Below are 230,686 nucleotides of genomic sequence, written 5' to 3'. Positions count from 1 at the left end.
CGACGAAGATACCGCCATCGAGGCGGCGATGACCCACCGCGGCGTCGTTCTTCGCCACGTCCCGCGCGGCGTCTCATGGACGATGACCGCCGCGACTGGCGACGTATCGACGCCCCGACGGCGCACCTCCCTGCACGAGGCAGAGCCCGACCTGGTCGCGGAGGCGCTGGTGCGCGACGAACTGCGGCTCGTCGCAGAGATCGTGCTGACGCCCGAGCCGAGGAGCGAGGTCCGCCGCAGCGGGCCGGCCGAGGCGGAGGCGCTGAGCTTCGACGTCCCCTTACGCGACGACGAGGGTGCTGTCGCGCTGATCGAGCGCGATGGCGCCTATCACTGGCTGATCGCCGCCGAAGATCCACGTCACGGGCTGCAGCGCTTCCATTTGCCACCCGCCGATCTGCCGACGGCGGGCGGCGTCCGTCGCGGACTCAGCGGGTGGTGGGGGCGGGTCAAGCTCCGCGTGTTCCGCTTCGTCGCCGCGCGCGCCGCCCGGCTGGCGATCGGCGTGTTCGAGGGCCGACGACGCGAGGGATTCGTCGAATTGCAAGGACCCCATCTCAACGACTGGGTCCCGGTCGAACGCCCGTCTCCGGCGAAGCGGCTGCTGCTCCTTCTCCACGGCACGTTCAGCTCGACGGTCGGCTGCTTCGGCGCGCTGTCGCTGGCGCACGGTCATGAGCTGGTGACCCGGGCCCGTGAGCGGTCGTACTGCGTCGTCGGCTTCGATCATCACACCCTCGGCAAGACGCCGGCAGAGAACGCCAGGCAGATCGCCGACGCATTGACGGCCGCCGGCCCCGACGACGCGACGATCGAGATCGTGTGTCACAGCCGCGGCGGACTGGTCGCTCGCAGCCTCGCGCACGAGCTCGCGCGCCGCGGCCGACGACCGATCCGCAGCGTCGTGTGCGTCGCCACCACCGAGGACGGGACGAAGATGGCCGACCCGACCCGCTGGCACGAGCTCGCCGACGTGATGACCAACCTCGCCGCGGCCAGCGGGCTCGCCTGGACCGCGCTCGGCGGCGCCGCCCTGGCCACGGTCGCGGTGCAGGCGATCGTCGGCGGCGTGGCGTCCCTTATCAAGTGGCTGGCGCAAGGCGCCCTCGACGGCGAGACCGTGCCCGGCCTGGCGGCCATGACCCCCGGCGACGAACTGCGGCGGGATTATCCGCCGTGGGACGCCGCGCTGTGCCCCCGTCGTCTCGCGGTGTTCTCCAACTTCTCCGCGGGCTCGGGGCTGGGCGAGGCCCTACGCGCGCCGCTGCTGTGGGCGGTCGATCGCGTCGTCGATCGCCTGTTCGGCCAGGCCGGCAACGACCTCGTGGTCGACAACGACTCGACTCGCTTCGGCGCGGGCGACGGCGTCGAGCTGCACGAGATCGCGGGCGGAGCGATTCACCACATCGGCTTCTTCGCCGCGCCCGAGGTCGCGAGCAAGCTGGTCACCTGGCTCGGCCTCGACGCTGCGCCGACGGACGTCGCCGAGCTCGTCGAGCCGCTCGCTCAGGAGTTCGCGCTCCTGCACGGGTTGAAGGCGCTGGATGGCTCGCAGAAGTCGAAGCTGTCGGCGCTCGCGCTGCAGATCGGGCTCTCGCAGAAGTCGATGGCGCCGGCGCTCATGCGAGGGATCGATCTGCCGGAGGCGCTGAAAGCGTCGGCGCCATCGCTCGCGGGCGAGCTCGCGACGCCGACGGTCGCCGCCGCGGAGCCGCGGACCCCGGCGCTCTCGGAGCTGTGGATGCACTCGCACGCGGCCGCCGCCGTGCGACCAGGCGAGCTGTTCTGGGTGTTCGTCGATCTCGCGCCCGAGCTCGCCACCCTGGGCGTCGCTCCCGGCGCGAAGGGCCGCATCGAGCACGACGAGCTCGTGGAGGTCGAGCTCGTCGCGCGCCGGAACGCCGAGGTCGGTGCCGCCGCGCGGGTGACGGTGCGAGCGCCGGACCCGGGCGTCTCCGTGCGCCTCGGTCTCAGCGCTCGCGCGCTCGCTCTCGGCGTGGTCCAGCTGCGCGTCGTCGTGCGGCAGCGCGACGTCGTCGTCATGCACACCGAGGTCGAGCTCGAGGCGCAGGCCGACGCCATCGACGCGCCCCTGCTCACGACCGAGGCGAGCAACCGCGCCCTGGTGGGCCAGGGCGGCAGGCTGCCGGATCATCAGCTCGAGATCATCACCCTGTACGAGCCGGGGGGCGCGATCCGTCTGCGCTACAACCTGATCTCGCCCGCGAACGACCTGCGCGTCCCGTTCGAGACCGGGCGGATCGCCACGGACCTGGCCCGCTTCGTCGACAACCTGTTCGCCCGCATCGAACGGGAGTGGGACAAGGCCGAGCGCAACCCCGCGAAGTTCGAGCGGATCTTGCCGACGATCGGGTCGATGCTGTTCACCCAGCTGATGCCGCCGCCGCTGCGCGAGCTGCTGTGGAAGCACCGCGACGGACTTGCGGGCCTGCAGATCGTCTCCGACGAGCAGTTCATCCCGTGGGAGCTGGTGTATCTGACCCAGGCCGACGGACAGATCGTCGACGGTTCGCGCTTCCTCGCCGAGCTCGGCCTCGTCCGCTCGCTGTGGGACGCGACGCTGGCCGCCAAGATCCGCGTGCGCAACGCCTACGTGGTCGCCCCGGACTACCCGCCGCCGAGCGCGCTGCGGGCTTCGCCCGCCGAACAGGCGACGCTGCAGGCCCTGTTCGCGGCTCGTCTGCTCGAGCCCGGCGCGCAGGATGTCCTCGACCTCGTGCAGCGCGGCGGCAGCTTCGACCTGCTGCACTTCATCTGCCACGGCGAGCTGACCGACGGCGACGCCGAATTGCTGCTCGGCGCGGTCCGTGACGGCTTGTGGGCCGAGGATAACCTCGCGTCCGGCGAGGTCGCGGCTTACGGCTCGATGCGCGGCCCCGACGGCGAGCGGCCGCTGGTGTTCATCAACGCCTGTACCGTCGGGCGCGGCCAGCAGCTGCTCACTTCGATGGGCGGTTGGGCCTCCGCCTTCCTGTCGCGAGGTGCAGGCGCCGTAGTCGCGCCGCTGTGGGCCGTCGGCGACGACGCGGCGCGGCACTTCGCCCGGGCGTTCTACGAGACGCTGCACCGCGGAGGTGACTTCGCCGAGGCCGTGGCGCAGGCGAGGGCCGCGGCGCGGCGACGCAATGACCCGACCTGGCTGGCCTACGCCGTCTACGCCGACCCTCACGGCCGCTTGCATCTTCAACCCTCGCAATCGTGAGCGGTCGTCAGCGACGCCACCGCTTGATGGTGGGCCTGCACGAGGCGGTGGAAGCGAGTTTCCGACGCCTGGCAAGCAGGTCCAGCCCCGCGCCCGCGAGAGCTCGCGGATGACCGCAGTGGCGTGACGGCAATCATTGCCACGCCGTGGTCGAACATCCGACCACGGCGTGGAGCGGAAGCGATCACGCGTGTGGGCGACTTTGCTCGACATCTCCCTTAGCGATTTACATCTGCAGCGCCACAAGGAGCAGGACGATCATGACAACGAAACTTTCCCCACCACCCTCCACGCAGCCATCGCGGCGCCGGGCGCTGACCGGGCTCGCGCTGGTCCTGGCCGCGCTCGTCGGCTGCAAGCCGCCGGTGAACAGCGTGGCCCCGAAGCCGACCCTGTATACGCTCGGCGACAACGGCCACGTCGTCACCTACGACGCGCGCCAACGCGGCGCTTATATCGTGCAGCCCGGTGAGGGCGCCAAGGCGCTGAAGATCTGCGCCGAGCCGCCGCCCGACGTCGCCGCGAACGAGAGCGCCGAATCCAGCATCAAGGCGAACCTCGAGCTCATGGTCCAATATTCGGCGCTGCAGGTCGGCGGCAAGGGCGGCGGGGAATCGCTCACCAAAGGTACGAGCGAGATCGCCGACGCCGCGACCCGGACGGAGCTCGTCCTCGGGATGCGGGACATGCTTTATCGAGTCTGTGAGATGAACGCCAACCAGGTGCTCACCAACGAGCAGGCGGCAAAGATCTTCGCGGACGCGATGCGCACGACGCGGATGCTCGGCCAGCGGGACAACGTCGGCAAGCTGGTCGAGGTGCTACGCGTCATGCTCGAGAGCGCCGACAAGGAAGGCGTCAAGGACATCAGCCAGCAGCTCATCACGGATGCCTTCAAAACCATCCAGCTCCTCGCCGCTGTCGACTTCGTCAACAGATCCGAGGCCGAGATCGATCGCATGGTCCTTCAGTCATTCATCTTGAGTAATACCGTCAGCGCCGAGGAAGTGACGCGTGCCAGGGCGGCATTCGAGGCCCTGCGGAAAGACAAGGTGGACGAGATCAAGCGCCTCGAGGCACCGGCGGGTCCGAAAGAGGACAAGTCCACCAAGGAAAAACGCGAGGGCAAGATCAAGTCTCTCCAGTCAGACATCGAGGGCCTCGACAAGGCCCTCGAGACGCTGCGCTGAGCTCAGCTCGGTCCACCCTACGGGCCCAAAGGCGCAATCTCGGGCGCGAAGTGGGCGCGAGCGTCTTCGATGGCCTGTGCGGCCTGATCGGCGAGCGCCGGGAAGCGCTCGCGGTAGGCGGCGAGCGCCGCGGTCAGCTGGCCGCGGCGGATCAGCGCCAGCAGGTCGTCCGGCAGGCGCGGACGCTTGCGATCGCGGCCGTAGAGCGCGTCGTACTCGGCCGTGCGCGCGGTGATGTCCCGGGTCCGCGCGCGGCGATTCTCTTGCGTGTGACGCTGCCGCGGCGGCGTCCCCGGCGGCGACTCGCCGCTCGAGCGACGGAATCGCTGCCTCGCCGATGCAGTGCAGCTGCGACCCCGCGGAGTTTACCGCCCGGTTCTGCGCCGCCACCAGCTCGCGGATCCACGCGGCGAGCCCGGCGAAGTCGCCGGCGTCGAGCAGCTCGCGCGTGCCCGCGGCCGTCGTCCAGCTGTCGAAGGGCCGTTGGCGCGGATCACCGCTCCGACCCGCTCCGCCCACTCGGGTTCGGGCAGCGGATCGGTATCCTCCAGCTCGGTCCACGACAGGGACATGCCGCCGAAGCTGCCCGACCGGCGGCGGGCGTTCCACTTGAGCCACTCGCTTCGCTTGCGCAGGAAACGCTCGGGGGACTGCGTGCAGAGGATCGAGCGTGCGCCGACCGACGAGCGTGGCCAGCAGCGCCACGCTGGACGCGTCCGGGTCGCCGTCCTGGGCGCAGTCCGCGGCCCGCAGGTGTCCGCGCTCGGCGAACACCTCTTGTCGAATAAAGAATCCTGTCTTTTAAAACAGCCGACTTAACACAGACTTAACAAGAAAACGGGGTTCCCCGGGGCAATCCGGGTCAAGGGGAGGCAAGACCCCACCCTCCGCAGAACCCCGTGGAGAGCACAGCAGCGGCCTTTTGACGGTTTGCCGGGTTTTTGCGGGAGGTGGCCGGCGGGTCAGAACTTGTTCCACAAGTACTGATTCGTCACTTCATGATGGAACTGCACTTCGGCGGTCTTGATGAGGGACCCGAGAGCGCGGGGGCAGCGTTCGGCGGAGGCCTGTTTGACCTCGGCGAAGCGGGTTTGGACCTGTTCGCCGAGGAGGTCGGCGACGAACTTGGACGACTTGAACAGGCGGATCGCGTCGTTGATGTTGTCGGGGAGGAAGCGGGTGCGGGCGCGCTTGTTGGCGATCTCGGCCGGGTCGGGCTGCGGGCCTTCGAGGCCGGTGCGGAGCAGGGTGTAGACAGTCATGTAGGGGTTCGCGTCGGGGGCGACCGAGCGGACCTCGATGCGGGCCGAGCGTTCGTTGCCGAGAGGGATCCGGACCATGCTGCCGCGGTCGGTCGCGGACGCCTTGATCTGGTTGGGTGCCTCGAAGTGCGGGTCGAGGCGGCGGTAGGCGTTGACGCTGCCGTTGAGGATCAGGCAGATGTCGGAGGCGCTGTTGAGGATCCGCTCGGTGAAGCTCCAGCCGGAGGCGGACAGGCCGCTGTCGCCGTTCTTGTCGTGGAACAGGTTGGTGCCCTTGCGCGCCAGCGAGATGTTGGTGTGCATGCCGTTGCCGTTGATGCCGGTGACCGGCTTGGGCAAAAAGCACGCGGTCATGTCGTAGTTCTGCGCGACCTGGCGGCACAGCAGCTTGTACAGCTGGACCTGGTCGGCGGCGATCAGGGCCTCGGCGTGGGTGAAGTTCATCTCGAACTGCGACGGCGCGACCTCGGGGTGGTCCTTCTCGTTGCCGAAGCCCATGGCCCGCTGCACCTCGGCCGCCGAATCGATGAATCGCCGCAGGGCGTCGCCGGGCAACGAATGATAGTAGCCGCCGGTCGAGATGAACTCGAACGCGCCGCGCTCGGGGTAATTGCGCTCGGCGTCGCGGCCGCGGAAAAGGAAGCCCTCGATCTCGTGGGCGAACTGGGCGACCAGGCCCTCCTTCTCGTACATCGCCGCGGTGTAGTCCTTGAGCCGCGCGCGCATGTCCGCCAGGTACGGCAGGCCGTCCTGCCCGCGGACCTCGGCGAATACGAGCACCTTGCCCGGCCCGAACACGTCGGACGGCAGCCAGTAGAAGGCCGACCAATCGATGCTGAGGCGCAGGTCCGACTCGTGCTGCTGCGAGAAGCCACGCACCGAGCTGCCGTCGAAGGTCAGGTTGTCGGCCGAGCGCAGCAAAAACTTCTTGTCGTAGTCGAGCATGTGCAGCCGACCCTCGAGGTCGGTGAAGCACACGGTCACGGCCTTGATCCGCTTCTCGTCCGTCAGATACTTCACCCGCTGCTCACGCACCTGGTCCTGCGGCACGCGAGCCATGCGCGCGTTCTTGACCTCGAGGTTCAGCTCCTCGAGGCGGTCATAGGGGATCTCCAGGAAGTCACGGAGGGCAGTGGGCGCTTCAGGGCGGGACATGAAGGCTAAATAGACCCGGAGATAATCTAATTTCAAGAACCGTTAGCCTAATTTGATCGCAAGATGTGTGCGCCAAGTCGCAGTTTCGCGCGTCTGACGCACCGACAGGGCCGGGCGCTCGATGCGCAAGGTCCACCCGCCGGGTCGCGCGCGGCGCGAAGGCCCCTCGCCGGCGAGGTGCTCGCGCTGGGGTGGATCGATAGCGAAGAAGCCGCGCAGATCTTCGGCTCGAGACAGATCGAGCTGCGCGACGAACGAGGGCACCAAGGCGCACGAGATCGCCGGGCCTCGAGCGAGAGCGCCGCGGCTGTGCCACGACTCGGAGCCTCCGAACTGCTGCCTCGAACAAGGCCGTACTTCGATTCGAGCTCCGGCGGTCCGACCCGCAGATTTCGTGGATCGCCCGGATAGGCCGTCGTAAGATGCTCGGCGTGGCCGTCGAGCACCGCCAGGTCCTCGCGCAGGAGGTCGAGGCCGGCGACGTTCTGCACCGAATTGCGGTACGCCTGCTGATGGCGCGGTGCTCGAGATCCGAGGAATCAGAGCATCGAGACGAGCCGCGACGAGGGCGGTGGGCCGGAACTGGCCGCGCGGTCGAGTCTTCGGCGCGCTTCGCCGCTGGTGAGGGGCGAAAAGGCTCGTGACAAGGGCGGCTCGGAGGAGGAGAAGGGGAATTTGGGGGTGAAGTTTTGCCGGTCTCGTTGCTTTGGCAGGGCTGCGGCGGTACCGTCGCCGAATGAAGCCTTGCACTCGCTGTGAGCGCCACGTTCGTGTCTCCGAGGCCGTGTGTCCGTTCTGCGGGGCGGCGCAGCACGAGGTGAGCGCGGGGACTGCGTGGGGCTGGGCGGTCGGGCTGGCGATGCTGGGAGCGGCGTGCGGGCCCGGCAAGGAAGATTCGGCGTCAGGCAGCACGAGCGAGGCGACGAGCACGAGCACGAGCACGAGCACGAGCACGACCGGGACGGTGACGGGTACGCCGACGACCTCCGACGGGAGCGACAGCGAGTCGGGCACGAGCACGGGCGGGACGTCGAGCAGCAGCACCACCGAATGCGTGAGCTGCAGCGATTCGAGCGAGGGCGGAGGGTTCATCTACGCGGCGCCCGACATGGGCGGCTCGGGGATCAAGGAGTGCGACCCGTGGGTGCAGGACTGCCCGATCGGTCAGAAATGCATGCCGTTCGCGCAATCCGGCATCGGCGCTCCGGACTCGCTGCATTGCGCGCCGGTGGCAGAGTCGCCGGAGCAGGCCGGCGATCCGTGCGTGTTGCAGGGGAACGGGCCCGAGCAGACGGACAACTGCGACGTCGGGCTGTTCTGCTGGGAGGGCTCCTGCGTGGCGCAATGCACGGGCAGCCCGGACGCGCCGATGTGCGACGATCCGGCCACCGGCTGCCTCATCGCCAACGACGAAGTGTTGACCCTCTGCCTGCCGGCGTGCGACCCGCTCGCGCAAAACTGCGAGGCCGACCAGGTGTGCTTGAGCGTGGGCAATGACCTGGCGTTCGTTTGTGTGCAGGACGCCAGCGGCGACGGCGGGCAGGAGTTCGACGTGTGCGCGCTCCAGAACAGCTGCGATCCGGGGCTGGCCTGCCTCGACTCCGGATGGGCGACCGAGTGCGGCGGCAGGGGGTTCGAGTGCTGCCTGAAGTTCTGCGACGTGACGATGCCGACCTGCACGGGCGCGGGTGCCGAGTGCGTGCCGTGGTTCGAGGCCGGGATGGCGCCGGCAGGGCTCGAGGACGTCGGGTTGTGCAGGCTGCCGGAGTGAGATGTCCTTCGGGACATGTGGATGGCAGGACCGGCGACGAGGGGCGAGCGAGAGTCGTCACTCCGCCGCGCGGAGCCGATCCGCACCTCTTTGCCGGCAAAGGCCCGAGCGGCGCGCGCACGGCCAGGGCCGGGTGAGCCGATCGACTGCAGCCCGCGCGCTACGGTTCTCGCGTAGACTCGGCAGGTGGCCGCTCGTCCAAGCCCTTCGCTCGCGCTCGTGCCTCTCCTCGCGTCGCTCGCCTGCCAGGATCCCGCACCGGCCTGGCTGCCCTTCGAGTCGCGCACTGCCGGCATCGCCGTCGAGCTCCCCGGCACGCCCACGGTCACCGTCGAGCAGCAGCTGACCCTGCCGACGATGACCGAGGTCGAGCGGGTGAACCTCGATCGCAAGTCGCGCGGGCAGCTGCAAGTATCGTCGTACGTGCTGCTCCCGGCGCCCGGCGTCCCGGTCGAGTCGCTGCTGCGCATCGACTGCCTCGCGCCGTTTCAGAACTCGAAGTTCGTCGCCGAGGATCCTCGCAAGCTCGTGCTCGCTGGTCAGGAAGCCATCGCGGTCACGGGGATCGCCCCGCCGTCGGCGTCGCTGCCGAACGGCGGGTGGGAGGAAGATCGCTGTGTGATCCTCGGCGGGCGCATGATTCACCTCGTGGCCATCGGCCCGAACGACGCGGAGACTCGCGGCGACGGGGCACGCTTCCTCGACTCGCTTCGCCCGCACCCGGCGGCGGCCCCTTGAGCAGCGCGGTCCGGTAGGCCCACGCTCGTGCCGATCGATGAACGGAGCGATCGTCTCTCGCATCGATCAGCGGCGATCGAGGCGCTCGGTTTACGCCGACTGGCCGTCGTCGTCGAGCGCCCGCGGTGACTTCACTTCCCGGTGTCCGTCGTCGGGCTCGCGGCGCTCAGCGGAGTGGAGCTCCGCGCCCAGTCGAAGCGCCCGGCGGGCGCGCTCCAGGCGATGAAGCGGGCGACGCCGGCGATCCGCCCCACGGCGACGGGACCGAACGTGCGGCTGTCCTTCGAGACAGGTCGGTTGTCGCCCAGCACGAAGACGTGGCCGTCGGGGACGCGGGCGGTCACGGCGCCCGCGCGGGGGTCGGCGATGAATTCGAAGCGGGAGGCGTCCAGGTCCTGCGCCAGCAATCGCACTCCGCACGACGACGCCGCGTCGGTGTCTCCTGCCGCGGACGAAGGCAGCGCGCGGCCGTCGATGCGGAGCCCGTCCGGGGACAGCTCGAGCGCCTCGCCGGGCAGCGCGATCACCCGCTTGATCAACTTCTCCCCGCCATCGCCCTCGAACAGCACGATGGCGCCCCGCGCAGGCACCTTGCCCCGCTCGAGCTTGTCCACGAACACGACGTCGCCGTCGCGCAGGGTCGGGATCATGCTGTCCCCGTGGACCTCGAAGTTCTCGAAGAATTCGTCGCGCAACGTGGCAGTCAAGGCGGCGATGTCCGCGGCTTCCTGCGGGTGCGGCGAGATCTCGAGCGCCGCGGGGGAGGGCTCGCGGCAATCCCGGATGTAGCGGAAGCCGAGCGCATCCTGGCGCCGGAGCGCGCTCTCACACCAGGAGCCGGCCCCGTCGACCACGTCCGCGGGTCCTTCGATGCGGAGCAGCATGCCGCGCTCGTCGCTGTCCTCCAGCGTCACGGTCACCCGGCGGTCCTGCGGCCCCGCCATTGCTCGCACGTGCAACCATCGCCCGGCCGGATGATCGAAGTCGAATGCTTCGTCGGCCAGCGGCGCCGCGTGGGTGTGTCGGACCCGCAACGCACCCTGCGGCTCGTCTGCGACGAGCCAGCCTTTGGCGGCGGCGACGGCGAGCAGGTCGGGGACGACGGGGCACTCGCGCAGGTTTTCCAGCGACGGCAGGCCGAGGACGCGTGCTTCCACCACGGAAGCGGGCGTGACGACGAGGCGGAGCGAGCGCAGGTCCGCGGGGCGGAGGCCGCAGCCCGCCAGGTCGGGAAGGACCTCGTCGACGAGCGTCTGGAGGTCCTGGCGAAAGCCGGGCCCGAGGCCGCGGTCGAAATCCACGACGGCGGCGATCGGCGGCGAGCCGGCGAGCGCCTCCGCGGGCGCTGGCTCGCTGACTGCGCCCTTGGTCCAGCGGGCACACTGGGAGCGATCCGGCAGCTTCTTTGCGGGAGCGGGCAACTGTGGGGTGACTCGCGGCACGGGCTCGGTCCGGGGTGAATGCTCACCCCCGCACTGCAGCGCGAGGAGCGAGCCGAGCCCGGCGATCACGGGGAGGACGCGCCTGAACATGCGCGCGTTTTAGGCCCCGGGGCCGGCGGCTGTCAATCGTCACCACCGGGCCGGCCGACAGGAGGACGAACTGCGGCTGCCCCTGCAGCGGAGGAGTCCGGAGGGGCACCGCACTCACCGGGGACGTCGTCCCGCGCGCGCCGAAGCGCCGACAGGCGACCGCGTCGGCGTCCGAATCATGCGAGAGCCAAGCGATGCGAAATCTCTGATTCCTCGAAGCGTCGCTCCGGAGCCGGCGCTGGAGGCCTGCGCTCGCCCCACGGTTCTCCGGGCCGTCGAGGTCATCATCAATCGCGCCACGTCGGACCGTGGCTGCGTCATGAACAACTTTCACCCTATCATCATAGTCAGGGTGCCTTTGCATCCGAGCGCTTGAGGGAATGGGCATGTCCGTCCATCCCACGACAGGCCTACCGCCGCGCGCACCGCGGCGGTGCGCGGCGATGCACCACGGGTGGTGCGGGTCGGGCGCGATTGAAACGCGTTTCTCCGGCGTGTGCAGGCCACGCGCCGGGCGCGTATGTGGCGGACGAGAGGCGCTTCGGCCGCGTCATGGCGGGGCCGCGAGGCAGTGCGCATCAGCCTCGACGCCCGCACGTGGTCGAGCCGCGCGCGATTGCTTCGGGGGCGCGCCGCTCGCCCACTGCGACTGTCCCTCATGGCTCTCGCTGCGACACGCAGCGCAAGCCGCTGCGGCTGCTCGGCGAGCGCAGCGCGCTGGAGACCACATTTCCGGGCAGGCTACATTCCCCCACAGAGCCGAGCTTTACTGCCCGCGACTCCTTCGTGGACGCCGATCGTCGCGAGATTGCATCCGAACCGGAACGTCGGTACGTTTCGCCGGCATGTCGCCTCAAGAGGGTCCCACCGCCGGCGTCGACGAGTCCTCCAGTGACGCGTTGCGACAGCGCATTGCGGAGCTGGAGCGACAGGTGGGCGAACAACAGCGCACGATCGACGGTCTGCGCGAGGCGAACGCGTGGAGCCTCGTCAGCCAGGACGTGCAACAATCGCTGCTCCGTCTCATCGATTGCAGCACCGACTTCATCGGCTTCGCCGACATGGAGGGTCACGCCCTCTACGTCAATGCGGCCGGGCGGGAGATGGTCGGCCTCTCGAGCATGGAAGAAACCAGGCGCACGCTGGTCCAGAGCTACTTCGATCCCGTGGACCTCGCCTACGTGGAGAGCACGATCTTGCCCGAGGTGATGCGCACCGGCCAGTGGACGGGGGAGTTCCGCTTCCGCCACATGGTGACGGGGACGATCGTCCCGGTGCACTACAGCCTCTTCCTCGCCAGGAACGCGAAGAACGAGCCGATCGGGCTCGCCACGATCACGCGCGACCTGCGGTCGATGAAGCGCGTGGAGGAGGAGCGGCAGCGGCTGCAGGACGAGGTCATCCGGATCCAGGCAGTCACGCTGGCCGAGCTGTCGACGCCGCTCATCCCGATCAGCGAGCGCGTGGTGGTGATGCCGCTCATCGGCCAGGTCGACGAGACGCGGGCGAAGCAGGTGCTGGAGACCCTGCTGGACGGCATCAGCAAGCGGAGGGCCGCGATCGCCATCCTCGACGTGACCGGCGTGTCGATGGTCGACTCGGCGGTGGCGAACGGGCTCGTGCAGGCCGCGCGGGCGGTCCGCCTGCTGGGCGCGCAGGTGGTGCTCACCGGCATCCGGCCCGAGGTCGCCGGGACGCTGGTGGGACTCGGTCTGGAGCTCGACGGGCTCGTGGTGCGCGGCACGCTGCAGAGCGGCATCGCCTACGCCATGGGCAGCAGCTGAAGCGGTAGAGGGCGGGGCTCGATGACGGCCGCGCTCGTTTGAATGGAAATCGTGAGGGGCGGCGAGCGAGGGTGATGCCTGCATCGGCCCCGACGCTCGGGTCCGCGAGAGTGCCGGCCGATTCGTTCGCGTCTGCATGCAATTGCGGAGAATGATCGGACCAGCGTCGCCCTCGGGCCAATCGTTTCACAAGTCCCGAGGGACAGGTAACGCGCGGTCGCGGCCCGCGCATTGGCGCTCACGGTGAACCAGGGCTGCGTGCGGTGATTTGCCTCCGGTATCCCCTCATTGTTGGGGTCTGCAAGCCTCATTGTGGCGCGATCTAAGTCAGTTGACTTTTAAGGCGCATGACTTAGTCTCTCCGCGGGCCGGGACAGGCCCCCAAACGGTCACCATGCGCGTCGACGACAGCAGGCAGGTCCTGGAGTGAAGGCGGCCAGATCCGACCGGGGCAGCCAGACGCGCGAGCTGCTCCTCCTCACCGCCGAGCGGCTGTTCGCCGAGTACGGGGTGGAGGGCGTCTCGAATCGCCAGGTGAGCGAGGCCGCGGGTCAATCGAACAACTTCGCCGTCGGCTACCACGTCGGTTCCAAGGAGGACCTCGTGGTGGCCATCGTGCGCCGGCACGCCGAATCGATCGAGCGCCGGTGCGCCGAAATGGTGGCAGCCTTGCCCGCTGCGCCTGCGCTGCGCGATTGGGTGTCGTGCCTGGTGCGGCCGGCGGTCGAGCACCTCGCGTCGCTGGGGGTCCCTTCCTGGTACGCGCGATTCATCGCCCAGGCGATGACCCATCCGACGTATCGCAAGCTCGTCTTCGACGAGGCGTTCGCCTCGCGGTCGTTTCGGCATTGCCATGAGGGCATGTTCCGGCTGGTCCCGCAGCTCCCTGAAGAGGTCCGGCGGGAGCGCGACGACATGGGCCGGTTGATGCTCGTGCACATGTGCGCCGAGCGGGAGCGGGCGCTGCAGGAGGGCACGGCCTCGCCACGTTCGACGTGGGAGTCCACCGCCACCGGACTCGTCGACGCCCTCGTCGGATTGTGGCTGGCCCCCGTCACCGGACCGCGATGAATTTAAAAATGGGCGGAGGCGCAAAGGGGCGTCCGCCCGGATTCGAACCAAACAACGAAGAAATCACGCAGGCGCCCGTGTTCCGCGACGGTGGGGCGGGCGCCGATCGAAGCAAGAAGGAGCGCGAAAGATGGATGCGACGAAGAAGGGTGAAGCCTCGTTCTCTCCCGAGGCCCTGAGGGACAAGTATCGGCTCGAGCGCGAGAAGCGGCTGCGCCCTGACGGCGGCGCGCAGTACGTCGACTTCAGCGGGGTGTACGCGGACTTCGACAGGGACCCGCACGTCGAGCCTGGGTTCACGCGTGCGGCGGTGAACGAGGCGACCGACGTGCTGATCGTCGGCGGCGGCTTCGGCGGCATGCTGGCCGCGACGCGGCTGCGCCAGGCGGGGGTCGATGCGATCCGCATCGTCGAGAAGGGCGGCGACTTCGGCGGCACCTGGTACTGGAACCGCTACCCCGGCGCCGCCTGCGACGTCGAGTCCTACATCTACATGCCGCTGCTCGAGGAGACCGGCTACATCCCGACGGAGAAGTACGCCAAGGCCACCGAGATCTTCGCCCATTGCCAGCGGATCGCCCGGCAGTTCGATCTGTACCGGGCCGCGCTGTTCCAGACCGTCGTCGCCGGCATGGACTGGGACGACGACGCCCGCCGCTGGATCGTCACCACCGACCGCGGCGACCGCCTCGCGGCGCGCTTCGTGATCATCGCCGGCGGCGTGCTGCACAAGGCCAAGCTGCCGGGCATCCCCGGGATCGAGACCTTCCAGGGCCACAGCTTCCACACCAGCCGCTGGGACTATGACTATACCGGCGGCGGACCCGCGGGCGGTATGGACCGGCTCGCCGACAAGCGCGTGGGCATCATCGGTACCGGCGCGACCGCGGTCCAGGCGATCCCGCACCTCGGCGCCGCGGCCAAGCAGCTGTACGTCTTCCAGCGCACGCCCTCGAGCATCGGCGTGCGCGCCAATCAGCCGACCGACGAGGCGTGGGCGAAGTCGCTGCAGCCGGGCTGGCAGCGCGACCGCATCACCAACTTCTCGGCGATCGTGTCCGGCCGGCCGCAGGAGGTCGACCTCGTGCGCGACGGCTGGACCTACATCTTCGAGGACAACGGCAGCGCGCGCGCCACCAGCCCCGAGGAGGCGATGCAGCTGCGCGCGATGGCCGACTTCCGCAAGATGGAGGAGATCCGCGCGCGGGTGGACACTCTGGTCAAAGATCCGGCGACGGCCGAAGCGCTCAAGCCCTACTACTATCAGCTGTGCAAGCGGCCCTGCTTCCACGACGAATACCTGGACACGTTCAACCGCCCGAACGTCCAGCTCGTCGACACCGAGGGCAAGGGCGTCGAGCGCATCACGCCGACCGGCGTGGTCGTCAACGGCAAGGAGTACCCCGTCGACTGCCTGATCTACGCCTCGGGCTTCGAGGTCTCGAGCGAGTACACCCGCCGGCTCGGCTTCGACATCCGCGGGCGCGGCGGCAAGTCGCTGCGCGACAGCTGGGCCGAGGGCGCCGAGACCTTCCACGGCATGCACAGCCGCGGGTACCCGAACCTGCTGATCTTCAGCACCACGCAGAGCGGCTGGGCGATCAACTTCGTCCACATCCTCGACGAGCAGGCCAAGCACGCCGCCTACATCATCGAGCAGTGCCGGGCGCGCGGCGTCGAGACGATCGAGGCGACGGAGCAGGCGCAGCAGCAGTGGTGGGAGACGATCCTCGGCACCCTCGCCCAGGGCGTCGCTTTCGGCGGCCCCGAGTGCACGCCCGGCTACTACAACAACGAAGGCGCCAGCTTCGGGCCTCGCGAGATCCGCATGGCCGGCTACGCGGGCGGCACCCTCGAGTTCCTGCAGCTCCTGCACGCCTGGCGCGAGCGCGGCGACCTCGCTGGCCTGGAGCTCACGCGCGGAGCGACCGCTCCCGACCGATGAATCACTCGCGCCCCACCCCGGAGGACCTCATGCGTCGATGGCTCTACTCATCCCTGATCGCCAGCGTCTTGCTGGGCAGCAGCCAGGCCGTGGCTGCGCCGCCACCCGCGTACCGCCAGGAGGTGGTGGTGGCGGGTTCACCCTTCCAGGGCGTCCACGGGCTGGTCGTCGACGGCAAGGGTCAATTGCTGGCCAGCAACCTGCTCGGCCAGACGGTCCATTCCGTCGACTTGAGCACCGGCGCGGTGTCGACATTGGTGGGGCCGCCGAAGGGCGGCGCGGACGATGTGACTCTCGGGCCCGACGGATCGATCTACTGGACCGGCTATTTCTCCGGCGAGCTGATGCGGCGCACGCCGAAGGGCAAGACGCGCGTCATCGCCAGGGACCTGCCGGGCCTCAACTCGCTGGCGTTCCGCGGCGACGGCAGGCTCTACGTCACGCAGATCGGCCGGGCCGACGCGCTGTGGGAGGTCGACCCGGACGGCAAGAAGAAGCCGCGGCAGGTCCTGGCCGCGCCCGGCTTCCTCAACGGGTTCGAATTCGGGCCCGACGACCGCCTGTACGGCCCGCTGCTGCTCAAGGGGCAGATCGTGCGGGTGGACGTCGACACGGGGAAGATCGAGGTGGTGGCGGGGGGCTTCATGATGCCGACCGCGGTCAACTTCGACGCGAGCCGCCAGCACCTGTTCGTGGTCGACGCGGTGCGCGGCGAGCTGGTGCGCGTCCGCGTCGCCACCGGCGAGAAGAAGGTCGTCGCGCAGCTGCCCACCGGGCTCGACAACCTGGCGGTCGGTCCCGACGATCGGGTCTACGTGTCGAACATGGTCGACAATGACATTCGCGTGGTGAACCCGGCCGACGGCTCCGTCAAGTCGGTGGTCACGGCGCGCCTGACCGTGCCGGCCGGCCTCGCGGTCGCGCCGGACGACGCCGACGAGCAATTGTACGTGGCGGACGTGTACGCGCTGCGGCGCGTGGGCGGGCGCGACGGCAAGATCCACCAGACGACCCGGGTGCTGTCCACGCCGATGGTCTTCCCGATGCACGTCAGCCTGGGCGCGAAGCACGTGGTGCTCAGCAGCGCCTACCTCGGCAGCTTGCAGGTGCTCGATCGGGCCACCGGCGCGGTCCTGCGGACGATCCCGAACATCAACGGGGTGCAGGGCGCGATCGAGCTGAACGACGGCACGCTGCTGGTCGCCGAGGCCACGACGGGCCGGCTCGTGCGGATCGACAAGGCCGAGCCCGCGGGCGTCACTGTGATCACCGAGGGCCTGAAGGGGCCGGTGGGGCTGGTGGCGGACCTGGAGGGGCCGGAGCCGGGGGTGTACGTCACCGAGGTGCGTTCGGGGCGAGTGACGCGGGTGCGCCTGGCCGACGGCGAGCAGCGCACCGTGGCGAAGGGCCTGCGCGCGCCCGAGGGCATCGCGCGCCACCCCGACGGCGGTCTCGTCGTCGCGGAGGTGGGGCGCAAGCGGCTGGTTCGCATCGATCCGGCCACGGGGCGCTCCACGGTGCTGGCGACCGGCTTGCGCATCGGCCTGCCGGAGAGCGAGGGCCTGCCGCCGGGCTATGTGCCCACGGGGGTCGCGGTGGGCCGCTCGGGGACCATCTACGTCTCGTCCGACGTCGAGAGCGCCCTCTATCGATTCGTCCCGGTGCCCTGAGCTCAGGCCGTCGACTCGAGCGCCGGCAGCACGCGCGCGAGCCCGGCGGCCTCGAGCGCGCGGCGGCGGCCGAGCACGTAGAGGTATTCGCGGATCGCCCAGGTGGTCCGCAGCGGCAACATCCAGAAGAAGTTGGCGGAGATCGAGGGCGTGAGCGACTCCACGTGATGCCACCACCGCGGCGGCGTGAACAGCACGTCGCCGCGCTCGACGATGGTCTCGATCACGGGCACGCCGCGGAACCGCGGGAAGCGCTCGTAGTCGGGCTGCGCCGGGTTGACGGGGCTCCAGTGCAGGAGGCCCGTCTGCAAGCGAGCGTGCGGGTAGTAGAGGCGCTCGCTGTATTGGGGGTCGATGTGGAGGAAGCGCTTGGTGCCGTGGAGCTGGACGAAGAAGTTGTGGAGGCGGTCGAAGTGCAGCATCGAGAGGGTGCCCGCGGGCCCCATCCACAGGTAAGGCTCGACGCGCAGGCGCTCGCGCAGGGCCGGCGGGGTGAGGGGCGACCAGCCCATGAAGGGGTCGAGGGAGCCGAAGGCCTGGCGAGATTGCGGCAAGGCCCGACACAGCTCGAACGCGGTCAAATACACCCTGCGCGAGGCCGGCGAAGCCGCGCCTCGCATCAGGCCGACGAACTCGCGCAGCGTCGTCGAGGTGTGCTTCTGCGTGGCCTGAAACTCGAACAGGTCGTCGGCGGCGTCGGTCCAGGTCTCGTACTTCACGTCGAGGCCGCCGAACCGATCTGCGAGGTATTCCGGCGTCCACGCGGCGGCCGGCCAGGTATCGGCGACGCCGCGCAGGAGCGCGGGCCGGCCCTTGCGCAGATACTCGCGCACGAAGAACGACGGCGACGGTTTTAGAAGGACATCCAATTTCTCGGAATGCATGGGTGGCCTCGGAGGAAATGTCGCGGCCGATATGGCGCGACCGCGGAGCCGATCTTAGACGATGTCGAAGGCGACAGGGCGGGCGGGCGCGCGCGGGGCCCGTGCAGCAGGGCGGCCGCCGCGAACGATGATCTTCTCACTTCCCGTCCGTCACGGTCTGCAGGGCGGCGGTGAAGTTGCCGAGCAACTCCTGATCGGAATTGCGCTTGAAGGTCAACGGATCTGGCACGATCTCGGTCATGAAGAAGGCCATGGCCTCGTCGACGAAGCCGGTGGGGAGCTGGGCCAGGGCGCGGCCCTCGAACAGGAGCTCGCGGTCGTCCTGTTTGTGCCGTGGTACCGATCGTCGTCTGACGATCGGGGCGGCGAATCAGCGCGCGCGGCTTTGGTAGCAATCGCGGCAACACGAGGAGCAGTCGCGCGCGGTGCGGTGCGAGTCCGATCGGCGGTCGTCGCATTCACGCGCATTCGGGGTCGCATACCCCCGCGCAGGCCAACGCCGTCGCAGCGCTCCGCGGGCGGGCGAGCTGGGGGAGAGTCGCTCGCATGACGACAGGGACGATGGGACGCGCGGGGTGCCTGGTCTTGGGCCTGGTGGCTGCGTGCAATGGGGGTGGTGGTGGAACCGGTACGACGAGCGACGGCGCCACGTCGACATCGAGCGCGTCGACAAGCGTCGGCAGCGAGACGTCGGGCGACGTCACGAGCAGCAGCAGCGGCAGCGAGTCGGCGGGGACCGTCACGACCGGTGTCCCGACCACCAGCACCACCGACGGCGGTGAGACGCCCACGAGCAGCACCGGCATGCCCGGCCTCGACTGCGACGACGGGCTCGACAGCGGGTGGGGCGCGGGCGACGACGTGGGCATGCTCGACGGGGACGCGTGGACGCCCGGGCGCGACGGCGACGGTCGGGTCAATTGCGTATCGTGGCAGACAGTGCCGCTCGGTCGCTGGGTGCGCGTCGTGGGCACCCGGCTCGACGCGCTCGACGCCGAGGTCAAGGCGGCGGTCCCGGGCTGGAGCGACCGCGGCAACGAGGACTGGCACGGGGTGCTCGCGGACTGGGTCGGCATGGCCTGGGACACGCGCAAGGGCACCGAGCGCGGCTGGGTCACCGTCGGCGGCGGCCACGACGGCTCGTCGAACGACGGCGTGTACCGGCTCGACCTGCGCGCCATGAAGTGGAACATCGAGCGCATGCCGAGCGACAGCTCGAAGTGGCCGGCCTCGTACAGCGCGAACTTCACCAACTTCAACCCCGCCGTCGAATACTACGAGAACAACCCCAGCAACCCCGAGGGCGTGTACAGCGACGAATTCTTCGACCCCGACGACCCGGAGATTTCGTCGCGCACGCCGACCTCGCGCCACACCTACGGCTCGACCGTGTTCGTGCCCGAGCTCGGCAACGCGGGCAAGATCCTCATGGGCTGCCGCCGCTACTGGGAGTACGACGTCGAGACTGCGACGTGGGCCCTGCCGAAGTTCCCCTTCGACGCCGCGGCCAACTACTCCGGCGAGACCGGCTACACCGGCGAGAACATGAACGGCTGGTGGAACGCCGCCGAGGGTCGCTATTACGTGTCGGCCACGCAGAACTACAATCAGTCGCAGACCTGGTCGGTGCTGGCCGGCGGCACCGACTTCCGCTGGGAGGGCGGCTACCCGACCGGCGGGTGGACTGCTCTCAGCATCGCCCAGGATCAACGCGGGCAGACGCTGCATTCGCTCGTGTACGAGGGCGGGCGCCCGCACCAGCTCCTGGTCACCGACATCGACACTCGCGAGATCGTCAGCCACGAGCTGGCCTACGGCCCGTCCACCGACGGGCTGATGTTCGATCCGCAGGGCGGGTCCGACGGCGGCACCTTGGCCCACGTGGCCGAGACCGGTCAGTACCTCACCAACTTCTACCCCCTCGGCGAGGGCATGTTGTGGGCGTGGATCGACGAGGCCACCTGGACGCTCGAGCGCGCCCAGCTCGAGGGTGACTACCCCGAAGAGGTCAACTTCAACACCGAGACCAAGCTCGAGTACTTCCCCGAGATGCACGCGATCGTGTGGGTGAACGTCGGCGGGGAGGACATTCGCCTGATCCGCCTGCAGTGATGCGGCGGTGCGCCCCTGCGGACCGCGATTGATAGGAGCGGCCGACGCGCGGAGGGCGTCCTCCTGGCGCGCGATCGGCCGCGCCCGTCCGCATTTGTCGCCGTGGCCGAGGTCGAGCGAGATGCGATAGCCTGGGCCGGGAGCTCGCGCGGGCGGGCACCATTGCACCGAGGGGGAATGATGACAGGCATGATGGGTTGGAATCGGGGCATCGCTCCGTGGGCGCTGGGATTGTGGGTCGTCGCGGGCTGCGGCGACGATGTCGGAACCACGGATGCGACGGGTAACGTCTCGACATCGGGCGGCGAGACCACCTCGACGACGACCTCCGGTGAGCCGACCACCGGCGTCCCGACGACCACGACGGACACGACGACGACGAGCACGTCGGAGACGACGACCTCGACCACGACGGACACGACGACGACGAGCACGTCGGAGGCGACGACCACGACCGGTACCACCGAGCCTGACACCACCGCGACTTCGACGCCCGATACGTGCGGCAACGGGTTGGTCGACGAGGGCGAGGTCTGCGACGACGGCGTCAACGACGGCGCTTACGGCGGCTGTGAGCCCGGTTGCTTCGAGCTCGGCCCGTTCTGCGGCGACGGCGAGCAGAACGGCCCCGAGGGCTGCGACGACGGCAACGAGGTCGACGACGACGCGTGCAACAACGACTGCGCGCCTGTGACCTGCGGCGACGGCGAGCTGCAGCAGGGCGAGGAGTGCGACGACGGCAACATGGACGAGACCGACGACTGCCTCGCCACCTGCAAGAGCGCCAGCTGCGGCGACGGCTCGGTGCAGGCGGGCGTGGAGGCGTGCGACGACGGCAACGACCTCGACTCCGACGCCTGCCTCAACGCCTGCAAGCAGGCCGTGTGCGGCGACTCGATCGTGCAGGAGGGCGTGGAGGAGTGCGACGACGGCGACGATGACGACACCGACGCCTGCGTCGCCGGCTGCAAGGACGCCGCGTGCGGCGACGGCCACGTGCAAGCCGGCGTGGAGGTCTGCGACGACGGCAACGACGTCGACGACGACGGCTGCAGCAACGCCTGCGTGCCGCCGCCGGTCGACGTGCTCTTCACCCATTGCGGCCAGACGTTCGAGAACGGGCCCAGCCAGGCGCAGTGCGACGCCACCTACGGCGACGGCAACCAGCTGCAGGGCAAGGTCACGGTGACTGCCGGCATCCAGAGCTGGACCGTGCCGGTCACCGGCACCTATCGCATCGAGGCCTGGGGCGCCGAGGGCGGCACTCAGTCGCAATACGGACCCGGGGGCAAGGGCGCGCACGTGCGCGGCGACGTCGCGCTCACGCAAGGCGAGGTGCTGCGGATCCTCGTCGGCCAGATGGGCAAGACCGGCATGTACTACGACGTCGGCGGCGGCGGCGGGACCTTCGTCGTCAAGACCATGGGCAACGTGCCGCTGATCGTGGCCGGCGGCGGCGGGGCCCCGGGCAACTGCGGCGTCGCCGATATGACGGCGCAGAACGGCAAGGGCGCCGACGGGGCCAACGGCAATGGTGGTACGAGCGGCAACGACGGCGGCTGGTGCGGCTGCGGCGGCGACGGCAGCGCGGGCGGCGGCTTCAACACCGACGGCGGCGGCAACGGCGGCAAGTCGTTCCTCAACGGCGGCAAGGGGGCCGACACGGAGCGCCCGGGGCAGTGCGTCGATTCAGGTCTCGGCGGCTTCGGCGGCGGCGGCAACGGCGGCAACGGCGGTCCGGGCGGCGGCGGCTACCAGGGCGGCGACGCCGGCGGTTCAGGAACGGGCGTCTCCTACGGCACTGGCGGCAAGTCGCTCACGACCGGGACCAACAAGCTGCAGGAGGACGGCGTGCGGGCCGGCCACGGCCAGGTGAAGATCACGCTGCTCTGAGCAGGTGTGGTGATTCGTGCCGCCGGTCGCTCGCGGCCGGCGGCAATCGTGGCAGTGCGTGCGCGGCGGCTCAGCGCTTGGCCTTGTTGCGGGTCTGGTCGATGCAGTAGACCAGGCCGTCGCGCAGGCTGGCGAGGGTGGTGAGGCGGGTCAGGTCGATGCCGATCGAGACCATGGTCTGGGCGATCGAGGGGCGGATGCCGGTGATGACGCAGCGCGCGCCCAGCAGCTCGGCCGCGAGCACGAGGCGCAGCAGGTGCTCGGCGGTGGCGGTGTCGATGAGCTCGACGCCCGTCAGGTCGATGATGGTGTAGCTGGCCTTTTTCTGGATGATCGTGTCCAGCAGGCGGCCCATCGTGTCGGCGGCGCGCTGGCTGTCGACGGTGCCGATCAGCGGCAGGGTGAGCACGCCGTCCCAGACCTCGATGATCGGAGCGGCCAGGGCGCGGATGGCGTCCTCCTGCTTGGCGATCAGGCTGAGCTTCTCGAGCAGGCGCTGCTCGGTCTCGACGCGCTCCTCGACCTCCTTGCGCACGCGCTCGAGCGCGACGGCGAGGTCGGCCTTGGTGGCGTCGTCGGTGGCGAGCATGTGCTCGAGCCGGTCCTCGAGGCTGGCGTCCGAGGGGGTGATCACGAATTCGTCGTACTTGTCGCCGCTGGTGACGAACGCGACCTGCTCGGCCCAGCACTGCGGGACGCCGAAGTGGCGCTGGAAGATGCCGGCGAACTTGCCGCCGAGGTAGCTCGCGCCCCAATTCACGCCCAGCACCTTCTGGATGTTCGTCTCCCAGTGGTTGTGGACGCGCAGGACGGCTCGCTTGGCCGCGCGGTCGAGCGAGACGAGCTCCCAGCGGCCCCAGCCGAAGGTCGCGGCGACGTGGACGAGCGCGGCGAAGCCCTCCTCGAAGGTCGGATACTGGGAGATAAAGGCCCAGTCGTCGTGGACGCCGTCGCGGCCGCCGCCGTGAAGGGCGAGCCGGAAACGATCGGTGCCGACCATACGCTGCAGGCCGGAGATCAGGCCGGCCAGGGTGCTCTCGGTCCAGATAAAGATCGCCGGGTTGCCCGCCATGCGGATATTCCCGCGGTCGGCGTCGTACTCGAACTCCAGTCCCCCCAGGGTCGCGCGCTCAATCATGTGGTGACCCCGACTGAAACACGTTCTTGGCGCGGAGACCATGGAGAACTTCGTCCGACGGCCGTTTCCGACGGCGCGGCCGCCTCCTCGGGGTCGGCGTCATGAGATTGCCTGCGATCGATGACGCGCCCGGCCCGGCTTCTGGATCGCGGACGGGTCGCGAACGCTCGGCCGATTCATGGCCACAGACACGAGACGTCGCGTGCGACGATGTACGAGCAACATCGACGGCGCCCCACTGAACGCGGAGCGAGGCCGCGCGCATGAAGGTCGGGGGCGAGCGGACGGCCGACGGAGAGACCCTCGGGTGGATCTCCGACGGCTGACGGCGCCGATCCATCGCGCTCGACGTCCTGCTCGCGCGAGCCGTGGCGCAGGATCTTCGCCGGCCGTCGCCATCGTTCGGGCGCTCGGCGTTTGTCGGTGACGTCGTCCTCGCCCTGGCGGGAATATTCGGCGGTCGCGGCGATTGTTCCGTGACACGGCGTGCTCGCCGATTCGGAGGTTGATGATGAGAATCGACATGCGCTCGTGCATGACGCTGGCGCTCGGCTTCGCCGCCGGGCTCGCGTTCGTCTCCGGCTGTCCGCTGGACAGCGGCCCCTTGGTCGCGTGGGCCGAAGAGGGGGACTGTGGCCAATGGGAGGTCTCGGCCTGGCGGCACGACGGGAACTCGTATGATACGCTGCCGGGTGGCTTTCACCCGTTCGCCGCCGTGGGCGACGGTGACTGGTACAGAGTGTTCGGGCGCCGCTGCGTCTCGCAGTGAGGAGGCGATCGGGACGCCGAATGATCATTCGCTGAAGGTTCTGCGCAGGGCGTTCTGGATGGCCTGTGCCAGCTCGACGGAGGCTCAGCCTTGCGGGAAGCCGGTGTTGCACTCGGTCAGCGGGCCGGCGAAGCCGGTGTCGCCGGGCGGATTGCCGCTGGTGAGGGTCGGGCCGGTGGCCAGGACGGGCGAGAGCGCGAGGGTCACGGGGTCGGCGGCGAACACCTCGGCGTCGACGCTGAGCACGTACAGGCGCGAGACGCCGTCGTCGAACAGGGGACCGCCGAGCGAGTGAATGCCGTAGGTGCCGCCCATGCCGAGCATGGTGCCGGTGCCGGTGGTGTAATCGAGGTTGTAGATCGCGCCGGAGTCGATGCCGAAGCCGGGGTTGTCGATGACTGCGCCCTGGGCGTCGATGCCGGGGCCCATGTCGTCGATGTCGGCCGAGACTGCGACCATGAGGTCGGTGATCACTTCATAGGAGAGGTCGCCGGCGAGGTAGTCGCCGGTGAACCGCAGCAGTCGATTGCCGATGTTGCTGACGCTGTCGAGGCCGGTGTCCATGAGGTAGACGCGGCCGTCGCAGTCGGTGTAGAGCGCCTCGACGTAGATGCCGTCCGGCATGTCGCCGAGGATGACGACCTCGACGTCGCTGCCGTCGGTCGGCGGCGCGGGGACATGGAACAGGCGGGTCTGACCGTCGACGCCGCGCCCGCCGAGCAGGGAGCCGTCCTCGAGCATGGTGAGGCTGCACGAATTGACGACGCCGGGGATGGTCGGGTCGTTGACGATGGTGTTGGTGACGAGCTGGGCGACGCTGCCGTCGGCCTGGTTCAGCTCGATGTAAATCAGCAGGTCTTCGACGGAGTACCACAGCTGCGGGAGCGGGAGCGGGGGCGGCGGCGGCATGTCGGGCAGGCCGCCGAGGTCGAAGATCGGGCCGCCGCCGGTGGTGGTGCTGCTGGTGGTGATGTCGGGGCCGGTGGTGTCGGTCGTGGCCTGCTGCGTCGTGCTGCTCGCGGGCTCGGTGGTCGTCGGCGTGAGGCCGCCGGTGGTGGTGGTTCCGGTGGTGGGATCGCTGGTGACGACTGCGGTCGCGCTGACGTCTCGACCCCCAGAAGAACCACACGCCAGCGTCAGCACCGTCCCGAACATCGCCACGCTTCGTCGCATCGCCGCCCTCATTGCGAGGATGGTATCCGCGCTGCTGCGCCTCCTGCACGGCAAATCCTCCGGCGGCGCGCTCGCGGTCGGTGCGCATGCGCGGCATCGGCCGCGGGGCGATCGGGGCAGCTCGGGCGGGGCCGGAGCGCGACGAATCGTGCGGCTTCGACGACGCGTGAATCGCTGCGCTCGGTGGCTGTTCGCGAGGTCGCGGAGGTGGTCAAGCGCCGCTGGCGATGGCGTGGACGGCCGCGAGCGCGGCGTCGACGTCGGCGTGCGAGTTCATGACGCCGGCGGCGAGGCGCACGAAGGAGACTGCGTAGGGGCTGCTGGTGGCGTGGATCTTCCGCGCGTGCAGGCGGGCGACGACGTCGTCGGGCTCGATGCCCTCGACCTCGAAGGCGACGAGGCCGGCGGCGAGCGAGGGGTCCTGCGGGGTCTGGACGACGACGCCGGGGATCGTCGCCAGCTCGGTGCGGAAGATCTGGTTGAGCTCGGCGATCCGCGCGGCGATCTGCGGGCGGCCGAGCTGATGATGAAAGGCGATCGCGTCGGGCACCGAGAACAGGTGCTCGAAGGCGATGAAGCCGCCGGGCGAGACGTGCGAGGCCCGGGTCGTGGGGGTGCCGGTGCGACGGATCCACGCGTCCCAGATCGATCTGTCGGAGAGGTCGAAGCTGGGGACGGTGGGGCGCAGCTCGGGCCACGCTTCGGGCCGACCGAGGATGAAGCCGGTGCCGCGCGGGGCGAGCAGCCACTTGTGCGCGCCGGCGACGAAGAAGTCGGCGCCCAGGTCGGCGACGTCGATGTCCTCGACGCCGACGCCGTGGACGCCGTCGACGATCAGGAGGCAGCGATCGCCGGCGGCGCGGCCGGCGTTGGCGCGGGCGACGACTCGCGCCATCTCGGCGATCGGGAGCTTGAGGCCGGTCGAGGAGTGGACCCACGTGAGGCCGACTGCGCGCGTCTCGGGGCGGATCGCCCGCTCGAGCCGCTCGACCAGCTCGGCGGTGGAGGTGGTGGCAGCGCCGCGCGGCATGTCGTGCAAGGCGACGAATCGCAGGCCGGCGCCGGTCTTGTCGACCGCGCGGCGGATCGATTCGTGGTGTGAATAATGGTCGTGCTCGGTGGTGAGGACCTCCTGTCCGGGCCGCAGGGACAGGCCGTTGTAGACGAGGGCGAGGCCGGTGGTGGTATTCGGGACGAGGGCGATGTTCTCGGCGCGACCGCCGAGGTAGCCGGCCAGGGCGGCTTTGATCCGCTCGAGCGGGTGAGACGCTGCCGAGGGGTCGAGCAAGGCGGACTCGAGCAACAGAGGATTGGCGTCGAGCCGCCGCCGCCAGGTCTCGATCGCCTCACGCACGGGACGCGGGTGCGAGACGAGGAAGAAGCTGCTGAGGTGAATCCACGCCGGGTCGAGCGCGAACTCGCCGCGCACCGCCGACCAGTCGAGGACGCCGCTGCCGTCGCGCAGCCGCGGGCGCGGCGGGGCGGCGGTGCTGTCCGTCGCGGCTGCCCCGGCGGCCACTCCGCCGGCGACGAGGCCGAGGAACGAACGACGATGCAGATGCATGATGAACCTCCGCGCGGCGAGATATGCCGCCCGGATCGACTGTACGGCGGGACCGGCCCGGGGGCGACGGGAGGCCGCGCGCGCGAGGGCCCGGCGGGCGAGCGAGGCGGCTGCGATCGGTGACGGAGGCGAAGGGGCGCCCCGCGCGGTCGCGGCGGGGCGACCGCTCGGAGGCTGCGACTGGGCGAGACGCGCGAGGATGCTGCGACAGTCGCGGCATTGCGCGAGCGTGGGAGAATGCTGCGACCGTCGCGGTCTTGTTCGGACATGGGGGAGCGAGCGCGGGGAATGCTTTGACCGTCGCGGCCTCGCCCGGACGCGGCGAGGGAGCCGCAGGGGATGCTGCGTTTGTCGCGGCGTTGCTGTGACGGCGGGGAGCGAGGCCCGCGAAGGAAATGCTGAGGCCGTGGCGGCGTTGCCGGAATACGGTGACTGCTGCGGCCTTGTTCGGTCGGCGGAGAGCCACGAGGGAATGCCGCGACCGTCGCCGCTCACTTCGGGCGCACGCCCTCGGGCCATTGGGTGCGGGCGTCGTGCTTCACGTCGGTCAGCGACTTCGGCAGCCTGGCGCGGCGCAGGTCGGCGCCGGAGAAGTCGACGTATTGCAGGTCGGCGTCGCGCAGGTCGGCGTCGGTCAGCTCGGCGCCGTCGAAGCGGGCGCCGGCGAGCATGGCGCCGAGGCGGGCGCCGGTCAGCTTGGCGCCGGAGAAGATCGTCCGATAGCACTTTCCGCCGGTGAAGTCGGCGCCGCTCAGGTCGGCGTTGCGGAACACGACGTCGAACACGTCGACGCCGCGCAGGTCGGCGCCAGCGAGGTTGGCCGCGGTGAGGTCGACGACCTTGAGGGCGTAGGCGCGCAGGTCGGCGCCCGCGAGGTCGATGCCCTGCAGGGCGACGGGAAAGCGCTCGCCGCCGAGCTCGCTGTAGCGGCGGCGCCAGGTGTTCCAGCGCTCGGCGGCCTGCTTCACCTCGCCGCGCAGCAGCGCCCGCGCCTCTTCGGCGGTGGGCAGCAGCAGCAGGGCGAGCGCGGCCTCGGAGAGCGTCTCGAAGGTGGCGCCCTTGCTGCCGAGAGTCTTGAGCACCGCCGCCGAGGGCCGGTCGCCGAGCGCGAGGTGAGTGACGCGCGCGTCGGGCTTGCTCGCGATCTCGCCGCCGAGCTCGGGGACCGTGGCTTCGCGGAATTCGGTGCCGAGGTTCTTGAAGCGGCCGGCGAACAGGAAGCGGGCGCCGGCCAGGCGCTTTTCGAACAATGCGGGCGGGCGGGCCGGGGCGCTCGTTTGGGACGGATCGGGGGCGAGCAGGATAGGCTCGCCGAGCTCGGGCTGGACGGACTCCAGGGTCTGCACGACGACGTCGCCGCCGGGGCCGACGTGAGCCACGTCGTCGCCCAGGGCCGCGATCGGCAGCTCCTCGCGATCGTTCGGCGGGAAGACGTCGACCTCGTCCGTCTCGAGCCAGCGGGGGTGCGCGGGTTCGGAGAGGTCGAGCTGCAACAGGCGCCCGGCGGAGTCGGCGACCGCGAGGCGGCTGCCGACGAAGGCGACCTGGCCCAGGCGCACGCCGGGGCGGGCGAGGCGGGCGAGGGTCCGGCCGTCGCGCGGATCGATGACGAGGATCGAGCTCCGGGCGTCGACGTGATTGACGCTGGCGTCGACGCTGACGGCGATGAGGCCGCGGGCGGACACTGCGAGGCCGCGCACGATCTTGTCGGAGCCGCCGCTGTCGAGCTCGATGTCGCGGATCGCGGTCGGCGAGGCGCCGAGCCGCCACAGGTGCAGGACGTCGTCGGCGGTGGCGAGCCAGGCGTCGCGCGGGCCGAAGGCGCAGGCGCGGGCTCGTTCGGCGTGGGGCAGGCTGGCGAGCTTGATGCTGCGCTGCAGGTCCCACAGCTCGACGGCGTACTGGGCCGGGGCGGCGAGGCGCGTCTCGTCGCGCGAGATTGCGATCGGGCCGGAGGCGTAGGTGGCGAGCTCGAAGTTCGGCGACTCGGCGTCGCCCGGCGCGTCGCCGACGAAGATCTTGTCGTAGTCGAGGCGCACGAACTGGCCCGAGGACAGGCCGTGGATGTCGGTCGGCGGGAAGGTGGTGGCGAGGGCGCTCGATTCGCCGGTGGCGCGATCCCAAAAGACGCAGACCCTGGAGGACCCGGCCGCGACGGTGCGAGCGGTGAGCGCGAGCCCCTCGATCGGCGCGGGGGCAGCGTACTCGACCCGCGGCTCGCCGGTCGCGGCCGACCACACGCTCAGGGCGCCGGTGGTCGAGCCGCTGGCGATCCAGCGACCATCGGGCGACAGGGCGGTGAGGGGGCCCTGGGCGTGGCGCCGCGGGACGTCGAGATGGAACACCTGGTTGCCGCCGGGGACGCTCCAGGCGCGCAGGCAGTGCTCGTTGCCGAGAGAGAAGGCGTGCGCGCCGTCGGCCGAGAAGGCGACCCAGCGACAGCCGGCGTCGCCGCCGACGTCGAATTGGTGGCGCCCGACGAAGCCCCGCACCGGCTTCAGGCCCGGCAGCTGCCACAGCTCGACCTTGCCGTTGCCGTGGCCGACGAGCAGGTGGTCGCCCGCGGGCGAGAAGGCGAGGGCGAGGACCTGGGTGCTCTTGCGCTTGCCCAGCTCGGCCCAGGTGCGGGCGTCGTACAGGCGGACGACGCCCTTGGACGAGCCGGTGGCGAGCCAGCGGCCGTCGCGGCTGAAGGCGAAGGCGTAGAGGTCGCCCTCGGCCTCGTGCAGGGTGTGGACGACGCGGCCGCGCTCGCAGTCCCGCACCTCGGCGGTCGCGCCGATGAAGGTGATGCACGCGGCGCCGTCGGGGCTGACTGCGGCGAGGCGCAGCCGCTGCTCGCCGGTCACGCTCCAGACGGTCGCGGCGGCGGGAGACAGGCGACGAGTGATTCCCCAGGTCGAGACGAGGAGCCCGCCGTCAGGCAGGACGCGGAGGTCTCGCCATTCGCCGTCGAGGTCGCGGCGGGCCGTGATTGCGCCGGTGTCGACGGCGAAGGTCAGCCAGCGCGAGGCGCCCTGGCCGATGACGAGCGCCTCGAGGCCGCGCGAGTCGGGGGAGAAGCCGACCGCGGTGAACGTGCCGGGGGCGTTGAAGCGCGAGGCGCCATAGTCACGACGGGGGGGCATGCGAGTCGCGATGTATCGCAATCGCGCTGCGGACGCCAGGGCATGCGAAGCGGGGCGATCGAGGGGCGAAGGAGTGCGAGTCCGGCTGTCCCGAGAGACATGGCGGGCAGCGTGACGGCGCCGGCCTGAGCGAGGGCCCGAGGGACCTGCCAGACCGGCGGGCTGTGACGATCGAGGCGGTGAGCGACAGCGATTCGCGGAGCCGAAGCACTGGTCGAGCTCCGCGTCAGTGCGCGTAGCAAGCGACCGCCCGCTCGATGCCGCCGAGGTGCGGTCGTCCGCGCCACGAGGCGGTGAGCGGCCGCGATTCGCAGGCCGGGGCGCGGGACGAGCTCCGCGTCAGCGCGCGTACCAGGCGACGATCTTCGGGTGCTGGGCGACTGCCCGCTCGATGCCGCTGAGCCGCGGGAACTCGGCGAACACGTCGCTCGGCACGTGGTCGACGTTGCCGGACGAGAACCACCGCGCGACCATGTAGAGCTTGAGGTCGGCGACGTGGAGGGTCTCGCCGGAGATGAAGGGCCCGGGGCCGAGCTCGCCGAGGCGGCGCTCGACCGCACCAGCCCAGCGCTTGAGGAAGCCGCTGGCCAGCTCCGCGCGCGCCTTGACGCGCTCTTCGGGGTCCTGGACCCGCAGCACCGGCATGACGGCGGCGCGCAGGTCCTCGGCCGCGTGCATGAGCTCCTCGTGCCGCGCTGCGAGCCAGTTGTCGCGCGGGTGCAGGCCGTGCTCGCGGCCGATGTAGACGAGGATCGCGTTGCTCTGGGCGAGGACGCCGCGGCCCTCGACCTCGAAGGTCGGCAGCGACCCGTAGGGGGTCTGCTCCTTGCGCGCGGGCCAGTCGGGGCCCTTGATCCGGTCGTCCTCGAAGGCGACGCCGGCGAGGTGCAGCGCGAGGCGACACTCCTCGCCGCGGCTGCCGGGGAAATCGAAGTAGCTCAGCTTGGGCATGGCGGGAACTTATCCCCGAAACTTGCCGGTCTGACAGGACGTGGGCGCGAGTCGTGCGGGCGACCGGCGGGCCGATTCGCTCGCGCGGCGGCGGGCGGGTGAATTTTAATTTACTAAAATGAATGAGGCGACGAGAGGCGGGCGAGCGCGCGGCTGCCTTCGCTGTGAAGCAGACGTCGCGGTCGGTTCGACGCGCCGATCACCTTCGTGCGGCGATCGGCGTGGTCCTCACATACGTTTCTTGTGCGCGCGACGAAGTCGTGGTCGCTCCCGCCGTATGCCTCGCGGGTGCACTTCATGGTGCTGCGCGAAACGCCCGGTCACCCGAGCGGGCTGCACGTGACCACGTACGGCCCGCTTTCACGGGATCGGGAAGTCGTCGTCAGAAACAATCGGGAGCGCCCGCGCAAAACACAATGTGTTCGTCCGCATAGTCCGCGAAATTCTCGGTGCAGAACTCGTCTGCGAGGCAGAAATCGAGCAGCGGCGCCGACTCGCACTGGACCGGGAAATCGGCGCAGAACGGCGGCGGATAGACGAACTCCGGCGGGTCCTGCCCGTAGTCGCACCACGAGCTCGGCGACACGCAGATCTGATCCGCACCGCAGCCGAGGTCGGCGCACAGGTCGGGAGGCCAGCCGCCGCTTCCCTCGCTCTCGTGCTCCTCGCCGCCGGTGAAGGAGGTGACGGTCTGCGGCGGGGGATCCTCGGGGTCGAAGGTGGTGTCGGTCGCGGCCCCTTCCGTCTCGAGGCCGGCGGTCTCGACCGCGGTCGAGGAGTCCGCGGTGCTGACGCCTTCCCCGGTGCTCACGCCGTTGCTGGTGCTCGACGCGCCGCCGGTCGAGGTGTCAGGGAAGTCGCCCGTGGTCGAGGGGTCGAAGCCGGTCAGCAAGCCCTCCTTGCCGGGGCAGGCGGGGAGCAGCAGCAGGCAAGGCACGAGGGCGAGGGGACGAAGTCGGATTAGTTCAAGCATGATGCGCTGGTTTCCCTCGCCCCCCTCAATCCGTCACGACATTCGGCGACTCCGGGCAGATCGTCTGGACTCGCGCAGTATGGGTCGACCCGGGGTACGTGCGCAGGAACACCGCCGCCTCGGCCCGCGCCTGGCGGCCCTTGCCGAGCGCGCACAGGGCCTCCATGCGCAGCAGCAGGCGGTCCTGCAGCATCTGCCCGGCCGCGAAGGCGCGCTCGTGGGCGGCCAGGTCCTGCAGGGCCGCGCCCGCGTCGCCGCCGTCGAGGGTCGCCCGCGCGCGGCGCAGCAGCTCCATCTCGGCCGCGAGACCCGTCTGGCTCGAAGGACCTGTCTCTTTCGACATGTCCTTGTCGACCTGTGATTCGATCGCGCCGCCGCGGCCGCGCGGGCCGACGCGTGTCCCGCGGGAGCGAGCCGGGGTCTCGTTCGCCTCGGGGGCGACCGGTGCAGCGGTGACGGCCTCGAGCTCCGGCGCCGGCGGGGTCGTCTCGGCCTCTTCCGCCTTCGGTCGGTCAGGCCGCCCGAGCTCGCGTGTCTCGCCCGCGCCCGACGCCGCGTAGGCGGCCGCCTCGGCGTCGTCCCCTCGCCCGGACGCGAGCAACCCCCGCCTGTCGCACACCAGCAGCAAGATCGCCGCGGCCAGCGAGGCGATGACGACCGCGGCCGCCAGCTGCCGGCGCGGGCGGCGTGTCGGCGCGACCTGCTCGATCGGACAGGCCTCGATCGAGCCCTCGAGGCGTCGCCACACCCGCGCCCGCCCCGGGGCGTCGAGGCCGGCCTCGACCCGGTACTCGCGCAGCAGCTCGTGAGCGCTCCGGTCAAGCTCCTCCATGGGGTCCTCCTCGCCCGCGTTGCAGGCGGTCGACGGTCGCCTTGAACTGTTGGCGGGCCAGACGCAGCCGCGAATAAACGGTGTTGAGCTTGACGCCGAGCGCCTCGGCGACCTCCGGCGCGCTCATGCCTTCGATCTCGATCAGCGCGAAGACCATACGCCGGTCCTCGTCGAGCTCGTCGAGGAAGCGCTGCACCAGCGAGGCGGCGTGGCTGCGGGCCAGTCGCTCGTCGGGCTCGGGCCGCGGCTCCGGCTCCGGCAGCAGGCGGAGCCGCTGCTCGGCGCGGGCCTGGCCGCGGAGGCGGTGCAGCACGACGTTGCGGGTGATCCCGTACAGCCACGCGCGCAGCGAGCCGCGGTCGGGGTCGTACTCGTCGATGCGCCGATGCACCACGAGGAACACGTCGTGGACGACGTCCTCGAGCTGCGCCGCCGGGGCCCTCAGCTGGCGGCCGATCCGGACCACGAAGTCGGCGTGCGCCTGGTACAGCGCACCGAGCCGAGCCCGCGCGTCCTCGCGCGCCCCTTCAGGGCCGGCGGCGGACTCGCGAGGCGGCGGCATGCTCGGGTTTCCCACCGAGGTCCCGATCCGTCACGGCCCGCGTCGTCGCGCGGGAGCGCCCGCGAGGCGGAACTCGACCCCGAGGAGGCCGCGGACATCGACGGGGCCGAGGCGGTGGAGCGGCGGGAGGCCGCGGATCACGAACTCGTGGCGGAGCAGCGGCACCGCCAGCTCGACCTGCAACCCCACGGCGAGCCACGGGCGGGGCACCCACAGCACGCCCGGCGCGGCCGTGATCGCCACCCACACCAGGGCCGCCCGCCCGGGCGCCTGCAGGCCGACGCTCCGGCCGAGGACCTGCCCGACCTCGGCTCCGGCGCACAGCGGGAACTCGACGTTCCGCAGCGACGGCGCCGGGCGAGAGACGCGCGGGACCGCGCAGCCGCGGACACCCACGGCCCACAGCGAGAGGTCGGCGCCGATCGACGGCTGTTCCAGGGAGCGCACCCGCGCGGGCAGGCGGCCGTGGCCCACGACCTCGGCGCGCCAGCGCGCGCCGAGCAGGGCGACGGTCAGGCCGAGCTCGCTGCTCACGGCCGGGAGGGCGGCCCCGCTGATGCCCGCAGTCAGGCGGATGGCCGCGCGCAGCGGTGCGGGCCGGCGCGCGACCCGGACGATGCCGCCGGCCGGAGCCGGCGCGGGGCGGTCGTCCCCGGGCGGCGACGTGTCGGCGGTCTCGGGCGAGCCGGACGGCGCGGGGGCGCCCGCGAGCGGCCCGGGCGGCGCGGGGACCTCGTCGCTGGTCGGCGAGGGCAGGGGCGATTCCGCGCCGCCCGGGTCGGGCACGAGCGCGGATTCGCGCTCGGCGACGGCTGAGGGCGGCGGGTCGCCGGCCCCGGACTCGGGCGGGTCGCCGCTGGCGGCCCCGATCGCCTGGGCGGCGACGAAGGCGGCCGCGTCGAGCACTGTCTCGCAGCTCTCGCCCTCGAGGTGGCGGGTGCCGGTCGTCGCCGAGGTGGCTGCGTCCAGGTCGAGCGACCAGCGTCCGGGCGCGCGCTCGCGGACCCGCACCCTCACGGACAGCGGCGGTCCGTCTCCGACGCGCGGGCCGAGGTAGCGCTCGACCATCGCGCTGAAGCCGTCGGCGGGACAGCTCTCGGGCCCGTCCCAGCGCAGCACGAGGCGCTCGCCCGCGGCCCGCGCGGTCGCAGCGGACCCGGCGAGCACCAGAACCGCGAACGCGCGCGACAGGGGGCGTGACACCGGCGGAGGATGGCGCAGCGCTTTCGCGGCCGCAACGCCCCGCGGAGGTGCAGCGACGAGCGCTCTTCGCTCGGCGAATGGTCGGGCGCGTACGCCCCGGCGATGCATGGCGTCTTGAAGATCCGAGCTGTCCTGGGCGAGACGGATCGGGTCCGGGGAACGATCCGTCCAAGGGACTCGCGGTGGCCCCGAGTTGTGCGGATTGCGCCCTCGCTGCGGCCACGCGAAGTGGCAGGCCGCGGCCGAGGCGGGCCGACCGCCGGGTGCGAGAGGCGGGCGGGCGGGACCGGCCTCTGCGGCGGCTTGCAGCGCCGGGGCCGTTCGTGCGGTTGCTTGTGCGGGCGGGTCGATCATAGCGGCAGGGCGGCGAGCAGCCGGTCGTGCTGCACGCGCCCCGAGGAGCGCCCGGCTGCCCGGTCACGCATGGGGTGCGCACGAGCTGCCTGGACCTTCGCATGCACGCCACTCCTCACTCCGCACGCCGCAGGCTCTGGCTCGCCGGCGCCCTCGCGGCCTCCCAGGTCGCCTGTGCCCACGGGGCCCGAGAGATCGCGCGCGGGGGGGTCGAGGGCGGGCTCGAGGGGACACTCGAGGCGCTCGAGGACGAGGACAACCGCGCGCGGCTGCGGCGGCTGCTGCGGGACCCGGAGATCCAGGCGGCCGTCCACGATCTCACGCAGTCGATCACGGGCGGGGCGCTGGACGGCCTCACCGACGAGGAGCGGATCCAGCGGGTCGGCGAGGCCAGCGATCGCTACATCCGTACGCTCAGCGGGGCGCTGGCGCGGGCGGTCGGCGAGGACGTGTCGCCCGCGGTCACCAAGAGCGTGAAGGACCTGGTGGGGGCGGTGATGGCGGGGGCGATCGGCCCGGAGAATCGCCGCCTCACCCGCGAGTTCGTCGACGGGGTCACCCGCACTGCGCTGTCGGCGTTCATGCAATCGACGGCGCAGGGGCTGCGCGAGGAGCTGGGGCCGGCGCTCGGCGATGTCGTCGCCCAGGATCTCGGGCCGGCGGTGCAGCGCGTGGTCGAGGACAACCTCGGGCCGGCGCTGCGCATGGTGCTCGAGCGCGACCTGGGGCCGACGATGCTGGCAGTGGCGGGCGGCGAGGACGGCGGGGCCGTGGGGGCTTTCGGTCGCGCGCTGTCGAAGCAATTGGTGCTCGGCGTCAATGACGGCATGAGCGAGCTGGGCATCTCGATCAGCCCCAACAAGAAGGCGTCGATGGGGATGTTCGGCTGGCTGGCGATCGGGCTCGGGGTCGTGCTGCTGCTGGTGACGGTCCTGCTGGTGCGCGAGCTGTTCGGCCGCCGAGCCCAGGTCCGCGAGCGAGCGCGCAGCGAGGAGCTGCTGCTCAGCATCCTGGCGGCGGTGCAAAACCCCGATCCCGCGAACCCGTCCGGGCGCCCGGACTTCGACACGGTGGTGGCGCGGGCGCGGCAACACATGGCCGAACGCGACAACGCGGCCTCGTACCTGGCGGCGATGGTGGAGCGCTCGCAGCGGCTGCCGCACGCGGCGAAGAAATCGTCAGAGTCGAAGTTGCGCGGGGGGTGACGCGCGGAGCCGCCGAGCACGCTCGATCGCCACCGGCCGATTGCCTTGCCAGGCGGCGACACAAAGGACGACGCAGTTCGGCTTTCACCTCGCTGCGAACGCGTCTGCGGCGTTGTCGCGGCGACGTCCGAAAATGGCGAGACGACCGCGCGACGGTGAGCTAGATCGGTCGCGTGCAGCTCGACCCCGACGCCTGTTACGACGCGCTCTGCGCCCGCGACCGCCGCTTCGACGGCGTGTTCTTCGTCGGCGTCACCACCACCGGCATCTACTGCCGACCCGTCTGTCCCGCGCGCACGCCGGGGCGCGGCCGCTGCGAGTTCTTCCGCCGCGCCGCCGAGGCCGAGCGCGTCGGCTTCCGCGCCTGCCTGCGCTGCCGGCCGGAGCTTGCGCCCGGGCGGGCCGCGATCGACTCGCTGTCGCGGCTCGCCGCCGCCGCGCTCGCGCGCATCGACGCCGGCGACCTCAACGACGGCTCGGTCGACGCGCTCGCCAGGCGGCTCGGCGTCAGCGGGCGGCACCTGCGGCGGGCGCTCGAGGCCGAGCTCGGCGCCACCCCGGTCGAGCTCGCGCAGACGCGGCGGCTCGCGCTCGCCAAGCAGCTGCTGCAGGACACCGCGCTGCCGCTCGCGGAGGTCGCGTACGCGGCCGGGTTCGCCAGCGTGCGCCGCTTCAACGCGCTGGTGCAGCAGCGCTTCGGCCGGCCGCCGTCGGCGCTGCGGCGCGAGGGCGACGAGGTCGCCACCGGCGACGCGATCGAGCTGCGCCTCGACTATCGGCCGCCGTTCGACTGGCTCGCGCTGCTCGGGTTCTTGCGCGGGCGCGAGGTCGCCGGCGTCGAGCGCGTCGACGATCACAGCTACGCCCGCGTCGTCGCGCTCGGCGACTGCGTCGGCTGGCTGTGCGTCCAGGCCGACCCCGCCCGCCCGGCGCTGCGCGTGAGCCTCGCGCCCGAGCTCGCCCCGCAGCTGATGCCGATCGTCGCCCGTCTGCGCGGACTCTTCGATCTCGACGCCCACCCCGACGCGATCGCCGACCATCTCCGCAGCGATCCTGTCCTTCGGGACAGCGTCATCGCGCGCCCCGGGCTGCGGGTGCCGGGCGCCTTCGACGGCTTCGAGCTGGCCGTGCGCGCCGTCCTCGGCCAGCAGGTCTCCGTCCGGGCCGCGACCACCCTGTGCGCGCGGCTCGTCGCCCGCTTCGGCCGACCTGTCCCGAAGACCCTGCCGGGCTTGAGCGCCGTGTTCCCGCCGCCCGACGTGCTCGCCAGCGCCGCGCTCGCCGACGTGCGGGCGATCGGCCTGCCCGAGCAACGCGCCCGCACCGTCGTCGCGCTCGCGGCCGCCGTCGCGGACGGCCGTGTCGACCTGTCCATCGGGGCAGATCCGGAGCGGACCGTCGCCGCGCTCGAGGCGCTGCCGGGGATCGGCCCGTGGACCGCGCAGTACATCGCCATGCGGTCGCTCCGCTGGCCTGACGGCTTCCCCGGCGGCGACCTCGTGGTCCGCCGCGCGCTCGAAGTCACGACCACCCGCGCCGCTGAAGCTCGCGCGGCCGCCTGGCGGCCCTGGCGGGCCTACGGCGTGATGCACCTGTGGAGCTCCGCCGCGTCTTCCGGAGGATGACAACATGACCCGCCTCGTCCAGCGCTCGTTGCCCTCGCCGCTCGGCCCGCTGCGCCTCGTCGCCAGCGATCTCGCCCTCGTCGGCGTCTACTTCCCCGATCACCGCCCCGCGCCCGCGCACGCCGGCGAAGAGGCGGCGCGCCACCCCGTACTCGACGTCGCCGCGCGCGAGTTCGACGAGTACTTCGCCGGCCGTCGCCGCGGATTCACCGTGGCCCTCGAGCCGCGCGGCACCGCCTTCCAGCGCGCCGTGTGGCGCGCGCTCGCCGACATCGGCTTCGGCGAGCAGCGCACCTACGCCGAGCTCGCCCGCGCGATCGGCAGCCCCCGGGCGGTGCGCGCCGTCGGGGCCGCGAACGGCCGCAATCCGCTGTCGATCGTGCTGCCGTGTCACCGCGTCATCGGCTCCGGCGGGGCGCTGACAGGCTACGCCGGCGGCCTCGCGGCCAAGCAGTGGCTGCTCGCGCACGAGGCGAGGCTCGACGTGACCCGCAGCGACGGCGACGCGCCGTACTGCGACCCGCTCCGCCAGGCCTCGACCTGAGCGCAGCCGCGACCCGTCGCCGACGTGCCCCGCTCGCGCCGGGCGCTGCTCGAGCGTGGCGGCAAACCGGGCGCGGGCGCGTCATGAGCTCTGAGCGCGCGGACCGGGCGCGTGTATCATGCGCCTCGCCGCCGGAGCCATCGAGATGACAAAGCCGGATTCGCGTCGCCACCCACCTCGCTCCCTCCCTGACCGGATGCGCGCCGGACCGGTGGTGCTCTACCTCCGCGGCCCGTCGCTCGCTCGAGAGGCGGAAGCTCGCGCCTTCGTGACGGCGCTCGGTGGTGATGGCGAAGGGGCGGCGCGCTTCGTCGACGATGGCGAAAACGACAACACCGGGCGGGACGCGATCGTGACAAGCATTCGGTCGGGCGCGGTGGGTGTGATCGTGTCGCCGAGCTACCAGGATCTCGTGTACGGGTTCTACGTCGACGAGCCGATCCGCCAGCTGCTCAAGGAACACGACGTGACCAGCGCGGATCTCTTCGACCCGGAGCTGCTGAACCCGGACTTCGATCGGGTGCACGATCTGTGGGACGGTGAGGCGGCCGCCTGGGAGCCGCTCCTCGAGGGGCTCGCCAAGAGCGTCCTCGGCGATGCGGCGCCCGCGTCGTTCTGCGAGGAGCTCGTGGCGGTGAGCGACGACCTGGCGGCCTGGTCGCAGCGAGCCGGCGATGTCGCCGGCAGGATGCGCTCCGAGTACGTCTACTCGAGCCTGCGCTCCGCGGAGCACCTCACGACCTGGGTTCGGAACGGCCTCTTCATCTCGTTGCACCCCGACGATCCGGCGCTCCTCTCGGCCCGCCTCGACGCGCTCGAGCGATGGCCGGTCCGGGAGGTCGTCGAGCACGGGCGAGCCTTGCTGAAGGACCTGCGGGCGCACGGCGATCCGGAGCTGCTGCACCGCGCCCTCCTCGTGCATGCGGCGCGCTGCCTCGAGGAGGGCCTGTGGGCCGAGGCGGAAGCCACGGCCGAGGAGGCGCGACCGTTCGAGCGCAACCCCGACTTCCCTCGTCGCGCCGAGCGCCTGAGCCTCGCGGCGCGCCTTGGCCGTGGTGAGGTGACGTCGGCGCTGGCCGGTCTCGACGCCTTGTTCCTCGCGGAGCGCTCGACGCAGAGCACTGCGGGCCCCGTGCTCCACTCGAAGCGCTCCTTCGTGCAGCTCGACGAGCGCGAGGCGGTGCTGCGGGACCTCGCGCTCTCGATTCAGGCCGCCCGCGATCCAAGCAAGCTCGTCGAGCCACTCACCCGGCTCTGCGAGCTCTCGCGCGGCGCCGAGGCCGATCAGCTCCGCAAATGGCTGGCCGCTCAGAAGCCGGCCGCAGTGAAGCCTCCCCTCGACCTCTGGGCGGAGTACGGCCGCCTCACGCGCGAGAGGGACGCGGCGCAGGCCCCCGCAGCGAAGAAGGCCGCGCCGAAGAAGGCCGCGTCGAAGAAGGCCGCGCCGAAGAAAGCGGCGTCGAAGAAGGCGGCGCCGAAGAAGGCGGCGTCGAAGAAGGCCGCGCCGAAGAAGGCCGCGTCGAAGAAGGCGGCGTCGAAGAAGGCCGCGCCGAAGAAGGCCGCGCCGAAGAAGGCCGCGCCGAAGAAGGGGCCCGGGATGAGGTAGGCCGGGAGCGAATGCGGCCGACACGACGGCAGCTCGCTCCGGCGTCTACTTCCGTTGCCTGCCAATCGTGATTCGAGGGGCTCGCCAGCGAGCGAGGCAGCGCGGGCGGGTCAGCTGACTCGCTGAGCCTGTGACGGTTTCTCGGGCTCGGCCTCGATGCCGCCTTGTCGGCGCGGGCGAGTCTTGAGCGGGCCGGTGGTCCGAACCTACTCAAGGAGCGGCGACGGCTGCATGCAGGTCGCCAGAGCCTTTATTATGTCCATCAGGACATTCCCATCAGGACATTTCCATCAGGACATGTCCACAGGGGCATATCTTATTAAAAATCTCGCAGCAGCGCCAAGCCCTGGAAGTACAGCGGCACCGGGTCGGTCGGGTTGGGGCAATCGCCGGCCATCTGGTGGAGGTCGTGGTGGCGCCGGGCGTAGTTCACGATCACCCGGTAGTCACCGACATCGGCGCGGGTCCGGTCGGGCACCAGGACGACGTCACCGGCTTCGACGAACTCGAGCAGGAGGCGCTCGTACGAGTCGTTGTCGTGGCAGTCGACCGGCACGCCGCAGCTGTCCCCGTCGAAGCTGATCGAGATCGGCGCCAGGAATTCAGGCAGCCCGGCGGGCAGCGCGGTGTCGGCCTCGTGGGCGGCGAGCAGCAACGGCGGGTCGAGGGTCTCGTCGCGCAGCGCCAGCCATTGATTGGTCCAGAAGATCCCGCCCCGGGCCAGCCAATCGAGCTGCAGCACCTGCCCCGGCTGCAGCGACAGCGTGAACTCGACCGGTGCGACCGCGACCTCGACGATCGCCGTGCGGTCGCCGCAGTCGAGCGAGATCTCGAAGAGGTCGGGCTGCGTGACCTCGACGACCGTACACACGCCGGTGAACTTCTGCTCGTTGCCGACGATCTCCGGCCACACGTCGAACAGCACCCGCGCGTAGTCGTCGGGCCCTGGTTCGCCGTCGGCACACACCGGATCCTGCCCGCCCGTGCTCGCGGTCTCGCCGGTCTCGCCGGTCTCCACGGCGGTCGTTTCGCCCTGGGTGGTGGTTGTGTCCGCCGACGTCGTGGTCGTCGCGGTGGTCGCGGTGGTCTCGGTGGTTTCGCTGTCGGCGGTCGATCCCTCGCTGGTACCGGTCGGCCCGTTCGCGGTGGTCGTCAGCGGTTGCTCGTCGCCGGTGAGGCTCGCGCTCATGGTCGCGGTGACCGGGGTCGTGTCCGTCCCCGAGCCCGACTCCGAGCCTGGGTTCGAATCCGTGTAAGACCCTAGATCACCCTGTACTGGACAGCCCGAGGCTCCCACGAGCGAGGTGATGAGGACGATACGGGTCTGGAGCTCCGAAGCGCGCGTCGACGACATGTGGCGGGTAATTTCCCGGCCGCCGCGATTTCCGTGACGGATCTCGCGAACGCCCGAAATTTCTGGGCGCACCTCGAAGGTCAGCTTGAACGACGCGCCCTGGCGCGCGCCAGCGACCGAGGACCGCTTTGTTCGCGCCTGCTTTCGCAGCCAGGCGTCGGACGGCCTCCTCGGGCAGAAAGAGCGCGTGACCGGGGTTCGGGTAGGTCACCAGCCCGAGGGACCTGAGCACCGAGCTTGCGGAAGACCAGGTGCCAGGCCAGGGCCCAGGACGTCCTCGACCGGTGCTCCGACAGCGCGGCCGCTCGCAGCAGGCGCGGGTTCAGAGCGGGACGCTGGGGATTTCGACGCGCCCGTCAGCCGTTTCGAACGGGATCGCGTCGCGCATCCACAGCGAGAAGCCGGTGAGGACGTCGGCGGGCTCGTAGAACCGGAATGGTCCGTCGAGGAGCACGGGATTACACATTCCCGGCGAGACGTCGCCAGCGAGGTACTGCTCGCGCAGCGACCGCAGCTTGGACGTGGTGTCCCCGTCGGCGATCGCAACGCTGCCGGGTGGGTCGTCGTTGCCGCGCGAGATCGACTTCGGATCGAGAGCGAACGTCCACGCCAACGCGCATTCGTCCTCGTCGAGCGGCTGGGAACTCGGCAGGCGCAGGACGTCGACGCGGAGCGGCGCGCCGGGCTCCATCGATTCGCCCTCCTTCCACAGGCGGGGGATCCACTCGCGGGCCGGCTTGGTCATGTCCTTGAGCACGTCGGGCGCGTCGGCGGCCGGGGGACACATCTCTGCGCAGCGGATCGTCGAGACGCCGTCCGAGTACTGGATCTCGTAGCCGGGGGAGTTCTCGCTCTCCGGGACGAAGTAATGCCCGGCCAATTCGGCCCAGCGATCGTAGTTCACGGCGCGTGAGAGCTCCTCCTCCTGCTCGGCAGACAGCGTGCCGGTGTGGGTGACCCGCCAATATTGCAAGTTGCTCTGGTCGTCGCCCATGACCCAGTAGCGACAATCACCGCGCACGTAGAGGTAGCTCCAGCCGAGCTCGCGCAGGAGCTCGGTGTGGACCAGTTCGCCGCCCACGGTGCGCAGGGTCAGCCTCAAAGCGTCCGACCCGTCGCAGATCCGTCGCCACGTGCCTTCGGTGTCGGTGGATTCGCTGGTGGTGTCGGTCGGGCCGGTCGGGACGGAGGGCTCGGTGCTGGTGCCCGTATCGGTGGTCGTATTCATCGCCCCGCCGGAGTCGGTGCCTGCGGTCGGTTCGCGGCAGGCAAAGGCGAGGAGGGACAGCGCCACGAAAGAGCGCGCGGGGAGTTTTTCCATGTAGTTGGTGCGGAGGAGCTTACACCGGGGAGCAGAGCGTGTCAGCGACTCGCAAGAATGCGATCGCCGACTGGATCTTTAAAAGAACATGTCACTGGCGGACCAGCGCGAAGGTGACGGAGACGTTGGCCTGCACGCGGATCCGCCCGGTCGCCACGGTGTCGCTGATCTGCGGGGTCGAGTCGTTCGTCAAAGCGAAGTTGTTCATGGCGGGCGGGCGCCAGGTGTCGACTGCGACCTCGTCGACGCGCAGCGGCTCGCCCAGCGCCTGGCCGAGCGCCTCGGCCATCGCCGTGGCCTTGTCGCGCGCGGCCTGGACGGCGAGGACGCGCGCCTCGGCCCGCTTGTCGCGCACGACGCTGCTGTGGAACTGCACGCGGTCGACCCGGTTGGCGCCGGCCGCGAGCATGTCGTAAAGGACAGGTTCGACGTCGTCGAGGTCGTGCAGCGTGACGACCAGGTTGCGCGTGGCCTGGTAGCCGACGATCTTGCGGTGCTCGTAGTTGTCGTAGCGCGGCTGCAGGGCGAGATCTTGCGTCTGCACGTCGCTGTCGGGGATCGATCTCTGGGAGACGACGTCGAGCAGGGCGGCGGCCCGCCGGCGGCTGTCGTCGCGGGCCTGCTCGAGGCTGGTCGCCTGGAGGTCGAAGCCGATCGTCAACTCGAAGGTGTCGGGGGCGGTGAGGATCTCGGCGGCGCCCGAGACTGTGATCGTGCGCCCGGGCACCGGCGTGGCGGCGTGTTCTGTGGGCGACCAGGCGATCACTGTCGGAGTCTCGCGGAGGCAGGGCGGGGGCTGACAACCGGCGAGCGCGAGGAGGACGAGCGTCAAGCGATGCATGCTCCCAGCGTAGGCTCGGCCCCGCGGGGTGATTGTAAGAGCTCGGTCAATTCACGGGCGCGCCGACCGGAGGACCTCGGTGGCGCCGCGGACGAGCAGCTCGTCGAGCAGCGCGAACAGGGCCGTGTTGCCGAGCACGGAGGTGTGGCTGCCGGCCAGCCGCGGGACCGCGCGCAGCAGCTCGGCGCGGAACGCCGACGCGGCGAGGGGCCCGCTCGCGCGCAGGCCGGCCGCGAGGGCGGGGAAGCTGCGCTCGCCGGTGAGCGCCGCGAACAGGTTGCGATCGCGTGGATCGCTGCCGAGGGCGCGACGATCGCCGAGGATCGCTCGCTGAAAGCGGAGGAGGTCGGCGTCGGCGAGGTCGCCGAGGGTGCGGATCTTGTCGTCGGCGAGGCCGGCGGCGCGCGGGTCGGCCTCGAGGTGATGCACGCGGAAGTGGGCCGGCAAGGCGACCGAGTGCAGGCGCGTCAGCACGGCGCTGTTGGAGACCATGTCGACCCAGGCCCGCTCGCGTCGCCACAGGTTGCGCAGATCGACGCGCGGGGCGGCGAAGCCGGACCACGGGGTGTCGATCGCCAGCAGATCGACGGCGGCGAAGTCGGCGGCGCAGGCGGCTTCGAGGCGCACGCCGGCGTGCACCGCCTCCGCGCTGCCGCGCACGCGGACCTTGCCGCGCCGCAGCCGGCGATGGGTGAACAGAGGGAACCACCGCGGCTCGGTGAGCGAGTTGAGGGCGCAGCGCGCGACGATGCCGCCCATCGAGTGGGCGACGATCACGACGTCCGGTCGCGGCGCGTGACAGGCGAGCTGCGCGAGGGCGCGAGCGAGATCGTCGCCGCTGCGGTCGAGGTAGCGCCCGAGGTCGTCGTACAGGAACAGGTACGGCTGGATTTCGCCGAGCGCCACCGCCCGCTCCGCCAGCGCCCGCAGCTCGCCGGGGTGGCCGTGGATCCCGTGGACCAACACCAGCGGCCGCAAGCTCGCGCGGGCAGGGCCATACGGCGCGAGTACGCCGCCCCCGCCGTGCGCGGCGAGCCGCGCCCGTTCGCGCGATTCGCCGAGATCGTCCGGGCGCAGTGGATCGAGCGACAGCACGCTTCTTTCAATAAAGAAGCGTGCGGGCAAATCGGCGGGGCGCCGCGGCTGCGCGGGCGCGAGGCGATCGCCGTCACGCGCCCGCTTGCGGCGCGTCGCGCGGCCGTCTCGGCAATTGAAGCGGTCGCCCGCGGCGAGGTGACGACGTCGAGCGGCGGGGCCTTTCATCTTCCATCAGCGCCCGGCCCCGCTCATGTCTCAATGAACATGTCGAATGGGACCGGCGCAGAGGGACATGTCCTTGGCGACATGTCCTCGCGGGCCAAAGAATTTATTGCTTCAGCGCGAGCGTGACCGAGTCGGCGCCGACGCAGGTCGGCTCGCAGTCGGGGCCGTTGGGCTGCGACTCGGAGTACGTCGGCGAGTACTGGCCCTCGCCGAGCAGCGCGCCGTCCTGGTGGACCTGCACCGCGACGGACTTGGGGGCGTGGCCTTGCTGGAACTCGACGTTGCCGAGCTTGTGTTGCGACGGGTCGAGCGCGCAGCCCTCGAGGCCCAGGATGAACGGCGAATCTTGCGGGCAGGCGGGGGGCGCCTCGCACTGCAGCGGCAGCGTCGCGGTGCACTCGATCGTCTTGTCGTCGGCGACCACCGTGATCGTGTACTCGCCGGCGGTCCAGGCGTCGCGCTGCAGCGCGATCTGGAACGTGCTGCCGCAACCGATGAGCGTACACGCCTGCGAGTCGCAGCCGGTCGAGGGCAGGCACGCGAGCGAGATGGCGAGGAGGATCTTCCGGTGCATGACGGCGCGATCGTAGCACTTGCGCCGCGGCTCGCTCGGGGGCGCGCGAGGGCATGCGGACAGTCGTTCGACCCCGGCGCGGCGAAGCACGATACGGGCCGCGGGCGTCGGTCACCTGACCATGGCGAGCCGCGGCGCGAGGCTGCGACGCGCGAAGCGACGCGCACAGCGTGGCCTGCGCGTCGCGGTATCGCGCGCCGTGCTCGCAGAACGCTGTAGGCGGACGCGGAGCCGTTCGCTATGGTCGAGCCCCGTCGCTCGGTCACGGTGCCCATGCTCAAGATCCGTCGTCCGCAGATCGAGGCCCTGACGAACCTGTCGCGCCGACGCTTGGTCGCGGGGGGGGTCGTCCACCTCCGCGACGCGCACCCCGAGCGGTGGGCCGAGGCGACGGACGAGGTTGCTGGCGCGTGGGTCGAGCGGCGGCTGGCTCGCGGGCTGCAACTCGGGCTCGTCGAGGAGGTGTCGCTGCTGCGCCACCTCGAGGTCGCGTCGCTGTTCGACGAGCGGTTCGCCGACTCCGACGACGCGATCGGGGTGCTGCACAACCTCGAAGAGCTGCAATCGTGGCCCGAGCCGATGGAGCTGCTCGCCAGCCTGTACGGGAGCCCGGCAGAGACATGACCCAAAGACCAGCCCCGAGACCCGCGCCGCGCAAGACGCCGCCGCCCGCCCTGAAGAGCAAGGCCGGTCAGCCGGCCAACAAGCCGTGCGCGACCTGCCAGAAGCAGCAGCCGCGCAAGGTCCCGCCGTGCGACTTCGACAAGCTCGAGTTCAGCTGCAAGCACTGCGGCGTGGCCGACAAGCGGGAGATCAAGAGCGTCGCGTTCTGGCTCGACCAGGGGCGCGGCAAGATCATGACCAACCAGGTCCACTCGCCGAACAAGCGCAACCCGCGGGTGACGGACAGGTTCGAGGTCATCGACGCCGACACGATCACGGTCAAGGCCTCCGGCGGCCCCGGCTACTCGCCCGGGCACCCGGCGTTGACGGTCCAGCCGCCGGCCAACCTCGGCCCGGCGAAGGTGCTGCGCGGGCCGGTCCACGAGGTCGCGGTCAGCTACGAGCCCAACTGGTTCAGGAACCGCCTCGCCAACATCACGCGCATCGGCTTCTTCGCGGGCCTGCGCCAGTTCTTCTTCCCGCCGCCGGCGGTGTGGGTGGTGACGATGGCGGCCTGCGGGGCCCGCCCGGCGCCGCAGCCCAAGGCGTTCTACAGCTGGAAGCACAAGATCGCGGTCTACCCGCCCGACATCTTCAAGATCGGCCTCAGCTTGCCCTCGGTGCGCAAGCGCGAGAAGGCCAGCTCGTGGGGTAAAGAGGGCAAGGTCAGCTACGACAACAACTCGAGCTCCGAGACGCGCGGCATGGCCCGCACGTCGCAGTCGACCAAGGAGGAGATGCGCACGAGCGGCAACACCGAGCTGTATCGCCGCACGGAGTCGTCCGGCAACCGCCACGACACGATCACCCAGACCCAGCAGCTCGGCACGATCCGCGGCCGCGACTACTCGTCCGACAAGTACGAGACCGGCGGCGCGGTCGACAGCCGCACGCTGGCGACTGCCAAGAGCTTCACGTTCACCCGCAACGGCAAGGACTGGACGCAGTCGTTCAAGGCCGCCGAGTTCATCGAGTTCGTGCTGAACCTGCGCAAGCAGATCCTCGGGCTCATCGAGTTCTTCAAGGCGCTCGGCAACAAGATGCCGAAGATCGGCTGGACCTTCTCGGTCGAGGTCGAGGTGTTCGCCGGCAGCCTCGAGTACGAGTGGGGCTACAAGGAGTGGCCGAAGAACCACACCGTCTATAAATACTACAAGGTCGAGGTGGCGCTGACGCTGGTGTCGGCGAAGGCCGAGATCGCGTTCGGCCTCGAGCTGCTGAGCGCGAAGGCCCAGGTGTACGGCGCGGTGACGGGCGAGCTCAAGCTGACGTTCTCGCGCGAGGCCAACCCCGACCGCACAGGGCCGGCCGGGACGGTGTCGGTGCCGCCGTCGGTCGGCGGCGAGATCGGGGTCCGCGGCGCGCTCGGCGACTGGGTCGAGGTGGTCGGCAAGATCAACGCCGGCTTCGAGGGCGCGGCGACGATGGAGCTGGGCCCGTTCTCCCTCAAGGCCAACTTCGACCTGTCCCCCGGCAAGGGCACCTTCACCGCCAAGAGCAAGCTCTTCTTCAGCGTGACCAAATCGGCCACGCTGTGGGAGAAGCGGCCGATCTGGTCCCGCACGATCCTGTGACGATTCCCGTGTCCACCGTCGATTATCTCAACGTCTCGATCCACGGCTACGCCTGCGAGGTGTTCGTCAACCGCGCGCCGATCCTGCGCACCCCGGTCGACGTGCCGTACACCGCGATCCCCTCGGTCAGCGAGTGGCTCGTCAGCGGCGACAACGAGATCGCCGTCCGCATCGACGCGATCGCGCCGCCGGCGGCGACCGCCGACCCGCTGTCGCCGCGCCGGCTGATCGTGCAGCGCTGCGTCGGCCCGCTCGGCGAGATCGTGCCCGCCGGCGAAGATCAACCGATCGACGGCCTCACCTACGCGCCGGCGCCCGACGACCCCGGGCCGACGCTGCCGCTGCGGATCGCCTACGAGTTCCGCCTGCCGCCGGGGCCGACGTGGGCGTGGCAGACCGCGGCGAGGCTGTCGCTCGACGCGGCGACCACCGCCGAGTTGTTGATGTTCCTCGACGCGCTGCACGCCGATCTGGTGCTGGGCGACATCCCCGGGCTGCTGTCGCGTCAGCGCATCAAGTTCGCCGAGCTGGCGCCGCTCTACGGCATGACGCCCGAGTCGGCGCGCGCGGGGCTCTTGCAGCAATTCACGGAGCTGTCGAAGGACGGGGCGTGGACGGTCGAGCCGCTGCGCCCGGACGACGTGGTGCTGCACCTGTGCTGCGACGGCCGCGTGGTCGAGCCGCGCACCCGCGACGACCAACCAGTGCTGCGCGGGCAAGCGGCCGACGGCAACGCGTGGTCGCTGCCGGTGTTCATCAGCCGCATCGACGGGATGTTCGAGGTGGTGCGGTAGGCTCGGTGTCCGTGCCGACGACCGTCGTCGCTGGCGGTCGACCGCTCGGCGGCAGCGGCGCCGCGGACGCCTGATCGTCGCTGTCCCCGCAGGTCTGCGGAGGAACAGTCGCCGAACTGTCTCGGAATGACTGCTGTGCCTCGCGATTGTCTGCGCACCGCGCGGCCGATTGCCGAGACACAGAGGGGGCATGGACCCCGCGATCGTCGCCCTTCCGCCTTCCCTCTTTTTTACCGCGGCTCCTGCGGTCGAGACGAGCGCCGCGTCGGACGAATCGCATGTCTCCAAAGCATGAGGCAGGAATCGACTGCTCCAAAGAGTGCAAGCCCGACTGCCCCATTGCATAGGCGAGCCATGCCTGCGCTCGTACCAATCCCTGCCGACCATCGGCTCGCTCGGCTCGCTCGGCCGCAGCGGCTCGGATTCTTGCCCACGCTGGCTTTTTGGAGGCGACGCGAGGTCTGGAAGATCGCCGGGCCCTGGACGGCCGCTTTCGTCTGTTCGTGGACCGTGCTCCTCGAGCTATTCGTCCGGGGACTCGTGCCCGCGTGGACGAGAGCCGTGATCGCTGGCGCTGGCCCGGTGTTGTTCGTCGGGTTCCTCGAGCGCTACTTGCGGGCTCGTCTCGAGCATCGACGGGTTCTCGCGCAGGCTGGTACGCCTCGGGTCTGAGCATTCCTGCATTTGGCGACTGATCGGGCTCCGCATGGGCTGCATCAGCGGACGTCCGAGGCGCGAGGCTGTGTTGGTTAGCATCCGCGGCGATGCATCCACGCAGCCTCGCGGCGCTCGTCCCTGTCGTCACTGTCTTCGCTTGCGGCGACCCGGATGCCTCGTCCGGGGCGACGACCGATGCGGCGACCACGACGGGCGCTTCCACGACGGACGCCTCCACCACCGCGGAGACCGGGACCACGGCGCCCACCAGCAGCGGAAGCCCGACCGAGGCCAGCACCAGCGAAGCGAGCGACGGCTCGACCGGCAGCGTCCCGCCGCCGCCCCCGCTGCCTGGCTTGCGGGCCGAGTATTTCGCCACTTACATCGACCCGGTCCTGTCGCGCGTCGACCCCGGGCTCGACTTCGTCTGGGGTCTCGACCCCCCTGATGCCTCGCTGCCGGCAGATCGCTACTCGATCCGCTGGACCGGCTCCCTGCTCGCGCCCGCGACCGGGACCTACAAGATCATCACCGAGACCGATGACGGCGTGCGCGTGTGGGTCGACGACGTGGTGATCATCGACGATTGGACCCCGCATTACGTCACGCGCAACGAGGCCACGGTCGAGCTCGTGGCCGGGGTGCCGACGCCGATCCGCGTCGACTATTTTGAAATCGACATCGAGGCGTCGGCCAGGCTGCTGTGGTCGAGCGATACGATCCCCGAGCAGGTCATCCCGGTCGACAACCTTCTCGCGGCCGATCCGCCGGCCGAGCTGGGTCCGCCCAAGCCGCCTTACGGCAATCCGGTGATCCCGTTCGATTGCCCCGACCCCGGGGTCATCGGCGTCGAGCAGCCGGACGGCCCGCACTTCTACATGGTCTGCACCGGCGGCTCGTTCCCGATCCGTCACTCGCGCGACCTCGTGCTGTGGAGCGACACCGGCGCCGCGGTGCTGCCCAACGGCAAGCCCGCGTGGGCCGCCAACGGCAATCGGAACTGGGCGCCCGAGCTGCACCGCGTGGCCGGCAAGTACGTGGCGTACTTCACCACGGTCAACGGCGCCAACGTGCTCAGCATCGGTGCGGCGTACGCCGACGAGCCGCTCGGGCCCTACGTCGAGACCGGCGGTCCGCTCGTCGAACATCCGCTCGGGGTCATCGACGCCAGCTACTACGAGGATTCCGGGACGCCGTATCTCACCTACAAGATCGACGGCAATTCGCAGGGCCAGCCGACGCCGATCTTCATCCGCCAGCTCACCCCGGACGGCCTGGAGTTCGCCGGCGCCGAGGTCCAGATCTTGACGAACGACCCCAACTCCTGGGAGGGCGGGGTCGTCGAGGCGCAGTGGCTCGTCCGGCGCGACGACTTCTATTATTTGTTGTACAGCGGCAACGTCTACGATCACCGCTACCGCACCGGCGTCGCGCGCTCGGCGTCGCTGTTCGGGCCGTACGAGAAGCTGGGCCCGCCGATCCTCACCAACAACGAGCGCTGGGTCGGCCCCGGCCACGGCACCTTGCTGCCGGTCGGCGGGCTCGATTTCTTCATCTATCATGCGTGGACGAACGCCGGGAACGGCACGCACGACGGCGGCGCGGGCCGGAACGTGCTCGTCGACCGCGTCGTGTGGGAGAACGGCTGGCCGCGGATCCACGACGGCTCGCCGAGCCGCTCGCTGCAGACCTGGCCCGGCGAGCCGTGAGCCGCGAGCGCCGTCCCACTCCGCTAGACTTCCCGCCGTGGCAGACCCAGTCGACGACCCTGCTGCGGAGGACAGCGAGCGCCGCCCCGGCGAAGCCTGGCTCGCGCACCAGGAGCGCCTCGCGCACCTCGCATCCGCGGCCGAGGGCCTCGGGCCCGAGCGCGGGGCCGAGCTGCTGCGGCGCGTGTGGGCGGCCGCGGAGTATCGCGATGTCTTGTGGCGGATCGCCAAGCTCGTGGTGACGTGGGGCGCGGACAGCGTCGCGTTCCTGCGCGCGAGGCTCGCGGAAGACCCCTCGCGCACGATCGGCGTGGTGGTGCAGGCGAAGTCTTACGGCGCGGAGGGGCTCGACGCGCTGCTGCCCGACCTTCGCGCGCTCGCTTCGGACCCCGACCCCGAGCTGGCGGATGCTGCGGCCGACGCCTGCGAATGGCTCGATGGCAGCCGCGACGGCGGCTGAGGAGCCTCGTATCGGCCCGAGCCTCGTTCGCGTGGGGGGTTCCGGCAGGGAATCAGACGGCGGCCTTGTTGCGCTCGAGCAGGCGCTCCAGGCCGTCGAGCAGCAGGTCGAGGGCGAACGTGAAGTCTTGCAGGCCGTCGTGTTTGCCGTCGATGACGAGGCGCGACAGCGCGTGCATGTGCGGGTACTGCTCGGGCGGGATGAGGTGCAGGAACTGCTGCGCGGCCGCAGCGTACTCGCCGGGCGCCAGCGGGAAGTTCAGCGCCTGCAGGGTGAAGCCGTAGATGTGGCTGTCGATCGCGTTCCAGGCGCGGTCGGCCAGCGCGTAGGAGAAGCCGGCGGCGTGCAGGCAGCCGATCGTGGCGTCGACGTAGCGGCGCATCGCCGGGCCGATGTTGAGGCACGAGACGACGAGCTGCGGGGCCCAGCGGTGGCGCAGCAGCACCGCGTGGGCCGAGACCGCGCGCCTGCGGATGGCGGCCTTCCAGTCGCCGCCGACCTCCGGCGCCTCGATCTCGCCGACCACGAGATCGACCATGCCGTCGAGGACGTCGTCCTTGCTGGTGACGTGGTTGTAGAGCGACATCGCCTCGACCCCGAGCGCCTGCGCGAGCCTGCGCATCGACAGTGCCGCCAGGCCCTCCTCGTCGGCCAGCTCCACCGCCGCCCGCAGGACCCGCTCGCGGCTCAGCGGCGCGCGCCGGGCCGGCTTGCCGCGGCGAACGGCGCGCGCCGGCGACTTCTTGCTTGACATACTTACGCTGTAAGCCACAATGCCCGAGCGGTCAACTTACAACGTAAGTACCGGCGGAGACGACATGACCACGACCCGCAGCGCGAGCGCTCCCATCCCCTCCCAGACGGCCGTCCAGGCCCTCCCTGCGACCATGCGCGCGGTCGTCCAGCCGGCCTACGGCGGGCCGGAGGTGCTGCGCATCGAGGCGGTCGCGGTGCCGGTCCCGGGCCCCGGCGAGGTGCTGGTGCGGGTGCACGCGGCGGCGGTGTGCAAGGGCGACGTGCACCTGCTGACGGGCAAGCCGTACCTGCTGCGCCTGATGTTCGGGCTGCGGCGGCCGTCGCATGGCGTGGCCGGGCAGGAGGTGGCGGGCGTGGTCGAGGCGACGGGTGCGGGCGTCACCGCGTTCGCGCCGGGTCACGCGGTGTTCGGCCAGGTGAAGCAGGGCTTCGCCGAGTACGTGTGCGTGCCGGCGACGCAGCTGGCGGCGATGCCGACGAACGCGAGCTTCGCCGAGGCGGCCGCGCTGCCCGTCTCGGGCATGACTGCCCTGCAGGGCCTGCGCGACACGGGCAAGCTGCAGGCCGGCCAGCGCGCGCTGATCGTCGGCGCCTCGGGCGGGGTCGGCACGATGGCGGTGCAGATCGCCCGGGCGCACGGCGCCGAGGTGACCGCGGTGTGCAGCACTCGACATGGCGAAAAGGTCAGGTCGCTCGGCGCCGAGCGGGTGATCGACTACACCCGCGAGGACTGGTCCGCTCGCCCCGAGCAGTACGACGTCGTGCTCGACCTGGTCGGCGACCGCTCGCTCGCAGCCTGCCGCTCGCGGCTCACGCCCACGGGCGTGTACGTGGCCTCGGCGGGCGAGGGCGGCGAGTGGTTCGGGCCGATGTTCCGCCTGGTGGCGATGTCGCTGCGGAACGCGCTCCCGGGGCCGCGGATGACCTCGCTGATGGCCGCGCCGCGGCAGGCCGACCTGCAGTTCCTGGCGTCGCTGGTCGAGGCGGGGAAGTTGCGCCCGGTGATCGAGCGGCAGTTCGCGCTCGCCGAGGCTGCGGCGGCGCTGGGGCACGTGGCCGCGGGGCACACCCAGGGCAAGGTCGTGATCGCGGTGTGACGGCGCGGTGGTCGAGGCCGCGGCGCGCGATCGCGGGCCTCGACCGGCTGGGTGACATCGACGAAGCTGTGCGAAATGGATTCCGACCTGGAGGCTCGGCGCGCCCGCGCGAGCCGCTGCACGCAGATCGCGGCGGGCCTGGCCGGGGCGCACCTGCTGCTGTGGCTGTTGCTGGCGCCGGTGCTGCGCGAGCCCGGCGTGACGCTGATGCTCGCGCCGGCGGTCGCCCAGGCGGCGGGGGGCGTGGTCGCAGCGATCGCCGGCGTGCGGCTGTGGCGGGCCGATCGCGCGGCGCTGGTGCGGGGCCCGGCGCTCGCGGCGGTGCTCGTCGGGCTGGTGGTGACGATCGCGGCGCCGCTGATCTGGATCGGCGGCGGCGTCAGGGCCTCGCTGCACGGCCTCGACAAGATCGACATCCCGTCGTTCAACTCGCCGTGAACTGCCGGGTGTCGATCTCGTCGGATTGAGATGATCTATCGGACATGTCTTGAGGGACATGACCGAAGAGATCTGCGAGATCTCGGGGTCCTCAGCGGGCGTCGATGCGCCACCAGCCGGTCGGGCTGTCGAGGTCCTCGCCGAGGTGGCTGCGGACGACGCCTCCGAACCACTGGGTCAGCTCGGCCGGCGTGCAGCTCTCGAGGTACACGCGCAGCACGTCGGGGTCGTAGAAGCGGAAGTAAGTCGCCTCCGGGGTGCCCTCGCGCTGGACCAGCAGGAACTTGCGCAGGTGCTGGCGGATCTCGAACAGCGAGCGGTCGCTGACCAGCAGCATGCCCCAGCGGTAGCCCCAGCCCTCGCGGATCAGATCGGCGCACAGGCGCGGGTCGGCCGACAGCGAGACCACGTGCGGCGCGGCGTCGGCGAGGCGGGCGCCCTCGACGCCGTCGAACAGCGAGCGCCACGGCGCCACCGACTCGCGCACGAGCTCGGCGATGCGCGGCTCGGCCGCCGTGTCAAGGACGGCGAACAGCGGCCCGGAGACGCGCTGCAGGGCCGTCAGCGCCGCCTCGGCTGCCGCCTCGTCGGCGGGCTCGCGCGACCACGGGGCCGGCGTGAGCGCCTCGACGTGGAAGATCAGGTCGACGCCGCCGACGCGGATCCACTCGCCGTGGCCGAGCGGCGCCGAGGTCGTCACCGCCTGTCCCGAGAGCAAGGTCAGCGCCGGGCCGCCGAGGTGGCGCAGGCGGGCCTCGGCGCCGTCCCACTCGACCGCGGCGTGCGCAGGGGCGACTGCAGGATCGTCGAGAAAGAGTCCGGCCTGCGGGTCGCGCCCGATCGTCAGGCTCTGGCCGGGCGAGACGATCGCCTTCGCGCCCTGCTGCGGGCCCCAACACAGCTCGAGGATGCCGCGCCGGGCCGCGTTCATGCTGTCCCTTCGGGCAGGTTCCACAGGACGATCTGGGCCGTGCCGCGCTCGAACGCGAGGAAGCGCTGCGGGCCCGACCACACCGCGCCCTGCAGGCCGCGCGAGGGTCCGAGGTCGAGCAGCAGGCGCGGGCCCGTGGCCAGCAGCATCCAGGTGACGCCGCCGGTGGCGACCCTGACGTCGAGCGCGTCGCCGGCGGGGGCGAAGGCGCCGAAGCCGACGTCGCCGACGGCGTGGAGCTTGGCGAAGCGGCGCACCTCCGGCGCCCCGGCCCGGCCCCACGTGACGCGGTGGAGCGTGAAGTCGCGGACGCCCATCATATCGGCGGTGCAGGCGGCCAGCACCGCGAGCGGCTGCGACGGGTGGATCCGCAGCGCGTGCACCTCGGAGGCGCCGGCCTCGGCGAGCGCCTCGCGGGCGGCGCGGGCCAGCGGGTGATCGGCGAGCGGCTGCATCGCGGCGTCGAACACCGCGAGGCCGCCGTCCTGGGCGATCGCCACCACGTCGGCGCCGGCCGCCCAGCCCTGGCCGGCGTCGCGGGCTTTCGGCAGCGGTGCGGCGCCGAGGCGGCGCCCCGCGGCGAGGTCGAACACGTCGATGCGACCGAGCACCAGGCCGCCGTCGTCGTAGCGGCTGGTGTCCTCGACCTGCACCGCCAGGCGGGTCTCCTGTCCCGAGAGCCACATGCCAGCCAGCAGCGCGTCGTCGTCGCGGCCCATGCGGAGCTGGCGGGTGACCTTGTGGTCGAGGTCGTAGCGGACCATGCGCCGGCTCTGCAGGTAGGTGCAGACGCGGCTGAGCGTCGCCGGGTGGACCCCCGTGAGCTCGCCGCTGGCGATCGCCGGGACCACGTCGAGGTGGTGCTCGCGGATCGCCGCGCCGTGCTCGTCGACCTGCAGCGAGCACAGGGCGTTCTCGTAGGAGATCACCGCGGCCGCGGCGGGCGAGCCGACCGGCACCACGCAGGCGACCAGGGCGTCGTCGAGCGGATAATCGTGGAAGGCGACCGCGAGCAGCTCGCGGCGCTCGACGTCGGGGCCGGGCTGGACGATCAAAGCCAGCCCTCCGGGCCGGTGAAGCGCAGCGGGCCCTGCTTGACCGCGTTCTGCATGCGCGACATCCGGGCCTTGTCGCACGCGGCCGCGAGCACCTGGTGGCGGCGCTCGAGGTCGGACAGCATCTTGGCCTTGTCACCGCCGTCGAGCTTGCCGATCGCGGCGGTGAGGTTGTCCTTGAGCTTGTCGACGATCTTGTCGAGCCGGTAGAACTTGATGGGGTTGATCAGCGCGAACTGGTGGAACAGGAAGTGCGCCGACCACTGGCCCTCGAGCGCGGTCGAGACCTCCTCGAGCGCCTTGATGGTCTCCTCGTACCACTTGCGGTAGCCGTGCTTGTCCATCAGGATCATGTACCAGTCGGTGCCGAACATCAGCTTGTCGACCATGTACGGGTAATCGCGCAGGACATCGACCAACTGCTGCCAGTAGGGCACCTCGTCGCCGGCCCACGCCTTGTACTTGTTGAAGATCGGCAGGTAGGACAGGTCGGTGTAGAAGTTGGGGTATTCCCCGCACAGCTCGACGATGCTGCGGATCCAGCTCTTGGCGTAGATGGTGTCCTTGGCGTCGACCGAGGGCATGGCCTTGCTGGCGAACGGCGACTCGGGCCACAGCTCGTGGATGTTCTTGTAATAACGCGAGCCGTTGCGGCCGATCGCCCACTTCGTGAACTCGCGCAGCTCGGCGCGCGTCAGCGTCGGCTTCTTGAAGTCGGCGACCGAGTCGCGCCACAGCTTGTCGTCGGAGGCCCAGTGGGCCAGGCACAGCCGCATCGACGGGTTGTCCTGCATCACCAGGCGCCACGCCTCCGGATGCACGAAGTGGTCCTGGAAGTACTGCATGCGCTCGCGGTCGTCGAGCGAGCCGTCGATCGGGTGCTTGTACTGCTCGCGCACCTCCTCGCTGGCGAGGTCGATGTAGAGCTTGCGGTGGTGGGTGTACCAGCCCTCCGGGGTGCAGTGGGTCTGGAGCGGCAGGTCCTCGCTCGCCAGCCGGCTGAAGAAGGCGCGGGTGACCTCGCCGGTCTGCTTGCCGCGCTCGGTCGACTCCTTGGGCATGTAGCCCTGCGAGGTGTACATCTTGAGGCCGACGTAGAGGCCGCCGCTCTCGACCAGGTTCTTGAACGGGGCGTCGGCCTTCTCCAGCTTGATGTAGCGGCGCGGCTCGTAGTGGTAGAGCGGGAGCAGGCGCAGGGGGTTCTGCGCGGCCACCATCTCGGTGCGGCGCCGCTGCTGGCGCCACGTCTCGAAGCAGTTGGAGCGCTGGTCCTTGAGGTAGCGGTCGAACTGGCGCGAGCTGTCGATCGGGCCCTCCTGCGCCTGCAGCTCGGTCTCCTCGTGGTCCATCGGCAGGTCCTCGTTGCTGTCGAGGTAGACCCGCCGGCAATCCTCGTAGCGCTGGGTGCCGTCCTTGCGGTTGGCGTACCAGCGCCGGCCCTCCTCGTCCTCCTGATAGATGTGGAGGCCCTCGTAGGCGTCGAGGTGGCAGAAGTCCATGTCCATCGTCAGGACGATCGAGACGCCGACGAAGTAGCCGCCGGCGCCGCCGGCGAGGAAGTCGATGCCGTTGTTCTCGCTGATGAGGCGCTCGCCGACCACGTGGGTCGGCTCGGGCGCGACCTCCCCCATGTCGCCGACCATCAGCGAGCTGAGGAGCGGGACGCCGGCCATGAAGTTGACGGTGCCGCGATCGATGCGCAGGCCCATGGCCTTGTCGCGCAGCGGCGGCAGCGGGGCACAGTTGCCGCTCTGGATGTGCATGTGCGCGTCGATGATGACCGGCGGGAAGCCCTCGAGCTCCGGCGGCCGCTGCTCGTACGGGCACTTCTCGCAGAACGGCTTGTCGGTCTTGAGCGCCTCGGTCTGCGCGGTCGAGCCGATGAGCACCGTCGGGCAACCCTGGGCGACCGCGCCGCCGTGGGCGGTGCTGTCGCCGATGCGCGCGGCCGGCATGTTGCCGAAGATGACCGTGTTCTCGCCCTGGGCGATGAGGTCGGGGCCGCACGGGCAGATGAGGCCGTCGCCCAGGCGGGCCGCGGGGACGTTGCCGACGATGATCGTCGCGTCGCCGACGCAGATCGGCCCGCCGCCGTGCACGGGGCAGGTGTGACCGTCCGTGATGCGTGCGCTGGGAGGCATGGCTCAGGTCTCCGCTCCGCGGTCGGCCGGGCGCGGCGACACGGGCTCGGCCGGCTTGGCGTCCTCGGGGGCGATCGGGGCGCAGCCGCTGCCCGCCAGCGCCGCGCCGCCGCTGTTGACCTTGACCAGGCGACCCTGGATCACCACGCCCGAAGCGTCGATGGTGATGAAGCCGCCGGGGCCCTTGACGGTGATGCCGGTGCCGGCCTCGATGACGATCGTCGGCGCCTTGACGTGGACCTCGGCGCCCGACTCGAGCGCGGTCTTGCTGCCGACCTTGACGTGCGCCTCGTCGCCGACGGTCAGCGAGGTGGTCTTGTCGACCTTGGCCATCGCCGAGCCCTCGACGTGGTCGTGGCGGTCGACGCGGACCAGAGTGTACTGGTGCTTGTCGACGATGACGTGCTGGTTGCCGTCGCCGTCGATGCCGCCGATGTGCATGTAGGCGTCGCCGCCGACGTGCTCGTGGCGGTGGCGGTCGACGCGGACGTGGCGGTCGCGCATCACCAGCTCGTTGAAGTCGCCGACCTTCTCGCCGTTGACGGCGTCGCCGACCCGCAGGTGACGGTCGTGCAGGACGTTCTCCATCCGGTCGTGCTTGACGTGGATGTCGAGGTCGCGCTCGGCGTGCATGAAGATCTGCTCCGAGCCCTTGCGGTCCTCGTAGCGGAACTCGTTGTAGCCGCCGCCGCCGAGCGAGCTCTCCGACTTGATCGTGCTCTTGGTCTTCTCGGCCGGCAGCGGGTAAGGGACGGGGTTGTTGCCGTGGTAGACGCGGCCGGTGATGATCGGCTTGTCGGGGTCACCCTCGAGGAAGTCGACCAACACCTCGTGGCCGATCCGCGGGATGAACATGGCGCCCCAGCCGGCGCCGGCCCACAGCTGGCTGACGCGGATCCAGCAGCTGCTGTGATCGTCGAAGCGACCCTGGCGGTCCCAGTGGAACTGGACCATGACGCGGCCCTGGTCGTCGACGTGCACTTCCTCGCCGGGCGGGCCGACGACCACTGCCGACTGCAGGCCGCGCACGAACGGCCGCGGGGTGCTCCGCGGCGGGCGGTAGATCGTGGCCTTCTCGATGCAGGTGAACCGCGCCTCGTAGACGAAGGCGTTGCCGCTGTTGGCGTCCTGGTCGAGGACCTGCGGCTGCTCGCCGCGGTGGCTGACCGTCAGCAGGGTGTAGTCGCCATTGAGCTCGCTGCGCCGGTGGTTCGTCAGGGTGAAGGTGAAGCCGGGCACGAGGCGCATGCAGTCGCCCTTGCCGGCACCGCTGCGGCGGGTGGCCTGCAGCATCTCGAGCCGGTTCTTGGCGATGCCCGGCCCCTTGTCGGGGTCGTTGCCGGTCGGGAAGCGGTACTCGCCGGGGTAGTCGTAGACCTCGAGGTCGGTGTCCTGCTTGGCCTCGGCGCGCACCTCCATACCCTGCTCGGGGGTCGGGAAGTAGAAGTCGCGCAGGCTGGCCTTGCCGGAGCGGATGGCCTGGCCGAAGCGGAACTCGTGGATGTGCTCGCGGTCCTCGACGTGCCCGTCGGCGCTGTTCCACCACACCTGCGGGTCGCCGGCGATCGGCCGGTGCGTGCCCTTGTGGTCGGACATCACGAGCACGTGCTTGTCCTCGTCGTGCTCGAAGTAATAGAAGAGGCCGTCCTCCTCGAGCAGCCGGCTGATGAAGTCCCAGTCGCTCTCGCGGTACTGCACGCAGTAGTTCCGCGGGGCGTACGAGCCGACGACGTCGAAGCGGTAGGCGTTCGGCTTGAAGCCGGCCACCTCGAGCACCGCGCGGATGATGTCGGGCGTGCGCTGCTCCTGGAAGATCCGGCAGTCCTGACGCAGCGTCAGCCGCCACACCCGCGGCACCACGGTGACGGCGAACAGCGCGAACTCGCGGCTCTCGCCGACGTACTCCGCGTGGGCGACGATGCCGTGGACGAACCGCGGCTCGTCGACGCCGGCGATCTCCAGCACGCCGGTCTTGCCGACCAGCTGGTCGACCTCGAGCATGTGCGGGCACGCGAGCTCGAGCCGGAACTCGTACAGCGTACTGACGCCTTCCTGGCCGGTGAACCGCAGCACGCGGGTCTCGGCGTCGGCGCCGTCGATGGTGAAGGTGTAGACCGGACGATTGCCGATCAACGCGAGAATAGTTGCGAGCGCTGCCATCCGACCCTCCCGACCACCGCGGACTTTTTTTCGCCGAACGCGGCCGCGACGGTAGCCGAGGTCCGCCCGCGGGAGCAAGGCGAGAGATGTCGTAGAACGCCGTTTTTGCGCGCGAGAATGGCCCTCGGCGCGATCTCGGCGCCGGGGTCCGCCTGGCCTTGCGCGGCGGCGGCGGTTGTGAGCGGCGCGGTCACCTGTCGCGCACGACATGACCCTCAGGTCATTCGTCCGGCGGACCTCGGACGTCAGCGGTAATGACCGCGGCGGCCCTCGACGTGCTTGCCGACCACGGTGAGCGCGGTGATCCGGTCGAGCTGCTCGAGCGGATCGGCGAGCGGACCGTCGACCGCGACGCGGATCGAGCCGGCGTCGACCACGAGCTCGCTGGCGCCCGGCCACAGCGGGGCCAGGGGCAGCTCGGTGTCCGGCGGGGCGTCGGTCTCGGCCCGCCACACGAGGTGGTGCCGGTGATCGATCGGGACGCCGGGGCGGGCCTCGAACAGGGTCCGCCGCGGGCGGCCGCGGGCGTCCCAATCGGTGCGCACGGCGATCGCCACGCCGTCGAGGGCGCCGGTCAACGCCATGCCGGCGCGCTGCAGGCGGCCGCCGAGCTGGCCGGCCGCGCGCTCCCACGCCGGCACGGACGCGGCCATCGCCGCCGGGGCGGGCATCGCCTCGCGCGCGACCGCCAGGGCCGCCGCGATCGCCTTGACGTCCTCGATGAACCGGCGCAGCGCCGCGGCGTCGCGCCCCGGCTCGTCGACCTCGAACACCAGGCCGCGATCGTCGGCGGTCCGCGGCGGGCAGCGGTCGAGATACTTAGAGACATGTTGATTAAGACATGTCGTTTGCGACATGTCTCTTCCGACCAATCGTGGAGGGGCGCCGGCGAGGCCGAGGCCGAGGCCGAGGTCGGGGGTGGCGAGGCGGGCGACGGCCACCGCGCCGCGGCCGTCGACGTGCTCACGGGAGATCCGCAGGGTCGCGCCGGCGACGGCCCCGTGCATCGCTCCCGGCTCGAAGGCGAGGCCGCAGCGGGCGGCGACGTCGCGCCACAGCGCCTCGACGCGGCGGGTGCCGACGGCCGGCGGGGCGCGCTCGCCTTGCAGCGCCGGCTCGCGGCGGCCGACCATGGTCAGCGGGATCCACACCTCCGGGTCGCGCGACCACGGGACGTCGACCTTCGCGTGGAGGTACCAGGCCAGCGCGACGCCGCCGTGGTCGAAGCCGGCGACCACGCCCTCGGGCATTTGCAAGGTGAAGCCGAGCGGCTCGGTCTCGCGCAGGCGCTCGGCCGGCAGGGTCCAGCGGCAGACCTCGCGGCGGTGGCTGGTGCGGCCGAGGAAGCCGTCGGCGCTCTCGAGCGCGACGAGGGCCAGAGTGGCCTCGCGGTAGGCGTGGCGCTGCGGGTCGGCGAGGGCGATCGCGCCGCGCAGCGGCTCGCCGGGGCCGACGACCGTGGTGCCGAGCGAGAGTTCGAAGTCGGGCGACTCGCCCTGGGTCGGGCCCGAGGCGAACACGCTGGTGGCCGGCGGGCTCGCGGTCTCGGCCGGCGCGCTCTCGACGTGGGCGACGAAGGCGGCGCGCGCGTCGGGCCACCACGGCACGCTGGCGTGGACGTGATAGGTGTACGAGATCCGGTACGAGCCGCCGCTGTAGCTGACCGGCGCGCCGGCGGGCAGGCGGAAGGTGACGCTCCACGAGTGCTCGCCGACGGCGAGCGGCCCGGCCTCGCGCACGCGGGCGCGCTGGCGCAGGAACTCGACCACGCGCTCCTCGGTGCCGCCCTCGCCCTCGCGGAAGCGGTCGAGCGCGCCGCGCAGCTCGACGTCGACGAACTCGAGCGGCACCTCCTCGCGGCAGAGCAGCACCACCCGGGCGACGAACGGCTGGCCCGCCACCACCACGCGCGGGGTGTACAGCTGGATCCGCGGCCGGCGGCGGAGGAGGGGCACGCGCTCAGGATAGCGGGCCGCGGTCAGCCCGGGAACAGCGCTTCGAACGCGTCCCACGTGGCGATGTCGGTCGCGCGGACGATGGTCTCGGCGACCTCGCCGCCCGGGCCGGCGATCTGCCACACCACCGCGACTGTGTCGCTGGTGTCGCTGCCGGCGACCAGGAGGCGATCGCCGACCCACGAGCGGGCCAGCGACTGCTCGACGGCCCGAGTGTTCTCGTCGCCGGTCTCGCGGGTGCGGTGGATCTGCAGCATCACCGGGCCGAGGCTGTCCTGCGACAGGTAGCGGAAGCCCTCGGGCGGCGCCGGCAGGGCGAGGTCGATCGCCGAGAAGGCGGCGTCGATGCTGTTGCCGCTGGCCAGCGCGTACGCGGTCGACGTCGGGAAATCCTCGTAGAGGGCGTCGACGGCCCCCATGCCGCCGCGCTGGAACGCGCTGAGGACGTAGTGGGCGCCGTAGATGTACTGGAACAGCGACATCGCCTCCCCCCACGTCGCCGACCGATCGGCGAACTTCTCCCGCACCCCGTCCATCGCCTCGAGGTAGGAGAAGCGCTCCGCCAGCTCGCCGTAGTCGAGCTCGCGGGCCCCCGCCATGCCGGCGAAGAGGGTCGCCTCGCCGGCGAACAGGGCCGACAGGCCGCTCTTGCTGTCGAAGGTGCCCCCCTCCGTCAGGAGCAACCCGCTCAGGTCGGACTCGCGGTCGCGGTCGGCGAGCGCCAGCGCGTAGAGCAGGCCGTACAGCTCCGTGTCCCGCCGGGTGCGGTCGGCGACGACGATGATCGTGTCGCTCGTCGCATCGTAGGCGATGTGGGGCGCGACGACCGGGGTCGGCGCGGGCTCCTTCCACTTCGAGGGCCATAGATTCAGCAGCGCGTAGGCGCGCACGTGCTGGTCCCACAGGCGCTGCTCCGCGGGCGTGCGCGGCGGGGCCGGCGGGTTGGCGTCGGCGTATTCGTCGGCGGTCATGACCTCGATCTGCGGCAGCGGATGATCGGTGCCGCGAATACAGGCGATCACCGCGTGGGCGTGCTCCTGGCAATCGACCTCGCGGACGTCGCAGCTGCTGGCGGAGCGCAGGAGGCAGGATTCGGGCTCTTCGGTGCCGCAGGCGGCCGCGGCGAGCAGCGAGATCGCAAGGGGGGACGCGCGCATCGCCGTGGATGCTATCACGGCCGCGCTCGCGGCCGCGGACCCGAATCGGACAGCGAGCTCGTTGCGAGCGGTGCGCAGCGTGGACGTCGTCGTAGCGACCGCCGTGGCGAAAATCACCCGTGACGCGGTGATCCGCGGCGGCCTCGCGCGATCGGCCGGCGCACCCTGCTGCGCTCGTGGTTTCACGCGCCGGCGAATGTTCGGCGGAGCCATGCTCACGGGCTGCTCGCGGCCGATGCGGGCATGCTGTCAGCCCTGCTTCGCGCCGGTATTCCCGGCGCGCGAGGAACTATCATGCCCACTGACTCCAATTCGAGCGCGCCCAATTTTGCCCACACGTTCAATCCCTTCGACGGCGAGCAGCACCGCGATCCGTTCGCGCTGTTCGAGCAGATGCGCCGCGAGCAGCCGGTGTTCTGGAGCCCGGCGCTCGGGATGTGGGTGGTCAGCCGTCACGCCGAGATCTGCAGCGTCCTCCGCGATCCGGAGCGCTTCACCTCGCTCGACGCCTACGCCATCGGGGCGGAGTTCACCCCGGAGGCCGGGGCGCTGCTGGCCACGGGGCACCCGCTGACGCGCACGCTGCTCGACAACGACGGGCTCGAGCACGCGCGCCTGCGGCGGATCGTCGGCAGCGCGCTGAACGGCAAGAAGGTCGAGCAGTGGCGCCCGCGGATCCGCGCGCTCGCGAGCGAGCTCCTCGACGGCTTCGTCAGCGCCGGTCGGGTCGACATCGCCGCAGCCTTCGCCGAGCCGTTCCCGCTGCGGGTGATCCTCGACATGCTCGGGGTGCCGCTGGCCGACCTGCCGCAGATCAAGCGGTGGAGCGACGACTGGTTCGAGCTGCTGTTCGCCCGCGTGCCGCCCGAGCAGCAGGTCGCGCGCGTCGAGAGTTACCTCGAGTTCCAGCGCTACTGCGATCGCATGATCGACGCGCGCACGGCGAACCCGGGCCAGGACGCGCTGAGCGAGATGCTGCAGGCCGGGCGCGCGGAGCAGGTGCCGCCTTCGCGGGCCGAGCTGATCTCGCTGATCAGCGGGGCCTTCATCGCCGCCGGCCACGAGACGACCAGCCGCATGCTCTGCAACACCCTGCGCGTGCTGCTGACCACGCCCGGCGCGTGGGCGGCGATCGTCGCCGACCCGGGCCGGATCGCCCGCGACCTCGAGGAGGCGCTGCGCGTCGAGGGCACCGCGCTCGGCATGCTCCGCGTCACGACCGCGGAGGTCGTGCTCGGCGGTCAGACCATCCCCGCCGGCGCCCGCGTGTACGTGCTGTACGCGTCCGGCAGCCGCGACGAGGACCAGTTCCGCTGCCCGGCGCAGTTCGACCCGGCGCGGGCCAACGTCATGGACCACCTCGGCTTCGGCCGCGGCGCGCACTACTGCGTCGGCGCCCTGCTGGCGCGCGCGCAGGCCCGGATCGCGCTCGAGCTGTTCGCCGAGCGCCTGCCCGGGCTGCGCCTCGCGGCCGAGCCGGCGCCGATCTACCGCTCGCACGTGACGATCCGCGGTCCGGTGTCGATGTGGCTCGAGTGGGACGTCGCGTGATTCGTCGACCCCATTGATTCTCAGCGGACCGCGGGGTGGCCGGGTCGTGGTCTTTTCGATATCCTGCGGGCCATGCTGCCCCGGTCCCGCACTCATCTTATTCTTGTCGCGCTCCTGCTGCTCCCGCTCGCATGCACGGAGCGCCCGAAGGGCGATTCTGCCACCGAGCCCGCGACCGCCGGCACCACGGACACGGCGCCGACAAGCACGATGGGGGCGTCGACCACCGGGCAGATGCCGCAGCCCACGTCCACGGACGCGACCACAACCACGACCACGAGCGGCCCCGACGCCACCACGGGCCCGGCCACGGGACCGGTCACGGACGCGGCCACGGACCCGACCACCGGCGATCCGACCACGGTCGACCCGGTGACCTCGACCACGAGCACCGACGCGACGACGGACGCGCCTGGCACGACGGACGCGCCCCCGGATGAGAAGTGCGACATCTGGACGCAAGACTGCCCCGAAGGGCAGAAGTGCATGCCGGTCTCGCTCGACGGCGTGCGAGGCAACGAGGCCGCGCGGTGCCGTCCGGTCGTCGACGACCCGGATGCGCTCGGCGAGCGATGCACCGTGCTCGGCACCAGCGGCGAGGGCCTCGATACCTGCCCCGAGGGCCAGTTCTGCTGGCGAAACAATATCGGGAAAGCATTCGGCACGTGCCTGGCCCTGTGCACGGGCTCGCCGGAGGACCCGACGTGCGCGGAGCCCGGGCTCGTGTGCGAGCATTTTCATGCCATCACGAACCTCTGCGTCCGTCATTGCGACCCGCTCGCGCAGGACTGCCCCGGCGACGACCTGTGCGTGCCGGACGACGTCGGCGATGACCAGGCCTTCATGTGCCTCGACGACGCCAGCGGCGCCAAGGGCCAGACCTTCGACTCCTGCACGGAGAGCAACACCTGCGACGCGGGCCTGAAGTGCGGCTCGCCGTTCATGATCCCCGAGTGCAAGGGCGATCCCGAAGGGGGTTGCTGCCTGCCCTACTGCGATCTCACGGCCGATCCCGACGTGTGCCTCGACATCGGCCTGCAGTGCCTCCAGGAGCTCCAGGGAGACGTGCCGCCCGGACTCGAGGATGTCGGTGTCTGCGGTAGGCCGCCGTGGTGACCCGCAGCGATGATGATGGCCGAGCCGCGGCGAACTCGAGCCGTCGCCGGCCAAGATCTCGGCGGCGAACCGCTCACTCGCACGTCCGGTGCGACTCCGGGTGCGTGCGATACGGCTGCGAGTCCACGGCGGGGCAGGCCGCGCGGATCTGGTCCTTGAGGTCCCAGATCTCCGCGTGCGTCAGCGCCATCGCCGGGAACACCAGCGGCACCGGGCCGCCGTCCTCGATGTCGTCGTGCAGCGCGGCCAGGCGCCCCTCGGTGCGGCCAGTGTCCCAGATCTCGGAAAAATTGTCGGCGAAGCGGGCGACGAGCTCGGCGTAGGCGGGCCCGCGGAACACCAGCATGTTTTCAAAGGTGTTGTGCTCGGCGTTGTCCGACAGGTTGTAGCTGCCGGTCCACAGCTCGTCGCCGTCGATCACCAGGTACTTGTGGTGCATCTGCTCGGCGTAGCTGGCGTACCAGCGGTACGCATAATATTTGTAGCGCACTGCGACGCCGGCCTCGCCGACCGCGTAGCCGAACAGGAAGCCGCGGTCCTCGCATTCGCGCTGCTTCCCCGGGTCGGCGCCGGCCTGCTCGAAACAATCGTCCAGCGCCTTGACCTGGGCCGCGTGCGTCGCGGCGGCGATGTACTCCTGGCCGTCGAGGTAGACGCGGATCTGCAGCTTCGGGTCGGCGGCGCGGGCGATCAGCGCCTCGGCGACGCCGCGCAGGCGCAGGTGGCCGGAGGCGATGTCGATCGACTCGCTCGCGGCCGCGATCGCGGCCACCAGCGCGTCGCCGACGGCCTCGCGCCCGCTGGCGACGAAGGTGTCGCCGCCGCGCAGGTCGAAGTTGGCCGAGGTGAAGTAGACGTCGGCGCCGGGCTCGTCGGCGATCATCGCGTCGGTGAGCATCAAGGTCGACGGCCGGCTGCTCAGGGCGGGGTCGCCGGCGAACTCGCGCGAGTGCGTCCACAGCAGCTCGAACTCCTGCTGCATGCGCAGCACCAGCTCTCGCTCGCCGCGCAGGAACAGGGTGTTCTCGTCGTAGATCGTGGCCGCGCCGCGCGACCAGTTGCCGCTGCCGGTGACGAGGTGGGCGCCGTCGGCCGCGGCGAGGTCGTCGCGCGGCCCGTCGACGATCATGAACTTGTGGTGCATGATCTTGTTCACCCAGCGCACGTCGACGCCGTCTCGCTCGAGCCGGCCCGACGGCGAGTCCTGCAGCGCGGCGCCGGCGAGCTTGCGGTCCTCGCTGGCCGTCTCGTACAAGAAGCGCACCTCGACCCCGCGCGTGGTGGCGGCGGCGAGGGCGGCCCGGATGCCGGCGTCGGTGAACGAGTACATGGCGATGTCGAGCGTGCGCTCGGCCTCGTCGATGAGGCGCGCGACCCGGGCGTTGTGACTCTCGGCCAGCGGCTGCGGCGAGAACACCACGTCGCGGGTGCGATCGTCGTCGCCGCTGCGCGGCACGACCTCCTCGTCGGCCGCGTGACAGGCGGCCAGCGCCGCGCCGAACCACGCCGCGTCGAATCGTCGGTGGAACATGGACGGACCCCCGGACGACGCCGGCGCGCGAGCTGCGATGATTCGCGCGACTGCGTCGCCGAGAAAGCCTGCACCGCGCCGCGATCGCGCGCCAGGCCTGGCTCCACTGCCAGCATTGTTCGCCGGCCCGCGGCGGCCTCGGCCTCGGCTCAGCGCTCTTCGCCGCGGATCCGTGTGACGAAGTAGAGCATCTGCAGCGCGGTGGTGACGAGCGCGGCGACGTAGGTGAAGGCCGCAGCGTCGAGCACCCGCTTGACTCCCACGTAGTCGGCGCGGCTCACCAGGCCGGCGGCCTCCAGGCGCTCGCGGGCCCGGCGGGAGGCGTCGAGCTCGACCGGCAGGGTGACGAGCTCGAACAGGAAGATGCCGGCGAACAGGAACACGCCGAACCACGCCAGGCCGAGCATGTGCAACGCGAGGCCGGCGATGATGACGACGTACGACAGCTGCGAGCCGATCCGCGCCGGCAGCACCAGGGCCTGGCGCACGCGCATGAGGCCGTAGCCGTGGGCGTGCTGAATGGCGTGACCGGCCTCGTGCGCGGCCACGCCGGCGGCGCTGACCGAGCGGCCGGAGTAGACGTCGGGCGACAGGCGCAGCACCTTGTGCGCGGGGTCGTAATGATCGGACAGCGCGCCGTCGATGGGCTCGATGCGGACGTCGCGGACCCCCGCCTGCGCCAGCACGACCGCGGCAGCCTGGGCGCCCGTCACGCCCCGGCCCGCCTGCAGCGGGACCTGGGCGTAGCGGCGAAAGGTGGACTTGACGTACCACGAGGCCAGCAGCGACAGCAGCAGCCCGGGCACCATGTACAGCATGTATTGTGGATCGATGGCCCACATTGCAGAGACCAGGGTGATGCCGCCGCCGGCCGGTGCAAGGGCGGCGGCGGCGCTGTCGCTCACAGGCCGCCGAGGAGCGCAGGGGCGATCGTGAGTCGGCGCAATCAGCGGCGGTGGACCTCGAGCGCCGCGCGGACGGCGGATTCGAGGGCGCCCTCCACCCACGCGTGCTTGAGCGAGGTGTGCTCGCCGGCGAAGTGCAGCGGGCCCTCGACGCTGGCGGTGTGCAGGTGGAGCTCGATGAGCTGGTTCGGCAGGAACACCGCGGCCTCGCCGAAGGCGTAGCGGTCGTTCATCCAGCTCTGGGTCCGGCCGCGGCCGGTGTAAAACGCGGCGATCCGCTCGCCGTGCACGTCCTGCAGGCCGCGCAGGGCGAACTCGTAGCGCTCGTCGTCGGTCATCGAGTCCCAGCGCGCGGCGTCGTCGGCCCAGGTGTACGAGGCGAGGACGACCCCGCCCGGGCTGCCGGGAATGGCGTGAGACGGGTAATAGATGTTGCGATTGGGGTTGTCGGTCACCGAGCCGCCGCCGAACACGTGCGTCGCCGGCGCCTCGCCGTATTGCTCGTACAGCCCGGGCGCGATCGCCTCCAGCGCGTGCTGCCAGTCCGCCTCGGTGAACTCCCACCAGCGGCGGCTGAACTCGAGCACGATCTTGGTCGCAGAGTCGTAGTGCATCTCGATGATCGCGCGGCGCTTGCCGTACGACAGCGGGGGGTCGAACTCGACGTGGCGCAGGCTCGAGAACGGGATCGTGACGATCGCCAGGTCGGCGGTGTACTCGGTGGCGGGGGCGCCGCTCTCGTCGACGGTCTCGACGCGCACCGCGGGGCCGTGGTGGCCGTCGCCGGTGACGATCCGGACGACCCGGCGGTCGAGCACGAGCTGGCCCTGCAGCATCGGCTCGAGCGCGTAGGGCAGGCGCCAGAAGCCGCCCTCGATCTCCCAGTAACGGGCGCCGGGGTTGATGTCGCTGCGGCCGATGAAGGTGTGCATGAACGACAACCAAATTCGGGAGGTGGCGTTCTCGACGGTGCCGATGGCGTCGACGGTGGCCTCGTCGAGCAGGGCGTACTCCGTCAGGTAGCGGCTCATCGAGTAGCCGTCGAAGTCGTAGATCGCGCGGGCCCAACCCTCGATCCACTCGGCGGTCGGCTTGTTCTCCCGCGTGCCGTCGGGCAGCGGGTCGGAGAAGTAGTCGCGGACCGGATCGAGCGCGGCGTTGAAGATCTCGGCGGTGGTGCGATCGGTGTCGATGCCCATGACCCCGAAGCCCTCGTTGACGAGCGCGGGATCGTCGGCGTACTCGCTGCGGCGCACGAGCAGGCCGTTGACCGCGATCCAGGTCCGCAGAGCCTGGTCGGGCGGGAGGAAGTCGGCGATCGGTTCGCCGTTCTGCCAGACCTCGCCGGTGAACGACTTGTAGCGGACCGGCGGGATTTTGGTCGGCTTCGGCGCGACGACGTCGACGTTGTAGAACAGCCGCCGCGGCAGGCCGAGCTTGTCGACCAGGGCCAGCGACAGCGGGTGAAAGTCGGGCAGGCGCATCGCCCCGGCCTCGGCGTATTGCGCGGGGTCGGCGAACGGCGCCGGCTGCAGCGGATCGCTGGCGCGGAAGGTCTTGATCCGGCCGCCGATCCGGTTGGCGTTGGCCTCGAGGATGGTGACATCGTGCCCGGCCTGCTTGAGCAGGAGCCCGGCGGTGAGGCCGGCGATCCCTGCGCCGATGACGAGGACTTTCTTCGGCGCGTCGGTCGCCGGCAGGCCGTCGTCGATCAGGACCTTGAGGTACTCGAGCTTGAGGTCCTCGCCCTCGGGCCCGACGAGCAGGAGGTCGCGCGCGATCTGCAGCGCCCGCTGCCAGCGATCGTCGTCGAGCTGCGGGTCGCCGCCGCGGTCAAAGTCGCAGGCGAAGCCGAGCGCCAACCATCCACCGAGCTTGCCGAACTGTCTGCGCCCCAGCATCGTCGTGAGCCTCCCGCTTTTGCTGTCCATAGCCGTGCGGCCGGGCCGCGCCTGTGCGGCGGGACAACGGGCCGGAGTCGGCGCGCGCGTGGCCGCGATCACGCGTCGGCGCGGCGCATGTCCGTCACGCTGCGCAGTTGCGATGGATCGCGCGAGCCGGCGGGGGCCCCACGGACGAGCGGACGGGCGGCGCGACCGGCTGCTGCGGGCGATCGCGCTGTTCAAGTTCTGCAAGGCGGCGCTGCTCGGGACAGTCGCTCTCGGCGCGCTCGAGCTGCTGCGCCCCGGCGTCGCCGAGCGCGCCCACGCGTGGCTGTCGGCGCTGGCGCTGCACAGCGAGCGCGCGCGGCTGGAGGAGCTGCTGGCGCGGCTCGCCGGGGTGTCGCCGGCGCAGCTGGCCGAGCTCGGCGTGGGCTCGTTCCTGTACGCGGCGCTGTTCGCGGTCGAGGGCGTCGGTCTGTGGCTCGGCCGCCGCTGGGCCGAGTACGTGACAGTGGTGACGACGCTGTCGTTCGTGCCGTTCGAGGTCCACCACCTGCTGCGCCACCCCCGACCGGCGGGCGCGTCGGCGCTGCTGCTCAACCTGGCGGTGGCGGTGGTGCTGGTCGGGCGTTTGCGCGGACGACGTCTCTGAAGCTCTTGAGGGGCTCGATGCCGTGCATCTGACAGCTGGCCAGCTCGCCGCCGCAGCGGCCAGAGTGCTAGGGTGGGAGACCTACGCCCGACATGCCCGCCGACCCGGAGCGTCCTCGCCTTCTGCTGCTCGCGCTCGTGCTGGCCGCCTGCAGCCGACCGGCGAGGTCCGACGAGTCGCTTGCGACCGCATCGCACACTCCGCAGGTGCACTCGCGCGAGCTCCTGCGTGCGCCCGCGCCGGAGCCTGCGACGAGCCGGCTCTTTCGCGCGAGCGAGGTCCTCTTCGTCGACCTCGCCGCCGGTCCGCTGCGCACGCCCCGGGGGATCTGGCGCCCCGGGACCGGCGCCGACGCGCTGTTCACCGAGACGTTCGCGCTCGTCGATGACCAGGCGTACTGGGCCCAGCCGGAGCCCGGCGCGGCGCTGCTGCGGATCCCGCGAGACCTCGATCACCGGTGGATCCGCGACGACTTCCCGTGCCGCGGTTGGTTGCTCGGCGAGCGCGACGACTCGCTGTGGTGCGCCGAGGTTCACGACGACCGCATCGACGTCACGGTCCTCGACAAGAGCGGCTTCGGTGCGCCTGCGCCCGCGGCGACGTTGCCGTGGCCGGAGTCGCTCGGTTCGTCGCTGCACCCGCGCCTCGACGGTCAGGGGCCGCTGCTCGTGGGCGATCGCGTGGTGCTCCCCGCCCTGTCGGGCTTCGTCAGCGCCGAGCTCGAGGGCAACGGGGTCGTCGAGGCCATCGAGCTCGGCCATCGCCCCTCCTGCGTCGTCGCTCGTGGCGAGCGACTGGCCTGGCGCGCTCACCCCGACGGCGCGTTGTACTCGGGCGAGCTGCCGCTGGCCGCGATCCGCCACGAACACGCGGGCGAGGGTCTGCTCGGATGCCCGGCCTGGGCCGGCGACTCGCTGTTGTTCCGGGCGCGGGGAGAGGCGCTCGAGTTGTTGCGGTCGACCGCGGACGGGCGATTGTTCTCGCTCGCGGCGGTGCCCCCCGCGCTCGACGTGCTGGTCTCCGACTCGGAGCGAGCCTTCTGGTTGGTCCGTGGCCGCGGGCTGTGGTGGATCGACGCGACGAACCACGGCCGCGTGGAGTCGCCGGACATCGCGGCCTACGCGGTGACGGCCGACGACGGGCTCTTGCTGTGGCGTACGGTCGACGACGGGATGCGATCGATCGTCGTCGGCGACGTGTTCGGGGCGGGCGACGACTGACGATGCCGCCGCGGTCGTAGAGGCGCCGCTGTCCGCCGTCGCAGCTTCCACCGCCAGCCTGCGAGCGTATGCGATCGCGCCTCGGCGGAGGCCGGTCACGATGCACTACGTCGGACGGGTGCGTGATGATTCGGAGGCGGCGAGGAGCGCAGGAGATGATGATATGTCCGCAAGGACATGTGATTGAATGATGTCCTCGAGGACATGTGAAAGTCCGTGGCGAGCGACAGTGCCGAGTCGGGACCGTGTCGATAAAACGTCCTCGAGGACATGTGATTGTCCCTGACCCGGGCCTGCGCGAACTCGGGCGCACCCCGGCCTGCGATCCCGGAACCGCGCGCGTGGGCGAGGTGCGGAGACCTGGGCTCGGGTCGGCCCTCACGCGCCCGGAGGGGCAGGGCGCCCGCACATGCGCGGGTGCCAGGCGGGCGGCGTCGCGGTTAGGATGGGCCATGTTCGTGACGAAGGAGAGGCTCGCCGCGCTCGCGCTGGTCGCCGGGTGCGCGAGCGGGCAGGGGCGCGACGACGAGGGCGCGCAGCCGTCCACCTCGGAGGCGGCGACCGAGGCGACGACGACCGGGTCGTCCGATGCTGCGAGCGACGCTGCGACTTCGACCGGGCCCGACGAGACTGCGACCTCCGACGAGGGCACGACGACCTCCACGAGCACGACGACGAGCACCACGGAGGCGCTCACCAGCACCGGCGAGACGACCGGTCCGGCGGCGGGCTGCGGCGACGGGGTGATTCAGCAGCCCGAGCTGTGCGACGACGGCAATCCGGTCGACGGCGACGGCTGCAACGCCGACTGCCAGCCGTCGGGGCGCGTGCTGTGGTCGACCACACACGCCGGCGGGCTCAAGATGGTCGACGAGGCACTGGCCTGCGACGTCGACGCCAACAACTCGATCTACGTGGTCGGCCTGGTAGGGGTCGGCACCGACGACAGCGACCTGTGGGTCCGCAAGTACGCGGCCGACGGCGCCGAGCTGTGGACGCAGACCTACGCCGGCGGGGCGATGCTCGAGGATCAGGGCCGGGCGATCGCGGTCGATGCGGCCGAGACGGTCTATCTGGGGGGCTTCGCCCAGGAGCCGATGCAGGGCAACGACGTGGTGGTCCGCAAGCACGCGGCCGACGGCAGCCCGCTGTGGACGAAGAAGTTCGCCGGCGCGGCGATGCTGAACGACGCCGCCAGCGGGGCGGTGCTCACGCCCGACGGCAACCTGGTGATCGGCGGGGCGACTGCGACGCAGGACGCCGGCAACGACACGTGGCTGCGCAAGTACGGGCCGACCGGCGACGTGCTGTGGACGCGCACGTACGACGGCGCGGCCGGCAGCAACGACGCGACGCAGGCGGTCGCGGTGACCGCCGACGGCTACATCTACGCGGCCGGCTACGAGGCGGCGCCCGGCGAGAGCAACAACGCGTGGGTCGCCCGCTACGACGCCGACGGCAACCTGCTGTGGTCGCGCCTGTACAACGGGGCCGCCAGCAAGGCCGATTACCTGCACGGCGCGGTCGCGCTGGACGACGGCGGGGTGATCGTGTGCGGCTACGAGTCCGCGGTCGATCCGCTGCCGTGGAAGAGTTTCCTCCGCCGCTACGACAAGGACGGCCTGATGGTGTGGACCGAGATCGGGGCCGGGCCGGAGGCGGCGGGCGCGTTGTGCTACGGGCTGGCGCTGACCGCCGACGGCGACCTGCTGTTCGCCGGCGCGACGATCCAGGCCGGCAAGCGCGAGCCGTGGGTGCGGCGCCTCGCGCTCGACGGCACGCAGCGGTGGGCGTCGGTGATCGCCGGCCCGGGCGGCGGCGCGAGCCAGGCCCGCTGCGTGCGCGCGGCCCCCGACGGCACGGTCGTCGTCGCCGGCGGGATGGACGAGGGGGTCGACGGGCGCGACGCGTGGATCGCCCGCCTGAGCCCGTAGGAGAGGCTGGCCTTCGGGACATGTGATGCGAAGCGGCCTCGCCGCCCGCCGACATTTGCGGAGGGCTGGGGGCGGCGCTCCTCCTTGCATTCTCGCCCGCCGGGGACGATCGTCGGGCTCGATCGGAGATCCGCCGGTCGGGAGGTCGCATCGAATGGCACGGCTCTCATCCCCCGTCGCGCGCCTTTTGTGCGCGACGAGCATGTCCCTCGCGGGTTGCGGCGACCGGCCGCAGTCAACCGGCCAGGACGCGTCCGACTCGGACGCGCCGAGCAGCGAGACGGAGGCGACAGGCACGGACACGGCCGGCAGCGTGGTCCCGACCGAGGCCACGAGCGCGCCGCCGGACAGCGAGGGCGGGAGCGGCTCGCACGGGGAAGACTCGAGCTCTGGCGGGGCGACCTCGAGCAGCACGACCGGCGAGCCGCCGGTGCCGGCGTGCGGCGACGGCCAGCTCGATCCGGGCGAGGCGTGCGACGACGGCGACGACGATCCGTTCGACGGCTGCCTCGCAGACTGCACGGCGGTCGCGCCGATCGACGCGCCGCCGCTCGAATGGAAGTACTTCGAGGTGCCCGGCACGATGTGCATGAACGGCACCACTGCCGGCTTCGGCGTCAGCCTGAACCCGGCCTCGAAGAACGTGATGATCTACCTCGAGGGCGGCGGCGCCTGCTTCAATGATGCGTGCGACTTCTCGGCGTTCAACATCCCGTTCATCCCGCCGCCCGACGGGATCTTCAACCGCAACAACCCGGTCAACCCGGTCCGCGACTGGAGCATGATCTACGTCCCGTACTGCACGGGCGACATCCACGGCGGCGACAAGGACACGACGCTCGGCGGCCAGGTCCGCCACTTCCGCGGCTACACGAACATCACGAAGTACCTGCAGCAGTGGGTGCCGACGTTCCCCGGCGCGGAGAAGGTGCTGCTCACCGGCATCAGCGCGGGCGGCTTCGGGGCCGGGCTCAACGCGGTGCAGGTGGCCGACGCGTTCGGCCCGGGCCCGCAGATGATCGTGATCGACGACTCGGGCCCGCCGGTGTCCAATCAGGTGATCCCGCCGTGCCTGCAGCAGACGTTCCGCGAGGTGTGGGGCCTCGACCAGACGATCCTCGCGGCGTGCGGCCCGGACTGCGCCGACCCCGACGACTTCGCCACGGGGATCCTCCAGCACACGCTGACGGCGTACCCGGAGATCCGCTTCGGCCTGTTCTCCAACACTGCCGACGCGATCATCCGCGGCTTTATGTCGTTCGGCTGGGGCAACGGCCAGTACGACACGTGCGAGGGGCTGCCGATCAGCGTGCCCGCCGAGGTGTACGAAGACGGGCTGCTGTCGCTCCGCGCCGACCACGAGGACGCCGCGGCGACGTACTACATCGGCCAGACTCAGGTGCTCTACAATTTCGGCCAGGGCCACACGGTGCTGCGCTCGCCGTCGTTCTGGACCACGGTGATCGACGGGGTCCAGCTGGCAGAGTGGGTCGGGAAGGTGATCGACGGCGAGGTGACTCACGTCGGGCCGTGATGGCTGTTCGGACATGTCGAAGAAGACATGTCCGTACGGAAATGTCGTGAGAGACATGTTCCATCGGGCATGAGCACCGCGGGGCCGCCCGGCTGGGACGGCTGCGCTTCGGGGCAGGCGAAGGCGGGAGCCGTCCGGCACGCGCGCGACCGGGCCGAGGGAGCTCGGCGGACTTGAGGCTGGAGGCCGGTACGCGGGCGTGTTATTCCGCGGGCGTGGAGGCAGGATGCCCGAAGCACTGGTGATCCCCGGCCTGGTGGCCATCGACCCGCACCGGTGGGAGGGGCGAGGGCAGGCGGAGCTCGTGCGCGGGCCGCTGGCGGGCAAGGCGACCCGCTTCGAGCTGTCCGACACGAAGGACGAGCGGTGGCTGGTGCCGCGCGAGGTCGCGGCGCGCCGCGGGCTGCGGCTGCCCGAGCAGCACCCCGCGCTGGCCGAGTTCCCGCGGCTGCGCACCCGCCTGGCGGAGGCGGCCCTGGTGCGGGTCGACGAGGCCGCGCGCCTCGCGGGCGCGACCGCGGATGCGGGGATCTGCCTCGGCTATCACCGGGGGGTCGGCGGCGGCAACCTCGAGGTCGCCCTCGACGGGTGGACGCGCGGCTTCTCGGCCGAGAGCGCGGGGCTGTGCCGCCAGGCGGTCGGCGACACCGACGACGAGGACGCGGCCTGGAACTGCTCGGTCGACGTGGTCTACGACCGGGTCCTGCAGGCGCTGACCGACGGGAGGTATTCGCTGTACGACGTCGACCTGGCCGAGTTCGCGGCCCGCGTGGCGGAGCCGGAGTTCGCGGCGTTCGAGGCCGAGCTGGCCGAGATCGAGGCGATGGCCGCCGAGCGACGCCCGCTGGCAGAGTCGCTGCTGGCGGCGCTGGAGGCCGCGACGGGCGACACGGCCCTGCTGCCCGGCGGCTACGCGGCCCGCCGCGCCCATGAGCCGGCGTTCACCCTCCGCTCCGGCGGGGACGTCACGGTGATCGGCGGAAACATCGCGGTGCCGGCCGTGGTGCGGTGGTTCGTCGCCGACGTGGAAGACTTCACGCCCCCGAGCCGCAAGGCGCGGCGCGGGCAGGCGATCGCCCGCCAGCAGGCGCAGGCGCGGTGGTCGGCGACGACTCCGTGGCTGCTCGCGGGAGGCTCGCTGCTGGCGCTGGTGTTCGCCCTGGCCGCGCGCTGCTGAGCCGACTCGGCGACATGTCCTTTCGAACATATCATGCCGGTGTCGGGCAAGAGGTCCGGTTCAACGGAAGATCTTGGCCGCGTTGGCGCCGAAGCTGGCCGTGTTGCCGTCGATCGTGGCGTCGCTGCGCCGCCAGGCGACGCCGCTCGGCCAGCTGTAGTTCGGGCCCTGGCGGGCCTCCAGCCGCGCCTCGTCCGCGTCGGTGAACGGCACGCCGTTGGCGTAGGTGAGCTCGAAGCCCATGCGCGCGAAGGCCTCGCGCTCGTCCTTGCCGTAGCGGAGCTCGAAGTGGATCCGCTGGGCCGCGCCGAGCTCCACGTCGAAGGCGGTCTGGAGGGCGACGATCCGCGCGATGTCGGCGAGCGCGCGCAGCTTCGGGACGAAGGTCGAACGGTCGTAGACGGCGTCCATCAGCTTCGGCACGGCCGCGTGGATCTGGTGCAGCTCGACGTGCTTGCGGCCGAACTCGACCGAGGCCCATTCGCCGCTCGATTCACCCTCGATGATGGTGTTCTCGCGATACACCGTGCCGTCGAACTCGACCTCGGCCCGCGGGACGCCGACGAAGTCGACCCGCAGCTCGAAGCTCACCTGCCCGTGCTGGCCGCTGCGCCGCACGAGCAGCCGCACCCGCGTGGGTGGCCGCGGGCTCGTGATCCGCGGCGAGGCCCCTGCCAGGAGCGCCGGCAGATCGCGGCCGCAGCGCGTCAGCGCCGTGCCCCACGCGTCCCACATCTGCACCGCTCGCAGCGCCTTGGTGCCCTCGTTCATCGCCGCGAGCGTGGCAAACCCGGCCGTTTGCTGTCAACGGGTCCATCCCCGCGCCTGCACGGGGGCATACAACCGCATGGTCTTTCAGACATGTTTTTTAAAACATGTCTGTACGGGCATTCGCGCGGGCGACGACCCGGGGCGAGCGGGCGCCGACGCGGCCGGCCCCGGGTCGGCAGTCGCCGTCCGCGTCGGGCCGTCGACGGAGATCGTCGAGCTCACGCGACCCCGCGCTGGCCGGGTGGGGTCCGACCCGACCCGACACGAGGCAGTCCTCGGGCCGCGGCGGGCTGTCTGCGGGTTCTGCGGCGCTCCTGCAGGCTCACGGGCGGGCGAAAATCGCTTGGCCCGCCGGCGGTTCCCCGGCACACTCGCGGCCGTGTCACGCATCGCCAAGTCCGAGGTCAATGCAGCGTTCGAGTGGGCCGCCGCCCAGATCATTGAAGCCGGCGGCCGCGACAAGATCACCAGCCGTGCGGAGATCCGGCGCAAGATCGCCGAGCTCACCGGGGCCGAGCGCGATCTGGTCGATTTCTTCTACCGCTTCATCGTCCGCCTCGACGGCAACCCGAGCGAGCGGGTCGACCGCGGCGACGTCGAGCGAGCCCTGGTGGTGGCCCGCGAGCAGCTGGTGGCCGCGTTCGACACCAACGACAACGGCCTGTCGACCGACGAGGTCGCGGCGATGCCTCCGCTCGGCCGCCTCGCGGTCAAGGTCGCGCGCCACCGCCAGCGCAGCGGCGAGGAGCTGGCGAACCACTTCGAGGCGCTGGCCTTCAACCTGGTGTTCGACGACTACGGCACCGAGCTGACGAACGAGCAACTCCTCAGCTTCCACGCGCCGGCCCAGCTCGAGAGCCTCACCGCCCAGAGCTTCGTGGCCACGCTCGGCCTGAACATCGACGACCCGACCCAGCGGATCGCCCGCATCGAGTCGGCCGCCGACTTCTTCCGCCGCCTCGTCGAGCACCACACGCCCGGCCAGACCGCGCAGGCCGTGGCGCTGGCGCAGGCGATGCAGTCGACCCTCGCCGACCTGCAGGTCTACATCGTCGGCGCCGATCCCGAGGGCGGCCCGCTCCACCCGGTCTACATCGTCGGCGTGGCAGCCGACGGCAGCCTCGCCGGCCTGCGCGCGCGCGTCCGCTGGAGCTGAGCCCGCGCACCCGCGCGTCCGCGCGAGGCGGCCCCGTTCGCGCCCCGGCGCGGGCAGGGCCGCGTTTCTCTTTGAGAAACAAGAAGAGACCTTCGTCCGCCGCCCAGACCGTCCCGGTCGGGCGGCGGTGGTTTTCGGCTTGACATATTCCGATATGGGAATATGATATCGAAGTGGCTCGCACGCCCACGACCACCGACGTTTTCAACGCCGTCGCCGAGGCGAGCCGACGCGACCTCCTCGATGCCCTCGGCAGCGGGGAGGCGACGGTCGGCGAGCTGGCGGAGCGCTTGGGCCTCAGTCAGCCGACGGTGTCCAAGCACCTCGGCGTGCTGCGGGCAGTCGGGGTCGTGCACGTGCGGGTCGACGGCAAGCACCGCTGGTACCGCCTGAACGGTCCGGCGCTGAAGCCCATCCACGACTGGGTACGCACCTTCGAGCGCACCTGGAACACCCGTCTCGACCGGCTCGACGACCTCCTCGCCGAGCTCCAATCCCAGGAGAAGAAGCAGTCATGACCAGCAACAAGAATGTCCCCAATCGCCATGGTTCGGCCGTCGTCACCCTGCCGTCGGACACCGAGCTCCTCATCACCCGCGCCTTCGATTACCCGGCCGAGCTCGTCTTCAAGGCCTGGACCACGCCCGAGCTGGTCAAGCGCTGGTGGGGCTTCGAGACGTCGGAGTGGCAGGTCTGCGAGGTCGACCTGCGCGTGGGCGGCCGCTGGCGCTACGTCATCCGCGACAACGACATGGAGGTCGGCTTCCACGGAGAATTCCGCGAGATCGATCGGCCGCGCCGCTTGGTGTCGACGGAGGTGTACGAGGGCTTCCCCGACGGCGAGGCGCTCAACACGATGACGTTCGAGGAGGTCGACGGGGTGACGACGATGCGGACTCTGGTGAAGCATTCGTGCAAGGAGCACCGCGACGGGCACATCGACTCGGGCATGGAGGGCGGCATGCAAGTGTCTTACGACCGCCTCGAGGACGTGATCTCCGGGCTGCGCGGCTCGTCGGCCGCGGCGTGAGGCCGGCGCGGCGCGGTAGCGACTGTGATGATTGCCGGGACCGCGGGATGAGGTCGAGTCGCGCGACGGACTGCCCCGGAACCGGGTGAACTCAATCCTCGATGCAGTTGTTCGTGACCGCGACCGCGTAAGCGCAGCCCTTGCGCTGCCACGATTGCAGCGAGAGGGGGACGGGTCCACAGAGCAGCCGCATGGTCGGCGGCCCTTCGCCGTAGCACACCTGGGTGAGGGCGAGGCTGGCGATCCGCTCGAGGTCGCAGGGGTCGCACTCTTCGCCGTCGACCCAGATGAGCTCGGACCTGTACGTGCCGTGGAGCAGCGCCTCGGGCGGTGGTTCTTCGCAGTACCAGTTCAGATCCGAGGCCCAGGGCGGAGCTTCGGGCGCCAGGTCGAGGAGGGGGATCTTCGTGGACTCCTCGACGGGGCGCCCGGGCGACAGACAGGCGCCCTCGCTGCTCGCGGGCTCGGGGCAGGCGACCAGACCGAGGCCGAGCGCGAGGACGCACCGGCGACGGTTCGGCTTGGAGGGCATCGCCGGTCAGGGTAACGTCGCCGGGTGCCCGGATTCAAGGCGGCTCGCGGGGTGGCGCGGTTCGGTGCTCGCGCTGCGCTCGTCGTGAGCCTGGGGCCCGGCTGCGCCGACGAGCCGGCGGTGGTCGGGGCCTGCGCGGTGGTCGGGGACTGTCCCGAGAGACAGGTGTGCGTGTTGCTGGGGCCGGACGGGGCTGAGGGGGCCTGCGTCACGCCGATGTCGACGCCGGGGTTTCCGAGCACCGGCAACAACCCGGTGGAGCTGGATCTCTTCAACGAGCTCGACGTCCTGTTCGTCATCGACGACAGCCCGGCGATCGCGCCGCGCCTGCCGCAGCTCGCCGAGGCGATGACCGCGTTCGCCGCGGCGCTGCAGGCGACGAAGCCGCAGCCGTCGCTGCGCTTCGGGGTGACGACCACCGACGCCGGCAACCCGCGGTGTGCGGCCGCCGAAGTGGGAGCGTTGCGGATGGAGAGCTGCCGTGCGCGCCTCGACGAATTCGCGGACGCGGACGCAGGGGTCGACGCGCGTGAGGCGTGCACTGCCGCGTGCTCGCTGCCGTCGCTGGGGCTGACGCCGACGCTGGGGCTGGACGGCGAGGTCGCGGTGCGGCCATGGCTCGAGGTCGCGGGGAATTGGGACAACCTGCCGGACGGGGTCGACCTGGCCGAGGCGCTGCGCTGCGCGGTGCCGCAGGGGGTCGCGGGCTGCGAGTTCACGAGCCCGCTCGCCAGCCTCGAGCGGGCGGTCGCGCGCTCGGAGGACGAGGCCGACCCCGCGTACGGCTTCCTGCGCGAGACGGCCGACTTGCTGGTGGTGGTGGTCAGCGCGGGCAACGACTGTTCGGTCGCGCCCGGGCACGAGGCGATCTTCAGCGACAACCAGGTGTTCTGGGGCGACCTGCAGCTGCCGGATCTGTCGCCGGGCATCTGCTGGCGCGCCGGCGTCGTCTGCGACGGGCCCGGGCCGGTCTACGACGATTGCCGGCCGATCGACCGCGGGGACGACGGTGCAGAGGCCAGCCCCGAGCAGGCGGTGCTGACGCCGGCGCAGCACTTCACCGAGATGCTGCAGTACTTGCAGCTCTTGCGGCAGACGTTCGACCTCCGTGCGCGGGTGCGGCTGTTCAGCGTCGCCGGGGTGCCGCCGGAGGGGCAGGCGGTCCCGTACGCGGACGCCGACGAGCCCGGGTTCCAGACGCAGCACGGGATCGGGCCCGGCTGCAGCGACACGGTCGCCGCGCCGCCGCCGGTCCGCCTGCTAGCGGCGGACGACGCGACCGAGCTCGAAGAGCTGCCGGCGGCGTCGATCTGCGAGGCCGACTGGTCGGACGCGTTCACGCAGGTCGCCGGGGTGGCGAGCGAAAATCTGGGCCCGAGCTGCTACCCGGGCTGCGTCCGCGACTGGGACCCGGAGACGCCGGGGCTCGATCCGGTCTGCGACGTCAGCGCGGTCAACCTCGCCCTGCGCTCGTGGGATCCGGTGCCGCCGTGCGTCCGCGTGGACGGCGAGTGGGCCAGCCAGGGCGGTTCGCCGCGCTGCTACATCGTCCGCACCGACGATGAGCTCGACCCGCGCTGCGCCGAGGAGGGCTACAACCTCGCGCTCGAGCTGTGGCAGTCCGAGCCCAATCCGCCGGGGACGTACTACCAGGCCTGGTGCCGGGAGTCGCCGAATCCGTACGGAGACTGTCCGGAGCTGTGATGGGGCGTTCTGGGCATGGCGAAGAACACATGTGCGAAGAGACAGCGATGAGCGTGCGGGCGCGGGCGATCGTGCGCGTTCGCGGGCGGCTCGCTCCGGGCCAATGTTCGTAGTACGTTCACGCCATGGTGCATTCCGTCCCGGTCTACTTCAGCCCCGACTACGTGCTGGCGCGGCACGAGTTCGACACCACGCGCAAGGCGCAATGGACGTACGAGTCGCTGACGGCGGCTCCGATCGCCGGGATCGAGGTGCGGGCGCCGGAGCCGTTGACCGCGGCCGAGATGGGCGAGGTGCACGATCCGGCGTACGTCGAGGCGGTCCGCACGGGTGAGCCGCGCGAGCTGGCGGAGTCGCAGGGCTTCGCCTGGGATCCCGCGCTGTGGACGATGGTGCGGGCGTCGAACGGCGGGGCGGTGGCGGCGGCGAGGGCGGCGCTGGCGAGCGGCACGGCCGGGTCGCTGTCGAGCGGGCTGCACCACGCGCGGCGGCGGCACGGCGCGGGCAGCTGCACGTTCAACGGGCTGGCGCTGGCGGCGAGAGCGGCCCTGCAGGCCGGGGCGGGGGCGGTGCTGGTGCTCGACTTCGACGCGCACTGCGGGGGCGGGACGCACTCGCTGCTCGCGGATGAGCCGCGGGTGTGGCACGTCGACGTGTCGGTCGACGACTACGACGTGTACGAGGTATCCGAGCGGTGGACGCTCGACCTGGTGCGCGAAGCCGCGGATTACTTGCCGACGGTGCGCGAGCGGCTGGCGGCGCTGGAGCGCGCGGCTCCGCGATTCGAGCTGTGCATCTACAACGCGGGGATGGACCTCCACGAGCGCAGCGGCGACGGAGCGCTGGCAGGCATCACCACGGAGGTGCTGGCGGCGCGGGAGCGGCTGGTGTTCGAGTGGTGCCGCCGCCGCGGGGCCGCGGTCGCGTTCGTGCTGGCGGGCGGCTACATCAGCCCGACGCTCGATCGCGCGGAGCTGGTCGGGCTGCACCGGCTGACGCTGGCGGCGGCGTGCGGATGAGCGGGGCGACGCGGGCAGCCGCCTGCGCTGAACCGGCGGACGCGGGCAGTCACGGCGTCGCGGTCGCGGCCGCCTGTACTTCGGGCCAGGCGAGCTGCAGGCGGGCGTCGAGCCAGCGGGTCTCGGCGGCGGCCAGCTCGGTGGCCTTGCTGCCGATCTCGCGGTGGACGTTCTCGGCCGGGGCGAGGGTGGCGTCGCGGCCGCGGGTGAACGACTGCTCGCGGACGATCAGCCAGTAGGCCTTGTCGAGCGCGAGGGCGCGGTCGCGCGAGGGGGCGAGCAGCCAGGCGAGGTCGCGGTCGCCTCCGGGGGCGGCGCGGCGGACCTCGGTCTCGTCGAGGGCGCCGCCGGGGAAGAAGCGGGCCAGCATCTCGGCGTTGGCGCGCAGCTCGTCGCCGCCGCCGACGCGGCGCATGTAGGTCAGGTACTCGGGCTCGGCGTGGCCGGCGGCGGGCACGTCCGTCAGTCCGCGCAGGTCCTGGTACTTCCAGCCGCGCGCGCCCGGCAGCTTGCGCGGGAACGAGAAGGTCTGGTCGACGGTGATGCCGATGCCGTTGTGGCAGCCCATGCAGAAGCGGTGCTCCTCGGCGGTCTGGAGGCGCAGGCGGCCCTGCTCGTCCTCGATGAAGCCCTGCAGCTGCCAGCCGAAGTCGCCGAGCAGGCCGACCTCGGGCGAGCCCTTCCAGCGCGGCAGCTGGCCCTCCTGGCGCGAGTCGAACTCCTCCTCGTAGGCGCGCAGGATGGCCCAGCGGTCGAGCTCGTCGACTTTTTTCGCGTAGCGCAGCTCCTTCATGCGCGCGGCGACGAGGCCGGGGACGTCGGGGTCGAGGTAGCGGACGCTGTGCAGGAACTCGGTGCCCTCGGGATAGACGCCGCGGCGCACCGGCTGGCGCGCGGCGCCGCCGAAGTAGTGCGTCGGCAAGCCGCGCAGGACGGTGGCAGCGCCGAGCCGGCCGTCGCGGTCGAGGTCGACGCCGACCACGCGCTCGTCGAGCGGCTCGGTCGGCCAGGCGAACCCTGCGGGTAGCTTGGCCGGAGCGGCGACCGCGGCCTCGAGCACCGCGAGGTTGAGCTTGTAGATGTCCTCGGAGACATGGCCTTCAGGACCTGTCCTGAAGGATGGCGGCAGGCGAATGAAGGCGTCGCCGGCGCTGCCGTTGGTCGGCCAGAAGGCGCCGACGAACGGCTTGTAGGCGTAGGTCCGCCACATGCTGCCGTCGCGCGCGAGGCCGTCGGGGCCAAAACCGGCGGCGAGGTCGAGGTCGGGGACGTAGCCGGCGAAGTCGCTGCGGCCCTGCAGGGCCTCGCGCAGCGGGCGGTAGTTGTCCTCGCGCACGTAGCGGAGGACGTCGTCGTCGGCGATCGCGGCGAGGGCCGGCCGACGATCGACGAAGAGGTTGGTCCAGTGGTTGACGCGGCCCTCGTCGGAGAAGGCGTACTCCTCCTGCAAGTGCCAGTCGTTCATGCCGTTCGGATCTTGCGAGGCAGTATGACAGGCGTAGCAAGGGTTGGAGCGCGCGCCGGTCCGCGTGTAACACTGCGGCGGGATCGAGGCCTCGGCGTTGCCGTCCCGCAGGCCGGCGGCGCGCGCGACGGCCAGCGGGTCGTGATGCTCGACAGTGGTGCGCGCAGGCGCGGCCGCGGCCTCCGAGCTCGCGCGGTCGTACAGCCACCACTGCCCGGCCGCGAGGCCGAGCAGGGCGAGCGCAGAGGCGAAGTGGAAGCCCTGGCCGTGCATGCGTGACATGTCCCGAAGTTCCTACGGAGTGCCGGGCCAGGCCGAGTAGACGGCCTCGCCCGGGTGCTGGACCGAGAAGAACAGCGTGCGCATGTCGCTGCTCAGCGCCGGACCGGTCGCCTCGCTGTCGCTCGGGCCGGCGACGACCCGCAGCGCCTTGCCCCACGTGGGATTGACGATGCCGGGCTCGCCCGCCTTGTGGGCCGGATCGAGGTCGAGGTAGTAGACCGCGTCAGCGTGGCCGCTGACGCCGAAGTTGCCGTCGGTGCCGAACCAGACGCCGCCGTTGCGATCGATGACGAGGTTGTCCGGGTCGGCGGCGTCGAACACCCCGTCGCCCTCGCTGCCATGGAAGGCCTTGAAGTAGGTGAAGGTCAGCGAGCTGCCCGGCTTGTCCGGGTCGGCCTCCTGCATGGCGAAGATCGTGCCGACCGCGTCGCTGCGCTTGGGCGCCTTCTCGGCGTATTCGTCGGGCGCGAACAGGACGCCGTCACCGTCGAGCGCGGTCTGGCCGCCGTGCTTGGTGAAGGCGACGTAGAGCCGCGGGGTGCCGCTCGGGTCGTTCGGGTTCCACTCGAGATCCTCGGGCCGGTTGAGCTCCATGACCCCGAGCTTGTTGCAGGTGGTGAACAGCACCCGGCGCACGTCGTCGTCGGTGGCGAGGCCGCCGATCGCGTTCCACTCGGCAGACTTCAGCGCGGCGCCGACCTTGGTGCCGGCCGGACCGGCGGCGCTGCCGGCGTTGGGGGCGTCGTCGGTGGTGTTGTCGACGGAGAGGCGGATCCACCGGCCCTGGCCCGGATTGGCCTCGGTCGGCGCGACGCCGCCGGCGAGCTCGGTGCCGGTGGTGTTGTCGAGGTCGGCGAAGTGCGCGACGTAGAGGTCGCCCTCGTCGAGCAGCGCGCGCGCCTCGGCCTTCGTCATGTCGGCGGTGTAGGGGTTTTTGGAGACGAACTTGAAGATCCGCCCGCTGCGGCGATCGTCGCCGCCGTAGATCACGAGCGGCTCGCCGACCAGCGGCTTCCACTCGCCGTCGACCGCGAAGGTGGCGTTCTCCCAGCGCGCGCGGCCGATTGCGCCGAGCTTGCGGTGGCCGACGCCGGGGCTGCTTTTGCCGTAGAACTCGTCGGCCGGGGCGCCCGGATCGATCTCCACCAGATAGCCGTAGAGGTCGCGCGCGTGCCTGGCGTTCGGATCGGGCGAGCGGCCGAACTCGCTGCTGTCGCTCGCGGCGACGTCGAGCGCGATGTCCTGGCCGGCGTCACAGCCGGCGCCGGCGACGAACTGCTGGCCGTTCCAGCAGGTCTCCATGTCGCCGTAGTAGTCCTGCACGTTCTCCTCGGCGGTGAGGACGGTGCCCCACGGGGTCTGACCGCCCGAGCAGTCGCCGAGGATGCCGGCGACGACGCCCTCCGGCAGATCGGCGCCGGCGTCGTCCTTGTCGCCGCTGAGGCCTGCGAGGCCGGTGATCTTCGTGAGGGTGGCGCTGGTGGAGTCGTAGCGGACTGCGGGGCGGCTGCGGTCGAGCGACCACTCGCCGCTGGCCGGATCTTGCACCGCATGCAGCCAGGATCCACCGAGCTGCCGCTTGTACTCGGCGCCGTAGGTGATGAGCGAGGCGTCGTCCCAGAGGTCGCCGCCGACGTCGAGCGCGAGCAGCTCGAGGCGGTAGAGGAACTGGGCGAAGGTGAGGTGCTGGCCGTCGGGGGCGGAGGTGCTGGTCGGGCTGCTGCCGGAGATGTACTCGTGATTGACCCACAGCCACGCGCCGCTGCCGCTGCCGTGCCACTGCGGGACGGCCCCGGGCGCGTCGTTCCAGCCGTCGCCGAAGTAGGCGATATAATCATTGTTGGCGCCGAACCGCGGCGACTCGGGCTGGTCCTCGTGGCCGAGCGGGTCGAGCCAGCGCACGAGCACGTTGTGGCGCAGGCCGGCGATCACCCGCACGGTGTCGGTCGAGGCGGGCGCGAGCGGGAACTGCAGGCCGATCGGCAAGCTGTCCGTCGCGACATGTCCCGTGAGCGTCTTGACCAGGCCGGCGATGTCGGTCGCGCCGGTGCCGAGGTCGTCGGCGAAGTGCAGGGCGACGACGCTCGAGCGCGGGGCCCGATCGAAGTCGAGGCCGGGGTCGCCGGGCTCGCCCGGATCGCCGGGGTCGCCAGGATCGCCAGGCTCACCAGGCTCACCAGGGTCGCCGGGCTCGCCGGGCTCACCGGGGTCGCCGGGCTGGCCAGGCTCCCCCGGCTGGCCGGGCTGGCCGGGCTGGCCCGGTTCGCCGGGCTCGCCGGGCTCACCGGGCTGGCCGTCGGTGCCGGCGGTGTCGGTCGCGGCGGCGGAGTCGTCGCCGCACGCGGGCGCGACGATCAGGCCGAGCCACAGAGCAGGATGAGTGAGGCGGAGCGTGAAGCGAGTGCGAGGCATCGAGGTCTCCTGCCGTCGAGCGAGCGCCGGCGCGGGGACGCTAATGCTCGAACATGACGCCCGGCCGACGCTCTGCGGGAGATTGGGCGACGATCGTGTCAACTACCGCGCAGGTCAGGCGACAATGCGGGCAGCTCGGTGACGGGAGCTCGACGCTGCGTCACGGATCCGTGACAGCGGCGCGGGCGCCGGCAGCGAATGGTCATTGATGATAGTGCATCGCTGAGGATCTCTGATTGATGGGAGTGGCGCGATGCCGGGGGTCGGCGCGGGGGCGCGGCTGGCGGTATCGCGCGTGGGGGAAGCCGGCGCCGGTGCTTCGAAACGGCGTACACTCGCGGGCGTGAGCGCGGAGGAGCTGCCGGAGGAGCTGCGACAGGCGGGTGATTCGCCGCTGGACCTGGCGCTGATGGTCGATCGCGGGCTGCGGTGGTGGCACAGGCTGTGCGCCGAGCCGCGGCTGCGGGCGCTGACGCTGCGCTGCGATCTGGGCGGCAACGAGGAGGAGTTCGCGGCGCTGGCCGAGGCGATCGCGGCCGTGGGGCTGCCGCCGCGGCTTCAGCGGCTGGTGCTCGATCGCCGGCGGCACTGGAGCGACCGCTGGGAAGACGTGCTCGAGCTCGACGAGGCGAGTGAGTCGCTGGGGCTGGAGATCGACGACCCGGGCGACGTGGCGCCGATCCTGGCGGCGCTGCAGGTCATGCTGAAGCGCGCGCCGGAGTTACGGCGGATCGCCCTCGCTAGCAACGGCCGCGGGCGCAACGACCTCGATTGGGCGCTGGAGCTGGTGGTCGCGGCCGGGCCGTGGCCGCAGCTGCGCTCGCTCGCGCTGACGTGCGACCGCTCGCACGAGCGCGACTGGGTGCAGTGGGTGGCGACGCGGACCATCGCGCGGGTGCTGGCGCAGTGCCCGGCGCTGACGATGCTGAGCCTGCCGCGGGCCGAGCTGTGGTTGGATGCGCTGGAACACGCGACGCTGCGCGAGCTCGAGATCGGCTGGCTCGGGTCGACGCCGCTCGGCCCGAGTGATCGGCGCGACTGGGGCCCGGGACCGACGCCGCGCGGGTCGGGGATCGAGTTCCTGCGCGAGGCCCGGCTGCCTGCCCTCGAGCGGCTGGCGATCGACTTTCAGTACGACTGGTACGTCGGCTGGCAGTCGGCGGACTTCGAGGCGCTGTGCGCCGCGCGCGGGCTGCCGCGCCTGAGGCACGTGGAGCTGCGCTACTGCCTGCAGGGCGACGAACTGCTGCGCGGCTTGCCGGACGCGCCGTGGGCAGGCGGGCTCGAGCGACTGGAGCTGCCGGGGACGGAATTCGATGAGGCGACAGTCGCGGCGCTGGTGGCCGCGAAGCCGCGGCTGGGGCGGCTGAGTGAGCTGTGGTGCTTCCGCCCGTACCAGCTGGCGGACGAAGCGTGGCAGTCGCTGTGCGCGACGTACCAGGTGCACAAGCCGGCGTGAGCGCGGACGGGCGGACATGTCCTCATGGACATGTCGACCGAGCGCACGTCGTATGTCGATTCGAGAAAAATAAGGTGCTGGCCAGAGGTCCCGCGACGTCGGGCTTCGACGAGGGATATGCATAGGACCCGGGGGACATGAGGCCGTTCGCCGCGGACCTCTGGCCGGCACCGTGCGGGTATGGTGTCTCCCGCCCGTCGACCAATTTCTCGCGGACTCATTTTTTCGCCCGGGCCGGCACAGACGGGTTTAAACAAGAGATTATGTCCGAAGAGCCAGGTCGATGCCGACGGGTGCGCTGCGGCCGCTCCTGCGTTCCCCGAGCGCGCGGCGCGGTCACTCGGGCAGGCGCGACAGCCAGTCGGCGAGGCCGCGGCCGATCGCGTGCGGATGATCTTCTTGTACGAAGTGCAGGCCGTGACCGAGCTCGATGACCTCGAGCCGCGGCAGATGAGCGCGACACCAGCGGGCGACGGCCGCGGGGATCAGGACGCCGGGTTCGACGGTGAAGAGCAGCTTGGGCAGATCGGAGCGGCACAGGGCGTCGCGGTAGCGCTCGACGCGGGCGACCACGTCGGCGGGCTCGCCGGCGATCGGCAGCTCGCGCGGCCACGCGAGCACGGGCCGGCGCGCGGCCCGGTCGAGGAAGGGGGCACGGTAGTGCTGCAGCTCGGCGGGCGTGAGGCCACGGACCACGGAGGCCGGCAATGCCTGCTCGACGAACACGTTGTCGTCGAGCACGAGCCGCTCGCCGACGCCGGGGGTGCGGAAGGCCTGAAACATGGCCCGGCCAGCCGCGGGGAAGTCGTCCCAGCTCGGCATGGGCGTGACGATCGCTTCCATGAAGGCGAGGCCGCGCACGAGCTCGGGGTGACGCATGGCCCAGTCGAAGCCGAGGGCGGAGCCCCAGTCGTGGACGACGAGGGTGATCCGCCGCAGACCGAGCGCGGCGATGAAGCCGGCGAGGTAGCGAGCGTGATCGTCGAAGCGATAGGCGATGTCGGGCTTGTCGGAGTCGCCCATGCCGATCAAGTCGACGGCGATGCAGCGACCGAGGTGGCGCACGTGCGGGAGGACGTTGCGCCACAAATAGGAGGAGGTGGGGTTGCCGTGAATGAAGAGGATCGGGTCGCCCTCGCCCTCGTCGACGTAGGCCATCCTGGCGCCGAGGACATCGATGGAATGCTTGGTATAGGGGAATTCGGGGGAAATGGCGTGAGTGTTCATGAATGCTCCGGTGCGGGGTGATGCAGGGTGCCGAGGATCCGCCGCAGGTCGGCGACGAAGTCGCGGCGGCTGTGGACCTCGGGCTCGCGGCGATAAAAGGCGGTGACCCGCCGCGCCTCGGAGACCGAGGCGATGTGGCTGCGCAGCTGGACCAGGGTGTCGCCGTCGATGTGGCCGATGCGCGGGTCGACGCGGCCCAGCTCGGTGGCGCGCGCGAGCCGGCGGTGGCAGGCGCACGGGGCCCGCGAATCGACGACGCCGCAGGTGCGGGTCAGGAATTCGGTGAGGGCCGCGCGGGCGCGGCTGAGGCGCTTGCGATAGGTGGCAGGCTCGATGTCGAGGATCTCGCCGGCCTCGGCAGCGGACAGCTCGAGCAATTCGCCGAGGACGAAGGCGATCCGGTGATCGCCGTCGAGGCAGTGCAGCATGGCCCGACTGCAGGCGAGCTTGATCTGCTGGTAGAGGACGCCGTCCTGGACGCGCTCGACGGCGCCGTCGTCCCGGCCGTCGGCGAGCTGCTCGGCGAACGCGGGGAAGCTGTAGCGCGCAGCGGCGGCCCGCTGCTCGCGGAAGTCGAGGATTCGGCGCACGGCGATCCGGAAGGCCCAGGTGGTGAACTTCGACTCGCCGCGGAACTGGGCGAGGCGGGTGACGATGCGCACGAGCGACTCCTGAGTGGCATCCTCGGCGTCGTCGCGGTCGAGCAGCATGCGCCGGGCGATGGCGTGGATCGGGCCCTGGAGGCCGCGGACGATCGCCTCGACTGCGGCCGCGTCGCCGGCAGCAGCGAGGGTGACTGTCTCGGCGTCGATGTCGGGAGGTTGGCGCGTCATGGTCACGGCGGATTAGACCGCCGCGGCGACGTCGTCGTGACCGGAAAAAAAACACGGCGACCGATCGGTCCGCCGTAGCAGAAGGTCGAGGCCGCGCCCGGTCAGTGGCGCGAGATTCGCGGCGGTGCGCGGCCGAGGAGGAGGTCGGCGACTGCGTTCGAGATCGGGGCAGTGTCAGCCCACACGAGCTGCTCCAGCCAGGAGAACGAGCCGAGCGGGTTGACCTCGAGGAAGACGTGGCGCCCCTCGGGGGTCAAGATCAGATCGACGCCGCCGAATTCGAGGCCGAGGCGGTCGAGCAGCCGCAGCAGCTCGTCTTCGAGCTCCTGCGGCAACGCGTGCGGGCGCCAGGTGCCGAGGATCGGCCCCTGATCGCGGCGCCAGTCGACGCGCGCGCCGTCGGCGAGCTGCGAGTCGACGGCCGCGGTGAAGACCCGGCGGCCGACGATGGTCACGCGCAGCTCCAGCGCCTTGGGCACCCTCTCCTGAAAAATCATCGGACAGAGATGGAGGCCGTCGAGCGAGGCCAGCTCCTCCGGGGTGACGACGCTGGTGTAGACGCTCTCGAGCTCGCCCTCGCCGTCCTCGCGGACGAACTGCGGGACGACCATCTTGGTGACGAGGCCGCCCGGGCAGGACCGCGCGAAGGCTCGCACCTCCGCGGGGTCGTTGCTGATCAAGGTGGCGGGGATCGCAAGGCCGAGCTCCTGGGCCAGCTGCAGCTGGAACGGCTTGTTCTCGGCCCGGCGCACGATCTCTCGCGGGTCGAGCTGAAAGCAGCCCAGGCCGGCGAGCATCGCCGTCGTCGTCGCTTCCGCGGCCTGCACGGAGGTGCGGTGGAATTCGGGCTCCATGGCCGGCAGGGCGGACCCCTCGCGGAAGCCGCGAAGCCACACCGCGGAGATCGAGCCGAGATCGATCGGCTCGTCGCCCGCACGCAGGACCGCCCCGCGCGAGTCGCCGTACGCGAGCGAGAGGCTGGTCGCGCCAGGGAAGGTGTCGGTGTCGAAGCGGAGCCATCGCGCGCCGCGAGCAGCCAGCGCTGCGGTCACGCTCGGGATGTCGTCGCGATAGTCGCGGAACGCGACGATCAGGACCGTCATCGGCGACCTCGCGGGGGGTGATGATGGCGCGAGCTTCACGGTGCTTTGATTCGCGGGGTCAGGCGGCGATGGGCCATTTGCCTCCGCCCTCGCCGGCCCGGACCCCGGTCTTCACCCGCATCGGCCGCTCAAGGTATCGCGCGAAGAACGGGACCGAGGGTGGGGAAGGAGGAGCGGCCGTCGGCTGCTCGCGGGTGAGGTTTTGCTCGTGCTCCAATTCCTGTGGCTTCATATTCGGCTCCATCGTCGAACCATTTTCCCACGCACGAAAGACGCGTCAAGCTCGGCGCTGGCGATTCTTGCGGCCGCGCAATTTCGGGTCGCGGGCGCCGGGCTCCATCGCCCAGGGCACGCCGAGAACAGATCACGCGCCGAAGGGCCATTTGCCCCCGCGTCCCTCGCCGGCCTTGACGCCGGTCTTGAGCGGGAGGCAGCGCTGGAGATAACGGGCGAACAGCGGGGTGGCGGAGGCCCGGGCCGATGCGGGGGAATCATCGCGCGACGTCGGTTCGGCCGGCTGTGATTCGGGGGGCTCGGATGGCTTCATTTGCTGCATTGTCATCCTCATGGCATTGGTCATTGTTCGCGCCGGAGGTGAACGCGTCAAGCGCGATGCTGTCGGCGGGCCGCGAGCGCCGCGACGAGGGCGCAATGTCCGGAGAGCTCGCCGCGCGCTCACCCGACCGAAAGAGCGCGTATGGGCGATCGCTCGGGCGCTCGCGCAGTCCGCGGGCGCAGGGCCCTGCGGCGCGCGCCGTCGCCCGCGGCGACGTGATAGCGTGCGCGCCGGGGGAGCGGCGGACAATGCAGCGATGGGCTCTGGGTGGGTTGGTGTGTTGCGTGGGCGTGATGGGCTGCGGCGACGACGGGCGCGCCGACTCCGGGTCGGCGACGCCGAGCGCGGGCACGACGACGGCGCCGACGGGCGCGACGAGCGAGGGCCCGTCGACCACCGCGAGCACGACGCCGACGACGAGCACGAGCGAGGGCGAGTCCGAGAGCGCCGCGGCCTCGACCACGAGCACGACCGCGCCGACCTCCGGCGAACCGACTGCGACCACCGAGCCGGCCGGGTGCGGGGCGTGCAGCGAGCCCAACCAGCAGTGCGTCGACGACCTGTGCGTCACCCTGTGCCAGGGGCAAGAATTAGATCCCTGTCCGGAGGGACAGGTGTGCGACGTCATCTCCGGCACCTGCCACGCGCTCGCCGACGCCTGCACCCTGGCGGGCGCGAGCGAGGCGTGCGGCGACAAGCAGTGCGGGCCCGGCAGCGTGTGCGACGGCCAGGGGGCCTGCGTGCCGGTGGCGCCGTGCGCGGACGTGGCGTGTACCAGCGCGGGCGCGTGCTGGGGGGCGGCGTGCGCCTGCGACCGGCCGATCGAGTGCCAGGACCCGAGCCTGGAGCAGCTCAACGGGCCGTTCGCGGAGAAGATCATGGGCATCGACTTCGCCGACGACTGCACCGCGTGGATGGTGACGCTGCGCAGCGGCACCGACTACCTGCGGCGGCTGCGGCCCGACGGCGAGCTGACCGAATGGCCAGGTGTGTCGAACCTCGACATGGGCGAGGTCAAGGTGCTGCGGCGGCTGACGATCCCGCAGCTGCACGAGGTGCCGCCGGTGGCCTCCGGGCCGGTCGCGCCGCCGCAGCCGGTCGAGGGCCTGGGCGAGGTCGCGATCACGTACACGTGCATCGGCGGCTGCTTCGGCGACATCATCCAGGGGGTCGCGCGGCTGGTCGAGGACGACCCCGACGATCCGCTGCCGATCGTCATCCCGGCGACCGAGACCATGGGCGGCGGGCCGTTCATGGCGCCGGTGGCCGACGCCGGGCCGCAGGGGCTGACGTGGGGCGAGGACCGCGTGCTGTACGTCGGCAACAGCACCGCGAACGGCGAGTACAACACGGCCGACCTCGTGCAGGCGACGGTGGCGGTGGTCCACAACTTCCCGGCGCGCGTGACCGCGTCGGCGCCGGTGAGCCCGGCGCACCTGCTGGTCGCGGTCGAGGGCGGGGCGCTGTACCGCTACAACGTGATCACGAAGGAGTCGGAGCTCGTCACCGAGCTCGGGGCCCACGTCACGGGGCTCAGCCATGACTCGTTCTCGGGCCTCGTCTACGCGTCGATGTCCTCGCTCGAGGTCCTGGCGGTCGAGCCCTTCACCGGGGTGTTCGAGGTGTTCGCGACCATGCCCGACAAGGGCCGCGTGGCGGTCAGCCCGAGCGGCAAGCTCTACTACGTGCCCGCGAAGTACCTGCAGGCGCAGGAGGGCATGATCCAGAGCTGGGACCTGCCGGCGGCGATCTGACAGGCGGCCGCGCGGGCGCGGCGAGGTTGAGGTGTCTCACGGGACATGACCCTCCGGGCATGGCGGAAGGGCAATGCGGTGAGCGGACGAGCAGGCGCCGGCCGCTGACGCGACGGACGAGCGACCGCTCGCGCTGGACCATGCCGGTCGCGCGAGACGAGTCACGGAGCGACGCCGGCTGCGCGAGGCGGGCGGCCGCGAGAGGCTCGACCGCGCTGCGCGGCATTCGTGCGGCGATCCGGCCCGGCCTGTGCGGCGCGGCCGGGAGGCTCGCGGAGAGGCGGCCAAGGCCGCTTGCGGGGCTGAGGGACGGCGTCATGTCTCAGAGTCGACGTCGTGCGAGGACCTCATGGGCCACCACCTTCTCGTGTACGGAGTGTTCGGCTGGTGCGCGGAGATCCTGTGGACGGCGTTGTCGGCGCTGATCACCGGCGTGCGCGGCGATCTGGGCGACGACGTCGGCCTGCTGAAGCTGAGCCGTGAGCAGCGCCTGCGGCTGCTCGGTCACACGTACCTGTGGATGTTCCCGCTGTACGGCGTGGGCGGGCTGCTGTTCGAGCGGGTCCACGAGGCGATCCGCAGCTGGCCGTGGCTCGGGCGCGGGGCGCTGTGGACCGTGCTGATCTTCATCGTCGAGTACGTCGGCGGGGCGGCGCTGTGTCGATTGACCGGTCGCTGCCCGTGGGACTACAGCTATTCGCGGTATCACCTGCACGGGCTGATCCGGTTCGACTACGCGCCGGTGTGGTTCGCGTTCGGCCTGGCGCTCGAGCGCGTCCACGACGCGGTGGCGGCGATGTGAATGGCGTGACCGCGTCCGACCGGGCGCGCGCGAAGGCGTCACCACGGCAGAGCAAGGGCGCGCGCGGACGCCTGCTCGCTACAGTTGCCCGCGGCAGATCGCGCGGGGCCGCGAAACCGCAGATACTGCCGAAACCGAGGTAAGCCCCGCGAGCAGCGAGCAGCGTGCATTCTCCGGATAGCTCGCATTGCCCCACACCGACGTGTGCATGTGTTGCGCGCGTGTCACGGCCGAGCCCGCTGCGCGTTCGACGGGCGTCGCAGACGAGGGCGCAGCCGGGGCTGTTGTGATTATTCACCGCGTAAGGAAAAAGTCATGCAAACGGCGGAGATGGCGAAACACGTTCTATATGTCTCAAAGAACACATCGCACATTGCGATCCCGCGCGTGGTCGGCGGCGGCGGCGTGATGTACCCTCGCGGCCATGCAACTCTCATTTCTTGTGAAGACGCCGGTGATTCCTCTGTTCGTGGCGCTGCTCGCTCCGCTCGGCTGCGGTGACGACAAGGGCGGCGACACGGAGACCGGCGTAGCGACGGACACGACGCAGGGCACGCAGGGCACGCAGACGATGGGTCCGACGACGGAGACTGCGGGCACCGAAACCACGCCCGGGACCGAAACCACGCCCGGGACCGAAACCACGCCCGGGACCGACACCACGCCTGGCACCGACACCGAGAACGTGCCGACGACCGCGGGCCCGACGACGGAAGACCCGACGGCCGGCGGCAACGGCCAGTTCTGCCAGGAGGAGTGCGCCGGCGATGCGGACTGCACGCTGGGCGGCGTGGACATGGGCTACACCTGCCAGAACAGCCGCTGCGTCAACGACTCGCTCACGTGCTCGACCGACACGCAGTGCAACGCGACCTTCAGCGGGTGGGTCGTCGACTGCGCGGCCCAGGCGGACTGCATGATGGGCTACGCCTGCGTCGACATCGGCGAAGGCGTCGGCAAGTGCGCCGTCGTCCCCAGCGACTTCATCATGTGCGAGACGCTGACGTTCGAAGAGGTCATGGCCGACCCGATCGAGGGCGGGGCGCAGATCGCCGTCTGCGGCAAGACCGGGGTCAAGTGCGACAACGGGGCCTGCATCGACCCGTGCGAGGCCAACACCGATTGCCCGGCCCAGACCGGCCACCCGGTGTGCAACGCTGGCACCGGTCGCTGCGAGTGCGGCACCGACGACGACTGCGCGGCGTCCGGCGTGCCCGGCTACACCACCTGCAACAGCGGCGTCTGCGGCTGCGCCCAGGACTCGGACTGCGCCGGCACGATGTACTCCGACAAGTGCTACGAGGGCACCTGCGGCTGCTCGACCGTCGACGTGTGCCAGAATGCCCAGGCGTTCGACGGCACGATGAAGGTCTGCGAGGGCGTGTGAGCCCGGGGTCGCCGGTCGGCGCGGCGTGACGCCCCGCCGTCCGGCGGCGATGGCATCGGTGCACGGAGCGTGCACCGATGCCATCGTTCGCGTGAGTCTGTCGAGCCTGCTGCTCGGCGGGAGTCGTCGGAGAGCGGAGCGGCCGAAGCTTGGCGGGCCGGGCACTGCTTGACGACTCGCGTCGTGACGTCGCATCTTCGTGCGATGATGCGCGAATCCACGCGAGAGCGGCGACTCGTCGAGCTGTTGACGACGCTCTTCGAAGCTCGGGAGCTGATCCAGCTGCTGTCCTTGAGCTCGGAACTTCGCGTGCTGGTGCCGGACCTGCCGTCGCCGCCCGCGTCACGGCGGGATATCGCGTTCGCAGCGGTGCGGATGGCAGAGGAGCGCGGCCTGGTGGGAGAGCTGTTCGCCGAGTTGAAAACTCATCGCGCACGTCGTCAATCCGAGATCGCTGCGTTCGCCGAAGAATGGCCCGCGGTGGGGCAGATGGACGCCCGGCGCGACGCGACGATCCGGCACTATCGCGCGGTGATAGGAGCGGTGGCCGGCTCGATAAGGGTCATCGGGCTCCGGCATGGACACGCACAGCCAGAAGGGCGGCTGGAGCATGTGTTCGTGCCGCCGAAGCTGCGGCGCCGCTGGGGTACGCCGCCCTGGACAGTGGAGCGGCTGCTCGCGCACTTGCTGGCGCCGGTGCGAGGGACCGCCCGCGTCGTGATTCTCGGCGAGCCTGGCGGCGGAAAGACCACCCTGTCGCGGTTCTTGGCGCTGGTGTTCGCAGGTGGGGCGCGAGTCCCCGGGATCGACGTGCCTGCCGAGGTCGTCCCGCTTCATGTCGCCCTGCGCGACTATGTCGACGCCTGCAGCCAGCACCCGCAGATGTCGCTGTTGGGATACCTCGCGGAGCGCGCCAAGGGGCTCGGCGCGGCGGTGAGCGAGCGGGAGCTCGAGGAGCTGAGCGAACGGGGACGCACGGTGTTGCTCGTCGATGGTCTCGACGAGGCGGGCGGCGCGACTTCTCGCGAGAAGTACCGCGATCGCGTCGTTGCGTTCTGTGCGAAGTACCCGCGTGTTCCGGCGGTGATCACAAGCCGAATGGTCGGATACGACGAGGTACCACTGCCATCCGGCGACGGGGGGTTCCTTCGGTTGGCGATCGAAGGCCTGCGCGATGACGATCTGCCGGAGTTCATGTCCCGTGCATACGCGGCGCTGGTCCCGGAGGTGGAGGGCCGCAGCAGTCGTGGTGCCACAGATCTGTTGGTGAGCGTCGCGGCGGATCCAAGCGTCCGCGAGCTGGCCAGCAACCCGCTGCTCGCGGGGCTCATGGTGCTGATCCATCACAACGAGTCGCGGTTGCCTGCAGAGCGGGTCGCTCTGTACGAGTCATGCGTTCACACCCTGCTCCATACCTGGCCGGCGGCCCGAGGCAAGTCGTTCTCCGCGATCGACATCGATCACCAGCGTCGGATGCTCGAGCGGCTGGCTGTCGAGGTGCACATGGGGCGGTTGCGGGAAGGCGCGACGCCTCATCTGATCGACCAGGGGGCCCTGCTCGATGCGCTGGAAGGTTATCTGCGCCAGCTGGATCCCGAAGCCCGCGAAGTGCGGTCGAGAGTACGGGACTGGATCGAGTTCCTCGGCGAGGTCTCCGGGCTCGTCGTGGAGGCCGCGCCTGGTCGCCACGCGTTCGTCCATCGCGTCCTCCAAGAGTACTTGATGGCTTGTTGGCACGTGCGAGCGGACGTCGATCCGACGGAGACGCTGCTCGAGCGGTCGACCGACGCGCGCGAGCATGAGACATGCCTGCTCACGGTCGGTCTGCTCGCCGGGGATGAAAGGCGTTGTGCTCGGCTGTTCCAACGGGTCAAGGAACGGAGCGACACGCCGCGCGAGGTGTGGTCGTTCCTCCTGGCGTGTCTGCTGGAAGAGGCGAGCTTCGACTACGCTGCAGTCGAGGAGATCTTCGCGCAGGCCGTCGCGCCGATGTGCGCCGCAGAGGCGCCGCTTCGAGAGAAGGGCGCTGTGCTCGCGCGTCTTTGGCGGTTCAGCCGACGCCATGGTACGCATCTGCGACGGTGGTTTTCCCAGCGAGTCACAGGTGAGTCCGTCCATCTCGCCTCATGGGTCGCCTGGATGTGCGCCGCTGCCGGTGAGGTCGAGTCGACGCTTTGCGCGCTCGGTGCCCGAGCCGACAAAGGCAGCGCGGCGATCGAGCTGGCGGTGCGGATGTGGCCGCTCCCGACGAGTGAGAGGTGGCCGCTGTCGAAGGTATGGCTGGCGGAGATAGCGCGGTGGGCGTGGTCTCAGCTCGATGTATCGGCGGTGCTCGAGTTGTTTCGCGGACGACGGTGGCGCGCGAGCGAGGTGATCGGGGTGGGGGTCATGGCGCTGATGGCAGAGGGCGACTCGTGCGTGCGTGCGGGAGCGGCCTTGCAACTCGTGCTCGACGCTCTCCTGCTCGAAGACGCGGTGACCGCTCGTGGTGTACGATCGTCTCTATGGTTGCGAGTGATGCCGGGTGAAGTGCTCTTGCCGCTCGCCCGTGGGGGGCCGATGCGGGTCGCAACGCTCTACGGACTGGGTCCGAGACCGACCGAGGCGCAGCATCATCGGTTACCGGAGCCTTGCCTCGTGCACCGGCTGACGCACTTCGTCCCATGTCTTGGCCAGGGAGGGACGGTCGAGCTCGATCTCCTAGCCGATCATAGGATGGGCAGCGTTCACGGGTTCAGTTATCTCGCCGGCCCCAGCGCTTTGACGCCTGAAGATTTCTGGTCGAGTCCGTATGCTTTCGAGGGTGTTGAAGAGGAGCCGGACGAGTATGGCGACGTCGCGGTGTTCGACTATGGCAACTCATATCCGCTGAAAGAGTTCAACCTCAATGCGGCCTACCATCTCGGCCAGCAACTGAACATCTCTGTGCTCGAGGGGAGCGCCGAAGTCCCGCGGCCCGACGCATGTCGGGCGCTCGACGGCCACAATTTCGTGCTGGGCATGGCGTGTGCGCGCGAACAGTCCGAGGAGCCCGTCGAGGCGACCGTCCGGCTGCTGGCGATCCACGCAGGGCACGTGTTCGCGGCCGCGGAGGTGTTCGAGGGCAACGCCGACTTGCAGCGCCACGCGTCGGTCATCCGGCAGCAGCGCGAATGGGTGCTACAGAACTGGCTGGCGCTCGAGCGACAGGGCGGTGGGTCGAGCGAGCCGACCATGCTGGCGCTGTACTTCGCGCTCGGGTGGACGCAGTCGTTGTCGACGGGGACGTGGCCTGGGAGCGCGCGCTGGCGCGAGCTCCTGGGAGGAGCTCCGCCGGTGCACTGGTGGCCGCGGGTTCAGTGGCATTTGTGTTGGTTGTTGCACGTCCCCGAGGACACGAGCCACCGGAGAGCGTTCGCCAACGCGCTCGCAGAAGGGGAGAGCGACGCTTTGTACGGCGGTCTCGCTCGGGCCTTCCGAGCGGCGTTGGGCCTGCGGGATTCGTGAACCGCAGTGGTTTTACGCGCGGTAGAGCGGGAAGAACTGGAAGGCCCGCGGCCACTCGGCGCGCGGCTTGAAGGCGAGGGCCACCTCGGCGCCGTCGAGGGCGGACTCGGTGATGACGACGAAGTCGCCGGCGGCGCGGGCGGCCGCGAACTCGGCGTCGCCGACCTTGCACACGACCTTGCGGAACGGGCCGGCGAGCCACTGGGCGACCTCGGGCTCGTCGCGGAAGCGCAGGTAGGCAGCCAGGGAGGCGTGGGCGCAGGCGACCATGGCGAACCCGAGCGGGACGCTGGCGCGGATCAGGATGTACATCTTCACGGGTCGATCCTCCGCACGAGGTGTCCGAAGAGACAGGCGCGCTCAGGGGCGCGCGCGCAGGTCGTCGGGCGGATCGGCGAGGAGGAACATGCAGCCGTCCTCGGTCAGCTCCGGGGGCGCCGACAGGGGCATGGTCGCGTCGAAGCTGACGAGCTGGCCGCCGGCGTCGAGCTCGACGTGGACCTTCGCCGTCAGGCCGTCGAGGACGGCGGGGTCGGGGAGCTCGTCGGGCGGGATGATCGGGACCACGCCGAGGACGCCGCCGAGGACGTCGTCGCAGCCGACGTAGTAGTAGACCTCGCCACTGAAGAAGTGGCCGGCAGGGTTGATGTCGTAGCCGTCGACGTCGACGGTGAGGTCGAAGACCACCGAGTCGCCGGTCGGCTCGTAGCCGCCGAACTCGGGGTAGAGGCCGAACATCCACGAGCCCTGGCCGCCGCACTCGAGCGGCAGGGTGACGCCCTCGGCGAGCTCGGCGTGCTGGTAGTCGTAGAGCGCGAGGAAGGGCGCGGGAGCGTCGGCGTCGAAGCCCCAGCAGTAGCCGGCTTCACCGGTGGTGCTGCTGGTGGTGGTCGTGCCGGGGTCGCCGGTGGTCGGCGCGTCGGTGGTGGCGACGGTGGTGGTCGAGGCGGTCGAGGTGGTGTCCTCGCCGGTGCTCGTGCTCGTCGATTCGCGGGTGGTGCCGGTGGTCGCGTCGGTGGTCGCGCCCTCGTCGGGCGTGCACGCGGAGACAGCGAGCAGGAGCAGGACGTGCCGCGAGTTCGAGCGCATGAGGCATGATACGCGCTCACGGACCCGGGTGCTGGAGGATGACGCCGACGTGCGGCGGCATGCCGGCGAGGTTGCCCCCGACTGCGAAGCGCGGCCCCGCGGCGAAGCCGAACGCGGCGTGGAGCAGCAGGTTGGTCGGGCTCGGCTCGGCTTCGGGCTCGAGGTCGCCCGCGGTGACTCGCAAGATCTGCCCGTTCGAACCGGTGATGAAGCCGTCGCCGTCGCTGTCGATCCACACGCCCGAGAGGCCCGGTCGATCGAGCGTCGCGCCCGTCCACGCTTGACCGTCCCACCAGGCCAGGCGCGCGTTGGCGCGGCCGCCGACGGCGAGGCGCGCGTGGGTGGGGCCGCTGACGCTGATCAGGTCGGCGATCGAGCCGACGTCCTGCTGCGTCCAGGCGGCGCCGTCGTACTGCAGGACGACGCCGAGGTCGCCCACCGCGGTGACGTCGGTGACGCCGGTGCCGACGATTTTAAAAAGGGCGTGACAGTCGTCGGGGAGCGGCGGGAGTGACTCGGGAGTCCAGGCGTCGCCGTTCCAGCGCAGCAGCGAGGGGCCGCCGACGAAGCCGTCGCCGCCGACGCTCCAGATCGCGTCGGGGCCGGCGCCCCAGATGCCCCACAGCGGGACGTCGACGCCGGTGGCGATCGTGGTCCAGGTGTCGCCGTCGCGGCGGATGGCCACGCCCGCCTCGCCGACGGCCCACAGCGCGTCGCCCACGCCCGCGAGCCAGTGCAGGCGCGTCGTGCCCGGCGGCAGCGCGAGCTCGGTCCAGGCGGCGCCGTCCCAATGGAGCGCGAGGCCCTTCGAGGTCGGACCGACGCCCTGGCCGCCGACGGCGATCACGTCGTCCGCCTGCGGGCCCCACACGCTGAACAGCGCGCCCTGGTCGACGCCGAGCTCAAGCGCAATTTGCCAGCCCGCTGGCTCGCCGGTGGTGGGCTCGGTGGTGGTGGTGGGGCCGGGGTCGGTGGTGGTGTCGCCGGTGCCGGTCGTGGTGGCGCTGGTCGAGGTGGCGGAGGGGCAGGCGCCGAGCAGGAGCACGGCGACGCAGGCGCGCGGACGGGCGAGCATGCGGGCGACTGTAGCGCGGGCGCGAGTAGTCGGGCAGGGGATCGTCGCTGCGCGGACGCGACCTCGAGCGATCGTGGCACATGTCCCTACGGACATGCCCACAAAGACATTTTTAAAAAGAAAGAGCCGGGCGCGTCAATCGGCGCCGCGGCCGATCAGCAGCTGCAGCGGGGTGCGTCCGGTGGCGCGGGGCAGGCCGAGGACGCAGGCGAGGCCGAGCACGATGTCGACGACGGCGATCAGGGCGACGATCCGGCCGGCGGTGGCGGGGAAGTCGAGGCTGAAGGCGAGGAAGAAGAAGCTGATGCGGCTCCACCCGCTCCAGTAGGGGAACGTGCCGTAGCGGCGCAGATCGGTGGCGGACAGCCACAGCACGAGGGCGCTGAACAGGGCCAGCAGGGACGGCAGCCACAGCCAGAACGGCGACGGCGGGGGCACGATGCCGAGCAGCGGCAAGAACCCGGGGATCAAGAAGGCGGCGATCATGCTCGCGTTGAAGAGGGCGCAGATCCGTACGAGCTTCTCCATCGGTGAGCCTCCGCGAGCGTGCATGGGGCCACGATACCCTGGTCGCGCGCTGCGGGCCAAGGGGAGCGGCGACGCCGGGCCATGCGCGACATGTCCTCGGGGACATGTCGCTCGCGGGCCCCGCTCACGGGCGCAGACGGGGCGCGAGGCGCGACATGCCCTTGGGGACATGTCGCCCCGATGCCCCGTTCACGGGCGCAGGCGGGCCTCGGCGGACATGAGGCGGAGCAGCAGCTCGTCGCGGGTGGCGACGAGCGAGGCGCGGAGCTCGTCGCAGGCGCCGATCTTGGCGAAGTAGGGGGCGGTGAGGGCGTCGAAGGCGTCGCGCATCATCACCGGCGGATACTCGACGACGACGGTGCGCATGTCCTTGAGGGTGACATGGCCGAGGCCGGTGGTCTGCTTGGCGCGGGCGAACGCGAGGAGCCGGGGCTTGAGGCTGCGCAGGAGGCCGAACAGGTAGGCGCGGTCCTCGGGGCGCTTGGTGGCGACCTTGAAGATGTGCTGGTTGAGCCAGGCGGGGCCGCCGAAGTAGAGGAAGGTGTCGATCGAGGTGTCGGGGTTGCCGGACCAGGACAGCAGGAGGTCGCCGCGGTCGATGCGGCGGGCGTTGTCGCGGCCGACGCAGTAGCGGGTCTGGCGGGTGATGCCCTGCTTCAACTCGCCGATCTTGATGATCGGCAGGCCCTCGCCGGCGGGGCTGAAGTCGGTCATGCCGAACGCGCTGCCGTTCTGGAACTCGGCCAGCTCGGTCAGCGGGAGCAGGCGGTAGGCCAGCGGGAACCGGCGGTCGCCCTCGACGGTGAAGGCCGGGGCGAGGCGGCTGTAGAGCGCCTCGTCGACGGTCGGGTGGCGCAGGCCGTTCTCCTTGTCGGCGGTCGGCGCATGGTCGATGAACCATGTGCGAAAGAGCAGGTCGATGACCTGGACGAGGACGGCCCGCTGGTCGTCGCACAGGCTGATCCGGCGGTCGAGGGCCGAGAGGGCGCTGGCGATCGACCGCTGCTCGGCGAGCGGCGGGAGCAGCAGCGGGGTCTGGCGCAGGGTGCTGAGGTTGGTGTGCGGGACGCCGGCGGCGATGGTCCAGTTCTCGACGTAGCGCTGGACCTCGGGCGAGCGGCACCAGTAATAGACGTACTCGGGGTCGGCGCGCGCTGGGTCGCAGGTCAGCTTCATCTGGCTCTGCGACAGCAAGAAGCGCCGCCACGGCAGGTCGTCGGGGACGAGCCCGACCTGCGAGACGGTGCCGCGCTGGGTGAAGATGACGTCGCCCGGACAGGCCTGCGAGCGCCGCAGGGCGTCGGCCTTGCTCGGGAGCACGAACACCAGCTCGTCCGGGTAAAAGCGCCGCTCGCCGTGGCCGAGGTTGCAGCCGCGGATCACCGGCACGCCGTCGGGGTCGTCGACGTAGTCGGCCTGGGTGAGGTCGGAGCCGAACGGGCCGCCGGCGATCGCGTTGTCGCTGTCTGCCTTGATGGCGTCGAGGGTGCAGCGCACCCAGTGGGCCGGCGCGCTCACGGGACCTCGACCCGCGCGAGCGCGTCGGCGATCTCGCGGTCGAGCGCGGCGGCACGATCGATCTGGTCGAGCAGGTCGCGGCGCAGCGCGGCGAACTGCTCGGCGAAGTCCGGCGCGGCGTTGGCCGCCTCGGCCGGTCGCACGTGCCGCGTCGGCGCGAGGATGAACTCGTGCTCGGCGAGGGTCGGCAGGTCGACGGCGCAGCAGCGGCCGGGCACGTCGGCGTATGGCTTTTGCGACATGCCCTCAGGGGCAGGTGCTCCGCGCCAGGCGTGGTAGAGGCCGGCGATCTCGGCCAGCTCCTCGGGGCGCAGGGCGAGGTGGGTGCGGTCGAGCATCGCGCCCATGTCGCGGGCGTCGATCATGAGGATCTTGCCGCGGCGGTCGCGGCCGCTGGCCTTGTCGCGGGCGAGCAGCCACAGGCACACGGGGATGGCGGTGCTGTAGAACAGGCGGGCGGGCAGGGCGATGATGCCGTCGACCAGGTCGGCCTCGACGATCCGGCGCCGGATCTCGCCCTCGCGGCCGCCGACGGTCAGCGAGCCGTTGGCGAGCACGAGGCCGGCCAGGCCCTTCGGCGCAAGGTGGTAGAGGATGTGCTGCACCCACGCGAAGTTGGCGTTGGCGTCGGGCGGCAGGCCGAAGCAAAACCGCGGGTCTTCGGCCAGCGCGGTGGCCCCCCAGGCGCGCGCGTTGAACGGCGGGTTGGCGAGGATGTAGTCGGCGCGCAGGTCGGCATGCAGGTCGCGCATGAAGCTGTCCGAAGGTTCAGCTCCGAGGTCGCCCTCGATGCCGCGGATGGCCAGGTTCATGCGGGCGAGCCGCCAGGTGGTCGGGTTCGACTCTTGACCGACGATCTTGAGCTCGCCGCGGTGACCGCCGTGCTCCTCGAAGTAGCGCTCGCTCTGCACGAACATGCCGCCCGAGCCGCACGCGGGGTCGTAGATGGTGCCGCGCGTCGGCGCGAGCAGGGCGACCAGCAGGCCGACGACGCTCGGCGGGGTGTAGAACTGGCCGCCGTTGCGACCCTCGGCCGAGGCGAAGCAGGTGAGGAAGTATTCGTAGACGCGGCCGAGGACGTCGTGGGCTTTGCGGCCTTGGGACCCCAAATCGGGGATGTCGTCGAGCAAGTGCAGCAGCTCGCCGAGGCGCGCCGCTTCGAGGCCGGGGCGCTGGTAGATCTGCGGCAGGATCCCGCGCAGCGTCGGGTTCTGGGCCTCGATCGCGGCCATCGCCTGGTCGAGGTCGCGGCCGAGCAGCGGCGAGCGAGCCTTGCCGAGCAGCGTGTCCCAGCGCGCCGCCGCAGGCACCTTGAAGCCGCGCGTCGGCGGCGGCTTGGCGCCCGCGGCACGCAGCGGCGGACCGGCCTCGCCGACGAACTTGAGGAAGAGGAGGCCGAGCACGACGTGCTTGTATTCGGCCGCGTCCATGTTGCTGCGCAGGCGGTCGGCGGCCTGCCACAAGGTGGCTTCGAAGCCGAGCTCGCCGCGGGCCTGCGTCTTGGCGCCGCGTCGCTTCGGCGGCGCCCCCGGTGCGCCTGCAGCCGGAGGCGCGGGGGCCCCCGGAGCCGCAGGTGCGGGCGGGGGCGGGGGCGAGCGGCGCTCGATGAACAGCAGGCGATCGATGAGGTCGGCCGGATCGCCGTAAGCCTCGCGGAGACCGACGAATTCGCAGATCTCGCGCAGCTCGAGGACGCTGAGTCGCTCGAGGAAGCCGCGGAACTGGTCATAGCGAGCGGTGCAGAGCAGATCGATGAGTTGGCCCCGCTGGCGCTGCGCGGGCTCGGGGATCTGGAGGACGCGAGCGAGCTCGATCAGGCGCGGCGTCTCCAGGGCCGCGAGGATCATTTCGTGGCGTGAGAAGAACATGAAGCGGGTGCCGTCCGGGGAGGGAGCGCGCCGGCGCCGGGCGCGGGGGCGTGACGCAGTTCAGGGCCGCAGGCCGTGGGGGCCGTGGGGTTGTACGACATTTCGGCCCCGCTTGTGGCGCGGGCTGCATCCGGCGTCGCGCCGCGAGACCGGGCGCGGATTGACAGAGACATGGATCGCGAGCAGCATCCGAAGTGGAGGCGCCGCGCGCACGCGCGACAGGGCGAAGAGAGCGAATGGCGAGGAAATTATTTGTCGGTGGCCTGAGCTGGAACACGACCGACGAGGGGTTGAGAGCCGCATTCGGTCGCTTCGGCACGGTGGTCGAGGCGAAGGTGGTGACGGACCGCGAGACCGGACGCTCGCGTGGCTTCGGCTTCGTCGCGTTCCAAAACCCGGCCGACAGCGAGTCGGCGATGCAAGCAATGGACGGCGCAGCGCTCGACATGCGGCAGATCCGCGTCAGCATCGCCGAGGACAAGCCCCGCGGGCCGCGTCCCGATGGGCCGCCACGCTCGGCCGACGGCCCACGCCCAGGCGGACCCGGCCGCCCGTTCAACGACCGCGGCGCGCCCGACTCGCGCGCCCAGCCGCCACGCGAGGCGCCCGCAGGCGACCGCGGCTTCTCCCCCCGCCCCTCCGGCCCCCCCGCGGGCCAGGGGCGCCCGCCTCGCAACTTCGACTCGGGCCCGAGCTATGACCGCGGCGGCCCGCCCGCGCGAAACTTCGCGCCGGCGCCGCCACCCGCACCCGCCCCCGCGGAGGGCCGCGGTCGTCGCGACCGCGAGCGCGACCGCGGACGTGACCGCGAAGAGGACGAGGCCCGCGCGAAGAAACGCGTGGGCCGCGGCCGCCGGCGCCACGAAGAAGGCGACGGCGACCTCGACGTGGATTGATAGGCCCACGCGGGAAGCAGAGCACGGCGGCGGTCTGCAAGGCCGCCGTCGTCGCGAGGAGCGGTCGACGCGTCGCACGGCGGCCGCGGGCGCGACCAGGAAGGCGACGGCGCCAGGCCGCGAGGTAGCGGAGCACGGCGGCGGTCGGCAAGGCGGCCGTCGCAGCGAGGGGAGGCAGCTTTGTCGCGAGAGGTCGGCGGGATCCCAATTGAGGACGCGGAGGACGTCGGCGTGACCGGCGAAAGGGCCTCCTCGCGGAGGCGATCCCCCTCGCTGGGCGGACCTCCGTCAAGCGGGCGCCGGGCGGGTGCATGATCATGGCTTCGGAGCCGAGGTCGATGGGACAGTCGCGGAGCGACGATCCGCTGTCGTGCGAGGATGGCTCGAAGGACATGTCTTTTGTGACATGGCTTGAGAGGGGTCGGCCGAGTCCGTAGTGCGCGAGCCTGCGATGAGGTGGTCGCCGGCGGGAGACAGCGAGGGCGCGGGTGGTTGATGCGCAGCACTCCGAGCGAGGCTCGCTCGCGGTGGCTGTCGCGATGGAATGTGAAATTTGCGACGCTGGCCGAGGGCCGGCGATGCGCAGAGACCCGGACCGAGCTCCTGCTCATTCGCTTGGCCCAGGGATGCCGGGTTCTTCCGCACGCACCCGCCTCGCTCGCGGATACGCGACAAGGCGGGTGGGCCATGCGTCCGACCGGCGATGCAGGGCGAGCCGGCGAGTCGGAAGGCTCGAGAGACAGATGACGTCGGCGATGCGCTGGTCGGCGCAGAACACCGGCACGCTCGACATAAAGCTGGCCCGAGAGACAGGTGGATTCGACGATGCGCTGGTCGCTGCAGATCAGCGTGCTCGTCAGAAGGCTGACCCAAGAGACAGGCGACGCTCGGCGGTATGCTCGTGGGTGGTCTGGCTCGAGAGACAGCTGATGCCGGCGATGCGCTGGTCGAAGCCTCGAAGCGAGCCGCTCGCGGGGCTGGGCCGCGAGTCGTGAGCAGCAGCCGAAAGCAGCGAGAGCGGAGCTGTGAAGCTCCGCTCTCGAAGGGGTACGAGCCGGGGTGGGGCTCAGCGCTTGCTGAACTGGAAGCGGCGGCGGGCGCCGGCGCGGCCGTACTTCTTGCGCTCGACGGCGCGGGAGTCGCGGGTGAGGTAGCCGGAGCTCTTGAGGGCGCTGCGGGCCTCGGGATCGACCTGCAGAAGGGCGCGGGCGATGCCGAGACGGATCGCGCCGGCCTGGCCGGACAGACCGCCGCCGTTGGCGGTGGCCCACACGTCGTACTTCTCGCGGCTACCGGCGGCGACCAGGGGCTGCTCGATGAGCTTGAGGTTGGTCGGGCGGCAGAGGTAGCTGTCGGCCTCGCGGCGGTTGATCAGGATCTTGCCTTCGCCGGGGAACAGCCACACGCGGGCGACCGCGCTCTTGCGGCGGCCGGTGGCGTAGTACTTCATCGTGTCTTTGGCCATGAGACGAACCGTGGGTGCTGGAGTGTCAGAACGGGAGCTTGTAGGGCTTGGGCTGCTGCGCCTGATGATTGTGCTCGGGCCCCGCGAACACCTTGAGCTTGCTCACGGTGGCACGACCCAGCGGCGAGCGGGGAAGCATGCGGCGCACGGCGATGGTGATCAGCTCTTCCGGCTTCTTGCCGAGCAGGGTGCGCGCCGAGGCGGACTTCATGCCGCCCGGGAAGCCCGAGTTGAAGTAGTAAAACTTCTTGTCGAGCTTGTCGCCGGTGAGCTTGACCTTGTCGGCGTTGACGCAGATCACGAAGTCACCCACATCGAGATGCGGGGTGAACGTGGCCTTGTGCTTGCCGCGAAGGATGTTGGCGATCTGACTCGCAGCGCGACCGAGGGTGAGACCGGTGAGATCGATCAGCAGCCAGTCGCGGCGGATATCGGCGGGATTGGGGTAGTGCGTACCCATGGGCCGGGGATGGATACGCGAGCACTCCGGGGCTGTCAAGCGCGGGTCGCGGCGTGGGCGTCGCCTGCGAGGCTCCCAGCAGGGACGCGGCGCGAGGTTCGGGCTCAGACTCACATGCCGGGCGGCGGCGGCGGATGGGCGATCTCTACCGGGGCCCCCGGCGCGGGGAGGGCTGGGCCCACGCCGGTGACTCGGACATACTGGGGCTCGTGGTTTCCGGGCAGACACAACCCCCTCGGCCCCGCGGGCCCGAAGGACACGGCCCGGCGGGCCTGAAGGTAAGCTGAACGGCGTGACGGCGGCCCCATCCAGCTCCGGCGTGAAGATCCTGGTCGCCGACGATTCGCCGGGGGAGCGCGCGACGGCCCGCTCGGTGCTCACCGAGGCGGGTTTCGTGGTGGTCGAGGCGACCGACGGCCAGCAGGTCCTGGAGCTGTACAACCGGGAGCGCCCGGCGCTGGTCATGCTCGACGTGGTCATGCCCAAGATCGGCGGCCTCGAGGTGTGCCGGATCCTCAAGGCCAAGGCCAGCGGGTTCTTGCCGGTCCTCATGGTCAGCACCCGCAACTCGGTCAACGCCCGCGTCGAGGGCCTCCGCAGCGGCGCCGACGACTACCTCGGCAAGCCCTACAACCCCGAGGAGCTGCGCGCGCGCATCGACGTGCTGCTGCGGACGCGGGCGCAGTTCTCGCAAGGCGAGGGCGCCGAGGGCGACGGCCCGCGGGCGCGGCGGCTCGAGCTGGCGCCCGACGAGTTCCGCCGCCGCCTCCGCGAGGAGTTCGAGCGGGCCGAGCGCTACAGCGACCCGCTGGCCTGCCTGCGGATCGAGGTCGACGAGGGCGGCGAGGGTGCGCGGCCGGCGGTCGAGCTGACGCCGGCGTTGCACGCGATCATCGAGGGCAACGTCCGCAAGATCGACCTCGTGCACCGGACGGACGACCGCGGCTTCCTGCTGGTGCTGCCGAACACGCACTTCCCGGGGGCGCTGACGGTCGCCGAGCGGGTCGCGCGCGAGGCCCGGCGGCCGCTCCTCCACCCCTCGGCGGCCCGCGCCGCCGCGACCCACGGCTTCTCGGTCTCGATCGGGGTGTCGTTTTATCCCAACAAGGACACCCGCTCGCTGCAGGACCTGCTCGACCTGGTCGACGCGGCGCTCGAGCGGGCCCGGCGCGAGCAGGGCGGCAAGATCTGCCTGTTCCAGCACCAGGGTTACCTTTACTCGCCTGACGACTGATGTCGAAGCGTGTGCCGATCCCCGCGGTCCGCCGCGTCCTCCTCTATCCGCGCGACGGAGCGCGGGCGTTCGAGGCGACCGTCAACGCCACCCGCTGGCTGCGTGAGCACGCCGTCGGGGTCAAGGTGTGCGCGCTGACCGAGGGCGAGGGCGCCGAATCGCTGCGGCGCGAGGGCGCGGAGGTCGTGCCGCACTGCGACGGGCTGGCCGAGGACTGTGATTTGGTGGTGGCGCTCGGCGGCGACGGCACGCTGCTGCGCGCCAGCCGGTGGGCGGCCGAGGCCGGGGTGCCGGTGCTGGGGATCAACCTCGGCGACCTCGGCTTCCTCACCGCGTACCAGGCGGAGCAGGGGGAGATCGGGCTGGCCGCGGCGGTCCACGGCGAGCTGACGTGGGAGCCGCGGCTGCGCATGCAGGTCGAGCTGCAGCGCGGCGGCCGGGTGTTCCTGCGCGAGGCGGCCTGCAACGACGCGTACATCAAGCACGGCGAGTTCCCGCGGCTGCTGTCGCTGGCGACCGACGTCGGCGGGCAGTTCATGGCCACGTACAAGGCCGACGGCCTGATCGTGTGCACGCCGATGGGCTCGACGGCCTACAACCTGGCCGCCGGCGGCCCGATCGTGGCCCCCTCGGCGACGGCCTTCACGATCACGCCGATCTGTCCGCACAGCCTCACGCACCGGCCGGTGGTCGTCGACGCCGCGTCGCTGATCGAGATCACCTACGAGGGCCCGGTCGAGGGCGGCGCCTTCTTGACGATCGACGGTCAGACCAGCGTGTCGCTCGAGCTCGGCGACCGCATGGTCATCGACGCCGCGCCGGACCCGCTGCGCCTGTGCCCCCCGGAGTACAGCGTGTTCCGGGTGCTGGCCACCAAGCTGGGCTGGAGCGCCGGTATGGGCGGGCGGACGCGCTGACGCGCTGACGCGCGGCTGTGCGCATGCTATAGCGCCGTCGTGCTCAGTTATCTGCACATCCGCGGGCTCGCGCTGCTCGACGACGTCGCCCTCGAGCTGGGGCGCGGGATGAATGTCCTCACCGGCGAGACGGGCGCGGGCAAGTCGATCATCGTCGACGCCCTGGCGCTCCTGCGAGGGGCCCGCGGGCGGGCCGAGATCGTGCGCCAGGGGGCCGACGCGGCCCGGGCCAGCGCGCAGTTCGAGCTCGACGCCGGCTCGCTGCGGCGGCTGGCGCCGGCGCTCGACGAGCTGGGGATCGAGGAGGGCCGCGAGGCGCTGGTGCTCGAGCGAGTGGTCGGCCGCGCCGGCCGCGGGCGCTCGGTGGTCCAGTCCGTGCTCACCACCCAGGGGATGCTCGAGCGGGTCGGCGAGCAGCTGATCGACATCTGCAGTCAGCACGAGCACCACTCGCTGACGCACGTGGCCCGCCACATCGACCTGCTCGACGCCTACGCCGGCCTCGACGCCGAGACGACGGCCTACTCCGAGCAGTACCGCGAGTGGCAAGCGGCGGCCCAGGCGGCGGCGGACCTGCGGCGTCGCGCGGCCGAGGGTGCGGCGCGCGCCGACTTCCTGCGCTTCCAGATCGAGGAGATCGATCGCGTCAACCCGGAGCCGGGCGAGCTGGCGGCGCTGCGCCAGCGGACGCTGCTGCTGCGCGACGCCCACCGCTGGACCGCGTTCGCCCGCCAGGCCCACGACGTGCTGTACGAGTCCGACGACGCGATCGCCGGGCGCCTGGCGATCCTGCTCGACGAGGCCCGCCGCGGGGCCGACAGCTCGCGCCTTTTGGGGGAGATCCAGGAGCAGCTGATCGCGGCCCAGGTGGCGTGCGAGGAGGCGGCGGCGGCGGCGGCCCGGTTCGCCAACGAGATGTCCTTCGAGCCAGGTGACCTCGAGCAGGTCGAGGAGCGCCTGCACGACCTCGAGACGCTGAAGCGCAAGCACGGCGGGGACCTCGAGGCGCTGCCGTCCAAGCTGACCGCGATGCGCGAGGAGCTGTCGCAGCTCGAGCACGCCGATTCGCACCTCGAGGCGCTCGACGCCCGCGAGCAGGAGCTGCTGGGCAAGTGCCTGCAGCGCGCGAAGCAGCTGCACGCGCGCCGAGCAGCGGCCGCGGAGGGGCTGGCGCGCGCGGTCGAGGCCGAGCTGGCGGCGCTGCACATCCCGCGGGCGCGGCTGGAGGCCAGGGTGGAAGAGCTGGCGCCGGGGCAGCTGGGGCCGCGCGGGCTCGACCGCGTCGAGTTCATGTTCTCGGCCAACCCGGGCGAGCCGGTCGCGCCGCTCAATCGGGTCGCCTCGGGCGGCGAGCTGTCGCGCGTGCTGCTGGCGGTCAAGAGCGTGCTGTCGACCGGCGACAGCGTCACGACCTACGTGTTCGACGAGGTCGACGCGGGCGTCGGCGGCGCGGTGGCCGAGGCGATCGGCCGCCGCCTGTACGTGGCGTCGCGCCAGCGCCAGGTGCTCTGCATCACCCACCTGCCGCAGATCGCCGCGTTCGCCGACGCCCACTTCCGGGTCGAGAAGCACACCCAGGCGGGCCGCACGATCACCCGCGTGGTCAAGCTGTCCGACGAAGAGCGCGTCGAGGAGCTGGCCCGCATGCTCGGCGGCTCGCGCGTGACCACCAGCGCCCGCGAACACGCCCACGCCCTGATCGCCGAGGCTCGCGCGACGCCGACCCGCAAGAAAGAGCCGCGCACCGGCCGACGGGCGCAGGCCCAGTCCTGACGGGGCGGCTCGACTAAACAGACAGAGAAGTGAGAGGCGCCGCGCCCGCGGGCCCGCTCGAGCACGTCGGCGAGCATGCTCGCGCGTGTCCCTCGGGCCATATCGATCGTGACCGCGTGCGCTCGCGCGATCCCGGCGGGGCACTCGCCCGCCTGAACATGTCCCTCGGGCCATATCGATCCCGCGGAGCGCCCGCCCATCGGGCCGCGACCCGCGGCGTGGGCGAGATGCCGACCGGCCGCTGTCGGGAGGGCAAGCCGCGGGTCACGCGGCCGCGTCTGCGGCGGGACGACGCGGAGGTTTCGGCCCGCCGTTCGCGGCATGTCCTTTAGAACATGTCCTCGAGATAATGTCCTCGAGGTAATGCCCTCGAGGTCAGCTCGTCACAGCGAGATCTTGCGGCCGAGCGCCAGCTTGGGTTCGAAGGGGGTCGACAGGACCGCCTCGGCCAGGCACTTGCCGAGGGCGTCATGGACCGAGGGCACCGAGCGGGTGACCTTGCCGTCGAGGCCGACGGCGTAGTCGACGACGATCTTCGGCCCGTCGAGCGCGCCGTGGGCCTTGCGGCACTTCTGGGCCTTGCGCTCGACCTGCTTCAGCGGGTCGGCCGGCGGCGCCGCTTTGATGATTTTCTTCTTCTCGACGGCGGGCGCGGGCGTCACCTCGGGCTCGAGCGGCGGGAGGGCCTCGTTGGAGGTCGCGGCCTCGGGCTGCGGCGGCGGCTCGAGCTCGGGCTGCGGCTCGACGGGGGGCGGCGGAGCAGTCTTGGTCTGCGCGGGAGGTTCGGGGGACGCGGCCGGCGTGGCCGTCGGCGGCGCCGGCGGTGGTGCGACGATTTGCGGCTGGGACGGCGGCGCGTCGCCGCGGGTGAGCGCGAACGCCACTGCGGCCGCGGCGAGCAGGCCGGCGCCGGCGAGCGCCGGCAGCGTTCGTGAGCGGCGCGGCTGCGGGGACGCGGCCACCGTCGGAGGGCTGGTCTGCGCGCCCTGGCCGGGAGTGGCGGCGTCGAGCGCGAGCGCGGGCGCCGACGCGAGCGCGACCCGCTCCGCGCCGCTGCTGGCCGGCGCGGTCGGCACGGGCTGGCTCACGGACGTCTGCGCGTCGTACGGCGGGCGGGCGGCGGCGACCGGCGCGAGCGCAGGGGCCTCGCGCTGCAGCAGCTCCGCCAGCGCCTGGCCGATCTCCTGCATCGACTGGAAGCGGTCACCTGGCTTTTTGGCCATGGCCTTGAGGACAAGGGCGTCGAGCGCCGGCGAGATACCGGCGGCCGGGGCGACGCTCGAGGGGGCCGGGGGCGTGGTCTCGCAGTGCTGCATCGCCACCTGGATCGGCTCGCCGGTGAACGGCACGCGCCCGGTCAGCAGCTTGAACAGCACCACGCCGAACGAGTAGATGTCGCTGCGGCGGTCGAGGTTGGCGTTGCGGATCTGCTCCGGCGACATGTAGCTCGGCGTGCCGAGAGTGACGCCGGTCTCGGTCAGCTCGGAGCTGTCCTCGGCGCGGGCGATGCCGAAGTCGAGCAGCTTGCAGATCTCCTCGCCGTCGCGCCGGCGGGCCAGGAACACGTTGGAGACCTTGAGGTCGCGGTGGATGAGGCCGCTGTCGTGGACGCAGGCGACCGCCCGGGCGATCTGGATCGCCCACACGCAGGCGTCGTGGGGCGTGAACGGGTGCGCGGCGCGCCGGCGCAGACGGGCGTCGAGGTCCTCGCCCTGCAGCAGCTCCATGGCGAAGAACACCAGCCCGGACGGCTCCTCGCCGAACGAGTAGATGTCGACGATGTGGGGGTGGTCGAGCGAGGCGATCATCTGCGCCTCTCGCAGGAAGCGCTCGACGCTGGTGCGGTCCTCGGCCAGCTTCGCGTGCAAGATCTTCAGGGCGCAGCGGCGGCGCAGCCGGGTGTCCTCGCCGAGGTACACGTCGCCCATGCCGCCGCGGCCGAGCGGCTCGAGCACGCGATAGCGGTTCTCGAGCACCGTGCCGATCACCTGCGCGTCGCGGTCAGGCACCATTCCGGGCTCTCTACCACCAATGCGCGTACCGCATCAACGCGGGCGCCGAGGCGCATTAATGCGCGGCGCGATCTCGAGGCACGGTGCCGCGTCCGCTGCGCGCGGGCGGATGTGCTAGGTTTCGCGACATGCAACGCAGTCGCGTGCGAGGACGCAAGGGTCTGCTCCTCGCCTGGCCCCTGTGCGCGTCGCTCTCGCTCGGGCCGGCGGTCGTCGTCGCGGCCCCGGCTCCCGCCGACGACCTGGTGAAGTTCGACCTCGGCTTCCGCGAGGGGCAGGAGCAGTTCAATCGCGGCGAGTACCTGGCGGCCGCGCGCACGTGGAGCGCCGCGGTCGAGCGCCTGCGCGAGACGCCCGACCACAAGGACAACCGCGCAGCGGTCTACGGCTACATCGCCGAGGCGTACCGCAAGTCGGTGCAGAACGGCGCCGGCCTCGACATCGTGCGCGAGGGCCTGGCGGTGCTCGACGCCTACGCCGAGCAATTCACCGCGGCCTATCCGGGCGAGGCGCTGTCGGCCCCGGTGGTCGAGACGCGCGAGCGGTTCCGGGCCGCCAGCGACGCCGCGGTCGCGCCCACCGAGCCTTCGCCGGAGCCGGAGTCGGAGCGACCGTCGTCCGTCCCGAGCGACCCGATCGACGCGCCGGCGCCGACCCGGCCGTGGCGAGGTCTGACGATCGGCGGCGGGGTGTCGCTCGGCCTCGGCCTCGCCAGCCTCGGCATGTTCGTCGGCGGCTTCGTGCGCGCGCGCGAGGCGGAGCGCCAATACGACGATCCAGTCAACGCCTGTCCGCCCAGCGACCCGACCGGTGAATGTGCGCAGATCGACGGCCGCGGCCGCTCGTCGTCGGCGGTGGCGACTGTCGGCGTGATCCTGGCGCCGGCGCTGCTCGCCGCCGGCGCGGCGATGCTGGCGGTCGGCCTCAAGCGCCGCGCTGCCGATCGCTTCGCGGTGGCGCCGACGTTCGGCCCGCGCTCGGCGGGGCTCACGTGGATGCTGCGGTTCTGACGCGAACCGCAGGCGCTCGCGCGACCTCGTTCGCATGATTCGCAAAGCGGGCCTCGCAGGCTGCGCGCGTGAGTGCGTGGCGCTCGTGGCTCCACTGCGCAGCGCCGCGACCTGCGCGACGCACCTCGTCGCGGCCGGCGATGCGAGGGCGGGCTGTGTTATCGTCGCCTCGTGCCGCGCTCGCCCATGCTCCCGCTGGCCGCGCTCCTGCTGGGCCTGACGCCGGCTTCCCGCGCGGCCGCGGCCGACGAGCCGGTGCTGGTCGAGTTCCACTTCACGCCGGTCCCGGGCGCCCAGATCGCCGTCTGGCTCGAGGACGCCAACGGCGAGTACGTCCAGGACGTGATGGTGACCCAGGCGGTCGGCAAGTACGGCATCGGCAACCGGCCGGGGATCTGGAATTTTTTGTCGAGCTGGCGCGCGCCGTACGGGCCGCGCGTGTCGGTGCTGCCGGTGTGGGCCCACCGGCGCGGCAAGACGTACCCGAAGATCATCCTGCACGACGAGGACCCGGGCGACCTCGACTCGCTCGGCTTTCACGAGAACACCTCGTCGGACGAGCCCTACTTCTGTCGCCCGCTGTCGCCGTCCGAGCACGAGACCATCTCGGTCGACACGATGACCTGCCCGTCGCCCAAGGTGTTCAACTCCGACAAGGGGCAGTTCGACCCGGGCGGCGACATCAGCTGGTACCCGCCGCGCAACGACATCCTCATGTACGACCCGGCGGTCGACGCCGAGGAGATCCAGACCTACGCCGAGCTCAACGACCTCGACGCGGTCACCGCCGCGACGCCGCCCGGCGACCAGGCGACCTTCGTGACGGTGCTGGTGCGGCCCGAGGCGATGGCCGAGGCGCCGCTCACCGCATACCTCGAGATCGGCGTCGAGGCCGACGAGAACGCCGCCTACAGCTTCGACCGCGACAACGACCACTACGTCGATCCCGACCTCTCGGCCTACGGGGTCGAGTACCTCGGTCAGCCGTCGGTGGTCTACGCGGTGCCGTTCGACCCGTACACCAAGGGCTTCCGCGGCACCTCCGACTACGCCGGCTACGCCGACTGGGACGGCGCGACGGGCACGCTCCACCCGCCGGACGCGACCATCAGCGCCGCCGACGGCAGCGGCGCCGATCGCCTGCAGGTGATGACGAAGAACGGCGAGACGTTCCGCTGGGGCGTCTACTCGCACGGCGGCCCCGGCGAGGGCGGCACCACCAGCAGCGCCAGCGACAGCGACAGCGGCAGCGACAGCGACACGGGCGGCGCCACCGGGGCAGGCAGCACGACCGGGGACGATCCGGGCGACGGCTGGGGCTCGTGCGCGCAGGTCCAGGCGCTGGTGCCGGTCGAGGACCTCGTGCTGGTGGGCGAGTCGTTCGACCGCGTGCAGGTCAGCTTCCGCCTGCCGCCGCCCGCCGACCCGACGATCGCGCTCAAGGAGGTCCAGGTGTTCTCGATCGCCAGCAGCGCGAGCTTGACGGAGGACCTGCTCGGCGCGGCCCACCAGTCGAGCTTCGCCGCCGCCGAGCTGAACGTCACCGAGGGCCTGGTGACGGTCGAGGTCGGCGAGCTGTGGGCCGACTACACCTACCAGTTCGGGGTCCGCTACGAGGACGCGTGCACCAACCGCAGCCCGCTGGTGATGGCGCAGATCACCACGGAGGCGCAGAAGTTCCAGACCGTCGACACCTTCTGCTTCCTCGCCACCGCCGCCTGGGGCGCGCCGTGGGCGGCCCAGGTCGCGGCGCTGCGAGCGTTCCGCGACGATTATCTGAAGACCACGCCGACCGGCGTCGACCTGATCCGCTTTTATTATGCCCACAGCCCGCCGCTCGCGCGGGTGATCGCCCGCGAGCCGCTGCTGCGCGGGCTGGCCCGGGTGGTGCTCCAGCCGGTCGCCGACGCGGCGCTACTGGCCACTGCGGGAGGGTGAGCTTCGGGACATGTTCCTGGGGACAGGACGCAGGCCGACGGACGATGGCACGTTCGTACAAGCGACGCCCGGTGATCGGCGTCAGCGCGGCGACCAGCGAGAAGCAGGACAAGCGGCGAGACAGCCGGCAGCGCCGGCGTCGCCTGCGGACGGTGCTCTCGGGCTCCGTCGCCGCGAGCGAGGCGGAAGGGCCCGCGATCGCCGAGCCGCGGCGCTCGGGATCGGTGATGTTCGCCAAGGACGGCAAGCGCTGGCTCGCCGCCGGGACGTCGCCGCGCGTGCTCCGGCGATTGCGCAAATGATCGCCCGCTCGTGAAGGACGGCGGGTCGTATGAATCGCCGCTGCAATCACGGCAGCGTCATGGTCTCGATATTTCGCGCACCGCGGCCTCGGCCGGCCGCGAGCTCAGCGCTCGATGGGTGGGGCGCCGTCGCGCACCGCGTCGTCGAACACTTCTCCGAGCAGATCGGCCGCTTTCGGGTCGTCCCTGCGGACGGCGAGGATCAGGCGGGCGATCGGCTCGGCGATCTCCAGCACGTCGACGCGGCCGGTGGCGCGCTCGATGCGGAGCTCGAAGCGGCCGTCGGTCCGCTGCCAGAACGAGCGGGCGTGGGCCTGGATCGTCTCGCCGAGGTATTGCGCGACGCGGCGAGCCACCTCCTCGAGCGCGTCCGGCGGCGATGTCGGCGCCAGCGTCTCGGCGATGACCGGCGTCAGCTTGGCCAGCGACTCGCGGCTGAAGTCGAGCTTCTGCCGCCAGAACATCAGCCGCGGCGGCATGAAGTGGCGCTCCAGCCAGGATCCGGCCAGGTCGGCCTCGACGATGAATTTTTCGAGGATATCGTCGATCTCGTCGTCGTCCGTGTGCGGCATGCGGCTCATCCTGGCGCCGGAGCATGCCACGAAGCGTCGCAGTCGTGGCCCTCGGGAGGTTTGATCTCCATCGCTTTCTGGAACGCCGAGTTGATCGCGCTGAGCAGGTCGGGCGAGCCGAGCTCGAGCGGGCCGGCCGACAGCAACGACGTCATCACGTTGTTGAGCCGCTGGTTGCGCGTCGTGCCCGGTCGGACGCCCTGCTTGCCGACCAGGTGCGTCCAGTTCTGCGACCACCTCTGGTACGACCAGGGGGTCTTGCCCTCGGCGGCCTTCTTGGCGAGGTAGCGCTGCCATGACTGCGAGCGAGCGACGGAGCTGGTCGCGTTCCACGAGCCGACGCGGGGCAGCTTGCCGGCCGCGGCGCCGCCGAACATGCCGATGGTGAGCTCGATGCCGATCGCGGCGTACCCGGGGTCGATGCCGAGGGCGTTGCCGACGGCCGTGTTGATCCCCTTGTAGGTGCCGTAGTCCGCCTGGTACAGCCCGACCGCGCCCAGCGAGCCGAGCGCCGACGCCGGGAAGACGGCGATCGTCGTCGCGGTGATGACGAAGCCGAGGCGCGGCAGCAGGAAGTCGAGCAGCCCCTTCTCCGTGCCCTTGACGCGGTGTTTGGGGCCGCCGACGAACACGTTCGGCGAGCCGGCGCCGACGATCGCGTCGCACAGCAGCTGGTCGCCGACCCGCGTGACCGGCGCGCAGTGGACGAGGACCGTGCCGCTGCCCTCGACGACGATCGTCTCGCCGTGCGGGAACACGATCGGTATCCAGCACGGCTCGCACTTCTTGCCGACGGCGACCATGTGCAGGTTGTTGACGTGCACGTCCTCGTAGCCCTGCGACAGGGCGCCGGTCGTGATGTTGGAGCCGAAGGCGCGGGCGAGCAGCTCGCCGGCGATGCCGCCGCCGACCGCGCCCGCGGCGGCCAGGGCGATGAGGGCGGCGCCGCCGGTCGCCGCGGTGGCGACCGCGATCGCCACCACCGCGACGGCGCCGACCACCGCGCCGACGGCGAACCCGAGCAGCCCCGGGCTGTGCTCGATCGGATCGGTGACGCGTGCGACTGCGGCCCCGCTCATGTCACTTCCCCGCCGGCACGAATCGTGCGCCTTGCAGCACCGCCTCGAACGTCGCCTTGAACTCCGGCAGGCGGCGCTGCGCGGCCGAGGTGATCACGCACGCCACCTGCCCGGGGGAGTACATCACGCTGGTGTGGGTCTGGCGGTAGACGACGCCCTGGGCCGTCCACGTGAATTCGATCTCGAGCGCCGGCTGTCCGCCGAGCCTGGCGTCGCGCCGCTCGATCAGCGAAAACCCCGGCAACGTGCGCGCCAGCTCGATCATCAGGCCGTCGACGAAGCGCGTCAGCTTCGTCCGGGCGTCGATCGTCTCGACGCGCACGACGACGCTCGCGCCCTCCTCGCCCTCGTGGCCGTTCGTGAATGCGACGATCGCCTGCTTGCCCCAAGTCTTCGGAATCGGCAGGATCATGCCCTCGCCGGCCGACGTCTCCTCGAAGTCCTTCATCGTCTCGTCTGTCTTCATGTCGTCGCCATATCGCGCCGGGTCGCGCGCAGCGGCCACGATATCAGCCCGACGCGGCCGAGTCATGCGCCGCGGCGGGGCGCGATTGCGTGCCGAGCTCAGCGCGCGGGCGCGCGGGCCTGCGCGCAATCGTTCGTCCCGTGACTACTCATATTCGTGATCGACCGTTCACGTTCGCCCGCGCGCACGTTTGACCTCGCGTCCGCGGCGGGTGTAACCTCCGAATGCGGAGCGCTCCCGCTCGTCCTACGTATGACTGTCGACAATACAAGTCTCACCGTATTCGAGCTGAAGGTCGCGGGCACGCCGATGGGGGTGGTCCGATTCGCCGGGCGGGAGGCCATCTCGAGCCTGTTCGAGTTCCACGTCGAGGTCGCGGACCTGGACCTCGACCCCGAGACGCTGCTCGGGCAGCCGGCGCTGCTCGAGATCCGCGGCCTGGACGCGCCGCGGCTGGTCCACGGCATGGTGATCGAGGCCGAGTACGTCGGGCAGACGCGGAGCCACCAGCTCTACGAGCTCACCATCGCGCCGCAGGTCCACAAGCTGGCCCTGCGCGAGGGCTGCCGCGTGTTCCAGGACAAGACGACCGAGCAGATCGTGACCGACGTGCTGGTCGCGGCCGGCATCCCGCGCGACTTCTTCGCCTTCGATCTGTCCGCCCAATACGGGCCGCGGAACTACTGCGTGCAATACCGCGAGAGCGACCTCGCGTTCGTCAGCCGGCTGCTCGAAGAGGACGGGATCTTCTTCTACTTCAAGCACGAGGAGGAGCGGCACGTCCTGCTGATGGCCGACCGCCCGGAGGCGCACGTGCCGATCGAGGGCACGCCGACGCTCGACTGGAACCCGCCGATGGGCGCGATCCAGGACCGCGAGCACATCCTCGAGTTCCGGTTCGGCGGGCGCATGCGGCCCGGGAAGTTCTCGCTGCGCGACTACAACCTCCATCAGCCCGACCTCGGGCTCGAGGCGCAGGAGACGGGGCGGGCCAACGCCGACCTCGAGGTCTACGACTTCCCCGGCGAGTACCAGGAGCCGGGGCGCGGCGGCCCGCATCAGGGCCAATTCCTGGCCAAGACGCGGCTCGAGGAGCTGCAGTCGAACCGCAGGTTCGGCTCCGGCACGAGCGACTGCCCGCGGCTGTCCGCGGGGCGGACGCTGACCCTCGCGGGCCACCCGAAGCACGAGCTCAACGGCGAGTACCGCATCGTCCAGGTCGAGCACACCGGCACTCAGCCGCAGACCCTCGGCCAGGACGAGGCGGGCGTGAGCGAGTATCGCAACCGCTTCACGGTGACCGAGCTGCGGCTGCCGTTCCGCCCGGCGCGGCGGACCCCGCGGCCGGTGATGCGCGGCGTGCAGACCGCGACCGTCGTCGGCCCCGAGGGCGAGGAGGTGCACACCGACGCGGAGGGCCGCGTGCGCGTGCACTTCCACTGGGACCGCGAGGGCCTGCACAACGAGACGAGCACGACGTGGGTCCGCGTCAGCCAGGCGTGGGCCGGCAACGGCTGGGGCGCGATGTTCCTGCCGCGGATCGGCCACGAGGTGCTGGTCGACTTCATCGAGGGCGACCCCGACCGACCGATCGTGATCGGGCGCATCTACCACGGCGGCAACGACACGCCGTACCCGCTGCCGGCCGAGAAGACGAAGAGCACGATCAAGAGCGACAGCTCGCCCGGCGGCGGCGGCTTCAACGAGCTCCGCTTCGAGGACCGCAAGGGCTCCGAGGAGATCTTCCTGCACGCCCAGAAGGACTGGAACACGGAGATCCTCAACAACCTGACCGAGAACGTCGGCGTCGATTGCACGGAGACGATCGGCTCCAACCTCACCACGTCGGTCGGCTCCAACCGCACGACGACGATCGGCAACAACGACTCGTGCCTGGTCGGCGCGGTGCACTCGGTGACGATCGCCCAGGCGTCGACGCCCCCGCCGACCGTCCCGGCGACCGGCACGACGATGCAGGACACGTTCTACAAGGTCACCAGCGGGGCCGCGCGGATCGTCCTGAACGGGCCGGACGTGTTCATCATCGCCGAGGGCAGCGTCGCGGTGTCGGCGACCGCCAACATCACCCTGGCCGCGGGCGGCAACATCAGCGTCCTCGCCTCGGAGCAGCTTATCCTCAACGGTAAGCTGGTGAAGATCAACTGCTGAGCCGCGAGCGCCCGTGCCCGAAGCCTTCGCACCCGCCGTCGGCCAACGCTTCGCCGGCCGCTTCGAGCTCAGCGCGCTCCTCCGCGGCAGCGGCCCCGCGCGCGTGTTCACGGCCTCCGAAGGGTCCGCCAGGCCGCTCGTGCTGGTGCTGCTCGATCCGTCCGCGTGCACCCCGGGCGCGTGGGCCGAGCTGACACGGGTCGTCGCTGCGGCGACGGAGCGTGGGCTGCCCGGCGTCGTGCCGCTGCGCAACGTCCCCGCGGCGCCGCCCGATCCGCTGTTTTGCCTCGCCGATCCGCCGGTCGGCTGGAGCTTCGATCGCCTGCGCCAGGGCGGTCCGCCGGCGTGGCAGAAGCAGGCCGCGCCGCTGTGGGAGCGGGCGCTCCGCCTCGGCGAGCGGGCCGCGGCGATCCTCGGGGCCGCCCACGCGACGCTCGGGGTCCCGCATCGGGCCCTCGTCCCGCAGCGCCTCGTCCTCACCGAGGCTGACGAGCTGGTGATCCTCGACTTCGGCGTCGGCGAGCTCGAGCCGAGCGCCGGTCGGCCCGACGACTGCGGCTACCGTGCGCCCGAACAGGCCAAGGCTCGCGGCGATGTTCGCAGCGACGTCTTCTCGCTGGCGTCGGTGCTGTTCGAGCTGATCGCGGGCGAGCGCCCGTCGCCGCGGATGCCGACGCGGTTGCGGTCGCTGGTCCCGGGGGTGCCGCAAGCCGTCGACGATCTGTTCGCCGAGGCGCTGGCGGTCGAGCCCTGGCAGCGCTACGCGGACATGGGCGAGCTGCGGGAGGCGCTGCGCGACGCGCTCGGCCTCGGACCCGCGCCCGCGGTGTCTTTGTCGGCGCCCGTGGTTCGGGCGACGCCTGCGGCCGCCGAGGCTCCGACGAGCGAAGCGTCGGAGGCCGACCTCTCGCGCAGCGACCTGCCGGTGTTGCCCGGCTCGCCGAGCGCGCCTGCCCCCGTGATCGCGGGGCCGAGCCTCGGGCGCTCGAGCTTGGGGTCGCCAGTCGCAGCGCCGATGCCGTCGACACCGTCGCCAGGCCCGTCGATCGTGTCGGCTCCGCCGGGCGGGGTCGCAGCGCCCACGCCGGCGCGATCGATCGTGTCGACGCCGCCGGGCGGAGCGACGACGATGGAGCTGCCGTCGCGATCGATCGTGTCGACGCCGCCGAACGGAGCGACGACGATGGAGCTGCCGTCGCGGTCGATCGTGCCGACGTCGCCCGGCCCGGAGTCGACGATGGAGCTGCCCGCGCGATCGATCGTGTCGACGTCGCCGGGCCCGGAGTCGACGATGGAGCTGCCCGTGCGATCGATCGTGTCGACGCCGCCGGGCGGAGCGACGACGATGGAGCTGCCGTCGCCGGCGCGGACGATCGCGTCGGCCTCGCCGGAGGGAATCACACCGGGGCCGGCGTCGTCGGGCCCGGCGCGCTCCAGCGCATCTCCGACGCCGCCACGTGGGCCCGTCCTGCCGTCCCTGGAGCTGCCGGAGTCACCGAGCCCGGCGCGCCCCAGCGCGTCCCCGACGCCGCGCGGGCCCCTGTTGCCGCCGCTGGAGCTGTCGGGGTCGCCGAGCCCTGCGCGCTCGAACGCGACCACGCCGCGGCGCGGGTCGCTGTTGCCGCCGCTGGAACCGCTGGCCGTCACGCCGCCGCAGTCACGACCGGCTGCGAGCGTCGACTCGTCAGCGAGCGCCTCCGCGAGCAACAGGACGGAGATCGATTGGTCGCGGCCGCGCCCGGGGACGACGCCGTCGGACAGCGCTGGCTCGCTGAGGTACTCGAAGCTGGTGCAGCCGGACGCCGACAGGATCGACGTCCCCGAGGCCGAGTCGGACCCGGACCGCCCGCCGGCGGCGAGGACGGAGATGCTGCCGGAGTCGTTCGCGCAGGCGGCCGCGCAGGGGGCGAAGACGGAGGTCTGGCCGCAATCGTTCGCGCAGGCGGCGAAGACGGAGCTCGTCCCGCAATCGTTCGTGCAGGCGGCGAGGACGGAGCTCGTCCCGCAGCCGATGGCGCGCCTGCGATCCACGGGCGACGCACCGGCAGCGCGGACGGAGATCTTCGTGGCCAATCGGCCCGAGCGCACGGAGATCTTGATCGCCGACGGCGCGATACCGGCGGCTCGCTCCGATCGCACCGAGCTGCAGCCGCCCGGGCCGTCCGTCGTCGAACCGCCGCAACTGGGGCGCGCAGTCGCGGACCCGGGCGTGGCGGTGCCCCGCCCCGCGCAGCCGAGGTCGACGCCGAACTCCGCGCGTCAGCCGGCGGCTCGCGCCCCCGCGCCGGCGAAGGCGTCCGGCCCGCCGATCAAGCTGCTGCTCATCACCGTCAACGCGGTGCTGCTGGTGGTGATAGTGCTGGTCCTGGCGCTGCGCTGACGCCGGGGCAGGCCACGGTCGTGAATCGGCGGCGGGCCTTCGGAAGAACATTTATGATCATAGGTTCTTTCGGGCATGTACATAACAATTGAATGTCCTTAAAGGACATGTCTCTCAAGTCATATGCGTCGACTGCGGAACGACAGCACCTCGTACTGGGCGACCACGGCCTGTTGCTCGTGGACGACTGCGAGCAGGCGCTGCACGCGGGCGTCGACGTCGGCGAGGGCGGCGGCGCGAGACGTCAGCGCGGACTGGCTGGCCTCGGAGGTCGTGGGCATCGATGCCGAACCAGACGGCCCGCAAGGGTCTCGAAGGCGTGAGCGGCCGCGGAGGGCGAGAGGGTCAGGGCGGATGCGGGCAGCGTCATCGGGGAGTTCCAACTCGCCAGGGGCACGCCGACGGTGCCGGCGATCCACTCGTCTGGAGGCACGGCCATTCACGCGCGAGGAGGAGCCCGTCGCCGGCCCGGGCCGACGCGGCGACGCGGGACCGCGGCGAGTACGGTGAGCGCCGAGCCGCGCCGCGCGTGGCTCCGCCGATGCTTCCCCGCTCGGTCTTCGTGGCGCCTCATCCTCGAAACCCCGACGCTGCGCTCTGTCGAGCCATCTGAATGGCGCAATTGCAGCGCGTTCGTTTTGCTTGACTCGGATGCCCTGGAACTATAGATTCAGTCCCAAGCAGTTGTGACGACTCGGCGTTGCCGGGGGCGAGGTGTTTCAGCGCCGATGGTGCCCGAAACGCCTTTGCTGCGTCGATTGCTCGGACTGTGAATAAGAATAGCTTTGAAAAGGACTTGGATGATGCACCAGCAAAAATGGATTGTTCTTGCGATTTCGCTTTTCCCGAGCGCGTGCGACGACGTCGCCGCGGTCGAGCACGGCGCCACGGAGCCGGAGGTCGATCGGCCGGAACAGCCGCTCGCCGACGCGTCGCAGGAGGCGGGCGGCTTCGACGCCTATGCTCGGCGGTACGTGACCCGCGAGCCCGACGGGACCTGGGTCGTCGAGGGAGACATCGCGTTCGACGACGAGGAGGAGGTCCGGCGTTATTACGAGCAGCGATACGCCGTCGCCGACGAGCCGGGGTGCGAAGACGGCGAAGTGTGTCCACGCAGTACGGTCGGGCAGACCTCCACCGGCCGGGACCGGGTCTGGAACGCGCACGAGAAGCTCAGCCTCGCCTATTGCATCGGGGACATGGGCAACCAGACCAACCGAGATCGGGTCGAGGCCGCCCTGAACGAGGCCACGCGGGCGTGGGAGCTGACCGCGGACATCAACTTCATCTACGTCAGCGATCAGGACGGCATCGGCTGCGCCACCGGCGGCGTCTCCGACATCCGCTTCACCGTGTCTCGCGTCGGCACCTGTCCTGCGCTCCGGCTGGCCTTCGCAGACCTTCCGGGTACTGCTTCGGCGGCGCTCAACTACTGTGATCTCGGCCTGGGGCAGAGCGACGCCGGGCTGCTCAAAACCACCAAGCACGAGCTCGGGCACATTCTGGGTCTCCACCACGAGCACCTGCGCTTCGGTCAAGAAGCAGGGTCCAATTGTGCCGAGGACAACGGCATTCCGGTCCGCGGCGTGACCTTCGCGGATTCGGACTCCATCATGGGGTACGATTTCTGCGGCGGCATGAACAGCGGCAACGACGATCTCTCGCGGCTCGATTACGCCGGCATGTGGTACCTCTACAGCATGCCCAAGGGCCACGGCAAGCTCTTCGGCCAGCTCTACAATCAATACAACAATTTCCGCGGCTACGAGAGCGACGACGTGCTCTGGTACACGCCCGCCGACTATAGATTGTCCCTGTGGAGCACCAGCGAGAGCCCCGGCACCAGCAGCACGCCGATCGCGTTCACCAAGCCGGCGACCGGCACGACGTCGGTCGCCACCTCTGCGAGCTCGTGGTCGCGTCCTCTGCCGGTGCAGTGGTACAATAACGGCGACGCCAACCTGGCCCGCGAAGTGGTGATGTTCGCGCCCGGGAGCTTGACCGACGAGCTCATCGCCAACGACAACGACGGCACCTTCACCACCTCGGCCGCGACCATCAACGGGTGGAGCATCCCGCTGCTCGGCAATTTTCACCAGGGCACCTATACCGAGGTGCTCTGGTGGTCGCCGGGTAGCGGTAGCCTGCTCTGGCGCGCTAACGGCTCGATGGGCATCACGCAGACCACCGCCACGACCGATTACAACGGCGGGGCGTTCTCCGCCCTCGATTTCCATTCGAAGGCGCTCGTCGGCAACTTCGGGTTCCAGGGCGGCGGTGGCGCGGAGATCCTCTCGTTCGACACCGTCGGCGCCGGGTGGGTCACGCGCGGCACGGGTACGCACGGGTTCGAGACGAAATACGTGGACCTGTCGCCGCCGGTCGGCGCCGAGGCGTACCGCCACATCCCGCTGCTCGGCGACTTCGACGGCGACGGCTACGGCGACATCTTCTGGTACGGCCCCGGCAGCCTGACCGACCGGCTCAACCTGCTCGACGGCAGCCTTTGGGACGATCTCGAGAGCGGCGCGACGATCCTCAACCACCCGGTCAGCGGGTACTACAAGCCGTTCGTCGGCGACTTCAACGGGGACGGTCGAGCCGACATCTTCTGGTACCAGCCGGGCAGCGGCGGCGACTCGATCTGGCTGTTCAACTCGTCGGGCGGGTACACGTCGGTGGCGAGGACGGTCAACGGCGACTACTCCCCGATCCCCGGCGACTTCAACTACGACGGCTGCGACGACGTGTTGTGGTTCAACGCGGTGACGAACGGCGTGACGGTCTGGCGCTCGAACTGCGACGGCGGCTTCACCGAGCAGAGCCATCACAGCGCCCCGGACGACTCGTACCCGGTCGGCTACGGCATCGGCTACTGACGCCCGACGCCGCGGCTCGGCGCCCGATGGACATGTCCTTCAGGACATGTCCTTCAGCGGCGGAACGGCAGCGCCTTGTACTGGGCGACCACGGCCTGCTGCTCGTGGACGACTGCGAGCAGGCGCTGCCAGCGGACGTTGGCGTCGGCGAGGGCGGCCACGCGGTTCGACAGGGCGGCGTGGCTGGCCTCGACCGCCTCGAGCTGCATGGAAGTGCGAGCGCCGGCCAGCCAGGCCACCGCGGGGGCCATCATCAGCATGAAGCTCATCCACAGCGACAGGCGGAAGTAGCCGCCGACCCCGGGGACCGCGGCGGCGCAGATGAGGGCGAACACCAGCGCGCTGACGCCGAGCAGCAGGGCCACGGGGCCGGCGATCTGGACCAGGCGGAGGACGGTGGGCGGCGGGGGCGGGCTGTCGCGGCGGGCCGCCACCAGGCGCACCGAGACCTGGCGGGAAGGACATGTCTCCAGGGGCACCTGCTCGGCGTAGCACTGGGCGCTGACCACCGCGGAGAACTCCCCGCGCGACACCGACAGGCGCACCCCCTCGACCAGGCCGTTCAGCTCGGTGGCCTCGGTGCGGAAGCCCTCCGACGGCGGGAAATGGGTCTGGCACGCGTCTTCGACGGTGTCGGCGACGCTGCGCACGAGCTCGCCCGCCTGACGCACTGTCCATGCCGGGCGCCGCACCGCCCACTGGTAGTTCAGGTCGCTCGTCCCCATGACAGATCTTTGTACTCGCAGGCGAACGCCCCGTCCACCGCGGGCGCCGCGGACGCGAATGCAGCGGCGAACGGGACCGCGCGAGCAGGCGCGCCGGCGAACCGCGGCGACCCCGAACGTCCGCGATCAGGGCTGCAGGCCCAGCAGCGGGAACACCGCGGTGGGGCGCGATTTGCCCTTGAGGTGCACCGTCACCGGCGCGCCGACGCTGGCCGCGTCGCCGAGCAAGATCCGCGTGGCCTCGGAGATCAGGACGTCGGAGCCGACTTCCTTACACGCCGATTCGATGCGCGTCGCCGTGTTCACCGAGTCGCCGATGAGCGTGTAGTCGAGCCGCTGCGGCGCGCCGATGTTGCCGGCGATCGCCTCGCCGGTGTGGACGCCGACGCCGATCCGCAGCGGCTGGGTGCCCTCGGCCGCGAGCGCGTCGTTGAGCCGCGCGAGCCGGCGCTGCATGCCCAGGGCCGCGCGGGCCGCCGCGCGCGCGGACAGCTCGGGGGCGAGCCGGACCGGGGCGCCGAACACGACGAGGATCGCGTCGCCGATGAATTTGTCGATGAGGCCGCCGTGCTCCATGCACTCCTCGACCATCTCGGTGAAGTAGCGGTTCAAGATCCGCACCACCTGCTTCGGCGGCATGTGCTCGACCAGCGGGGTGAAGCCGCGGATGTCGGCCATCAGGATCGTCGCGGTGACGAGCTCGCCGCCGAGCTCGAGGCCGCCCTGGAGCACCACGTCGCGGACCTGGCGGGTGACGTAGCGGGTGAAGGCGTCCTTGATGAAGTCGCGCTCCTCGAGGCCGCCGAGCATGCCGTTGACCGCGGCGCTGAGCTGGCCGACCTCGTCGCCGCCGATCGGCAGGGCCCGCCGCGACAGCTGGTCCGGCGTCAGCGTGCCGACCAGGTCGGTCAGCTCGCGCAGCGGGTCGGTGGTGTGGCGCGTGACCAGCAGGCAGCCCGAGAGGCTGACGAGCAGGCCGATCGCGGTGACGACCAGGATGTGCAGCGCCAGCGCCGTCGGCTCGTGGGCGGCAACCGCCGCGCTCGCGCCGCGATAGGCCAGGGTGCCCGAGATCACCGCGCCCGCCAGCTGCACGCCGACGATCACGATCGCCATCTTCGCCCCGAGGCCGAGGCGGACGATCCCGGGGCCGGTCACCGGCAGCATCGGGCTGCGCGCGATCAATGCCCGGCGCAGTGGGCGGGTCGCGGCGTCGGTGTACAGCCAGGCGAAGATCGCGTCGAGCACCGCGGCGAGCAGCCCGCCGACGGCGATGTGGAGGCCGAGCCACCGGTCGCCGGTGATGGCGATCATGATCGCGGCCGCGCTCAGGCCGACGGCGACCGCGGACAGGCCGATGAAGATCGACAGGCGGGCCGGCCACGACAGCGCCTGGCGCCAGGCGTCGAGGTCGACGCTGTCGCTCGGGCGGCGCAGCCACGGCTCCAGGCGATCGACGAAGCGGCGGTGGCGGAGGTAGACGACTGCGATCGAGGTGACGACGAGGACGGCGAGGATGGCGAGGAATGGCGGCAGCGCGTCCGGCGGGAAGTCGGCGGCGAGGGTGATGTAATAGGCGCCGACGGCCGCGGCGGTCGAGCCGATGGCGATGGCGCCCGCGAACACGCGCAGCAGCTGGCCCGGCGGCGGCAGCGGCAGGTCGGGCCTGGCGACGGGGATCGGACGGGTGAGCAGGCGCAGGCGAGGGGAGGTGCCTGCGGGGTCGTGGGGGGGCTCGTTCACGCGGGCCTGAGCAGGGCGTCGTGGAATTCGCGGGCGAGGCGGAGCGGGTCGCCGGCGTCCTCGAAGATGTCGGAGGGCGTGACGACGGTGTCGGCGCCCATGCGCAGGGCCTCGCGGCCGCTCGCGGGGTCGAACTCGTCGGAGATGACGAGGTGGAGCCCGGGCACCTGCTTGATCGCGGCGATCAGGCTCGGGTCGATCGCCAGCGCCGGGTCCTCGTAGTCGAGCGCGAGGTAGCGGTAGCCGACCATCCGCGCGTAGCTGGCGTAGCCGAGGATGATCTTCGGCGACGGGACCAGGAAGGCGTCGAAGTACCAGCGCGCGGTGCTGTTGCCCATGATGAAATAGGCCAGCGGGATGAAGTTGAGGCCGCGACGCGCGACCTGCATCGCGGTGGCCACCGAGCCGGACCCGAACGGGCGCGCGTAGTGCGAGTTGGAGTTCATCACGTCCGGCAGCAGCACGACGTCCGCCGGCGCCAGCGAGTCGGGGCCCGCCGGGTAGAGCACGACCTGCAGCCGGGTGTGCTCCTTGAGCTTCAGCGTCAGCCCCGGCAGGTCGGCCGCGCCGGTGCCCCCCAGCAGGACCTGGCGATAGCCGATCCGCTCGAGCTCCTGATAAAAGGCGACGTCCGAGAAAGTGTCGGGGTCGAGCAGCGGGATGTAGCGCTCGAACACGAAATTGCGGTCCTGCTCCACGTCTGGGCCTCCGGTCTTCCGGCCCGCTGGGCCTTGCGGGCCCCAGGGTAACGCATCCGCGGTCGGCGCGGATGTGCGAAAACGAGCGGCCTCGAGGTGGGGGCGTGGGTTCCCTCGCGCCCCGCGCCCGCCGATCGTGACAGTGGGTCGGCAGCGGCGGACAGTAATATCGAGACCGTCGCGTTTGTGGAGAGTGCGCGCGGTGCCAACAATCCTCGCGCGAAAAAGTCGCGCGCGTCGATGCGCCGGGGGTCGCACGGTCCCGCGCGGCGTCACCGCGAGCGCATCAAGGCTTCGAAGCTGGGGAACAGGGTGATCCCAATCTCGTGGTCCCAGTTGCACACGCCCCAGGGGCCCTTGCCGGGGTGCAAGAAGATGTACTCGTTGCCGTCGCCCTCGCCGATGAGCAACGTCTCGCGTCCGAGGTCGACCCCCTGCAGCTCCGAGGCGTGGTGCTGCATGACCCAGTCCACGTTGGCCTCCGAAGCGTGCGACCGCTGGACCTCTTCGACCGGCAGGAGGCAGGCGAGGCCGTTCGGGAACATCAAGCAGCAGTACCAGCCGTTGGATGCCGCGAGGAACGCCCGGTAGTCTGCCGGCAGCGCGAGCCCCAGGCGCTCCTCCGCCGCGCGGAGGGCCTCCTCGGACGCCCCCGGGCGGCCGAGCCAGTGGTCCGCGATCACGCGCTCGTACACCTCCTGTTCCAGACAGAAGTCCGCCTCGTCTTGAGCCTCGTCGAGCAGGTCGTCGCTCAGTTTCTTCAAGAGCTTCTTCCAGTTCGTCGGCTTGGGCATGGGGCCCCATACCACGGGCGAGCCCGCGTGCTCAACGCTCGCCCGGCTCCGTCGCCGAGCCTGGCAGCCACTCGGCGGCCTCTGCCGCTGGCGGGCCTCGCCGGGAAACTATCGTGCATGTCTTTCAAAACATGTCCCGATCGCCATGTCTCAGTCGCACGTCATGCAGGGGCGCCAGACCTGCAGGCCGCCTTCGACCAGCACGACCGGCCCGGGGTCGCCGAACATGGAGGCCTCGGTGAACGAGTGGACGCGCAGCTCGAGCGGGTAGGGCAGGCTCAGCGGATCGTCGGCGCGGTCGTACCAGTGCCACACGCCGCTGTCGGTCAGCATGCTGAGGGACAGCTGGAGCCGACCGTCGCGCGGGTAGAACGGGCCGATCTCGAGCTGCAGCAGCGGCTCCGGCAGGCCGGTGTCGATCTCCCGCCAGCGCTCGCCGTCGTCGTCGCTGGCCCACACCACGCCGTCGACCCCGGCGATCACCGCGGTGTCACGTTGCCTGGGGTAGACGAGGAACTCGACTGCCACGAGGTCGACGGAGGTGCCGAGCGCGATCGGGGCCCAGGTGTCGGCGCGGTCGAGGCTGCGCAGCACGGTGCCGCCGTCGCCGGCGGCGAAGCCGAGGTCGCCGGCGAGCGCCACGGCCCGCAGGGTCCGGTCGGTGCCGGTCTCGCGCGGGGTCCAGAGGTCGAGGTTGGTGCGGGCGACGAGCAGCGCGCCGGCGTCGCCGACGGCCGCCGCGGTGGTGAAGGGGCAATCGATGTCGACGGCCCGGAGCGCGTCGCGGACCGGCGTGGCGGGCGTCGACCAGCGCTCGCCGTCGTCCTCGGACACGAGGATCGTGCCGCGATCGCCGACTGCGACGAGCGGACATTCGAAGCCGGCCGGCGAGATCGCGGCGTGCAGGTCGACGCTGGTGCCGCTGGGGCGCGGCGCGTAGCGGAGGCGGGGGAACCCTTCGACCTGCTCGGCCACGGCCAGCGCCCCGCCGGGCCCGACCGCGAGGTTGTGCGAGACGACCCGCAGCGGCGCGTCGTGGGCAGCGCCGTACCAGCGATCGCAGTCCTTGTCCCAGGGGCACCAGTGGCAGGCGACCAGGGAGGCGGCCAGCCCGGCAAAGGCCGCCCGTGCGGCTCGCTCCCACCCACTCGACGCGGCGCCGATCGTCATCATCGTCTTCTCTGAAAAGTATGCGCCCCCCCGGGTGGCCGAACAAGGGAGGTCGCCCGAGGGCGCGCGGAGGCCGGTTTTGCGGAGGGCGGGCCGGCACAGGTTCGCGCGGGCGAGCGTTCGCCGACTGGAGCGACCTCCTGTGCGCTGCCGCGGCGCGACGCCGCGATACACTGTCTTTTGGGACGGGTCGATGCGCGGTACGACGGGGCGCGGGCGTCCATACCCGAGGCAGTTGCCAGAGATGCCGACCGACACCAGGACGCCGCCGCCGAGCGCGGTCAGGAGGTCGTCTCGCACCGCGAGGCGGCCGACCTCGAATCGCGGGCGCGCGAGGGCGTTGAAGCCGACTGTCTGCCGTCGGTTCAGCACCTCGACGCCGAGATCGGCGCCGAGCCGAAGGCCGAACAGCGTCGATTGTTGTGCTCGGCGAATGGGCGGCGAGCGTCCGCAGATCGTCGTCGCGTTCGAACCATTGCCCACACGTCGTCGCCCGTCAGGACGCCGAGCGGGCGACGGCGGTGCGGCGACGAGAAGCAGCGATTGCGAGGTCGTGGTGAATGGGCAGTCGACGTCGACGGCCCGCAGCGCCGGATGGACCGGCGCCGCGAGCGTGGATGTTCGCGATGCCGGAGGGCGCGCTAGAAGTTGGCGCACACGCCGATGTGTTCGAGGCCGGGAGGGGCCTCCTCGGGGATGAACCAGGGTTCGCAGGTGTGATCCTCGGGGCAGTCGGGCGCCTCGAGGTCACACACCGGGACGCAGCACCCGATCTCCTCCGGATCGCACTCGGGGGAGACGGCGGGAACCATGCAGAAGAAGCTCGGCGCGCACGCGTCGGAGTAATCGCAGGGGGCGAACGCCCTCCCCTCGTCGGGGTGGACGTCGGGGATGCACTCGAATTCGTCGAAAGAGAAGAAGGCGATGACGCACATTTCGCCGGTCGGGCAATTCTGGGCCAGGGGGTCGCAGTTCGCGAGCGCCGCCGGGCGGGTCTGGTCGGTCAGGAGCACCGGGCCGGCGACTTCGGCGTAGCCCCGGACGGCCTCTGCCGAAGCGTCGCTGTTCAGCGCGCTGATCGTGCGGCTCTCCGTGTCGGCGGACGGCTCGGAGCAGGCGGTGACGAGGAGAAGGGCCGTGAGGGCGGAGGAGAATCGTGAATGCGTGGGGTGTTTTTTCATGGGAAAGCCTGTTTGGGCAACCTCGTGGGGAAGGTCCTCGTCCCGGGTCGATCAATTGCAGGTCGACGTCGATTCGTGGATCGGCGGCGATCGGGCGCGATCGGAGGAACCCTGGGCGGTCTTCGGGGTCAGGGGTATGCAGCCGTGCTCGTCGCGGTATCGCTCGACGTGCGCGGAGCGACGCGCGTGCGCAAAAATACAGGATGCGTGGATCGCCGTCGGCCCCGCCGTCGCGGCGAGCGATTCATGACATCGGCCGAAGGCTGATTGGGGCGATTCGACGCGGAACGACGGCTCGACCGCGTCGTCGCGGCGACCGATCGATCGCATCGCCGCGAGAGGGCGCAGCGGGGGCTACTCGACGCGGATAGGCAGCTCGCGCCAGTCGGCGCCGCCGCGGTCGTCGCGGACGACGATCCACAAGGTGTAATCGCCGGGCGCGTCGGGGGCGGTCCAGGTGTTGTCGCTGAAGGCCTCGCGCTCGTCCGGCGCGCGACCGGTGCGGGCGGCGGTGTAGCGGCCGCCGGTGGCGTACCAGGCGACGCGGATCGCCTCGCGCTCGGTGACGAGCTCCAGGGCGGTCGGGTCGAAGCGCAGGTAGGTCTCGGCGCCGCCGCAGCCGATCGGGCCGCCGCAGTCGCCGGGGCAGGTGTCGGCGGCCTCGTCGAGGGTGCACAGGGCGTCGCCGCAACTTGGTTCTTCGGGACATGTCTCCCAGACCAGGCGCAGCGGCAGCTCGCCGCCGGGGGCGACTGTCGCTGCGACGCCGGGCGCGATCGTGTCGCCGTCGCGCTCGAGGGCGACCACCGCGGGCGCGCGGTTGGGGCGGGCGCGGGTGCGGTACTCGGCGGATTGCTGCTGGTCGGCGCCGGCCAGGCCGCAGGTGATCCGCAGCTGGAACAGGGTCAGGTCGGTGTCGTCCTCGCCGGCGAAGATCCGCAGCGGCTGGTAGTAGCCGCCGGTGATGTCTGGATCGACGGGGCGCCCCGCCGGCTGATCGGCGGTCGCGGGCGGCGGCTCGGGCCCGAACAGGCGGCAGCCGTCGGCGGGCGCGGGGGCGTCGACTGCGAGGCCTGTCCCGAGAGACAGCAGGGCGCCGCCGTCGCGCCCGAGGCAGGCGCGGCTGACCGGCCCGAGCTCGGCGAGCGGGCGGCGGGCGGCGCAGAAGGCCCACTCGAGCGGGCCGTCGACGAGGGTGCCGCCGGCGTCGACGTAGAGGGCAGACAGCGCGACCGGCTCGCCGGGCACGACCTCGGCCGGCTCGGCGCGGACGGCCAGGACGCGCGGGGCGTCGACGCGGGCGAGGTCGACGTCGAGGTCGGGGACGCAGGCGAGCAGCGGGGCGAAGGCGAGGAGGTGGCGCATGGGACCTGTCCTCAGGGGCAGCAAGAAGAGTGCGAGGCCGGGCGGGGCGGGAGGTCGCGGACGGGAGCGGGGAGGGCGATGAGATGGCGCATGGGACATGTCCTCAGGGGCAGAATGGGGCGCGTGGGGCCGCGGACGGGAGCGGGCGGGGCGAGGAGATGGCGCATGGGACATGTTCTCACGGTCATGTCGAGGGCCGGGGACCGCGTTCGGGGCGCCGCGAGGTCGTTGCCACGATATGCCTCTCGAGACATGTTGTGACCGCAGGTGTCATGCGGCTTGAGGCGGGAGCAATCCACTACCTTACAGCGCCGCCGTCCTGGCTATGCCAAGCACAGCATACTGAGCAGGACTTCCTGGCTCGTGAGACCCGGCTCAATGCTCACCTTGCTCCCGCCTCTGAACGCGATGGAGGTCGGGACGGATTTGACTCCGTTCCTCTGAGTGGTCTCGGGGGCACCGTCGATGTCCAGGGTGCCCACCTTGACCTTGCCCTGGTAGTCGTCCGCGATCTTCTCGACGATCGGCAAGAGCTCGCGACAGCGCTCAGCCCAGGTCGCCGTGAAGACCACCAACACAGGCACGAACCAGGAGGCCTGGACGACCTCCTGCTCGAAATTCTGCTCCGTGAACGTGAGTACATTCGAGCTCGACATCTCTTTGTCCTGAACCTTCGAGTGAGAAAGGTATCCGTTGCGAGCGTGGCGGGCAAGCGAGCCTTCCACTCGAAGTGGCAGTCGCATGCCCGCAACCGGGCTCGACGCGCGTGAAACTTGCCGTGACACTCCTTAGAACTCCCACTGCAGGCCGAAGGCCGGCAGGACGGGGAAGCCGCGGATGTAGTCGCGGGCGGCGAAGTCGGGCGAGTAGGCGATCTCCTCGGCGTTCTTGCGGTTCCAGGCGTTGAGCACTTCCAAAAAGATGTCGAGGTGGGTCTTGGCGATGTCGAAGCGTTTGCCGATCCTCAGGTCGAGCTGGACGAAGGCGGGGATCCGCGTCGAATTGTGGGCGCCGAAGACCGGCTGGAAGCGGTCGAAGGTCGAATCGTGATAGGCGCCGACCACGGGGGTGCGCGGGAAGCCGGTGGCGTAGCGGAACCGGCCGCTGACCTCGAAGCCGCGCGGCAGGGCGTAGGCGAGCACCGCGGTGAGGATGTGGGTCTGGTCGTAGTCGGACACGCGCACGGGCGCGTCGGGGCCGTTCTGCCGCTCCGAGCGCATGATGGTGTAGGCGACCCAGCCGAACAGGCCCTTGAACATCTCCTGGCGCAGCAGGAGCTGCGCGCCGTAGGAGCGGCCGCTGCCGATCGGCGCCAGCGCCTGGGCGGGCAGCGGCGAGTCGACCGGGCTGCGCATCGCCAGGCGATTGCTGCGGGTGAAGAAGGCGGTGACGTCGAGCGAGAGGGTCTTGGTGAACTTGACCGCGGCGCCCACGACGGTGTGCAGCGCGCGTGAGGTCGGCAGGCGCGGGTTGCCGAACACCGCCGAGAGGTCCTCTGCGGCGGGCATCTGGCGATAGAGGCCGGCGGCGCCGCGCAGCTGGACGCGCCAGTGCGGCTCGCCGACGATGGCGAAGCGCGGCTCGACCGCGAAGTCCTGCTCGAACAGACCGACGGCCGGGGCGCCGCGGGTCGGCGGGTTGCGGCGGCTGACGCTACGCGCATATGGGTCGATGCGCAGGCCGGGGAGCACGCGCAGCTTGCCTGACCAAAAGGACAGCTCAGCCTGGGCGTAGGGCGCGAGGCCGATGGAGGTGGTCTGCCAGTCGTCGCCGCCGATCTGGTCGGGCGGGGGCTGGCCGAACACGCGGATGTCGCCCTCGCGCGCGGGCAGGCCGAGCGAGCCGCGGCGCGCCAGCGCGGTGATGTTGACCTCGGCGTCGAGGCCGACGTCGAAGTGCAACCAGCGGGCGGCGCGGATCCGCCGATTCGCCCGCACGCCGACCAGCCAGCTGCTGGAGGCGAGAGAGGTGGCGACGTCGCCGTAACTGCTGACCTGGCGGGCGCGGGTGTAGCCGACGAAGGGGGTGACCGTGAGGCTGCCGCCGTCGTCGTAGTCGCGGGTCCAGCGGGCGTAGACGCGGCCGAAGTCGAGGCTGCGCTGGTCGAGGACCGCGAGGGCAGGATCGGCGCTGGGGATCCCGCGCGAGAACCGGTCGCCGCTGGCGAGGCCGACGATCTCGATGCGGTCGCGCGAGGTCGGTTTGATGGAGAGGCGCAGCTGGCCGTCGCCGTAGCGAGGGATCGGCAAGAAGGCGCGGGCGGAGGGGTCGAGCAGGCGATCGGCCCAGAGCTTCAGATAGGAGACGCGAGCGGCGATGGCGAGGCGGACGCGCTGGCGCTTGTCGAGGGCGACCGAGACGACCGCGGAGGCGTCGAGGGTGTCGGCGGCGAGGCGGCCGCGCACGCGCTTGCCGTCGGGCGTGCGCGTGCCGACCGAGACCATGCCGCCGAGGCCGCGGCCGAACGCTGCGCCGTAACCTCCGGGCACCAGCTCGATGCTGTCGACCAGCATCGGATGGATCACGGAGCGCAGGCCGCCCTCGTGGTAGAGGCGCGGGATCGGCACGCCGTCGACGTAGACGCGGGTGTCCTGCGGCGCGGCGCCCCAGACGATCAGCTGGCCCGAGCCTGCGGCGCTGCGGGCCACGCCGGGCAAGCTCTCGACCACGCGCAGGACGTCGCCGGAGGTGCCAGGGACCTTGCCGGCCTCCTCGGCGCGCACGGCCGTCGACACCACCTCGCGCCGCAGCGGCGGGGCGACGACGACGATCTCGAGATCGTCGCCGCTCGGCGCCTCGGGCTCGGGGTCGACGAGAGAGACCTCGTAGGCGAGGTCGTGCTCCTTGCCCGACTCGAGCTCCTCGGTGACCTCGAGCGCGGGCAGGCGCTCGCCGGCGAGGGTGACCGTGGCTGTCCCCGGGGGCAGGTCGGTGAACTGGAACCGACCGGCGGCGTCGGTGACCGCGACCGCGGGCGCGGCCAGGCCGGGGGCGGTGACAGTGACAGTGACGCCCTGCACCGGCGCCCCGGTGCCGCGGCGCTTGATGACGCCGTGAAAGGCGGCGGTGGTCGGGGCGGCCGGCGCGAGCTCGAACTCGTAGCGGTAGGCGATCCTGATCGCAGAGGGCTTGCCGTCGACCTCGGCCGGGCTGAACCTGAACTTGAGGGCAGCCGCGACCGCGGCGGCGTCGAAGGCCGGGCCGGCCGACTCGGTGACCTCGGCCGACTTGACCGCGCCGGTGTCGTCGATGTGGAGGCGCAGGACCACCGCGGCCTGGCGCCCGGCGGCGCGCTCGCTCTCGGGGTAGTCGGCCGGCACGAACTCGACCATCTCGGGCGCGCGGGTCAGCTGCGGCGCCGGCGGGGCGTACACGTGGGCGGCGGCGCCGGCCGGGGCGAGGGCGATCAGCGCCGCGAGGAGCGCGGAATTGGCTGTCTTCAAGGACATGTGCGAACGAGCAGCCATGATCCTGCGGTCACAGCGTGAACTTGATCGAGATGGTGAGCGTGGTCGCGACCGGCTTGCCGCAGCGGGTCGCGGGCTCGAACCGGGCCGCCCTGGCGGCGACCTTGGCGGCGTCGTCGAGGTCGGGGTGGAGCGAGGCGAGCACGGTGACGGCACCGACGCTGCCGTCGGCCTTGACCTCGAGCTGCACGCGGACCTTGCCCTCGATCCCGGCCGCCCGCGCGGCCTCGGTGTACTGCGGCTGCGGCAGCTCGAGCGGCTTGGGCTTGACCTCGGGCTCGGCGCAATCGTCGGCGGCGGCCTTCTTCGGCTTGGGGTCGAGCGAGCGAGTCTTGGTCTCGACCTTCTCGCGCTTGCCGCCGCCGGGGCCGCCGGGGCCGCCAGCGCTGCCCGGCGGGACGGGCAGGCCGCCGGGGCCGCTGCTGTTGCCCATCTGGCCGCCGAAGTCGGGCACCTCGGGGGCGGCCGGCGGGGCCGGGGCCGCGGGCTCGGGCGCGGGCTTGGGCTCGGCCTTCCTGGCCTTCGGGGCAGGTGGTGCGGGCGGCGGCGGGACCTCGGGCGCGGGCTCGGGCGGGGCCTCTGCGGCCGGCTCGGGCGGCGGCGGCTCGGGCTCGGGCTCGGGCGGCTTGGGCGGCTCGGGCGGCGGCTCGGGCGGGACCTCGGTGACCTTGATGACGATCGGCGGCGGAGGCGGCGGCTCGGGCCTGTCGACGCTGCGCACGCCCAGCCACAGCGCGCCGTGAAACAGCGCGCTGACGACGTAGACGGTGCGGGCCGACAGCCGCCGCCGGTCGCTCATAGCTTCTTGCGCTCCACGTTGACTGCGAAGCTGGTGATGCCCTCGACGCGCGCGAGGTCGAGGACGTGGACGACCGCGCCGTGGTCGGCCCGCTCGTCGGCGCTGACGACCAGGGTCATGGCCTTGTCGGAGGCGTAGAGTCCGCGCAGGCCGGCGATCAGCGCCGCCTCGTCGACCGGCTGCTTGTTGAGGTAGAGCGCGTGCGCGTCGGTGATGGTGACCGCGGCGACCGTGGCGGTCTTGCCGTCGCTGGTGGCGGTCTTGGGCAGCTCGACCTTGAGCGTCTGCGACACGATGTAGGTCGCGGAGACCATCATGATGACGAGCAGCACCAGCATCACGTCGACCAGCGGCGTGACGTTGATGGCGGCGATCGGCGCGCGGCGGCGGCCGCCGGTGTCTGTCGTTCCGGCCATGTCCCTAAGTTCCTCCGCTGCGGATCGGCTCCAGCGCGCGCCGGGCCGCGCGATCGGGCAGACGCGCCAGGTTGTCGGGGTCTTGGGCCTCGGCCTCGGCGCGGGCCTCGGCCAGCTTGAGCCAGGCCGACAGCAGGCGCGCCAGCGCCAGCACGCTGTTCTCGAGCTCGCCGGCCTTCTTCTGGGCGACGTTGAAGCCGATGACCGCAGGGATGGCGACGAAGATGCCGACGGCGGTGGCGACCAGCGCCTCCGAGATGCCGCTCATGACGTTGCCCATGGCGGCCTGGTCGCCGGTGCCGAGGTAGGAGAAGGCCTCGATGATGCCGAGCACGGTGCCGAACAGGCCGACGAACGGGGCGTTGTTGCCGATCGTGCCGAGCAGGACGGTGCCGCGATCGAGGCCGGCGCGTTCGGAGGCGAGGCCGCTCTCGACTGCGTCGAGGAAGGCCGCGGAGCCGCCGTCCTTGAACAGCATGGCCTGGCGCAGGACCTCGGCCTCGACCGTCTTGCTGTTCGCGAGGGCAGCGTCGATGCGCGCCTCGTCGCGGGCGGCGATGGCGGCGAGCAGGTCCTGGCGCAGCTTCTCGCCGCCGGCGCGGTTCTTGCGGAAGAACAGCCAGCGCTCGACCATCGCCGCGATCGACAGCACCGACAGCGCGAACAGCAAGTAGAGCACCCAGGTCGCGCCGAGCAGGGCGATCTTGATCAGTTCATCGACGACGTTCATAAGGCACGGTCCTCACGGTTGCTTGCTGGCCATCACGTAGAGCGGGGTCTGGCCGCCGCCCGTGGCCTGGAGGTCGACGAGCGCGCCGCCGGTGCGCGCGTCCTCGACGAGGGCGAAGGTGCCGTCGTCGCGCTCGACGCGGCGGTACACCGCGGCCGAGAACAAAGTCCCGGGCGCGCCGCAGGCGTCGAACAGATCGGCGTAAATCAAATAAGTGCCGCGCGCCGGCGGCTCCTGGAACACCACCGATTCGCTGTTGCGGCCGTCGATCGCGCAGCCGGCGTTGCTGTCGCGCACGAGCCGGCCGGTGGACGGATCCTTGACGACGCCGGAGGGCACCTCGGTCTCGACCTTCTCGCCCGAGGTCGGGGTGGCGTGGGCGATCTTCTTGCCGCCCGGGGTCTCGACCACGAGGTCGAGGTCGACGTCCTGGTCCCACTCGAGAGTGATCACCAGCGCGGGCGGCGGGATGGCGGCGTCGCAGGCGTTGAGGTTGTCGGGCAGGCCGTCGTCGCGGACGCACACCTCGAGCTCGAAGGCGGGGCCGCGCCGGCCGGCCTCGTCGATCGCCGCGAGGAGCAGCGTGTGCACGCCGGGCGGGGCGCCGCCGCCGATGTCGTGGCGGAGCTGGAAGTCGCGCTCGCCGGGGAACATCGGGTTTTTGTCCTGGACCGGGCGCACCCACCAGCCGCTGCCGAGGCCGTCGAAGCGGACCGCGATCGCGTGGGCGTCCTCGGTGGTGCGGCCGGACAGCAGGCGACCCTTCTGGCCGACGGTGAGGATGCCGGACGAGGTGTCGAGCGAGGTGACCTTCGGGCCAGCTTCGGCGAGCGGCGGCTCGTCGTCGAGCAGCTCGCCGTCGGGCACGCGGATCGGCTCGAACAGCCCGATCTGCTGCTCCACCTCGCCGGTGCAGGCGGCGATGAGAGCAAATGCGAGCAGCACGGCGCGCATGTTTATTAAAATTCCCCCTGCAGGCGGATGATGAACTGGTCGTTCTTGAGGTTGGCCGGGACGCCGCGGCTGTCGCGGCCGAGAGAGTCGAGGACTGCGTCGTACTGGAACACCAGGCGGCCGCGCACGCCGGGGATCCACCCTGGTGGCAACAGGGCCCCGGCGATCGGCGAGATCGTGTGGATGGCGGCGGCCTTGGGCACGAACTCGCCGCGGCGGCGGTCGAGCAGGTCGGTGTTGGGGTCGTAATAATCATAGCGCGCGCCGACCACGGCCCGGCCGAACAATTCCTGGATGACCGCGACGTAGCCGTGGAGCTCGCGCAGGTCGGCGCCGACGACGACCGGGTCGGCGACGATGAGGTCGCGGTCGAGGTTGCTGGCGATCGTGCCCTCGGCGAGGATCTGCGTCCAGCCGGCCTTGGAGCGCAGGCCGACCTGGAAGTCGGCGCCGACGGCCCAGCGGCGGAAGTTGACGGACGGGGTGGCGGCCTGGCCGGGCACTGCCACCAATTCGCCGGTGTCGATCGCGCCGTTCTCGTTGAGGTCGATCCACTCGAGCTTGTTCTTGGTGGCCTCGCTGCCGCGGTGGAAACCTGTCCCGTAGAGCAGGCTGACGCCGCCGCTGAGGGCGTGCTTGCCGGGGCGGGCGGCGAAGCCGAAGCGGCCGATGTAGTCGGGGGCGCGGGTCGGGTCGGTGGTGTTGCGGGCGCCGGCGCGGTCGTCGAGCGGGGTGCCGTTCATGATCGCGAGGTCGTAGCGGAACGCAGCGATGCCGCCGCGCACGCGCACGCCGACGTCGACGGGGCCGGGGAAGAACGCCAGCGAGCCGAGAGAGCGCTCCATGAACATCATCTCGCGCTGGCCGAGGCGCAGCTCGTGGCCGAACGGGGCCTCGGTGAGGCCGGCGGTGACCATCAAGTAGGGCGGCCGGGCAGCGTCGGGGTTGCGCCAGACGAAGCTGGCGTTGGCCTGGCGGACGCCGACGAACGGGCCGCGGGTGGTGCTGCCGTCGAGCTCAAAGTCGAAGGCGGCCCACTTCCAGTCGCCGCTGATCCGCAGGCGGCCGCGGCGGACCATGAAGCGGTTCTGGTTGAGCGTCGCTCCGCCTTGCTGGATCTGGTCCTCGGAGAGCTGGCTCCACTGGTACTGCGATTGGATGTAGCCCGAGAGACGCACGCCCCATTGCGACACGCCGGCGCCGGGGCCGAAGCCGATGTGGGTCGGTGCGATCTCGGCGCGGCCGACGTCGCCGACGCGCACGAACGGGGGGCGCTGCTGGCCTTTTTCAGTTCGACCTTCTCGGCGGCGCGCTCTTTCTCGACGGTCTCGAGCCGGGCCTGCACTGCCGCCAATTGCTCGCGCAACAGGGCGAACTCGGGGTCCGGTGCCGGGGCGACGGGTTGCGACTCGACGACTGGTTCATCGACCGGCACTGCGTCGACGTCGGTCGTGACGGGCGCGGTCGTGGTCGATGGTGCAGACGACGGCGGCGAGGTCGTCGTCGGCGCGGGCGAAGTCTTCGGCGGCGTCGAAGTCGAGGTCATCGACTTGGGCGGCGTCGTGGTCGGTGTCGTCGACTTGGGCGGTTGGGCCGTTGGAGAAGGCGTCGGCGCGGGCGCGTCGTCTTCGTCCTCGATCTCGATCGAGACCGAGGGCGCGGCGTGGGCGACGTGCGGGAGCGCCAGGAGCAGCGCGCCGAGCCACGACAGGGAGCGAGGAGGAGCGGCGATCACGGCAGCGGCGGCAGCGTCCCGTCGTCTTCGAGCAGCGGGAGGCGGTCCTTCGTGTTGGGGAAGGGCTCACAGGTCGCGTCGGTGCACGCGTTGAGGTGCTGCTTGTGCGTGGTGGGCGTGCAGCTCCAGCAGCCCTCCGGCGTCTCGCACTCGGCAGGGTCGCCGGTGGTGCCGGTGATGGGGTCGGGCGGGTCGTCGGTGGTGGTATCCTCGGAGGTTGAGGTGCCGGTCGGGTCCTCGGTGGTCGTGGTGCCGGGCTCGGTGGCGGTGGGGGTGCCGGTCGGCGTGGCGGAGGTCGCGGGGTCGTCGGTGTCGTCGCCGGGCGGCTCGACCTGCTCGTTGGAGCAGGCGCCGAGGAAGCCGACGGCGAGCGCGAGGGCGCGGACGGTGGGGTAAGCGATGGGCATGGGGCTCCTGGAAGCTTCGTGTGTGGCGCGAGGGACAGGTCGCAAGGGTCAGATCACCTCGCAGTACCCATGGCGGCAGACGGGGGCGTCGCCGGAGCAGTCGCCGTCGCCGGCGCAGGCCTGGCAGTCGGTCCCGCCGGCCGCCCGCGACTCGAAGTAGCAGCCGCACGGCGCGTCGGGCTGAAGGCTGTACAGCGGACCGATTTCCTCGTCGCGCCACACCTGCATGGCGCACTGCGGGATGGTGCCGTTGTCAATGATGATGTCGAGCAGCGGCAGGCCGTCCGGCAGCGGCTCGGCGCCGGTGAAGAAGCCGATCAGGCGCCGGGTCTCGGGGTTTGTGATCTCGCCGCCGCCGTCGACCGGGACGTAGAAGTTGTACGGGCTCCACAGGTCGTAGTGACCGTCGCGGACGTTGCGCTTGTCGAAGCCGGTCGCGGTCGAGTCGGGCCAGTAGGCGCAGCTCTGGTCGGGGGCCTGGTAGGCGAGCGTGTGGACGGTGTCACGGTTGAGGTCGGCGACCTCGGTGCTGACGAAGCCGAGCGCGGCCTCGGGGTTCAGCGACTGGCCGACGCTCGAGATCATGGCCTGGTTGGTGCCGACGTCGATGCCCTTGAACTTGGTCGGCGGGATGCCGGCGCCGAGGGCGATGGCGATCAGCGCGGCGGAGGTGGCGTTGCGGCTGTACAGCTCGGCGTCGACGGTCCACGGGGCGACCTGGCCGAGCGCGGCGCCGAAGCCGTAGACGAAGTAGACCGCGGCGGCGCTGATGTTGGTCTGGCTCGAGTCGTTGGAGGCGATGAGGCTCCACGAGGTGATCGGGCCCGGGAACTCGGCGATGCCGTCGGGGATGGCGTCGACGCCCTCGCACAGGGTGCCCTTGACGCCGAGCATGCCGAAGTCAGGGTCGGCGCCGGTCAGCGGCAGGTCGCAGGTCTGCTCGGTCCCGTCGCCGTCCCAGTAGTTGGCGGTGCCGGTGATCTTGGTGCCGTCGACGAAGTAGGTGATGCCGAAGCAGGCGCCGGGGCTCTGGTAGACGAGGTCGATCGGGGCGTCGATGGCGTGCAGTGCGGCGGCGACCTTGGCCAGCAGCGGCTTGCTGGCGCTGCCGCCGATGCCGATCACGGGGTTCGGGAGATCCGCGCAAGGGGCGGCCAGGACCCCGCGGGGCGCGAGGGTCAGACCGAGTGCGGCCGCGAGCGGGACGTACAAGGCGAGGCGAAGGGACATGCTGCGTGGAGGAATCCATTAAAAAAGATGCCGTGCAAGTTAAACTGAAGGCGCAAGGTTGCGGCTCCAGGCCGACTTCGCCGGCTAGAGGCGAGAAAACCGGCGTATCGGGCGTGTCTTCATTGGAAGATAATTCTTCCATGATGTCCGTCCGTTAATTTTAATGAAGGTGCGAAAACGCTCGGATTATGCAGGATTGGCCAGGCGGGCGGGATATGGCGCGAGAGACAGGTTCGTTCGGGCAGGTGTTCGCCGTGCGCCACGCAAAATGGCGTGAGTGCTCCGTGGGGTGAATGACCGCCCCCCAGGGTGCGGTGATTGCCCGGTGACACGCCGTCGGGAGCGGGCTTACAGGTAGGCGGCCAGGGTAGATGCCAGGTGTGGAAAACAATGCACATTCATGCCGACGGGCGGCGAACCAGAACGCGAATCCGCTTGCGCGAATGCATCTGGAGCGATGAATACGTCGTTCCGAACAATCGCATAAGGTGCACGGCGTTCGCCCGCTCGGGGGCGTCCCGACGGTGTTCACGGTGGTTTGCAGGCAACGGGCCGCGCGCCCGCTTGACTCCTATGGCCATTCTGCGAGTCTCATATCGTCGCCTCGCCGACTCGCTCGGGGGGCGGTACTTGCTTGATTCAAGCCTGGAGGATACCGATGCGTTCGGCTCGAGCGGGGTCGATGACGGGGGTCATGGTGGGATTCGGTGGGGTCGCCCTGGCGGCCCGACCCCGTGGACTGGCGCCATCGGGTCGTCGCGAGCCGCTGGTGAAATCGTGTCACGGATCGTTCGCTCTCCCCGTATGAGAGGTACATGCCGATCCGCCAGAGAACTTGCGACAGCGCCACGCCGAGCACGACGGACATGGGCCCTGCGAGGACGGCCCGCTTGAGACAAGCGACGGGGCTCGCCGAGTATCGAAGCGCACCGACCGGCTCGTACGTGGTCTCGACCTCGTTCGTGGTCTGGTGCGCGGATCCGCGGTTTTACGGTGTGGCCATCTGGGGTCGCCCCGAGGAGGCGGAGATCCGGCGGCTCTGTCAGCTCCTGGACGTGGAGGTGCGCCCGGAGGCCGTGCCGCACGCCTCGCTCGTCGATCTGCGCCGTCTACACAGCGTCGATCCCCTGGCGTTCGTGGCGTTCGCCGCCCATCTGCAAGCGCGCGCGCCGCTCTACCGCGAGCTCGTGACGTGCCAGGCGCGGGTGCGTCCGAACGGCCTGCCCGGCGCGATCGTGGCCGGCTTCGACAAGGTCGTCCGCCCGACACACCCGGTCGCGGTCCACGAGTCCCTCGGCGAGGCGCTGGCGTGGGTCGGTCGCAGCGATCGGTCGGACCTGATCGAGGAGCTCGAAGAGATCGTGGCGTCGGCGATGGGCGAGCTGAACTGCGTGCAGCGCCTGCGGCGGGTGCTCGTCCCGCCGCTGTCGGAGGTGACGCTGGAGAGCGCTGCGCGCCAGCTGGGGCTGTCGACGCGAACGCTGCAGCGCCGGCTGCGAGACGATGGGACGAGCTTCCAGGCGGAGCACGCCTCGGCCCAGGTGCGCGCGGCGCAGGTGCTGTTGCGAGATCGGTCGCTGACGCTGACGACGATCGCCCTCGAGGTGGGGGCGAGCTCGCTGGCAAACTTCAGCACGATGTTTCGCCGGCTCACCGGCGAGGCGCCGAGCGAGTGGCGACGGCGCGTGCGCGAGGCCGCCGACGCGGGCCCGAGAGTGGGGGCCGCGGGCGCGATCGAAGGCAGCATCGAGGACCGCGCCGGCGGACGAGGCGCGTGACGCCGTGCGTTCGGCCGTTGTCAGCCTGCGCATTCTCCGAACCTGAGGAGTCGAATCGAGCTTCGTTCTCGTAAATAAAAAAAGCGCTCCGTGTCCGGGGGGTCCCGGCCACGGAGCGCTTTGCTTCGCATCTCTCGGCGAGCTTCGGGCCTGCGAGTCGACCTAAACTTCGCCGCTCCAATCCACGCTGCACTTGATGCATTGCGTCAGGGTCGCGCACGGGCCCGGCGTGATTTCCGGGTCCAGACACAGGATGTCGGCCTTTTTGCACAGGCCCGGAGGGGGGGTCCACTGCGCGCAGGTCTGGGCCCGCGTGGGGCGGCCGGCGTTGGCCAGGTCGAACTCGGTCTCGAGGGCGCTTTCGGCGTCCTCGTCGTCGCTCTGGGCCTTCAGGGCCAGGGCGGCGTCCTCGTCGTCGATCAGGGCCTCCTCGGCCTCGACGGCGCCGTCGTAGTTCGAATCGCAGCCGGTGAAGGACACGGCCGAGAGCATCAGGGCGAGAGCAGGAAGAATGGTTTTCATGAATGCCAACGCTTCTCGCTCACGTCGATCACGGGGCTCGCGTGAGCGCTAGTGGATGATTCCCCGTTGGAATGAAGGTAGCAGGCCTCTCGCCGTACCGACTTCTGCGATCCCGCCAAACGCTTCTGCGATCCCGCCAACGGCCCTCCAGGCGTCGATGGAGGCGATGTCCGAAGCGGGTCCGATTGCGCGGAGTAGCAGGTCAGTCGGTCGAGATACGGTGTAGATCGGCGAATACGTCGTTCCGACGGAATCCCACAAGGAGCGCGGCGCTCGCTCGCCAGGGGCCGTCTTGACGGCGCTGGCGATGGTTCGCAGGCAACGGGCCGCGGACGTGCTTGACTCCTATTCTCATTCTGCGAATCTCGTCTTGTCGCCTCGCCCGAATTGTTCGGGGACGGCGGCACATGCTGGAAACTACTGGAGGTACCTATGCGTTTCGCTCAATTGTGGTCGATGATGGCGGTCGTGGTGGCGTTCGGCGGGGTCGGTCTGGCGTCCCAGACGGCCTCGGCGATTTGTTGCAGCGCGCCGATCTGCCAGCGGGAGGAGCCGCCGCCGCCGTCGACTTGTGAGGACTGCGACCCCGAGTGCGTCGAAGGCGAGCAGATGTCGGCGGCTCCCGAGCTGGTGTACGACGAGCTCGCGGGGGTCTGCTACGAGACCGACGGCGCGGAGTCGGGGCCCTGCGAGGGCGCCGACTCCGGCGACGTTCAGGCGAACTGAAGGAGCGCCGGCGCGCTCGCGGCTCGCGGGTCCGAATCGCCGTACGCGACCGGGCTGCGTGAATGGGGCGCGTCCGCCTGCTGCACTCGTGGCATGATCGGAGACTCCGCCGCGCACGCGGTGGAAAGGGCTTGGCGCGCGCTCCGGCGGGCCGAGTAGAGATTGGCTTACTCCGACGAATCCCCGGATTCGTCGGAGTCTTTCGGTATTGGGTCGGTGCCTAGCGCGGGCTGCGAGTCGCCAGACTTTCGGCGCCGGCAAGGACGTGGAGGACGGGCGAGCGACAGGTAGCGACGGAGCCGAGCCTCGCGTGTGCGCTCGCCGGGCTCGGCTTTCCGGCCGGCTGCTCGCCGTTGACGGCGATAGTCACCCCGTCTACGCTGGCCGGCGATGTACCGCACTGCGCCGCGCTGGGAGCGAAGGGCGGCGATCGATCGGGTCGCCGCGCTGGTGGGCGTCGGCAACTCGGGACAGGACTGGGACTTCGAGCACGCCGATCGCAACCGCATTGAAATATTCCTCGCCGCCTACGAGCGTGAGGCGCTGGATGTCGACGAGCGCCTCGCCCTGATGAAGCTCATCGTGGCTTCGCTGGACTACGCGCTGCGGGGTGGCGACGCTCCGCCCGCGCTCGCACGGATCCGCGCGCACCTCGTCCGCGACTACGCGATCCACTTCCATACCCTCGAGACCTGGGCCAGCCTCGATGCCGCGCTCGAAGACGCCTACGCGGTCACGCCGATGGCGCGTAGCGTCTTTTTCGAGTGCACCCCGCCGCTGCTCCTCGCCGCGCTCGCCGACGACCTCGCTGGCCTCGAGGTGGCCCTCGCCGCGGCGCCGGCCCAGGCCGTGCTGGACGATGCTCTCCTCGGCGCCGCCACGAGCGCCTCACCGGCGGTCCTGGAGCGTCTTCTCGCCGCGGGCGCCTCTGTCCACACGCGCGACGAGAGCGGCGCGACCCCGCTGCTGCGAGCCACAGGCGGCCCGGCGGCGCTGCGGGTCCTGCTCGCGGCCGGTGCCGATATCGATGCCACCGAGAGCTCCGGCTGGTCGAGCCTGCACGTCGCCACCATGAACGGCGCGCTCGCCAGCGTGCGCACCTTGCTGGACCTGGGCGCTCGCCTCGAGCTGCGCGACGACAACGGTTACGACGCGCTCATGATGGCCAGTGAGCACGGTCGCCTCGAGCTGGTCGAGCTCCTGCTGACCCACGGCGCCCGGGTCGCGGCGACCAGTCGCAGGGGGGAGGACGCGCTGGCGATCGCCCGCCGCCACGCCAAGCAGGCGCCGCTGGACAGCGCCGCCGCGCGCGTCCGTCTGCGCCTGTACAAGGCCGTCCATCGCAGTGGCGGTGCGTGATCGCGGCGTGACGTCGGGTCGCCTTCCGCTCCAGGCGAAAGTCGAGGCCGACGAGCCACCCGGCGACGCGTCGACCGGGGGCTGGCGCGGGTGATGGATCGGGGGCGCGAAAACGGGTACATCGGAGCCAATGGCCATCGATGTCCGCGGCAAGACCGTCGTCCTCACGGGGACCTTTTCCAAGTTGAAGCGCGCCGAGGCGGAGAAGCAGCTGGCGGCGCTCGGGGCCAAGATCGGCGGCAGCGTCGGCAAGACGACGCACATCCTGTTCGCCGGCGAGAAGGCCGGCAGCAAGATCGACGCGGCGGGGCGGCTCGGGATCACGGTGCTCGGCGAGGCGGAGCTGATGGCGGTGCTGGCCGGTGACGACGGCAGCGACAGCGCGGCGGGGGCCGAGGCGGCGGTCTCGGGGTTCGCCGGGCTCGACGGCAATGCGCCCGGGTCGACGCTGGCGGCCGCGATCGAGGCGCTGCCGTGGGACGACTTCGCTGCCGACCGCGACCTGCCGCCGCTGCGCGAGGCGCTGTACGCCCACGAGGCGGCGCACGGGATCACTGCGGCGCACCGGGCCGCGACTGCGCGCCTGCGGCCGCACGCGGCGCTGGGGCACGCGCACGGGCACGACGTGGAGGTCGAATATAGCGAGCTGTCGCCCGACGGGCGCTTCCTCGCCACCGGGTCGTGGGTCGGCGACGACTACGACCGCGGCGGGGTGCTGCAGATCTGGGACGTCCGCGCCGGCCGCTGCGTGAACCTGCTGCGGATCCACGGCGGCGTCGGCTGGCCCGATTACGGCGGCTGCATTCAATGGCGGCCCGACGGCAAGCGCGTCGGCCTGGCGTTCGACACCAACGGGGTCGGCAGCTTCGATCCGTTCGGCAAGACGGGCGAGCCCGATTCGTGCGCGTACGTGACTGACGGGTGGAGCCGGCCGCCGTCGTGGGCGTGGTCGCCGAACAGCCGCGACGTGTACATCGCCTGCTGGGGGCCGAACCTGGCCCTGGGGGCGATCGTGCCGCTGGTCGGGCGCCGGCCGCAGCCGCGCTGGTGCGAGTCTGCGGGGCTGACCGACCCGAGCGACCCGAACTCGGAGCCGCGGCTGCAGCCGCTCAAGGGCATCGATTGGTCGCACCCCGATCGCATCGTCGGTTACAGCGGGTGGTCGCAGCTGTTCGCGCTCGACGCGAAGACGGGGAAGATCGCGTGGGAGGCGAAGGCACACGAGCCGGTGTCGTTCTCGCCCGACGGGACCGAGTTCGCGATGCACCCGGCGGGCATCGTCTATTACGACGCGAGCACCGGTATGCCCAACGGGAAGTTGCCGATGCACGTGGGCGCCGAGTCGCTGATCTATTCGCGCGACGGGTCGCGGCTGGCGGCGATCGTGCAACCGGGGAACAAGTGGGGCGCGGAGCCTGGGATCTTCATCTACGATCGCGGCGAGTACCGCTACAGCCCGGACGTGCCGGCGCTGAAGGCCGGGGAGGACGAGGACGAGGACGAGGGCGAGAAGTACGGCTTCTCGTGGCGCCCCGACGGTCGCGCGGCGGCGATCTCGGTGAAGGGGCGCCTGCAGATCTGGGAGCTCGGCGACAAGCCGAACCGGCTGCTCGACATCGCCGAGCCGAGCGGCGGCGTGGCGTACGGCGACGGGGTGCTGGTCTGCCACTCGGCGAAGGGGCTGGCGTTCCTGCGCGACCGCGACGGGGCGGAGATCGGTCGCTTCCAGCCGGCGGTCGAGGCCAGCGGCGAGAGCCCTCTGATGACCGACGGCGACGATTACGGTTCGACGTGGGACTGGAACCCGGCGTTCCCGCTCGACCGAGAACGCGTGGCTGCGGCGCTGCCGGAAGGCGTGGTGGTAGGTCCGGCGGAGGCGAGCGCGACGGTGGCCGAGGTCGACGGCAAGATCGCGTGGGTCGTGGAGCGCAAGTGGGCGTGGCCGTGGCGCTGGGGCGAGGCGAAGGTGTGGCCCGACGCAACGGCAGCAGCGGGCGATCCGGCGGTGCCGGCGGCGTTCAAGCGCAAGTTCGGCAAGAAGGGCAAGGCGGCCGCGCCGGCGCGCGCGACCAAGGTGAAGTGGCCGCCGCCCGGTGGTTCGATCGACGAGGTGGCGGCGCTGGTCGAGCAGGGGGTGCAGACGATCGGTGACGGCTATCACGGGAATGATTACCGGCGAAAGCTGGCCGAGCGGATGATGGCGCTGGGGCTGTTCGACCGCGCTGCGGAGGCGATCGAGGCGCGCGGCAATTGGAAGGAGTGGACGGACCCATGGTTCGCGGCGCGGGCCCACGCGGAGACGGTGGTGGCGGCGCTGACGTTGCGAAAGGAAGGGCCGCCGCTGACCGACGTGCAGACGGGGATCTTGCGCCGCTGGCTGCGCGAGGCGGAGAAGCTGCTGAAGCGGAAGGAGGCCAAGGCGCGCTCGCCTGCGCCGCCGCAGGCGATGATCGGGGCGGGCTGGGTGCTGCTCGGGGAGAAGGCGGACGGCGAGGCGCTGCTGGCCTCGGCGATCGCAAAGGCCGATCCGGAGCACAACGCGAGCGAGAACCGGCGCGTGGTCGCGGAGGCGCTGGCGGCGGTGGGGCGGATCCGCGAGGCCATCGACGTGCTCGCCGACGGCGAGAAGGAGCCGTCGTGGACCGAGACGCGGGCGGCGTTCTCTGCGATCTGCCCGCGCGCTTCGGCGGCGGAGCTGAAGCACCTGGTGACGAAGATGAAGGGCCGCGGGGCGCACAACGAGTTCTCGTTGCTCGACCGCGGGCTGGAGCGACTCATCGTATTGAAAGAGTGGGACGCGGCGCGCGCGTGGCTCGATGAATTCGACGGGCTGTCGAAGTCGGCGGGGCTCGTGCGCCTGATGACTGCGATCGCGGCCGCGGGCGAGCCGGCGCGCGCGGAGGCGGTGGCGAAGGACGAGCTGGCGCCGAAGTACACGAGCTGCGCCGAGTTCCTGCTGGCGCTGGCGCGCGTGGCCCCGGAGCAGGCCGCGGGTCCCTTCGAGAAGATCGCCAAGGCGTCGAAGCTGCACAAGGAGGGCGACTACGGGTTCCTCCGCAACTTCGCCGGCGCTGCTGCGCGGCTCGGGCGGTTCGAAGCGGCGGAGAAGCTCGAGCGGCTCGTGGAGACGCCGCTCGAGCGGTTCGAGGTGCGCGCGGGGGTGCTGGCGGAGCTCGACCCGAAGCACGCGAAGTGGCAGGAGTGGTTCACGCGCACACGCGAGGAGCTGCCGAAGCAGCGCAGGACGAGCCAGCACTTGGCAGGGCTGGCGGCGCGCGGCGGGCTGACGGAGGTCAGCGCGACGCTGCTCGATCAGGCGATCGAGCTGGCGCGCGAAGAGGGCTACCCGGACATCGCGCTCGAGGAGGTCACGGGGGTGCTGGCCGGGCACGACGATCTGGCGGGGGCGCACCGCGCGTTCATGGCGATCAGCAAGGGCAAGCGCTCGTATCGCAATCAGCCGCTGCTCGCGGCCTGCCAGGCGCGCGGGCTGTGGACGGCGGTGCTCGAGCTGCTGCGCGCGATGCCGCAGGACCTCAACGGCGGGCCGTCGCGCGGGCTGCAGATGCTGTTGACGCAGACCGATCGCGACGGGTTTTAGCCGCGAAAAAGGGCGAGCGGCTCCTGGGGCGTCGACGCGGCGTTTTCGCTGTCGCGGCGAGACGGGAGCCCTTGCGATCGCGCGTGTCGTCTGTTCTAACCGTCGACGAACGTGACCGTCTCGTCGAGCGGCGCCCGGCCCGTACGAGGATAACTGACCGTGGCGTCTTCGTAGCCGATCGACATGCCGCAGAAGAGGACGAGCGCGTCCGGGGGGGACAGGACGCGCGCGACGGTCTTGCGAACCTGCGACCACGCCATCTGCGGGCAACTGTGCAGCCCTTCGGTGCGCAGCAGCAGCATGATGGTCTGCAGATACATGCCGATGTCGGCCCATTGGGGTGGGCCCAGATCGCGGTCGATGTAGCAGAACAGGGCGGCGGGCGCGCCGAAACAGTCCCAGTTCGCGATCGCGGCCCTCTTCCGCGCCTCCCAGTCCTCGCGAGCGACGCCGAGCGAAGCGTAGCGCTCCCTGCCGAAGGCGGATCGGCGCTCCCCGTACGGCGACTTCAGTACCGGCGGGTACATCTCGAACTCCCGCTCGTCCCAGGGGTCGCCGGCAGCCACGCGCTCCACGGCGAGCTTCTTGAGCTCCGCCAGCGGCCCGCCGGTCACGACGTAGGTGTTCCACGGCTGGATGTTCGATCCGGACGGCGACCAGGCTGCAGCAGAGAGCACGCGCTGCAGCACCTCCCGCGACACGGGCTGGTCGGTGAATCCACGTACTGCCCGGCGGCTCGTGACTGCTTCATAAACGTTCATGGCCTGGCAGAGTGACGCCGTCCAGCGGTGGCGCAACCAGCCGGCTGGAACGTCATCGGCTCCCTTGGCGAGCCCGAGGACCTCGGGGCCTCGCACTGTCGAGGGTCGTCGGCGTCGCTGGGCGGTCCGCGTCGGTGCGTCATTGCGGCGGATCGAGGGCGGCCAGCTCGGCCTCGATCTGCGCGTACGAGCGGCGGTCGGTGGTCGATAGATCGACCTCGAGCGACGGATCGTCCGGGAATTCCTCGTCGGTCAGGTGCCGGTCGTCGGCCACGTCTTCGCCCGTCGCCCATTGGTGGTGCTCGACGCGGTCGCCGCCGCGCTTGTGGTGGTGATGGCCGTCGACCGAGTCGGTGGCCCACACGCCGTGGACGCAGTCGTGGCCGCGCTTGTGGTGGTGATGGCCGGCGTCGTCCGAGGTCGCCCACCAGCCGTGATTGCAGTTCTGGCCGCGCTTGTGGTGATGATGTCCCATCGCTTCCTCCGACCGCCAAGGGTTGCGCGGATCACCGGTGCCGTACCTCGTCGCACCGGGGGGTCGTGGCGGCGGTTACGATCGAGGCGAGCAAATGCGCAGGCGGGGGCAGCGGCGCCGCGCGTCAGCCGGCGAGCGCGGCGGGCACCTCGCTGGCGACGGGCTCGGCTTGCGGGGCGACCGCGGCGTCCGGCGACCAGCGGCGCGGGACCGTGAGCGTGAAGGTGGTGCCCACGCCGACGGTGCTGTCGACCTGGATGGTGCCACCGAGCAGCAGGACGATCTCGCGGGTGAGGGTGAGGCCGAGGCCGGTGCCGCCCTGGCGGCGCGTGGGCGAGTCGTCGACCTGCACGAAGGGCATGTAGATCCGCTCGAGGTCGTCCTCGGCGATGCCGATGCCGGTGTCGGCGACCTCGAACTCGAGGCACGATTCGCCGCGAGCGATGCGCCTGCGCACCCGGAGCTCGATCGCGCCGCGCTGGGTGAACTTGCAGGCGTTGCTGAGCAGGTTGAGCAGGGCCTGGCGCAGGCGCAGCTCGTCGGTGAACACGGTGCCGGAGGCGGCGCCAATGAGGGTGAAGGAGTTGCGCTGGGCCGCGGCGAGCGGGACTGCGAGGCCGTGCAGGCGGGCCAGGAATTCGTCGAGGTCGAACCAGTCGGCCCGCACCTCGAGCTTGCCGACTTCGACCTTGGAGAGGTCGAGGATGTCGCTGATGATGGCGAGCAGGTGCTGGCCGGCGCCGTGGATCTTGCCGAGGTCGGCGCGCACGCCGGGGTCGTCGGCGTCCTCCTGCAGCATCTCGGAGAAGCCGATGATCGCGTTGAGCGGGGTGCGCAGCTCGTGCGACATGTTGGCGAGGAACACGCTCTTGGTGGCGTTGGCCTGCTCGGCGCGCTCGCGGGCGGTCTTGATGTCCTCGACCGCGCGCTCCTGGCGGCGGAACAGATCGCGGCTGCGGGTGGCGTCGATGAAGGCGGCGATCGCCGTCGTCACCAGCAAGGCGTCGAGGATCATGAGCTTGCCGAAGTTGTAGTACGGCCCCGCGGCGCTCGGCGGCACGAACACGAGCATGAGGGTGGTGAGGCCGAGGTTGAAGCCGAGGATCCACCAGATCAGCCGCGGACGCAGGGCCAGCCCGGAGATGATGACGCCCAGGGCCATGAACCAGATGCCGTCGTTGAGCTCGCGGAAGCGGAACAGGATGGCGATAGCGACGCTGGCGCTGAGGTTGGCGCTGACGAAGATGCCCGCGAGGTCGACCCACCCGCGCCGCGCGAGCAGAATGCCCATGGTGTAATTGGCGATCACCGAGGTGAGCACGACGAAGCTCATCGGCAGGTCGCCGGCCGGATCGGCGAGGGCGATCGGAATCGCCAGAAGCACCGTGATCGCCGCGAAGGTGATGCACAGGGTGATGAACGAGCGCGCCCGCCGCACCACGTCGTGATCCTGGCTACGGACGGCAAATACCCCCCGCAGCAGGGGGGACGAACCAGTGGCAGATGGGTCGGGCATGCCCGGAGGAGGGCCAGATTGCCATGACGTCGCGTGAGACGCTACGGACAACTGTCCGAGGCGCCTGATGCAAATGACAGGAGCCGCACAGAGCCCGGTAGATTGATGGCAGCGGAGGAGGGCGCCTCGCGGTGCGTCGCCGATGCTCACACACGACATTCGCTTCGCCGACGTGATTCGCGGTCCGCGTCCGTGGAGGCCGGTGAATGTGCGACGAGGTCGGCTTTCTAAAGACCTGTGCGCTCTCGGCAGCGACGGCGGGGACTGCTGCCCGGGCGTTTAGGTGACCCTTCGGGCATGTCGCGTGGGACATGCCCGAAGGGGCATTCACGTGGCCCGGCGGGTCACTCGATGATCCGTCGCAGGGGCCGGTAGCCGGCCTTCACTGCGGCGGTCTTGAGCGGCTTCGGCTTGCCGGTCGTGACCGGCTGCGCGTCCTGCAGCGCGAAGCTGAAGTCCGACGGCAGGGTGGTGCTGCCCGAGATGGTGGCGTACTGGTGGCAGTCGATGCACTTGCTGCGCTGGTCGTAGGTCTCGAGCACCGTGTTGGCGAGGTTCGAGTCGGGCGACGGGCTGTTGAACACCTGCGGCACGCTGACCGGCTGGCTCGATTGCGGGGGCGGGTTGGTGCTCCACTGCACCGCGACGACCTGGTAGTTGAGCCACACCGAATCGGGGTAGGCGGCGCGGATGGTCGTCCACGCGGTCTGGTTGACGGTCTGGGAGTCGCTGTCGATCGGGGCCAGGCGGGTGACGCGGATCGGCGTCGGGGCCGGGCAGCCGTCGCCGATCCAGTACTGCGGCGGCAGGTTGGCGTCGCAGCTGACGGTGACGCTCGCCTGGTCGTTGTATTGGCAGGCGGCGGGGACCTGGACGGTGCGCGGCTGGCAGCTCGGGTCGTAGAAGTTCCAGACTTTCTGGGTCGTCGCGGCGTCGGCGACGTCGGGGGCGTTGTCGACGTGCTCGAAGGTCGCCCACACCCAGGTCGGCTGGGCCTGGGTCTTGTGGATGATGTGCAGGCCGACGAGGGCGACGGTCAGCGCCTGGCACTTCTGCGTGGCCGGATCGACGACGACCGCCTGCGCCAACTTGTAGCGGTTCCACTGGGCGTCGTCCGGGTTCGGGACCTCCATCCAGGCGGCCTTGAGCTCGAGGGCGCCGACCTCCGAGGGCTGGAAGGTGCCGATCGGCAGGGCCAGGGCGGTGCTCGGGTTCTTTTGATAATAGGCGGCCTGGCCGTCGCGGTTGTACAGCTGGCTCTGGACGATCGTGTCGTACTCGTCCTCGCTGACGCGGACCTCGTACCAGACGTTGTTGCCGCGGACGTCGCCGAGCCACGCGGGGGCGTTGCGCGGGGCGGCCTGCTGGCCGTCGCTGGACTCGAACTCGCTCGAGAACTTGGTCGACATGGTCAGCGGGACGGCGGCGCGCGCGGCGGCGGCGGTCAGGCCCGCCTCGGCCAGACACTCGGGGGTGATCGTCGGCGGCGTGCCCCACGGCGGCGGGGCGCTGCCGTCGGGCCGGAACAGCTGGTTGCTGCTCATGTAGCCCTGCCACGCGACCGGTCCGGTGTCGCCGGGGTCGCCGAAGCCGGCGCCGCTGGCGACGGGCCAGTTGAGGGCGATGAACTCCTGCCAGCCGAAGCAGTTGGCGTCGCGGTCGTTGTTGTGCGGGTAGATGTCCGGCGGGACGGTGCCGTTCAGCGCCAGCGGGACGGCGCACTGGTAGGCCGAGGCGCTCGCGCCGGCGGCGGTCGCCTTGGCGTCGGGCTTGTCGGCGTCGGGCGCCTTGGCGTCGGCCTTTTTCGCCGCGGGCGGCTGCTCGCGCGGCGTGGAGGCGGGTTCGGCGGGCTCCTGCCCGGCGCCGCAAGCGAGCGGGCCGAGCAGGGCGAGCATCAATGGTCTTGAAGACATGGTCTTCAGACCATGTCCTTGGTGACAGGGTCGACGACGTTGAGCAGCGCTGGCATGGCGATGGTGGCAGTCTGGCCGGGGTTGTTGACGAGGGCGTCGCGCAGGCCGGGGGCCGCGTCGGCGGCGACGTTGACGAGCAGCGACACGGCCCAGCTGTCCGACGGGTAGGTGTTGCCGGGGATGGCGTAGTTGACCCGCTGCATGGCGCCGACGACGACGCTGACCCCGGCGCCGAACGAGACGTTCGGGAGCATCGGCGGGTCGAGCAGGCCGGTGACGACCAGCGTCAGCGGCCGCCGCACGGCGCCGGGCTCGATGTGCGGCGCGATCATGGTGCTGTTGCTGGCGAGGTTCATCGGCTGGCCGACCGGGTTGTCCACCGGGGTCGCGATCAGGGCGTCGAACACCGGCGTGTTGAACAGCTGCAGCGCCTGGGCCTGCGTGACCGCGGGGCTGCCGGCGCACGCCTGCGCGACCGGGCCGGGCTGCTGCGGCAGGGCCATGGCGGCGATCTGCATGTTGAAGGTCTGGGCGATCTGGGCCGCCCACTGGACCTGGACGCCGTCGACCTGGAGGTCGCTGATCGTGAAGCCGAGCGCGGCCGGGACCTCGAACACGGCGTGGAGGATGAAGTTGCCGGGCAGCTGGTTGCCGGCCGGGTCGGTCAGCGACTGCTGGCCGCGCTTGACGGTCCAGAAGGTGCGGGGGTCGACGCCGCCCGGGGCGGTGATCCGGCCGAAATTGGGGGCCTGGATGTAGAGGCCGGGCGGATTGGCCAGAGTAGCCTTGGCCGACGGGATGACGGGATTGGGCGGGGTGACGACGAGGTTGACGCTCTGGCCGATGTGCGGGTCGGAGTTGCGGCCGATCTGGCCGTACTGGGCGCAGCAGATCAGGGTGTTCGGGTTGGAGTTGCCGCTGGTGCGGGGGGTGGTGGCGGTCGAGCCGAGGCCGATCTCGGTCTGCAGGGTGTTGGGCGTGCTGGTCAGGTGCATCGCGCCGCCCGCGGTGGTGGTCGAGGCGGTGCCGCGGTTCCACTTGTTGAGCGGGTCGTAGGCGGGCCGGCCGGTCGAGGCGTCGATCACCGGGTTGCCGGCGCTGTCGCGCAGGTACAGGTCCTCGAGCGCGACCTGCGGCTTGTCGAGGGTGCTGCGGTACAGCTCGACGACCCGCTGCGGGCTCACCATCCACAGCGTGTTCCAGTACTCCGGGTTCTCGCAGGTGAAGTCGATGCGGACGATCTGGCCCTGCGCGTTGCGGGTGATGCTCCACTCGCAATACTCGTCCTGCCAGCCGCGCGGGCCGTAGGGGCCGTACGGGATCGTGGCGGTGTCCGAGGCGTCGCACGGGTCGGCCGGGATCTGGCCGAAGGTCTGGCCCTTGGTGTCATAGCCGGTGTCGGCCAGCGACCACACGTCGGCGTTGGAGGTGTTCGGGAAGTAGTACTTGATCCGCCCCGGCACCGGCGACCAGACGATCTGGGCGTATTGCCCCTCGCTGATGTCGGTGGTGGTCGGGTCGAAATACCAGGTCTGATCGCTGGAATTGGTGGCGGTCCACGGGTTGCCCGTGATCCCCTGGCGCGTGAACCCGCTGAGGTTGGTGTTCCACAGCGTGTTCATCCGGTTTTGTAGCGTGCCGTCGGGGAAATCGACCTGGCAGGCGGGGGTCTGAAAGGTGGTCCATTGGGTGGACTTCGAGGTGATCATGGCGGCTCCTGGGTTCGCGGTCGGGTGGCGGCAATGCAGATAGTCGCCTCGACGCGCCATTGCGCCGATCGAGGCACGAGCCCGCCCTGCACGCACGGCGGGGCCGTGGTGCTCGCGGCGGTCGAAACTCGCGACCGCACCATACGCCGAAAGCAATTCGTCACGCTTTAAAAAAGATGCGGCGGACGTATGCGTCGAGCCGGCGCGGCGAAATACGTAGAGTGCGAAATCGCCAAAGATGACCTTGTAAACAACCCCGACGCTGCGACAATGGCGAGTCGGCCGATGATCCCGGACGCCGGTCAGATCGCTGATTTCGCGCGGTCGTGAACGTTATCGACGTTGCTGGATCTGCGCGTGCTCGCTTAACGTCATTCGCGGCGCCGACGGGGGCGCGCGGCGACCCGCGCGCTCACGGGAGATCTCGGCGCGGCGCGCTGGGGGGGCCCGGACGGAGGATTCCCCCGGCGGGGGGAATCACGGGGCGGAGGGCTTGCCCTGGTACCGCAATTCGAGGGTTTGGGTCTGGCCGGTCGCGGGCGCGACGGGCAGGGTGACGACGAACAGGCGATCGTAGGCGTCGTCGGGGAGCGAGGGTTGGCCGCCAGCTTCGACGGTGTCACGTACCTGGCCGCCGAGCGCGTCGATCAGGCCGGGCACCGTGTTCGAGTGGCCGGCGACGACGGCGATCGCTCCGGCCGGGAGGGCGCGCAGGGCCGCGACGAGCTCCTGCGGGGCGGACGCGGGCAGGACTGTGATCTGCAGGCCGGCGGCGTCGGCGAGCGGGCGCAGGGTGTCCTGGGTGCGCCGGTACTCGCTGGCGAACAGGTGGGTGACGCCGGCGTGGCCGAGCAGCTCGGCCAGGGCCTTGGCGCGGGCCTCGCCGGCCGGGCTCAGGCTCGGGTCGTTCGGGTCGTCGGCGGCCTTTTCGCCGTGACGCACGAAGATCGCGGTGGTCAGGGCGACGGGGACCGCGGGCGCCTCGGCCGAGGCGGGGGCCGTGGACGGAGTGGCAGGCTTGCAGGCGGTCCACGCCAGCGAGAGCAGACCGGCCAGGCCCAGCGAGGCGAACCGGCGAAAGGACGGAGGGGTGAGGCGGGAGCGGGCGCGAGGCATGGTCGTCGACTCGGATGCGCGGGGCGAGCGGGAGGTTTCGCGCGCGGCATGTCCTGAAGGACAGGTCACTCGCCGCCGAAGCGGACCTGGGCGACGGTGCCGACGCGGAGGGCGGCCGGCTCGGCGCCGTGCAGGCGGGCCTCGGCGAAGATCAGCCGGGTGCCGACCTCGATCTCCGGGGCGATCGTGATCACCTCGCCGGCGAGCTCGGGGTCGTCGGCGAAGCGGACCGTGACGGGGGCGCCCAGGCGCAGGGCCTGACTGCGGGCCTCGGGGACGGCGAAGCGGAGCACGCGGGCGTCGGAGATCAGGCGCACGACCGGCTCGCCTGCGGTCAAGGTGGCGCCGGCGTCGACGTGGCGGCTGGCGATCACGCCGGCGAAGGGGGCCCGCAGCTCGGCCTCGGCGATCCGCGCGGTGGCCTCCTCCATCTTGCTGCGCTGCTGCCACATCGAGGCGCCGGCCCCGCGCTTGCGCGCGGCCGCCAGCTTCTCGGCGTAGCGCTGCTCGCGGAGCTCGGCGCGCGAGACGTAGTCCTCGAGCTGCTCGACGTCGGCGCGCACCATCTTCGCCCGCTCGAGCTCGAGCTCGAGCCGCTCGAGCTCGGCGCTCGAGGCCTTCCACGCGGCGGTCGCCATCGCCAGCTCGCTGCGATCGCCGCGCACGTCCATCTCGGCGACGACGTCGCCCTGATTCACGTGATCGCCGACCTCGAGGTCGAGCCGCGCCAGGCGCGAGAAGCCCGACGAGACCAGGACGACCTCCGCCTCGGGCACCAGGACGCCGACCATCGGCGCGGGGGCGGGCGCAGGGGCGGGGGCGGGCGCGGCGGCCTGCTCGGCCGGGGCGGCGGTCGGCGCGGGCGCGGGCTCGCTGCAGGCGGTCAGCAGAAGGGCCGTCAGCCACGTCGTCAGGCGCGCGCGAGATGGTGAGGCGGACATGGACGAATGGACAGGTAGCGCGGCGAGCCGCGGCGGCGATTGGCTGCATGTCACCGAGGACATGCCCGAAGAGACACGGCCGAGGAGACATGCCCTCGACGACATGGCCGAAAGAACATGAGGCTGGAACCGCCTCACGCCGCCCCCTTCTCGTACAGCCGGCGGTACTGCAGGCAGCGGCCGAGCAGCTCGTCGTGGCGGCCGGCGTCGACCAGGCGGGCCTGGTCCATCACCAAAATGACGTCGGCGGCGATCACGGTGCTGAGGCGGTGGGCGATGACGATCCGCGTGCACTGCAGGGCGGCGAGCGAGCGCTGGATGGCGGCCTCGCTGATCGTGTCGAGGTTGCTGGTGGCCTCGTCGAGCAGGAGGATCGCGGGCTTGCCGGCCAGGGCGCGCGCGAGCGCGAGCCGCTGGCGCTGACCGCCCGACAGCGAGGCGCCGCCGTCGGCCAGGATCGTCTCGTAGGCCATCGGCAGGGCGGCGATCGCGTCGTGGATCGACGCGGCGCGGGCGGCCTCGATCACCTCCTCGAGCGTCATGTCGGGCCGACCGAGCGCGATGTTGTCGCGGATCGACACGCCGAACAGTTCGCCGCGCTGGGTGACGACGCCGAGCTGCTCGCGCACGCTGCGGAGGTCGAGGCCGGCGAGGTCGAGGCCGTCGTAGAGGACGCGGCCCTGCTGCGGGCGGTAGAGGCCGACCAGCAGCTTGGCGAGGGTCGACTTGCCGGCCCCGGAGGCGCCGACGACGGCGACGAACTGACCGGGCTCGATGTCGACCGAGACGTCGACGACGGCCGGCGGGACGCTGTCGGAGTAGCGGAAGGAGATCGACTCGGTCTTGATCTGCCCCGAGAGCTTCGGCGCCCGCTTGACCCGGGTCGGGTCCTGCTCGGGCTCGGACTGCATGACGTCCTCGATGCGCTCGAGGTAGCTGCCGAGCAGCTGGAACTTGAGGGTGACCGCGACCAGCGCCGACAGCGGGCCGAGGAAGCCGGCGCCGAGCGCCGACAGGCCGAGCATCGCGCCGAGGCTGAGCTCGCCCGAGAGCACGAGGGTGGCGCCGGTGCCGAGGATCACCAGCGGCGCGGCCATGCCGAAGCTGCTGAGCAAGGCGCCGACCAGCGCGTCGAGCCGGCCGCGCCGCAGCGAGACGTTGAGCGCGTCGACGAACAGGTTGGACCAGCGATCGACGGCGCGGAACTCGGCGCCCATGCTCTTCAGCGTCTCGATGCCGCCGAGCAGCTCGACCTCGTAGCTCGAGGTCTTGGCCTGCGCGGCCAGGCTCTCGCTCATCAGCTCGCGCTGGATCCGCCGCGTGGCCCAGTAGAGCGAGAGCTGCACGGCGCCGAGCAAGACGACGACGCCGCCCATCAGCGGGCTGGCCCAGAAGATGAGCACGAGGTAGAGGCTGACGAGGGTGCCGTCGAGCACCGCCGAGAGGGCGCCGGAGGTGAGGATCTCGCGGACCACGGCGTTGCTGCCGAGGCGCAGCATGAGGTCGCCGGTCGAGCGCCGCTGAAAGAAGGCGTAGGGCAGGTCGACGAGGTGGTCGAGGAAGCCGATCGTCATGTCGGCGTCGAGCAAGGTGCGCAGCTGGACGAGCAGGTTGGCCCGCACCCACGAGCTGATGAAGGTGAAGACGACCATCATCGCCAGGCCGGCGACGAGGACCTGCAGGAGGTCGATGTCGCCGCGCGGGATGATGCGGTCGACCAGCAAGGTGGTCATCAGCGGCAGCGCCAGCGCGAGCAGCTGGACCAGCACCGACATCAACAAGGAGCGGGTCCACAGGGCCGGGTGCGCGAGGATCTTGCCGAGGTAGCGGCGCACGAGCGGCCGCTGCCGCCGCTCGGGCGCGAAGGCCTCGCCGGGCTCGAGCAGGAGGGCGACGCCGGTGAAGGCCTGGTCGAACTCGGCGGGGGTGATCCGCCGCCTGCCGTGGGCAGGATCGAGGATGTGGATCCCGCGCCGGTCGAGGCGATCGAACACGACGAAGTGGTTGAACTCCCAGTGCAGGACGGCGCCGCGCGGGACGAGGCCGAGGTCGTCGAGGTCCTCGACCTGCACGCCGCGGCCGCGCAAGCCGTAGCTGCGGGCAGTGCGGAGGATGCCGAGCGCGCTGACGCCGTTGTGGTCGGCGCCCATGGCGGTGGCCAGCTCGTCGAGGCCGACCTCGCGGCCGTAGTAGCGCAGGACCATCGCCAGGCAGGCGGCGCCGCAGTCGGCGGCGGTCATCTGCTGCACGTGCTCGAGCTGCCCGCGCGGGCCGGGCGCGCCGAGCCGGCTCAGCGCCGGAAAGCGGCGAGACAGCGCGCGGTCGGGCTCGGGCGAGGTGCTCATGGCGGCCGCCGAAGGTTAAAGGTGCTGCAGCGCCGGGACCAGGGTCTCCAGCAGCGTCGCCGAGCGCACCTTGGCCTCGAGCGTGCCCTGCATGCCGTCGTATACGCGGTACTCGGTGCCGTCGGCGACGAAGGTGTCGGACGGCAAGACGGTGACCACGACCACCACCGGGCCGTTCAAGGCGAGCGCTCCTTCGCGATCGCGCCCGAGGTAGCGCATGGCCTCGGCCGGACCGACGACCTCGTCGGCGACCGAGCGCACGACGACGTCCTGGCGGCTGTCGGGGAAGCCCTCGAGGGCGAGCGAGACGCGGGTGTCGGCGGCGCCGAGCAGCGGTCGATAATGGCCGGGGAACAGGCCGACGACCACGGTCTGCGCGGCGTCCTGCTCGACCGCGACGACGGCGTCGCCCGGCGCCAGCGCCTGGCCCGGACGCACGCGCACGTCGGACACCACGCCGGGCTCCGGCGCGACCACGGAGCGCTCGGCCGCGCGCGCGCGCGCGAGCTGCAACTGCCCGTCGAGCGCGGCCAACCGCTCGCGCCGACTGTCGTCGGCCGGGGCGCGCAGCAGCTCGACCAGGCGCTGCTCGTACTCCCGCTCGACCCGCGCGAGCTCGGCCTGCTGCGAGGCGTCGTCGAGGCGCACCAGCACCTCGCCGGCCTCGACGCGCTGGCCGAGGCGCACCGGGATGGTCTGCACGGTGCCCGAGGCCGAGGTGGTGACGACCAATCGACCCTCGCGCCGCACCACCGCGCGGCCCTCGGCGTACTCGCCGACGCGCACCGTGGCGGCGAACACGAGGCCGGCGCCGACCAGCAAGATCGTCACTGTGACGGCCCAGCGCGTCCACGTGGGGACGATGTGCAGCGGGTGCCCGGGCCGCGAGGCGCGGCGGTGGGCCTCGAGCGCCGCGCCGCGGAAGATGACGCGGCGGGCGGCCTGGTCGGCCGCCTCGGTGTTGCTGGGCTCGCTCACGGTGTCCTTCACGCGCCGCGCTGGGCCCGATGCGCGACGAGAGCGTCGCACAGCGGGCCGCGGATGTCGACGCCGGCGCGCGCCTCGAAGCCGAGGAACATCGCCGAGGGGTTCAGCTCGAGGATCTTGTAGCGGCCGTGGCGGTCGGCCTTGATGTCCATGCCGGTGTAGCGCAAGCCGATGATCTCGGCCGCGCGCACGCACTCGCGCTGGACCGTGTCGTCGAGCGCGATGGGATCGATGCGCTGCTCGTGCTGGCGGAAGTCGATCGCGTCGGTGACGATCCGCAGGGCGCACACGACCCGGCCGTCGATCACGTAGACGCGCACGTCGTCGCCCGGCAGTAGCTCCTGGAAGCACACCGGCGCGGCCCGGAGCTTGTCGAGACGCTCGTCGCCGAGGTCCTTCGCCTCGACCTTGCGGGTCGCCGCGCCGCCGGCGACCGGCTTGTAGACGACGGAGCCGTGGACGTCGCAGAACCGCCGCACTGCCGCCGGGTCGTTGCTCCACAGGGTGGCCGGCACCGGCAGGCCCGCGGCCTGCAGCAGCGCGAGCTGGTACGGCTTGGTGATGTTGTGGCCGTTCGACGAGGGGTTGTAGAACGCGGCGCCCTGGGCCTCCCAGCGCAGCAGGATCGCCGACAGCAGGGTCGAGCGCTCGCGGAACGCCAGAGTCGTGCGCCGCCAGTCCTCCTTCATCGCCTCGTCGGCGTCGACGCCGTAGGCGGCCGGGCTCTGGTAGAGGCTGCGCACGTACACCGCCGCGGGCCGACCGATCCGCCGGCCCTCGATCACGATGTCCTCGGGCGCCTCGCCCAGCGCGATCGGCAGGTCCTCCGGGAAGCGCTGGGCGTCGAGCACCACCGGCTCGCAGCCGCGGGCGCGCACCCCCTCGAAGACGGCGGCCGCGTGCGGGTCGGAGAGCGCGCCGACGATGACGATCGGTGAATCGGACATGGGAAAATCGCCAGAAGGGTAAGAGGTTGCAGGTGCAAGGAAGAGCGAGCGACGGACGCCGGGGGGCAGCGGAGGCCGCCCCCCGGCGTCGGCGAGGGATTACTCCTCGCCCAGCGCCTTCGTGGTCGGGCCGTCCTCCTCGCCGAGGGCGAGGGTGGTCATCGGCGGGTCCTCCTCACCGATGGCGAGCGTGGTCGCCTCCGGACCCTCCTCGCCGATGGCGAGGGTGGTGTAGATCGGGCCCTTGCCGCCGGTGACCTGGCCGAGGTCCTCGATGAACAGGTCCTTCAGCTGCTTCTTGCTCTTCTTGTCGTTCTTGCTCATGACGTTCTCTCTTTATTGCGGGTAATGACCAAAGGAATGGTGGACGGACGCGCATTCGTCCGCGCGTACGAATGCGCTCACTCGGAGGCGCCATTCGCGCCCACGAAGCGGTACTGAGAATGCACGATCGGCCTCGTCCAGGCACCATTATTTTTTCGTCGCCGCGTCCGCTCATAGTCACGCCGATCTCGGGAAGATATTCGTGATCCATCGGCGAGGACGGTGCAACACCGCCCCCAACGCCGTTCCGTGTGCGGCCCTAGGCCCCCACATGTGTACACTTCGCGCGCATTCTCGGGATTGCGATGTGTGTATCTCCGCTCTCACGCGGGGGGACCGCGCATTGCGCGACGAACGCGACCGGTGAATTCCCCGATCACCGGAGGTCACCTGATCGCTGAATCATGGTCGTGATCGAGGTCACCCCAATCAATCGGCGGCGACGTGTCCGACCGGCCCGGTCGGCGGACATAGCCACGAAAGCGCCGCTCCGTGCAGCGAAGCGGTGTCCGAGGCGGCGGCCGGGCGGACATCGCGGGGCTCGCCCGGTCGGGCTCGCAGGCGATCTGCGGTGAATGCGTTTCACGCAGTATGACGATAGTGTCAGATTGACGATCGTCCGCGGCCCGCCAGCGAACTCGACTGTGCGGGCCAGCGACCCCGACCGCGGCCCGCCGGCACCGTTCGACGATCGTGGGCTTCTGCGGCGGACGGGAGTCCGCTACGCTTTCGCCATGCCGAACAAGCAACTCCGTGCAGTCGTCGCGATCGCGGCATTCATGGCAGGTTCCGCCTGCGGCGCGCAGCAACCGGCCGGCTCGGCCCCGGGGCCCGCAGCCGAACGCGGACCGGACCCGCGGGTGCAGGGGCTCGAGGAGGAGCTCGGCGCGGCCAAGCGCGAGCTCGAGGCGCTGAAGTCCGAGAGCGAGCAGCTGCGCAAGTCGGAGACCGAGCTCAAGGTCAAGGCCGACGAGGCCGAGGCGCTGCAGAAGAAGCTGACCGAGGTGGTCGGCAAGTTCGGCGACGTGACCACCGAAGACGGGATGGTCCGCGTCGAGCTGATCGACAAGATCCTGTTCCCCGTCGGCGAGGCCGACCTGACCGACAACGGCCGCGAGGTGCTGGCGCAGGTCGGTGCGGCCCTGAAGGACATCGAGGACAAGCAAGTGTGGGTTCAGGGGCACACTGACGACTCGCCGATCGTGATCCGCAAGCCGAAGCCGGGGAAGGGCGAGGATCCGAAGGCCAAGAAGGGCGACAAGAACGCCAAGGACGCGAAGGTCGACCCCAAGGCCGCGAAGGGCGAGGCGCCGCCCGAGCCCAACGACGCGGTGCTGCCGTTCGTCACCAACTGGGAGCTGTCGGCCGCGCGCGCGCTGACCGTCGTCCATTACCTGCAGGACGAGGCGAAGATCGATCCGTCGCGCCTGGCCGCGGTGGCCTTCGGTCAGTACCGCCCGAGCAGCAAGTCGAAGGCGAAGAACCGCCGCATCGAGATCGTGCTGTACCCGCGGGCCAAGCTGGCGCCGAAGTGAGGTGACGAGAGGCGGTGAGGAGAGGGCGTCCGCGCGACCGCGACGGGCGCTCTGCTTCGTAGCGATCAGTAGGGATCGCGGACGCGGATGTACTCGGCCTCCCACTCGGTGCCGTCGTCGGTCGTGTACTCGACGATCATCCGCGTGGCGGTGACCTCGAGCCGGGCGCCGGCGTTCCAGCCGGCGCGGACGGTGTCGACGGCGTAGGTGCCCTCGGGCGGCTCCTCGGGGCACGGTTCGCTGCAGCCGAGGCCGGGCGCGGCGGCGCCGAGCAGCGCGGCGGCGACGAACAGCAGGGCGTCGCGCAGTCGTTGCAGGGTCATCGCTCGACCTCCCGCGCCAGCTCGAGCTCGATCGCGCCGGCTTCGCTCTCCTGCTCGTCGTAAGCGGTGAAGGTGCGGTCGGGGACGCGCAAGATCGAGAAATTGCCCCACGCCTGCGCCGCCAGGTCGCCGTCACCAGAGACGCGGCGCACCTCGAGCAGCTCGCCGTACTCGTTCTCCTCGCACTCGAGGGCGTACGCGCCGGCGTCGCCGGTGCGCAGGGCTGCTCCGAACGACAAGCCGGCGGCGATCGAGAGGATGGCGGCGATCTTGGGCTGGTGCGATCTCATGGCGATGTCTTTTGAAGGTGGAAAACGGGGCGCTCGGGCGGGGCTGGATCGGGAGTCGCCGCAGCGGCGGGAAAAATTGGGGGCGCGGTGAAAAAGAGCGAGGGCGGTCGTCGCTGGGGTGATGCGCTGCACGTCGCTGAGCGCCTGCGATACACTGCGAGGGATGGCCGTCACGAAACGCCGCCAGGGTGCTGCTTCCACTCGCGCTGCGGCGGCGGCCGGGGCGGCGTCGGGGAGAGGCGCGAAGGCGCGGACCGAGGCGGCCGCGGGCGGGGAGCGCGTCCCGGCGAAGCGCGGGCGCGGTGAGGCGACGAGGACGAAGCGAGGCGGTGAGGTCGGGCCTGCGAGCAAGACGCGTGCGGCGGCGAAGCGCGACGGCGAGGTCGTGAGCGCGAGCAAGTCGAAGCGCGATGGCGAGGCGAAGCGCACCGCAAAAGCCAAGCGCGGTGAATCCGTCGCGGCGAAGCGGAGCGGCAGAGCTGCGAGCAAGGCGACGCGTGCGGTGAAGCGAGGTGTCGAGGTCGTGCCCGCGAGTAAGGCGAAGCCCAAGCGCGGTGAATCAGTCGCGGCGAAGCGAGGCGAAAAAGCTGCGAGCAAGGCGACGCGTGCGGTGAGTGAGCGTGGTGAAGCAGGGGCGGCGAAGCGGAGCGGCAAAGCTGCGAGCAAGGCGACGCGGGCGGTGCGCGGGCGTGGTGAAGCAGGGGCGGCGAAGCGAGGTGGCAAGGCCGCGGCGAAGTATCCGTTCCCGTTCTTCGGCGCCGGGCTGGCCAGCTACTTCGAGTGGGGCAGCCTTTACGTGTGGTTCGAGGAGCCGCCGCCGCGGGCGGCCCGGGCTGGCTTGGTGCGGGCGATCCCCGAGCCGTTCCGCCGCGCGCCGGAGTGGGGCAGCTTCGTGCTGTACGCCGGCAGCGGCGATCAATTCATCAACCTGCACATCTGCATGGCCTACGCGGCGCTCGGCGATCCGCAGCAGATCGATCCCGACGACGACGACGAGTCGTTCGGCTTCGGCGTCGGCCAGCCGTTCCCCAATCTCCGCCAGAGCCGCGCCTTCGAGGCCGACCTGCGCGCGTGGCTGCTGGCCCTGCACCGCAGGCACCCGATCGCCTTCGTCGCGCGCCGCGAGGACAGCGAAGCCGGGGGCACGCAGCTCGACGCCTGGCATCGCTGGAGCCTCGGTCGCTTCGCCGAGGTCGTGCTCGCGCGCTGGCAGGCGCACCACCGCAAGCCGCCGCACCGCCTGGCCGACTGGGCGCTGCGGGTGGCGCTGGGCCTGGCCCTCGACTCGCCGATCGCCGAGCAGGTGCCGGCCGCGGCGAAGGCCTGGTACGACCGCGCAGGTTGACCGCGGCGAGCGTCCGGTCGCGGCGAGGGGCCGATGCGACTGGCGCAGGGCGGGGAGATCCAGGGCCGCGGGCTGCGTGATTCGCGGAGCGGGCCGAAGGGCGAGCCTCGGGTGATTCGCGGAGCACAAGGCAGCTCCTGGCCGAGGGCCCTGGTGATTCGCGGAGCGGGCGGCTCCTGGCCGTGGGGCGGGCCGCGGGCGACTCGCTAGTCCGGCGACCCGCTCGGCCGGTCGGCGGAGGACGACTCGTTGACCGGTCACCGATGTCGGGTCCGACCGCGCGAGCTGCGGCGGAGCGGTCCGATCGCCGGGCCGCATCACGCTTCGCGGACGGCGTTCGCCGAACCGGGAGCGACTCTGCGCATGGGCTGGGGGCGGCGGCCGGCGATCCGGGGCGAAGCCCGCGAGTCGCGCGAGCGGGATGTCGCCGGCCGGCATCGCCGACGAGCGCCAGGCGTGGCATGCTGGGAGCATGAAGGGCCGGTGCCTCGGGCTCGCGGCGCTGGCGGCGACGGTCCTGTCGCTGCCGGGCTGCCCCTTGCCCGTGGAGAGCCCCGAGACCTCGCCGCCGCCGCCCGCCAGCGCCTACGACGTGCTGGCCGACCGCTGCGACCGCGGCGACGGGCCGGCGTGCGTCGAGATGGCGGCGCAGTACCGCGAGCTCGGCGAGCTGCCGCTGGCGGCCGCGTACGCCCGCCGGGCCTGCGACCTGGCCAGCCCGTTCGGCTGCGCCGCGCTGGCCCGGGCGTTCGAGCGCGGCGAGGGGCTGCAGCGCGACCCGGCCGCGGCGACGTCGCTGTACGTGTCCGCCTGTCTCGGAGGACATGCCCCTTCGTGCATCTCGGCGGCCGCGGGCCTCGGCGAGCCGGACGCGGCCGAGTTCATGCGCCGGGGCTGCGGCGCCGAGCCGGTGCTGTGCCCGGCCCGCCGCGAGCCGGCGTTCATCGGCGTCGATCCGCTCGACCAGGCCAACGTGGTCCTCGCCATGGCCGAGCGCCGGCTCGAGCTCGGCGACTGCTATCGCCGCTCGCTCGCGCGCCAGCTGACGCTGCACGGGCGGGTGGCCCTCGAGATCGCCATCGCCGGCGACGGTCGCGCCCGGGCGGTGGCCATTCTGGAAAACATCCGCGAGGCGCCCGAGGTCGGCGCCTGCGTGGCCGACATCGCCGCCGCCACGCTGTATCCGCCGACCACGTCCGGCGAGATCGCCGTGATCCCGTGGCGAGTGCTGTTCGAGCCGGGACGCTGAGCCGCGGCAGGGCATGACCGATCGGGCATGTTCGATCGGGCATGTCCAAATGCACATGCAAGAGCAGGCGCCGCGCGTATCCGCGGCGAGCGCTTGACGGCGTTCGGACCGGAGGGACGTCGCCGCTCGTGCCGCGCGAAGGCCCTTTCTGGCGTCAACCCGGCCCGCTTCGCAAGCGCTGCCCCTTTCAAGAACATGTCTTTTTAGACATGTCATGCCATTCTCGAAGCGTCGCCGAGAAATACGCGGTTCGGTGATTCCTCCGGGCCGCCGACGGCCGCTCGCGCGCCGCGATCGTGCGGGCCGCCACGGTCTCGCGCGCCTGCGCTCGCGCGAATGTCGAGCCGCGTCACACCGCAGGCCGCCCGCGCTGGCGCGGCCCGCGATCGGCGATACGTTCGCTGTGATGATTCGCTTGCGCTTGAGTTGCTCTGCAGCGCTGCTGTTAATAGGCTGGGCGCTGGTCGGCTGCGTGGCCGAGAAGAACCTCGACGTCGCCGGCGCGAGCGAGGGCGGGAGCGAGACGGACACCACCACGAGCCCGGCGTGGCCGGAGACCGGCGGAGCCACCCTCGCGGCCGCCGGCAGCGGCTCGACCACCACCACCGGGGAGCCCGAAGATCCGCCGACCAGCGGGTCCACGGGCGCGGCCGAGACCACGACCGGCGAACCCACGAGCAGCACGAGCACCACGACGAGCGACACGAGCGGCAGCTCGGGCGACGACGTGCCCGCGCCGCTGAGCTTCGTCGCCGACATCCAGCCGATCTTCGCCGACTATTGCACCTGCCACGGCGACGGCGCGCCCGAGCCGGATCTCGGGATCGGTCGGGCCTACGACAGCATCGTCGGCGTGCCCGCGAACGACGTGAAGGGGATGCTCCTGGTCGCGCCCGGCGCGTACGAGGACAGCTACTTGTGGCACAAGATCGCCGGCAGCCACAGCCAGGTCGGCGGCGCGGGCAAGCGCATGCCGCCGAACGACGAGCTGCAGCCGGGCGACATGGCGGCGATCCAGCAGTGGATCGTCGAGGGCGCGCAGCCGTGAGTCCGCCGCTCGGTTTCTTCAATAAATGAAACAGCGGATCGGCGGAGCTTCGGCGGCGTGCGGCCGTCGGGCGGCCGGTCTTTTTCAGAAGCGAATGGATCGTCGAGGCGCGTGGCCCTGCGGCGGCCGTCCCGGCGGGCGTGCCGTCCCCAAACACGGGTCCGGGGCGCGCCCAGGCCGCGGGCGGGCAGGGTTGTCCGGCGTCGCCCGCGCGACCCTGCGGCGTGCGGCTTGCGTTACCATCGCGGCCGCATGCGAGGTGCAGTTCTCTTCAACGGCAACGCCGAGACCGTCGACGCGCTGGTGCAGACGGCGGCGCCGCTCCTGCTGTCGTCCCGGCACGAGGACCCCGAGGTCGCGCGTTCGCGGCGGGTCGTGCTCGTCACCGCCGCCTGGGGTGACGGCGAGCACGACGAGGGTCACGTCAAGCGGTCGCTCAACGGCATCGGCCTGCCCTCGCACTACGAGGACGGCTACGACACCAACCTGGTCAACCTCTCGCTGCTCCACGAGGTCCGCGGCCTGGCGCGCACCGCCCCGCGGCTTCTGGCCGCGTGGCACGAGGAGCGCCGGATCGCCGAGATGGCGCGGGCCTTCTACCTCGAGCACAACGCTCACCTGATCCAGCTGTTCCGCCGCACTCTGGCGGTCGCCAAGCGCGAGGACCCGACGATCACGGTCGCGCGCCTGGCCGGCGACCAGGGCCATTACGGCCACGGCGGCAAGCTGCTGCGCTACACGCTGTCACGCGAGCTGCGGCACGCGCTCGACACCCTCGAGGCGAACGACGACCACCTGGTGAGCCTGCTCGACCAGATCGAGCAGCGCACCTTCGACGCGGTGGGCCTGCACTACGACCCGGCCTGGCGCGCCGCGCAGCAGCGGCTGGAGCGGAGGATCCTCTCGGCCAACAGCATCGTCCTGTTCGGCGGCCACCTCGACCTGCTGCTCGACGCGCTGCGGTTCTTCCGCCTGCGCGACGCGTTGGCCGAGGCGCTGCGCCGCGGCACCCAGCTGGTGGCGATGTCGGCCGGCGCGATGGTGCTGTGCGAGCGGGTCATCATCTACGACGACTTCGCCACCAAGCGCCGCGACTTCCAGCTCTACGACCGCGGCCTCTGGTCCGCGACATCCAGCTGTTCCCCCACTGCACCGAGCGGATCCAGACCGACGACCCCGACAACCTGTCGTACCTCGCGCGCCGCTTCCGCCACCACGCCTGCGTCGGCCTCAACCAGCGCTCGTTCCTGCTGTTCGAGCTCGGGCCGCACCGGGCCGCCAGCGTCGGCGCCGACGACAGCGTGATCGTGTTCGACCCCTCCGGCCGCAAGCTCAGCTACCACCGCGGCGAGATCATCCGCATGTGATCCGACGGGCCGCCGCGCGCGGCCCTGCGACGAGGGGTGTCTTCGGGGGCATGGCTGAAAGATCATGCTCTCGAGGACATGCTCTTTGAGGCATGTCCTCGAGGTCCTGCGACTTCGCCCGTCGGTGCTGCCGCCGTCGCGCGGCCGTCAGCCTTCTGCTCCGCGCGGCGCCACGGGGCCTCGCGCGCGGCGCGGGCGGGCGAGCGCGACCAGGACCAGCAGCCACGGACCCTCGCGGTCGCCGGGGTAGTCGTCGCAGGCGCAGCTGACCAGGCCGCCGCCGCCTTCGTCCACGAGGTCGTCGAGCTGCGGGTCATCGAGCGGCAAGTTGTCGAAGAAGTCCGGGTCGAAGCATTGGCCGGGGAACACGCCGCCGGACGAGCACTCGAGGCCGAGCGGGCAGAAGTTGCCGACGCCGCGGCAGCCGTCGACGCAGAAGCCGACCACGCAGATCCGGCCGGAGAACGGCCCGCCGCACTCGAGGTCGTGCTCGCACTTGGCGCAGCCGATGTCGACCGCGCCGTCGCAGTCGTTGTCGAGGCCGTCGCACAGCTCGAAGCCGGGCGGGCCGGGGGCGGCGTCGCAGACGACGTCGCCGAAGACGTCGCACGCCAGCGCGCCGACGACGACGCACTCGCCGACGCCGACCTCGCAGGGTTCGCCGAGGGCGAAGTCCTCGTCGATGAAGGTGTCGCAGTCGTTGTCGAGGCCGTCGCACAGCTCGGGGCCGTCGGCCGCGCACTCGCAGGTGCTCGTCAGCGGGTCGCACGCCTCGAGCGGGCCGCAGTCGAGGTCCTCCAGGCACTCGACGCACACGTTCGGCACCGGCCCGAGGTCGCACAGCGGCACGTCGAAGGGGCACGCGGAGAACTCGTCGCACTCCTCGACCAGGAACTCGATCGGCTCCTGCTCGAGCTCGGGCGCCGGGAATTCGGCGACCGGCGCCCCGAGCTCGCCTGCGGCCTCGACCGTGCACTGGTGAGCGATGATGCCCTCGGCCTCGTCGTCGATGACGACCTGAAAGCGGACCACCGTCGACGCGCCGATCGCCAGCAAGCCGCCGACCTCATCGTCGGCGCCGACGCCGAGGCGGACCACCAGCTCGTCGTCCAGCACCTCGCCCTCGTCGTCGAACGCGACGTCCGACAGGAACCCCGGCTCCTCGCCCTCGACGATCTCGAGCGTGCCCGGCACGAAGGTGACGCCGTCGGGCAGCTCGTCGGTGAGGACCACCTCGACGGCCGCGTCGTTGCCGATGTTGGTGACCTCGATCGTGTACTCGATGAGGTCGCCCGGCACGCACGCGCCGGCGTTCAGGTCCTCCCACGTCTCGACGATGCTGAGGTCGGGCGCGGCGGTGGTGACCGAGACGACCGCGGTGGCCAGCAGGAGCGTGTCGGCGGCGGTCGTCACGGTCAGCGGCACGAAGGTCTGCAGCGGGTCGAGCCGGCTGGAGATGTCGAGGACGTCGAGGTCGAGGCCCGAGGTGCTGGCGGGCAGGCCCGACAGCCGCGGCAGATCGCCGGCGACCGACACCGGGAAGCCGAAGGCCGTGCGCGTGCCGTTGAAGAAGTCGTCGATCGGGTTGAGCCCGTCGCCCAGCGGCACGTCGGCGATCAGCACCTGATCGCCGAGGACGTCGTGGTCGCCGGCGAGACCCGCGAGGCCGAGCGTGCCGGCGACGCCCGTCGTCGGCACGACGAAGCCCGCCAGCGCCGTCTCGCACGGCTGCAGCGGCCGCACCGCGTCGAGGCCCTCGTACACGCCGATGCTGCGCAGCGGGTCGAACGGCCGCTCGTACACCACCACCATCCACCAGGCCGCGAACACCTCCTCGTCGAACAGGTGGAGGAACGGCCGCACCTTCACGCCGGCGACGCGGTAAAGCCCCGGGCCGAAGTCGGCCACCAGGTCGCTGACGTCGGCCGAGCACACGTAGCTGCCGTCGGCGCTGACGTAGCAGGCGTCGGCCGCCAGCTCGGTGTCGAGGAAGCCGGGCCGCTCGAGATCGACTGTGGAGTCGGCGCTGGCGATCGCCAGCTGGGCGCCCCAGTACAGGAACGCGTGCGTGATCTCGGCGCCCGGCGGCAGCAGCAGCACCGCCGAGCTGCGCGCCTTGTCGACCTCGATCGCCACGCTCGCCGCCGCCGTGCCGGCGAACGGCGAGTCGGCCCGCCACAATACGTCGGCCGCCCCGTCGACGGTGGCCGCCCCGCAGTCGCCCACCGCCCCGACCAGCGGCGCCGGGGTCACGGGCGAACAATCGTGGGCGAGCGTGTTGCCCAGCAGCACGAAGTCGCCGCGCTGGACGATCTGCGCCCGCAGCAGCGGCGCCGCGCCGGCCGGACCGCCGAGCAGCAGGCAGAGGCCCAGCGCCACGATGATCGTCACTCCCCCCCGACCCGGCCGCATCGGTCCTCCGTGGCGATGAAATGTGGGCGGCGGGCGCGAGATTTCATGCGACCCGTCGCACATCTCGCCGGCCGCGCGGCGTTCGTGCACCTGGCCTTCACGCCAGGTCCGCATCGGTGGCAGCGACGACCTTCGGCGCCCCCGGGCGCACATTGAACATTCGCGGCGCCCGAGGTGCGCCGCGCAGATTAGCCCGCGAATCTTCGGTGCGGCCCCGCACCGGCGCAACGCACGTCCGCGGGATCTCTGGCGGCCCGGGCGACGCGCGGTGATTGGCGGCAGGCGGCGAATCATCGCACCGGGCGTCGGCGCGCGAGATCCGGCTCACCGCGTGGACGATCGTCCTCGCATTCGCTCGGGTCGCGTCCGAGGACGGCGACAGGCACGTACCCGGGTTCGCTTCATGATCGAAGGCGAGAGGTTCGAGCGCCGGGGCGCGTCGGCTTCGACCTCGCGGCCGCGTGAGCTCGCGGGCTCGGCTGCGGCCCAGCGCGTCGCGCGGGCGCCGATCGCGGGACGAAGCATGTGTCGTGCGAGTGGCGGCGAGGTCCTGCGGGCTCGCAAGCGGCCGTTCGCTGCAGCGCTGCTGCCGAGCCCGGCGGGGGCTCGCGCGCGAACGCGCTCCGGCGTATGATGCCGCGCATGGCGAAGGCAGAGCGGCTCGTGCTGGTCGACGGCTCCTGGCTCATCTACCGGGCATTCTTTGCGATCCCGGCCAACCTGCAGACCAAGACGGGCCTGCCGACCAACGCGATCTTCGGCTTCGCGACCATGTTCCGCAAGCTGTTCTCGGGGCGCATGCCGGAGCGTGGGGCGGTCGTGTTCGACACCTCGGCGCCGACCCACCGCGAGCTCAAGTACCCGCAGTACAAGGCCCAGCGGCCGTCGATGCCGGGCGAGCTCGCGCAGCAGCTGCCGGTCATCGATCGCCTGGTGGCGACCAATCGCTTCCCGGTGCTGCGGCAGCCCGGCTACGAGGCCGACGACATCATCGCCACGCTGGCGCGGCGCGGCGTCGAGGCCGGGCTCGAGGTCGTGATCGTCGCCGGCGACAAGGACCTGGCGCAGATGGTCGGCGACGGCATCCGCATGCAGGACACGATGCGCGACGTCACCTACGACGCCGAGCTGGTGCGCAAGAAGTGGGGCGTCCCGCCGGCGCAGATCGCCGACCTCCTGGCGCTGATGGGCGACACCGTCGACAACATCCCCGGCGTGCCCGGCATCGGCCAGAAGGGCGCCGCCGGGCTGCTCGAGAAGTACGGCTCGCTCGACGGCGTGTACGCGCACATCGAGGAGCTCAAGGGCAAGCAGAAGGCCGCGCTCGAGGAGCACCGCGAGGCCGTCAAGCTGTGGCGCCACCTGGCCACCGTCGACGACCGCGCCGCGCTCGAGGTCGACCTCGAGGCCCTGCGCCTCGTGCCGCCCGACCCCAAGGAGCTCGACGCGCTCTACCGCGAGCTCGAGTTCTTCTCGCTGCTGACCGGCGGCGGCAGCGACGCCAAGGTCGGTGACGCGCCCGACATCGAGGTCGAGGTGCCGGCGACCGTCGAGGCCGCGCGCGCGGCGATCGGCGGGTTGCCGGCCGGGCAGGCGGTCGCGGTGGTGCCGCTGTACGAGCCGCCGACGCGGGTCCACCACGCGCACCTGGTCGGCGTGGCGATCGCGACCGCGGGCAAAAAGCCGCTCTACCTGGCCTTCCGCGGCCCGTCCGGGGCGCTCGGCGATCCGGCGATCGAGCTCCTCGGCGGCCTGCTCGGCGATCCGTCCCGCCCGAAGTACGTCCACGACCTCAAGCAGCTGGCGATCCTCGCCTGGCGCCACGGCCTCACCCTCGGCGGCGAGCTGCTCGACACCATGATCGCGTCGTTCCTCGTCGACCCGGTCAAGTGCATCCCGCACGGCCTCGACCAGGTCGCCCGCGAGTACGTGCAGAGATCGATCCCCGCGGTCACCACCGTGCTCAAGAGCGGCAAGTCGGCGCGGCTCCCGAGCGCGGTCGAGGTCGCCGCAGCTGCCACCTACGCGGCCCAGCTCGCGGACGTGGTCCTCGCGCTCGGGCCGGTGCTGCAGCGGCGCCTGGCCGAGGCGGGCCAGACGGCCCACTACGAGGCGGTCGAGCGCCCGCTCGCCTACGTGCTCGCGCGCATGGAGCTGGCCGGCATCCGCGTCGACCGCGACGACCTCACCCGCATGGGCGAGGAGTTCCACAAGCGCAAGGCCGAGATCGAGGCCCGGATCTACGCGCTCGCCGGGCACGAGTTCAACATCGGCTCGACCAAGCAATTGGCCGACGTGCTGTTCGAGGAGCTCAAGCTGCCGGTGATCAAGAAGAACAAGACCGGCTATTCGACCGACGCCGAGGTGCTCGAGCGGCTCGCGCCCAAGCACGAGATCGCCCGCGAGATCCTGGCCCAGCGCGAGCTGGCCAAATTGATCAATACGTACACCGACGTGCTGCGCGACGCGATCGCGCCCGAGACCGGCCGGATCCACGCGAGCTTTCAGCAGACCGTCGGCGTGTCGGGCCGGCTCATCTCCACCGACCCCGACCTGCAGCGCACGCCGGTGCGCACGCCAGAGGGTCAGCGCATTCGCCGGGCCTTCGTCGCGCCCGAGGGCCGGCGCATCATCTCCGCCGATTGGAGCCAGATCGAGCTGCGCGTCCTGGCCCACTTCAGCAAGGACCCGCGCCTGGTCGAGGCGTTCCGCGACAAGCTCGACCTCCACCGCCGCACCGCCGCGCTGCTGTTCCGCGTCGCGCCCGAGGCAGTCACCAAGGAGCAGCGCAACGTCGGCAAGACCGTCAACTTCGCCACGATCTACGGCCAGGGGGCCACGGCGCTCGGGCAGATCCTCGGCATCGCCCGCAAAGAGGCCCAGAGCTACATCGAGCAGTATTTTGAATACTACGCCGGCGTGCGCGCCTGGCTCGACCGCACGATCGCCGAGGCCCACGCCAGCGGCTACGTCACCACCCTGCTCGGCCGGCGCCGCTACATCCCCGAGCTGACCAGCCGCAACGACACCGACCGCGCCGCCGGCGAGCGCATCGCCGCCAATACGCCGATCCAGGGCTCGGCGGCCGATCTGTGCAAGCTGGCGATGCTGCAGATCGACCGCGAGCTGCCGACCGCGGCCCCGCACGCGCGCATGCTGCTGCAGGTCCACGACGAGCTGGTGTTCGAGGTGCCCGAGGCCGAGGCCGCCGCCACGGTCGAGGTGGCGCGGCGAGCGATGGAGCAGCCGTACCCGCTCGACGTCCCGCTCGAGGTCGGCATCGGCGTCGGCCACAGCTGGGGCGAGGCGCACTGATTTTTTTAAAAAAAAGAAAAGTGCGAGCTGTCTCTCGGGGGCATGTCCGTGGAATGTCCCCGAGGACATACTTATTTCGACATGCCTGTTCTGAAGTTCACGGGCTCGTCGGCGACCGTGAGCCCGCCTGTCCTCAGGGACAGGCGGCACGTCGCCGCCGTCGCCACCACCACGCCGCGCCGAGCACCCACGCAAACCCGGGCTCGCCGACCGCGCAGCCTCGCGTGGCCACCGGCGGAGGTTCCGGGGGCGGGGCAGCGGCAGGCGGGGCGGCCTCGGGCGGGGCGGCTTCGGGCGGCGCGTCCGCGGGCGGCTCGGTCGCCGGCGGTCGTGCGGGCGGCCCGGCTGCGGGCGTGGCCGCGGCGATGGAGCACGAGAGCATGACGTCGACCGTCGGCGTGGTGACGACCTGACGGCGGTCGGGGGTGGCTACCTCGATCTCGACGCGATGGAGCCCGGGCGTCAGACCGCCCAGCGGCACCGCTGCCCGGTGCTCGGGCGGGGGGCTCGGCTCGCACACCGTGAACAGCAGGTCGGTGCCTGTCTGGCCGCTCCACGTGCGGCCCGGATCGATCACCGTACAGAGGTTGTGCCGCGGCGTCCACGGCTGTCCGTCGATACGTGTCGCAAAGACCAGGTGGTCGCGCAACGGCTCGACCCCGGGCGGCAGCTCGACCCGCAGCGGCACCGCAGCGGCCGTCACGGTCTCGGCACAGATGCCGGGCGCGGCGATCGTGAGCGGCTGCTCGGCCGAAGCGCCAGCCTGTAGGCTCGCCCGGACCAGCTTCAGCGGCGCCGCGGCGATCGTGACCGTCGTCGTCGCCTCGGCCGGCGGCACCTCGGCCTGCGTGGCGCTCCGCCCCTTGCGCGACTCGTCGGCGAGCTTCCCCTCGCGGACGGTCACCTCGTACACCTGGCCCGGCGAGAACTTCCTGGCGAGGACGATCCACTCGATCCCGTCCTCTCCCGCGGCGATCCGGTGCTTCATCGGCACCCTGCGCTTGCCCTCGACCCGCACCACCGAGACGCGGTCCGGCGAATCGGCGAGCCGCTCCGCGCCCGCCCACGGGAACCCGCGCGCGTCGGGCGGCAGCGAACCATTCGCGCCGAGATACAGCCGACCCGGGCCGAAGCCCCACGACCGACACGAGCACGCCCGCGCCTCGCCCTCGCCGATGACCGCCAGCGCCACGCTCGCCACGATCGCCGCCGTCGTCAGCCGCACGCCGCTACGTCAGCACGTCCCACGAGGCCCGTCAATCGCGGATGCGCGGCAGGGACTGCGAGGCTCCGACCCGTCCGTGACACCTCCAAGCGCCGCCAGCGAGCCGCGCGGCCGTCGTCGCGCTCGCCGGCTGCGTGTACCATCGCCACGATGCACGTCGTCGACCTGTCCCATGGATCGCTCGAGGTCGCGGCGCTGCGCGACGTCCCGGCGCTCGAGCTGCGGGCCGGCGACGTCGAGCCCGACGAGCTGGCGACCGCGCTCGCGGTGCTGCGCGACGTCCGGGGCCTCAAGGGGCTGCGCCTGCGCTCGCGCGTGCGCGCCTTGCCGCCGGCGCTGACCGAGCTGCGCGGCCTGCAGCAGCTCGAGCTGGTCGACGACGAGCTCCCGGGCCTGCCGGCGGCGATCGCCGAGCTCACGCGCCTGCGCAGCCTCCGGCTCGAGCTGTTCCACCTCGCCTCGCTGCCGCGCAGCTTCGCCGGGCTGACGCGCCTGCGCGAGCTGTACATCGACTCGCACCACCTGGCGCGCCTGCCGGACAACCTGGTCGCGCTGCAGGAGCTGCGCTCGCTGACGCTGCTGCTGCGCCACGTGTACCTGCACGACTGGGAGCGCCCGGCCCACTTCGACCCGCGCTTCGAGCAATCGCCGGAGGCGCTGTTCCGGCTGCTGTCCGAGCTGCCGCACCTGTCGTCGCTGACCCTCGGCGAGCCGGGCAGCTGCGGCTGGCCCGAGAAAATTTTTAATAAATTACCCGCCGAGTTCGCGGGCCTGCACGCGCTCGAGGAGCTGACCTTGACCTCGGTCTCGCACCGCATGCCGATGCCGCACGACGTGGTGATGCCGGGGCTGCGGCGGATCCACGCGCTCCTGTCCTACTTCGAGGCGACCGCGGACGAGCTGCGGGCGATGTTTCCCAACGCGGTGATCGGCGACGAGCCGTGAGCGTGGCGACGAAGATCTGTCCTGAACGCCCTATAATCAATGCGCGGCGGGGGGCTCCGTCTCCGCTGTCGGCGCCGCGCTCGCGCCGCCGGACGGTCGCTTCGGACATGTCTGCAAAGACAGGCCAATCGCCTCGTCGCGCCCCGGCGGCGCGCCCGCTCGCCACGGGCTCGTGACAATCGACGGCGAGAAGTTTCCGGCGCTCCGCCCGGTCGACGTCCGCGACTGCCAGCATTCGCGGCATGAGGCGCTTCGGGGACGCGTGGTTCGCGGGCATCGGCCTGCTCGCATCGGCCTGTCATGATTCGGGCTGGGAGGCCGACGAGGAGTCGGCGCAGCTCGAGGCGATCGACGATGGCAACCCTTCCGGGCGCCGCGGCGGGATGGCGACGCTCGTCCCCGAGGAGCCGCCCGCGAGCGCCGCGCGGTCGCTGCAGTCGTCGCCGTTCACCCCCGGCTCGACGGTGTTCGCAGTGCTGCCCGACACCCAGTATTACGCGCTCGGATACCCTGGCCTGCTCGACATGCAGGCCTGGTGGATCTCCCAGAAGGCCGAGGAGCTGGGCATCGCCTACGTCTTTCATCTCGGCGACATCGTCCACAACAACACCGACCTCGAGTGGGAGCGGGCCAGCGCCGCGATGAGCCTGCTCGACGGCACCGTTCCGTATGCCCTCGTGCCCGGGAATCACGACTACGGCCCCTCGGGCACGGCCACCAGCCGCGACTCCGGCCTCAACGAATGGTTCTCGTTCGCCGACGCCGCGGCAGCGCCGAGCTTCGGCGGGGCCTTCGAGGCGGGCAAGCTCGACAACACCTACCGTGTGTTCGAGGCTGGCGGTCACGCCTGGATCGCGCTGCTGCTCGAATGGGGCCCGCGCGACGAGGTCGTCGCCTGGGCCGATGCGGTGATGACCGCGCACCCCGATCGCCTCGGGATCCTCGTGACCCACGCGTACCTCGACAACGACGACCTCCGTCAGGACCACGGCGACGAGCTGCACCCGCAGAAGCACAACCCGCACGACTACGCGACCCCCGGTTCGGTCAACGACGGCGAGGAGCTGTGGCAGAAGTTGGTCCGCCGCCACCGCTTCGTCATGACCCTGAGCGGGCACATCCTCGGTGACGGCACCGGCTACCTCGCCAGCGTCGACGACCACGGCCGCGTCGTCCACCAGATGCTCGCTAACTACCAGATGCGGGCGGTCGGGGGCGAGGGCTACCTGCGCCTGCTCGAGCTCATGCCCGACGGCCGCACCGTCCACGTCCGGACGTACTCGCCGCTGCTCGACCGCTACCTCGTCGACGCGGATCAACAGTTCACGATCGAGCTCGACGTCGATGGAGCGGCCGCGTCCCCGCGGGGCGCATGACCGGGCGTGGGCGCTTCAAGACGTGGGCCCGAGACATGGGGCCATGACACCGGTCTCGGGGCTCATCGGTGCGGTGGCGGCGAGGCGCTGAAGGACATGTTCAAGTGGACATGCTCTTTTCGACATGTCCACAAGTTCACGCCTCCGGGTGCGTCGCCAGCCACAGGGCCGCGCGGGCCAGGTTCGGCTGGTGCCCGAGCTCGCGCCAGTACGCCTCGGCCTCGCTCGCCAGGCTGCGGGCGCGGGCGCGGTCCTGCTGTGATTCCCACAGCGCCCGGGCCAGGGCGAGCTGGACGTTCGCTCGCTCCTCCACCGTCGCCAGGGGCAGCGCTCGCTCGAGCAGGGGCAGCGCCTGCGTCGGGCGGCCGAGGGCCAGCTCGAGCTCCGCGAGGCCGAGCAGCGTCGCGGCGAGGTTGGGGTGCAGCGGGCCGAGGCCCTGCTCTTGCAGCGCCAGCGCGCGCTCGTGGTGGAGCCGCGCCGCTTCGAAGCGGCCGAGGTCTCGCAGCGCGCGCCCGAGGCCGTTGAGGGCCAGCGCCAGGTGGTGCGACTCGGTCCCGAGCGTCTGCTCGCGCAGCGCCAGCGCCCGCTCGTGGGCCTCGCGCGCCTCGTCGGGCCGACCCAGGGCCGCCAGAGTGTTGCCCAGGCCGGTGAGGATGCCGTGGGTGACCGGATCGCCGGGGCCGACGGCCCGCTCGCGCAGCGCCAGCGCCCGCTCGTAGGCGTCCTTCGCCTCCTCGAAGCGGCCGAGGCCGGCCAGCGCGACGCCGAGGTAGTTGAGCGAGAAGGCGTTGGTCGGGTGCTCGGGGCCCAGGACCTTCTCGCGCAGGGCGAGCGCCCGCTCGTGGGTCTGGCGCGCCTCCTCGTAGCGGCCGAGCCCCTGCAGCGCGCGGCCCAGGTTGCTGAGCGACAGGGTGGTGTAGGGGTGCTCCGGGCCCAGAGCTCGCTCGCGCAGCACGAGGGCCCGCGCGTGCCGCTGGCGGGCCTCCTCGAAGCGATCGAGGTTGACGAAGGTGAGGCCCAGAGTGTTGTCGGCGTCGGAGCGGACGACCGGGTCGTCCGCCAGCTCCACCGCGGCCTCGAGCGCCAGAGACAAAGCCAGCGCCTCCTCGCCGCGGGCCTGGCGCGCCCCGATCACGAACAGCAGCTGGCTCCACGCGCGCGCGCCGAGCCGCGTGTCCTTGCCCTGGGCGGCCGCGACGATCGCCTGGCGGGCCAGCGCCTTGGCGCCCTCGTAGTCGCCGGTGGGCTCGCGCAGCTCGGCCATGATGAACAGCACCCGCGCGTGCAGCGGCGCGTGGCCCACCGGCTCCACCTCGCGCAGCAGGGCCTCGCCGAGCGCCAGGCCCTCCGGGTACTCGCCGGCCTCGTAGAGCGCCTCGAGCCGGTCCGCCTGCGCCTCGAGGGCCTCGACGCGGGCGCGCACTGCCGCGTCCTCGGGCGGCGGAACTGCGGCGGTGAGCGCCTCGGCGTCGGCGCAGTAGTCGAGCGCGGGCAGGGCCTGCACCGCCTGCACTGCCTGGTCGACCCGCCGGCGATCGGGTCCGCTCGCCAGCAGCTCGGTCAGCGCGCGCAGGCGACTGCGCCGCCGCTCGAGGCACGACTCGCGCAGCGCCGCGAGGCTGCCCGGCTGGGCCGAATCGCGGCCCTCGACCTCGCACACCTCGGTCCGCACGCGCACCCACGCATCGGCGTAGCCGTCGAGCAGCGCCGCGGCGCGCTGCGCAGTGTCGGCCGCGTACGGCACGCCGGTGGCCGTCAAGGCCTGCGTCACGCGGGCTCTCGTGTCCGCGTCCCACACGCCCGCGAGCTGCCGCTCCATGCCGCCGCAGCCGCGCTCGCGCGCATCGAGCCGGCCCCACACGACCAGCCCGCCGAGGATTGCGAGCACCAGCACCAGCGCGGCGGCCAGCGCCCGGCCGCGGCGCCGCGCCTGCGGATCGTCGGCGAGCTCGGCCAGCACGACCTCCATCGACGCGGGGCGGCGCGACCGGTCGGCGCTCAGGCCTCGCAAGACGGTGCGAGCCACCCAGGCCGGCACGTCCGACGCGTCCGGCGGCGGCCTCACCCGGCCGGCGGCGTGGGCCTCCAGCAGCGCCGACAGGGTCTTGCCGGCGAACGGATATCGCCCGTACAGCGCCTCGTACAGGGCCACGCAGAACGAGAACACGTCGGTGAGGACATCGGCAGTGCGGCCCCCGAGCAGCTGCTCCGACGCCATGTAGCGAGGCGTGCCGACCAGCATGCCCGAGACGGTCAGCTCGGCGGCGAGGACGGTGCCGCCCGGCCCCAGCGGTTCGCCGACAGCGCTCGTCGGCGGCGTCTCGGAGGGTCGGTCGTGGCGCGCCAGGCCGAAGTCGGTCACGCGAGCCCGACCGTCCTTGCCGACCAGCACGTTGTCGGGCTTGAAGTCGCGGTGGATGAGGCCAGCGGCGTGGGCCGCCGCGAGCCCGAGCCCGGCCGCGAGGAAGGTCTCCAGCACCTGCCGCCAGGACCGCGGCCGCTCTTCGCACCACTGACGCAGCGTCTGCCCCTCGACGTACTCCATCGCAATGAACAGCGCGCCGTCGGCGAGGGCGCCGGCGTCGTACACCGCGACCACGTTCGGGTGATTCAGCCGCGCCATCGCCTGCGCCTCGCGCACCAGGCGGGCCTGCTCCTCGCGCCCGCTCGAGCCGTCGGCGCGGTGTCGCAGCAGCTTGAGGGCGACGCGGCGGTCCAGCCGCGCGTCGTAGGCGGCCAGCACGAGACCCATGCCGCCCTCGCCGAGAGAGCCGAGCACGGTGTAGCGCTCGGCCAGCAGCTGACCGGGAGCGAGGGCCGCAGGCGTGAGGATGCCGCTCGCCGAGGGCAGGGTGGGGCCGCCGGCGTCGAGGGTCTTCCGCATGGTGTGGGCGAGCTCCTTCGAACCGGAGGATGGAGCCGCCTGCGGCGATGGATCGCTCATCTGCGCGTCGAACGCGAGTCTAGCCGACGGATCCGCCAGCGCGCGAGGCACCGCGCGAGCCGTCTACGCACGTGCGATCTCGCCCCGTGTCTCTAGATAGTCCGCGTCCGTGGTCCTGTGATTTTCGCAGCTCTCATCAATGTGAGTACCGCGCATTCGCGGCAGCTGTCCCTGTGATCACGAGCGCGCGGATCAATCGAACCATGCGCGCTGGAAGACCATGGGGGCGTCGTCACCGCGTCGCCCGATCACCTCGGTTTCAGTGAACTCGACGGCGAAGCCCGCCGCCTCCATCGCCGCGCGCAAGGTCAGCATGTCGTCCGCTTGCGCGTACGCGGCGAACATATCGGAGATGGCCTGCCTCGCGGTGTTGCGATCGAGGCCGCGTGCGTCGTCCTTCAAGGTCGCGGAGGTCACGAGTACGAATAGCGCGACGCCGTCCGGCTGCTGACAGCGGAAGTAGGGATGGACCTCGTGAACCACCGACGCGATCGCGGCCAACGTGTGACCGGCGCAGCGAAGATGGTCCACGGCGAGCGTGCCCGTGGTCAGCTCGGCGAGCCCGCGCGTGTCCCCGAACGCCTTCACCCGGCGCGCACCCGTCGTCAGTCGCGAGTCGAGGCTCCCGGCGTCTGCCCACGCCCACATCCACTGCTTTGCGGGAGTTTCGAGCCCGAGGATCTGCGTCTCGAAGGTGATGCCATCCGCGAACGCGAGCACGCCGGTCTCCTTGTGGAACGTGTAGGAGGTGGCTTGCAGTCCGTCGAGGAAGCGCGCCTGCCGGCGGTGAATCCGAAACAGTTCATCGCAAAACAGTCGCTCGATCGCCAGCATGTCATCAATCTCCGGGGAGCGTGCCGAGTCGCGTCAGCATACCCGCATCCTGAGCGACGAGCAGCGACACCTGCCACCACAGCGCAGGTCGGGGCCACCCTGGGGTCGGCTCGCGTTCGCGGACGAAACCACCCTTTCGCGATTTCCCGTGCGACCTGGCCCGGAAGGCGACGTCCTTCCCCCACGAGATGGTGACCTCGACCCCAGCCCGCCGCTCCTTCAACTCGACCACCTTTGCCGCCGGGTTCCTCGCGCTCGTCGCGCTGCTGGTGGCAGGCGCCGGCATCAGCGATTATTTGAAGTTCCAGGGCACGCTGGCCGAGACGCGCGAACGGCTCGAGGCCGCGGAAGCCAGCCTCGCCCGGGTGAAGTACGACCCGCAAGGCGACGTCCTGCCGGAGGACCGCGCGCAGTACATCGACGCGATGTCGACGATGGAGAGCGGCGCGGGCACTCTCCGCCTCTTGCGCGCGAGCGAGGCGAACACGTATCCGTACATCGGCGGCGGGGCGCTCGCGTTCGTGGTGTTCACGATCATGGCCGTGCGCAGCACCCGGCGGAAGTAGACGTGCGCGGCCGCGGGGCATCCAGGTTCGGACATGTCCGTGAGGGCATGGCGAAGAGGACATGGCGAATCTGCGAGCTCGCGCCGTGCCTCCAGACCGCCGCGTCCGTGGTCCCGTGATTTGCGGAGCTCGCCTGAATGTGAGCACCGCGCATTCGCGGCAGCCGTCAGTCGGGCGAGGGCGCGGCGCTGGCAGCCGGCGCGCCGTACGTCGCGGCGTACGCGTGGACGAGCGCGGCCAGGCCGGCGAATTCGAGCTTCAGGCCCTGGGCCGTGACGCACAGGCCGTCGGCGCCGAGCTTGCGATTGGCGCCGCGCGTCCAGCGGGCGGTCCGCGTCAAGGTCAAGCGCGACTCGACCTCCGGCGCGACCGCGACGACCAGGATGGTCTGGCCCTGGAGGGTCCAGGTGGAGAGCCGCTCCATCGCGGGCCAGGGGATGAATTCCTGCGCGATCCGGACATCGCGCAGGCCGGCCGGCGAGATCGTGATCACTGCCTCCAGAGTGAACCACTGGCGCAGGATCATGAGGGTACAGAGGCCGAAGAACAGAGTGCCGACGATCCCGACGGCGTGAGTCACTGGGTCGCTGCCGAGCCCCGGGAAGACGGGGAGGACGAACACCAGCGCGAGCGAGGTCATCAACACGCCGAGGACGAGCAAGCCGAACATCTTCAGCGGCGAGTGGAGGAGTTCGATCGTGCGCGAGGTGTCCACGGGCTGGTTCACCCGCACAGGATGTCACCGGCGCCCGCTCGCGTCGAGCAGGCCGGCGCGGTCACGGCATCGAGCAGTCGTAGAACGCGGTGAACGCATCCTCGCAGCCGGCGACCAGCGGGCGCTGGGCGTCGTCGCACGTGAACGTCGGCTGCTCGCCGGCGCACGCGCGCAGGTCGGAGAACTCGGCCTTGCAGGCGCCGGTCTTGCTGTCCTCGCAGCCGGCGACGCAGGCCGCCTTGTCGGGCGGACCGCCGGCGCACATCGGCACGATCACGAAGTCGCAGATCGCGTCGCACTCGAGGCACGGCTCGGGGAACACCTCGATGCGGTGCCACATGCCCTCGCTGCAGCTCCACGCGTTGCAGAACAGGCACACGTCGGAGCAGTCGGTCGAGCACGAGGCGCCCTCGGTGGTGCACGGGTCGCCCTCGAGCGGCGGGTCGCTCGGGTCGCACGAATCCTCGCCGCACTCGGGGCCGGGGACGTTGTCGAAATGCACCCAGGCGCCGCCCTCGCAGGTCGCGGCGGTGAAGGCCACGCACAGGTCGTCCTGGAAGGGGCAGACCGCGCCCTCGGCCTCGCACGCGCTGCCGGCCGGGGGCAGCGAGCCCTCGCACGGGAACACCGGGTCGCCGGTCGACCCGGTGGTCGGCGCCGAGGTGCCACCATCGCTGGTGGTCGTCGTCGCGGTGCCGGCGCTCGCGTCGGTGGTGGTGGTCGTCGTCGCGGTCGTCGTCGTGGTGGCAGAGTCGGTGTCGCCGCCGGAATCAGGGCAGGCGGCGAGCGTGATGAGGGCCGTGGACAGCAGGGCGAAGGTGAAGCGCATGGGCGGAAGATGCCCCAGCCGCAGATTCAGCACCAGACTGGGCGCTGGCCCCGGTCGTGAGGCGAGCGCGCCCCAGCGCAGGCGGCCGCACGCGCCCGGGTGCGGTAAGATGGCGACAGCCCGCATGCCGACCGCCGCCGACCCCAACCTTGCCATCGACGCCGAGCTGGCGTTCACGCGGCTCGAGGATGTCTCGCTCGACGGCCGCAACTCCCGGCGCGCGCGGACGCTCGACCCGAGCACGCGCGCCGATCCGCAGGCCTACGATCGGCGGATCTGTCGCGCTTACGATGGCTCGGCCCCGGGCGGCCTGCAGCCCGACCTGCGCGAGCACGGCTTTGCCCGCATCGATCTGTCGGCGCGTAGCGAGCTGCAGGCCGCGCTGGGGCGCGTGCGGATGGCCGGTCGGCTGGGCCCGGCCGACGTGGCCGACATCCGCCGCAACCTGCTCGGCCGCGCGTTCACGCTGCCGAGCGGCGAACGGCTGTGGCTGCTGTTCATCGCCCGCGAGGGTTTTTTCATGCGCCGCGCCGGGCCTAACGGGATGGCGCTGATCCGCGAGCCCACCCCGGAGATGAACGAGCACGACGCGTCGGTGGCCGTCCACGCCGATCAGGACGTCGAGGGCACGCCGCTGCGCCAGATGATGCGCGGGGCGGCCCCGTGGCTGTTCCGCCACGAGTCGCCGGGTCGGCGCAATCGCCTGTCGCGCCTGGCGCTGCTCAACGTGTGGATCCCGCTGCAGCAGGTGACGCGGCCGCTGGTGCTGATGGACCGCCGCTCGCTCGACCGCCAGCGTCACCAGCTGCGCTACGGGCTCATCACCGACGCGATCCTGCCGCGCGGCGAGGACATGCGGATCAACGACATCTGGACGTTCCTGCACCACGACGAGCAGCGCTGGCACTTCACGTCGGAGATGGATGCGCGCCAGGCCTACGTGTTCGAGACGCTCGGCACGCCGCACGGGTCGTTCATCCTGCCGGGCGAGGAGCGCGCCGAGGCCCGCTACCGCCAGCTCCACGCGGTGATCGCCGCGGCGCGAAACGGCGACGCCGAGGCGGTGATCCGCGCTCTGGCGCTCGCGGACGACCCGCGCTGGCGCGCCCCCGCGACTGCCTCGCTGGCGCGCGCGATCGCGGCGATGGAGCAGCTGCTCACCGAGGCCCGCGCGGACCCGTCGGCGCTGCTCGGCGGCGATCCGTCGGGCTGGTGCGCGCGCGCGACGGAGGCCGCCGAGCGAGTGATCCGCAAGTCGCTCGAGATGCGGGCGGTGGCGCTGCTGCTGCCGCGGCTGTGGCCGCGCTCGCGTCGCGGCTAGATCGGCCGCCGCAGGGCGCCCCGCGCGTCACCCGGCGCTGATCGGCAGGGTCAGCACCGGGGTGGCCGTCCGGACGTCGTTCGACAGCAATTCGACCGTCTGGCTGAGGAACGAGAACGTCGATTTCGAATCGAGGTCGGTGTCGTCGATGTACCACCAGTGCCCGCGGTACGACACCGCGACGAACGCGTCGGAGGGGCGGCGATTGGCGTGATGGACCCGCAAGATCTTGCCGGTCACGCGGGTCCAGTCGAAGTCGGCGCCGTCGGCCTCCTGGGTGCGCGTGACCTTGCCGCGGCGGAGGTCGAGCTCGGGCGGGTCGACGCCCTGCGAGGCGTAGTACATCGCGGCGAGCAGCGAGCGGGTCACGATCGGCACCAGCGCCGGATCGTTCGAGCGCAGGGTCGCGCCGAACAGCACCGTCGTGGTCGGCTGCGGCAGGCCGAGCACGCGGGCCAGCTCGGCGACCATCGGGTCCTCGGCGCGCGAGGGGTCGATGTGAATGACGAGGACCGGGACCTCGCCGTGGCGGGTCTCGCCGAATTCGAGGTGACCGTCGCGCCACAGGTGGCGCAAGATCTCGCAGGCGCGGAAGAAGTCCTCGTACTTCGGCGCGTTGTCCGGCGTCGGCCCCGACGCCCGCGGCGCGTTCGGCAGCGAGCCGATGCGCTGGACGAACACTTTTAAGATGCGGTCGATCGCCCAGCCCGAGTGGTAGAGCAGCAGCAGGACCCGCGGCTCGATCGGGGTCATGAACCGAAGCGGCTGCCGTGCAGCGGGGCGTAGGTGATCGTCGGCCGCTCAGTGTACAGAACGCTGCCGCTCGGCGTCACTGTATTGATGCCGCCGGCGTTGCCCGTGACCCCGGTGCCGAGCTCGAGCGACAGGCTGGTGGCGATGCTGGTCACCTCGAGGAACAGCGGCGGATCGCGGTAGCGCAGGCGGACGAGGTTCAGCAGCAATTGCTCGGCGTCGGTGCGCTGGACGGTCTGGTTGTATTGCCCGCGGCCGTACTTCATGGACTGCGGCCCCACCGTCTGGCAGGCGGTCAGGGCGAGCGAGAGCGCGAGGATCCGGCGTGCGAGGGACACGGCGCGCGAGGGTAGCGCGACGGTCGCCCGCTGGGTATACGGAAGGGCCACTGCTGCGATGGACCGGGCTGGACTGTATATTGAGAGCGCCGGCCGGGCTGAGCCGTGCAGCGGCGAGGAATGGGCACCTGGGGCGATTTACGGATGAGCTCGGCCGAGGTGCGTGTACGTTGCGCGGACGTCCTGTGATTCCCCGGTCGCCGCGTGCGCTCACGCCGGGGCCGTGATCGTTCTCCGTTCGCCCGGGGACGACGGGGCCGCGAGGTGCGTCGCGGGCGGCGCGACTGCCATCATATGTCTCCGAGGACAGGAAATCTCGCGCGCCGCGTACGAGCAGTCTGCACCGCGCTGCGGAGGGGCAGAGAGAGGAACGGCGTCAACGACGCGGGGTCGTGGCCAGGTGTGCGGGCATCCGTCGGGCGGCGGGCGTGACGTCGGGCTGCTCGAGACACGAACACGAATTCGTGGTAGTGGCCGACGAGTGTGACAAATTGGAAGTCGTTCGCGGCGCGAGCTCCGGAGCGTACATCGGGGCGTCGCTGGTGGTGGGATTCGAGCCTGCCGCGCGGACGGGAGCGAGCAGGATGCGGCGACGGATGTTCTTGCGAGGCGCGGGCGGGGTCGCCGTCGCGTTGCCGTTGCTCGAATCGCTGGTCGGACGCCGCGGCACCGCGCGAGCGGCCGAGCCCGGCGGCAAGCGCCTCGTCGTGTTCTTCACCTGCAACGGCGTCAACATGGAGTCTTTCTTTCCGCAGACGCCCGGCCCGCTGACCATGGAATCGCTGATGGGATCGGCGCTGGAGCCGCTGGCGGCCTATCGTGACCGGCTGCTGGTAACGCGAGGTCTGCACATGGTGCCGAAGGGCTGGGGGCACGATCCCGGCACCGCCGGCAACGACCACGCCATGGGCATGGGTCACAAGCTCACTGCGCAGCCGCTCGATCCAGACACGCTGTATGCGACCGGCATCTCCGTCGATCAATTCGCGGCCGCGCAGCTCAATCACGACGGCCGGCCGTCGCTGACACTCTCGGTCGGGTGGCGCCACCCCGACCACCTCGGCCACATCTCGTATGCGGGCAGCGGCATGCCGGTGTCGCCCGAGGGCAACCCGTGGCTGACGTATCAGGACCTCATGGGCCTGGGCGAGCTGTCCGAGGTGGAGAAGCTGCGGATCGCCACGCGCCGGCAGAGCGTGCTCGACCTGGTCGAGGACGAGTTCAAGGCGCTCAAGGCCAGAGGCCTCGGGCACGAGGACGCGATGAAGCTCGAGATGCACGCGGACTCGATCCGCGACCTCGAGGTCGAGATGGCCGGCAACGGCCTCGTCGCCTGTGCCCTCGATCCCGCGCGGGCGGCCGAGCTCGAGGCGGTCGACCCCGAATCGGTGGAGCTCGACGCGCAGTTCAAGGCGATCGGCCGCATGCAGCTCGACGTGCTGGCGATGGCGATCGCGTGCGGGGCGACGCACGTGGCGACGATCCAGTGGGCCTCGGGCTCGGGCGGGCCGATCTACCAGTGGGACGGGATGGAGCACGAATACAACCACCACAAGCTGTCGCACGGCAACACCAAGGACGACGACAGCGGCGAGGAGGTGGTCGGCTACCGCGAGATGCTGTCGCAGATCGATCAATGGCACGCGGGGCAATTCAAGTACCTGCTGGACCGCCTGTCGGCCTACGAGGAGGGCGACGGCACGGTGCTCGACCGCTCGGCGGTGGTGTGGATGCACGAGCTGTCCGACGGCAAGGTCCACTCGTACGTCGACCTGCCGACGGTGATCGCCGGCAGCGCCGGCGGCTACCTCAAGCAGGGGCAGTTCATCGACCTCGTCGCCGGCCAGGACCCGTGGGACCTGCGATACCCGCACAACCGCCTGCTGGTCACCCTGCTCAACGCGGTCGGCTGCTGCGGCGAGGACGGGTCGCCGATCACCGAGTTCGGGCGCAAGGGGCTCGAGGAGGGCGAGTACGGCGAGCTGCTGGCGTGACGCGGGCCCCGGGGGGCACGCGTCGAGCGCTCAGCCGCTGCGGCACCGACGTCGTGGCCGGGCGCCGTGTGTGCGAGCTCGCAGTTCGCCCCAGCGAGGATGTCCTCGAGGACATGCGATCGCAAACCCGCCATGCTCCCGGAAGCACCCTCGCCAGCGTCGGGGTGCTGCCGGGGGACTTGTCCCTTCGCTGATCATACGGGGCAGTCCACCGCCCGCGGCTCGCCGCACTCGACGGGACGCGGTAGCTCTTGTAGGCTCTGCTTATGCGATTTTTGCCTGGCCTCGCCTTGATGTGTGTCACCTGCTCGGCCTGCTCGCCTCAGGAGCAGGGCAGTGGCACCGAATCGACCACGTCGAACCCGTCGACCGACTCGACCGCCACCAGCGACTCGACCACGGTCGGACCGACCAATACTGCTACCAGCGAGCCGACGAGCGGCACCGGCACCGGGCCGGTCGATACCACCGACGGCGCCTCGAGCAGCGAGACTGTCGGGACCACCGACGCGACGGGCTCCACCAGCACCGGACCGGTCGAGACCACCGACGACACCGCGAGCAGCGAGACTGTCGGGACCACCGACGCGACGGGCTCCACCAGCACCGGTCCGGTCGAGACCACCGACGACACCTCGAGCACGACGGGCGTTCCCTTGAGCGATTGTGACTTCCTGGTCGGCAAGGAATTCGAGAGCGACGAGATGCTCGAGTGCGGCCTCAGTCCCATGGGCGTCGTGCTGTGTCACTGGTCGATCAAGTTCACGGCCGACAGCTTCGACCATATACTCTCGGACTACGGCCTGCAGGGGCCCTATACCTGCGTCGATGGCGTCATCGAGGCCTTCGACCTGCTGCAGGACCCGCACGGTGGTACGATCGACGCCGCCACCGGCGAGCTCGTCTGGGACGACCACGTCTATCACCCGGCGTGAGACGTGCTCCACGGGCTGTCCGTCCAGGCGCGTCTTCGCGGTGTTCCGCCGGCGCGATCTCGCTCGATGCGCCTCGTCGCCGGCCAGGACCCGTGGGATCTGCGATACCCGCACAACCGCCTGCTGGTCACCCTGCTCAACGCGGTCGGCTGCTGCGGCGAGGACGGGTCGCCGATCACCGCGTTCGGCCGCAAGGGCCGCGAGGAGGGCGAGTACGGCGAGCTGCTGGCGTGACGCGATCCCGCGCGAGTCAACAAGACGGCCAGTACGGGACGCCCATTCCGTCGACGTCGCACTCGACGGAGACGTCGCCGCCGCATGACTTCGATTGAACCGGCTCGCACTCGATCTCGTCCTCGCGCAAGCAGGTCCCCCATTCCGGGGTGGGCAGGTCGTCGATCTGGTTGTCGGGGAACCGAAGGACGTTGCAGAACTGCCGGCCCGGAGCGCCTGCGACGTCGCAGGCGCGCACTTCTCCCGGGAGACACTCGCCGCACGGGCTCCACTTGTAATCCGTGATGACGTCGTCGTCCCGAGAGACGCACACGCTCACGCCGCCTTCGTCGCACATCTTCGTGCCGTCGTGGCACTCGCAATAATAGGGGCCGTGGAACTCCGACATGCACAGGCCCGTCGACACTTCCGACGACGAGGTCGTGGACGCGGATTCGGTGGAGCCGTCGGGAGACCTGACACAGGCCGCGCTGCATCCCACGGCGAGCACGAGCGCGACAGAACGCAAGCAAGGCATGAGGCCGATCGATAGCATGAAGCGACGCCGGAGGGGCACGGCCCACGCCGGGCCCGGGCGCCGGTGCGCGGGCAGAACGCTGACCCGCAGGGCCCGGAGCGGCCGGAGCTTGTGATAGTGTGGACGCACCGCGTCCGGCGCGATCTTGCTCGATGCGTCCGTCCCGTGACGTGGTATAGAGCGCGGGCAGGGAGACGCATGAAGCCGAGCCGGCGAAGGTCCTGGTACGTGGTCGCGGGTATCTTGGCCTCCGCGCTGTGGTTCGTCTGCTCGGCCGCCACGGTGATCCCCGGATCGGCGGCCGAATCGTTCCAGTGGGCCCTGGAGAACGTCCTCGCGCTGCTGGCCGGCGCGGCTTTCGGGGCGGCCGCGGTCGCGCGCGCAGACTGACGCGCCGCGGCCGCGCGGATCACCACCACTGCAGGTGGAAGCGCTGGGCGCCGGTGCCGTTGCAGTCGTAGTGCCACAGCTGGACGCCGTCGGCGGTGCTGCTGTTCGGCACGTCCATGCAGCGGTCCTTCATGCCGCGGAACGAGCCGAACCACTCGAGGCGCCACTTCTCGCTGTCGCCGCCGTCGCACTTCCAGATGTGGTGGCGGTCGCCGAGGTTGCCGTTGCCGCCCTCGATGTCGTAGCAATAGGCGGTGTTGCCGGCCGAGCGCAGCTGGCCCGCGCCGGTGTAGATCCACGCCTGGTTCGGGTCGCTGTTGCACGACCATTGAATGATGTCCGTGCCGTTGGAGTAGGCGCCGTTCCACACGTCGACGCACTTGTTGCTGTTGTCGTTGACCATCTGGAACTGGACCGGCACCGAGCTGCGCAGGCCGACCAGCGGGATCTTGTCGTAGAAGGTGTCGGCGTTGCCGCGGCTGATCATCGACGCGCCCCAGCCGACCGCGAGGTACATGCGCCAGAACTCGTCGTGCTCGTAGCTGCCGCTCCACAGGTTCATCAGCTGGTGATTGGCGTCGGCGCGGGCGGCGATGCTGTCCCAGCCGGCGGGCGAGCCGACGTTGCCGCAGATGACCCACTTGTTGGTCTGGGGCTCGTCGAAGTCGTTGGCGTTGCCCCACCAGTCGAAGTCGGCCGGGCTGTCGGCGTTGGGACAGACGAAGAAGTTGGCGTTGTAGTCGTACCGGCGGACGTAGTTCTCCTGATAGTCGTTCTTGTCGCCGAGCGGCCCGCCCATGATGAGGACGATGACCTTGCCCTGCAGCGCGCTGAGCGACGGCCAGCCGGAGGTATAAACGCCCTGGCGCAGGCTGTCGTTACCAGTGAAGGCGCGCAGCTCGTTGGGCCTGTACAGCTTGCTCCCGAGCACCTCGGCCACCTGCGCGTGCAATTCGTCGTACTGCGCGTCGCCCCAGGCGTAGGGGCTGATCGCCTTGAGATCGATCTGCACGGTGATCGGCAGGTGGCCGGGGTTGTAGTCGCTCCAGTTGCGGATGTCGTGCAGACAGTCGCGCAGGTAGCCGCCCTGACCCCAGCGACAGTTGTTGCCGGTGTCGCTGTTCCACGCGTCGTGCTTGACCGGGAACTGCTTGACCCCTCCGACCTGCTTGTACTCGTGGACGTCGAGCTCGAGCGCGTGGAAGCCGTCCCACAGGGCATAATCGAGGTTGGGGTACTCGGCGGTCTTTTGATAGGTGTTGTGCGGGCGGGCGAAGTACACGTCGCTGTACGAGTCGCTCCACCAGAAGTCGAGGGCGTCGGGCGCGTCGGCGTGGGCGGTGGCGGGGACTGCAGCGAGGGTGAGGCCGGCGAGCAACGAGAGCGAGCAGATTTTTTTCGAATGCATAAGGACCTTGAGCAGGGTGAGGGTGGGGTGATTCGGACGGAGCTCCGCCGGTCCGCGCGCGCGGCGGACGAGCGCCGGCGAACGAATTCGAGGTGGTGGCCGTCACGAGGCCGGCGCGCGTCGATAGATGCGCGCGCCGAACCGCGGAGCTCCGCGGCAGCGGGGCGAGGGCTTCGCCTCCCCGGATGCCGCAGCCGGGAGGTGAGTGTCGCCGACGGCGCCCGCGGATCACGAGGGTCGCGGCGAGCGGGCGGGGCAGGCGTTGCCGGTGCCGGTGAGCACACGCATCGACAAATTTTGACAGCGGTGAAACCGGCGCGGATGGGTGAATCGGGGCGCTCTCGAGGTTTCACGGAGCGCGAGGGGACGACGCGTTCGGGCGACGTGTCGTCACTCAGTGCGTCGCTGCGCGATCGTTCATTCGCGCTCGCTGCTTCGACGCGCTTGACGTTCGACGCGGGCGAGCAGCTCGTGGTCGTCGAGGCGGCGGGCGATCGCGTGGGCGCGGGCGCGGGCGCGGTCGCCGTCGGGCTGGCCCTGGATGCGGGCGACCAGCAGCAGGCCCATCGCGCGCAGGCGGGTGTAGCCGCCGTCGCCGGCGTGCTCGCAGGCTCGCAGGGCCAGGCGCAGGGCCTCGTCGGGGCGACCGGCGCGGAGGCAGCCGAAGGCGAGGCCGGCGTCGCGGCGATAGCTGGCGAACGGGTGGACGTCGCTCGTGGGCAGCGACTCGAACAGCGCCTGCGCGGCGGCGTGATCGCCGGCGCGGTTCAATTGATAGGCGCGCTGGTCGACGAGGCGCGCGCGGAAGCAGGCCGCGTCGGCGGGCGCGAGCGCGGCGGCGGCGAGCGTGGATGCGACGGCGTCGAGGGCCGCGAGTACCGGCTCGCCGCGCTGGCTGGCCGCGTAGGCCTGGACCAGCGCGAGCTCGACGCGGGCGTCGTCGTGGCCGGCGAAGCCCGCGAGCGCGGCGGTGGCCTTCACCAGCTGCGCCGAGGCATCGTCGAGCGCGCGCGCTCGCAGGGCGCAGCTGGCGTGGCCGAGGTGCAGCCACACGCGCGCGCGCGAGGTCGACACCGGCGGCCGGTCCCACAGCCGCAGCTGGTCGACGCACAGCGGCAGCGGCAGGTCGCCGAACGGGCTGTGATAGAGGCCCATCCAGCGCACGCGCGACTCGACCGAGGCGGGCACGCCGAACACCCGCAGCAGCCGCTGGCCCCACACCCCGCCGTCGAGCTGGCCGCGCTGCCGCAGCCGTCGCAGCGCGCGCTCGATCGAGGCCACGTCGTCGCCGGGGGCCTGCTCGATCAGCTTCCACGCGACCGCGGCGAGCGTGCCGTGCTGCTCGATCAGCGCCGCCAGCAGGTCGCCCCAGGTGAAGCCCGCGGCTTGTCCGGAATCTTGTCCGCCCTCGTCGGCCACGCCGGCACTATACCTGGCCGCGAAAGGAAGCTTTGCCGTTCCGAAGCAAGCACGACCATGTCTGAAGTCATTACCCGCTACCTCGTCGTCGACCTCGAGGCGACCTGCGACGACTCCGGGGCCCTGCCGCGCGAGGAGAGCGAGATCATCGAGATCGGCGCCGTCCTGGTCGACGGCGCCACGCTGGAGCCGATCGCCGAGTTCCAGACCTTCGTCCGTCCCCTCGTCCACCCGCGGCTGTCGCAGTTCTGCACCGAGCTGACGACGATCAGCCAGGCCGACGTGGCCCGCGCGCCGACGTTCAAGATCGTCGCGCCGAAGCTGGCCGCGTTCGGCCAGGGCGCGCTGTTCTGCTCGTGGGGCGGCTACGACCGCAACCAGCTCGAGCGCGACGCCCGGCGCGCCGGCGTCCGCGCGCCGCTGGGGCCGCGTCACCTGAACCTGAAGGAGGCGTTCGCCCGGGCCGCGGGCGAGGGCCAGAGCGGCACCTACGGGGCGCTGCGGCGCGTGGGCCTGAAGCCGACGGGCACGCACCACCGCGGCATCGACGACGCGCGGAACATCGCCCGGCTGCTGCCGTACGCGATCGGCCGCGCGGCGATCGCCACCCGCCACGAACGGAGGCCGCGATGAGCCGCGACAAGCTGTGGATCATGGTCGACGTCGAGACGTCGGGGCCGATCCTCGGCCGTCACTCGCTCACCGAGCTCGGCGCGGTCGTCGGCTCGGCGGAGCGCGGGGTGATCGATCGCTTCGAGGTGCTCATCGCGCCGCTCTCGGACGAGGTGATCACCAGCCGCGGCTCGTTCGCGCGGGCCCGGACTTCGGGCCTGCCGCCCGCGGAGGCGATGGGCAAGTTCGCGGCGTGGACGCTGCCGCACCGCGAGCGCCGGGCGGCGTTCATCGCCCGGCCGGCCGCGTTCGACTGGCCGTGGATCGTCTGGTACGCGTGGACTTTTCTCAATGAGAACCCGTTCGGCTTCAAGGCGGTGTGCGCGTCGTCGTGGTTCGAGGCCCGCGGCCGCAGCTTCCGCGTCGACCTGCCGCACCGCGCGGTCGACGACGCGGACATCCAGCTGCGCCACTTCCTCGCCCACGCGTGAGGCGGAGCGATGGCGTAGTTTCTTTCTATTTTTAACATGGGTCTCGATATTTTTACATGTCTTTTTGGGCATGTCCTCGTGAGCATGTCTCGAAGTGCATGACGTGCGACCTCGCGCCGGGGGGCCGAAGGCCGCAGGCGCGAAGCGGGGTGAATCCTCGGCGTGTTCGAGGGCTGGCGTGAGCGGCGTTGCCGGTGCTATGCCCTCGCGTGCGAGGCCCTGGATTGGATGATGAAAGCTTCTCCTGCAGGACGAATCGGCGCGGCCGTGGTGACGGTCAGCCTGGGCGCGTGCGGTCCCAAGCCGGGCGGCGACACCGAGGGCGCGTCGACGTCCGAGGCGACGACCACGGACGGGCCGACCACCGGAGCGCCGACCACCGGCGAGCCCGAGCTCGACTGCGAGGCAGTGCCGGCGGTGTTCGACGCGCCGCTGTGGCACGCGCCTGCGGCCGCCAGCGTGGGCGCGATCGCAAGCGGACCGGGCGGCGACGCGCTGGTGCTGCTGTCGCGGGAGCTCCTGCGCTTCGGCGCCGACGGGCCGGTGTGGTCGCGCTCGTTCGTCGACGAGCAGGTCGTGTTCGCGCTGGCGACCTGGCCCGATGGACAGGTCGTCCTCGGCGGCGCCGAGGGCGAGAGCGGCGTGCTGATGCGCGTGGGCGCCGACGGTGAGCCGGCTGGCTCGCAGGTGATCGAGCTGGCCGGGAGCGAGGCCGAGCCGATCGTCGCAGTGGCCGCGGCGCCGGCGGGCGAGGTGTTCGCGGTCGCGGAGGTGTTCGGCGCGCTCGGCAGCCATTTCCGCCTCGACCGCTTCGACGCCGAGCTGGGGCACGTGTGGAGCGCGGATGTCGGCGACTCGGGCTTTGCCCCGGCCCTGGCCGTCGACGCCGCCGGCAACAGCTACGTGGCGCTGGCCGACATCGTCGCGTCGGACGGCATGCACAACACCTGGGCGCTGCAGGTCCTCGCGTTCGCGCCCGACGGCGGGCTGCGCTGGCAGTCCGAGGCGGTCCAGTTCGTGGCCGACCACGGGGTGGTCAACGTCGACCTCGGGCTCGGCGATCAGGTGTACGCACTGGCCGGCAACCGCGCGGGGTTCGTGCTGCAGGCGCTGTCGCCGGAGGGGGCGCCGGCGTGGCAGATCGGCCGCGACGACGGCGAGGCCGGCGAGCACACGCTGATGGCCGCGGTGGCGTCGCCGTGCGGCGGGGTGTTCGTCGGCGGTCGCAGCGAGGGCGACGGGCCCGGCATCGCGGCCAGTTTGTTTCACGTCGCCGCCGACGGGACGCTCGGGCCGGTGTCGACGCTCGGCGCAGAGCCGCCGGGCGAGGGCGCGTTCGAGGCGACGATGTCCCTGGCGATCTCGCCGCTCGGGCGAGTGCTCGCCGCGGGGACGCAGGAGCTGGGTGCCGGCGAGACTGCGTGGTGGGTGCGCGCACACTGAGCGGCTGGCCCGAGGGACAGGTGATAGAGTTTGCGAAACGACGGCGAGCGGTCGTACTTGCGATGCGAATCATATGGCCCGAAGGACAGGCATGGAAGCGATGTGTCCGCGATGATTCTGTCTTGAAGGACAGAAGGGCGAGGTCGACCGATTCATCGCCTGACGATTCAGGGCGCGCGGCGGGCGTCGCCCGTGACCTCGGCGACTGCCTCTTTTAAACTCGCGCGGACGGTGACGTCGGTCCACGCGGTGGCGGACGATGCCAGGGCGGCGGCGACTCGGGGGCGGAGGCCGGTGAGCACGACGCGCGCGCCGAGCAGCCGGACTGCCTGGGCGATCCTCAGCAGGCCCGCGGCGGCGGGCTCGTCGAGTTCGCCGACGCCGGTGACGTCGACGATCGCCACGCGCGTGCGTGCAGCAGCGACCCCCTTCAGAAGAATGTCTTGCGCGTGCTCGAGGAGGGCCGCGTCGAGCCGGCCGATCAGCGGCATCACGAGGATGTCGTCGCCGATCGGGATGAGCGGCGTCGACAGCCGCAGCAGGGCGGCCTCGTGCTCGCGCAGGCGCTCTTGCTGGCGCACGTTGTCGCGCAGGGCCTGCTCGTGGCGGACTTCGTCGGTGATCTCGCGGACCACGAGGAGGACGGTGTCGGCGCCGAGGGGCGAGGCGTTGGCGCTGAACCACAGCTCCTCGCCGGCGATCGTGCGGCTGTAGACGTCGTTGAGGACGCGGCGCTCGGCGAGGACGCGCCGGATGCCGGCGACGAAGACGTCGGCCTCGGCGGCGGGCAAGGCGTCGTGCATGGTCTTGCCGAGGAGCCGGGGGTCGGGCTTGTGGCGGGCGCTGGTGGCGGTCTCCGGCAGGCGCAGGTAGCGGCCGTCGCGGTCGACGATCAGCACTGCGTCGGTCATCGCCGAGAACATGGCCCGCTGCTCGGCCTCGGAGGCGCGCAGGGCCGTGACCTCGGATTCGAGCTCCAGGACCTGTCGGCGCAGGCGCGCGAGCTCGGCGAGCGGGGTCTCGGCGGCGTCAGTCATGCGCGCGCCGACTGTAGCGCAAGCGCGCCTCCGGCTCATGCCCGGCGCTCCCGGCGTGCAGCGACTTGCCGGCGCGCTCGGCCCGGACCAAACCTGGCGCGCGTGCTCGATCTCGTCCTCGTCCTCGCCTTCGTCGCCTACTCGGTGAGCGCGGGCCTGCGGGCGCGGCGGCTGGCGTCGCGCGACCTGGGCGAGTTCTTCCTCGCCGGTCGCACCCTGCGCGGCTGGCAAGCGGGCGCCAGCATGGCGGCGACGCAGTTCGCCGCCGACACGCCGCTGCTGGTCACCGGCCTGGTCGCGGCCGGCGGGCTGTCTCAGCTGTGGCTGCTGTGGATCTACGGGCTGTCGTTCCTGCTGCTGGCGTACGTGTTCGCGGGCCCGTGGCGGCGCGCGCGGGTGCTGACCGACGCGGAGCTGGTCGAGCTGCGCTACGGCGGCCGCGGGGCGCTGGCGCTGCGCGCCTGCAAGGCGCTCTACTACGGCGGGGTGCTGAACGGGGCCGCCCTGGCGATGGTGGTCGTCGGCGCGGTGCGCTTCACCGAGGTGTTCATGCCGTGGCACGCGTGGCTGCCCGAGGCGTGGTTCTCGCCGGTGCTGTCGTTCGTGCGCGCGTTCGGCGGGCAGTTCGTCGCCATCGGTGGGGCCGCGCCCGACGTCGCCGGCGCCGACGCGCTGCTCAGCCTCGTGATGTTGCTCGGCTTCACCGCGCTCTACTCGCTCACGGGAGGGCTGCGCGCGGTGGTCGCGACCGACGTGGTGCAGCTCGCCATCATGCTGGTCGGCACCGTGCTGTACGCCGGGGCGGTGCTGGCGGCGGTGGGCGGGCCCGAGCAGATCACCGCGGCGCTGGTGGCCGGCCACGGCGAGGCGCAGGCGCATCAGTGGCTGTCCCTCTGGCCAGGTGACGAGGCCGGCCCGGCGCTGCTGGTGGTGCTGGTGCTGCCGTGGCTGTTCCAGGCCAGCGCCGACGGCACCGGCTACCTGGCCCAGCGCTGCATGGCCTGCACCGACGAGGTCGAGGCCCGCCGCGCGGGGCTGGTGTTCGCGTGGCTGCAGATCGTGCTGCGCAGCGTGCCCTGGGTGATCACCGCGTTAGGGCTATTGGTGCTGCTGCCCCCGGGGCCGGGCCCGATCGACGTGGCCGCGCGCGAGCAGACGTTCGTGCAGGGCATCGACCTGTTGCTGTCCCCGGGCGCGCGCGGCCTGATGCTGGTGGCGATGCTGGCGGCGCTGGCGTCGACGATCGACACTCACCTCAATTGGGGCGCGAGCTACTGGAGTCACGACATTTACGGCCGGCTGTGGTGCGAGGCGCTGCGCGGGCGCAAACCATCGGGCCGCGAATTGGTGTGGGTGGCGCGCCTGGCCAACGTGGCCCTGCTGGCGGTGGCGCTGGTCCTGGCGGCCCGGATCGGATCGATCCAGGCGGCGTGGCACGTCAGCCTGCTGTTCGGGGCCGGGATCGGCGCGGTGCTGATCCTGCGCTGGCTGTGGGAGCGCATCAATCTGTGGTGCGAGTTCGCGGCGATCGCCGCGAGCCTGGTGCTGGCGCCGGCGCTGCTGGCCTGGTCCGACGACGCGCACTGGCGACTGGCGGTGATGGCGGTGGCGTCGACGGGGATCACGACGATCGTGGCGCTGCTGACCGGGCCGAGCGACCCGGACGCGCGGCTCGAGTTCTACCGCCGCGCGCGCCCGCTGGGCTTCTGGGGCCGCACCGCCGCGGCCGCGGGCGACGATCCTGGGGCGCCGCGGCGAGCCCTCGCGCGCGCGCTCGGCCACGTGGTCCGCGACGGGCTGGCGCTGTACCTCGCGCTCTACGGGGCGATCCGGCTGCTGTTCCCGCTGCCCGGGTCGGGCCGCCTCGTGGCCCTCGCGGCGCTCGCGGTCTCGGCCGCGCTGGTGCTGTGGTCGCGCAAACAGCCGGTCGATTGACGCCGAAGTCTCGTTATCGATAGATGTCCCGAGGGACATGTTATTTTTACACATATGTCCCGAAGGACATCTCATGCCGCGTCACGGCGGCGGGTGGGCGAGCTGCGCGGCGGCGGCGGTGGGCGTCTGGCGCGGCAGGCGGACGCGAAAGGTCGAGCCTACGTCGGGGGCGCTCTCGACGGTGACGGAGCCGCCCATGGCCTCGGCGACGTGGCGGGTGACCCACAGGCCGAGGCCGAAGCCGCCGTAGTGGCGTTCGGACACGGCGCGTTCGAACCGCTGGAACACGCGGGCCTGGTCCTTGAGCGAGATGCCGATCCCGCGGTCGCGCACCGACAGGAGGACGCAGTCGGGCAGGTCCGCCAGGCTGATGTCGATCGGCTTGCCGGCGCCGTACTTCATGGCGTTGGCCAGCAGGTTGCTGACGATCTGCTCGAGGCGGGTGCGGTCCCAGCGTCCTTCGATCCGCGCCGGCATCTCGAGCCGGACCGGGCAGCCGGCCCGCTCGAGCCGCTCGGCGAAGCCGTCGATCGTCTCGCGCACCAGCGCCGCCAGGTCGAGGGCCTCCGGCTCGAGGTGGAAGCGCCCGCCGGTGATCTGAGAGACGTCGAGCAGCTCTTCGATGAGCCGGTGCAGCCGCTCGGTCTGGCGCAAGATCGTGTGGATCTTCGGCGCCGCGACAGCGGTCGCCAGCTCGCTGCGACCGCGGCACAGCTGCTCGAGCCGCCCGAGCTGCAGCATCAGCGGCGTCAGCGGCGTGCGCAGCTCGTGCGAGGCGACCGCGATGAACTCGTCGCGCTTGTGCAGCGCGGTCTGCATGTCGCGGTAGAGCCGCGCGACGTCGAGGGACTGGGCGATCCGCAGCGCCAGCTCCTCGGCCAGGGCGAGGTCGTCGGCGTCGAAGGCCCGCGTGCGCCCGCCGAGGACGAGGACGCCGAGCGGCTCCGAGCGGGCGGTCAGCGGCACCAGCACCGACGAGCGGTGCCGCAGCCGCTCGGCCAGGTGCTCGGCCTTCGGAACGCCCGGCAGCACCGGCGCCTCGCCGTCGATCTGCACGACAGTGAACCGGACCTCGCCGTGGCGCACGAGCTCGAGCAGCTCGCCGCGGCCGTCGCCTGGCCGGCGCGCCAGTTCGCGGTAACACGCCTCGAGGTCGGGTTCGCCGGCGGCGATGGCGACCGCGTGCTCGGGGCCGAACGCGGCGTGCTCGTCGAGCAGCTCGACGACGGCCAGGTCGGCGGCCTCCGGCACGAGGCGGCGGACGACCTCCTCGAGCGAGGCGAAGACGTCGAGCGAGGCGGCGAGGAGCTTGCTCGTCTCGGCCAGGAGGACGGCGCGCCGGCGAGCCGCGCGCTCGACCCGCAGCAGCCGCTCGTTCTCCGCCTCGGCGTGCTTGCGCGCGGTGATGTCGAAGAACGAGGTGACGACGGCGCTGGGCTGCTGCGAGCCGGCGAGGTAGAGCGGCCGCGAGTTGATGGAGATCCAGGTGAGCTGCCCCTCGGGCTTGTGCACGCCCATGATCACCCCGGAGCGCGGCTCACCTGACATGAGGGTGGTGAACGAGGGGTGGGTGTGGCCGGGGAACGGCGCGCCGTCCTCGTGGACCGCACGCCAGCGCGGGTCGAGGGAGGTCCGGCCCAGCATTTGGTCGCGCGTGAGGCCGAGCAGGTGCTCGGCGCTGGCGTTGCAGGTGTGGATCGTGCCGTCGCGGCTCTGCAGGACGATGCCCTCCTCGAGCGCGGCGATCGAGGTCCGGTAGCGCTCCTCGCTGGCGCGCAGGGCCTCCTCGCTGCGCCTGCGCTCGCTGATGTCGAGCACGCCGCCGAGCAGGCGCGTGACCTGGCCGTCCTCGCCGCGCAGCGCCTTGCCGCGGGCGAACACCCACACGACGCCGCCGTCGGGCCGCACCACGCGGTACTCGAGGTCCTGGAAGGTGCCGCTCGTCAGGCTGTCGCGGACGGTGGCGTCGACCCGCGCGCGGTCTTCGGGGTGGACCCAGTCGAGCACCGCGGTGTAGTCGCGCGGCGCGACGCCGCGGCCGTGGATCCGGATCATCTCGTCGTCCCACACGAGCTCGCGCGTGCGCACGTCGAGGTGCCACAGGCCGAGGCCGGTGGCGGCGGCGGCGAACTCGAGGGTGTCTCGCTGCTCGCGCAGTCGCTGCTCCATCTCGGTCCTCTCGGTGACGTCGCTCGAGATGAGCGTGAGGGCGACGACCCGCCCGCCGCTCTGCACCGGACCGACGCGGGTGTGGTAGCGCCGGACCTCGGTCCCGACGTGCGCCAGCGCCTCGAAGAAGCCGGGCTCGCCGGTCTCGACGACCCGGCGGAAGCAGGCGCGCGCCACCTCGTGCGACTCCGGCGCGAGGTACGAGAACACGCTGTGCCCGATCAGCCCGATCATCGCGTAGCGCGGGTGCGTGCGGTTGGTGAAGCGAATGATGCCCTCGGGCGAGATCATCGTCACGTAATCCGGGCTGTTCTCCAGCAAGGAGAACAGGAACGGCGAGACGCGCTCGAGCTCCGTGAACACGGAACTGGACGATTCTGTCGAGCGGAGCGAGGACACGAGACGCTCCAACAATACCGAGCGCTCGACGGGAGCCGCACCCTAAAATAACGGTAAATCTCGACGCCGACGCCGCTCGGATCTCGGTGTGCCGTCGTCCGCCCTGCGCCGCGCGCGTGCGCGTGAGGACCGCCTCACGGCCTCGTCGCCCGCGCCGGATCAGGACCGGCTCAAGCGGGGCCGCCTCCGCCCGGGCGCGACGGCCGCCCGTTCGCGGCTGCAGGCGCGCGTCGCACCGCCGAGCCGGCCGGGCGCGCGGCGAATCACGAGATGTCCCGAGAGACAGGTGAGCGAGGCGTCACAGCCCCAGCTCGCTCAGGCCCGGGTGGTCGTCGGGCCGCCGCCCCAGGGGCCAGTGGTACTTGCGATCGGCGCGGGCGATCGGCAGGTCGTTGATGCTGGCGTAGCGGCGCACCATCAGGCCGTGGGCGTCGAACTCCCAGTTCTCGTTGCCGTAGCTGCGGAACCATTGCTCGGAGTCGTCGTGCCATTCGTAGGCGAAGCGCACTGCGATGCGGGAGCCGCCGAAGGCCCACAGCTCCTTGATCAGGCGGTAGTCGAGCTCCCGGGCCCACTTGCGCTGGAGGAACCGCCGGACCTCCTCGCGGCCGACCGGGAACTCGGCGCGGTTGCGCCAGCGGGTGTCCTCGGAGTAGGCCAGCACCACGCGGTCGGGGTCGCGGGTGTTCCACGCGTCCTCGGCGGCGCGGACCTTCTGGCGGGCCGTCTCTTCGGTGAACGGAGGCAGCGGCGGTCGTGCTTCGGGCATATGTCCATGCTGTGCAAGCGATCGGGCGCGCTGTCAACCCCCGGATCCGGGCGCCCGGCCGGGGGCGACGGGGCGGCTCACGGGTGCGATGCCGGCTCGCGTCGCGGGCATGGTCGGTGGGACATGTGCGAAAGGGCATGTCCTATCGAGCATGTTTTTTTAGAAGGCATGATCGATCGGGCCTGCAGGGTCAGGGGCGGTCGGCGCCGGCGAAGTCGGGGGCGCCGGCGGTCATGGGGCGGCCTTCGCCGTCGATGTCGATCGGCGGGTCGCTGGGTTGCCACACCGCGGAGTGGTCGAGCAGGGCCGCGCCGGGTCCGAGGTGGTAGCTGCTGCCGGCGTAGTCGGCGAAGATCGACGCGAGGTCGTCGACGCCGAGCTCGGTGATGTTGGCGCCACCGAGGCCGTCCGCGGTGGTGACTGTGTCGGCGATCTTCAGCTCGGCGTCGGGGCACTGGATCTCGCCGCCGACGCCGGCGAGGATCGAGTTGCGGATCGTGACGGTCGCGGGGTCCTGGCAGTTCAGCAGGCCGATGCCGCCGGCGCCCTTGTCGACGACGGTGGTGTAGAGGAGGTCGAGCTGGCCGCCGCCGGTCGACTGCAGCGGTGCGCCGGTCATCGTCTCGCCGACGATGCTGTTCTCGAGGTGGACGACTCCACCTGCGCCGGAGGTGATGCCGGCGCCGGTGGCCCGGAAGCTCGAGCGACGGACCGTGAGCAGGCAATGGTCCGCGGACAGGACCTCGCCCGGGACGTCGAAGACGCCGACCTCGTCGAGCCAGAGGTGGCCCGCCTCGACGCAGCCGGCGACGGTGGTGGCCTGGCCCTCGGTGACGTACAGCCGCGACACGTACAGCTTGCTGTCGAGGTGCTGGAGGCCGACGTCGTCGCCGACGCCGAACACTGCGCCGGCTTTCGGGACCGTGAACACGACGTCGGGCACGCCGAGCAGGGCGACGCGCTTGCCGGGGACCGCGAGGCGGACCGGGCGGGTCTGCACCCCGGGCTTGACGTGGAGGATGTGGTAGGCGGCCGGGTCGGCGGCGGCGCGGGCCATCGCCTGCTCGACCGAGCAGCACTCGTCGGCGACGACGCACTTGTCGTCGTCGGCGCACGGGACGCCCGGATCGACGTACCAGTCGCGGGTAGCGAGCGGCGGGAAGCAGGTGCCGACGTCGAGCTCGCACGCGGAGCCGGGGCATTCGTCGTGCGCGCGGCACGAGCGGCAGGTCTGCGAGGCCGGGTCGCAGATCGGCTGGATCGCGGGGCACTGCTCGTCGCCGGTGCAGCCGACGCACTGGCCGTCGACGCAGCTCAGGGGGTCGCCGCAATGGACGTCGTCGACGCAGGTGACGCAGGTCTTCTGCGCGGGGTCGCAGTGCAGGGGCGCGTCGCAGTGGTCGTCGACGACGCAGGCGACACACTCGCCGCCGGGGTCGCATTGCGGTTTGGCGGCGTCGAAGTCGGCGCACAGGAGGCCGTGCGCGGGGAGGTCCTGGCAGCCGATGCAGCCGCCTGCGGCGCAGTAGGCGGTCGGCGCGGCGCAGGCCGGGCAGGGGCCGGTGTCGCCGTCGCTGGCCTGCGTGGCGGCGTCGGTGGTCGGCTCGATCGTCGTGCCGGAACTGGTCGGGGCGACCGTCGCGTCGCTGTCCCCCGCGCTGGTCGGCTCGGTCGCGCCGCCCGGGTCGGTGGCCGGGCCTGTCGTCGCCCCGGGGTTCTGACCGCTGGGATTGAAGCAAGCGCCGACGACGAGCGAGGTCGCGGCGGTCCAAGTCAGGCTACGCAATAATGGCAACATCAAGGCACCTCGTACGGGGACCAGTCGGTCCGCGCCTCGCGGTGGCGACCGGTGCCTCGCATTTCGGCGAGAATATGCCAGGCAGCGGCGCGCTCCGGCGCAGGAGCAGCCTGCCTGCGAGCGCTAACTCACCGCTTTTGCCAGCGTTCAGGCTGGAGTCGACGTGCGACGGGGCGGCCTCGTCGGCATCGTCGGCCGCCCGTGCGAGCGGCCCTGTGATGGGCCCGGCGGCGAAGCCGGGGACGACTGCCCACAATCTGCGGTGCGCTCATTCACCGGTCCGAGGTTTGCGAAGAAGCGGCCTGTCGCTCACAGGGCCAGCGCCGATCGGGTGAGGTGGTCGACGTGCGCGTGCGCTGCGAATGAGGCGCGACCCCGCGCTCCGACGCGCCAGGGGCCGCGGCGCGGACGAACGACGCGCGCATTCATGCGTGCGCGCATTCGACCGCGCCGGGCTCACGAGGGTCCGGTCGACCCCGACGACGGAGTTCGCGGCGGCACTGCGCCTCGCGTCCAGTCGAGCCGCAGCTTGATGATGCGGCGCTTCATGGCGTGACGGGTGATACCGAGGAGTTTGGCCGCGCCGACGATGTTGCCGGCCCGCTCCAGGGCCTCGAGGCAGAGGCGCCGCTCGGCGTTTTCGAGGTTGAAATCTTCAAGGATGAACTGAGGCATGCCGAGTTTGTAGCGCGCGACCATGGTCTGGCGCGGATCAAGCCAGGCTGAATATCGGCGCGCGGGAGCGTGCGTCGATCCACGCATGTGGACCGACGATTGTGGCGGGCCGGTCACGGGCGGCACGGCGGACGCGACCGGTGGCCCGAGCGAGCGCGGCCGAGGTCGCTGCGGCTCGATCGGCGAATCGCGGCAGTCAGATGATTCGCGGGACTGCGAGGGCCGATCGTCGCTGTGGTGATTGGATTATGGGCAGCGCGGAGACGCGATTTCGCGCGTGCCCGCGGGCTGCGCGGTTTTGCGCGGAGGCCGGGTCGCCTGTGCCTCCGTGCGACACGCTCGGGGCGCTGCAGAGCGGGATGGCCGACGCAATGGCGCGGACGCGGCGCGGGGTCCGGACCCGCCGCGATGACGCGCCGAAATCGGTGGAGGGCTCGTGGGAGGTCTGATCGCCGGCGAGCGCTTGAGCGGAGCCGTCATTCGCCGATGACCACGCGCCGCAGCAGCAGGTGCAACGACGCGTTTTTGTGGAGATCTGAGGTCAGCGCCTCGCCCACGTCGATCGCGTACGCGTCGCTGCCGTCGATCGCCAGCGACCCGCGGTGGCCGCTGAAGATCTCGACCTGTGCGTCGTGGAGCGCGAATCGAAGCAGCGCCGGGCGGTAGCCGTCGACCCCGCAGGCCTGCAGGAGCTCGTAGCTCACCGGCTCGATGTCCGTGCCGACGTTGTGATGATAGCTGGACTTCGCGGCGTACAGCAGCGCCGAGTCGTCGTCCGCGTCGCGCAATTGGAGATAGTGGACCTGCCCGCTCTCGGTGCCGAAATCACCGTACTGCAGGATCACTGCGTCGCCGGTCACCCACGCGACCTGCCCTTCGGGCGCGGCCGAGATCGCCACGATCGCCGGCAGGGTCACCCCTTCGACGTCGCAGGTGAGCGCGGTAGCGACCATGGTCACCTCGGAGGTGACGCCGTCGACCGTGCATGGCACCCCGGGCGGGACGAGCGCATTGTCGGGCCAATCGACGATCTGTAGCTCGAACATCGCTGCGACCGCCGGGTCGGCGCTGTCGCACTCGGCCGGGAACTCGCCCCCCGTGGACGACGTGCCGTCGCTCGTCGCGGTGCTCGAAGATGGTTCGGACGAGTCGGACCCCGCCGAGCTCGTCGACTCGACGCTGGTCGTCGAGGCCGCGGTCGCATCGGAGGTCGACGGCGCGATCGAGCCGCTATCGGAGGCTCCGGGCGCGCCGGGAGCACACGCGAAGAGCGACGTGAGCGTCACCAGAACCACGTTATAAGCAAGAGGAGGCAAGTGCATGCGAACAGGCTGAGCGATGCCCCCGGCGGGTGTCAAGGCGGAGCTCTGTCGCACCCGTAGGAGCATGTCATGTCGCCATGCATGGGCTCGTTCGAGCGCGGGAGCGTGCGCTGAGTCATGCTCCCGTAGCGGTGAGCACCGATGAGTCTCGCACAGCGCGCCGGTCCACGTCTTCGAAGGGTCCCACGAAAGGCGAGACGATGGAACGAACTGCTGCTTCTTCTTCAAGAAAATCACTCTCGAAGACCCGGCTCGGGCGCGTGCGGGACGGTTTGGCGGACTGTGTCGAGCGCGGCGAGGTGCCGGGGCTGGTCGCGGTGGTGAGCCGTGGCGGCGAGACGCACGTCGAGGCGATGGGGGCGCTCGCGTTTGGAGGAGCGCCCGTGCGGCGCGACAGCGTGTTCCGGATCAGCTCGATGACCAAGCCGATCACTGCGGTGGCGACGATGATCTTGGTGGAGGAGTGCAAGCTGCGGCTCGACGATGCAGTCGATGCGTGGCTGCCGGAGCTGGCCGATCGGCGGGTGCTGCGGGCGATCGATGCGGCGATCGAGGACACCGTGCCGGCGGAGCGGGCGATCACGGTGCGTGACCTGCTGACCTTCCGGCTCGGCTACGGGATGTTGATGGCGATGCCGGGGACGTACCCGATCCAGCGCGCCGCGGCGGCGCTGGGGCTGGATTCGGGCCCGCCCGCGCCGGCCACGGTGCCGCCCGGCGACGCGTGGTTGGCGAAGCTGGGGACGCTGCCGCTGATGTACCAGCCGGGCGATCGGTGGCTCTACAACATGGGCTCCGAGCTGCTGTCGATCCTGATCGAGCGCGCGGCGGGCCAGGCGTTCCCGGCGTTCTTGCGCGCGCGGATCTTCGAGCCGCTGGGGATGAAGGACACCGGGTTCTTCGTGCCGGAGGCGCAGATCGATCGCCTCGCCACCAGTTATTGGCCGCAGCCCGACGGTTCGCTCACGGTCTACGACGAGGGCCGCGGCGGGCAGTGGAGCCGGCCGCCGGCGTTCGCGTCGGGCGCGGCGGGGCTGGTGTCGACCGCCGACGATTATCTGGCGTTCGCGCGGATGCTCCTGGCCGGCGGGACGCACGAGGGTCAGCGGATCCTGTCGCGCCCGTCGGTCGAGCTGATGACGACCGATCACCTGACGCCGGCGCAGAAGGCCCGGTCGGGCTTCACGCCGGAGGACTTCGCGGCGTCCGGGTTCGGCTTCGGGGTCTCGGTCGTGACCCGGCGCGACCACGCGTACACGCCGATCGGCCAGTACGGCTGGGACGGCGGGCTCGGCTCGGTGTGGCGCAACGATCCGCAGGAGGACATGATCACGCTGCTGTTCACGCAGCGCATGTGGAGCTCGCCGCAACCTCCGCCGGTGTGCCGCGACTTCTGGACGCTGGCGTATCAGGCGGTCGACGATTGACGGCCGGGCGGGGCGCGCGAGCCCGACCGGCGAGGCCGTGCGCGTCGTAAGCTCGCGCGCGCCGGGCCGGCGGGGCGCGCCTCGGGCTTTATGCGGGTCGCCCAAGGCGTTCTGAGATTCAGCGCCACAGCTCCATCCGCAGAGCCCGAGCGGGGAATCATCCCACGCAGCCGCGGGGCGCGGTCACGGTGGGGTCAGCGGATCGGTGCATGTCTGTTTCTTGACGACCCTGCGCGGGTGCTGCACGACGATCTCGACGGCCGCGGGGTCGATCGCGCCGAGCGAGCGGACCGAGGTCGGTTCGGGCGGCATTTGGTGGCCGCAGCCCTGGATGCAGGTGCCGCGCTTGACGACTTGGCGAAACTCGACTTCGGGGAGCACGACGGTGATCGACCAGCCGTCCTCGCCACGGCGATAGCGGTGCTCGGCGGCGACGAGGCAGCCGCACGGATCGTCGTAGGCGCACGGCTGTTCGAGGAAGCCGAGCTCGTCGCTGCCCTCGCGGACGACCAGCCGCGGGTCGACCTCGGAGATGCGCCAGCGCGGCGGGCCGGGCTCCTGACCCGGCGGGAGGTATTGATCGACGGCCGGCGGTACGTCGCCGCTTTGTGGGGGGGCTCCGGGATTTGCGATTGCGTCCGCGGGCTCGTCGGCTCGGTCTTCGGCGAGCGGCCCGGACCTGGCGTGGGTACACGCGCCGGCCGTGACCAGCGCGAGGGTCAGCGCGTACCGAAGAGCGCGGGGCATGCGACGAGGGTAAGAGATCGCCGGTTCGGTCGCCAGCGAGGCACGCCGGCGAGGCGTGAATGATGGCACCTCGGGCGGGGCTGGAGTGGCGCGGTTTGGTATGTTCCTTGAGACATGTTTTATGGAACATGTCGCGATCGCGGCCCGGGCCGGCCGCGAGGTGCGCGTCCGGGAGCGCGCGACCGGGAACGTCCGCGTTTGCAACACGGGGCGTCTCACGTATCCTGCGGCGACCGCATGGGTCGGGTATCGCTCTCTCGCTGCGCGCCGGGGCTCCTGGGCCTGGGCCTGGGCGTGAGCGCCCCGGCGACCACGCGGGCCGCCGCGCTGCCGTCGATCGAGTGGGACGCGCCTGCGGGCTGCCCCGACGCCGAGGTGCTGCGGGCCGAGATCTCCCGCCACCTCGACCCTGCGGCCGCGTCGGGAGCGACGGGGAGCATCCGCGTGCAGGCGCGCCCGGACGGCGCGGGCTGGCATGTGGCCGTCGCCATCGCCACCGACGGGCGCACCCAGGAGCGCACGCTCGCGGTCGCCAGCTGCGACGCGGCAGTGCGCGCGGCGGCGTTCGTGATCGCTATCGCGGTCGATCCGGCGCAGCGCGAGCCGGAGGACGTCGTGCCCGCGCCGCCCGACCCCCCGACGCCGTCCCCGCCGAAGCCCGGGCCGGAGCCCGAGGCGGTCAGCGAGGGCGGACCGGCGCCTGCCCTCGCGGAGGTCGAGGCGCCGCCCGCCGACGCGCCGCTGGCACCTGGCTCGCGGGCGCCGCGGCGGCGAGCGGTCCGCGGGCTGGTGTACGTGGGGCCGGGGGTGCAGGTGGGCATGCTGCCGGTCCAGGCCGGGCTGGCGGTGGGGGCCGGGCTGGTGTGGCCGCGGGCGCGGCTGACCCTGGGCTACGCGCGGTGGTTCACGACCGAGGTGTGGCGCCCCGGCGAGCTGCCGTACGGGGCCGAATTCGCGGTCCACGCCGGGCAGCTGCGCGGCGGGCCGGTGCTGCGCGCGGGGCCGCTCGAGCTGCCGCTGCAGGCCGGGCTCGAGCTGGGCGCCCTGCAGGCCGCGGGCCTCGGCGGCGAGCGGAACTACACGGCCACCGCGCTGTGGGGGGCGGCGACCGTGGGGGCCGGGTTGATGTGGGCGCCGCGGGCGTCGCGGGGGTTCTTCGCAGTGGGGCTGCTGGCCGAGGCCGCGTTCGCGCTGCGCCGCCCGCAGTTCGTGTTCGAGGGCGACCGCGAGATCCGCCGCGTCGGTCCGGCGGCCTTCCGCGGGTTCTTGCAGGTCGAGGCGCGGTTCCCGTGAGCGATCGTGCGCGCGCGAAAAAAATCGTGCGCCGGGGTTAATGCGATCGGACCTCGGCGGAAAAGATCGGCCCGGTGAGCAAGACGCTCGACACGCCCCTGACGTCCGCCGAGTTCGCGGCCGACGTCGACTGCGGCGCGCCGAGCCTGCGCGAGGTGTTCGCCCGTCACCTCGGGACGGTGTGGCGGATCGCCCGGGCGTTCGGCGTGCCGGCCGACGAGGCCGACGACGTCGCCCAGGAGGTGTTCCTGGTGGTGCATCGGCGGCTGCACACGTTCCAGCCGTCCCGCTCGCTGCCCGCGTGGCTGTTCGGGATCACCCGCAACGTGGTGCTGATGCGCCGCCGGGCGCACACGCGACGCGAGCGGCGGCTGTCCGCGGTCGAGCCGCCGCTGCCGCCGCGCGAGCCCGAGGCGTCGTTCGAGCTGCGCCAGGCGGCCGGGTTCATGCAGGAGTTCCTCGACGGGCTCGACGAGGACAAGCGCCTGGTGTTCCTGCTCGCCGACATCGAGGGGCTGACGGCGTCGGAGATCGCCGAGGCGCTCGAGATCCCGCTGGGCACGGTGTTCTCGCGGCTGCGGGCCGCGCGGCTCAAGCTCGAGCAATTCAGCCAGCGCCTGCGCGCTCGCTCCGTCCGGAGGCCGCCATGACCGATGAATCGACGTCCGCCCGCGCGCTGATCGCCGCGTACAAGTCCTGCGCGCGCCCGTCGGCGGCCGCGGAGGCGCAGCTGTGGGCGACGCTCGCGGCGGCCGAGCGCGAGGACGGGCGCGCCCGCAGGTCCACGCCGAGCCTGGCGCCGTGGCTGGCCCTGGCGGCCGGCCTGCTGCTGCTCGCGGCCTGGCAGCTCGGCCTGGCCGGGATGTTCGCGTCGGGACATGTCCTGAGGGACATGCGAGATCAGGCCGCGTACGACGCCGCGGAGGCCGAGCCGCAGGAGGCGCGGACGCGCGAGGAGTCCTCCGGCGGGGTCCGTTGGCACGAGACGGTGCGGCCGGAAGCGGGGCCCGCTGCGGCGGGGCCGGCGGGGCGCCAGCGACCGGCGGGCACGGCTCGCGGCGCGCAGCCGCGTGCGAGCAAGGTCGTCGCCGACGAGCAGGGGCTCGCGGGGGACAGCGACGCGGTCGCCGACGGCGATCGGGTGCTCGCCGAGATGGCGCTGCTGCAGGAGGCCCAGGCGGCGCTGCGCAGCGGTCAGCCTGGGGCGGCGCTGAGGTTGCTCGACCGCCACGCGCAGGACTTCGCCGCCGGCAGCATGACGGAAGAGCGCCAGGCGCTGCGCGTGCTGGCGCTGTGCGCGGCAGGCGAGGTCGCGCGCGGGGCCGACGAGGCGGCAGTGTTCCTGGGCGCCCACCCGCGCTCGACCTACGCTGCGCGGGTGGCCGCAGCGTGTCCCACGGGACATGTTTTAAAGGACTCATCAGAGGCGCAGTGAAGCGCCCGGTCGCGACGCATGCTTTTTATTAATGCGATGAGCGGCCGGCGGACAATCTTCGCGTGAGGACCATGAGCATGCGAATCGTTTCATCTCCATTCATCACACGCGCGGCAGGGCTCCTGCTCGGCGGGCTCTCGCTCGTCGCCTGCGACCCGAAGATCTTGCTCGGGGAATTCGGCGACACCCAGGGCTCGGACAGCGGCGAATCGGAGGGGCCAAGCTCCGACGCCGGCACGGAGGGGCAGAGCTCGGGCGGCAGTCAGGGCTCGGGCGGCACCGAAGGCCAGAGCACGAACGCCACCGAGGGGCAGAGCTCGAGCGGGGGCTCGAGCGAATCGCAGACGGCGACCGGGGAGACCGGCGAGACCGGCGAGACCGGCGAGACCGGCAGCACCACCGAAGGCGAGACCGGCGATCCCGCGTGCGATGCGTGGGCGCAGGACTGCCCGGCGGGCCAGAAGTGCGCGCCGTACTCCGAAGGCGGCCTCGGCCCGTCCTGGAACGCGTGGCATTGCGTCGACCTCGACCCGACGCCCGAAGAGGTCGGCGATCCCTGTCACATCACCGGCGAGTTCTGGAGCGGCGAAGACGACTGCGAGATCGGGGCGATGTGCTGGGACGCCCACCCCGAGACCCTCGAGGGCACCTGCGTCAGCCTGTGCCTGGGCTCGCCGGAGGCGCCGACCTGCGAGGCCGGCAGCCACTGCGCCGTGCTCAATGACGGCGGCCTGAATGTCTGCCTGCCGGACTGCGACCCGCTCGTCCAGAACTGCCCCGGCACCGACGCCTGCATCCCGCTGCCCGACACCGACAACTTCATCTGCGTCCTCGACGCCAGCGGCGCCGAAGGCCAGGTGTTCGACACCTGCGAGTTCGCCAACGCCTGCGACCCGGGGCTGATCTGCGCCGACCCGTCGACGGCCAGCGAGTGCGACCCGATGGCGGCCGGCTGCTGCATGCTGTTCTGCGTCGTGGGCGACCCCGACTTCTGCCCCGGCGTCGGCCAGGAGTGCCTGCCGTGGTTCGACCCGATGCAGGCGCCGTCGGGCTACGAGGACGTGGGCCTGTGCGGCCTGCCGTGACGCCGCGAGCCGCTTGAGCTCGGCGGGGGCGCGCGGGTATCGTCGCGCCACCGCATGTACACGCTCTATTACTCGCCCGGCTCGGCCAGCATGCTGGTCCACCTGCTCCTGCTCGAGATCGGCGCGCCGCACGAGCTGCGCCGCGTCGACCTCGACGCCGGGGCCCAGCGCGACCCGGCCTATGTGCGCCTCAACCCGGGCGGGGTGGTGCCGACCTTGATCGTCGAGGGCGCGCCGCGCTGGGAGACGGCGGCTCTGGCGTTGCTGCTGGCCGAGCGCCACCCCGAGGCGAACCTCGCCCCGCCGCAGGCCTCGCCGGCGCGGGGCGACTACTTGCAATGGATGCTGTACCTGGCGAACTCGCTGCAGCCGGCGTTTCGCTGGTGGTTCTATCCGGAGGCCGAGGGCGCCGAGGGCGAGGCGGTGCTGGCCGCGGCGCGCCGGCGGATCGAGGCGGCCTGGGACCGCCTCGACGCGCACCTCGGCGCGGCCGGGCCGTATCTGCTCGGGGCGGAGGTCAGCGCCGCCGACCTGTACGCGACGATGCTGATGCGCTGGTCGCGAAAGATGCCGCGGCCGGCCACGGAATGGCCGCACCTGGCGGCGCTGGCCGGGCGCGTGAAGGCGCGGCCGAGCTGGCGGCGCCTGTACGCGATCGAGGGCCTGACCGAGTGGGCGTGAGCGCCGCGCGAGGCTCGGCCCGGGCGAATGGCACATGTCTCAAAAGACATGTCATTCGTCGAGGTCGCCGAGGTCGAGCCGTTCGAGCCGCTCGGGGTCGACGAGCGCGTCGATGGCGGCGATCTTGCCGCCGGTGACGGTGAAGCTCATCACCGAGAACGGCCGGCCCTCGGGGGCGACGACGGCCCCGGCGGCGCCGTTGACCACGGCAGGGCGGGCGAACGGGGCCAGCGCGGCGAAGCCGAGGGAGTGCTCGGCGACGGCCCGCGGACCGCGGGCGACCACCGAGACGTCGGCGCGCGCGGTGCCGCCGTCGGCGCGCAGCACCACGTCGGGGGCGAGCAGGGCGACGAGGGCGCCGAGATCGCCGGCGCGCGTGGCCGCGAAGAAGGCGGACACGACCTCGCGCTGGCGGGCCAGGTCGGGGTCGGGCACGGGCGCCGCGTCGCGCACGCGTCGGCGCGCGCGGCTGGCGAGCTGGCGCGCGGCCTCGGGGGTGCGCCCGACCAGCGCGGCGATGTCGCCATACGACACGCCGAAGCTGTCGTGCAGCACGAACGCGAGCCGCTCGGCGGGCGCGAGCTCGTCGAGCACGACCAGCAGCGCGAGGCCGACGGACTCGGCCAGCAGCGCCTCGCGCTCGGGATCGACGCCGTCCTCGCGCCGCACGATCGGGTCGGGCACGTGCGGGCCCAGCGGCTCCTCGCGCCGGGTGCCGCGCGAGCGCAGCAGGTTGAGGCAGATCCGCGCGACCACTGTGGTGAGCCAGGCGCGCAGGTTGTCGACGGCGCCGACGTCTGCCCGGCTCAGCCGTAGCCAGGCCTCCTGCACGGCGTCGTCGGCCTCGCTCAGCGAGCCGAGCATGCGGTAGGCGACGCCTCGCAGGTGGTCGCGGTGCGCCTCGAAGTGGGTCGCCAGCCAGTCTCGCTGTTCCATCGGTCACGTCCCTCGGTCGCGGTGGGTCTTTTCAAACAGAAGACCGCCGAAGTCGCGCCGACGTGACCGCGAAGCGCCGCGGACGGGGCGCTTTCGGCCCGAACACGAGGAGGATGCAAGTGAGGACGCTCATGGTTCGCTACACGGTCCAGGCCGAGGACGCGCCGCAGCTCGACGCGGCGATCGAGCGCCTGTTCGCCGCGGTCCACCGCCAGCAGCCCGCCGGGGTCCGCTACTGGTACGGGCGCCTGCCGGACGGCGCGACCTACGTGGCGCTGCTCGAGCTCGACGACGGCGTCGACAACCCGCTGCCGAGCCTGCCCGAGGGTCGGCAATTTCAGGAGGAGCTGCGACGCTTCGCGGCGGCGCCGCTGCCGGAGCCGGTGACGGTGATCGGGTCGTATCGGCCGGGTCGATAGGACATGTTCCGATGGACATGTCCGACGGGCAATGATCGGTCGCGGCGCGAGCGGCCGTGCGCCTCGGCGGTGGCGATTTCACGCCGCGGAGCGCCGACGAGCGCGCGCAAAGGCGGTCCTCGTCGGCCGCGGCGGGGCGAGTAAGCTTGGTACCCGGAGGAGGTCCCGATGAAGACGAAGAGCAAGGTCAAGGCCGGTACCAGCCATCACGGCTGAGCCCCGCGCCGAGCGCCCCGCCCGGCGGGGCGCTCGGCGATTTTCTCTTTTTTAAAAAAAACTGTCGCGGAGCGGTGGCTGTTGGGCCATGTGCGTCGGGCCTGGCGCCTGCCCGGACGGCCGAGCGGGATTCGATCGCGGGCAATCACATCACTCGCAGGTGGCGGCGGGAAGGTCCGCCACTTCTATGATTCGACGGGGGCGAGGAGCGCGTGAAGCCGTGTCTCGCTGCCTCTCCGGGGCAGCCGGCCCCGCCGCTCCGGCAGCGGCTGTTCGAGCGACTGCGTGGGCATGACTTCCGGGTCATCGCTCACGCGCAGCAGCTCACCGATGATGCGGCGTTCGCTCGAGGCTCGAGCCTGGAGCTCGCGGTGCACCCTCGGCATGACGCGTCGCGGTGCATCATCGACGCACTGGACGTCGGCGGCGGAGCGGACCGCCGCGAGCTGTCATGCCTCGCCGGTCGAGCGCGCGGGTGAGGCGCCGTATGGCAGGTCCGGCTTCAATCCGTGCGAGCGCCGACTTCATGGAACTCACGGAGAAACTTCTCGGCGCTGGCTGCGTGGCGGTAGACGCCACGCAGCAGCAGGGTGTACCGTGGGCCTCGTGCATCGATGTGACGATCGGCTTCGCATGCGTTCCGCGACCTCCTGGCGGGCGCTCTCGTTGGTCTCGGCGCTGTCGGCAGGCTGCTCCGACGACGGCGCGGGGCAGACCGCGACGCAGGCGACCTCGCCGGGCCCCCTGACTTCGACTTCCCTGCCCAGCACCCTCTCGGACGGTACCTCGACCGGTACCTCGGAGAGCACCTCGACGTCCACGAGCTCGAGCAGCACCAGCGAGGACACGAGCAGCACCACCGAGGCGCCCACCACCGGGAATCCCAGCGGGCCCAAGTTCGACGTCGGCGGCTCGGACCTCGGCGGCAGCGAGACCGACGGCTGCAGCATCACCCCCGACGCCATGCTCACCGGCACGGTCTACGCGCCGAACCTGCAGCTGCCGATCTCCGGGGCGCTGGTCTACGTCACCAGCGGTCCCGTGGAGCCGCCGACCGACGGGTCCTACTGCGCGGAGTGCGTCAAGCTGGCTTGCGACACGCCCAGCGCGTTCACTGCGCCCGACGGGACCTTCTCGCTGCCGGTGGTCTCGGGGCCGAACCAGAAGCTGGTGGTGCAGAAGGGGCAGTTCCTGCGCGTCGTCGACCTCGAGATCGCGCCGGGGGCGACGGCGCTGGCCGCCGATCAGACGAACCTGCCCGGTCAATGGAACCCGGACGCGGGGATGTGGATCCCCCGCATCGCGGTCTACGACACCGACCCCGACAAGGTGAAGAACGTGCTGGCCAAGTTCGGACTCGGCCAGGTCGCGGGCGACGGCTCGCTGATCGGCGGGACCCAGAACTTCACGCTCATCAACGACGATTCGCCGGTGTTCCTCGAGAACCTGACGGAGATGAACAAGTACCACATCATCTTCGTGCCGTGCGCGACGACGAAGTTCTGGCCGGGTGCGCCGACGGTGCCGGACTCGCGCCGCGAGAACGTGAAGGCGTACGTGGCCGGCGGCGGCAAGTGGTACGCGACCGATCACTCGAACGAGTACATCGAGCAGCCGTTCCCCGACTACCAGGAGTTCCACGCGCCGGCCATGCCGGACATCCAGCCGGCGTACGACTCCAACGGCACGGTGGTCGACCCGGAGCTGCTCGCGTGGCTGCAGGCGCTGCCGCCGGCGCTGAAGGACATCGGCGGCGGGAACCCGACGTTGAACCAACTGCCCGGGATCCTGACACGGCTCAACTACTCGGGCATCGACGTCATCTCGCCGGTCATCGTCCAGGACATGGAGGGCAAGGACGTCGACGTCGGCCACCACACGTGGGTCGAGGGCCCGTGCGCGAGCTGCTCGAACCCGCAGATGATCCGGCCGATGGCGATCACCGGCCAGTACGGCTGCGGCCGGATGATGTACAGCACGTTTGAAAATTCGAGCGACAACCATCCGGGCCTGAACCCGCAGGAGCTGGTGCTGCTCTACATGATCCTGGAGATCGGTGTCTGCTTCGAGAAGCCGCCGCCGCCGCCGCCGCCGGGCTAGGCCGCCTGGCAGCGGCCACATTCGCCGGCGGTGCATCGGGCACGGAGCGCGGCGGCGCCTCGCTCCAGCGCCTCACCCTCGAGGCCATCGTCCCCGGCGTTCTCGCCGTCAAGGGCTCCGGATTGACGCCCGCGCCATCCACCACATGCGCGACATGGAGGGCCTGTACGTCGTCCCCGACTGTCAGATCCTCCGCCTCGCCGACGACCCCCGCAAGCCCGGGCGCGGCTCGATCCGCGTCATCACGGCGGGCGAGGTATGAGCGGCCTATCGCGATTGCTTCGTGTCGGTGCAGCAGCACTTAACGGCGAACTTGCCGGAGTCCCACTCATGTGGCTGGTCGCACGGCATATCGCCGTACCCGGGGCCGTGGCCGTCCTCGCAATCTTCGAAGTTACCGAAGTACTCCGCCGTATTCTCGCCCAGGCAGCCCTTCTCGACGCAGGTCTCACCGCTTCGCTGACAGATCGCCGTGCACGTCTCCAGCCCCTCGTCGAAATTCACGCACCGGCCCCACGTCGGTGCGCACGCCCCGGATGCGCAGGCATCCTCGCCCCCGTCGCAGGTGACGCCACAGGTGCCGCAGTTGAGGCCATCCACGGCGAGATCCGTGCAGGTTCCGTCGCAGGCCGCTCCGCCGGCGCACACCAGGTCGAGCATGGCCTCCTCGGTCGCCTTGTGACTTCCCTGATCGAAGAACACCGCGCGAAACACTCGCGGACTTTGGCCCCCGTCGAATTCGATCGGAGCCGACTGATGAATCTGCGCCCAGGACAGCGAGATCGAGTACGTCCCGGGCTGTCGGCGGCCACGAACACTCCGAACTCGAGCGACTCGTCGGCGCTGCGAAGAGTGCCTCCGACGATATCCGTGACACCGTCGGGATCGGTCAGTACCGCAGAGAAGGTGACCGACTCGTCCTGCGTGAGCGTGGCGACGTTCGCGCTGAAGCTGAGGAACATCGGGCCTCCCTCGACGGACGAGGTGCCGGTCGTGGGCGGCGTGCTGGTCGCGTCCGTCGATCCCGCGGTCGTCCCGGTACTGTCATCGGTGTCGGTGGTCGGGGGGTCGTTCGTGGTGACAGGGTTGTTGGTGCTCGGCGCGGACGTGGGAGTGCCCGCCGTCTCGGTCGTCACCGACTCATTGTCGCCACAGGCGGCCACCAGGAGAAACAAGCTCGCTATCTTGGGCACGTGCTTCCTGGCGAGCATGTTGCCACAACCCTGCTTGAGGCGCGGAGCGGCGTATCCTACGGGCTCTGCAGCATCGTGTGTGAGGAGCGCGGTCCCGCGCCCTCCCAGACACCGGAAATCGGGAGCGCTCCAACAGCTCTCGGCCTGGATGGCTTTCCCTTCGGCTTCCTCGCGTTTGCGCCCGTCAAGCGCGTCCCGGCCGTCCATCCAATGCTCGACATGGAGGAGCGCTCGAATATCGCCGATGTTCTTATGAACATGTCTCTATAGACAGGTTTTACGGGACAGACGACTTCTTGCGCTTGACCGGCAGGTAGCCGAGCACCGCCTGCTCGAGCGGGTCCCAGTGGGCGACGTACGAGGCGCCGAGGCGGGCGGCGTGGAGGAAGGCGGCGTCGCCGACTGCGATCCCCTCCTTCAGGTCGAGCTTGATGCCGGCCTTGCGGTGTTCGTTGCCGACGTCGAGGGTGGTGCGGCCCCGGGCCCAGCGGAACTGGGTGGTGAACAGGTGATGATTGGCGTGGGTCGAGCTCAGCACCTCGAAGCTCAGGCCGTCATCGCGGGTGTAGACGAGCTTGAGCTCGCGGTCCTTGAGCTTGTAGGTCGCCTCGGGGCCGACAAAGCCGCGCGCGCGCAGGCCCTCGCCGATGTCGCGCTCGACCGCGGCGATCAGCGGGGCGAACGCCTGGGCGAGCCTGGCCTGCCTGTCCTCGGCGGTCTCGGGCTCGGGGAAGCAGCGGAAGCTGGTGACGACGCAGGCGACTCGATCGTCGGCGTCGAGGCCGAACCAGGTCGGGTAGCTGCCATCGCCGTCGCCGGAGCGGAAGAACACCACGTTGTCGGCGGCGCCGGGCTCGGGGCGGTGATTCAGCCAGGTGCCACCATTGGCCTCCAGGCCGGGGCGGACGACTGCGTCGTAATAGCCGGGATCGTCGGAGTGCTGTCGCCGCGCGGCGTCGGCCTCGCGCAGCCGGATCAGCGCGACCTCGTCGGCGAAGCAGCCGAGGCCGGTGTCGACGGGATAACAAAAGGTCTCGCGCGGGCCGAGAGTGGCGGCGTCCTGGCCCGGGAGGGTGGCCATCTCGAAGCGCGCGACCGCAGCGGTGCCCAGCCGGACCTCGGCGAAGCCGATCGTGCCGCCGGCCCTGGCGACGAACAAATAGACGGGGTAGCTGCCCGGGACGAGGGCGCGCGTGAACGGCGATCGCTCGGGCTGAATCAGGGGATCGCAGGCGACGAGGCGGCCGCTGGTCAGGACGAGCTCGCCGGCGGCGAGGACATCCTTGACGCCTGCAGCCCGCTTGCCGCCGAGGTGGGCGGCGCGGAGCGGGGCGAACGCGTTGGGCAGAGGATAGGGCGCCGAGGTCATGCTGCGGGCGACTGTAGCCGATGTGGCGAGGAGCGGCGGCGCAGACGATCGCCGACGCGAGGAAGAAGGCGGCCCGAGCGATCGGCGGCGCGCGGGGTCGGAGCGGCCGCCCGGTTGTCTTTATGAGCATCCGCGGTCACCCTCCGGGCGATGGACCGCTACGACGTGGTGATTCTCGGCTCGGGGCAGGCGGCCAAGCCCCTCGCGCTGGCGTTCGCGGCGGCGGGTCGCCGGGTCGCCTTCGTCGAGCGCGCGCACCTGGGCGGCACCTGCGTCAACACCGGCTGCACGCCGACCAAGACGATGGTGGCGAGCGCCCGGGTGGCCTACCTGGCGCGCCGGGCCGGCGACTTCGGGGTGCACACGTCGGCGGTGAACGTCGACATGGCGCGGGTGCGCGAGCGGACGCGCCAGATCGTCCGCCCATTCGCCGACTCGAGCCGCGCGGCCCTCGAGGCCCAGCCAGGCGTCGAGCTGATGTTCGGCGCCGGCCGCTTCGTCGGCCCACGGCAGCTCGAGGTCTCATTGAATAACAAAGGCGGCTCGCGCCGGATCGCCGGCGAGGTGGTGGTGATCGACACCGGCGCGCGCACTGCGGTGCCGCACCTCGAAGGCCTCGAGCAGGTGCAGTGGCTCGACCACGCGGGCATGCTCGAGCTGGGGACGCTGCCGGAGCACCTGCTGGTCCTCGGCGGCGGATACGTGGGCCTGGAGTTCGCCCAGATGTTCCGCCGCTTCGGCAGCCGGGTGACGATCGTACAGCGCGCGAAGCAGCTGCTGCCGCGCGAGGACGTCGACGCGGCGGCAGCGATCCGCGAGGTGCTGGCGGCCGAGGGGATCGAGATCTGGCTCGAGAGCCAGGCGCGGCGGGTGACGCGAGACGGCGAGCAAATCGCGCTGACGTGCGAGACGCGGGACGGCGAGCGAACGTTCGTGGGATCGCACCTGTTGATAGCGACCGGGCGCACGCCCAACACCGACTCATTGAATCTGGCGGCGGCGGGGATCGAGGTCGATGCGCGCGGTCAGGTGAAGGTCGACGAGCGCCTGGCGACCAGCGCCCCGGGGGTGTTCGCGGTCGGCGACGTGAAGGGCGGGCCGGCGTTCACGCACATCGCGTACGACGATTACCGGATCTTGCACACCAACCTGCTGGGCGGGGGAGAAGCGACGACGCGCGGGCGCATGGTGCCGTACGTGGTGTTCACCGATCCGGAGCTGGCGCGCGTGGGCCTGTCGGAGGCCGAGGCGCGCGGTGAAGGGCGCGCGATCCGGGTGGCGCGGATGGGGATGGACCGGGTCGCGCGTGCGCTCGAGATGGACGAGGCCCGCGGCTTTATCGAAATTGTGATCGACGCCGAGACGGAGCGGATCCTCGGGGCGACGATCCTCGGGGTCGCGGCGGGCGAGCTGATGTCGGTGCTCGAGGTGGCGATGATGGGCGGACTGACTGCGTCGATGCTTCGTGACGCGACGTTCGCCCACCCGACGCTGGCCGAGAGTCTGAATAATGTGATGACGGCGCGCTGAGACGGCGTCGGGGCCCGCGAGCAGCCTGGTGCGAGCGATATTTTTGGTGAAAGTCATGGCCGCGCGGCATGCACTACTCGATCGCGGGGCGCAGCCGTTCTCCGCCACCATTTCGAGCAGGCACAGATTCGAGAGCCGACTCCCGCCCGTACGCCGGGCGCGACTCGAGCGCCTCACAGCGGGATGAACACTGCCGGCGATGGCTCGGGGTAGGCCGGCGCCGCGAGATCTGGAGGTTCGCTCCGATCGGCTCGAGCTTTGGTGAACCGGCGCCGGGCGTCGCGCACGGAAGCGCTCGCGGGACGGTGCATGGCGCTGTCGGGCGCGAGGCGCACGGCGGCGCGGTGGTGGACGGCCCGGTCGCCAGGGCGTAGCGTGAGGCGATGTCGACCTCACTGATTTCACTGCGCGCGGCGCTGCTGCAGGCGCTCGGCCTGACGTTGCTCGGCGGCTGCTCGGCGAGGCCGCTGTCGGACACGAGCGCGGAGGGCGGGGAGCCGCCGGCGAGCACTGCGGCCGACACGAGCGCGGCGCCCGAGCCGACGACCGGCGCCAGCGTGACGACCACGGGCGACACCGGCGCGCCCGGGTCGACCGGCCCGGGCGCGGAGCCGGGGAGCACCGGCTCGGGTCCGGGGAGCACCGGCCCGGCCACGGGGAGCACCGGCCCGGATGCGAGCAGTACAGGCCCGGCCACGAGCAGCACCGGCGAGCCGGTCGGCGGCACGAGCAGCGGGACGACCGTCGCCGACGACACGACGACCGGCGAGCGGTGTCAGTGGAGCCTCGGCGAGCCGCTGATGCCCGCGGACATGATGGACACGCTCGGCTGCGAAGGAGTGCTCCCGGACGTCGGGTGCGGGGGGTACTACCGCGTCTGCGGCGACCTGCCGGAGGGCAGCGAGTCGTGCGACGCCTGCGGCCCGGGCTGCGTCGACCTGTCGTCGCTGTGCGAATGGGTCGAGTTCGAGTGGGTGTGCGGGCCGCTGCTGCACGAGGGCCAGTGCTGCCAGATCTTCTCGCAGTGGGGGCCGTGCGGCGACGGGCGCCCGTTCATGGTCGACGGCGCGGCCCGGACCGCGGCTCCGGCGGAGCGGACCGACTGGCGCGACGGGGATCTCGAAGAACAAGACCCATCGGACATGTCCGAGGCGCCTCCCGCGTTACTCGCCGAGCTCGACGCCGACGCGCGGGCCGGGCTCGCGGCGCTGTGGACCGCCGACGCGCTGGCCGAGCACGCGTCGGTGGCGTCGTTCGCCCGCTTCGTGCTGCAGTTGCTCGGCCTCGGCGCGCCGGCCTCGCTGGTCGTCGACGCCTGCACCGCGCAGGCCGACGAGGTGAAGCACGCGCGCCGCTGCTTCGCGCTCGCGTCGGCGTACGCGGGGGCGCCGGTCGGCCCGGGGCCGCTGGCGGTCGCGGACGCGCTCGCGGAGACGGGCGACGTTGCATCGGTGCTGACGGCGGTGATCGTCGAGGGGTGCGTGGGCGAGACGCTCGCGGCGGCGGAGCTCGCCGAGGCCGCGCGCCGCTGCGTCGATCCGGCGGTCGCGGCCCGGCTGAGCTCGCTCGCCGCGGACGAGCAGCGGCACGCCGTGCTGGCGTGGCGCACCGTGCAGTGGGTGCTCGCCCGCGGCGACGATCGCCTGCGGGGCATCGCCGCCGCGGCGTTCACCGTGCGGCCGCAGGCGGCCGACCCCGATCTGCTGCCGGCCGCGCTTCTGCGCCGCCACGGGCGACTGCCCGCGCGGGCGCGCGAGGCGCTGCGCGCCGACTGTCTGCGCTCGGTGATCGCTCCGTGCGCGGCGGCCCTGCTGGTGCCCGCGCGGCCAGTTGCGACGACGCTCGCGTGACGGCCGGGGCGACGCGCTCCAGCACAGGTGGACGCGGGCGGCCCTTCGCGGGTGGTTTGTCGCGAGCACCCGTGGTGGGGCGTGGCCATGCTGCACGGGTGCTGGCGGGCTGCGCTGGCGCGCCGATGTGCTCGCACCGATGAAGTGGAGCGCTACCTCGGCGATCAGAGGCGAATGCCGGCGCTGACTGCTCGCGCGCTGGCTGCGTCTGGAACGCCCCAAAGAAACGCTTGTCGATGGCTGGGGCGCCGTTCCGAGAGAGCCTCGGTGACATCCTGCGCCCACGCCGATTGGCGTGACATGGGGCACCACGAGCGATGGGGCGGCGATGCGGCGCGACGCCGAGGTGGCAAGCCGCCCCCGCGTCGTTGCAATGATGGGACTGGCGGACGCGCCGGGCGCGGCAGGCCTCACGGGCCTCGTCGGCGAGCTCGAACATCGGGCCGGGCCCCATTGAATGTGTCTCTTGGGACATGTCGACGCGCAGTTCCACGCGGCGCGGACGACCTCGCGCGCCGCGATCGCGCCGCTTCCTTGTTATCGTCGCGGCGCGAGGGCGATGACGGGGCGGGCAGGCGAGAGCGGGGCGGGCGGCGAGCGAGGTCTCGACGTCGCTGCTCCGTGCCCGCCGGTGAGGGGGAGGAGCGCGCGGCCATGGCCGGGGCGATGACCGGCTTCGGCGCGGGTTGTCTCGCCGAGCACACCCTCGACGCGCTGAGCGCGGGGCGGTTGTCGCCGGCAGAGCAGGCCGCGGTGGCGCAGCACCTCGATGGGTGTGAAGCCTGCCGCGAGCTGCTCGCCGCGCTCGCGCGCGTGGATGGTCCCGAGGACAGGTCGCCCGCGTCGGCCGGCGCGCGGGCGGATGGTCCAGAGGACAGGCCACGTGGGGCGGCCGTGCTCGCGCGCGGGGATGGTTCGGAGGACAGGTCGCGAGGAGCGTGCGACGCGGCTGAGCGCGGGGATGGTCCAGAGGACAGGTCGCGTTTGACGCCTGGTCCAGAGGACAGGTCGCGCTCGCTGCCTGCGCGCGGGGATGGCCCCGAGGACAGGTCGGGCGCGTCGTCCGGCGCGCTCGTGCGGGTGGGCGCCGGGGAAGATGGTTCGCGCTCGCCGCTCGCGCCTCTGGACGACCTCGAGGATTCGCCGACAATGTCGCCGTCGGCGCGCGGCGGGGGGGCGCAGCGACGGCTGTTCGCCGGCGATCGGGTCGGTCGCTACACGGTGCTGCACCTCGTCGGTGCCGGCGCCATGGGGACCGTCTATGCCGCTTACGATCCCGAGCTCGATCGCCGCGTCGCGCTCAAGCTGGTTCACCACGGGCTGCTGGCAGGGGCTGCGCGCGAGGCTGCGGCGGCGCGGCTGTTGCGGGAGGCCCAGGCGCTCGCGCGCTTGTCGGATCCCAACATCGTCACAGTGTTCGACGCCGGGCGCTTCGAGGGGCAGGTGTTCCTCGCCATGGAGTTCGTCGAGGGCGGCACCTTGCGGCAGTGGTTGGCCAGCGAGCGGCGCGACTCGGCCCAGGTCGTGGCGATGTTCGTGGCGGCCGGGCGCGGGCTCGCGGCGCTGCACGGCGCCGGGCTGGTGCATCGCGACTTCAAGCCCGACAACGTGCTCGTCGGCGGCGACGGGCGCGTGCGCGTGTCGGACTTCGGCCTGGTGCGCGTGGCCGCGACTGCGAGCGTCGAGGAGACCTTCGATCCGGCGCGGCCGCTGCCGACCGCCAGCGAGGCGATGACGCGCACCGGGGCGCTGCTCGGCACGCCGGCGTACATGGCCCCGGAGCTGTGGCAGGGGGCCCTGGCGGACGCGCGCAGCGATCAGTTCGGGTTCTGCGTCGCGCTGTACGAGGCGCTGCAGGGGGTGCGGCCGTTCACGCCGGGGGCGCTGGCCGGCACGGGGCCGGGGCGGGAGGTCGCGCGGGTCGACCGGATCCCCGCGGGCTTGCGCGCGCCGCTGGCGATCGGCCTGGCGCGCGCGCCGGCGCGGCGTCACGCGTCGATGACCGCGCTGCTGGACGCGCTGGGGCGCGGGCTGTCGGGGGCGCGGCGGCGGCGTGCGGCGCTGCTGCTGGGGCTCGCGGGGCTGCTCGTGGCGCTCTCGGCGTGGGGCTGGCAGCAGGTGCAGGCGCGCGAGCTGGCGGGCCGCGTGGCGGCCTGTGCGGCCGCGGGGGCGCGCATCGACGAGGTGTGGGGCGCGGCGGCGCGGAGCGAGGTCGAGCGGTCGTTCCTGGCCACCGGCAAGGCGTTCGCGTCGGCGACCTTCGCCCGCACGGTGCCGTGGCTCGACCGCTGGGCCGCGGACTGGCGGGGGGCGGCCGAGGCGGCCTGCCGGGCGCACACGGTCGAGGCGAGCTGGGACGCCGAGCTGCGCGCGCGCGCCGAGGACTGTTTGGACGAGGCGCGCGCGGGCTTCGTCGCCCTGGTCGACGAGCTGCGCGACGCGGACGTGGTGGTGCTGACGCAGGCCACCAACGCCGCCGCCGAGCTGGCGCCGGCCTCGGCCTGCACCCAGCCGGCGGCGCTGCGCGAGCGGGCCGAGGTGCCGCAGGCGCAGCGCAGCGCCGCCCGCGAGCTGCGGGTCCGACTGGCCGGGGCGCGCTCGCTGCAGGCCGTGGGCGACTACGAGGCGGCGCTGGCGGCCGCGCACGCGGCGGTCGGGGCGGCGCGCGCCTCGGGCCTGCCGGGGCTGGTCGGCGAAGCGGAATTCCGGGCCGCCGGGCTGCACGAGAAGCGCGGCGACTACCCGGCCGCGGAGGCGGGCCTGTTGCGCGCTCTGGCGGCCGCCGAAGAGGCGCGGGCGCGCGGCCTGGCGCTGGCGATCACGACCGACCTGGCCTACGTGGTCGGCTACGCGGCGGCGCGGCCCGCCGAGGGCCGGGTGTGGGCGCGCTCGGCCCATACCCAGCTGGCCCTGCATGCCGGGGCGTCGCCGCTCGAGGAGGCGCACCTCGACAGCCGACTCGCGGCGGTCGACGACGTCGTCGGCGACTACGCCGAGGCGGCGCGCCTGCACGCGCGCGCGCTGGCGGTGCGCGAGCAGGAGCTGGGCCCGTGGCACCCGGACGTCGCGCGCAGCCTGGTCGGCCTGGCCGCGGCTCGCCACGCGCTCGGCGAGCTCGCGGCCGCCGGCGATCTGTACGAGCGCGCCCTCGGCATCGAGGAGCGCGTGTTCGGGCCGGAGCACCCCGACGTCGCCATGATCCTCCACAACCTCGCCGGCGTGCGCTACGGCGCGGGGGCGCTGGACGACGCGGTCCGCCTGTACGAGCGCGCTCTGGCGATCTCCGAGCGCGCGCTCGGACCGGACCACCCCGGCGTCGGCGAGACGCTGCACGACCTCGCGGTCGTCCAGCGGGCCCGCGGCGCGGTGGACGAGTCGCTCGGCCTGCAGACCCGCGCGCTGGCGATCTACGAGCGCGCGCTCGGGCCCGACCACCCGCGCACTGCCAGCAGCCTCAACAGCCTGGCGCTGCTGCGCCTCGACATGGGCGCGCCGCTCGAGGCCGAGCGGCTGTACGAGCGCGCGCTCGCGGCCTTCGAGCGCTCGCTCGGCCCCGGTCACCTCGAGGTCGGCTCGGTGATCTACAACCTCGCGCAGCTGCGCCGCGACGCCGGCGCGACCGCGGAGGCGCGCGAGCTGTACCGCCGCGCGCACGCCATCTACGCCGCGGCGCTCGGGGCCCAGCACCCCGAGGTGGTCGGCATCGCGGAGGAGCTGGCCGCCGTGGAGGCGCCCTGAGGCGCGACTCCCCGGGAGAGACGCCGAGGCGAGCGACACCGACGCGCGCGACTGGCTGGCGGTCATGAAGAGGCGAGCCGGCGCTGCGTAGGCGCAAGCGACGCGGAGGCGCGCGAGCGCGGCTTTACGGCCCGGGGGCCGGGCAGTATCGTCGCGCCCGGCGATGCGCGACGAGTCAACCGCCGACGACGTGTCCGGGGGCGCGCGAGCAGCCGGCCCCGAGCGCGTGGCGCTGCAGGCACGCAGCTACGCCGACGGGCGCGCCGCCTGGCCCGACCTCGACCTCCCGCGCGCCGGCTTCGACGCCCACGCCGAGCGCCACGCCGCCGAGCTCGCGGCAGCGTACGCGGCCGACTTCTACCTCGCGTGCGCGTGCTACCTGCGCGTCGTCGGGGCCTCGGCGGCGATCCAGGCCCGCCACGGCGGCGAGCTCGAGGCGGTGCTGAGGAGCCGCAACGTGCCCGCGGCCCAGCGCGACGACCTGCGCCAGGCGCTGTGGGAGAAGCTGCTGGTCGGCCGCCCGGGGGCGCCGGCGAAGATCGGCGACTACGCCGGCCGGGGCCCGCTCGGCGGGTGGTTGCGGGTCGCCGCGGTGCGCATGGCCCTCAACTTCCGCGAGCAGGCGCGCGCCGACAGGCTCGTGCCGGCGCCGGAGCTCGACGAGGCGCAGCACCCCGCGTCACCCGACCCCGAGCTGTCGTTCCTCAAGTCGCAGTACCGCCGCGAGGTCGAGCAGGCGCTGCGCGACGCGCTCGCCGGCCTCGGCACCGATGAGCGCAACGTGCTGCGCCTGTACTTCCTCGACCGCCTGAGCATCGACCGGATCGCCGCGGTCTACGGGGTCCACCGGGCGACCGCGGCCCGCTGGGTCACGCGCGGCCGCGAGGCCCTGCTGCGCGGGACGCAGGCGCTGCTCGAGCGCCAACTCAAGGTCGAGCGCGCGGAGGTCGACAGCATCCTCGGCCTGGTGCGCAGCCAGCTCGAGCTGTCGATGAGCGGGCTGTTCCGCGGGCCGGAGTGATCCGCTCGCATGAATGCCCCCGGGGACATGTTCTCCGGGACATGAAGGGCCGGCGAGCGGAGGGCCA

Annotated in this window: 183 protein-coding genes (1 of these 183 cut by a window edge); 84 read left to right on the top strand and 99 right to left on the bottom strand. The window is 71.3% G+C overall.

Translation table 11 applies throughout. The features are described from left to right. Both OV090_RS12485 and OV090_RS12480 read left to right on the top strand, forming a co-directional pair. Window positions 1–3,223, top strand: partial view of a CHAT domain-containing protein gene (locus OV090_RS12485; RefSeq protein WP_267703830.1) — the 3' portion only. It extends 1,796 nt beyond the left edge of the window; 3,223 of the gene's 5,019 nt are visible here — the last part of the coding sequence; the start codon falls outside the window, past its left edge; the stop codon is at window positions 3,221–3,223. A 260-nt stretch (window positions 3,224–3,483) separates the two neighbouring features. Further along, window positions 3,484–4,413, top strand: coding sequence for a hypothetical protein (locus tag OV090_RS12480; RefSeq protein WP_267703829.1), 930 nt, complete (start codon window positions 3,484–3,486; stop codon window positions 4,411–4,413). 962 nt (window positions 4,414–5,375) lie between these two features. Here the strand turns inward: OV090_RS12480 and OV090_RS12475 are convergent. Continuing rightward, complete coding sequence (locus OV090_RS12475; protein ID WP_267703828.1) at window positions 5,376–6,830, bottom strand: glutamine synthetase family protein; 1,455 nt, start codon at window positions 6,828–6,830, stop codon at window positions 5,376–5,378. Window positions 6,831–7,566: 736 nt separating this feature from the next. On the opposite strand from OV090_RS12475, the gene OV090_RS12470 reads away from it, so the two are divergent. Both OV090_RS12470 and OV090_RS12465 read left to right on the top strand, forming a co-directional pair. Continuing rightward, window positions 7,567–8,601 carry a hypothetical protein gene (locus OV090_RS12470; RefSeq protein WP_267703827.1) on the top strand — a complete coding sequence of 345 codons (1,035 nt, stop codon included), beginning with the start codon at window positions 7,567–7,569 and terminating at the stop codon, window positions 8,599–8,601. Between the two features lie 219 nt (window positions 8,602–8,820). After that, on the top strand, window positions 8,821–9,339 hold the full coding sequence (locus tag OV090_RS12465) for a hypothetical protein (protein ID WP_267703826.1): 519 nt from the start codon (window positions 8,821–8,823) through the stop codon (window positions 9,337–9,339). Between the two features lie 131 nt (window positions 9,340–9,470). On the opposite strand, the gene lepB is transcribed toward OV090_RS12465, so the two are convergent. After that, the gene (gene lepB / locus OV090_RS12460; protein ID WP_267703825.1) at window positions 9,471–10,871 is read right to left on the bottom strand and encodes a signal peptidase I; all 1,401 of its coding nucleotides are present in this window, start codon (window positions 10,869–10,871) and stop codon (window positions 9,471–9,473) included. Window positions 10,872–11,716: 845 nt separating this feature from the next. Between lepB and OV090_RS12455 the strand changes: the two genes are divergently transcribed. The 4 genes from OV090_RS12455 (at window position 11,717) to OV090_RS12440 (ending at window position 17,341) form a co-directional block, all read left to right on the top strand. After that, the gene (locus OV090_RS12455) at window positions 11,717–12,655 is read left to right on the top strand and encodes an STAS domain-containing protein (RefSeq protein ID WP_267703824.1); all 939 of its coding nucleotides are present in this window, start codon (window positions 11,717–11,719) and stop codon (window positions 12,653–12,655) included. Window positions 12,656–13,081: 426 nt separating this feature from the next. Next, on the top strand, window positions 13,082–13,726 hold the full coding sequence (locus OV090_RS12450; protein WP_267703823.1) for a TetR family transcriptional regulator: 645 nt from the start codon (window positions 13,082–13,084) through the stop codon (window positions 13,724–13,726). Window positions 13,727–13,856: 130 nt separating this feature from the next. Further along, window positions 13,857–15,671: an NAD(P)/FAD-dependent oxidoreductase gene (locus OV090_RS12445; protein WP_267703822.1), complete on the top strand. Its 1,815-nt coding sequence runs from the start codon at window positions 13,857–13,859 to the stop codon at window positions 15,669–15,671. Between the two features lie 29 nt (window positions 15,672–15,700). Then, complete coding sequence (locus OV090_RS12440) at window positions 15,701–17,341, top strand: SMP-30/gluconolactonase/LRE family protein (protein WP_267703821.1); 1,641 nt, start codon at window positions 15,701–15,703, stop codon at window positions 17,339–17,341. Between the two features lie 2 nt (window positions 17,342–17,343). Here OV090_RS12440 and OV090_RS12435 read toward each other — a convergent pair whose 3' ends face one another. Next, on the bottom strand, window positions 17,344–18,225 hold the full coding sequence (locus OV090_RS12435; protein ID WP_267703820.1) for a cupin-like domain-containing protein: 882 nt from the start codon (window positions 18,223–18,225) through the stop codon (window positions 17,344–17,346). A 546-nt stretch (window positions 18,226–18,771) separates the two neighbouring features. On the opposite strand from OV090_RS12435, the gene OV090_RS12430 reads away from it, so the two are divergent. Next, window positions 18,772–20,337 (top strand): hypothetical protein, encoded by a 1,566-nt coding sequence (locus tag OV090_RS12430; protein ID WP_267703819.1) that lies wholly within the window; start codon window positions 18,772–18,774, stop codon window positions 20,335–20,337. A 189-nt stretch (window positions 20,338–20,526) separates the two neighbouring features. After that, window positions 20,527–22,230, top strand: coding sequence for a DUF4215 domain-containing protein (locus OV090_RS12425; RefSeq protein ID WP_267703818.1), 1,704 nt, complete (start codon window positions 20,527–20,529; stop codon window positions 22,228–22,230). Between the two features lie 70 nt (window positions 22,231–22,300). Here OV090_RS12425 and OV090_RS12420 read toward each other — a convergent pair whose 3' ends face one another. Then, complete coding sequence (locus OV090_RS12420; protein ID WP_267703817.1) at window positions 22,301–23,368, bottom strand: STAS domain-containing protein; 1,068 nt, start codon at window positions 23,366–23,368, stop codon at window positions 22,301–22,303. A 535-nt stretch (window positions 23,369–23,903) separates the two neighbouring features. On the opposite strand from OV090_RS12420, the gene OV090_RS12415 reads away from it, so the two are divergent. Then, on the top strand, window positions 23,904–24,137 hold the full coding sequence (locus tag OV090_RS12415; protein ID WP_267703816.1) for a hypothetical protein: 234 nt from the start codon (window positions 23,904–23,906) through the stop codon (window positions 24,135–24,137). Between the two features lie 84 nt (window positions 24,138–24,221). Here the strand turns inward: OV090_RS12415 and OV090_RS12410 are convergent, their stop codons facing one another. From OV090_RS12410 to OV090_RS12375, 8 genes are all read right to left on the bottom strand, one after another. Further along, window positions 24,222–25,310, bottom strand: coding sequence for a hypothetical protein (locus OV090_RS12410; protein WP_267703815.1), 1,089 nt, complete (start codon window positions 25,308–25,310; stop codon window positions 24,222–24,224). Between the two features lie 211 nt (window positions 25,311–25,521). Then, window positions 25,522–26,874: an aminotransferase class V-fold PLP-dependent enzyme gene (locus OV090_RS12405; protein ID WP_267703814.1), complete on the bottom strand. Its 1,353-nt coding sequence runs from the start codon at window positions 26,872–26,874 to the stop codon at window positions 25,522–25,524. 491 nt (window positions 26,875–27,365) lie between these two features. Continuing rightward, window positions 27,366–30,002: a pentapeptide repeat-containing protein gene (locus OV090_RS12400; RefSeq protein ID WP_267703813.1), complete on the bottom strand. Its 2,637-nt coding sequence runs from the start codon at window positions 30,000–30,002 to the stop codon at window positions 27,366–27,368. Window positions 30,003–30,341: 339 nt separating this feature from the next. After that, a complete protein-coding gene (locus OV090_RS12395; RefSeq protein WP_267703812.1) occupies window positions 30,342–30,953 on the bottom strand; it encodes a glutathione S-transferase family protein in 612 nt (203 codons plus the stop codon). A 382-nt stretch (window positions 30,954–31,335) separates the two neighbouring features. Then, window positions 31,336–31,890, bottom strand: a complete 555-nt coding sequence (locus OV090_RS12390) for a hypothetical protein (protein WP_267703811.1) — start codon at window positions 31,888–31,890, stop codon at window positions 31,336–31,338. A gap of 61 nt (window positions 31,891–31,951) precedes the next feature. Next, on the bottom strand, window positions 31,952–32,758 hold the full coding sequence (locus tag OV090_RS12385) for a hypothetical protein (RefSeq protein WP_267703810.1): 807 nt from the start codon (window positions 32,756–32,758) through the stop codon (window positions 31,952–31,954). Next, complete coding sequence (locus OV090_RS12380) at window positions 32,745–33,320, bottom strand: sigma-70 family RNA polymerase sigma factor (protein ID WP_267703809.1); 576 nt, start codon at window positions 33,318–33,320, stop codon at window positions 32,745–32,747. Before OV090_RS12380 ends, OV090_RS12385 begins: the two co-directional genes overlap by 14 nt. A gap of 30 nt (window positions 33,321–33,350) precedes the next feature. Continuing rightward, window positions 33,351–34,523, bottom strand: coding sequence for a hypothetical protein (locus OV090_RS12375; protein WP_267703808.1), 1,173 nt, complete (start codon window positions 34,521–34,523; stop codon window positions 33,351–33,353). 455 nt (window positions 34,524–34,978) lie between these two features. Between OV090_RS12375 and OV090_RS12370 the strand changes: the two genes are divergently transcribed. The 4 genes from OV090_RS12370 (at window position 34,979) to OV090_RS12355 (ending at window position 39,857) form a co-directional block, all read left to right on the top strand. Beyond that, a complete protein-coding gene (locus tag OV090_RS12370; RefSeq protein WP_267703807.1) occupies window positions 34,979–36,082 on the top strand; it encodes a hypothetical protein in 1,104 nt (367 codons plus the stop codon). Window positions 36,083–36,255: 173 nt separating this feature from the next. Next, window positions 36,256–37,707, top strand: coding sequence for an AlkA N-terminal domain-containing protein (locus OV090_RS12365; protein WP_267703806.1), 1,452 nt, complete (start codon window positions 36,256–36,258; stop codon window positions 37,705–37,707). A gap of 4 nt (window positions 37,708–37,711) precedes the next feature. Beyond that, complete coding sequence (locus OV090_RS12360) at window positions 37,712–38,251, top strand: methylated-DNA--[protein]-cysteine S-methyltransferase (RefSeq protein WP_267703805.1); 540 nt, start codon at window positions 37,712–37,714, stop codon at window positions 38,249–38,251. 388 nt (window positions 38,252–38,639) lie between these two features. Continuing rightward, on the top strand, window positions 38,640–39,857 hold the full coding sequence (locus OV090_RS12355; RefSeq protein WP_267703804.1) for a hypothetical protein: 1,218 nt from the start codon (window positions 38,640–38,642) through the stop codon (window positions 39,855–39,857). 319 nt (window positions 39,858–40,176) lie between these two features. Here OV090_RS12355 and OV090_RS12350 read toward each other — a convergent pair whose 3' ends face one another. The 5 genes from OV090_RS12350 to OV090_RS12330 form a co-directional block, all read right to left on the bottom strand. Next, entirely contained in the window at window positions 40,177–41,046 is an 870-nt protein-coding gene (locus tag OV090_RS12350; protein WP_267703803.1) for a hypothetical protein, read from the bottom strand. A gap of 487 nt (window positions 41,047–41,533) precedes the next feature. Then, window positions 41,534–42,532, bottom strand: a complete 999-nt coding sequence (locus tag OV090_RS12345) for a hypothetical protein (protein ID WP_267703802.1) — start codon at window positions 42,530–42,532, stop codon at window positions 41,534–41,536. 91 nt (window positions 42,533–42,623) lie between these two features. Then, window positions 42,624–43,373, bottom strand: a complete 750-nt coding sequence (locus OV090_RS12340; RefSeq protein ID WP_267703801.1) for an SIMPL domain-containing protein — start codon at window positions 43,371–43,373, stop codon at window positions 42,624–42,626. A gap of 51 nt (window positions 43,374–43,424) precedes the next feature. Then, entirely contained in the window at window positions 43,425–44,468 is a 1,044-nt protein-coding gene (locus OV090_RS12335; RefSeq protein WP_267703800.1) for a hypothetical protein, read from the bottom strand. Window positions 44,469–44,739: 271 nt separating this feature from the next. Then, window positions 44,740–45,210, bottom strand: a complete 471-nt coding sequence (locus tag OV090_RS12330; protein WP_267703799.1) for a hypothetical protein — start codon at window positions 45,208–45,210, stop codon at window positions 44,740–44,742. A 273-nt stretch (window positions 45,211–45,483) separates the two neighbouring features. On the opposite strand from OV090_RS12330, the gene OV090_RS12325 reads away from it, so the two are divergent. The 5 genes from OV090_RS12325 to OV090_RS12305 all read left to right on the top strand — a co-directional run bounded on the left by OV090_RS12325 (window position 45,484) and on the right by OV090_RS12305 (window position 51,067). Next, window positions 45,484–45,834: a hypothetical protein gene (locus OV090_RS12325; RefSeq protein ID WP_267703798.1), complete on the top strand. Its 351-nt coding sequence runs from the start codon at window positions 45,484–45,486 to the stop codon at window positions 45,832–45,834. Further along, a complete protein-coding gene (locus tag OV090_RS12320) occupies window positions 45,831–47,447 on the top strand; it encodes a hypothetical protein (protein WP_267703797.1) in 1,617 nt (538 codons plus the stop codon). The genes OV090_RS12325 and OV090_RS12320 overlap by 4 nt, the downstream gene beginning before the upstream one ends. An 8-nt stretch (window positions 47,448–47,455) precedes the next feature. After that, a complete protein-coding gene (locus tag OV090_RS12315; RefSeq protein WP_267703796.1) occupies window positions 47,456–48,241 on the top strand; it encodes a hypothetical protein in 786 nt (261 codons plus the stop codon). Between the two features lie 764 nt (window positions 48,242–49,005). Next, the gene (locus OV090_RS12310; RefSeq protein ID WP_267703795.1) at window positions 49,006–50,607 is read left to right on the top strand and encodes a family 43 glycosylhydrolase; all 1,602 of its coding nucleotides are present in this window, start codon (window positions 49,006–49,008) and stop codon (window positions 50,605–50,607) included. Window positions 50,608–50,644: 37 nt separating this feature from the next. Further along, the gene (locus tag OV090_RS12305) at window positions 50,645–51,067 is read left to right on the top strand and encodes a hypothetical protein (protein ID WP_267703794.1); all 423 of its coding nucleotides are present in this window, start codon (window positions 50,645–50,647) and stop codon (window positions 51,065–51,067) included. A gap of 52 nt (window positions 51,068–51,119) precedes the next feature. On the opposite strand, the gene OV090_RS12300 is transcribed toward OV090_RS12305, so the two are convergent. Continuing rightward, window positions 51,120–51,821, bottom strand: a complete 702-nt coding sequence (locus OV090_RS12300) for a TetR/AcrR family transcriptional regulator C-terminal domain-containing protein (protein ID WP_267703793.1) — start codon at window positions 51,819–51,821, stop codon at window positions 51,120–51,122. A gap of 64 nt (window positions 51,822–51,885) precedes the next feature. On the opposite strand from OV090_RS12300, the gene OV090_RS12295 reads away from it, so the two are divergent. Continuing rightward, window positions 51,886–52,920 (top strand): NAD(P)-dependent alcohol dehydrogenase, encoded by a 1,035-nt coding sequence (locus OV090_RS12295; RefSeq protein WP_267703792.1) that lies wholly within the window; start codon window positions 51,886–51,888, stop codon window positions 52,918–52,920. 75 nt (window positions 52,921–52,995) lie between these two features. Then, window positions 52,996–53,358, top strand: coding sequence for a hypothetical protein (locus tag OV090_RS12290; protein WP_267703791.1), 363 nt, complete (start codon window positions 52,996–52,998; stop codon window positions 53,356–53,358). A gap of 91 nt (window positions 53,359–53,449) precedes the next feature. On the opposite strand, the gene OV090_RS12285 is transcribed toward OV090_RS12290, so the two are convergent. The 6 genes from OV090_RS12285 to OV090_RS12260 form a co-directional block, all read right to left on the bottom strand. Then, window positions 53,450–54,289, bottom strand: coding sequence for a DUF4123 domain-containing protein (locus tag OV090_RS12285; protein ID WP_267703790.1), 840 nt, complete (start codon window positions 54,287–54,289; stop codon window positions 53,450–53,452). Next, the gene (locus OV090_RS12280) at window positions 54,286–55,344 is read right to left on the bottom strand and encodes a hypothetical protein (RefSeq protein ID WP_267703789.1); all 1,059 of its coding nucleotides are present in this window, start codon (window positions 55,342–55,344) and stop codon (window positions 54,286–54,288) included. Before OV090_RS12280 ends, OV090_RS12285 begins: the two co-directional genes overlap by 4 nt. Further along, on the bottom strand, window positions 55,341–57,485 hold the full coding sequence (locus OV090_RS12275) for a PAAR domain-containing protein (protein WP_267703788.1): 2,145 nt from the start codon (window positions 57,483–57,485) through the stop codon (window positions 55,341–55,343). Before OV090_RS12275 ends, OV090_RS12280 begins: the two co-directional genes overlap by 4 nt. Before the next feature lie 3 nt (window positions 57,486–57,488). Continuing rightward, complete coding sequence (locus tag OV090_RS12270; RefSeq protein WP_267703787.1) at window positions 57,489–59,645, bottom strand: type VI secretion system tip protein VgrG; 2,157 nt, start codon at window positions 59,643–59,645, stop codon at window positions 57,489–57,491. A gap of 245 nt (window positions 59,646–59,890) precedes the next feature. Next, on the bottom strand, window positions 59,891–61,600 hold the full coding sequence (locus OV090_RS12265) for a hypothetical protein (protein WP_267703786.1): 1,710 nt from the start codon (window positions 61,598–61,600) through the stop codon (window positions 59,891–59,893). A 23-nt stretch (window positions 61,601–61,623) separates the two neighbouring features. Further along, a complete protein-coding gene (locus OV090_RS12260; protein ID WP_267703785.1) occupies window positions 61,624–62,757 on the bottom strand; it encodes a hypothetical protein in 1,134 nt (377 codons plus the stop codon). Between the two features lie 294 nt (window positions 62,758–63,051). On the opposite strand from OV090_RS12260, the gene OV090_RS12255 reads away from it, so the two are divergent. Then, entirely contained in the window at window positions 63,052–64,308 is a 1,257-nt protein-coding gene (locus OV090_RS12255) for a cytochrome P450 (protein ID WP_267703784.1), read from the top strand. Window positions 64,309–64,380: 72 nt separating this feature from the next. Beyond that, entirely contained in the window at window positions 64,381–65,424 is a 1,044-nt protein-coding gene (locus OV090_RS12250) for a hypothetical protein (protein WP_267703783.1), read from the top strand. 73 nt (window positions 65,425–65,497) lie between these two features. Here the strand turns inward: OV090_RS12250 and OV090_RS12245 are convergent, their stop codons facing one another. From OV090_RS12245 to OV090_RS12235, 3 genes are all read right to left on the bottom strand, one after another. Then, a complete protein-coding gene (locus OV090_RS12245) occupies window positions 65,498–66,955 on the bottom strand; it encodes a phospholipase D-like domain-containing protein (RefSeq protein WP_267703782.1) in 1,458 nt (485 codons plus the stop codon). Between the two features lie 149 nt (window positions 66,956–67,104). Beyond that, entirely contained in the window at window positions 67,105–67,860 is a 756-nt protein-coding gene (locus OV090_RS12240; protein WP_267703781.1) for a zinc metallopeptidase, read from the bottom strand. Window positions 67,861–67,901: 41 nt separating this feature from the next. Further along, window positions 67,902–69,761 carry an FAD-dependent oxidoreductase gene (locus tag OV090_RS12235; RefSeq protein WP_267703780.1) on the bottom strand — a complete coding sequence of 620 codons (1,860 nt, stop codon included), beginning with the start codon at window positions 69,759–69,761 and terminating at the stop codon, window positions 67,902–67,904. A 142-nt stretch (window positions 69,762–69,903) separates the two neighbouring features. Between OV090_RS12235 and OV090_RS12230 the strand changes: the two genes are divergently transcribed. The 5 genes from OV090_RS12230 (at window position 69,904) to OV090_RS12210 (ending at window position 76,260) form a co-directional block, all read left to right on the top strand. Then, window positions 69,904–70,395, top strand: coding sequence for a DUF2127 domain-containing protein (locus OV090_RS12230; protein ID WP_267703779.1), 492 nt, complete (start codon window positions 69,904–69,906; stop codon window positions 70,393–70,395). Between the two features lie 206 nt (window positions 70,396–70,601). Then, on the top strand, window positions 70,602–71,615 hold the full coding sequence (locus OV090_RS12225) for a hypothetical protein (RefSeq protein WP_267703778.1): 1,014 nt from the start codon (window positions 70,602–70,604) through the stop codon (window positions 71,613–71,615). A gap of 458 nt (window positions 71,616–72,073) precedes the next feature. Then, window positions 72,074–73,549, top strand: coding sequence for a hypothetical protein (locus tag OV090_RS12220; RefSeq protein ID WP_267703777.1), 1,476 nt, complete (start codon window positions 72,074–72,076; stop codon window positions 73,547–73,549). Window positions 73,550–73,751: 202 nt separating this feature from the next. Continuing rightward, on the top strand, window positions 73,752–75,083 hold the full coding sequence (locus tag OV090_RS12215) for a pectin acetylesterase-family hydrolase (RefSeq protein ID WP_267703776.1): 1,332 nt from the start codon (window positions 73,752–73,754) through the stop codon (window positions 75,081–75,083). Between the two features lie 226 nt (window positions 75,084–75,309). Then, window positions 75,310–76,260, top strand: coding sequence for a hypothetical protein (locus tag OV090_RS12210; protein WP_267703775.1), 951 nt, complete (start codon window positions 75,310–75,312; stop codon window positions 76,258–76,260). 60 nt (window positions 76,261–76,320) lie between these two features. Here OV090_RS12210 and OV090_RS12205 read toward each other — a convergent pair whose 3' ends face one another. Then, a complete protein-coding gene (locus tag OV090_RS12205; RefSeq protein ID WP_267703774.1) occupies window positions 76,321–77,031 on the bottom strand; it encodes a hypothetical protein in 711 nt (236 codons plus the stop codon). A 379-nt stretch (window positions 77,032–77,410) separates the two neighbouring features. Here OV090_RS12205 and OV090_RS12200 point away from each other — a divergent pair, with 379 nt between their 5' ends. From OV090_RS12200 to OV090_RS12190, 3 genes are all read left to right on the top strand, one after another. Beyond that, window positions 77,411–78,187, top strand: a complete 777-nt coding sequence (locus OV090_RS12200; protein ID WP_267703773.1) for a nuclease A inhibitor family protein — start codon at window positions 77,411–77,413, stop codon at window positions 78,185–78,187. A 173-nt stretch (window positions 78,188–78,360) separates the two neighbouring features. Next, window positions 78,361–78,705: a metalloregulator ArsR/SmtB family transcription factor gene (locus OV090_RS12195; RefSeq protein ID WP_267703772.1), complete on the top strand. Its 345-nt coding sequence runs from the start codon at window positions 78,361–78,363 to the stop codon at window positions 78,703–78,705. Further along, complete coding sequence (locus OV090_RS12190; RefSeq protein ID WP_267703771.1) at window positions 78,702–79,217, top strand: SRPBCC family protein; 516 nt, start codon at window positions 78,702–78,704, stop codon at window positions 79,215–79,217. Before OV090_RS12195 ends, OV090_RS12190 begins: the two co-directional genes overlap by 4 nt. Before the next feature lie 91 nt (window positions 79,218–79,308). On the opposite strand, the gene OV090_RS12185 is transcribed toward OV090_RS12190, so the two are convergent. Continuing rightward, on the bottom strand, window positions 79,309–79,749 hold the full coding sequence (locus OV090_RS12185) for a hypothetical protein (RefSeq protein ID WP_267703770.1): 441 nt from the start codon (window positions 79,747–79,749) through the stop codon (window positions 79,309–79,311). 84 nt (window positions 79,750–79,833) lie between these two features. Between OV090_RS12185 and OV090_RS12180 the strand changes: the two genes are divergently transcribed. Both OV090_RS12180 and OV090_RS12175 read left to right on the top strand, forming a co-directional pair. Continuing rightward, window positions 79,834–81,453, top strand: coding sequence for a hypothetical protein (locus tag OV090_RS12180; protein ID WP_267703769.1), 1,620 nt, complete (start codon window positions 79,834–79,836; stop codon window positions 81,451–81,453). Window positions 81,454–81,578: 125 nt separating this feature from the next. Continuing rightward, on the top strand, window positions 81,579–82,472 hold the full coding sequence (locus tag OV090_RS12175) for a hypothetical protein (protein WP_267703768.1): 894 nt from the start codon (window positions 81,579–81,581) through the stop codon (window positions 82,470–82,472). 49 nt (window positions 82,473–82,521) lie between these two features. Here OV090_RS12175 and OV090_RS12170 read toward each other — a convergent pair whose 3' ends face one another. Both OV090_RS12170 and OV090_RS12165 read right to left on the bottom strand, forming a co-directional pair. After that, complete coding sequence (locus tag OV090_RS12170; RefSeq protein WP_267703767.1) at window positions 82,522–84,219, bottom strand: hypothetical protein; 1,698 nt, start codon at window positions 84,217–84,219, stop codon at window positions 82,522–82,524. 12 nt (window positions 84,220–84,231) lie between these two features. Then, on the bottom strand, window positions 84,232–86,631 hold the full coding sequence (locus OV090_RS12165) for an alkaline phosphatase PhoX (protein ID WP_267703766.1): 2,400 nt from the start codon (window positions 86,629–86,631) through the stop codon (window positions 84,232–84,234). 343 nt (window positions 86,632–86,974) lie between these two features. Between OV090_RS12165 and OV090_RS12160 the strand changes: the two genes are divergently transcribed. Next, window positions 86,975–88,090: a hypothetical protein gene (locus tag OV090_RS12160; protein WP_267703765.1), complete on the top strand. Its 1,116-nt coding sequence runs from the start codon at window positions 86,975–86,977 to the stop codon at window positions 88,088–88,090. 336 nt (window positions 88,091–88,426) lie between these two features. Here the strand turns inward: OV090_RS12160 and OV090_RS12155 are convergent, their stop codons facing one another. The 4 genes from OV090_RS12155 to OV090_RS12140 form a co-directional block, all read right to left on the bottom strand. Continuing rightward, on the bottom strand, window positions 88,427–89,317 hold the full coding sequence (locus tag OV090_RS12155; RefSeq protein ID WP_267703764.1) for a haloalkane dehalogenase: 891 nt from the start codon (window positions 89,315–89,317) through the stop codon (window positions 88,427–88,429). Continuing rightward, entirely contained in the window at window positions 89,314–90,150 is an 837-nt protein-coding gene (locus OV090_RS12150; protein WP_267703763.1) for an RNA polymerase sigma factor, read from the bottom strand. Before OV090_RS12150 ends, OV090_RS12155 begins: the two co-directional genes overlap by 4 nt. Window positions 90,151–90,251: 101 nt before the next feature. Continuing rightward, complete coding sequence (locus OV090_RS12145) at window positions 90,252–91,253, bottom strand: MvdC/MvdD family ATP grasp protein (protein ID WP_267703762.1); 1,002 nt, start codon at window positions 91,251–91,253, stop codon at window positions 90,252–90,254. Between the two features lie 364 nt (window positions 91,254–91,617). After that, window positions 91,618–91,800, bottom strand: coding sequence for a hypothetical protein (locus OV090_RS12140; protein WP_267703761.1), 183 nt, complete (start codon window positions 91,798–91,800; stop codon window positions 91,618–91,620). Window positions 91,801–92,093: 293 nt separating this feature from the next. Between OV090_RS12140 and OV090_RS12135 the strand changes: the two genes are divergently transcribed. From OV090_RS12135 to OV090_RS12120, 4 genes are all read left to right on the top strand, one after another. Beyond that, window positions 92,094–93,563: a hypothetical protein gene (locus OV090_RS12135; protein WP_267703760.1), complete on the top strand. Its 1,470-nt coding sequence runs from the start codon at window positions 92,094–92,096 to the stop codon at window positions 93,561–93,563. Between the two features lie 349 nt (window positions 93,564–93,912). Then, window positions 93,913–94,365, top strand: coding sequence for a hypothetical protein (locus OV090_RS12130; protein ID WP_267703759.1), 453 nt, complete (start codon window positions 93,913–93,915; stop codon window positions 94,363–94,365). 424 nt (window positions 94,366–94,789) lie between these two features. Then, the gene (locus OV090_RS12125; protein WP_267703758.1) at window positions 94,790–95,752 is read left to right on the top strand and encodes a hypothetical protein; all 963 of its coding nucleotides are present in this window, start codon (window positions 94,790–94,792) and stop codon (window positions 95,750–95,752) included. A 183-nt stretch (window positions 95,753–95,935) separates the two neighbouring features. Then, entirely contained in the window at window positions 95,936–99,238 is a 3,303-nt protein-coding gene (locus OV090_RS12120) for an NACHT domain-containing protein (protein ID WP_267703757.1), read from the top strand. 12 nt (window positions 99,239–99,250) lie between these two features. Here OV090_RS12120 and OV090_RS12115 read toward each other — a convergent pair whose 3' ends face one another. The 6 genes from OV090_RS12115 to OV090_RS12090 form a co-directional block, all read right to left on the bottom strand. Beyond that, window positions 99,251–99,550: a hypothetical protein gene (locus OV090_RS12115; RefSeq protein WP_267707098.1), complete on the bottom strand. Its 300-nt coding sequence runs from the start codon at window positions 99,548–99,550 to the stop codon at window positions 99,251–99,253. A gap of 48 nt (window positions 99,551–99,598) precedes the next feature. Continuing rightward, window positions 99,599–100,327 (bottom strand): hypothetical protein, encoded by a 729-nt coding sequence (locus OV090_RS12110; protein ID WP_267703756.1) that lies wholly within the window; start codon window positions 100,325–100,327, stop codon window positions 99,599–99,601. Between the two features lie 16 nt (window positions 100,328–100,343). Continuing rightward, window positions 100,344–101,402: a hypothetical protein gene (locus OV090_RS12105; protein ID WP_267703755.1), complete on the bottom strand. Its 1,059-nt coding sequence runs from the start codon at window positions 101,400–101,402 to the stop codon at window positions 100,344–100,346. Between the two features lie 135 nt (window positions 101,403–101,537). Next, window positions 101,538–101,954 (bottom strand): hypothetical protein, encoded by a 417-nt coding sequence (locus OV090_RS12100; RefSeq protein WP_267703754.1) that lies wholly within the window; start codon window positions 101,952–101,954, stop codon window positions 101,538–101,540. 165 nt (window positions 101,955–102,119) lie between these two features. Further along, entirely contained in the window at window positions 102,120–103,448 is a 1,329-nt protein-coding gene (locus tag OV090_RS12095) for a restriction endonuclease subunit S (RefSeq protein WP_267703753.1), read from the bottom strand. Continuing rightward, a complete protein-coding gene (locus tag OV090_RS12090) occupies window positions 103,445–105,316 on the bottom strand; it encodes a class I SAM-dependent DNA methyltransferase (protein ID WP_267703752.1) in 1,872 nt (623 codons plus the stop codon). The genes OV090_RS12095 and OV090_RS12090 overlap by 4 nt, the downstream gene beginning before the upstream one ends. Window positions 105,317–105,510: 194 nt before the next feature. Here OV090_RS12090 and OV090_RS12085 point away from each other — a divergent pair, with 194 nt between their 5' ends. Both OV090_RS12085 and OV090_RS12080 read left to right on the top strand, forming a co-directional pair. After that, complete coding sequence (locus tag OV090_RS12085; protein ID WP_267703751.1) at window positions 105,511–106,212, top strand: hypothetical protein; 702 nt, start codon at window positions 105,511–105,513, stop codon at window positions 106,210–106,212. A gap of 743 nt (window positions 106,213–106,955) precedes the next feature. Continuing rightward, on the top strand, window positions 106,956–107,207 hold the full coding sequence (locus OV090_RS12080) for a hypothetical protein (protein WP_267703750.1): 252 nt from the start codon (window positions 106,956–106,958) through the stop codon (window positions 107,205–107,207). A 71-nt stretch (window positions 107,208–107,278) separates the two neighbouring features. On the opposite strand, the gene rpsI is transcribed toward OV090_RS12080, so the two are convergent. Further along, window positions 107,279–107,677: a 30S ribosomal protein S9 gene (gene rpsI / locus OV090_RS12075; protein ID WP_267703749.1), complete on the bottom strand. Its 399-nt coding sequence runs from the start codon at window positions 107,675–107,677 to the stop codon at window positions 107,279–107,281. A 25-nt stretch (window positions 107,678–107,702) separates the two neighbouring features. Next, entirely contained in the window at window positions 107,703–108,137 is a 435-nt protein-coding gene (rplM, locus tag OV090_RS12070) for a 50S ribosomal protein L13 (protein ID WP_267703748.1), read from the bottom strand. A gap of 292 nt (window positions 108,138–108,429) precedes the next feature. On the opposite strand from rplM, the gene OV090_RS12065 reads away from it, so the two are divergent. The 3 genes from OV090_RS12065 to recN are packed head-to-tail and all read left to right on the top strand — an operon-like array spanning window position 108,430 to window position 112,061. Beyond that, on the top strand, window positions 108,430–109,371 hold the full coding sequence (locus tag OV090_RS12065; protein WP_267703747.1) for a response regulator: 942 nt from the start codon (window positions 108,430–108,432) through the stop codon (window positions 109,369–109,371). Continuing rightward, on the top strand, window positions 109,371–110,288 hold the full coding sequence (locus tag OV090_RS12060; protein ID WP_267703746.1) for an NAD(+)/NADH kinase: 918 nt from the start codon (window positions 109,371–109,373) through the stop codon (window positions 110,286–110,288). Before OV090_RS12065 ends, OV090_RS12060 begins: the two co-directional genes overlap by 1 nt. Window positions 110,289–110,327: 39 nt before the next feature. After that, window positions 110,328–112,061, top strand: a complete 1,734-nt coding sequence (gene recN / locus OV090_RS12055; RefSeq protein ID WP_267703745.1) for a DNA repair protein RecN — start codon at window positions 110,328–110,330, stop codon at window positions 112,059–112,061. A gap of 383 nt (window positions 112,062–112,444) precedes the next feature. Here recN and OV090_RS12050 read toward each other — a convergent pair whose 3' ends face one another. Further along, window positions 112,445–114,073 carry a serine/threonine-protein kinase gene (locus OV090_RS12050; RefSeq protein WP_267703744.1) on the bottom strand — a complete coding sequence of 543 codons (1,629 nt, stop codon included), beginning with the start codon at window positions 114,071–114,073 and terminating at the stop codon, window positions 112,445–112,447. A 128-nt stretch (window positions 114,074–114,201) separates the two neighbouring features. Between OV090_RS12050 and OV090_RS12045 the strand changes: the two genes are divergently transcribed. The 3 genes from OV090_RS12045 to OV090_RS12035 all read left to right on the top strand — a co-directional run bounded on the left by OV090_RS12045 (window position 114,202) and on the right by OV090_RS12035 (window position 117,323). Next, entirely contained in the window at window positions 114,202–115,083 is an 882-nt protein-coding gene (locus OV090_RS12045; protein ID WP_267703743.1) for a hypothetical protein, read from the top strand. Window positions 115,084–115,254: 171 nt separating this feature from the next. Next, window positions 115,255–117,021, top strand: a complete 1,767-nt coding sequence (locus OV090_RS12040) for a CFI-box-CTERM domain-containing protein (protein WP_267703742.1) — start codon at window positions 115,255–115,257, stop codon at window positions 117,019–117,021. Window positions 117,022–117,065: 44 nt separating this feature from the next. Further along, window positions 117,066–117,323 (top strand): hypothetical protein, encoded by a 258-nt coding sequence (locus OV090_RS12035; RefSeq protein ID WP_267703741.1) that lies wholly within the window; start codon window positions 117,066–117,068, stop codon window positions 117,321–117,323. A 104-nt stretch (window positions 117,324–117,427) separates the two neighbouring features. On the opposite strand, the gene OV090_RS12030 is transcribed toward OV090_RS12035, so the two are convergent. The 3 genes from OV090_RS12030 to OV090_RS12020 are packed head-to-tail and all read right to left on the bottom strand — an operon-like array spanning window position 117,428 to window position 119,440. After that, a complete protein-coding gene (locus OV090_RS12030) occupies window positions 117,428–117,895 on the bottom strand; it encodes a hypothetical protein (protein ID WP_267703740.1) in 468 nt (155 codons plus the stop codon). 5 nt (window positions 117,896–117,900) lie between these two features. Next, window positions 117,901–118,974: a PAAR domain-containing protein gene (locus OV090_RS12025; RefSeq protein WP_267703739.1), complete on the bottom strand. Its 1,074-nt coding sequence runs from the start codon at window positions 118,972–118,974 to the stop codon at window positions 117,901–117,903. Window position 118,975: 1 nt separating this feature from the next. Continuing rightward, window positions 118,976–119,440, bottom strand: coding sequence for a DcrB-related protein (locus OV090_RS12020; protein WP_267703738.1), 465 nt, complete (start codon window positions 119,438–119,440; stop codon window positions 118,976–118,978). A gap of 252 nt (window positions 119,441–119,692) precedes the next feature. Between OV090_RS12020 and OV090_RS12015 the strand changes: the two genes are divergently transcribed. After that, window positions 119,693–121,609: a type VI secretion system tip protein VgrG gene (locus tag OV090_RS12015; protein ID WP_267703737.1), complete on the top strand. Its 1,917-nt coding sequence runs from the start codon at window positions 119,693–119,695 to the stop codon at window positions 121,607–121,609. 13 nt (window positions 121,610–121,622) lie between these two features. Then, window positions 121,623–123,989: a hypothetical protein gene (locus tag OV090_RS12010; RefSeq protein ID WP_267703736.1), complete on the top strand. Its 2,367-nt coding sequence runs from the start codon at window positions 121,623–121,625 to the stop codon at window positions 123,987–123,989. Between the two features lie 119 nt (window positions 123,990–124,108). Here OV090_RS12010 and OV090_RS12005 read toward each other — a convergent pair whose 3' ends face one another. Then, window positions 124,109–124,270, bottom strand: coding sequence for a hypothetical protein (locus OV090_RS12005; RefSeq protein WP_267703735.1), 162 nt, complete (start codon window positions 124,268–124,270; stop codon window positions 124,109–124,111). Window positions 124,271–124,963: 693 nt separating this feature from the next. Here OV090_RS12005 and OV090_RS50640 point away from each other — a divergent pair. Continuing rightward, window positions 124,964–126,868 (top strand): FG-GAP-like repeat-containing protein, encoded by a 1,905-nt coding sequence (locus OV090_RS50640; protein ID WP_267703734.1) that lies wholly within the window; start codon window positions 124,964–124,966, stop codon window positions 126,866–126,868. Window positions 126,869–126,921: 53 nt separating this feature from the next. Here OV090_RS50640 and OV090_RS11995 read toward each other — a convergent pair whose 3' ends face one another. The 16 genes from OV090_RS11995 to OV090_RS11920 all read right to left on the bottom strand — a co-directional run bounded on the left by OV090_RS11995 (window position 126,922) and on the right by OV090_RS11920 (window position 144,282). Then, window positions 126,922–127,593: a hypothetical protein gene (locus OV090_RS11995; protein ID WP_267703733.1), complete on the bottom strand. Its 672-nt coding sequence runs from the start codon at window positions 127,591–127,593 to the stop codon at window positions 126,922–126,924. Between the two features lie 126 nt (window positions 127,594–127,719). After that, window positions 127,720–129,336: an adenylate/guanylate cyclase domain-containing protein gene (locus tag OV090_RS50635; RefSeq protein ID WP_267703732.1), complete on the bottom strand. Its 1,617-nt coding sequence runs from the start codon at window positions 129,334–129,336 to the stop codon at window positions 127,720–127,722. After that, window positions 129,333–130,034, bottom strand: coding sequence for a geranylgeranylglyceryl/heptaprenylglyceryl phosphate synthase (locus OV090_RS11985; protein WP_267703731.1), 702 nt, complete (start codon window positions 130,032–130,034; stop codon window positions 129,333–129,335). The genes OV090_RS50635 and OV090_RS11985 overlap by 4 nt, the downstream gene beginning before the upstream one ends. Window positions 130,035–130,306: 272 nt before the next feature. After that, on the bottom strand, window positions 130,307–130,828 hold the full coding sequence (locus OV090_RS11980; protein WP_267703730.1) for an SMI1/KNR4 family protein: 522 nt from the start codon (window positions 130,826–130,828) through the stop codon (window positions 130,307–130,309). 150 nt (window positions 130,829–130,978) lie between these two features. Next, window positions 130,979–132,001 (bottom strand): hypothetical protein, encoded by a 1,023-nt coding sequence (locus tag OV090_RS11975; protein WP_267703729.1) that lies wholly within the window; start codon window positions 131,999–132,001, stop codon window positions 130,979–130,981. A 638-nt stretch (window positions 132,002–132,639) separates the two neighbouring features. Further along, on the bottom strand, window positions 132,640–133,179 hold the full coding sequence (locus OV090_RS11970) for a hypothetical protein (protein ID WP_267703728.1): 540 nt from the start codon (window positions 133,177–133,179) through the stop codon (window positions 132,640–132,642). 354 nt (window positions 133,180–133,533) lie between these two features. After that, window positions 133,534–134,544: a hypothetical protein gene (locus tag OV090_RS11965; protein WP_267703727.1), complete on the bottom strand. Its 1,011-nt coding sequence runs from the start codon at window positions 134,542–134,544 to the stop codon at window positions 133,534–133,536. Between the two features lie 323 nt (window positions 134,545–134,867). Further along, a complete protein-coding gene (locus tag OV090_RS11960; protein ID WP_267703726.1) occupies window positions 134,868–135,200 on the bottom strand; it encodes a thioredoxin domain-containing protein in 333 nt (110 codons plus the stop codon). 132 nt (window positions 135,201–135,332) lie between these two features. Continuing rightward, window positions 135,333–137,993, bottom strand: coding sequence for a TonB family protein (locus OV090_RS11955; RefSeq protein ID WP_267703725.1), 2,661 nt, complete (start codon window positions 137,991–137,993; stop codon window positions 135,333–135,335). A 28-nt stretch (window positions 137,994–138,021) separates the two neighbouring features. Next, window positions 138,022–138,810, bottom strand: a complete 789-nt coding sequence (locus OV090_RS11950; protein WP_267703724.1) for an energy transducer TonB — start codon at window positions 138,808–138,810, stop codon at window positions 138,022–138,024. Continuing rightward, a complete protein-coding gene (locus tag OV090_RS11945) occupies window positions 138,807–139,226 on the bottom strand; it encodes a biopolymer transporter ExbD (RefSeq protein ID WP_267703723.1) in 420 nt (139 codons plus the stop codon). The genes OV090_RS11950 and OV090_RS11945 overlap by 4 nt, the downstream gene beginning before the upstream one ends. A gap of 4 nt (window positions 139,227–139,230) precedes the next feature. Continuing rightward, window positions 139,231–139,956, bottom strand: a complete 726-nt coding sequence (locus tag OV090_RS11940) for a MotA/TolQ/ExbB proton channel family protein (RefSeq protein ID WP_267703722.1) — start codon at window positions 139,954–139,956, stop codon at window positions 139,231–139,233. Between the two features lie 12 nt (window positions 139,957–139,968). Then, the gene (locus OV090_RS11935; protein WP_267703721.1) at window positions 139,969–140,901 is read right to left on the bottom strand and encodes a hypothetical protein; all 933 of its coding nucleotides are present in this window, start codon (window positions 140,899–140,901) and stop codon (window positions 139,969–139,971) included. A gap of 14 nt (window positions 140,902–140,915) precedes the next feature. Next, the gene (locus OV090_RS11930; protein ID WP_267703720.1) at window positions 140,916–142,172 is read right to left on the bottom strand and encodes a porin; all 1,257 of its coding nucleotides are present in this window, start codon (window positions 142,170–142,172) and stop codon (window positions 140,916–140,918) included. Window positions 142,173–142,641: 469 nt separating this feature from the next. After that, window positions 142,642–143,052 (bottom strand): hypothetical protein, encoded by a 411-nt coding sequence (locus OV090_RS11925; RefSeq protein ID WP_267703719.1) that lies wholly within the window; start codon window positions 143,050–143,052, stop codon window positions 142,642–142,644. Window positions 143,053–143,100: 48 nt separating this feature from the next. Beyond that, window positions 143,101–144,282 carry a hypothetical protein gene (locus OV090_RS11920; RefSeq protein WP_267703718.1) on the bottom strand — a complete coding sequence of 394 codons (1,182 nt, stop codon included), beginning with the start codon at window positions 144,280–144,282 and terminating at the stop codon, window positions 143,101–143,103. An 815-nt stretch (window positions 144,283–145,097) separates the two neighbouring features. Between OV090_RS11920 and OV090_RS11915 the strand changes: the two genes are divergently transcribed. After that, the gene (locus OV090_RS11915) at window positions 145,098–146,060 is read left to right on the top strand and encodes a helix-turn-helix transcriptional regulator (RefSeq protein WP_267703717.1); all 963 of its coding nucleotides are present in this window, start codon (window positions 145,098–145,100) and stop codon (window positions 146,058–146,060) included. Between the two features lie 162 nt (window positions 146,061–146,222). Here OV090_RS11915 and OV090_RS11910 read toward each other — a convergent pair whose 3' ends face one another. Beyond that, window positions 146,223–146,582, bottom strand: a complete 360-nt coding sequence (locus OV090_RS11910; protein WP_267703716.1) for a hypothetical protein — start codon at window positions 146,580–146,582, stop codon at window positions 146,223–146,225. Between the two features lie 432 nt (window positions 146,583–147,014). On the opposite strand from OV090_RS11910, the gene OV090_RS11905 reads away from it, so the two are divergent. The 3 genes from OV090_RS11905 to OV090_RS11895 all read left to right on the top strand — a co-directional run bounded on the left by OV090_RS11905 (window position 147,015) and on the right by OV090_RS11895 (window position 152,268). Continuing rightward, window positions 147,015–147,308 (top strand): hypothetical protein, encoded by a 294-nt coding sequence (locus OV090_RS11905; RefSeq protein ID WP_267703715.1) that lies wholly within the window; start codon window positions 147,015–147,017, stop codon window positions 147,306–147,308. A 390-nt stretch (window positions 147,309–147,698) separates the two neighbouring features. Continuing rightward, window positions 147,699–148,667, top strand: a complete 969-nt coding sequence (locus OV090_RS11900) for an ankyrin repeat domain-containing protein (protein WP_267703714.1) — start codon at window positions 147,699–147,701, stop codon at window positions 148,665–148,667. A 130-nt stretch (window positions 148,668–148,797) separates the two neighbouring features. Continuing rightward, window positions 148,798–152,268: a BRCT domain-containing protein gene (locus OV090_RS11895; protein WP_267703713.1), complete on the top strand. Its 3,471-nt coding sequence runs from the start codon at window positions 148,798–148,800 to the stop codon at window positions 152,266–152,268. Between the two features lie 95 nt (window positions 152,269–152,363). On the opposite strand, the gene OV090_RS11890 is transcribed toward OV090_RS11895, so the two are convergent. From OV090_RS11890 to OV090_RS11840, 11 genes are all read right to left on the bottom strand, one after another. Then, a complete protein-coding gene (locus OV090_RS11890; RefSeq protein WP_267703712.1) occupies window positions 152,364–153,029 on the bottom strand; it encodes a nitroreductase in 666 nt (221 codons plus the stop codon). 139 nt (window positions 153,030–153,168) lie between these two features. Beyond that, on the bottom strand, window positions 153,169–153,504 hold the full coding sequence (locus OV090_RS11885; RefSeq protein WP_267703711.1) for a hypothetical protein: 336 nt from the start codon (window positions 153,502–153,504) through the stop codon (window positions 153,169–153,171). Window positions 153,505–153,628: 124 nt separating this feature from the next. Beyond that, window positions 153,629–155,020 carry an ATP-binding protein gene (locus OV090_RS11880; protein ID WP_267703710.1) on the bottom strand — a complete coding sequence of 464 codons (1,392 nt, stop codon included), beginning with the start codon at window positions 155,018–155,020 and terminating at the stop codon, window positions 153,629–153,631. A 344-nt stretch (window positions 155,021–155,364) separates the two neighbouring features. Next, window positions 155,365–156,933, bottom strand: coding sequence for a cytochrome c family protein (locus OV090_RS11875; RefSeq protein ID WP_267703709.1), 1,569 nt, complete (start codon window positions 156,931–156,933; stop codon window positions 155,365–155,367). A gap of 5 nt (window positions 156,934–156,938) precedes the next feature. Continuing rightward, window positions 156,939–158,642, bottom strand: a complete 1,704-nt coding sequence (locus OV090_RS11870) for a hypothetical protein (protein ID WP_267703708.1) — start codon at window positions 158,640–158,642, stop codon at window positions 156,939–156,941. A gap of 477 nt (window positions 158,643–159,119) precedes the next feature. Beyond that, window positions 159,120–159,758: a phosphoglycerate mutase family protein gene (locus tag OV090_RS11865; protein WP_267703707.1), complete on the bottom strand. Its 639-nt coding sequence runs from the start codon at window positions 159,756–159,758 to the stop codon at window positions 159,120–159,122. A gap of 65 nt (window positions 159,759–159,823) precedes the next feature. Next, on the bottom strand, window positions 159,824–160,699 hold the full coding sequence (locus tag OV090_RS11860) for an efflux RND transporter periplasmic adaptor subunit (protein ID WP_267703706.1): 876 nt from the start codon (window positions 160,697–160,699) through the stop codon (window positions 159,824–159,826). Between the two features lie 134 nt (window positions 160,700–160,833). Continuing rightward, window positions 160,834–163,044, bottom strand: a complete 2,211-nt coding sequence (locus OV090_RS11855; RefSeq protein WP_267703705.1) for a peptidase domain-containing ABC transporter — start codon at window positions 163,042–163,044, stop codon at window positions 160,834–160,836. Between the two features lie 15 nt (window positions 163,045–163,059). Further along, window positions 163,060–164,034 carry an HlyD family efflux transporter periplasmic adaptor subunit gene (locus tag OV090_RS11850; RefSeq protein WP_267703704.1) on the bottom strand — a complete coding sequence of 325 codons (975 nt, stop codon included), beginning with the start codon at window positions 164,032–164,034 and terminating at the stop codon, window positions 163,060–163,062. After that, on the bottom strand, window positions 164,031–164,978 hold the full coding sequence (locus OV090_RS11845; protein WP_267703703.1) for a hypothetical protein: 948 nt from the start codon (window positions 164,976–164,978) through the stop codon (window positions 164,031–164,033). The genes OV090_RS11850 and OV090_RS11845 overlap by 4 nt, the downstream gene beginning before the upstream one ends. A 99-nt stretch (window positions 164,979–165,077) precedes the next feature. Beyond that, the gene (locus OV090_RS11840; RefSeq protein WP_267703702.1) at window positions 165,078–165,302 is read right to left on the bottom strand and encodes a hypothetical protein; all 225 of its coding nucleotides are present in this window, start codon (window positions 165,300–165,302) and stop codon (window positions 165,078–165,080) included. A gap of 734 nt (window positions 165,303–166,036) precedes the next feature. On the opposite strand from OV090_RS11840, the gene OV090_RS11835 reads away from it, so the two are divergent. Further along, a complete protein-coding gene (locus OV090_RS11835; protein WP_267703701.1) occupies window positions 166,037–166,837 on the top strand; it encodes an OmpA family protein in 801 nt (266 codons plus the stop codon). 65 nt (window positions 166,838–166,902) lie between these two features. Here the strand turns inward: OV090_RS11835 and OV090_RS11830 are convergent, their stop codons facing one another. Continuing rightward, window positions 166,903–167,160, bottom strand: coding sequence for a hypothetical protein (locus OV090_RS11830; RefSeq protein ID WP_267703700.1), 258 nt, complete (start codon window positions 167,158–167,160; stop codon window positions 166,903–166,905). After that, the gene (locus tag OV090_RS11825) at window positions 167,157–167,450 is read right to left on the bottom strand and encodes a hypothetical protein (RefSeq protein WP_267703699.1); all 294 of its coding nucleotides are present in this window, start codon (window positions 167,448–167,450) and stop codon (window positions 167,157–167,159) included. Before OV090_RS11825 ends, OV090_RS11830 begins: the two co-directional genes overlap by 4 nt. A gap of 610 nt (window positions 167,451–168,060) precedes the next feature. Here OV090_RS11825 and OV090_RS11820 point away from each other — a divergent pair. From OV090_RS11820 to OV090_RS11805, 4 genes are all read left to right on the top strand, one after another. Beyond that, complete coding sequence (locus tag OV090_RS11820) at window positions 168,061–168,795, top strand: hypothetical protein (protein ID WP_267703698.1); 735 nt, start codon at window positions 168,061–168,063, stop codon at window positions 168,793–168,795. Between the two features lie 472 nt (window positions 168,796–169,267). Then, entirely contained in the window at window positions 169,268–170,044 is a 777-nt protein-coding gene (locus OV090_RS11815) for a hypothetical protein (protein WP_267703697.1), read from the top strand. Between the two features lie 421 nt (window positions 170,045–170,465). Beyond that, window positions 170,466–171,092 (top strand): hypothetical protein, encoded by a 627-nt coding sequence (locus OV090_RS11810; RefSeq protein WP_267703696.1) that lies wholly within the window; start codon window positions 170,466–170,468, stop codon window positions 171,090–171,092. Window positions 171,093–171,344: 252 nt separating this feature from the next. Next, window positions 171,345–172,397, top strand: coding sequence for a Type 1 glutamine amidotransferase-like domain-containing protein (locus OV090_RS11805; RefSeq protein WP_267703695.1), 1,053 nt, complete (start codon window positions 171,345–171,347; stop codon window positions 172,395–172,397). A gap of 209 nt (window positions 172,398–172,606) precedes the next feature. Here OV090_RS11805 and OV090_RS11800 read toward each other — a convergent pair whose 3' ends face one another. After that, a complete protein-coding gene (locus tag OV090_RS11800) occupies window positions 172,607–174,871 on the bottom strand; it encodes a MopE-related protein (protein ID WP_267703694.1) in 2,265 nt (754 codons plus the stop codon). Between the two features lie 642 nt (window positions 174,872–175,513). Between OV090_RS11800 and polA the strand changes: the two genes are divergently transcribed. After that, window positions 175,514–178,186 (top strand): DNA polymerase I, encoded by a 2,673-nt coding sequence (polA, locus tag OV090_RS11795; protein ID WP_267703693.1) that lies wholly within the window; start codon window positions 175,514–175,516, stop codon window positions 178,184–178,186. Window positions 178,187–178,319: 133 nt separating this feature from the next. Here polA and OV090_RS11790 read toward each other — a convergent pair whose 3' ends face one another. Beyond that, window positions 178,320–179,411, bottom strand: coding sequence for a hypothetical protein (locus tag OV090_RS11790; RefSeq protein WP_267703692.1), 1,092 nt, complete (start codon window positions 179,409–179,411; stop codon window positions 178,320–178,322). Between the two features lie 150 nt (window positions 179,412–179,561). On the opposite strand from OV090_RS11790, the gene OV090_RS11785 reads away from it, so the two are divergent. Together OV090_RS11785 and OV090_RS11780 are read left to right on the top strand one after the other, a co-directional pair. After that, entirely contained in the window at window positions 179,562–180,356 is a 795-nt protein-coding gene (locus OV090_RS11785; RefSeq protein WP_267703691.1) for a hypothetical protein, read from the top strand. Window positions 180,357–180,598: 242 nt separating this feature from the next. Further along, entirely contained in the window at window positions 180,599–181,732 is a 1,134-nt protein-coding gene (locus tag OV090_RS11780) for a metallophosphoesterase (protein ID WP_267703690.1), read from the top strand. 136 nt (window positions 181,733–181,868) lie between these two features. Here the strand turns inward: OV090_RS11780 and OV090_RS11775 are convergent, their stop codons facing one another. Together OV090_RS11775 and OV090_RS11770 are read right to left on the bottom strand one after the other, a co-directional pair. Then, window positions 181,869–184,616, bottom strand: a complete 2,748-nt coding sequence (locus OV090_RS11775) for a serine/threonine-protein kinase (RefSeq protein WP_267703689.1) — start codon at window positions 184,614–184,616, stop codon at window positions 181,869–181,871. 252 nt (window positions 184,617–184,868) lie between these two features. Then, window positions 184,869–185,510, bottom strand: a complete 642-nt coding sequence (locus OV090_RS11770) for a DUF6882 domain-containing protein (protein ID WP_267703688.1) — start codon at window positions 185,508–185,510, stop codon at window positions 184,869–184,871. 188 nt (window positions 185,511–185,698) lie between these two features. Here OV090_RS11770 and OV090_RS11765 point away from each other — a divergent pair, with 188 nt between their 5' ends. Beyond that, on the top strand, window positions 185,699–186,076 hold the full coding sequence (locus OV090_RS11765) for a hypothetical protein (RefSeq protein ID WP_267703687.1): 378 nt from the start codon (window positions 185,699–185,701) through the stop codon (window positions 186,074–186,076). 166 nt (window positions 186,077–186,242) lie between these two features. On the opposite strand, the gene OV090_RS11760 is transcribed toward OV090_RS11765, so the two are convergent. After that, complete coding sequence (locus OV090_RS11760) at window positions 186,243–186,803, bottom strand: STM3941 family protein (RefSeq protein WP_267703686.1); 561 nt, start codon at window positions 186,801–186,803, stop codon at window positions 186,243–186,245. A 49-nt stretch (window positions 186,804–186,852) separates the two neighbouring features. After that, complete coding sequence (locus OV090_RS11755) at window positions 186,853–187,620, bottom strand: hypothetical protein (protein WP_267703685.1); 768 nt, start codon at window positions 187,618–187,620, stop codon at window positions 186,853–186,855. Between the two features lie 124 nt (window positions 187,621–187,744). Here OV090_RS11755 and OV090_RS11750 point away from each other — a divergent pair, with 124 nt between their 5' ends. Further along, on the top strand, window positions 187,745–188,941 hold the full coding sequence (locus OV090_RS11750) for a hypothetical protein (RefSeq protein ID WP_267703684.1): 1,197 nt from the start codon (window positions 187,745–187,747) through the stop codon (window positions 188,939–188,941). A gap of 27 nt (window positions 188,942–188,968) precedes the next feature. Here OV090_RS11750 and OV090_RS11745 read toward each other — a convergent pair whose 3' ends face one another. Beyond that, window positions 188,969–189,694, bottom strand: coding sequence for a hypothetical protein (locus tag OV090_RS11745; protein WP_267703683.1), 726 nt, complete (start codon window positions 189,692–189,694; stop codon window positions 188,969–188,971). Then, window positions 189,691–190,032: a hypothetical protein gene (locus tag OV090_RS11740; RefSeq protein WP_267703682.1), complete on the bottom strand. Its 342-nt coding sequence runs from the start codon at window positions 190,030–190,032 to the stop codon at window positions 189,691–189,693. Before OV090_RS11740 ends, OV090_RS11745 begins: the two co-directional genes overlap by 4 nt. A 596-nt stretch (window positions 190,033–190,628) precedes the next feature. Here OV090_RS11740 and OV090_RS11735 point away from each other — a divergent pair. The 3 genes from OV090_RS11735 to OV090_RS11725 all read left to right on the top strand — a co-directional run bounded on the left by OV090_RS11735 (window position 190,629) and on the right by OV090_RS11725 (window position 193,195). Next, window positions 190,629–192,026 (top strand): DUF1552 domain-containing protein, encoded by a 1,398-nt coding sequence (locus OV090_RS11735; protein WP_267703681.1) that lies wholly within the window; start codon window positions 190,629–190,631, stop codon window positions 192,024–192,026. A 266-nt stretch (window positions 192,027–192,292) separates the two neighbouring features. After that, window positions 192,293–192,961 carry a hypothetical protein gene (locus OV090_RS11730; RefSeq protein ID WP_267703680.1) on the top strand — a complete coding sequence of 223 codons (669 nt, stop codon included), beginning with the start codon at window positions 192,293–192,295 and terminating at the stop codon, window positions 192,959–192,961. Window positions 192,962–193,027: 66 nt separating this feature from the next. Further along, a complete protein-coding gene (locus tag OV090_RS11725; RefSeq protein WP_267703679.1) occupies window positions 193,028–193,195 on the top strand; it encodes a hypothetical protein in 168 nt (55 codons plus the stop codon). Window positions 193,196–193,211: 16 nt separating this feature from the next. Here OV090_RS11725 and OV090_RS11720 read toward each other — a convergent pair whose 3' ends face one another. Beyond that, on the bottom strand, window positions 193,212–193,583 hold the full coding sequence (locus OV090_RS11720) for a hypothetical protein (RefSeq protein WP_267703678.1): 372 nt from the start codon (window positions 193,581–193,583) through the stop codon (window positions 193,212–193,214). 357 nt (window positions 193,584–193,940) lie between these two features. Here OV090_RS11720 and OV090_RS11715 point away from each other — a divergent pair, with 357 nt between their 5' ends. Then, entirely contained in the window at window positions 193,941–194,102 is a 162-nt protein-coding gene (locus OV090_RS11715; RefSeq protein WP_267703677.1) for a hypothetical protein, read from the top strand. Window positions 194,103–194,121: 19 nt separating this feature from the next. Here the strand turns inward: OV090_RS11715 and OV090_RS11710 are convergent, their stop codons facing one another. Together OV090_RS11710 and OV090_RS11705 are read right to left on the bottom strand one after the other, a co-directional pair. After that, the gene (locus OV090_RS11710; RefSeq protein ID WP_267703676.1) at window positions 194,122–195,510 is read right to left on the bottom strand and encodes a Ca2+-dependent phosphoinositide-specific phospholipase C; all 1,389 of its coding nucleotides are present in this window, start codon (window positions 195,508–195,510) and stop codon (window positions 194,122–194,124) included. A 417-nt stretch (window positions 195,511–195,927) separates the two neighbouring features. Next, entirely contained in the window at window positions 195,928–196,929 is a 1,002-nt protein-coding gene (locus tag OV090_RS11705) for a hypothetical protein (protein WP_267703675.1), read from the bottom strand. A gap of 57 nt (window positions 196,930–196,986) precedes the next feature. Between OV090_RS11705 and OV090_RS11700 the strand changes: the two genes are divergently transcribed. From OV090_RS11700 to OV090_RS11690, 3 genes are all read left to right on the top strand, one after another. Next, on the top strand, window positions 196,987–197,562 hold the full coding sequence (locus tag OV090_RS11700) for a 3'-5' exonuclease (protein ID WP_267703674.1): 576 nt from the start codon (window positions 196,987–196,989) through the stop codon (window positions 197,560–197,562). After that, on the top strand, window positions 197,559–198,032 hold the full coding sequence (locus OV090_RS11695; RefSeq protein ID WP_267703673.1) for a hypothetical protein: 474 nt from the start codon (window positions 197,559–197,561) through the stop codon (window positions 198,030–198,032). The genes OV090_RS11700 and OV090_RS11695 overlap by 4 nt, the downstream gene beginning before the upstream one ends. A gap of 267 nt (window positions 198,033–198,299) precedes the next feature. Continuing rightward, window positions 198,300–199,475 (top strand): hypothetical protein, encoded by a 1,176-nt coding sequence (locus OV090_RS11690; RefSeq protein ID WP_267703672.1) that lies wholly within the window; start codon window positions 198,300–198,302, stop codon window positions 199,473–199,475. 167 nt (window positions 199,476–199,642) lie between these two features. Here OV090_RS11690 and OV090_RS11685 read toward each other — a convergent pair whose 3' ends face one another. Beyond that, on the bottom strand, window positions 199,643–200,512 hold the full coding sequence (locus OV090_RS11685) for a PAS domain-containing protein (RefSeq protein ID WP_267703671.1): 870 nt from the start codon (window positions 200,510–200,512) through the stop codon (window positions 199,643–199,645). A 102-nt stretch (window positions 200,513–200,614) separates the two neighbouring features. Here OV090_RS11685 and OV090_RS11680 point away from each other — a divergent pair, with 102 nt between their 5' ends. Further along, window positions 200,615–202,447, top strand: coding sequence for a hypothetical protein (locus OV090_RS11680; RefSeq protein WP_267703670.1), 1,833 nt, complete (start codon window positions 200,615–200,617; stop codon window positions 202,445–202,447). Window positions 202,448–202,528: 81 nt separating this feature from the next. On the opposite strand, the gene OV090_RS11675 is transcribed toward OV090_RS11680, so the two are convergent. The 5 genes from OV090_RS11675 to OV090_RS11655 form a co-directional block, all read right to left on the bottom strand. Then, the gene (locus OV090_RS11675; RefSeq protein ID WP_267703669.1) at window positions 202,529–204,979 is read right to left on the bottom strand and encodes a PAS domain S-box protein; all 2,451 of its coding nucleotides are present in this window, start codon (window positions 204,977–204,979) and stop codon (window positions 202,529–202,531) included. Window positions 204,980–205,313: 334 nt separating this feature from the next. Further along, a complete protein-coding gene (locus tag OV090_RS11670; RefSeq protein WP_267703668.1) occupies window positions 205,314–205,784 on the bottom strand; it encodes a nuclear transport factor 2 family protein in 471 nt (156 codons plus the stop codon). Between the two features lie 190 nt (window positions 205,785–205,974). Next, a complete protein-coding gene (locus tag OV090_RS11665) occupies window positions 205,975–207,570 on the bottom strand; it encodes a hypothetical protein (protein ID WP_267703667.1) in 1,596 nt (531 codons plus the stop codon). A gap of 468 nt (window positions 207,571–208,038) precedes the next feature. After that, window positions 208,039–208,281 carry a helix-turn-helix domain-containing protein gene (locus OV090_RS11660; RefSeq protein WP_267703666.1) on the bottom strand — a complete coding sequence of 81 codons (243 nt, stop codon included), beginning with the start codon at window positions 208,279–208,281 and terminating at the stop codon, window positions 208,039–208,041. A gap of 452 nt (window positions 208,282–208,733) precedes the next feature. Beyond that, window positions 208,734–209,543 carry a hypothetical protein gene (locus OV090_RS11655; protein ID WP_267703665.1) on the bottom strand — a complete coding sequence of 270 codons (810 nt, stop codon included), beginning with the start codon at window positions 209,541–209,543 and terminating at the stop codon, window positions 208,734–208,736. 236 nt (window positions 209,544–209,779) lie between these two features. Between OV090_RS11655 and OV090_RS11650 the strand changes: the two genes are divergently transcribed. Next, window positions 209,780–211,006, top strand: a complete 1,227-nt coding sequence (locus OV090_RS11650; protein ID WP_267703664.1) for a serine hydrolase domain-containing protein — start codon at window positions 209,780–209,782, stop codon at window positions 211,004–211,006. Between the two features lie 183 nt (window positions 211,007–211,189). Here OV090_RS11650 and OV090_RS11645 read toward each other — a convergent pair whose 3' ends face one another. Continuing rightward, window positions 211,190–211,753, bottom strand: a complete 564-nt coding sequence (locus tag OV090_RS11645; protein ID WP_267703663.1) for a hypothetical protein — start codon at window positions 211,751–211,753, stop codon at window positions 211,190–211,192. Window positions 211,754–211,990: 237 nt separating this feature from the next. Here OV090_RS11645 and OV090_RS11640 point away from each other — a divergent pair, with 237 nt between their 5' ends. The 5 genes from OV090_RS11640 to OV090_RS11620 all read left to right on the top strand — a co-directional run bounded on the left by OV090_RS11640 (window position 211,991) and on the right by OV090_RS11620 (window position 216,247). Beyond that, window positions 211,991–213,046: a hypothetical protein gene (locus OV090_RS11640; RefSeq protein ID WP_267703662.1), complete on the top strand. Its 1,056-nt coding sequence runs from the start codon at window positions 211,991–211,993 to the stop codon at window positions 213,044–213,046. Window positions 213,047–213,120: 74 nt separating this feature from the next. After that, window positions 213,121–213,696 carry a sigma-70 family RNA polymerase sigma factor gene (locus tag OV090_RS11635; protein WP_267703661.1) on the top strand — a complete coding sequence of 192 codons (576 nt, stop codon included), beginning with the start codon at window positions 213,121–213,123 and terminating at the stop codon, window positions 213,694–213,696. Beyond that, window positions 213,693–214,481, top strand: coding sequence for a hypothetical protein (locus tag OV090_RS11630; RefSeq protein WP_267703660.1), 789 nt, complete (start codon window positions 213,693–213,695; stop codon window positions 214,479–214,481). Before OV090_RS11635 ends, OV090_RS11630 begins: the two co-directional genes overlap by 4 nt. Before the next feature lie 77 nt (window positions 214,482–214,558). Continuing rightward, window positions 214,559–215,566 carry a hypothetical protein gene (locus OV090_RS11625; RefSeq protein WP_267703659.1) on the top strand — a complete coding sequence of 336 codons (1,008 nt, stop codon included), beginning with the start codon at window positions 214,559–214,561 and terminating at the stop codon, window positions 215,564–215,566. Between the two features lie 54 nt (window positions 215,567–215,620). Then, window positions 215,621–216,247, top strand: a complete 627-nt coding sequence (locus OV090_RS11620; protein WP_267703658.1) for a glutathione S-transferase family protein — start codon at window positions 215,621–215,623, stop codon at window positions 216,245–216,247. A gap of 51 nt (window positions 216,248–216,298) precedes the next feature. Here OV090_RS11620 and sigJ read toward each other — a convergent pair whose 3' ends face one another. Continuing rightward, window positions 216,299–217,183, bottom strand: coding sequence for an RNA polymerase sigma factor SigJ (gene sigJ / locus OV090_RS11615; RefSeq protein ID WP_267703657.1), 885 nt, complete (start codon window positions 217,181–217,183; stop codon window positions 216,299–216,301). Between the two features lie 131 nt (window positions 217,184–217,314). Between sigJ and OV090_RS11610 the strand changes: the two genes are divergently transcribed. Both OV090_RS11610 and OV090_RS11605 read left to right on the top strand, forming a co-directional pair. Next, complete coding sequence (locus OV090_RS11610; RefSeq protein WP_267703656.1) at window positions 217,315–217,602, top strand: hypothetical protein; 288 nt, start codon at window positions 217,315–217,317, stop codon at window positions 217,600–217,602. An 849-nt stretch (window positions 217,603–218,451) separates the two neighbouring features. Continuing rightward, window positions 218,452–219,918 (top strand): hypothetical protein, encoded by a 1,467-nt coding sequence (locus OV090_RS11605; RefSeq protein ID WP_267703655.1) that lies wholly within the window; start codon window positions 218,452–218,454, stop codon window positions 219,916–219,918. Between the two features lie 267 nt (window positions 219,919–220,185). Here the strand turns inward: OV090_RS11605 and OV090_RS11600 are convergent, their stop codons facing one another. Then, the gene (locus OV090_RS11600) at window positions 220,186–220,620 is read right to left on the bottom strand and encodes a hypothetical protein (RefSeq protein ID WP_267703654.1); all 435 of its coding nucleotides are present in this window, start codon (window positions 220,618–220,620) and stop codon (window positions 220,186–220,188) included. A 768-nt stretch (window positions 220,621–221,388) separates the two neighbouring features. Further along, window positions 221,389–222,480, bottom strand: coding sequence for a DUF4241 domain-containing protein (locus tag OV090_RS11595; RefSeq protein ID WP_267703653.1), 1,092 nt, complete (start codon window positions 222,478–222,480; stop codon window positions 221,389–221,391). 150 nt (window positions 222,481–222,630) lie between these two features. On the opposite strand from OV090_RS11595, the gene OV090_RS11590 reads away from it, so the two are divergent. The 4 genes from OV090_RS11590 to OV090_RS11575 all read left to right on the top strand — a co-directional run bounded on the left by OV090_RS11590 (window position 222,631) and on the right by OV090_RS11575 (window position 230,619). Further along, entirely contained in the window at window positions 222,631–224,010 is a 1,380-nt protein-coding gene (locus OV090_RS11590; RefSeq protein ID WP_267703652.1) for a mercuric reductase, read from the top strand. A 383-nt stretch (window positions 224,011–224,393) separates the two neighbouring features. Further along, on the top strand, window positions 224,394–225,860 hold the full coding sequence (locus OV090_RS11585; RefSeq protein ID WP_267703651.1) for a hypothetical protein: 1,467 nt from the start codon (window positions 224,394–224,396) through the stop codon (window positions 225,858–225,860). 1,149 nt (window positions 225,861–227,009) lie between these two features. Next, window positions 227,010–229,598 (top strand): serine/threonine-protein kinase, encoded by a 2,589-nt coding sequence (locus OV090_RS11580; protein WP_267703650.1) that lies wholly within the window; start codon window positions 227,010–227,012, stop codon window positions 229,596–229,598. A gap of 163 nt (window positions 229,599–229,761) precedes the next feature. Further along, a complete protein-coding gene (locus OV090_RS11575) occupies window positions 229,762–230,619 on the top strand; it encodes a sigma-70 family RNA polymerase sigma factor (RefSeq protein ID WP_267703649.1) in 858 nt (285 codons plus the stop codon). Window positions 230,620–230,686: the final 67 nt, after the last annotated feature.

Origin of the sequence: Nannocystis sp. RBIL2 (assembly GCF_026626745.1) — a bacterium.
Taxonomy (GTDB): domain Bacteria; phylum Myxococcota_A; class Polyangia; order Nannocystales; family Nannocystaceae; genus Nannocystis.
This window is presented reverse-complemented; position numbering and strand designations above follow the sequence as displayed.

Excerpts from the sequence above, each read along its gene's own strand:
- OV090_RS12480 (WP_267703829.1), top strand. The coding sequence starts at position 3,484 with ATGACAACGAAACTTTCCCCACCACCCTCCACGCAGCCATCGCGGCGC.
- OV090_RS12475 (WP_267703828.1), bottom strand. The coding sequence starts at position 6,830 with ATGTCCCGCCCTGAAGCGCCCACTGCCCTCCGTGACTTCCTGGAGATC.
- OV090_RS12470 (WP_267703827.1), top strand. The coding sequence starts at position 7,567 with ATGAAGCCTTGCACTCGCTGTGAGCGCCACGTTCGTGTCTCCGAGGCC.
- lepB (WP_267703825.1), bottom strand. The coding sequence starts at position 10,871 with ATGTTCAGGCGCGTCCTCCCCGTGATCGCCGGGCTCGGCTCGCTCCTC.
- OV090_RS12455 (WP_267703824.1), top strand. The coding sequence starts at position 11,717 with ATGTCGCCTCAAGAGGGTCCCACCGCCGGCGTCGACGAGTCCTCCAGT.
- OV090_RS12445 (WP_267703822.1), top strand. The coding sequence starts at position 13,857 with ATGGATGCGACGAAGAAGGGTGAAGCCTCGTTCTCTCCCGAGGCCCTG.
- OV090_RS12440 (WP_267703821.1), top strand. The coding sequence starts at position 15,701 with ATGCGTCGATGGCTCTACTCATCCCTGATCGCCAGCGTCTTGCTGGGC.
- OV090_RS12435 (WP_267703820.1), bottom strand. The coding sequence starts at position 18,225 with ATGCATTCCGAGAAATTGGATGTCCTTCTAAAACCGTCGCCGTCGTTC.
- OV090_RS12430 (WP_267703819.1), top strand. The coding sequence starts at position 18,772 with ATGACGACAGGGACGATGGGACGCGCGGGGTGCCTGGTCTTGGGCCTG.
- OV090_RS12425 (WP_267703818.1), top strand. The coding sequence starts at position 20,527 with ATGATGGGTTGGAATCGGGGCATCGCTCCGTGGGCGCTGGGATTGTGG.
- OV090_RS12420 (WP_267703817.1), bottom strand. The coding sequence starts at position 23,368 with ATGATTGAGCGCGCGACCCTGGGGGGACTGGAGTTCGAGTACGACGCC.
- OV090_RS12415 (WP_267703816.1), top strand. The coding sequence starts at position 23,904 with ATGACGCTGGCGCTCGGCTTCGCCGCCGGGCTCGCGTTCGTCTCCGGC.
- OV090_RS12410 (WP_267703815.1), bottom strand. The coding sequence starts at position 25,310 with ATGCGACGAAGCGTGGCGATGTTCGGGACGGTGCTGACGCTGGCGTGT.
- OV090_RS12405 (WP_267703814.1), bottom strand. The coding sequence starts at position 26,874 with ATGCATCTGCATCGTCGTTCGTTCCTCGGCCTCGTCGCCGGCGGAGTG.
- OV090_RS12400 (WP_267703813.1), bottom strand. The coding sequence starts at position 30,002 with ATGCCCCCCCGTCGTGACTATGGCGCCTCGCGCTTCAACGCCCCCGGC.
- OV090_RS12395 (WP_267703812.1), bottom strand. The coding sequence starts at position 30,953 with ATGCCCAAGCTGAGCTACTTCGATTTCCCCGGCAGCCGCGGCGAGGAG.
- OV090_RS12385 (WP_267703810.1), bottom strand. The coding sequence starts at position 32,758 with ATGGAGGAGCTTGACCGGAGCGCTCACGAGCTGCTGCGCGAGTACCGG.
- OV090_RS12380 (WP_267703809.1), bottom strand. The coding sequence starts at position 33,320 with ATGCCGCCGCCTCGCGAGTCCGCCGCCGGCCCTGAAGGGGCGCGCGAG.
- OV090_RS12370 (WP_267703807.1), top strand. The coding sequence starts at position 34,979 with ATGCACGCCACTCCTCACTCCGCACGCCGCAGGCTCTGGCTCGCCGGC.
- OV090_RS12360 (WP_267703805.1), top strand. The coding sequence starts at position 37,712 with ATGACCCGCCTCGTCCAGCGCTCGTTGCCCTCGCCGCTCGGCCCGCTG.
- OV090_RS12350 (WP_267703803.1), bottom strand. The coding sequence starts at position 41,046 with ATGAGCGCGAGCCTCACCGGCGACGAGCAACCGCTGACGACCACCGCG.
- OV090_RS12345 (WP_267703802.1), bottom strand. The coding sequence starts at position 42,532 with ATGGAAAAACTCCCCGCGCGCTCTTTCGTGGCGCTGTCCCTCCTCGCC.
- OV090_RS12340 (WP_267703801.1), bottom strand. The coding sequence starts at position 43,373 with ATGCATCGCTTGACGCTCGTCCTCCTCGCGCTCGCCGGTTGTCAGCCC.
- OV090_RS12330 (WP_267703799.1), bottom strand. The coding sequence starts at position 45,210 with ATGCACCGGAAGATCCTCCTCGCCATCTCGCTCGCGTGCCTGCCCTCG.
- OV090_RS12325 (WP_267703798.1), top strand. The coding sequence starts at position 45,484 with ATGCTCAAGATCCGTCGTCCGCAGATCGAGGCCCTGACGAACCTGTCG.
- OV090_RS12320 (WP_267703797.1), top strand. The coding sequence starts at position 45,831 with ATGACCCAAAGACCAGCCCCGAGACCCGCGCCGCGCAAGACGCCGCCG.
- OV090_RS12310 (WP_267703795.1), top strand. The coding sequence starts at position 49,006 with ATGCATCCACGCAGCCTCGCGGCGCTCGTCCCTGTCGTCACTGTCTTC.
- OV090_RS12300 (WP_267703793.1), bottom strand. The coding sequence starts at position 51,821 with ATGTCAAGCAAGAAGTCGCCGGCGCGCGCCGTTCGCCGCGGCAAGCCG.
- OV090_RS12295 (WP_267703792.1), top strand. The coding sequence starts at position 51,886 with ATGACCACGACCCGCAGCGCGAGCGCTCCCATCCCCTCCCAGACGGCC.
- OV090_RS12290 (WP_267703791.1), top strand. The coding sequence starts at position 52,996 with ATGGATTCCGACCTGGAGGCTCGGCGCGCCCGCGCGAGCCGCTGCACG.
- OV090_RS12285 (WP_267703790.1), bottom strand. The coding sequence starts at position 54,289 with ATGAACGCGGCCCGGCGCGGCATCCTCGAGCTGTGTTGGGGCCCGCAG.
- OV090_RS12275 (WP_267703788.1), bottom strand. The coding sequence starts at position 57,485 with ATGCCTCCCAGCGCACGCATCACGGACGGTCACACCTGCCCCGTGCAC.
- OV090_RS12270 (WP_267703787.1), bottom strand. The coding sequence starts at position 59,645 with ATGGCAGCGCTCGCAACTATTCTCGCGTTGATCGGCAATCGTCCGGTC.
- OV090_RS12260 (WP_267703785.1), bottom strand. The coding sequence starts at position 62,757 with ATGCGCGCGTCCCCCCTTGCGATCTCGCTGCTCGCCGCGGCCGCCTGC.
- OV090_RS12255 (WP_267703784.1), top strand. The coding sequence starts at position 63,052 with ATGCCCACTGACTCCAATTCGAGCGCGCCCAATTTTGCCCACACGTTC.
- OV090_RS12250 (WP_267703783.1), top strand. The coding sequence starts at position 64,381 with ATGCTGCCCCGGTCCCGCACTCATCTTATTCTTGTCGCGCTCCTGCTG.
- OV090_RS12245 (WP_267703782.1), bottom strand. The coding sequence starts at position 66,955 with ATGTTCCACCGACGATTCGACGCGGCGTGGTTCGGCGCGGCGCTGGCC.
- OV090_RS12235 (WP_267703780.1), bottom strand. The coding sequence starts at position 69,761 with ATGCTGGGGCGCAGACAGTTCGGCAAGCTCGGTGGATGGTTGGCGCTC.
- OV090_RS12230 (WP_267703779.1), top strand. The coding sequence starts at position 69,904 with ATGGATCGCGCGAGCCGGCGGGGGCCCCACGGACGAGCGGACGGGCGG.
- OV090_RS12215 (WP_267703776.1), top strand. The coding sequence starts at position 73,752 with ATGTCCCTCGCGGGTTGCGGCGACCGGCCGCAGTCAACCGGCCAGGAC.
- OV090_RS12210 (WP_267703775.1), top strand. The coding sequence starts at position 75,310 with ATGCCCGAAGCACTGGTGATCCCCGGCCTGGTGGCCATCGACCCGCAC.
- OV090_RS12205 (WP_267703774.1), bottom strand. The coding sequence starts at position 77,031 with ATGAACGAGGGCACCAAGGCGCTGCGAGCGGTGCAGATGTGGGACGCG.
- OV090_RS12190 (WP_267703771.1), top strand. The coding sequence starts at position 78,702 with ATGACCAGCAACAAGAATGTCCCCAATCGCCATGGTTCGGCCGTCGTC.
- OV090_RS12185 (WP_267703770.1), bottom strand. The coding sequence starts at position 79,749 with ATGCCCTCCAAGCCGAACCGTCGCCGGTGCGTCCTCGCGCTCGGCCTC.
- OV090_RS12175 (WP_267703768.1), top strand. The coding sequence starts at position 81,579 with ATGGTGCATTCCGTCCCGGTCTACTTCAGCCCCGACTACGTGCTGGCG.
- OV090_RS12170 (WP_267703767.1), bottom strand. The coding sequence starts at position 84,219 with ATGTCACGCATGCACGGCCAGGGCTTCCACTTCGCCTCTGCGCTCGCC.
- OV090_RS12165 (WP_267703766.1), bottom strand. The coding sequence starts at position 86,631 with ATGCCTCGCACTCGCTTCACGCTCCGCCTCACTCATCCTGCTCTGTGG.
- OV090_RS12155 (WP_267703764.1), bottom strand. The coding sequence starts at position 89,317 with ATGAACACTCACGCCATTTCCCCCGAATTCCCCTATACCAAGCATTCC.
- OV090_RS12150 (WP_267703763.1), bottom strand. The coding sequence starts at position 90,150 with ATGACGCGCCAACCTCCCGACATCGACGCCGAGACAGTCACCCTCGCT.
- OV090_RS12145 (WP_267703762.1), bottom strand. The coding sequence starts at position 91,253 with ATGACGGTCCTGATCGTCGCGTTCCGCGACTATCGCGACGACATCCCG.
- OV090_RS12140 (WP_267703761.1), bottom strand. The coding sequence starts at position 91,800 with ATGAAGCCATCCGAGCCCCCCGAATCACAGCCGGCCGAACCGACGTCG.
- OV090_RS12130 (WP_267703759.1), top strand. The coding sequence starts at position 93,913 with ATGGGCCACCACCTTCTCGTGTACGGAGTGTTCGGCTGGTGCGCGGAG.
- OV090_RS12125 (WP_267703758.1), top strand. The coding sequence starts at position 94,790 with ATGCAACTCTCATTTCTTGTGAAGACGCCGGTGATTCCTCTGTTCGTG.
- OV090_RS12115 (WP_267707098.1), bottom strand. The coding sequence starts at position 99,550 with ATGTACATCCTGATCCGCGCCAGCGTCCCGCTCGGGTTCGCCATGGTC.
- OV090_RS12110 (WP_267703756.1), bottom strand. The coding sequence starts at position 100,327 with ATGCGCTCGAACTCGCGGCACGTCCTGCTCCTGCTCGCTGTCTCCGCG.
- OV090_RS12105 (WP_267703755.1), bottom strand. The coding sequence starts at position 101,402 with ATGCTCGCCCGTCCGCGCGCCTGCGTCGCCGTGCTCCTGCTCGGCGCC.
- OV090_RS12100 (WP_267703754.1), bottom strand. The coding sequence starts at position 101,954 with ATGCACGCTCGCGGAGGCTCACCGATGGAGAAGCTCGTACGGATCTGC.
- OV090_RS12090 (WP_267703752.1), bottom strand. The coding sequence starts at position 105,316 with ATGTTCTTCTCACGCCACGAAATGATCCTCGCGGCCCTGGAGACGCCG.
- OV090_RS12080 (WP_267703750.1), top strand. The coding sequence starts at position 106,956 with ATGACGTCGGCGATGCGCTGGTCGGCGCAGAACACCGGCACGCTCGAC.
- rpsI (WP_267703749.1), bottom strand. The coding sequence starts at position 107,677 with ATGGCCAAAGACACGATGAAGTACTACGCCACCGGCCGCCGCAAGAGC.
- rplM (WP_267703748.1), bottom strand. The coding sequence starts at position 108,137 with ATGGGTACGCACTACCCCAATCCCGCCGATATCCGCCGCGACTGGCTG.
- OV090_RS12060 (WP_267703746.1), top strand. The coding sequence starts at position 109,371 with ATGTCGAAGCGTGTGCCGATCCCCGCGGTCCGCCGCGTCCTCCTCTAT.
- OV090_RS12050 (WP_267703744.1), bottom strand. The coding sequence starts at position 114,073 with ATGGTGCCTGACCGCGACGCGCAGGTGATCGGCACGGTGCTCGAGAAC.
- OV090_RS12045 (WP_267703743.1), top strand. The coding sequence starts at position 114,202 with ATGCAACGCAGTCGCGTGCGAGGACGCAAGGGTCTGCTCCTCGCCTGG.
- OV090_RS12035 (WP_267703741.1), top strand. The coding sequence starts at position 117,066 with ATGGCACGTTCGTACAAGCGACGCCCGGTGATCGGCGTCAGCGCGGCG.
- OV090_RS12030 (WP_267703740.1), bottom strand. The coding sequence starts at position 117,895 with ATGCCGCACACGGACGACGACGAGATCGACGATATCCTCGAAAAATTC.
- OV090_RS12025 (WP_267703739.1), bottom strand. The coding sequence starts at position 118,974 with ATGAGCGGGGCCGCAGTCGCACGCGTCACCGATCCGATCGAGCACAGC.
- OV090_RS12020 (WP_267703738.1), bottom strand. The coding sequence starts at position 119,440 with ATGAAGACAGACGAGACGATGAAGGACTTCGAGGAGACGTCGGCCGGC.
- OV090_RS12015 (WP_267703737.1), top strand. The coding sequence starts at position 119,693 with ATGACTGTCGACAATACAAGTCTCACCGTATTCGAGCTGAAGGTCGCG.
- OV090_RS12005 (WP_267703735.1), bottom strand. The coding sequence starts at position 124,270 with ATGCCCACGACCTCCGAGGCCAGCCAGTCCGCGCTGACGTCTCGCGCC.
- OV090_RS11995 (WP_267703733.1), bottom strand. The coding sequence starts at position 127,593 with ATGGGGACGAGCGACCTGAACTACCAGTGGGCGGTGCGGCGCCCGGCA.
- OV090_RS11980 (WP_267703730.1), bottom strand. The coding sequence starts at position 130,828 with ATGCCCAAGCCGACGAACTGGAAGAAGCTCTTGAAGAAACTGAGCGAC.
- OV090_RS11975 (WP_267703729.1), bottom strand. The coding sequence starts at position 132,001 with ATGATGACGATCGGCGCCGCGTCGAGTGGGTGGGAGCGAGCCGCACGG.
- OV090_RS11970 (WP_267703728.1), bottom strand. The coding sequence starts at position 133,179 with ATGAAAAAACACCCCACGCATTCACGATTCTCCTCCGCCCTCACGGCC.
- OV090_RS11965 (WP_267703727.1), bottom strand. The coding sequence starts at position 134,544 with ATGCGCCACCTCCTCGCCTTCGCCCCGCTGCTCGCCTGCGTCCCCGAC.
- OV090_RS11960 (WP_267703726.1), bottom strand. The coding sequence starts at position 135,200 with ATGTCGAGCTCGAATGTACTCACGTTCACGGAGCAGAATTTCGAGCAG.
- OV090_RS11955 (WP_267703725.1), bottom strand. The coding sequence starts at position 137,993 with ATGTCCTTGAAGACAGCCAATTCCGCGCTCCTCGCGGCGCTGATCGCC.
- OV090_RS11950 (WP_267703724.1), bottom strand. The coding sequence starts at position 138,810 with ATGAGCGACCGGCGGCGGCTGTCGGCCCGCACCGTCTACGTCGTCAGC.
- OV090_RS11945 (WP_267703723.1), bottom strand. The coding sequence starts at position 139,226 with ATGGCCGGAACGACAGACACCGGCGGCCGCCGCCGCGCGCCGATCGCC.
- OV090_RS11940 (WP_267703722.1), bottom strand. The coding sequence starts at position 139,956 with ATGAACGTCGTCGATGAACTGATCAAGATCGCCCTGCTCGGCGCGACC.
- OV090_RS11925 (WP_267703719.1), bottom strand. The coding sequence starts at position 143,052 with ATGCCCATCGCTTACCCCACCGTCCGCGCCCTCGCGCTCGCCGTCGGC.
- OV090_RS11920 (WP_267703718.1), bottom strand. The coding sequence starts at position 144,282 with ATGTCCCTTCGCCTCGCCTTGTACGTCCCGCTCGCGGCCGCACTCGGT.
- OV090_RS11915 (WP_267703717.1), top strand. The coding sequence starts at position 145,098 with ATGCCGATCCGCCAGAGAACTTGCGACAGCGCCACGCCGAGCACGACG.
- OV090_RS11910 (WP_267703716.1), bottom strand. The coding sequence starts at position 146,582 with ATGAAAACCATTCTTCCTGCTCTCGCCCTGATGCTCTCGGCCGTGTCC.
- OV090_RS11905 (WP_267703715.1), top strand. The coding sequence starts at position 147,015 with ATGCGTTTCGCTCAATTGTGGTCGATGATGGCGGTCGTGGTGGCGTTC.
- OV090_RS11900 (WP_267703714.1), top strand. The coding sequence starts at position 147,699 with ATGTACCGCACTGCGCCGCGCTGGGAGCGAAGGGCGGCGATCGATCGG.
- OV090_RS11895 (WP_267703713.1), top strand. The coding sequence starts at position 148,798 with ATGGCCATCGATGTCCGCGGCAAGACCGTCGTCCTCACGGGGACCTTT.
- OV090_RS11890 (WP_267703712.1), bottom strand. The coding sequence starts at position 153,029 with ATGAACGTTTATGAAGCAGTCACGAGCCGCCGGGCAGTACGTGGATTC.
- OV090_RS11885 (WP_267703711.1), bottom strand. The coding sequence starts at position 153,504 with ATGGGACATCATCACCACAAGCGCGGCCAGAACTGCAATCACGGCTGG.
- OV090_RS11880 (WP_267703710.1), bottom strand. The coding sequence starts at position 155,020 with ATGCCCGACCCATCTGCCACTGGTTCGTCCCCCCTGCTGCGGGGGGTA.
- OV090_RS11875 (WP_267703709.1), bottom strand. The coding sequence starts at position 156,933 with ATGTCTTCAAGACCATTGATGCTCGCCCTGCTCGGCCCGCTCGCTTGC.
- OV090_RS11870 (WP_267703708.1), bottom strand. The coding sequence starts at position 158,642 with ATGATCACCTCGAAGTCCACCCAATGGACCACCTTTCAGACCCCCGCC.
- OV090_RS11865 (WP_267703707.1), bottom strand. The coding sequence starts at position 159,758 with ATGCCTCGCGCCCGCTCCCGCCTCACCCCTCCGTCCTTTCGCCGGTTC.
- OV090_RS11860 (WP_267703706.1), bottom strand. The coding sequence starts at position 160,699 with ATGTCCGCCTCACCATCTCGCGCGCGCCTGACGACGTGGCTGACGGCC.
- OV090_RS11855 (WP_267703705.1), bottom strand. The coding sequence starts at position 163,044 with ATGAGCACCTCGCCCGAGCCCGACCGCGCGCTGTCTCGCCGCTTTCCG.
- OV090_RS11845 (WP_267703703.1), bottom strand. The coding sequence starts at position 164,978 with ATGTCCGATTCACCGATCGTCATCGTCGGCGCGCTCTCCGACCCGCAC.
- OV090_RS11840 (WP_267703702.1), bottom strand. The coding sequence starts at position 165,302 with ATGAGCAAGAACGACAAGAAGAGCAAGAAGCAGCTGAAGGACCTGTTC.
- OV090_RS11835 (WP_267703701.1), top strand. The coding sequence starts at position 166,037 with ATGCCGAACAAGCAACTCCGTGCAGTCGTCGCGATCGCGGCATTCATG.
- OV090_RS11830 (WP_267703700.1), bottom strand. The coding sequence starts at position 167,160 with ATGACCCTGCAACGACTGCGCGACGCCCTGCTGTTCGTCGCCGCCGCG.
- OV090_RS11825 (WP_267703699.1), bottom strand. The coding sequence starts at position 167,450 with ATGAGATCGCACCAGCCCAAGATCGCCGCCATCCTCTCGATCGCCGCC.
- OV090_RS11815 (WP_267703697.1), top strand. The coding sequence starts at position 169,268 with ATGAAGGGCCGGTGCCTCGGGCTCGCGGCGCTGGCGGCGACGGTCCTG.
- OV090_RS11805 (WP_267703695.1), top strand. The coding sequence starts at position 171,345 with ATGCGAGGTGCAGTTCTCTTCAACGGCAACGCCGAGACCGTCGACGCG.
- OV090_RS11800 (WP_267703694.1), bottom strand. The coding sequence starts at position 174,871 with ATGCGGCCGGGTCGGGGGGGAGTGACGATCATCGTGGCGCTGGGCCTC.
- polA (WP_267703693.1), top strand. The coding sequence starts at position 175,514 with ATGGCGAAGGCAGAGCGGCTCGTGCTGGTCGACGGCTCCTGGCTCATC.
- OV090_RS11785 (WP_267703691.1), top strand. The coding sequence starts at position 179,562 with ATGCACGTCGTCGACCTGTCCCATGGATCGCTCGAGGTCGCGGCGCTG.
- OV090_RS11780 (WP_267703690.1), top strand. The coding sequence starts at position 180,599 with ATGAGGCGCTTCGGGGACGCGTGGTTCGCGGGCATCGGCCTGCTCGCA.
- OV090_RS11775 (WP_267703689.1), bottom strand. The coding sequence starts at position 184,616 with ATGCGGAAGACCCTCGACGCCGGCGGCCCCACCCTGCCCTCGGCGAGC.
- OV090_RS11770 (WP_267703688.1), bottom strand. The coding sequence starts at position 185,510 with ATGCTGGCGATCGAGCGACTGTTTTGCGATGAACTGTTTCGGATTCAC.
- OV090_RS11765 (WP_267703687.1), top strand. The coding sequence starts at position 185,699 with ATGGTGACCTCGACCCCAGCCCGCCGCTCCTTCAACTCGACCACCTTT.
- OV090_RS11755 (WP_267703685.1), bottom strand. The coding sequence starts at position 187,620 with ATGCGCTTCACCTTCGCCCTGCTGTCCACGGCCCTCATCACGCTCGCC.
- OV090_RS11750 (WP_267703684.1), top strand. The coding sequence starts at position 187,745 with ATGCCGACCGCCGCCGACCCCAACCTTGCCATCGACGCCGAGCTGGCG.
- OV090_RS11745 (WP_267703683.1), bottom strand. The coding sequence starts at position 189,694 with ATGACCCCGATCGAGCCGCGGGTCCTGCTGCTGCTCTACCACTCGGGC.
- OV090_RS11735 (WP_267703681.1), top strand. The coding sequence starts at position 190,629 with ATGTTCTTGCGAGGCGCGGGCGGGGTCGCCGTCGCGTTGCCGTTGCTC.
- OV090_RS11730 (WP_267703680.1), top strand. The coding sequence starts at position 192,293 with ATGCGATTTTTGCCTGGCCTCGCCTTGATGTGTGTCACCTGCTCGGCC.
- OV090_RS11725 (WP_267703679.1), top strand. The coding sequence starts at position 193,028 with ATGCGCCTCGTCGCCGGCCAGGACCCGTGGGATCTGCGATACCCGCAC.
- OV090_RS11720 (WP_267703678.1), bottom strand. The coding sequence starts at position 193,583 with ATGTCGGAGTTCCACGGCCCCTATTATTGCGAGTGCCACGACGGCACG.
- OV090_RS11710 (WP_267703676.1), bottom strand. The coding sequence starts at position 195,510 with ATGCATTCGAAAAAAATCTGCTCGCTCTCGTTGCTCGCCGGCCTCACC.
- OV090_RS11700 (WP_267703674.1), top strand. The coding sequence starts at position 196,987 with ATGTCTGAAGTCATTACCCGCTACCTCGTCGTCGACCTCGAGGCGACC.
- OV090_RS11695 (WP_267703673.1), top strand. The coding sequence starts at position 197,559 with ATGAGCCGCGACAAGCTGTGGATCATGGTCGACGTCGAGACGTCGGGG.
- OV090_RS11685 (WP_267703671.1), bottom strand. The coding sequence starts at position 200,512 with ATGACTGACGCCGCCGAGACCCCGCTCGCCGAGCTCGCGCGCCTGCGC.
- OV090_RS11670 (WP_267703668.1), bottom strand. The coding sequence starts at position 205,784 with ATGCCCGAAGCACGACCGCCGCTGCCTCCGTTCACCGAAGAGACGGCC.
- OV090_RS11660 (WP_267703666.1), bottom strand. The coding sequence starts at position 208,281 with ATGGTCGCGCGCTACAAACTCGGCATGCCTCAGTTCATCCTTGAAGAT.
- OV090_RS11650 (WP_267703664.1), top strand. The coding sequence starts at position 209,780 with ATGGAACGAACTGCTGCTTCTTCTTCAAGAAAATCACTCTCGAAGACC.
- OV090_RS11645 (WP_267703663.1), bottom strand. The coding sequence starts at position 211,753 with ATGCCCCGCGCTCTTCGGTACGCGCTGACCCTCGCGCTGGTCACGGCC.
- OV090_RS11640 (WP_267703662.1), top strand. The coding sequence starts at position 211,991 with ATGGGTCGGGTATCGCTCTCTCGCTGCGCGCCGGGGCTCCTGGGCCTG.
- OV090_RS11630 (WP_267703660.1), top strand. The coding sequence starts at position 213,693 with ATGACCGATGAATCGACGTCCGCCCGCGCGCTGATCGCCGCGTACAAG.
- OV090_RS11625 (WP_267703659.1), top strand. The coding sequence starts at position 214,559 with ATGCGAATCGTTTCATCTCCATTCATCACACGCGCGGCAGGGCTCCTG.
- OV090_RS11620 (WP_267703658.1), top strand. The coding sequence starts at position 215,621 with ATGTACACGCTCTATTACTCGCCCGGCTCGGCCAGCATGCTGGTCCAC.
- sigJ (WP_267703657.1), bottom strand. The coding sequence starts at position 217,183 with ATGGAACAGCGAGACTGGCTGGCGACCCACTTCGAGGCGCACCGCGAC.
- OV090_RS11610 (WP_267703656.1), top strand. The coding sequence starts at position 217,315 with ATGGTTCGCTACACGGTCCAGGCCGAGGACGCGCCGCAGCTCGACGCG.
- OV090_RS11605 (WP_267703655.1), top strand. The coding sequence starts at position 218,452 with ATGCGTTCCGCGACCTCCTGGCGGGCGCTCTCGTTGGTCTCGGCGCTG.
- OV090_RS11595 (WP_267703653.1), bottom strand. The coding sequence starts at position 222,480 with ATGACCTCGGCGCCCTATCCTCTGCCCAACGCGTTCGCCCCGCTCCGC.
- OV090_RS11590 (WP_267703652.1), top strand. The coding sequence starts at position 222,631 with ATGGACCGCTACGACGTGGTGATTCTCGGCTCGGGGCAGGCGGCCAAG.
- OV090_RS11585 (WP_267703651.1), top strand. The coding sequence starts at position 224,394 with ATGTCGACCTCACTGATTTCACTGCGCGCGGCGCTGCTGCAGGCGCTC.
- OV090_RS11580 (WP_267703650.1), top strand. The coding sequence starts at position 227,010 with ATGTCGCCGTCGGCGCGCGGCGGGGGGGCGCAGCGACGGCTGTTCGCC.
- OV090_RS11575 (WP_267703649.1), top strand. The coding sequence starts at position 229,762 with ATGCGCGACGAGTCAACCGCCGACGACGTGTCCGGGGGCGCGCGAGCA.